The organism is Rhizobium sp. CFBP 8752 (assembly GCF_014842035.1).
Classification (GTDB): domain Bacteria; phylum Pseudomonadota; class Alphaproteobacteria; order Rhizobiales; family Rhizobiaceae; genus Neorhizobium; species Neorhizobium soli.
This window is the reverse complement of the sequence record NZ_JACYUZ010000005.1, coordinates 1-230,686: the sequence shown is the minus strand read 5'-3', so window position 1 is coordinate 230,686 and position 230,686 is coordinate 1. Positions and strand designations below refer to the sequence as shown.

The following is a 230,686-nucleotide window of genomic DNA, read 5'->3' as shown; positions in this document are numbered from 1 at the left end:
AACATCCGCCGGCACATAGCACCGCCCCGCCCGCGCATCCTCCACCACGTCGCGGGCGATATTGGTCAGCTGAAACGCGATGCCGAGGTCGCAGGCTCTATCGAGCACACGGGGGTCGCGAACCCCCATGATCATCGCCATCATCACGCCGACGACCCCTGCCACATGGTAGCAATAGTCGAGCGTGTCTTCGATAGTGGCGTAGCTGCGGTCCACCACGTCCATCTCGAAACCGGTAAGCAGCTCTTCGGGATGGCGGGCCGGAATCTGGTGGCGATCAACCACCCGACGGAGAGCCTCGAAGACCGGCTCATTCGTCTGACCGCCGCGCAAAGCTGCCGCGGTCTGCTGCCGCAGAAGCCCTAGCCGATTCTGCTGGCCGTCGCGGAAGTCGTCGGCTTGGTCATGCCCCAACGTCTGCCCGTCGATCACATCGTCACAGTAGCGGCACCACGCATATAGCATCACCGCATCGTCACGCGTCCTGCGATCGAACAGCCGCGCGGCTGTGGCGAAACTCTGCGATCCTTGGGCAATGGATTGCTCGCTGCTTGTGATAACGGCATCGCTCACTTTAGCGCATCCTCGATCATCAATCCGGCAGTTGCCTTCGCGGATCCGACCACGCCCGGAATGCCAGCGCCGGGGTGTGTGCCCGCTCCGACCACGTAAAGGTTGGAGAAACTGTCGTCGCGGTTATGAGGCCTGAACCAGGCACTTTGCGTCAGGATGGGTTCGACGGAGAAGGCCGATCCGTGATGGGCGTTGAGCTCGTCGCGGAAATCGAAGGGTGTGAAGTGCCGGACGGTCACCAGGTCTTTGAGGAGATTGGGAATATAGCGGTCGTTCAGATACTGGAGGATCCGGTCGCGATATTTCGGACCCTCGAAGCTCCAGTCGATATCAGCGGTGCCGAGATGCGGCACGGGCGACAGCACGTAATAAGCGCTCGATCCCGGAGGAGCGAGACTGTCATCGGTCACGGAAGGCGAGTGCAGGTAGAGCGAAAAGTCTTCTGCCAGGCCGTCCGTTGCAAAGATTTCCGAGATGAGTTCTTTGTACCTGTTACCGAACAGGACCATGTGATGCTTGAGTTCGGGATGCTCGGTCTTCAGGCCGAAGTAGACGACGAAAAGCGACATGGAGTAGCTTTTCTTCTCCAGCGCGCGACCGTTTGCCCGGCCACGGTTCGTATCGCGAAGCATATGCTTGTAGGTGTGCACGACATCGGCATTCGACGCGATCTGGTCGAAGCTCCGGCTGGTGCCATCCTTCAAGGTGACGCCGGAGACCTTGTTGTCCCGAGCCTCGATGCGGTCGATTTCGGCATTGAGCTGGATCGTCCCGCCAAGCCTTTCGAAGTGCTTGACCATGCCGGCAATCAGCGCGCCGGTTCCGCCCTTGGCAAACCACACACCGCCCTTGCGTTCGAGCGCATGGATGAGGCCGTAGATCGAAGAGGTGCGGAAGGGATTGCCGCCAACCAGCAGGGAGTGGAAGCTGAAGGCCTGGCGCAGTTGATCGTCCTTGATGAACTGGCTGACCTTGGAATAGACGCTGCGATGGCTTTCCAGCCGTATCAGTTGCGGCGCAACCTTCGCCATCGACCAGAAGTTCAAAAACGGCACCGTTCCGAGCTTTTCGTAGCCCTCCCGGTAGAGGTCTTCGGAATAGGCAAGGAAGCGCCGGTAACCCTCGACATCCTCAGGCGATTTTGCAGCGATCTGCCGATCGATCTCCACCTGATCGTCGGCATAGTCGAAGCGGTAGCCGTCTTCCCAGCACAATTGGTAAAATGGCGACACCGGAAGAAGGGTCACATCGTCGGATAGCCGCCGTCCGGAAAGGGCCCACAGCTGTTCGAGACAGTCCGGATCCGTGATGACGGTCGGGCCTGCATCGAAGGTGAAGCCGTCATCGGTGTAGACATAGGCGCGGCCACCCGGCTTGTCGCGCTTCTCATAGACGACCGTCTGGATGCCGGCGCTCTGAAGCCGGATGGCGAGCGCGAGCCCGCCGAAGCCTGCACCGATCACCGCTGCTGTTTTCTTGCTTCCACTCATGAGGATCCGTTCTCGAACAACTTGGCCTCGCTCAAACATGCGAGCGCCCTATGGATGGGGACCGGAGGCTTTCCGGTAAGAATGCGCAGAATATCGGTCATCGTTGTCCGTCCGGCATAAAACCGTTCGATCAGTGGCGTCGGTAGCTTGTAGAAACGTTCGAGCACGAGATGGCGCCGATCAGGCTCCGCGGCAAGGAACAGCATTCTGTTCAGCAGGCGGTAGAAACCCTGCTTCTTGTGTTGGCGGGCGGCATGTCCGCGGATCGCACGGGCCAGAGCGGCGCTGCCGATGGGCCAGTTCTCGCCGATCAGATCAGCGCCGTGGACCGCATCCGGCAAGCTGTAACCAGTGGTCGGATGGAACAGGCCGGCGCGTAGACCAGCATGGGGGATATCCGCCGGCAATTCCGACCAGAAACGCTCGAAATCATGCGCAAGCACGATCGGCAGAACGCCATTCTCGCGGCGGACGACCTGCGTGATATCCCAACCCTGGCGGGTGGCATAGGTGTGGATATCCTCTGATATCACCGCATCGTCGAGATCGGCGCCTTCCGAGTAGCGTGTGTCTTCGATCAGCACGCGCGTCGGCGACATTGGAAGCAGGTAGACGAATCGGTAGCCGTCGAGCTGGTCGACCGTTGCGTCCATTATGACCGGATGCGGCAAGCCGTGAGGCTCCGAAAGCTCCACTTCGAGGCCGACGAACTTCTGGTAGCCGAGCACCATCGACGCGCTTGGTCGATAGCCACGGCAATCGATGACACATGACGCGGCCTGCGTACTGCCATTGGCGAACGTGACCTGAGCAGCCGAAAGCGCAGTAACCTCGGTGTTCTTACTGAGCGACACATTTGGCAGACGTTCGATGGCTTCGCTGACGGATGCCGATGTCAGTGAAGCATATCCGGACGGAAGGTGGCGCGCATAGCTGCCGAACCGCACCGATTGTCCGTCCCATTCGTGGGCGATCAGGGGCGCTATCCAGGCAAGGCTGGAGGGTTGCAGATCCGCTGTGTGGAAGGACCAGGTATGCTCGCCGAAGGGCGTGTCCGTGGCTTCGAGAATGACGATCGGTGGCGCATCACGGACAGTCGAGAGCCGTTGCCCGATGACTGCGCTGGCAAGACCTGCCCCGACGAGCACGATGGGCAGCGACAGATCGTGCGACCCGCTCTCCATCCGCTCGCTATTGCCGGCACCAGCGAGGTCGCGCCCCGCAGTGGCGGCGGTTTCAGTCTTCGCTGGCGTTGTCGCTTCAGATGCTACAGGATCGACCATCAGGGGTAGGATGTAGCTTCAAGCCTCGCGATCCTGAGATCTGCGAGATTGGACGAGCCTGTACAGAAACACGCGACCCTCAGCTGCGCCGACATGACCTCGAAGTGATCTGCGACTGCCTCGGGTGACGAAGTTGCCGAACGAAGCACCGACGCGGCCTGGCCGACGATATTTGCTCCCATCCGGATGGCCTTCGCCGCGTCGACGCCGTTGCGCACGCCGCCTGAACCGATGATAAAGATGTCCGGGAGGGACAACCGGATCGCCGAAATCGCATATGCCGTCGGCTGTCCCCAGTCGACGAAAGCCGATGCGATGGCGGCCTCGGAAGCGGTCGTCGCACGCTGTGCTTCGACAGCTGCCCAGCTCGTACCCCCCGCTCCCGCAACGTCGATGATGCCGACTCCGAGCGATGCCAGTTTCTGAGCAACCATCGGCGAGACCGCCGAGCCGACTTCCTTGACGACCAGAGGCACGTGCAGCGATTGGCTGAGCAGACCGATCTTCTCCGTCAGCCCGCGCCAGTTGCGATCGCCTTCCGGCTGGACTGCTTCCTGCAATGGGTTCAGGTGAATGATCAGCGCGTCCGCATCGATCATCTCGATCGCGCGGCGCGCCTGATCGATGCCGTAGCCGGTGTTGAGCTGCGCTGCGCCGATATTCGCCAGAATCGGGACGGAGGGCGCCAGGCGACGCAACTCGCGATTCATCCCCCAGTCCGAATTCGTCTCGATAGCTACGCGCTGCGATCCAACCGCGAAAGCGATCCCAGCGGCTTCGCAGGCGATAGCGATATTGTGATTGATTTCCTGAGCCTGTTGTGCACCACCGGTCATCGAGCTGACGAGAAAAGGACCCGAGAGTTTCCTCCCTAGAAATTCCGTCGTCAAATCAATAGCTGACATATCAATTTCAGGTAGTGCAACATGCTCGAAGCGAACCCTTTCGAAACCTGTTCCAACACCTGTCGAAGAACCATGCCCGCTAAGAACTATATCTAAATGCTGTTTTTTTCGTTCCGCGAGCATAGGGGCCTTTCATCCAGCGGTGTGTGCTACAGATATGTTCGAGCAACCGGTAAGCCGGAACTGAAAACGTTATATAGGGTAGGCTTGCTGAATGTCCGGCACACAGGCTCAAAAATCGACAACTTTTGATGCGGCTAGCAAGCAGACGATAGACACGAAGTGGCTGCAGGCTTTTGTCGGCGATGAGCTTCTCGGAAAGACGATCAGCGAGCTGCGCTCGAGAATCGAGAACAGGCTGCAATCTCTCCTCGAAACCGATGAGTACGCGCCGCCGAACCTGCTATCAGCTATGAGCCACGCGCTGCTCGGCGGCGGGAAACGGTTCAGGCCGCTGATCTTCGTGATGACAGTTAATCGTGATGACTGCCTTAATGCCGCAATCGACATCGGCTGCGCGGTTGAAATGGTGCACACCGCATCCTTGATCCTCGACGACCTGCCCTGCATGGACGACGCGGAGCTCAGGAGACAGAAACCCACAACCCACAAGGCATTCGGTCAGGCGACGGCTATTCTCGCGGCCATATCGCTGTTGACGCTGGGCATCCGCATTCTTTCGACTGTCGAAGGCGTGCCGGATCATGTCCGCGTGCGGATGGCGGCGGTGCTGAGCCATGCTGTTGGGCACACAGGTCTTGCGGCGGGCCAAGAAATCGATCTCAGGGGTGTCAGCGGTACGTCGCTGGACGTCGAGCAGAAGAACTGGTTGAAGACCGGAAAGCTCTTCGCAGCTATGGCGGATATGGCCTCGGTCCTTTCGCAACGGCCCGTCCAGGAGGAGACGGCGCTGACGGAATTCGCCTTCCACGTTGGCTCTGCCTTTCAGGCGCTAGATGATCTGATGGACGCGATCGCTGGAACAAGCGTTCTTGGCAAAGACAGTGGCAAGGACACGGACCGCGATACCTTGGTGAACGAGAAAGGAGAGGCTGCCACACGGCGATCCTACATCGACCACCTTCAAGCAGCGAACCTTGCTCTGCCTCACTGCGGCGTCGAGGTGGAGCCGATAAGATTCATGTTACGCTCTATCCACTGGCTTGTACCGAATGAAGCTAAGGCTCGCGCCGGTATCGAGCCCGTGGTGAATGGCGATTGAGCGGTGACACCAATCTTTCGACGAGAACTGAGCTGCGACCACTTGATATGAAGTCCCGTAAACTATGCCAGAACGTGGACTAGTCATCGCTACGATGGCTAGCAGCTCAGTGTTCGCAGAGCCAAACCAATCTTGCGACTTATGCAAGCATCACAAGGGATCCTGCGACAATGACGCAGCACATGGAGGCTGCCCATAAGACTGCCGCCACAAGCACGTCCCCAAAATTGTGAATGCCTGAAATCAGCTCCTTCCCTGTCATTTTGTCTGCATGGTAGGGGGAAGAACGACACCGGCGACGTTGTACTTTATCCTCGCCTACTGCGCCGTCGTTGATTGAACACATAGATCGCTCCATACCTTTCGTTGGGTGATTTCTCCAACACTCAGAGTGATTGATGCGTGTGATCACCTGGTGCAATCTTGCCCAAACTTCCTGCCGCGATGCAGGTTCCGACAGATTTCCTCCGCGTAACGTAGACAACCCTCAAAACCCGTAAGCGCGAGATCGATCTGACGCCGCTCGTTGTAGTGCTCATCCCTTCAGAGATAACCTGCAGCTGAAAGGTGCCATCGAACATTGTCGAGGAATAGCCCGCCTGTTGCTCGGTAATCACGAAGTCGAACGGCACTCAAGCGCTCTCAACGCTCGGGGCAACGAGATGGAGTTTGTGGAGATCGCGCGCTTGTAATGTCCGCACAGCCGACGCAACAGCAGGGCCGTCCAGATATGATCCCACTTTCATCGGAGAGGATCCGAGGCGCTCATCCTCGGCTTCGTCAGGCGGCGGTCTGAACAGTCGAGCTCAGCACCTTCAATGCATTGTCGAAGGTCCGCGGCGTGCCACGAGCTCCGCCACCTAAGCTGCCATTCTTACGCGATCCTCGCAGTTCCGCTTTTTTGCCAAGCCGCACGGTGGTTCAAATCAATGCCGTTACTGGTCAATTGCTGATTGGCCACTAGATCAGAAGACATAGACGTCATTCGTGCAGGCGTATCTGGCGGGGAGAAAAATCATGCTGCGTTCAAGCCTTTTATCGGCTACATCGATCCTTGTTGCACTAAGCGGCTCATGCGCTATTGCGCAAACTGCCGGCGAGCCGATCGTCAACAGGGATACTCCGACACCCGAATGTAGCGCTCGGGTGAACGTCGACCGCAACGGCGAGCTTCCAGGCTATGTAGCTGACTGGGACGGGAAAAAAGTATGCGTCCCCTTCACGCCCACAAACCAGCTTCTACCGCTCGGCGTCTCGCCTGACGATTTCTATATCAAAGATTTCTCTAACGCTCGCGTTCGCGAAAAGTGGGTAGCCTGCAAAACCGATCCGGCTTGTGCCGAAAAAACGCTTGCCGCAGCGAAAGGTTTTGCCAAGTTCGAGCCACGCGATACGGGAAAGGTCGATAAGAAAGGCGCGATTGACTTCGACGGCATGGTCGATCTTGCGAGTGTTCGTCGACCGTCCTATTTCGGACATGCACCTTACAGCGAAGCCATCGCCCATGCGGACAAGCGAACCAGCATTGTCGAATTCACTGTGCCGCGCGATAGCTATGAACAACGACATCTAAAGTTCACTGGCGACATCAAGCTGCGTGGCTGGTATATTAGGGCTGACGGCGTGACCGCCGATGATGGCCAGAAGATCCGCGGCCTTGTTATCATGAACAATGGCGGCGGCAGCGAATTTACCGCGATCGACAATACGAAGACCGCGCCATTTACCGTCGACGTGACAACCGGAGACTACAGCCCTGCCAAGAGCGACGAGCTAACCGAGGAGCCGGGCATTCGTCATTGGCGCAGCTTTCTATCAGATTTGAACATCGCAGGTTTTGACGTCCTCATCACCGATCGCCGCGGAAACGGGATATCTGGTGGTCGAAACGGTTTCAACAGTGCCGAGCAGGCCAACGACATGTTCCGAGAACTGGAGCAGCTCGAAACCGGCGCTGGTTTGCGGGTGCTTGGGCCAGATGGCAAGCTCTCACAAGGCGGCGAAGCGGCGAAGATTTTGCGTGATGGCGCATCTTTTCGCGAAATACCCGTTGTTGTTGGCGGCTACTCGCGCGGCTCCTACGCCACTCAGTGGTTCATGCACAAGAATTTTGTCGAAAATTGCAACTATGACGTCGCGGAACCCAACTGCGCCAAGCCTGTCGGCCTTTCCAACGTCAAGGGTGCCATTCTCTACGGCCCCAATTCGGCAGGTCTAGGCTTTCGCTTAGCCGGGCATGATGCCGTCGAAGGCGCGCTCCGCGTTGACTTCAACACCACCTACTATGTCGACTCGGTGGTGCCGGCGAACGTGGACAAATGGCCGGGGCTGCAGATTATCAAAGGCACCTGGGACTACGTCGAGGGCTTGGAAGGATCGCTGGACACCTATAAGCGTGCGAAGGGACTGAAAGATATCAGCGTCTTTCTTGGGCCCCATATCCTGCAAACGCAGAATCCGGAAAACATGAAGTTCGCAGGACAAAGGATGGTAGCCTTCGCAACTGCCGCAGTGCTCGGGAAGAAGGAAGTCGAAGGAGCAAAAAACCCGAAGGACCTCAAGGAACTGGTGACCTCTGCCCCCCATGTTTGGGAGCTCTCAACAGCCATCGCTGCGGAGAAGTGAGGAAATCGGAAGGTGGTGACAGCACTCACTAAATGCGGAGTATTCCTCCCTTCTTCGACTCGACTCAGTGCTAAAACCTCTTGGCGCAAGCAGAATTACAGAATGGCGTAATCTGCTGCCTTTCTCCAAAGGCAATGCGGATATGCCTGTGGCCAAAATCCCCGGTAGGAAGATCGACTGACGGAACGATGCAGAAAGCACTTCAATGTTCAGAATTGGGTTAAACCAGTCCCGGCGCTCGAGCGAAAAGTTCTCTGAACCGATGTGGCCCCTATTCTTCGAACTGCATCCCGCCCGTGGCTAATCAGGCCACATCGAGAGGCCTGACACACGACCGATAGAATTCCTCGTTCGCAGACAGCCGTCAAAAATATCTTCTTGCCAAACCGGGGGCATCCACACACGCGCCGCTGCGATCCGTTCCACAGACTTAGAAGCTTCGCTTCGCGAGGTCGATCGCGAGGATATGCACCTGTGTCATCTGCCTTTCCTCCGTGAGCGCCACCATGGCGCTGGGCAGGCATCATACTCCGATGCCGGCCGGAGGGGGATCCACCCCATCAGTTCAGAGCATGTCGGGAGCAGGTACCAATTACTGCCGACATGCTCGCTGAGCTACTGGTATTGCGGCACCAGAGGCAGCACGAATATGAGTGATTCTGATTAAAGAAGCATTGTGGATGGGGAGCCCCCAATTTCGGGGAAGCAGGCGAAGGGCAAGTCAGGATGGCCCTTGACCTGGCCTTCTGCCTATTAGGAAGATCGCAACTTATAGGGAACGAAGCTCAATGCGGTCACGATAGCTATGACAGCGTTTCACATCCGATCAATAACTATTGTCCTAGCAAAAACAGCCAATCACAAGGAGAAACCATCGTAGCCGCCGTCTCCAACGTGATGCTGATGATCATTGACCGAACAAGAAGGCAAAGGATGTGATCTGGTCACCATTCAGCGCAGATCGTAGGTCGAGAAGACGATCACGAGTTCTTGGGTGATCTCAGAACGACAGTGCCACCCTCTCGTAGTTGCTTGGCGACGACTGCAGCGACGTCGTCCGAGACGCTGGCTTAGAGGAGACTTGATTGTTCGGGATTATTTGAAGGATCTGCATCTTCTTCGTAGGCAGTCCGAAACTCAGCAATTAACTCTTCTATAGCGTCCAAGCTCTCAGGCATCTCCCAACCTTGCTGCTGTACTCGCTCGATAAAATCCTGAAGAGCGAGCTTGAGTGCGTCTTTGCAGTCAGCACCTCTGTTTGGATACTGGCCGTCCTGGCGAGGTTGGCTAATCGTCATTGCGCTGCTCCTGTCATGACAATCAAGTAGGCGGGTGACGGTATCGTTCCGCTGAAAACTATATCGTCCTGCCCGTACAGAGAAATACCACTGCTGCCCCCTCGCTTTTCTGAGATTTTTAGCTGTTTACGCTTTCAAATGGGCGAGGCTTGTGGAGCTCCATCGTTTTTCGTCCGACCGTTCCAGGGCGAGCTTGCTGGATTCGATTTCGAACATGTCACCCGGTCGTTGCGAGAAGGATAGAAGCGTGGACGAAAGTTCTTTTCATGACAGATACTCCTGTTGCGGACTGTCGAACAAACCACCGCTCCGCCGGCGAGTTCCGGCGTCGGGAACAATCTCATCTTCCTATGGTTTTCAGCGCATGCAGGGAGAGTGTGATGATAGCCAATGACGTTTTGAACGAGGATGTTTCGGATTTCGCGACCCGGCTTGAAGCTATGACAAGCGACGAGGTTTTTGCCGCTATGAGCTTGCTGGAAAAGCATAGCGAGGACAATGCCAGTGATCGGGAAGAAACCCTCTCCCGAATAACGCTCGTGGAAGAAGAAATCGAACGACGCTTCCCCGGACAAATGCTGACGCCCTACCGTGACTGGAAAAAGACCAGCCTTTGACGTCGTGATCCCCTCGTGCAGGCAACGACAAACGAAACAGCCTACTGATCTCAAATGGACGAAGAGCAGCAATCGATTTTACGGACCCTCGGAGTCGCAAACAATTTTGAGGTGCCGGTTGAGGTTCGGCGTGGCGTCGATTTTCTTCGCGATTACCTATGCCAGGCCTCGTGCAGGAAGTTCGTTCTCGGAATAAGCAGCGGCGTAGACTCGCTCGCCGCCGGTCTTCTTGCGCAAGCCGCAGTTTCGGAACTCTGGGCTGATGGTTACAACACCCAGTTCATTGCGGTGCGATTTCCGTATGGTGAGCAGGCAGACGAAATAGACGCCCAGAAGTCTCTTGGAGTGATTGGCCCTGATCGTGTGGTCACGGTAGAAATCAAGCCTGCAGCTGATACCATGGTCGAAGCTGTGATGGCACAGGGAGAGGATCTAGTAGAGCCTGCTCGCAAGCACTTTCACGTGGGAAACATCAAAGCGCGCCAGCGAATGATCAAGGTACCCACTGCGGATCTTGAAGCGGATGCGCCTCTGCGTCCCGATGAGAAGGTCTATGGTGTCAGCTACGAGGACATCGACAATTTCCCGGAGGGCAAGCCAGTCGCCGAACCCACGGCAGCGTATTCTCAAAACCTTTCGGACGAGCGGACATAAACGCGCCTTGCCGGTGATGCCGACCGACAGGATTGGAGGGTGAGTAGCCTAGTGCTTACAGGGAGGCGCTGTCACTGATGGCGGTTCGTATCCGGAGAGATGATGATGAAAGACAATCGTTGGGTCCACTTATGCATTGATATGCAGCGTATGTTCGCTGCGGATACGCCGTGGCATGTTCCATGGATGCGAGACGTTTCCCCACAGGTCCAGGAAGTTGCGCGCCGCCATCCGCAGCGGACGGTGTTCACGCGCTTCGTGCCGCCTAAGCGGGCACAGGACATGCCCGGGATGTGGCGCAGCTACTACGAGAAATGGGATAACATGACCTTAGATCGCCTGGGCCAGGACATGGTCGATCTCGTTCCGTCATTAAAGGCCTTGGTTCCGCCAGCGCGGATCTTTGACAAAATGACCTATTCCCCATGGACCAGCGGTGAGCTTCACCGCGTCCTTGCTGGGGAGGGTATTGAGACACTCGCAATTTCAGGCGGGGAAACGGACGTTTGTGTCCTCGCTGCGGCCCTTGGAGCAATCGACCTTGGCTATCGCGTCATCCTACTGAAGGATGCCGTCTGCAGTGGCGCGGATGAAACGCATGACGCTTCGCTCGAACTGTTGGGTGATCGCTTCTCGGTACAATTGGAAATTTCGTCAACGGAAGAGTTTCTCAGCCGGGTCTGAACGAATGTCGGCATCTCCAGGACGTCTTCAGGTTTTTCAAAGCCGAAGGAGAATACGCGGATCTCCTTACACTGCCTTTGATCGATTAGGCCCTTTCCTTCTGCGGCCGCATTCGTCGATATGGTTGACTGAAATACCGACAATGGTTTCTGAACTAATATCAGTGATACGCTTCCGAGGCCTCAGCTTCCAGTTTCGGAATGCGGAGAAGCTACGGGCTTCGATTCCGGCGAGCCGGGGAAGCGGAGAAATATGGAGAGCACGACGAGTACGGCCGTCGATAGAAATTCCGACTGCCAGTTCTGAAGGGATTCAAACCAGAACTGTGCACTTGCCAAATGCTGTGTCACGGACTGCGCCGCCTGACCGTGCATCGCCGCTTCTGCGTTTTCAGCCGCTGTACTGTAGCGAAGGTGGAGTAGGAAGCTGGTGACGAACAAAAGAGCGAGGGCGATGCCCAGTGAGTACGAGTACAGCGTCCTGAATAGTCCACCTGCTCGTACTGGCCAAGGAGCGCACGATCGGCGGCCTTCAAGGCAGCGTCCCCGCCCCGGGACGCGGTCTCATCCGGATCTTTCGATTCCGCGGATCCGCGCTGGAACAGGATCGCAGTCAGCGTCACGTAAGCAGACATCTGAAGGAACTCGCTCTCCCAGTTCTCAAATATGGCTGAAAGGAAATGACCGGAGGCGGCGTAGTCCGAAAGCGAAAGCGCCGTACCGCCGAGTTGCACTATCTCTTCGTTGTGAACAGACCATCCCGTGACCATTCCCGCGATCGTGACAATGGTCAGCGCCGACAGGACGATCGTCAGCCCGTTGTCTCTCAATATTTGCATTGCCCAGGCTTCCACTTATCTGAACCTCAATCCTCGAAGACTATACCGAAGCTCGACATTTTGGCACATTCCACAAATGTACGGTTCCGGACGAAACTGTTTGATGAGGAACAATAACGTTTCACGATCCTTGGATTCTGACAGCCGTGTGGTTCTCCGCCCGATGATCGCAGAAGGGCTGTCACCATATGCGACAGCCTTTCGCCTCACCATCGGAACCAGAGGGCTCCGGGAATATCGCTTCATGTATCGAAAGGTGTCGACATGAAACCCGAGAATGAACCCAGTCTGGATAGGCTGAGAGATCCACCGGAAGTACGACGAAGGAAGGGAATGCTGGGCAGAGGCTTTGTCGTTGGCGTAGGTATCTACGTCCTCGGGGCCTTCAGCCTCTACATTGCTATCGTTGCCTATGGATTGCTGAGTTCTTCGTAAATGCCGAAAGGACTAACTATGACAGAGCCGAAAGACGTCACTGAAGAAGCCGACAAGACGCTGATCGAGCATGGCCATCAACGGTTTAAAGAAAGCGTTGACACCTCCCGGACGCCGCAACAAGAGCGCCGCGAAGCCGGAAATCAACATAATAGTCCAGCCGGATACGGGACTACCAAGTAGCGGAACCGGATGTCACAAAGTGGAAATCAAGGTCCCAACTGGTGGTTTGCTTGGGTCGGTCATGAAAACACTAACACTGGCATGGCCCGGTTTCTGGCACTGCCAGTGGCCTACATCATCGTGCTTGGAACCCTGTTCTGGGTCATCTGGCCATCGTAATTACACAGCTATCATGAGCGCGATAGAATTCGGGCGATTTGAGGATCGCTCCGGAAACTTTGCGAAAACTCTCCTCATTTTGTGAGCAAGTAAGCAAACGTAGCGCCTGACAGCAAAATTTCCTTCTGCCAGCCGCCCGGGTGACTAATACAGGCCGATGAAGCTTCCGTGAAACAAGGCCGTCTCCTTGCAGTCAGATGATGTAGCCGTCGGCGGCGTCCGGGAACTGTGCGGTAACGTACCCGACGGAACAAAGCCAAACCTGATAGGTTCACGGATTCCAAGAGCAATATGGAGAAGGGTATATGCGTGTCGTCCCAACACTATTTCATGGAATCGTCGACTACCTTGTCGGCCTCTTGGTGATCGCTCTCCCGTTTGTCCTCGATCTTACAGGTGGTCCCCGTGTGGTGCTTATCATCCTCGGCGCAGCGGTCATCCTCTATAGCTTCCTGACTGACTATGAGCTCAGTGCTGTGCGGTTCCTGCGGATTCGTTTCCACCTCCTGCTCGATGCCGTCTTCGGCATTTCGATGCTGATTTCGCCGTGGCTGTTTGACGTCCCCGCCGCTCGCCGCTGGCCGATCTACTTCATTGGCGCTCTCGCTCTCGTCTTGACGATGATTACGCAGACCCGCGCGGCAGGGACCGCAGCGACAGATAAAACACTCAGCTAAATCAAGGAGAAATTCGATGAAGGCATTATGCTGGCATGGCAAAGGTGACATCCGGTGCGACAGCGTTCCGGATCCGATTATCGAAGATGGGCGTGACGTCATTATCAAGATGACCGCTTGCGCAATCTGCGGCTCGGATTTGCATCTTATGGACGGCTACATTCCTTTCATGGAAAAAGGTGATGTGCTCGGCCACGAGTTCATGGGCGAGGTCGTCGAGGTTGGGCGTGACAACAAGAAACTCAAGGTTGGCGACCGCGTCGTGGTGCCCTTCACCATCTCCTGCGGTGAATGCAAGCAGTGCCTCAAGGGCAACTGGTCGGTCTGCGAGCGCACCAATCGCACTGCCGATAATGCGACCAAGGCGTTCGGTAACCCGACCGCGGGCCTCTTCGGATATTCGCACCTGACCGGTGCCTATGCCGGCGGCCAGGCAGAATATGTACGAGTTCCCTATGCCGACGTCTCGCCGATCATCATCCCCAATGGCATGACCGACGAGCAGGCTCTGTTCCTTGGCGACATTTTCCCGACTGGATGGATGGCAGCAGCCAACTGCGAGATCGAACCGGCAGACATCGTCGCCGTCTGGGGCTGTGGTCCCGTCGGACAGTTCTGTATCAAGAGCGCGCTAATGCAGGGTGCCGCTCGTGTTATTGCTATCGACAACGTTCCCGAGCGTTTGGCATTGGCTCAGGTCGCAGGCGCCGAGGTCATCAACTTCGACGAGGTCGATCACAATATCCTGGACATTCTCAAAGACATGACCGGCGGCCACGGTGCGGACAAGTGCATTGACGCGGTCGGTGCGGAGTCCCACGCAACAGCATCTTTCGATGCGATCGTGGATAAGGTGAAAGCAGCGACACTGCTCGGGACGGACCGGCCCCACGTTCTGCGTACCGCGATCATGGCTTGCCGCCCAGGGGGAATTGTATCCGTCCCTGGTGTCTATGGCGGCTTCCTCGATAAGATCCCCTTTGGTGCTGCGATGAACAAGGGCCTGACGATCCGGACCGGCCAAACCCACGTCAACCGCTATTCGCTTGATCTGCTTCGCCGCATCGAGGAAGGCGAGATCGACCCTAGCTTTATCATAACCCATCGGGCGAAGCTTGAAGATGGTCCTGCGCTCTATGAGACGTTCAGGGACAAGAAGGACAACTGCATTAAAGTCGTGCTGACAGCGTAAGATTGATGGACGCTGATGCCGGAGCCCTCGAGGAAGCGCGTCGCCGCTTCGAAGCACGTATGGCCGCGATTAAGCAAGACCGCCCCGTCGAGCCGGCATCAACATCGAATTGATTGACGATGACAACCGAGATCATAGGCAGAAGTTGTAGTAATCATGGGATCGCCACGGGGGCTCGGGCAAGCTGCCGCTGACGCCTTCGCCCGCGCCGGCGCCGGGATCGGAATTGCCTACTGTAATACGGTCGCACTTCAGGCTTGTCGAAAAGACGTGCCGCGGTTTAGGTGCCGGTGTCCTCGTCGTGCCCACTGATGCTACCAATGCCAACGAGCTAGCGGCTTTGAGCTTGGGTGCAATATACGTCTGTGTCAGCAATGCCGGAGCTTAGCCGTCGGCGATCTACGCCTGTCTAGGTGGTCCTCGCCAATCCCATCGGTCATGTGAACGATGGTTAGCCAACCTGCCGCTTTTCCAAGAGCACCCGCCTGTCTTCGCAAACTCCCTTCGCGTGCCATCGCAGGACAGCGAGCGCGCAGTTTCGGTCACTCGTCACTAGGATACTGGCTGTTTTTCAGGAGCCTCGCGAGATGAGCCGCGTTCTTCACCAGCGTCGAAACCATTGACGTCACCACGTCGGGCGTCTGTTCCAGATCGACGAAATTGGTCGAACCCATAGCCTCGCCAACCCAATAGGCCAGCGCGTTTGCGGGAATGGTGAAGCCGAGATCGTTGAGGGCTTGGTAGATTTGCGAGGAGACGTGATGAGCCCCGTCCTCGTTCCCGACCACGGCAACCCCTGCTACTTTTCCGTAGGACACCATCCTGCCCTCATCGTCCGTCTCTTCAAGAAACGCGTCCATTCGCTCAAGAGCCCGTTTTGCCACGCTTCCCGGCTGCCCCAACCATATCGGCGTCCCGACGATTAGGATGTCGGCGGCGAGGATCTTCGCACGGATGGCCGGCCACTCGTCTCCGTCGCCTTCGTCCGATGAGACCCCGGGCTTGATAACGTGGTCGGCGAGCCAGATCGTTTCGGTGCTAGCGCCCTGTTTCATAAACTCTTCGCTGATCAGATGAAGAAGTCTTCCGGTGGAAGACTGTTCGGACGATGATGACCTTTTGAGGGTCCCGTTCAGGGCTACTACCATGAGTGACATGTCGCCTCCGTACTAAGTGAGTGAACACCTGGAGCCTGCGGCACTCAGGCCTGAGCAGAGAAAAATCGAACCAGAATCTTTTCCTTTTGTTCCGTCGAGATGTGAAACTCCGGCACCCGGCAGCCCGGACCCCTCCAGACAGCGACTGCCATTGTTGCAAGTACCAAAATTCAGCGGACCAATGTCTGGATGCGACCGAGATCATTTCTGATTGTTGTCGCGGCAACTCCGGCCTGTCCCATGGCGTGGCTGATCTGATCCAGACCGACCACAACATCGCCTGCTGCGTACAACCCAGCAATATCTGTGCGCTGATGACTGTCGACGGTGATGCAGCCTTCCGGCGACAGCATGGCCCCCACCCCGGCTGCAAGCTCGGACCGGATTTCGGAGCCGAGCGCCGGATAAATGCTATCGAAGGAATATATGGCGTCAGATGTCGCAATCGATATCGCGTCGACACCGACGTTGTATTCGAGGGGACCAGCGATGACTGTAATGCCCAGTTCATGCATGAGCGTCTGTTCGCTGGCCGACAGCCCATGATCGGCGTCCGGTGACAACAGCGTTATGTCGGCAGTGTAACTTCGAAGGAAAACAGCCTCGTTGCAGGCTTTCGACCCCGTGCCGATAACGGCGACCCGCTTGTCCGTGACCTCGAAACCATCACACACGGGGCAATAGCGTATCAAGCCGCGATTGAGTGCCCCATCATGATCTTCCTTGGACATGTCGGGCTCCCGATTGGTCACCCCTGTCGCAAGCAATATGGTTCGGGCTTCCAGGGTCCCATCAGGCGAGGAGACGACAAAGTCCCCACTTTCTCCGGACAGGGCCGTCACGCGAGTGCTTCGAATATCAGTTCCATATTGGACGGCCTGCCGTCGCATCCGATCAAGCAGGTCGCGTCCATTGGTCCCCCCGGGAAAGCCGGCGTGATTATGAGACACAGGAATGCTCGCTGCTCGACTGGTCCCGTCGTCGAAGACCGCTACGGAGAGATGAAACCGGGCGAGATAGATCGCAGCCGTCAACCCGGCCGGTCCACCACCGATGATGACGCAGTCTCGACGTGGCATGCTCGTCAATTGTAACACCTTGATTGCAGGAAGCCCAAATTCCGTTCAGGTCTCAAGTACTATTGAGAACCTCGGCGCGGCATCGGGTTGCTGCGAGCGAACAATTGCTGCTCGCCTCGGCACTCTGGTCACCGATAGTCGGTGGAGAGGAGACTATGGATCGGAGATCGTCAAACGCTCTTATACGCTGTTAGCGCACCGGCACTCGCCGGTACGCTAATAAGGACTGCGGTCGATCGTGGAGAGAAGCCGCGAACGCGACAATCGCCATCATTATCGGCTAGGACATGGCAGCAAGCTCTGCCATGTCCGCTATCCCGTTTAGGGCTTGCCGATCTGTTCATTCTGCGCACCGCTGTCTGGACGCGCTGGTCCAAGAACGGGCTCTTCGCCCATCGGGACGTTCTGGAAGACGGAGAACTGTCCCTTGCCGTCCATCGACGGACCTTCATTCCAACGTGCCGGTGGAGGAACGGACCCATCCGTCGCGGTCGCGAAGAAATCGTAGTTGTGCGTCTGGTCTTCCTTTTCCTGCGGGAAGCTGTTGGGAATAGGAAGCGCACCTTCGTTGCCACCAAGCTCCTCAATGACTGCGAGCCACTGCTGCTGATGCATCGTGTCGCGTGCAATCATGAAATGCAGCATGTCCTTCATGCCATCGTCATGGGCAGCGTTGTAAAGCCGCGTTGCAAGCACGCGGCCCGTGCTTTCGGCAGCCACGTTGCAATACATGTCGGCCGCGAGGTTTCCGCTCGCGTAGATGTGGGACATGTCGAAAGGAACGCCCTCGGAATTGCCTGGGAAGGCCGCCATGCCTGTCGACAGGATATGGCGATGGAGCATTCCCTCAACCACGTGGCGTGGGTTCTCGCCGCCCATCACGGCACCAACAATACCGTCGGCCGCACCAGCTTCCGCAAGGCTTGCCGGGGCCTTGTCGAGGTTGAGCGCAACGGCTGTCGCAAGCATCTCGATGTGGCCGATTTCTTCGGTTGCCGTATGAAGCAGCATGTCACGGTATTTCGTAGTTGGACCGCGAGCGCCCCAGGCCTGGAAGAAGTATTGCATGCAAACTCGGATTTCGCCTTCGACGCCGCCGATGGCCTGCTGGAGCATGCGGGCAAAGATTGGGTCGGGCGAGTTGACCTTAACTGGATATTGTAGACGCTTGTCAAAGCTGAACATGATTTCTCCTTGAAAGGTTGGGACTGAAATCCGATTGGATAACGGATTGTGAACCACAACTTGGCGGAGATGTTCCTGCACTGGCGGTGCAGTCTTCGGCCTTGTACGGTTTCGGACGAACGACAGACCCTCTTATACGGTGATGCCTAGCGCGCCACTAACTTGCAGCCGCTACAGCGATTTTACCTTGGGCCTCTGTCGTGGTTTGAGCGCTAAACGCAATATACTTCACTTCGCCACTATGGCTTGCTTCGTAACGAGCAATTGTAGCGTTTTATCGACAATAGCACTGATTAAACTGGGCTGCTGATACGGGGTAAGGATCGCTAAGCGCGGGATTCTGTCTGAAAACGTACCAACCAAAACAGCTTCTGGAAATCACGTGAAGCCTGCATCATAAGCCGTTGATGAAGTTTTGGAACAACGAGCCTCGGCTCTTCCTTTGGAGGAGATATGAACCTGCCTTCTCAGGAGAAAATGCGCAATCTTCTACTTCGCGCTGCTAGTCCCGACGCGTTCGCAACGATTGCACCTTATATGCAAGCAATCGAGCTTCCGCTCAGACTGACACTTGTTGAACAGGACGAGCCCAACCAGACGATCTGTTTTCTCGAGCGAGGGCTAGCCTCAGTTGTTGCCATCACGGCAGAGGATGAAATGGTAGAGGTCGGGCATATCGGATTTGAGGGCGCGACTGGATTGCATACTGCTCTTCATGCTACACAATCACCGTCCAAAACCTTTATGCAGGGCGAAGGACTAGGGTATCTTGTTCCCGTTTCAGTCGTCACTTCCGCTCTCGAAAGCATTCCAGAGTTCAGGGCTTTAATTCTGAGATACATTCACTCATGCAATATCCAATTGACTTACACGGCCCTCGCTAACGCCCGGTACAGCATCTACGAGCGATTGGCACGGTGGCTGCTGATGTGCCAGGACCGCCTCGGTGATGACCTCGGTCTAACGCATCAGTTCCTGTCGATCATGCTCGGTGTACGGCGATCCGGCATTACGGATCAGTTACATCTCTTGGAAGGGATTGGAGCGATCAGATCGACGCGGGGAAATATCCGCATCCTCAATCGTAGCAAATTGGAAGACATTGCTGGCGGTTGCTACGGCGTTGCGGAAAGAGAATATGAGCGGCTAATAGGCCAGCGACTGAGTTTTCATTAATTGTTTCGAGCCTCCTCTCCGATCGAACTAACCATGACAGGTAAGCGAGGGAATGAATGGGTTGCGCGCCTCGAGTTAGGAAAACGGCTGTCAGAAACCACGATTGAAGGAGTTTAAGGCCGCTTGGAAAGTGCGTCAGCAAACGGGACGACCGCCAGCAGTTCTCCTGCTTCGTCCCGGATTTCGACACGGCGCCCCGTCACATCATATCCTGCTCTAACTGCGTCGCTCATAATGGCGCGCGCATCTTTCTTCGCCTCCACTCGTGCTTCATCGATAGAAGCGAGCTCAGAGCCTTCAATGTCCGTTACGGTTTGCTGACCAACGAGGTCGAAGAAATAGCGGGGCATCAGCACCTCCAGCATGCCCAATCATCCTGCACCACCAAAGTTCCAGCCCCAATCGTAGCCGCCGTATCCCTTCAACGAGCTCCGGAACGCGCTGCATCTAACCACCTAACTAGCAGGACTCTCTGCGCTACTTCTAGGAGAGTAGGTCCAGCGTTGCACGTGCCAACGCGTCAGGGTTGATGGGTTGCTCGTGTAGCGACTGGCCCGTAGATATTATCTGACTTAAGAGACGCGAATGGCGCATCCGCGCAATAAGCACTTTCCAGCCTTTTTTTGACAACATGTTCACCGCACACCCCGCCGCAGCATCGTCATTAAGACATTATTGTGTACGATAAGGCTTGATCATCTGCCATCTTCCCAGGCGCAGATGGCTGAGAGATCATACTTGCTCTTGCCTGTGTAGGAGCATGAGATCGTTGGCCCGATATTTTTTCAACGTTCACGACGGCATATCAGTCGCCGATACGGTAGGCTCAGAGCATGCCGATATAGAAAGCGCGCGGAGCGAAGCGGTCGAGACTATTGCCGAGCGCTTACAGCGAACCATGCTGAAAAAGACGGATGTCTCCGCATGGCTGATGAACGTTGTTGATGAAAGTGGCTTCACCGTGATCGTTCTTTCGTTCACGGCTGCCGTCAAGATTATCGATCGGTCCGAAACGCCGACAGCAGAGATCGCCGCTTTTTAAAAAAGTGAAGTTTCGCACAGCATCGGAATGCTGATCAATAAAGAGGTTTGGGCGTCACCCTATTCATGCGCGAGTTTTACGCTCGTTAACATGACGCGGCGCTTATTATCGCCACGTTAGATTGTGTCGGCTGTCTAAAACGAGAAACTTTCGGCGCAGCAGCATCTGGAGCAAGAACTTCAACGTGCATCGGCCATTTGATCCGTTAGCCTCTCTTCGGCAACGCTGCAGTATAATGATGCCGCCAATGTCCCATTTCCTCTGGCGACGTAAGCCATCCCGCCTTTGCCGGATCCCGCGCTCATGCCCTCTTCGCTTTCTTGTAATTCCGGCGTGCGACTGCAATAAATTGATGACGTCACAACTCCTCGATACGGATGATCTCAAATTTGTCACGATGTCGAAAACAGTATTGCCATCAACTACCTTAGTGAACAAAGACGTGGAGTGCGTCCGGCGCTGGCACATAAGCTAACGATTTCGCGGGCCGGCTCTTGAGGGCAATTGTCAAAATCGTACAGTTCGTTCATTGCCCTGGAGTAGTTTGCCGATCTGCGCCATAGTCTATGGATATCCTTCTATCCACACGATCCTTGAGTGCGGGCTCCTCCCCGTTGGAGACCGACATGACGATGATAGTAAGAACCGACATTCACAATCGGCTCCTTCAAGCCCTCGATCCGGAAGCATTTGATATGCTCCATTCTGGTATGGAGCGAGTTGAGCTGCCGCTGAGGACCGTTCTCGTAGAAAGTGATCAACCGACCGACCACGTGTTTTTTCTCGAAAGCGGACTTGCGTCCGTCGTCGCTAGAACGGTCGATGACGAAGCTATCGAGGTAGGGCATGTTGGCTGGGAAGGTTTGTGTGGGACGCATCGACTACTGAGGCTTGAGACCACGCCGAACCGTACCTTTATGCAGATCGAGGGACATGCGATCAAAATCCCTGTGCAACTTTTGTACCGTTTGATCGAAGAAGACGCCCGATCCCGGGACTTGTTTCTGCATTATATCCACACTTGTGAGTTACAGCTCGCGCACTCAGCATTGGCTAACGGCAGGTACAATATGGTGGAGCGCTTGTCGCGCTGGCTGTTGATGTGCCATGATCGAATTCGCCACGACGATATGGCGCTCACTCACGAATTTTTGTCACTCATGCTAGGCGTACGGCGATCTGGCGTAACAGATAATCTGCATATTCTCGAAGGGATGCGGGCCATCAAGGCCACTCGAGGGCGTATCCTGATCCGCGACCGGGCCAAGCTTGAGGAGATTGCGGGCGGCTGTTACGGGTCGCCTGAGAAAGAATATGACCGCCTGATCGGAAGCAGATGAAGACCGGATCGAAGCAAATACGCCTCGGACTGCTCGTAAATCACCTGCAAAAAGGGCGTTGGCGCAAACTACCAAGCCACGTAGGACTAAAAACGGCGCTGATCGCTCAGGACCTTGAACTAATCGAGGCGCGAGGCGACGACCTCAGGCAACGTGCTTACCGACTCACCCCGGTCGGTCATGCCTATCTGCGAAAATATAATCCCACCTAACGAGCAACACTGGCATGCTGGCGATCTGGAGCAACCAACCAGCGGGATCGATACGCTCGGTTGGTACGCGGCGAAGGTGCGCTTTCTGACCAAGCCGGACGTCCGCGCGTCGTAGGTGTATAGTAGTTACATCACAGCTAAAAGGATGGTCATGCTCATGCCCAACATTTTGCTACTGGAAGACGAGGCATTGATTGCGCTGGATGTAGAACGAACGTTTGCGGATGCAAAAATTGGACAAACGACAAGTTTTGCATCCTGCGTAGGAGCGCTCAGTTGGTTAAGGACGAATACGCCGGATGTTGCCGTTATCGATATTTTCCTAAGGGACGGCGAGTGTGATGAAGTTGCGGATATACTGGTTGCCCGCGGGGTCCCACTTGTCATTCACAGCGCACGCAGGGGAGTGGCTAGCGACACCCACCGCGTGTTTTTGAACGGGACTTGGATCTGTAAACCTTCGGACCCCGACGAGCTGACGCGTGCGGTCAGTAACTGCCTCGCGAAGCCCGTGCAACGCCAGTCTGCGGCGACAAACGGGGAAAATCTGAAGGCTCGCAAAAGGCAAGCCTGGGGTCTTCAGGCCTAATTACCTGTATTGCAGTGGAACCAAGGACGAGCATAGGATTTGAAGCTCATCGGCGCCGATGTATGAGACGAGGCCCAACAGCGAATTCCGTAAGATGTTGCGCTAAGGTACAGTTCTCTACCAGCCGCAGAGTGCTCCAATGAACTCATGCTCGTAGAAATTGTGCAGCCTTCGTTCCGCCTCCGTTCCGTCATTGTTTTGTCTAGGTTAGCACTTCCTAATTTACTGGAGTGGTGTGCTACAACGACAATTGGTTGCCATCGCATTCGTAATCAGTATCTTCGGTGAATATCGCTTCCAACACCTTCAAGACTTGTGCCACTTCCGACGATGCGCAAGAGTAGTAGATCGTCTGAGCCTCACGACGACAATGAACGAGTTTTGCCAGCCGCAACTTTTGTAGGTGCTGTGACAGCGCAGACTGGCTCAAGCCTACCTCAGCTGCGAGCAGCCCGACTGATATTTCATTTTTGATGATCAGCGACAGAATGATGAGACGTTTTTCGTTCGACATAACATCGAGAAGGCCAGCGGCTTTGGCGAGTGTTTGTTCATCCGGCGTATTCGCGAGCATAATCTCTTCCAGACCACACTGAGCTGTAGTTAGCTTAGCACAACGACACAATTAAGGATAGTATCGGCAGGAGCTTGAATATACAATTGGCCAAGTTAGGAAGATCGGAAGTGTACGATTTCGCACTCCAGAGCCGAATTGAATAACTACCCTGCACCTCAAGAAGCTTTCCGCAAACTCTGTCAGTGGCTAAGTCAGCTGGCTCATGAGGCGTTCTTCATCGAAATTTTAAGCTTGCTGCTGACGATTATTGTCTCACCCGAACGGGGTACCAGAAGCCTTTGTAGATGGCCCGCACCTCTGGATCGCTCGAAGTGTTTCGCGGCTGGGTTAACTTGGTCTGAAGAACTCACCGCCCCTCGCCTTGAAGGGATCTGAACCATTTACCCGGTTATTGGATAGGGCTAAAGGCTGAAATTCCACAGCGACGAACGTCGGTTTGTTTCACGGTGAACGACGGATATGGGGCCGTTATCGGACTGACCGGTATCAGCGAAAAATTCGGGAAGCTGACATCCAACATACGACGAGCACGCAGTCCGCGCGGCATTTCGCGCAGGTTCAATCACATACCTGGGTAGAGTGCAAATCAGCGAGAGCTCTGTTTTATATGACTTATTTGGTGGACTTGCTAGGTTTGAGAGACGGTGTATTCCCTGGCGCGGTTTTGTTGTCACGGCGGCGCTGATCCGGTTTCCCCGTGGATTTCGCTATCGGCTTCGGTCCTGGTTTAAGTGCCATGACTGCTCTCCTTTTTTGATTTGAGAAAACAAGCGTGCGCGTACCTTTTGACGGGGGCTTACGACACAGCAATACTATACAATAGTCCACACTGGTTCAGGCTGAAGTCAAGGCCCAATGTATATTCATACAGTAGCGACCCCCAACGAAAATCGGCAGGCCAGGCGGGAGGCACTTTGCCCCACGAGGCCCAGAAGGTCCCCTTGCTGATGTCGCGATGATCTTCCGCCTAGTGGTGGCCACACGCCTCATTGCGCACTGTATCAAGCCATCAAATCATCAGTACTAACCGCATCGACGAGGAATTCGAGGACTGTCCTGACGCGGAGCGGGATGTTTCTGCGGGACGGATAGACCACGTGGATGGGCAGTCGGGTCGGCGGGAAGTCCGGGATCAGCCGGACCAACCGGCCGGACGCCACATCCTGGTCGGCGAGAATATGGGAAAGCACTGCCAGTCCGCCTCCTGCCAGGGCTGCCCGATGAACACCCATGGAACTGTTGGCGATCAGGCGCGGCGTAACGCAGAGCTCGAGTTCGTCTGCGCCGTTGGAAAACGACCAGGACCGCCCGTTTCCGGCACGGCTGTAGCAGATGCAGTCGTGGCCAATAATCTCGTCCGGCGTGCGGGGAGGCTGGCGTCTCTCAAGGTAGGAAGGGGCCGCTACCAGACAGGCTGTCGTCCAGCCGATGCGCCGGCAGATCAGACTGCTGTCGCCGACTACCCCGAGGCGCACCTCGAGGTCGATCGCCTCGCCCACCAAATCGGAGGGGCTTTCGCGGAACACCAACTCGACAACCAGATTTGGATGGGCGTCCAGAAGCGCTGGAAGACGGTCACTGATATAAAGACCGAGCGGCGCTGGTAGGCTCAGCCTGACCTTTCCGGAGACAGGCCCACTCTTTGCACAATCGGTATCGCCCAGCGCTTCCACTGCCGCGATTACGCCCAGCGCCATCGGCACCATCTTCTCGCCCTCGACGGTCAGCGCGATCGCGTTTGTGGTGCGGTGAAGAAGACGTGTGTTCAGATGCGCTTCCAATGCCGAAACCTGTCTGGATACGGCCGGCTGGGTCAAGCCGAGGTCGAAGGCCGCCGCTGAGAAGGAGTTGGTTTCGACCACGCGCAGAAACGTTTTTAGCGCCAATACGATGTCCATCCGGTCCCCCATACTTTGAGACATAAGGCTTATGTCCGCAGCTTATGCGGGAAGTGCTTGCGCGTCCAGTTATTAAGGATACCTTAAGTCCATAAGGACATTGAATATCCTTAATAGGAGAACGAGACATGACTCAGCGCCTGAACTACGCACAGCAATCGCCGGAGCTTTTCAAAAAGCTCATGGACCTGACAGCCGCCATGAACGGGGGCGTCATCGAACAGCAAATCCATGACCTCGTGCACATCCGTGCCTCGCAGATGAACGGCTGCGCCTTCTGCCTCGACATGCATGTCAAGGAAGCCAAGATCCACGGCGAGAGTGAGCTGCGCCTTTACCACGTCGCCATCTGGCGGGAATCCAACCTGTTCATTCCCCGCGAGCGTGCAGCACTTGCCTGGACCGAAGCCGTCACGAAGCTACCGGAAGGTGGCATTCCCGACGACCTCTACGAGCGCGTCCGCGGCCAGCTTTCGGAGAAGGAAATCAGCGAATTGACCTTCTCGATCATGTCCATCAACGCCTGGAACCGCGCCAGCATCGCCTTCAAGGTCGTGCCTGGATCTGCCGACAAAGCCTACGGCCTCGACAAAGCTGGCCTGAACGAACCCATTCCTTGCAGCCAACCTCAATCATCAACGCGGCACATTGTGTCCGCGAACGGAGAAGACTTATGAAGATCGTCATCATCGGCGGAACCGGCCTGATCGGTTCAAAGACTGTCGAGCGCCTCCGCCGCCTCGGCCATGAAGTGATTGCCGCATCCCCCAATACCGGCGTCAACACGATCACCGGAGAAGGGCTTACCGAGGCGCTCGAAGGCACGGACGTCGTCATCGACCTCGCTAATTCGCCGTCCTTCGAAGACAAGGCTGTCATGGAGTTCTTCGAAACTTCGGGGCGCAACCTTTTGGCCGCCGAGAAGATCGCCGGCGTCAAGCATCACATCGCGCTCTCCGTCATCGGCACCGAGCGGCTCCAGGAAAGCGGCTATTTCCGCGCCAAGCTTGCCCAGGAGACGCTGATCAAGGCGTCGGGCATGCCCTACACCATCGTCCATTCGACGCAGTTCATGGAATTTCTCAGCGGCATTGCCCAGTCGGGAACGGTGGGCGACAGCGTCCACCTCTCTCCTGCCTTTGTGCAGCCGATTGCCTCCGACGACGTCGCGGACGCCATGACCGACGTGGCGCTTGCCGCACCCGTCAACGGCACCATCGAAATCGCAGGACCGGAGCGGTCAAGGTTGTCCGATCTCGTCGCCCGCTATCTGAAAGCTACCGGAGATGTCCGCACGGTCGTACCGGATACGGAGGCCCGCTATTTTAACGCCCGGCTGGAGGATGGCTCGCTGGTCTCGGACAACGGTCCGCGTCTCGGCAAGATCACCTTCGAACAGTGGTTCCCCACATCCGCCCGCAAGTGAGCAATCCTGGCCTGCGCGGTGGTCGTGCGGGCGCAAACCACCATCGGAGTTTCCCATGATCAAATCAGTTTTCTCAGCCCTCGCGCTTATCGCCATGACGATCGGCACGGTCTCGGCTCATGACAGCGCCAGTGGCGATGCCTCAAAGGTGACGCTTGTCTACGAACATGCGCTGCCGAATGTTCCGGGCAAGAGCATCAAGGGCGTTCTTGTGGAATATGGTCCTGGTGGGTTTTCCGAAGCCCATACCCATCCGCAATCGGCCTTCATCTACGCCACGGTCCTGGAAGGCTCGATCCGCAGCCAGGTCAATGGCGGCCCGGTCAAGACCTATCGCGCGGGCGAAAGCTTTTCCGAGATGCCGGGCGACCGTCACAGCGTCAGCGAAAACGGCAGCAAGTCACAGAAAGCAAAGCTATTGGCGGTGTTCGTGGTCGATATCGACCAGAAGGACCTGACCTTCCCCATCAACAAGTAAGGTCTTCAGGGCCGGGTACCGCCAGCGGTTCCCGGCCTCGGCGTCTTGCGACAGCGGAAACCGGCCATGCTCGAAGATCCCTCTTCCATTCCACTTCTTTCCGTGAACCTGCTCGGCCTCTGCGGTATCATCGTCTGGCACCTGCAGGGCCGCAATCGCCCCAAGGCGAGGTTGATCATTCAGATCTGGTTCTTTGCCGCAATGACCGGCGTGCTGGGGCTCGGCGGCATCCTGCCTTACAGGGTTGGAACGACCCAAGCTCCAGATATGCCGGCCTTTCTGGCGATCTCCGCGCGGGTGCTCTGGTGGACCCATCTTGCATGGTCGATGATCGGCGCTGTGCGGATTACCGTCCTCGACCGTCGGCCAAGCGAGGCACGGCTGCTGCAGGACCTGATGGTTGCCGTGGTCTATGTCGGGGTGTCGCTCTCGATCCTCGGTTTCGTCTTCGGCGCACCGGTCGGCACACTCGTTGCAACCTCCGGCGCCGTGGCCGTTATCCTCGGCCTTGCCCTGCAGAACACGTTGGGCGACGTGTTCTCGGGCGTTGCCCTGACGCTCGGGCGGCCCTTCGGCATCGGTGACTGGATCCAGCTTGCCGACGGCACGGAAGGACGCGTCATCGAGAACAACTGGCGCTCGACGCAATTGCTGACCAGCGCGCACAATGTCGTCGTCCTGCCGAACAGCGTCCTTGCCAAGGTCGGGCTCACCAATCTGACCCGGCCGGACGAGACGCATCTGATCGCCTTGACCGTGCGGATCGCGTCGATCCACGAGCCGAGCTTGGTAGAGGAGGTCATGAAAACGGTTCTTACGTCCTGCGGAAGCATCGTCAGACAGGCCGCGGCCGTCGTTGCACTGAAATCGATCGACGCGGCGGCCATCGAAGTGGAACTGCAGTTCCGTGTCGCCGACCCACTGCACCGGACAGCGGCCAGAAACGACGTCATCAATCTTGTTCACCAGCACTGCAGGGAGAACGGCCTCCAACTGGCCATGCCGCCGCAAAGCTATTTTTGCCCGCTTCCATCCCTGCCGGAGAGCGCCGATACCAGCGAAATGCCGCGGGCGCGATCAGCCGGCGCGATCCATGACCCACTCAAAGGTCTTGCCCCAGATATCGGCGCGGACCTCCTGTGAAAGGGTTTCGACCAGACCGGACAGCCGCACGCTGCGCAATTTGCTGCGCCATGCCTCGTCAGCTTCCCACATGATGCGCGCGACGGCGCAGGGGCTGGTGTCGCAGAAGCCCGCAGGTCGGCAGGGATTGTTGGCCCTGATATTGTTGCAGACGAAAGTGCGTGACCTTCCCTCCACGGCTTCGACGATGTCGAGAAACGTCAAATCATCGGGCGACCGCGCCAGCCGGTATCCGCCGGAAGGACCAAGCGTCGTATGGACAAGGCCCGCCTGGGACAGGCTCTGTAAAGCCTTGGAGAGATACTCCTTCGGCAGGCCATGGAATTCGGCGAGCGCCTTGGTCGACAGATAGCGCCCTTCGGGCAGCGCCGCGAGAATGGCACAACAGTGCAACGCCCACTCAACCTGGCTTTTTAAGATCATCAATTCGTTCCGCAGTGCGCAGCAAGGTCGCTATTAAGGATACACGATATCCCTATTTAAGCCCGCTGTAAATGGAGGCGACAGGAGAGCGTTCGTGAGGACCATGCGGCCGCCTGGATGCGCTTCCATCCGACGAACATGATTTGCGAGAAACGAGCTCGCCGTGTCGGACGTCTGCTTTCCGTCAGGCTCGGCGACAGCCTCCATGACCGACATGAAGGCGCAAAGCAGCGATGTCCGTTCGCCTATTCGCTCTTGAAAGGATTCGAACCAGCCTTGGCTCGTTGACACAAAAACAAGCCAAGAAAACACTGCATTAGAAGATCAGGAGTTCTGCGACGCACTGTCTGAGGAATAATTGAAAGATCAGCGCTGCGAACTCACAAGGAGCGCCGCGGCTTGGTTGGCCGCAGAAAGAGCGGTCGTTACGCGTTCTCCCTGCAGCATCTGAGCTGCGAGAACACCGATGAACTCGTCCCCTGCCCCGTGGGTGCTGACGAGCTTGACCTTGATAGCCGGGATGGTCCCTTTGGCTCCGCCTTGCTCGGCGAATGCGACGCCCTCTCCACCTGCTGTAACGACCGCCACCGGAAATGATTGTGCAAGAACCTCTGCCGTGGCGATCGCGTCTTCGAGCGTTTCAACCTCACCGCCGCCTGCCAACGCTTCCGCCTCCACCGCGTTGACCACGAGGACATCGATCTGCCGCGCCAGTTCGGGCGACAGATCTCTCGCCGGGGCAGCGTTGAGAACAACACGGCCGCCGGCTTGTTTCATTGCGGAAGCCGCAAGCACATTCGCGGCATCCGGCACTTCGTTCTGCAAGACGAGGATATTACCAGCGCGGAACAGATGCTCCGCCTGTGCCACGTCCAACTGGCCGAGCTGAAGATTGCTGCCGGAGACGATCACGGCACCATAATCGCCTTCGGCATCAAAAATCGCGACACTCATTCCGGATGCGGCACCGTCGATGACACGAACCTGGTCCAGCTCGACAGCGTTTGCTGCCAGGTTGTCGAGAAGGGTATGCCCGAAGTCATCATCGCCCACGGCACCGATCATTGCCGAGCGCACGCCGGCCTTGGCGGCGGAAACCGCCTGGTTTCCGCCTTTGCCGCCACATGCCGGGTTCCAGGCGGAGCCGGTGACTGTTTCGCCTTTGCGCGGCCGTGCCGGGCCTTTGACGATGATGTCGTAGTGGAGACTGCCGAAAACGACGACAGCGGGGTTGGATGCGGTCATAGGAATTTGTCTTTCCGTTTGGAGGCGACGGCCGCCATGGTCTTTTCGAGATTGTTTTCGGCAGCGGTGTAGTCGCGCTGCGCCACGGCAACGAACACCGCATCGAGAATATTGAGCTGGGCGATACGGGCGGCGGCGTTCTCGCCCATCAGCGGCGACCCCTGTGCCGTCGAGCACAGAACGACGTCGGAATGCTGGGCGAGCGGCGATTCATTGTAATTGGTGATCGCGATCGTTCGGGCACCGTTGCGCCGCGCCGTCTGCATCGCCTCGATGACGGCCATCGTATTGCCGGAATGCGAGAACCCGACCGCGATGTCATCGCTTCCCAGCAGCGAAGCCGACATCAGCATCATGTGGGAATCGTCGTAGACGCTGGCGCGGACTCCGATGCGAAGAAACTTGTGCGCTGCGTCGCGTGCAATCTGTGCCGAACCACCGACGCCGTAGAAATCACGATGACGCGCACCGTGGATCAGGTCGGCAGCGCGATCGAATGCTTTGACATCCATGATCGAAAGCGTTTCCTCAAGCGCATGGATCGAGGTGCGGAACACTTTCTGGATAATCTCCTCTGACGTGTCCTCGACCGACAGTTCCTGGTGCATTTCGGCGGTCGGCAAGCTGTTGTACTGCGACACCGCGTTGCGAAACTCCCGATAGCCGGCAAATCCCAGTTTCTTGGCGATCTTCACGACCATGGCTTCCGAGACACCGGCATCGGTTGCAATTTCCTTCAACGATGTGTCGTCGTTGAAGCTGCGCAACGCAAACACGGTTTCAACAACCCGTGCTTCGAGTGGTGTCAACAGTGGCAAGCGCATGCGAATGCGCGGGCCAACTGCCTTCGGATCCATTTTGTCGGATTTCATCCCCGTCCCCTTGTCGCGCGATCGATCATCATTGCGACAAGAATTATAAGGCCGGTTGCGAGAAGTTGATAGAAAGCCTGCACGTTCATCAACGTCAAACCGTTGCGCATGGCGCCGAGAATGATCGCACCGAGAATGGTGCCGACAATCGACCCCTTGCCGCCCATTAAGGAAGCACCACCGATGGCGGCCGCCGCGATCGCGTCGAGCTCCCAGAGGTTTCCAAGAATGGGCTCGGCGGCGCCGAGGCGACCGATCAGGATGAAGGACGCGAGTGCCGCCAGAACGCCGGAGATGACATATGCCGTGATCTTCGTCAGCGCGATCGGCACGCCTGCGACATAGGAAGCTTCCTCGTTTCCACCGACGGCCAAGAGATATTCGCCGATCGGGGTCTTCTTGAGGAGGACCCAGGCCACGAAGGCAACGACGGCAACGATGATGACGGAGTTTGGAATGCCGGCAACATTGCCGTTGAACAGCGACCGGAAGCCCTGTGGCACGCCAAGAACGGGGTTGCCGCCGGTATAGATAAGCGCGATGGCTCGGTAGGTGCTGAGCGTACCAAGCGTGACGATGAATGGCTGAAGGCCCACATAGGCAACAAGGACGCCGTTCACCAGACCGCAGAACGCGCCGATGCCGAGACCGGCCAGAAGCGCCACCGGCACGGGAACGCCCGAGACCAGCATTGTCGCGGTAAGCACCGCGGAGATTGCCGCCGTCGGACCGACCGACAAGTCGATACCCCCGGAGATGATGACGAGGGTCATGCCCAGCGCAATGCAGGCATTGATGCTCGACTGCTGGAGAATGTTGATCAGGTTGCGCTCAGACAGAAAGCCCGGCACCAGCGCTGCAAAGACTGCCACGATCAGGATCAGACCAATGAGTGTGCCTGCATCGCGCAGTGAGAACGAACTGAAGAGTTTCGGGGAACGCCTTGGAATTTCGGCGGCGATATCAGACATGGGCGTGCTCCTGCGTCGAGGAATCTGTGTTTGGCTCGCGATCGCCGACGGCGTGCGAAACAATGGCCTGTTCGGTCATTTCGTGTCGTTCCAACTGTGCGGCGATCCGCCCGTCGCGCATGACCATGACGCGGTCCGACAGCCGGATGACTTCTGGAAGTTCTGAAGATACGACGATGATCGACTTGCCTTCAGCGGCAAGGTTTTCGATCAGGTGGTAGATCTCGGATTTTGCGCCGACATCGATCCCGCGCGTCGGCTCGTCGAACAGCAGGATCTCGGAACCGGCGGCCAGCCAGCGGGCGATGATCGCCTTTTGCTGGTTGCCACCACTGAACAGCTTGATCGGGCGATCAATCTGGAATGGGCGCAGGTTTACCCGCTTCAGCAATGTTTCGGCGCTCTTGTTGACAGCCGAGTGGCGCACGATCCCGACCCGCGCGAACTTTCGAAGCGAGGGAAGCGCCATGTTGACCGAAACCGGGCGCATGGGGATGATGCCCTCGCGTTTGCGCTCTTCCGGCAACAAACCGATACCGGCGTCGATCGCGGAGCGCGGACCTGTCAGCTTCAATGCGCGACCATCGACGTTGATGTCACCGGACCCGATCTTGTCGACGCCCGCGATGAGGCGCAGGAGTTCTGTCCGTCCCGAGCCAACCAGCCCGGCAACGCCGACCACTTCGCCACGTCTGACTGTGAAGGAGACGTCGCGGACATGCGTGACCGCGGAGGAAAGGTTGCGCACATCGACGCGAACGTCCTCCTTCACAAACGTCTTGTGCTCTTCCTGCATAAGTTCGCGGCCGACCATCATCGCGATGACGTCTGCTTGCACCGCGGAGCGCAGGTCGACCGTGCCAACCACATTGCCGTCCCGCATGACGGTTCCCTGGTGGCAGATCCGAAAGACCTCATCCATTTTATGAGAGACGTAAATGATCGCAACGCCCGAGGCCGCCATCTTCTGGATGACGACGGCCAGGCTTTCGAACTCGGCCGGCGTCAAGCTCGACGTCGGCTCGTCCATGGCAACGATCTTGGCGTTCTCGAGCAGCGCACGGGCAATCTCCACGATCTGGCGCTGCGCAACCTTGAGGTCCTTGATCGGCGTCGACGGATCGATCGAAGGATCGATTATGGCAAGCGCTGCCGCCGCGCGCTTTTCCTGCTCGCGACGATTGACCAGCAGTCCACCCGCATATTTCAGCGGATGACCAAGAAACATGTTCTGCGCGACTGTCAGGTTCGGGATCTGCTGCAGTTCCTGATGGATCATGGCGATGCCGGCGCGGCGGGCATCTTTCGGGCTCTTAAATGTCGCGAGTTTGCCGTCGACGAAGAACTCGCCGCTGGTCTGCGGCGAGACACCGGAGAGAATACGCAGAAGCGTGGATTTGCCGGCGCCGTTTTCGCCGAGAAGAGCGTGAACTTCGCCAGGTTTGACGGTGAAGGACACATCCGAGAGCGCCTTGGCGCTCTGGAAGGTCTTGGTGATGCCCTCGAACCTGAGGCGAGCCGTTGTCGTCATCTCGGTGCTTTCATCAAAGGAGGAGAGCCGATCCTGAAGGGACCGGCTCTTGTTGCGATCACTGCGCGGCCGCAGCATCCTTCATCAGCACCTGGCGAATATCGATGCCGTCGCCCTTGTACTTGGCAAGGTTGTCCTTGGTGATCAGCGCCTGCGGTGTTGCAACGACACGTGCCAGTTTCTGACCGGCAACGAGCCGCAATGCGGTTTCCATCGCCACTTCGCCTGTCAGGACCGGGAAGCTGTCAACGGTGCCCGTCAGTTCGCCCGCTTCGATTGACTTGTAGGCGTCCGAAATGCCATCCGTGCCGAATACGGCGACCTTGCCGAGAAGACCTGCAGCCTTGACCGCCTCGATCACACCGAGCGCCATGCCGTCATTGTTGCAGTAGAAGCCGACGAGATCCGGGTTCTGCTGGAGAATGTTGGTGGCAGCGTCGTAGGACTGCTGGCGATCCCAGTTGCCGGGCACGCTGGCGACGACCTGGAACTTGGAATTCTCGCCGATGGTTGCCTTGAAGCCTGCGGTACGCTGGACGGCTGCAAAAACGCCGGCCTGGCCTTCGATGATAGCAACCTTGCCACCTTCCGGGCGGTTCTCGATGAACCACTTGGCGACACGAACGCCGTTGTCGCGCTGCACGTTGCCGACATAATGCTCAGCCTGCGGCACGACAGCGTCATTGACGTTGACGACAGGAATTTCCGCTTCCTTGGCCTGCTCCATGACGGGCTGCAGGTTCGCGTCGGTTTGCGGCGAGACGAGAATGACATTGAAGCCCGTGGTGACCATGCCTTCTGCGATCGTCAGCTGTCCCAGCTGGTCGCCTTCGCTCTGCGCTGCCTGATAGGCAACGGTCGCGCCGGCCTTTTCACCGAAAGACTTGTAGCCTTCGCCGAGCGAACGCCAGTATTCGTTGGTCAACGTCTTGGAAACGCCGCCCGCGCGCGTGCCTTCCGGGATTTTTGGAAACGCCCCGTACTTCGCTTCGAGCTGCGACCAGTCGACGCGATCCTTTTCGGTATCGGAATTGAGTGGCGCGAGATCCTGCGCGAAGGCAGCGCTTGCCATCAGCCCCAGCGCCATGCCGGCAATCGCGGATTTCAGGTGTCTATTCATATTGATCCTCCCAGGTGTGGTATGTTGAAACAGAAAAACTCTCTTGAAGCCTCTCCTCAGGCGACGTCGCCGTGCATTGCTTCCTGAATGATGGATTGCGCCGTGACCGCATCCTGACGGTCGATCGCGCCAGCAAGACGGTTGTCACGCTCAAGCCGATCAACGACGTTCAGCATCCGCTTGACGGTCTTGATGTTGACCTCGCATTCGTGAACCGGATCGAGACCGGTCATGTCAGGGAAGGTGTCGAAATAGATCGCGCCGTCATAGCCATCGCGGCGGATCTGACGCAGCAGTTCGATCGTCTGGATCGAGTGAACGGAACCGACCATCAGCCCGTCGTCGCGCTTTGCGTAACCGTCATTGAGGTGAACACCGAGCAGGCGGCTGTGCCGGGCGATCATGGCAGCGGCAAAGGCCGGCTGCTCGTCGGCATAGAGCACGTGTGCAAAGTCGAGCGTGACGCCGAGGTTGGCGCAGCCGGCTTCTTTGATGGCAAGCAGCGTGGTGGCGCAGTCTGGCATCAAGCTGTAGGAGCGCGGCTCGTTCGGCTTGTACTCGATCGAGATCAGACAATCCGCGTCATGCTCACAAACTTCACGGATACCGTCAATTTCGTGTTGCCACATCCGGTCATAGTCGGCCTGGAAGGCGTAGTCGAAACCGTCCTGGCCCAGCCAGATCGTCATCAGGTTGGAGCCGGCTTCGCGTGCGGCATCGATTCCAGCCTTGGTCAGATCGATCGCCTCGCGCCGAACGCTTTCCTCCGGATGGGTGAACGCACCAAGCTTGAAAGCCGGATTGGTGTAGTAGCGCATGGCAAAGCCGTTGATCGCCAAACCCAAATCTTCCAGCTTATTCTTGAGTTCAGTTGGATTTTCGCCAACATGATCAGGGTAGTTGAGATCAAGGTCCGTCAGACCGTCGACTTTTGCCGCCCGTGCCGCCATCTGCAGTACGCTCGGCTTGCCCTTCAGCTCCGGCCATTCACCGGCGGGATTCGACGCGAAGGAGTTGAGACGGGTGGCAAAACGGAGATTCGACAATGTCTTCGGCCCTATCAATATTAACCAGAGACCTAACTTCACAAAAATATTGCGATCTGTAAAGCAAAATAGTTTTTGCGGTGCAGCAGAATGGGTGTCTGGTCGCCCCTACTACCCGGATTGCTGAGCCACCGCGCCACATGTTCTATTTCACCAACTTCTAGCACCATGCTACGGCAGACCTGTTCCTACTTGGTCCGCTAGCTGCCTTCGCTTCAATCCTATCGACGCGGGTCCCAGCAGCCTTTGGCTTTCGCCTCCAGACAGCCATCAGCAACGCCTGCAGCACGACATCCGTTGTCTGACGGCTCTGCATCGACCAGCCGATAACACGGCGGGAATAGAGATCGATCACCACCGCGAGATAGGCGAAGCCTTGGTTGGTCCGGATGTAGGTGATGTCCGTGACCCACGCCTTGTCCGGAGCAGCAACGTCGAATTGACGGTCCAGAGTGTTGTCGATGACAATGGAAGGCCTGCCGCCATAAACTCCGGGACGGCGCTTGTAGCCGATCTGAGCCTTTATCCCGGCAATCCGCGTCAGACGCGCAACCCGGTTGGGGCAGCATGTCTCGCCGTGATCGAGCAGGTCGTCATGAAGCTTGCGATACCCGTAGACCCTGCCGCTCTCTTCCCAAGCCGTCTGGAGCAGATCAATCTGCCGCTTGTTCTCACAGGCACGCTTGCTCAAGGGCATCCGAAGCCAGGCATAAAACCCGCTGGGATGGATGCGGAACAGGCGATACATCATTCGCACCGAGAACCGCTGTTGATGCTGGGCAACGAACGCGTACTTCACTCATTGCCCGGCAGACGATGTTTACATCGTCGAGAGGGGTGCATCCCTGGCGAAATACGCGGTCGCTTTTTTTAATATGTCGCGCTCCTCCGTGACCCGCGCCAGTTCCTTTTTAAAGCTACCTGATCTCTTCGGACTGGTCGTTACCCTGGTTCCCAGACGCCAAGGAGAACTTCTTCTTCCACTCATAAAGCGAGTGCGGGCTTACACCGAGCCGCTGCAAAACCTCCGCAACTGGATAGCCCCGTTCCGTGATCTGACGCACCGCGTCGCGCTTAAACTCTTCGCTGAATTCGATTTGCTCATGGTGATCTTCTTGCCTCAAAATTAGGAAAGAAGGCGTCTACAAATCGCGGGGCTATTCAGTCAGCTTCACCAAAGCTCTCAGAAGTTGATCGAGTGCGTTCCCACCTGCGACCCGATCGGCGTCTTTAGCCTGAACGGGCAAGCCAATATGATTGACAGGCCGGCCTGCGGTCAAATGTCGTCTTGTCCCTGTGCCAGTCGATCTGGGCACCAGGTGCGTATCCACACCCGATGCAATTTGTCTGAATGTACGAATAATATTGGTCATTCGGCAGCACCGGCGAGCCGCAAACGCGCTCGGCTTCAACAAGGCAGAAAATTGTTGGGAGATGAAATAAAGGGCTCCATTCCTTTCCAGGTCTTGGACGGGAATTTCCGAGAAATCCGCGATATTCTTTACCGAGCCGTACAAAGCGGAATAGCAAAAAGGCCGGACGACGCTCCACGCCACCAAGGAGGCGTATGTGCGCCTGTCTGTCCTTCTCGATCGCTTAGAAAGCAATCTTGTGGCACCACTGATGACAAGCTTTGAACGTCCGTTACTGGTTCTATAGGTTGGGCTGGACCGAGAATAGCGGATGCGAACACGCACCGCGGTCATCCGTCATTTTTCACCGTTATCCGGCAAGTTTCGAGCTGATTTGAAGTTTGCCATCACCCTGAGTGTCGCGAAGGTCACGATCGACAGCACGATGGCGGTGTCATAGGCGCCTAAGCCGACCGCCGTGCCGATTGCTCCCGTCGCCCAGATGCTGGCAGCTGTTGCCGTGCCGCGCGTTCCCAGCTTGCCAACGAGTATCGCTCCCCCTCCGATAAACCCTACCCCATTTATGATACCTTCAACGATCCGTGCAGTGGCCTCAGCATTGCCGACGGTCATCGACTCGGTGGCTTGAATGAAGCCGCAAGCGGCGATTGCAACCAGCGGGAAGGTTCGCAGCCCTGCGCTTCTCTCGTTGTGCTCACGATCCCACGCGATTGGCAGCGCCAAGACATAGGCCACGAGCAATGCAACAAGGTGGGGAACGATATCCAGTTCGACACCTAAAGAAGCAAGCCACTCATTCAAGCGCGGTCCTCCTTATAGGTCGCGACACGATAGATGTAGATCGCAACCAGGATCACAAGAACTGTGCTCGAGACCGGATCAACGTATCTTTCAATGATGTCGTAAGCCTGGGCTAGGAGAAAGCCCGCCAAAGCGAGCGCTGCACCCCATACGAGAGTGCCAACTGCGGAGAACAAGAGGAACGATCCAAGCGGCATGTTAGCCACGCCGGCCGGGACTGAAATCAACGTGCGAACTGTTGGTATGAGCCGGCCGACGAGGACTGAGGCTTTGCCGTGGCGCTTGAACCGTTCTGAGGCCGCATCTACGTCGGAAGGCGACATTGTGAGCCAGCGCCCGTGTTTTGACGCCAAGCGGCGAACCCCGTCATGTCCAAGACGACGGCCGAGATAGTACCATGGCAGCGTACCGAGAAGTGAGCCCATAGTTCCGGCAGCAATTACCGATAGAATGTTCAAGTCGCCCTGCGTGGCGAGATAGCCAGCGAGCGGCATGATCAGCTCGGATGGGATTGGTGGAAAGATGTTTTCCAGGAACATCAGCAGGCCGATGCCAAACGCACCCAGCCGCTCCATCATCGATTGTACAAATGCTTCCATTTCGTCCGTTGTTAAGTTCAGCGTCCGCTGCCTCCTACCTCGCCCGTCAAGATATCATGTATTTCATGGCACACGGTAGCTGCAGTAGCACTGCAAGTTTCGAGCTCAGCTGGTTGCGTTTTGTCAGAATGAGATAGATGATTTGACAAACGGGGGTCTTGGGAAAGGTGCTTCCGAAACTCCTCTTCAGTCATCCGGCCCGTCTGGAAAGCTGCGATGATTTCCTGCTGATCGACAGTCAGAGCTTCGACGCTACTCCCTTCGGGTCGAAGGACGCCTAACTCTGCTAAGATGCTGCTCATAATGCCCTTGTTTCTGCCTTGATCTTGCATAGAAACTCTCCTGATCAGGAGCAAACCTGTAGCGTGCCGCACAGTTCCCACCAATTGTTCACGCGGCAGGTGACATCGTCCCAAACATCTACGATCTGAAACCGAGCGTATTGACCCAGCATTGCGCGTATAGGGACAACATCCGGATCTCCTGATGGCAGTGGCAGCAATGAGCGCAACGCCGTTGTCGCTGTCTCCGCAGTCCTGAGCTCTTGATGAGACATGAACCAGCGCGCCGTAATCTGCAGGCTTATGCGACCCAGGGATTGATAACTCTCAATCCGGCTGCCTCAAATGGGCTTGTATCTCGCGTTGCGACCGCGAGATGGTTTTCTGCCGCCGTCGCAGCAATATATCCATCAGCCCTCCCGATCGCCTTTCCGGATGTTCGTCCTTCGGCCATCAGCTCCGCGTAGAATTGCGAGGTACGTACGTTAAAGGGCAGAATGCGCCCGTTAAAAATCGGAAGAACTTCACCTTCAAGGCGATCGTGGAGAATTGTCTGACGCTTCCCAGAGGGCATCGAGGCAATCCCATAACGAAGTTCGGCAATTGAAATCGCGGAAATGAATAGTGTTTCGATGGCCTGTGCATCCAGCCAGGTCAGCACAGCAGTATCAGGATCGGGCTTCCACGGCTCAGATATTACATTAGTGTCTAGTAAGATCATTCGAAAGTCATCGGTTCTGCCGGGGTCCTGTCGCGCTGTTGTTGCATCGCTTCGACGTCACTGTTTGACATTTCGGCGTCACGGCCAATTGCCGCGAGCAGTGAGCCGAGTTTCACGCGTCCAGGTGGGCGAACAGCTGCTTCAAGAATGTCACGAATTTCCGCCTCGGTACTACGGCCGTGGTAAGCTGCTCTTGCGCGTAAAGCCCGATGCGTTTCATCTGAGATGTTTCGAATGGTCACTGCCGCCATTTATCCGATCCTATCTATTTCACTGCGATATCAGTATATCAAAAATGATAGCACTTTCAAGTCCAGAGATGACATAGCGACGGGGAGGGCTGTTGTCGGAAAAGATACGGACACGTGGCCGAGGGCTCGCGTTGTATAGCTCTGCGAACGGTCGGATGCCGTCGGCTTCATCCTTCCGATCCAGGATCATCTCGAGTAGCGCAAAGCAGTCGTCAACCGCTCAATGCCGCACCGTCTTATGGCGTGCCTGGCGACGAGTGAAACTGCTGCCGGCGTTCAGCGATGACTAAGCGGTTGAGGGCGACAAAGTGATTGCCTCAGGATGTCTCAATGGCCGCAACTACCGACCACTGGCTCCGCTATCTCCTCATGAAGGTGAACCGCCTAGCCCGACATTCCGATAAGGCTTAGTGGCCAGTTTCGGTTGAAAAATAACCGCCCGCTTCACCTGAGTGAAGTGTCGTTTGACTGCGTCCACAACACGAGCCCCTCGGGGTTATCGCTCATCGAAAGGTATTCCACCTTTCATCTTGTCAGCGAGTGGCGCCTCGATGATTTGCACCGTGACTGATCCCGGCGCTGCGCCAAACTCCTGAACTACCGCTTCTGTAATCTTGTTCATGAGTTTGACTTTTTGCTCACGCGTTCGACCAGACGCGCAAAAGATGTGGACTTCGGGCAATTACTATACTCCTGTTTGCCAGAACATATTCATCCGCGACCTATCTGGCCAGCCGCGAGTTTCAACACAGCGCGGTCCAGTCCACACTAAATGCAGCGGTGTGTCATCACCTTCATGGGGTGCCAGATTTACTTGCCGAATTTAGATATAGCGCCTTTAAAGGAATCGAACCGTCGACCCCTTAGTTCAGCGACTATTTGGATAAAATTTGTCCAATTCGAAGAGATACTTGCTCTCCGGGATGGCTGGTTTTTACTATGAAGGCGAGCTCAGTAGTTCTGCGCGAAGGCAGACCAAAAATCAGAGCGCCTCCGCTGCGGAATCGGATTTCGCAAGCACATCACTCAGTATCAGAGGTAGGATTCCGCCGGCTTTGAGGATATCGACCTCTGCTCCCGTCTCGATCGCAGCGATTGCCGTGAAGGACGCTTCACCGCCTCCGTTTCGTCTAATGGTGACGGTTATCGGGCAGCGAGGCTCTATGCGGTCTGCATCGGCGTTGATCGCGATCAGATCACCGGGCGCCAGCTTGAGTGCATCCGGTCCACAGTCCACAGGAAGCCGCATCGGCAGGATCCCCATGCCGATCAGGTTGGAGCGGTGAATACGCTCGAAGCTCAGAGCGAGGACAGCGCGGGCACCAAGCAGCGATGCACCCTTGGCGGCCCAGTCGCGTGACGAGCCCATGCCGTATCGTTCGCCGGCAACGATCACCACCGGCTGGTTGTCCGCTACGTACTGCTCGGCTGCACTCCATAACGGAATGATCCGCTGAGACGGCCAGTGAATAGTCGAGCCGGGGGGCAGATCATCCCCCAGCTTGTTGCGGACCGTACGGTTCGTGAATAGGCCGCGGACCATGGATTCCCAATTGCCGCGCCTCGATGCGTGGACATTGAGGTCCGTCGGGCTTTCGCCCCGCTCGATCAAGTAGCGTCCCGTTTCACTCTGGGCAGCGATCGCGCCCGCAGGAGAAATGTGGTCGGTGGTAATATCGTCGCCGAGCACCAGCAGCGGGCTGGCCGCATAGGTACCAAGTAGGCTGCCATTGCCAATTCCCGCGAACGGCGGGCGCCGGATGTAGGTCGAATTTTCATCCCACGGAAAGACCGTCGTGGTCGGCGCGTCGAGTTCATGCCAGACGCAGCTTGCCTCCGCCTCGTCATATGCCGGCATGAAGTCGCTCGGGTCAGAGGCCAAAGCAAGCGCCTCGTCGATCTCGGTGCTGGTGGGCCAGAGCATTGACAATCGGACGTCTTCTCCAGCATCGGACACGGCGATGACATCGCTCAGGATATTCAGTTCGACCGTGCCTGCCAGTGCAAAGGCGATGACGATCGGTGGAGAGGCCAGAAAACCTGCCTCGAGCTGTGGATGCACGCGACCGGGAAAATTGCGATTTCCGGAGAGCACGGCCACTGGCAGGATGTCCCGCTCAGCCATCGCCTTAGAGATTTGCGGCGTCAGCGGACCGGAATTGCCGATACAGGTCGTGCAGCCGAAGCCGACGATCCCGAAGCCAACGGCTTCGAGGTCCACCAACAGCCCGGATCGACGAAGATAGCGCTCGGCTGTCGGTGATCCCGGCGCAAGCGACGTCTTGACCCAGGGCAGCGGTTTCAGACCATAAGCCCTGGCTTTGCGGGCAAGCAGGCCGGCTGCGATCACCAGCCGCGGATCGGATGTGTTGGTGCAACTGGTAATCGCCGCGATTGCGACTGCGCCATCATCAGGTTGGCTAGCTCCGACGTTAATGGCTGTCGGCTTTTTCATCGACGCGATCGCTGCTGCTGTGTCGCTGATGGCGATCCGGTCCTGCGGACGTGTCGGTCCGGCAAGGCTTGGTTCGATATTTGAAAGGTCTATATCCAGGACGCTGGTATAGGTGGGATTGGCATTCGGATCGAACCACAGGCCGACGCGCCGGGAGTATTTTTCCACCAGATCAATCTGCGAATCCTTTCGACCAGTCGAGCGGAGATAGGCAAGAGTGCTCTGGTCGATCGGGAAATAACCGCTGTTGCCGCCGAACTCGGGCGTCATGTTGGCAACGACGGAACGGTCGCCGGCCGTCAACGTTGAAACGCCCGGTCCGTAGAACTCGACATATTTGTCCTGAAGGTCGATCCTGCGAAGGATATGCGTCACCGCCAGCGCAAGGTCAGTGGCGAGAACGCCATCCTTCAGTCTGCCGGTCAGGCGAACCCCAACCACATCAGGTACGCGAAGCGCCACCGGCATTCCGAAGAATACGCTCTCGGCCTCGAGCCCGCCGACACCCCACGCAAGAACACCGATCCCGTTGATCATCGGGGTGTGACTATCGGTGCCGATCAGAGTGTCCGGCGCCAGCCAGTTCCGGCCGTCCTTGGCGATAACGCTGACGACAGTTGCCAGTCGCTCCAGATTGAGCGTGTGCATGATGCCGGTGCCGGGCGGATGGACACGGAAGTCGGCAAGCGTGTTGGTTGCCCATTTCATGAATCGATAGCGCTCGGCATTACGCTCGAACTCCCGCGTCATGTTGCGATGTAAAGCACCCGCACCACCGAAGAAATCAACCGCCACCGAGTGGTCGGTGGAAACATCAACCCGAACGACCGGATTGAGCAAGGCAGGATCGCCACCCGCCTCGGCCAAAGCCGATCGCATGCCGGCGATATCGACAAGCGCCGGACCACAGGTGGTGTCATGCATCAGCACGCGGTTAGGCAGGAACGGAATCTCGAGCTCGCTGGTGCCGGCGGCAAGCCAGCCCATGATGGCGGAGGCTGCGCGTGGTGCGTCGGTCCCGGCCGTGCGCGCAACGTTCTCAAGTAGGATGCGGTGGATATACGGCAGCCGCTCGAGGTCTCCGCCCGCCAATCCGGGAAGGTCGATGATATCGTATTCGTTGTTTTCGATGGTGAACTTGCTGATCATCGTCATTCCAAGCGCCTGCTTCAAACTCGTCTCGTCGCCAATAAATCAACCGAAACACAGGATACGTCTTTACACATTATAATCATAAAATGCAATTGTTATTGGTCAGATTCGATTTGATCAGGGTTCGGACGCATTATTCTATAGTTGTGGCGCCTTGATCCGGCCTGCTCCCATAATGTGGGTGTAGAGAAAAGCCGCCGCTTCGTTACGGCGATCAGCCTCCAGCAGGTCAAGGATATGCAGGTGCTCGGTCGTCTGCTTGGGCAGGCGGCTTCGGTCTATGGTGACGTGATACTCGATCAGCCGGCGCAGTCGGTTGATGCGCTTGATCGAGTCGAGGAAAAACTCGTTGCCGGAGCAGGCGACGAGCATTTCGTGGAAATCGTTGTTAGCCTTGAAGATCTCTGCGCGGGACCAGTTATCGTATCCGCCATTCCCAAGCGCTGTCTGGATTTCGCGTGCCTTCGAAAATCCTTCGGCATTGGTTTCGAAGCTCGGCAGCAGCATTGCTTGCTGTTCGATGACGGCACGAAAGACATAACCGTCCTCATAGCTTTTGCGGGACGTCAGGGCCTGGCGAAACGACCAGCCGTTACCGGGCAGTCGTTCGATCCAGCCTTCGTCGGAAATCCTGTGGAGGATTTTCAGAAGCTTGGTGCGCGGCAGATCGTAAACCCGCATCAGCTCGTTCTCGCTGACCCGCTCCGGGAGCACGCCGGAAAGGCGGTCTTCGGCGATCCTGAAATAGATCGGTTCCTCGCCACCGCCTCCGCGGTCACCTTCCACCTTGCTGGCGACGTCAATTTTATCGCCATCGATAGCCAAAAAGTAACCGCGATTGGCCTCGGCACGGACAATGCCCCGCTCTTCGAGCTTACGCAGCGCGCTCATGATCGGTGCGCGGGATACCCGGAAAAGATCGGCGAGCATCTGCAATGGCAGGTGGTCGCCCTTTCGCATCTCGCTGGACCTCACGAACTCGATGATCTCTATGGTGATCTGAGGTGATAGGCTGTGCCGTGCCATGTCGTCGCGAATTCCTTATTGCCCTATAGCCGGAGTCTCCGGCAATAGGGAGCTTGGAAACTAAATTCTCGACAAAGCCAGCAAGGTCAATCCTCATCCTGCTGAAAGCGTGACAACCCACGGAAGATGAAGGGTGCCACCAGGGCGATCGTTGCCAGGCCAATCATGATCGCCGAGCTCGGATGTTGGAACAGGATCATCGGATCGCCAAGGCTCATCTGCATCGATCGGCGCAGTGCACTATCGGCGAGCGGTCCGAGGATAAGCCCGACCACAGCCGGCGCGATCGGATAATCATAGCGGCGCATCAGGAAGCCGATGGCACCGAAGCCAGCCAGCAGCAGCAGTTCCACGACCGACGGGTTGGCCGCAATCGTCCCCATCGATGCAAACACCAGGATGCCTGCATAAAGCCATGGCAGGGGAATTTTCAGCAACTTGACCCAGATGCCAACCAGCGGCAGGTTGAGCACTAGTAGCATGACGTTGGCGATGAACAGGCTGGCCACCAGTCCCCAGACCAGGTCGGGATGCTGCGTGAACAGCAGCGGGCCAGGCTGGATGTTGTACTGCTGGAAGCCTGCGAGCATGACCGCAGCGGTCGCCGATGTCGGAAGGCCAAGGGTTAGCAGCGGCACGAGCGTGCCGGCGGCCGACGCATTGTTTGCAGCCTCAGGGCCTGCAACGCCCTCAATGGCTCCATGACCGAACTCTTCCGGTTTCCGGCTGAGCTTGCGTTCGATGGTATAGCTCAGAAATGTCGGGATTTCAGCGCCGCCTGCCGGAAGTGCACCGATCGGAAAACCGATCACGGTACCGCGTAGCCATGGCCTCCACGACCGCTTCCAGTCGTCCTTGGTCATCCAGATCGAGCCCTTTACCGGGATCGGCTGCTCGGGCTTGTGGAGATGCCGGGACGCGACGAGAAGTGCCTCGCCGATCGCGAACAGTCCAACGGCCAGCGTGGTCACCTCGATGCCGTCGAGAAGCTCGGGCACGTCAAAGGTCAGACGCGCCTGTCCTGTGAGCTGGTCGATGCCCATGAGGCCAAGCCAGAGGCCTAAAGCTAGGCTTGTCAGGCCGCGCAGAGGCGACGATCCAAACGTGGCAGACACGGTCACGAAGGCGATCAGCATCAGGCCGAAGTAATCCCACGGGCCGAATTTGACAGCGACTTTCACCAGCAGCGGCGCCAGAAAGGCCAAGCCGACGGTTGCGATCAACGCCGCGACGAACGAGCCGATGGCAGCGGTGGCAAGTGCCGGTCCGCCGCGTCCGGCGCGCGCCATCTTGTTGCCTTCCAGGGCTGTGACGACGGATGCGCTTTCGCCCGGCGTGTTCAGCAGAATGGCCGTTGTCGAACCGCCGTACATACCGCCGTAATAGATACCAGCGAACATGATGATGGAGCCGCCTGGGTCGAGCTTGAACGTCACCGGCAGCAGCAATGCCACCGTCAGTGCGGGGCCGATGCCGGGGAGCACACCGACCGCGGTACCGATGATCACGCCGATGGCTGCATAGAACAAATTGGCAGGCTGGATCGCCAGCGAGAAGCCGTCGATCAGGAACGAAATCGTTTCCATGTGATGGTCCTCAGAACAGCCGCTCAAGCGGGCCTAGCGGCAACGCGAGGGTCAGGAGTTTATTGAAAAGCAGGAATACGAACACGCCGATCACTGCCCCGAGACAGATGTCGGCAATCAAGGCCTTGCGACCGAAGGCGCGGGCGGTGAACGCGAAAAGCAGCGTCGATCCGAGAATGAAGCCCCCACCCAGCCAAATCGAAGCAATCAACCCGGCCAGCGCCAGGGCGATCCAGCCGACCGCTCTCCAGTCAGCAGCTTCGACTTCCACGTCAGACGGCTTGAATGCAGACAGGAGGTGCCCGATAGCGAGGACCAGGAACAACAGCGCCACGAAATAAGAGGCGGCGCTTGCGCTCATGCCATAGGTGGCACGGTTGGTCATGTGACTTGCGTCCCAATAGGTGATCGCCGCAATGGCGAACAGGACAACTGCGATCACCGCAGGGGTGCGGTTCGAGGTATGGGGGATTTTGGTGGTCATGGTTTCCTCATCGCGAACGAGAGGAGCTTTTGGCTCCTCCCTTTTGCGTAAGATCAATCAGCCAGGCCGATCGACTTCAGGATGGTCTGGACGCGTCCGGTTTCGGAGGCGATGAACGTCTTGAACTCGTCGGCAGGAGCATAATAGTCCGTCCAGCCGCGGGTTTTCAGGATCGCTTGCCACTGATCGGATTTGACAGTTTTGTCGATAGCGGTCTTCAACGCCTCAAGGTCAGCACCCTCGACACCTGGGCCAGCGAAGATGCCGCGCCAGTTGACCAGCTCGATATCAAGACCCTGAGCCTTCAGCGGCTGCGCTTCGATGCCGGGGATCGCTTCAGGATAGGAAATCGCCAATGCCCTCAGATCGCCGGACTTGATCTGGCCTTCCCATTCGCCGTAGCCGGAAATGCCAGCCGTCGCCTGGCCGCCGAGCATGGCTGCCAGCGACTCGCCGCCGCCGGAATAGGCGACGTAGTTGACCATAGCAGGCTCGGCTCCGGCCGCCTTGGTTACCAGCGCTGCGAGAATGTGGTCAGCACCCCCGGCCGATCCGCCGACCCAGATTGTCTTTGCAACGTCAGTCTTGATGGTGGCGAGCAGGTCGGCGATCGTCTTGATCGGCGAGTCCTTCGGCACGACGATGACAAGCGGATCGCCGGTCAGACGCGCAATCGGCGTCACCTTGGTCAGATCGACGGGAGACTTGTTCGAGATGCTTGCGCCGACGAGCGTAATGCCTGCGACCAGCAACTGATTTGGGCTACCTTTGGCAGTGCCGATAAACTGAGCCAGTCCAACAGTGCCACCGGCACCTGGAACGTTGACCACCTGCACGCTCTTCGCATTGCCGCTGACGCGCATGGCTTCCTGAAGTGACCGAGCGGCCGAATCCCAGCCGCCGCCTGCACCGGCAGGTGCCGTAATCGTCAGCTCAAGGTTCTGTGCCGATGCCTGGACATTGCTCAGGCTGACGGCACTGGCGAGCAATGCAGCTATAAGACCGAATTTCATGAATGTGCGCATGGATATCCCTCCTCGCGTCGATTAGCTCACCTCCTGAGCCGGACGGAAGGAAGTTGCATTATATAAATATAAAAGTAAATACCTTTGTGGCATTCGAGAGATGCGGGCTGGTAAGGGATCAGCAGAACCCATGCGACGGAGGAGGTGCGAGGATTGGCCGGAACGATACGCGAGATCTCCCAGACTATGCGTTCCCGCGGAGGGAGCAGAGCAACCATCGAAGCTCTTTGCCGGGATCTCTCATCGTCACGATTAGTGCGCTAGCGACTGCGGGCACAATGGGCCCGTCGCTATGAAGGTCTACTTAGCTGGCCTTGAGCCATGCGGATATTGGTAACCTCGCTCTTGAAAGGCATCGAACCCGAGATCAGCACCACAAAAGGACTAAAGGGATTGCAAGTGCTACGACTTGTTATGCGAACGGCGTACTGTAGCGCGACGTAACTGCGCGATATGTGAGGATTAAAAAATGGCCGAAGACGCAGGCGTGATAGCTGTGGACCATACGGGATTCTCGGTCGCCTCGTTGGAGGAGGCGATCCAGTTCTGGACTGAGGCGATGGGTTTCGACCTTGCTCGCCGAGGAGAGATGGGTGGGGAGTTTCTACGGGAGGCCACGGGGGTTGACGATCCGCGCTGCCGAATGGCGCTGGTGACTGCTCCAAATGGCTACCCTATCGAGCTTCTCGAGTATTCGACAGGCCTTAGGTTGGGCCAGACACCTCGTAGCGCGGGTGCGATCGGCGCCGCTCATATCGCCTTCACGGTTACGGATATCCGCACGGCGATCGCGCGGGTTGAGAGGGCGGGGTGGGCAGTGAAGGGCTCGCCGCAGCCGATACCAGCTGGCCCCCGATGGGGAACAATGGTCGCGTATATCTCTGGCCCGGATGGTATCACCATAGAGCTGATGCAGCCGCCTGTTCAACAATCTCTCGTCGTGTAACGCATCTTCGGTACGGAAAAGCTGAACCTTGTGTAGGTTTTACGTTCCGTTGCTACTACCCCCTACGCCTACTGGGTCTTTTCCCGGCAAGATCGATCCTGGCGAAGGATACCATCAATAGCGTCCTTGCGTTCAAAGCGACTATTACGGTTCGTCGGCATACGGCTGGCGAACTTGTTTTTTTCTCAGTGTTTCCTCATTCGCGGTCAGAGTAACGATCTTTGAAGAAGGCTTTATACACGCCTAGAACCAACTCGAACTATTGGCCCGTTGAAAGTCCGATGATTACGTTGAAACCGAAGGACTTAGTGAGATCGCTCCTTGTCCGCGGTGCCAATCCAAGGAGGATTGAGGGACGGGATGTCCATTATGCCAGTTGGTTTTCGACACCATAACTGACTTGCGGTAGCGGCGCCCGGTGCACCGCAGGATCGACGTTCGCGCCGTGGGCGTATAGGTCCCATAACTTGCTCATCGCGAAATCTTTGCGCCTTTCTACCCTTTTTGACAACCAGTGCTACCTACCCCTTCGCCGCCCTTGGCGGCATGCGAGGTAGCACCTGAACAACTGTCATAGCAGGTAAACACATAACCACCGTTCTATAGACCTTCTTTATCAAAACAACCGGATCATGAGGGAAGACAGCAGTATGAGAAGAACTCTGACCGCCTACACTTTGACCGCCTTGGTAGCCTTTACTTCAATGGCAGTGGCCCAAACCTCGCCGGGCCTTGCGGAAAGGCGGGCGATCGCGGCTTTCGAAAAGGACAATTTTCCAGCGCTGCAGAAGAGCGTTCAAACTGCTGCAGGCTTCGAGGTGCCGATTGAGGTGGATTGGAACAGCCTCGCCTTGCCAGGTGACGACAAATTTTACGGGCAGGACGATTACCTGGTCAAAACGGTGTTCACGCCGCTCGAAAATGCCATGAAAGACATTGCCCGGGACGAGATGGGCAAGCAGGCGCTTCGCGAAAAACTCAAGACGATCACCGTCCATTACACGGAGGCTGGCAGCCCTGCATCCGCCTACAAGGACCGCGTCAAGTTCGAAGCCGGCACCCTGGACGTCAATTTCCGGCCGTTCACCAATTCCGCAGATGTCGACGATCGAAAGAAGGCGATTGTCGATGTGCTGGAAGCGGCTCTCTAAACGAGCCGTCGGGTGATGTGATCACCGCGGATAGAAGCCTCCCCCAAGCCGGGCGCCCGGCTTTGGGAGGCTTTGCAAGATACTGTGACAGGGAGGACGTCATGACCAACGCGCAAGCACCCACCGAGGCAGCCAAGCGCCAGATACCGCCGGGCGTGGTTTTGGCCTTCTGGCTGATCCTGCTGCCGCTGGCGCTCGCCGGGCTCGGGATCTGGCAGCTTGATCGGTCCGTCGAAGCCGGCCGGCTGGTCCAAACCAACGGACAGGACATGGTTCGGGCACTCGATGAGATCCGTCCCGTCGCAGCCGAGGCGCCGGGCACGATGATCCGCTTCGAGGGCGGGCGGTCTTATCCGGCCTCGATGGCCGTTGCGGAGCTAGAGGATGCGGTCGGTGAGAACGACCTTCTCCAAACGGTCGCCGAAATCCGGCATCCGTTCGCCTATGTCACGATTGCCGGTGGAGCGCTTGCCTTTCTTGGCGGCGCGGTTGGTCTGCTCGGGTCAAGCCTTGCTGGCCTCTCGGCTCGCCGGTCGCGCGATCAGTTGGTGCGCAGTTTCACCTGGCTGAGGATCACGCTGCCGTTTTTCCTGGCGGCCGTGATGCTCGGACTTGGCTTTGCGGGTGTCGGCGCCACCGTGTTCGAAACGATGACACTGCCGTTCTGGGGCGATATCTCGGGCAATGCCGTGAAACTGGCGCTCGCCGGCATTATCCTCGCCGGTGTGGCACTTTATTGCGCCGTCACCGCTGTCCGCGGACTGCGCCGCGTCTTCGCTCTGGTCGAGCCTGAGCCAATCATCGAACGGGCTCGCGTCGTGACCGAGCACGAGGCGCCGGCGCTTTGGACATTCGTCCGCAATCTGGCGGCACGCATGGAGGCCGGGGCGCCGGACACGATCGTCGTCGGCCTGACCAGCGGTTTCTACGTGACCGAGAGCCGGCTTCTTTTGCTCCCGGAAGAGAGACTGATCCAAGGCCGGACGCTCTACCTGCCGGCCCCCTTCCTCGAACTTCTCGACACCGCCGAGATCGCCGCCATCGTTGGACACGAGCTTGCGCATTTCGCCGGCGACGATACGCGATATTCACAGAGGTTCGTGCCGATCTATTCCAGCCTGCAGCGTTCGCTGGACGCACTCTATCGTGCCGATATCAACGGTGACTTTGGCATCGCCGCCGGTCTTCGCCTCGGCTACCACGCACTGTCGCGCTTCGATACCGCCGTTGCCCACTGGAGCCGGCTGCGGGAGTTCGAAGCGGATCGCCGCGGCAGCACCGTCAGCGGCCCGGCCGGCGCCGCATCCGCGCTGGTGCGCGTTCACGTCGCCGACCCGGGCGTGCATTTTGTTTTGACCGACGCTTTTCGGGGGAATGAAGGACATGGGCCCGATCTTGTTGCGGCCATTGCGACGGTGGCTGCCGAGCGGGGCTTCGACGATCCGGCTGCCCATCTGGAAGACCGCCAGGCCCACCCGACCGACAGCCATCCGCCGACGATCCAGCGCGTACAGGCGCTCGGCCTCGGTACTGATGACAAGCTTCTGGCGCATGCGACGCGTTTGCCGGACGCGAGCGTTGCATCCTTCGGTAGGCGTGCGTTTTCCGACTGGGATCAGCTTTCCCGCGACCTGTCAGCGGACTTCCTGCTCAATGCCAGCGCCGTTCGCACAGAATATCGTGAAGAACTGAAGACGGCCGCCGCCGGGGTCGCCGCGCCGGAACTGGTGGTGCATGAAAATACCGGACCGATGGCAGGCGCGATGATGTTCATCATTGTGCTGTTCGGCTTGTTCATCGCCTGCACCTATCTCTTCCCCTACCAGATGGGCTTCGGGGGCAATGAGAGCTTCAAGGCAATCTTGGCGGCGGTGCTCGGTGCCGGCATGCTCCTATGCCTTGCGGCCTTCGTCTTCTACCGCCGCCGCGGCGCCCGTCCGTTGATGGTGTTCACGCCGGAGACACTTCGGTCCCCATGGCTGAGCGAGCCGGTGCGGTGGGACGCTGTCGTCGGTTATCAGGTCTATGCCACAACCCGTTTTGCTCTCCAGCTGTATCTCGGGGAAAACGAGCCGCTGCCCAACCGCACGCGGTTTTCGTTCTACAACAAAGTGAAGCCCAAGCGCCGATTGATCGAGCTGGACGCCATCGGCATTCGCGGCATGAAGGCCGATGCGTTTTCGGAACTTGTGGGCCGCTATCTTTCTGCTGCGCATGCACGGCGGGCGCTGGCGGACGAAGACTTGGAAGCCGGTCCGGTCGCCTCATCCCTCGGCGCATAAGGTCTGACTGCGGAAGGCAACTGCGGCGAGGAGTCGTCAATCGCACGGACTTTTCTATCTTGATGAATAGATGATACTGGGGCGTTTGAATGACGGACAGGGCCACTTCGTCTTGGAAACTGTGTTCCCGCATACAGACATGCCCCGTCACCGTGAGCAATAATAGTGGGTTATCATGCGTATCGGCATCGCGACCCCTCGCCGGTTCACACTAATTGAAATAGAAAGCGTAGGCTGCGAAATTCCCCTCAAAGATATTGGTAATCTGGTTCCACTCGCCGCTACTCATGGCTTTGCCATCCTGCAGGTAGGGTAACGCAGCCGGTCCCGTTACCCAGAGAACGAGGTCGAAAGGCTTAGGCTCTGTGAAAACTCTTGCAAGGTTGATGCCCTTGTCGAAGCGCCAGTGCGGGACAAGGATCTTGCCATCGAGGGCAGCTTCAAACTGCGAGAGGACTGCGAGCCATGCTTGAACGCGTTCAGGCGTGACGTTAAAGGACGGCAGAACCCCGCTCTTTTGTTTTGGCCCCGGCAACCATTCATGATCGTCATCGGTTTGTTTGTCGATGAGTGCCCAGGTTTCCCGGTTGAGTACAATGACCTTCTTCAGGTGATCGCGCACTTCGCCCCACATTGCCGTGTCGGTAACCGGCCAGCGGATCGTATGAATAAGCGTGACGAAGTCGGCGATGTCATCAGCTTGCGCCTTATTGACGCCGAACATCGTCATGTCATCCGCGCCTTTGCCATTGGCCACCGACAATGTCGAGACGGCCCGTGGGAAGATGACACCGAAACTCCCGTTCCAGCTTTCGGAAAAATCATGGGACAGCCACGCCTTGGCAGCAGCCATCAGCAAATTGTCGTAGCCTTGCAGCCATTTGGCGTCGGCAGTGTCAAAACCGACGACGAAAGGCAGCGCCCCACCTTTCTCGTCCAGATTGGAAAAGGCCCGCCCAATGTGATCTTCCGGCCCGACCCTGCCGTCGCCATTCCAGTCAAAGCGCGCGACGGAGAGGTCGACTTTCAATTTTGCCGGCTTTTCACCGACGGCTGCAAGAGCCTTGTCGGCGGCATCCAGATCTTCAATGAAGGCCGCAAGAATGCCGCGAAACTGGTCGTATGTGATTGCCTCGGGATTTTCGTTTCGGGCAATTTCGCCGGAGCCCCGGCCTAGAAACATCTCATAACCGTCGGACTTGGAGCCAAAGCCATAGCGGTACAGCGACTGAGATAGTTTTTCGAATGCACGGGCCGAGCGCAACAGACCGAGCCCCAGCTGTGCGTCAGCGTTGTTAGGAGCCGCGGCAGCTGTGGACAACATCTGCTCGTCTGCCTCACCAAGGCGTCCATTGGCCAGATATTTTTGAAACAGCTCAGTTACGGCACCGTCTGCGCGCGCTGGAGAAGATTGGTATAAACACGTGAAGCTCGCCACGATTACGATAGAAATAAGTTTTTTCACGACGACTTTCCGCTGTTATGACCTCTGAGGGCCTCGTTGTGTCAGATCGGACATTTGTTCAATTCTGCCGCCGGACGCGAACCTTCCCTAATGCCTGCGAGGCCGGTATCGCGGACTTTCCGATCGTCTGCGGCAGGGCGTGCCGCCAGTAACCGGCTCTCCGCGATTGTCACCGAACGAAATTCAGGGCTTGGTCTGGTCGGAAGGCGCTGTCTCGTCCAAGGGAGCCGCCTCGTCCGAAGGCGCTGCCTCGTCAGTGGCCGGTGCGTCCGGCCCCTTGATCTGTTGGCCGTTGACGCTGACCGAGCCGTCGCTGGCGACCGCTACGTCCCAACGCTGCGCGCCATCGGGGTCGGCCTTGGCAAAACCCTTGATCATCATCAATCCGATGGAGGCATTGTTCAGATCCGGATTGCTCTTTGCCAGTTCCTGCACGGCCGCGATCGTCATGTCGTAGTCGCGCGCCACGATCGATGCGTTCACCCTGTAGTCTTTTTGCGTATCGACGCGGCCTTCCATCTCCCCGGATACCTCGATGTTATAGACGCTAGATTCGGCGCTGACCTTCGGAAAATCAACCTTCAGGATGCCGCCCGGAAAAAGCTTCGCGGCGGCCTGTTGTCCCGCCTTCCTGCTGTCGCCCGTTGACGTGGTGAAATCCGTCTTCATGAACTCGTCGCCAAGGGCTGCGAAATCCATGCCCGGGACGCCGAACTGAATATCGAGTGCTTGAGGCAGGAAGGCGGTGTAACCCTCAGGGACCAGCACGCTGTCTAGCGTCAAGTCGCCAGCATCGATCGCCACGCCAACGCGCGTTGCGTTGCTCGGCCCATCGACCGTGAAGTGATAGCCAAAGGACTTGGCGCCGCCGCTTCCGACGGCGCTGGTGACGGCGAGCTTGTTGAGTCTGATGGTTTCCTCAAGCGAGCTCAGCAACGGAAAGGCTTTGCCGAGCATGTCCTTGAACTTGGTCTCGCTCTCCTTGGTGAGATGCTTCTGCTCGACGTGATCGAGCACGAACAGGACCATTTCCTTCAAGTCCTTGGCTGCAACGCCTTTGACCTTGGTATCGAAATCCAGACTGTCTGCCGAGATCTGGATCGGCGGCATTTCCTTGCCGCTGACCTGCTCCACAAAGGTGCTCATTTTGCCGTTGGCAGCAAAATCCAGGCGACCGGCGGTGACGCTTTCGGCAGAGGTCAACTTGTAGATCATGTTGCCGAAGCTGGCCTTGATCACCTCGGTATCGGTTGATGAGATAAATTTCAGTTCCTTGGCGCTGAAATCACCGGAGCGGAAGTAGCTGATTGCCGGGTCGAAGACCGAGTTAAACACCATGTCGGCAACCGAATAGGTGAAGTCCGAGCGCTTCTTGTCAGGCCCGATGAAATGCCCAGTGACATTGAGGTTGTTGTTGCCTTCCAGATCCCAGAGCCCGTTGTCCTGCGGTGTGGCGAAGATTTTGAAGGGTTTCAGGCCCTTGATGTCGAAATCCGTTTTCTTGATCTGCGCCAGGAGTTTGGAGAAGTCATAGCCGATCTCGTAGCGCGATCCGGCCGGCGTGACCGTAACGGGCGCACGCTTGGCGATGTCCTTGGGCAGCAGGTGATTGAGAGTGTCACGGATGTTGTTGGCGCTGTCCTGGCTAATATCTGTCGCGGACGCGCCCGTGGTAAAAGCCATAATAATGGCGGTCGTCGCCGTGATAAGCCTATGACGCATCTCGATAAACCTCCCTTAGCCGCATAAAGGCGGGCATGTGTGATTGCCGTAGCTCCGATGTCAAGCCTGCAAACCGCCTCAAACCAATCCGAACCGACGGCACCATGCAGGCCCAGAAGTCAAGATCTTGGGTTCGTACACCAATCAGCGTCTTATTAGGAACAATCATATCCCTGGCGAACCGCGGCTGTGGGCGTTAAAGATGAACGATCACAACCGGATGTGGATCAGACATGCGCCTTCCTCTTGCTGCTTTGATTGTCTTTTCCTTCGGAACCGGTGTTGCGCATTCGGCTGAGGCGGTTACCTACGTCGGCTCCATCGGGTCTCTGCCAGTCATCCTTGAATTGGCGTCGCCGGGTGCCGATGGTTTGCGGGCCGGACGCTATGCCTATCTTGCCAAAGGCGGTGACATCCCTTTGCATGGCATGAAGGTTAAGGATCCTGACGCCATGCTACTTTCCGAAGAAAAGCCTTGTACCGAAAAGCTCTGCAAAACCGACGATGGTGACGTCATCGATGTTGCGCCTATCGCCGCTGAATGGAACTTGAAAGCCGAAGGCAGCGGCGAGCGACTTTTGGGGACATGGCGGGACAAAGAGAGTGGCAAGACGCTGCAGGTCAAGCTCGTCAAGAAGGGCAAGCGGACGATTTCCGATAGCGAACCAGACCTGCTCGCTGCTCTCGACCCAAGCTACGCGCTCACCGGGACCGACCAGCCGATGGTGCTGAGCAAAGACAGCTTGCCCTACGATTTCCTGAAGATGGATCGCCCTTTCAAACAAGGCGTCACGACCAATCTTGGCGACAGAAGCTACCGCATGGATGAAGACAGCCGAACCGGACTTTCTTATCCGGTTGTCCTTTCGATTGGAAAAGTCGATCCAGCACCGATCAACCGCTACCTGGCGCAACAGCGCCTGCAGCTTGCCTTGTCCGCCTTTTCCTGCATGGCAAGAGCCTATCTTGGCTTCGGCTGGTCGGGACAGGATGCGGAAGGTACCAGCGGATATGACGGCGGTGGATCTGTGACGGTTGAACATCTGACTTCGCGCCTGGTCGGTATTGCAGAGGGTGGCAGCTATTGGTGCGGTGGCGCTCATCCCAGTAATTTCGGGGATCATCGTCTTGCCGATGCGCGAACGGGCAAGGCACTCGTGCCGGAAACCCTGCTGCGCGGCTGGACCGCAACCAACGGAGACGGAACTGTGGTCGATCCTTCTACGGTCGCGGATCCCTCGTTGCTAAGCTTTGGCCCGAGCGAGAGCCTGATCCAGTTCATTCTTAAAAACCGCGAGAAATTCGATGACGAGACGGAGAAAGGGTGTGGGTATGAAGACCTCATCCGGAGCAATCTCGCAGTCTACTTCAACGCCGATAATCTCGTTTTCACCCTCCAGGGCCTGCCACACGTCATATTCGCCTGCACCGACGATCTCCTGACGGTTCCCCTCAAAGATGCTCGTCCGCTCCTCACAGAGGAGGGTGACGGATATTTCGAGGTTCTGGATCTCTGAAATTATGTCATCTGGGGCGGCCGGATCATGTTAAGAGACAACAATAGTCGGACACTGTGTGCAGAACCGAGACCTGGAAATTTCTGGGTTTTGATCTGAACCTGACGGTCTTGAAGGGATCTGAACCATCTACCCGGTTATTGGATAGGGCTAACGGGCTGAAGTTCGACAGCGACAAACGACGGTTTGTTTTACGGTGAACGACGGATATGGGGCCGAAAGGGGACTGTCCGGTTCTGCGCCAAGGAGGGGATAGCTGTCGTTCGCGCAAGGACGGTTATTGATCAGTAATTAGTCGTTCCACGGTCTCAACGTTAACGTCTGTTACCGACTGAAACAGCTATCTACTGGCGAGAAGGAGCGTGACGGATCCGACGGCACCTCCACCGAGTATGAGACACCACACAGCAACTCCCGCCGAACCGGACGGGGACATTTCAGGTGGGCCATGGATGCGCTCGTCGTATTCCTGGTAGCAGTCGTGGGCTGGGTCCACCTGACTATCGGGGAAGGCAGCGACTCGGCTCCCTCCGACGCGCAGCAGATCGCTGACGATCCGGCCAGAGTTCTGGAAGGATAACGCACTGCGTTCAAAAAGCGGTGTCGGCAAATTTTGGCCCCATGTCGCGCTTAGCAAGAACCACATTGGGAGCGGTAATTATTTCCGTTTTGAACAGGCACCGAAAGTGGACTGGTTTAGCATCCATAGACCTTCCGCAACAGCGAGCCGCTTCTTTCGCATGTGCCAACGACGGGCCTGATCGCGCGGAGAGTTTTTAAAACCCTAGAAATATGGTGCAGTAGGCCAGGCCTTTAGCGCAAGAACTATAGTCATAGCTGTGAGCTATTAGTTCATTGCCGATAGATGCAATTTCCTCAGGAGTCATTCACAGGTTAAACACGCCGTCACTTTGAACGACTATAGCGTCAACGCCGTGGTGTCGCTTGAAAGCAACGCCTTGAGGATACCCTTCTGCGTGTGGTCGCTGTGCTCGACCATCGCCGCTCGGGCAAGATCCGGGTCGCGCAGACGCAGGACATCGACAATACGTCGATGATCCGCACTGGTTTCCGGATTGACGTCTCGGCTGACGGCGCCGAGGTAAAAGAGACGCGTGCACTCGTCGAGATGTGCGGCAACCAGCGCCAACAGCCGGGAATTGTTCGCTCCCTCGGCGATCGCCAGATGGAAATCGCGGTTGGCCTTGACGAAGGACTGTACGCTCTCGCCCTGTTGCGGGTCGTAGCGAGCCTCCGCCAGAGCTTCGAGCCGATCGAGATCTTTAGCTGATAGATTTAGAGCGGCCGTGGCGGCGGCGGTGCCCTCTGTCATCGCGCGGATGGCAAAGAGATCGCTAATGTCCTTTACCGTCACCGGCGTTACCCGGTAGCCCCGTCGCGGAAACGCTTCGATCAGACCTTCCGCCACCAAGCGACCGAGCGCTTCCCGTACCGGCGTCTTGCTCATGGAAAGCTGTTCTGCCAGCTCGAGCTCGGAAAACTCGGCTCCGGGCCTCAAGGCGCCGGAGAGCACGCGCGCACGTAGAGAAACATAAGCGGTTTCCGTCAGGGAAATTTTCTTCTGCCGGGCCGGCGAGGTATCACTTTCGACGCTGAGGCTCTGCAAGACAGCTTCTCTCCAAGCTCGTGGGATCCATTGGACCCGCTCGCGGATCATGAGGCTTCATGCCCCTTTCTGTCTTCCTCCACTTTTTCTGACTTCGCAAGACGGCAAACCTTTGACATGAAATATTTTGTAATATATCACAATGCATATCACAGTTTGACGGCTTGGGAGAGCCGCCCTTGGGAGGAACCGTGGCACAGATCCTGGTGATCAATCCGAACAGTTCGAAGGCCGTCACACGCTCGATGGAGGCGTGCCTGAAGCCGTTTGAAGGCAATGGCCACGAAATCCGCTGCACTGAGCTCGAGGGCGCGCCTGTTGGTATCGAGACGGATGCCCATGTCGCCGAAGTCGTGCCGATGCTGATCGAAGCTGTGCGTGCGGCAAAGGCAGACGCCATTGTGATCGCTTGCTTCTCGGATCCCGGAATTTCGGCCGTACGCGCCACCACGAATGTCCCGGTCATCGGCATCGCCGAAGCAGCCTATCTGACAGCACTCGGACTAAGTCGGGGTTTCGGAATCGTTTCGATGGGACCCTCCTCGATCGACCGCCACCGACGCTACCTTGAAGCCCTGCGACTTGACGGTCGGCTTGCAGGCGATCGTTCGATCGACATGACGGTTGCAGAACTCGTCGCCCAAGACGCGGTCGTTCCTGTCACGCGGATCGCCTCCGTGCTTCGCGATGAAGACGGTGCCGAAGCGGTCATCCTCGGCTGTGCCGGTCTTGGGACCTACAGGGAGGCTTTGCAGGCGGAACTGGGCTTGCCCGTCATCGACCCGGTTCAAGCCGGCGTCGCGCTTGCCTGCATGCAGGCTGAACTCGGCTACCGCAGGAGAACGCTGTGAGCATTGATCTCGTCATTCGCGGGCGTATCGTTACACCTCAGATGACCATACCCAATGGTTGGGTCGCGATCTCTGGCTCGCTCATCCACGCGACCGGTGAGGGCGAAGCCCCTGCCGCAGCCACCGTCCACGACGCAGGAGATGCCTTTGTCCTGCCGGGCATCGTCGACGGCCAGACCCATGCGGGCAGCTATCTCGGCCTCCCGGGGATCGAGCCGACGACACGGTCTGCCATTGCCGGCGGGGTCACGACCATCGTCGACATGCCCTACGACAACCCGACACCTCTGAGCGCCAGGGAGCACCTCGACGCCAAGGTCGCAGCGGTCGAACACTTCGCCCATTGCGATGTGGCGCTCTACGGCACAGTCATGCCGGGGCAATCCCTCGACGAGGTGCGATCGCTCGCCGATGGTGGCGTCGTCGCCTTCAAGATCTCCGCCTTCGAAAGCAGCCCCACCCGCTTTCCGAGGATCGATGCGGCTCTCGCCCTCGATCTGCTGGAAGCGCTTTCGGCGACCGACCTGCCGCTTGGCCTGCACAACGAAGACCAGGAAATCGTGCGGTCACGGGTTTCGCGCGCAAGGGATGAGGGCCGAAACGGCATCACCGCTCATTCGCCGAGCCGGCCCGAAGTCGCAGAACTGGCATCGACCGTGCATTTCCTCGAACTCGCCGCCAGTGCTGGCGGCCATGCGCATATCGTCCATATCAGCACGCCGCGCGGCTTCAAGCTGGTGGATGACTATGCGCGAGAGGGCTTCAGGGCGACCGGCGAGCTTTGCGTCCACTATCTCTGGTTCGATCCCGAACGCGACGGCGAAGAGCTCGGTGCGCGGATGAAGGTAAATCCACCCATTCGTCCCGGCCAGATCGACGGGCTCTGGCAGGAACTGGTCGAGGGCCGGATTGCCTTTGTCAGCTCCGATCATTCCAGCTGGCCGATCGACAACAAGTTTACCGAAAGCATCTTTGATGCCGGAGCGGGAGTTCCTGGGATGGAGACCCTGCTGCCTGCCTTCTACACGGTCGCAAAACAGCGCGGCGTCGAAGCGGCGCATTTCTGCGCCGAATATCTCGCAGAACGCCCTGCCCGCTTCTTCGGCCTTTATCCTCGCAAGGGGGCTCTCGTCCCGGGTGCCGATGCCGACATCACGATCCTCGCCGAGGGTGACGATGTCTGGGACGCGAGCCGTGCCCAGGATGGCCTCAACTGGAGCCCTTACGACGGACGGCGTTTCGCCGCCCGGGTTGCCGCGACCTTTCATGCGGGCAAGCTCGCCTATGACGGCCATTCGGTCCTCAACACACCCGGCAGCGGACGCTATCTGTGCCGCGGCGAAAGCACATGGTTTTCGAAGGAACTCGCAACATGACTGAGGCAGCCACCCGGCCCGATCACGGCATCGTCGAGAAGGCGATCACATTCTTCTACTATGTCGATCTGCCCAGAGCGTTCGACTTCTACACAGAGGTCATGGGCTTTCCGCTCGAGATCGATCAGGGCTGGTCAAAGATCCTGAGAATTGCAGAGCATGCCTATGTCGGTCTTGTCGACGAGACCCGCGGCATGCATCGCGCCAATCCAATCAAGCCCGTGCAGCTTTGCATCCGCGTGCCGGATGTCGATGCCTGGCACCGCTATCTCTCGAGCCAGGACGCGATCGGGTTGACAGAACCAAAGGACAGCGCCTCCTTGGGAATTCGAGCCTTCGTGCTGGAAGACCCGGAAGGCTACCAGATCGAGGTGCAATCCGCACTTCGGTGAAAACGCGCATGCAAACGTGTCGGCATACCAAAAAAGGGGAACGAAAATGCTGAATCTTCGCATGAAATCCGGACGTATCGCGGCGCTTGCCGCATTCGTCCTCGTGAGCTCGACGGCCCTTACCGGCTTGGCCCAGGCCAAGGAACTGACCGTCGGGCTGACGTCGGACGCGGTAAACCTCGACCCCCAGGCGGGCGAGGAACTGTCCAGCAACATCCTGTTCTACCACATCTACGATCCCCTGGTCCGCCGCAATGCCGACCTTTCATTCGGACCCGGCCTTGCGGAGAGCTGGGAGCTCAAGGATGACACGACCTGGGTCTTCAAGCTGCGCCAGGGCGTCAAGTTCCACAATAGCGAGGACTTCAAGGCGTCGGACGTTGTCTTCACGCTCGACCGTCTGAAGAAGTCGCTGATGGCCAATCTTGGCGCCAACATCGCTTCCTTCACAGCGGTCGACGACTACACGGTCGAGATCAAGACACCCAAGCCCTACGCAGTCCTGCCGAACGATCTGGCAGCCGTCCTGATCCTCAGCGAGAAGTATGCGAAGGAAGTGGGCGACGAGCAGCTGGACCTGAAGCCTATCGGCACCGGCCCCTACAAGCTGGTCGAATGGATCAAGGAAGATCACATTACGCTCGCCGCCAACACTGAGTATTTCGCCGGCGCACCGAAGATCGAAGAGGTCACGTTCCGACCAATCACCAATGGCGCCACCCGTACAGCAGCTTTGCTGACCGGTGAAGTCGATGTCATCCAGGATCTCAACGTCCGCGACGTTGCCCGCGTCAAGGCTGACGACCGCTACAAAGTCATGACCAGGCCGAGCCTGCTCAATGTCGTTGTGTCGATCGACCAACGTGAGAAGAGTCCCACCATCGCGCTCGACAAGAACCCGATGATGGATCGTCGTATCCGTGAAGCCATGGTCCGCGCAATCGACGTCAATGCGATCAACAAGATCATCATGAACGGCCTGTCGACACCCTCAGAGCAATATGTCCCCGCTTCCCATACGGGCTATGTCGATGGCGCAAGCTTCCGCAACATGTATCCCTTCGATCTTCAGAAAGCGGGCGCGCTCATGGCTGAGGCCGGCTATGCAGATGGCTTCACGGTGACCCTTGACACCACCAACAACCGCTATGTCAACGATCAGCAGATCGCCCAGGCGCTTGCCTCGATGCTCGGCAAGATCAAAGTCGATCTCAAGCTCAACCTCATGCCGAAGTCCAACTTTTTCGGCTACATCCGGGTCCCGAGCGACAAGTCGAGCATGATCATGAGCGGCTGGGACGTTCCCTCCGGTGACGGTGGCTCGATGTACAGCGTGATGTTCTACTCGCGCGACAAGAAAGAAGGCTATGGCCAAGTCAACCGCGGATCCTATTCCAATCCGAAGGTGGACGAGCTGATCGACAAGGCCGATGCGTCCTCTAAGCTCGAAGAGCGCGACGGGTACCTGCAGGAAGTTACCAAGATCCTGATGGAAGATATCCCAATGATCCCGATCCACTACGAGCAGGATCTTTATGCCGCAAAGACCAATGTCGAGATGACACCGCGTGCGGACAAGTTCCTCTGGGCCTACGAGATCGACGTCAAGGAATAAGCCCCAACCCGAACGAACGCGGGACTGTCGACCTTGAGGAAGACAGTCCCGAATTTCTCACTTCTTCATGACGGGACACTGCCTTGCTGGGTTACACGATCAAGCGGCTCCTGCAGATGGTGCTGGTACTCTTTTGCGTATCGGTCATCGTCTTCCTGATGATGAGCTTTACCGGCGATCCCGTCTTCATGGTGATCCCGATCGATTCCACCACCGCCGAGATCGAACAGGCCCGCCGCCTTCTAGGTCTCGACCAGTCCCTGCTGAGCCAATACTTCATCTTCCTCGGCAACATGCTGCAGGGCGACTTCGGGCGCTCCTATGTGTTCCGCCAGCCGGCCATGGACCTCATCCTGGAGCGCCTGCCGGCAACTATCGAAATGGTCCTGGTGGCGATCATGCTGGCAACCGTGATCGCCGTGCCGCTCGGTGTCTATGCAGGCGCCAATCCGAACAAGCCGGTGTCTCGCGGCATCATGGCAGGCTCGCTGCTTGGCATTTCCCTACCCGGCTTCTGGGTGGGCATGATGCTGATCTTCTTCTTCTCCGTCCGCTACCAGTTTCTGCCCTCGTCTGGACGCGGCGATACGGTCGAAATCCTCGGCATGCGCATATCCATCTTCACCGCGGACGGCTGGTCGCACATCATCCTCCCGTCCGTCACACTGGCGCTTGCCACCCTAGCGATCATGCTACGCATGACCCGTGCGGGCATGATGGAGGTAATGCGGCAGGACTATATGCGGTTCGCCCGCGCGAAAGGCGCCTCCCGCCAAAACATCCTGTTCAGGCACGGGCTGAAGAACGCCCTCATTCCGGTCGTCACGATCTTCGGCCTCCAGCTCGGTGACCTCATCGCATTTGCAACGATCACCGAAACCATCTTCGCATGGCCAGGCACAGGCAAGCTGCTGATCGACTCGATCTACCGCGGCGATCGCCCCGTCATCGTCGTCTACCTGATGCTGACAGCCTTCATCTTCGTTGCCATCAATTTCATCGTCGACATCGTCTACACGCTGATCGACCCGCGCATTACCGTGAAGTGAGGATCGCATGACCGGGTTCTTCTCTTCGGAATTCTTCTTTCACTACCGCCGAAATCTACCGGCGGTCTTCGGGAGCGCACTGCTCGCCTTCTTCGCCCTGCTTGCGACCCTCGGACCACTTCTCGTTTCCCAAGACCCCTACGACGTTTCACAGCTGGAACTGATGGACAGCTTCAAGCCCCCGGTATGGCTGGAGGGTGGCGATAGCAGATATCTGCTCGGGACAGATGGGCAGGGCCGCGACGTGCTCGCATCCATCGTATACGGCGCGCGGATCTCCGCCTTCATCGGCCTGGCCGCCATGATCTTCTCCTGCGTGATCGGGACGGCACTCGGCCTGATCTCCGGCTACTATGGCGGCATCGTCGACAGCATTATCATGCGCATCGCTGATATCCAGCTGTCGTTTCCCTCCATGCTGATTGCGCTCTTCCTAATGTCGGCCTTCGGGACCGGCATCGGCATGGTTCTGATCGCGCTCACCGCTGTCGGCTGGGTGGTTTACGCCCGCACCGTTCGCGGATCGACATTGAGCGAGATCCAGAAGGAATACATCCAGGCGGCCAAGGTGGCGGGCCTTGGAAACGGCGAGATCATCCTGCGCCACGTGCTGCCGAACGTCATGACGCCGCTCATCGTGGTTGCCACGATCCAGGTCGGCACCTTCATTCTGATCGAAGCTTCGCTGAGTTTCCTTGGTGTCGGCGTTCCGATCACCGAGCCTTCGCTAGGCCTGCTCGTCAAGGAGGGGTTCGATGTCCTTTTCTCGGGCATCTGGTGGACCTCTGCCTTTCCCGGGCTGTTCATCATGTTCCTCGTCTTCGGCATCAACCTGTTCGGCGATTTCCTGCGAGACGAACTCAATCCACGCCTGAGATGACGAAGGAGACGGTGACCATGGGTGAAGCACTTCTCGAAGTCCGGGATCTGAGAACGCATTTCCATACATTCGGCGGCGTGGTGAAAGCCGTGGACGGCGTCAGCTTCGACGTACGCCCGGGCGAGGTGGTCGGGCTCGTCGGTGAGTCCGGCGGCGGCAAATCCGTGATTGGCTTTTCCATTCTCGGCCTGATCGACCCGCCCGGACGGATCGAAGCCGGCAATATCCTCTTTGCCGGCGAAGACCTGACGCGCAAGAGCGAGGACCAGATGCGTGCGGTGCGCGGCGGCGAGATCGCCATGGTGTTCCAAGACCCCATGACGTCGCTCAACCCAGTCTACACGGTCGGACGCCAGATGGACGAAATGCTGCGCTTGCATACGGATCTCGATCAGAAAGCGCGACGTGCGCGCTGCATCGAGATGCTCGAGGATGTCGGCATCTCGGAGGCCGCCAGCCGCCTCTACGCCTACCCGCACCAGTTTTCTGGGGGTATGCGCCAGCGCGTTGTCATCGCCATTGCGCTGCTGGCTGGTTCCCGGCTGATCATAGCGGACGAACCCACCACGGCTCTTGATGTCACGGTCCAGGCCCAGATCTTGAAGCTCATGCGTCGCCAGATCGTCGAGCGCGGAGCGGCCATGATCCTCGTGACGCACGATCTCGCGGTTGTCTCCGAAATGGCGGACCGGGTCGTCGTGCTTTATTGCGGCAAGGTCGTGGAACGGGGGCTTACGAGCGAGATCATCCAGTCGCCTGCCCATCCCTATACGCGCGGTCTCTTGGACAGTATTCCGAAGATCACCGATCGCCGGAAACGCCTCAGCCAGATCCCCGGCACCGTGCCGGACATTCGCACCCTCGGGCATGGGTGCAGTTTCAGGGACCGGTGTTTCAGAGCCCAGGCCATTTGCTCGGCAGAAACGCCGACGCTCACCCCCGTACGCGGATCGCTCGATGCGGCATGCCACTTTCCCCTGGAGGAGACGGCGTTATGACAACCCCCGTGCTTGAAGTCCGAGGCCTGGTCAAAGCCTTTCCCGTGGGAGGCCTTTTCGATCGGCTACAGTTTGGAAAGGGAAAGCTTCTCGCTCCCCAGAAGCAATTGCGGGCGGTCAACGGTGTCGACCTCTCAATTGCGCCCGGCGAGGTGATGGCCCTGGTGGGCGAATCCGGCTGCGGCAAGTCGACCGTGGCAAAGACAATTGCACGGATCTACGAGCCGACATCAGGCGAGATCCGGATCGACGGCGAAGACATTTCCCGTATGCAATTTCGCGAAATGCGTCCGATCCGCCGCAAGCTGCAGATGATCTTCCAGGATCCTTATGCCTCTCTCGACCCGCGGCAGCGGGTCAGGGACATCGTGATGGAGCCAAGACGCGCTCAGGCCGAGGGCAAACTCAGCCGACGCGAACTCCATGACGAGGCCATTGCACTTCTGGCAAAGGTTGGCCTCAATTCCGAACAGGCCGGCCGCTACCCGCATCAGTTTTCGGGAGGTCAGCGGCAACGGATCGGCATCGCACGCGCATTGTCGGTCCGGCCAAAGATCATCATTGCCGACGAGCCCGTCTCGGCGCTCGACGTCTCGATCCAGGCACAGATCCTCAATCTGATGATGGATCTGCGCGACGAGTTCGGCCTCTCCTATCTGTTCGTCTCGCACGACCTCTCGGTGGTGCACCACATCGCCGACCGGATCGGTGTCATGTATCTCGGCTTCATGGTGGAGACGGCCAGCCGCGACCAATTGTTCAGCCAGCCGAAACATCCCTACACACAGGTTCTGCTTTCGGCCGCGCCGACCATCGACAAGTCGCTGGCAAAACCGAAGATCGAAATCGTCGGCGAAGTGCCAAGCGCACTGCGCCTGCCCTCCGGCTGCTGCTTCAGGACGCGCTGCCCCATGGCCTTCGATAGATGCGCGATAGAGCGTCCGGTTCTGACACCCCAGCCGGATGGCAGCGCCGTGGCATGCCACCTCCATGATCGGAATGATGCCGAAAGGAAAAGCCAGTGAGTTCGCCCGTCGTCATTGTCCAACCGCGCCTCGCCCTCGAAGATCCGCATGACTGCACCGATGCGAATGACACGCTGGCTGTCTTCGACGCCCTGTTCGACGGGCTAGTGCGCTATGGCAAGGATGGTGGCTACGTGCCAGCACTGGCAAGCTCCTGGGATGTCACACCGGACGCGCGACACTGGACATTCAGCCTGAGGGAAGGCTTGAACTTTCACGATGGCAGCCCCTGCGATGCGGCGGCCGTCTGCCAATCCCTGACGCGCATGGCCCGTGCTGACAAAGGCTACACGTTGGGGGCGCCCGGGGTGTGGCACCAGTATCTCGGCGACGCGGAGATTGAGGCGGTCGATCCCATGACAGTCGCGATCCGCCTGTCGAAGCCAATCGCCGATCTCCTTGACATCGTGGTTTACGGCTACGTGGTCGCTCCCTCAGCATTGGACCGCTACGAGGCGGGAGACACGTCAAAGCCGGTCGGTACAGGCCCGTATCACCTGATTTCCTACGAACCAGGCCATGCCCTACACCTCCAACGTTTCGAGGGCTGGCATGGCGAGCGACCAGCCAATGCTGAACTGACATTCCGCCTGGAACCGAACCGCGACACGCGGCTGGAGATGCTGATCTCCGGCCAAGCCCAGGTGGCAAACAGCCTCGACTACGAAGCCTCCAAGTCGCTCGAGGACACAGGCCAGCATACGCGGGTCACATCGCTCGTGCCCGTCGCCATCATCTATCTCTTCAATGCCTTCAAGGGGCCGCTCACCGACAGCCGCGTTCGCCGCGCGCTCAATCTGGCGATCGACCGCCAGGCCCTGATCGATCGAGTGGTCGCAGGTGCCGCAAAGCCACTGACCGGCTTCGTCAGCCCGGTTCATTTCGGCAGCCTGCCGTCAGAGTATCTGCGCCCTGATCAGGATCTGGCGAAAACGCTCCTTGCCGAGGCCGGATTTGCCGAAGGCATGACCATCGATGTCGATTGCCCGACACGCCTTCCCGATGAAGCCGAGGCACTAACGGCCGCTCTTGCCGAGCAGCTTGCCGCAATTGGGGTGACGCTGAACGTTCACCTCCACTCGGACCGCGAAGCCTATGCGCATGGCGTCCGCCTGAAGCAGGTGCGCGACATGTGCGTCTTCGATTCCAGCCCCTTGAGCACCTTCCGCATCCTCGCCGAGAAGATCGATCACAGAGCCCAAGGCTCCTGGTGGCTGGGCTTTCACAATGCCGAGGCCGAAGACTTGCTCGACGCGGGGCGTGCAACTGTTGATCCGAATGAACGTGCGGAGATCTTCGAGAAGGCCTGCCGCGCGCTGCAAGTGGATCCCCCATGGCTCTATCTCTACAATCCGCTGAGGGTGACAGGCCTGTCTGGCTCATGGCCAAACTGGCGCATGCGCCAGGATTGCGTGCTCGACGTGACGCGGCTCCCTGACTTCCAGTCCGGGAAATCAGCATCATGAGGCGCGTCGACCTGATCATCAGCGGCGGCACGGTCCTGACCATGGACGGCAATCGCCGCGTGCTCGACAAGGGTGCGGTCGCGGTTCTTAACGATCGCATCGTCGCGGTCGGGCATGCGGACGAGATTGCCAGAGAATACCAGGCCGAGCGCCATATCGACGCCCAAGGCAAGGTGGTGATGCCCGGCATGATCGACGTCCATGCCCATGCCGGCCACGGTCTGATCAAGACCATGGGCATGGAGAAAGGCAATCACTGGGAAGAGATTTGCAACGCTGCCTATACTGTCGGTTCGACACCGGAATTCTGGTTTGCGGAGGGGCGGCTTGCAGCCCTTGAGCGGCTGCGCTTCGGCGTCACCACCGGCGTTTCGCTTCTCGGTGGCGGCGACACGATCATGCGGACGGATGACGTCGCCTATGGGAGCGCCCATTGCGAGGGCGTCGCGGCAGTCGGCACGCGCTCGGTAGTAGCCGTCGGACCGACACGCCCCCCGCATCCGCGAACCTATGCATCCTGGCAGGACGGCGCGGCATCAGAACGACCGGTGAGCTTCGAGGAGCAGTTTGCCGTCAGCCGCAAACTCATTGACCTGTGGCACGGGCGCGGACGATTGAAGATCGCTTTGCTCACCCCCGTCCTGCGTGACGAGCACCAGCGCGACATGTCGGCTGCAGACTATGAAGCCGCCGTCGCCCAGACTAAGGCCGTGCGGGCACTCTCGCGCGAGGCGGGCCTGGTGTTCACGCAGGATGGTCACTGGAAGGGCTCCGTCTCCCGCGCCGAAAAGCTCAGCATCCTCGGACCGGATGCGTTGTTGTCTCATGCCATCGACATCACACCTGAAGAAATCCGCATCATCGCCGATACCGGCACCCGCATTGCCCATAACCCCAGCGCCATCGCCTCCATCCTTGGCCGTTGCCCGGCGATCGAATTGATCGAGGCCGGCGCTGTGGTCGCCATCGGCTCTGATGCAACCGCGCCGGACCGATCGGCGGACATGTTCCGGCATATGCAGCAATGCATGCATTATCACCGCACGCATTTTCGCGATCCCTCGGTCCTGCCTCCCGGCAAGGCGCTCGAAATGGTGACAATCGATGCGGCGATCGCCCTGGGGCTCGACCGGGACCTTGGCTCCCTCGAGGTCGGCAAGAAGGCCGACATCGTGGTGGTCGACATGAAGCGCCCTCACCTCGCGCCCTACCAGATGCCGATCTTCCGCCTGGCCTATTTCGCCAATGGCAATGACGTCGACACCGTCGTGATCGACGGGCAGATCCTGCTCGAAGGTGGCCGCCCGCTGCTGACTGACCTCGATGAGGTCGTCGCAGAAGCCGATAGGCAAGCCCGGTTGCTGATCGAGCGCATGGGCCTCGAAAACATGATCGGCCAGCCTGAAGGCTTTTTTGGCCATGCACGATATCCGAAACATCAAGGAGACAGCCAATGATGAGGCTGAATGAAGAGGCAAGAGGCGTCTACGCCATAGCCCTCACCCCCTTCACGGAGACGGGTGACCTCGACCTGGACAGCACGGACCGCATGGTCGATTTCTACCTTGAACGCGGCGCGACGGGGCTGACCGTGCTTGGAATGATGGGCGAAGCGCAGAAGCTCACCATCGAGGAATCGCAGACCTATGTCCGACGTATCCTTCGCAGGGTCGACGGCCGCGTGCCGGTTGTGGCAGGTGTCTCTGCTGCGGGCTTTGCCCAGATGCAGGCTCTGACTTCGATGGTCATGGATGATGGTGCGGCCGGCGTGATGATTGCTCCGCCCTCGTCCCTGCGTAACGATCAGCAGATCGTCACCTACTACAAGCAGGCGGCAGAGTTCATCGGCGATACGCCTTTCGTGCTGCAGGATTTCCCGCTCGTCACGAGCGTCACCATCCCCGTCTCCGTCATCCAGACGATCATCGATCAGATCCCGACCTGCGTCTGCCTCAAACACGAGGACTGGCCCGGTCTTTCCAAGATTACCGCACTAAGGACCGCCTCGGAGACGTCCGGCAAGAGGCGCATATCAATCCTGTGCGGCAATGGTGGCGTCTTCCTGCCCGAGGAGATGGCGCGCGGGGCAGACGGCGCCATGACAGGCTTCGCCTATCCGGAGATGATGCGTGACGTCGTCCTCCACCATGAGCGCGGCGATGCCGAGCGCGCCCAGGATATCTTCGACGCCTATCTCCCCCTCGCCCGTTACGAACAGCAACCCGGCCTCGGCCTTTCCATCCGGAAATACATCATGGCGAAACGTGGCGCGATCGCGACGCCGACACTGCGCAAGCCGGGAGGAGCCCTTTCTCCGGCCGATGTCAGCGAGATCGAGCGCCTCGTCGCGCGGCAGGACAGAAGACTGAAGGAGCTCGGCTGATGGAACTCGGGTTGAAAAACAAAACCGCTCTCGTGATAGGTGCAAGCCGCGGACTGGGTGCCGCGATCGCCCGCGGGCTCGCCGAAGAGGGTGTGACAGTCCATGCCGCCGCCCGCAACACCTCGGCCATCTCGGAGTGGGCTTCCAAGCTCGCACCGACGTCAGGTACCGTGATCCCGCTCCAGCTCGATCTCTCCGACATCGACAGCGTGAATGAGACAAATGCCTCTCTTGTTGCGGCAGGGGGTGTCGACATCCTCGTCAACAATTCTGGCGGCCCTCCGCCAGCTGCAGCCCTTGATGCAAAACGGACGGACTGGCTCAATCATTTCGAGACGATGGCCGCCAACATCTTCCATCTGACCACCGGTCTTTTGCCCGGTATGCGACAAAGACGCTGGGGGCGGATCATATCGGTCGCGTCCTCAGGGGTGGAGCAGCCGATCGCCAGGCTGGCGCTGTCCAATGGTATTCGCTCGGCCCTGATTGGCTGGTCGAAGACGCTTGCTGCGGAAGTGGCCGCAGACGGCGTTACCGTGAACGTCCTCCTTCCGGGGCGCATTCACACACAAAGGGTAGACGAACTCGATGCAGCCGCAGCCACTCACTCAAGCAAGAGTGTTAAGGAGATTGCCGCCGTATCCGCAGCCGGCATTCCGGCTGGACGCTACGGACGACCGGAGGAATTCGCCGCCGTTGCCGTTTTCCTCGCCTCCGAGCCCGCCTCATACGTGACGGGAAGCAAGATCAGAGTGGATGGCGGGGCCATCAGATCCGTCTGAAGCCGGATTAAGCAAAACGGACGGACATCAAATGGTCCGTCCGAAACTCCCTCGCCCCGAGCACGACATGCCATCGGATATGCAAGGCTTCGGCAGATGAATGGATCAGGCAGTCAGAGGATCCGCCATCTCCACATTGTGAAAGGTTTTGTGCGCTGGCCCGTGATGTTGGGATCAATAGAGGCAGTACGCATTCCAAGTAGTGCGCGGTCCTGCGGTGCTCATCAAGCGGCCCTGCGGACTTGAATACCTCGTAAATCACAAAGCTGTGGGGGCGCACAAGCGGATAGCCTTGGGTTGTGGGGCTACGGAAGGACCCGCCCGATCTCCGGCAGACTGGCGTGCCGCGCAAGTCCTAAAACGGCAGCGTCCTTCAGCTCCGGAAGGGTTTCAAAGCCTTTGCTACTTTCAATGCTCGAAGATCTATGCGCGTACATTTGTCCAAAACGATTTGACAGGAAGGCGCCAAGTCTGATCTCTTCCTGCCGGACAAACCCAGACGCCGGCAGCTGACCTTCAGCCAGCAAATCGAGCACCGCTGAAATACCTGCAGCGGTGGTGATCTGGATGGCGCTCATCCTGTGGCCTGCCACCGTCCCAGCATAGATTTTGTTGGCATAGGTCTCCTGAAGATATCGCCCGTCCCTCCAGCCGCAAACGGTAACGAAGATCACGACGACATCCTGATTGGTCGCTGGTAGAGCGTTCTCGAAAAGGTCCTTCAGCACGTCACGGCGGTTGCGCAAATTGAAATCGTTGAGAAGAGCCTTCACGATCGCCTGATGGCCCGGGTAGCGGATGGTGCGATAGTTCATTGTACGCACCTTGCCCTCTAGGGTCTTTGCCAAGGTCCCAAGACCACCAGAGGTATTAAACGCTTCGTAGGTCACTCCGTCGAGCGAAAACTCCTCCCGCTCCTCCATTGCTGGAACCGAGATTAAGCGCCCCTCAACTACAGCCTCGCAGGGCTCGATGTACTCGTTGATCAGTCCGTCCGTGCTCCAGGTGAGATTGTAGTTTAGAGCGTTTGAGGGATACTGCGGCAATGCGCCTACACGCATGCGCACGCTGTCGAGCGTATCAAACCGGCCTGCAAGATCGGCCGCGACGATAGAGATGAAGCCGGGTGCAAGACCACATTGAGGAATCAGTGCTGACTTTGCTTGCTCAGCGAGGCTTTCTACCCTGCGGGTGGTTGTCACGTCTTCCGTCAGATCGAGATAGTGAGTACCTGCGTCAACTGCAGCTTTTGCCACGAGACCGGTTAAATGGAAAGGTGCAGCAGACAAAACTGCAAATTTGCCCGTGAGAAGAGATACGAGACTGGTGTGATCTTTGATATCAACGAGGGACGTTGTGATCCCGCCAAGTGAATTGAAGCCTACGAGTTGAGCATCATTCGCATCGGTTAATGTGACTTGATAATCCTTCGTGGCTGCCAACATGCGAGCAACCGCACCGCCAATTTTTCCCGCGCCGACAATAACAATCTGCTTCATTTGAAACCCATGCCTCCGAATTCGCTGTCAGACAGACACTCTTATGAGGCACCTCCGATTCATAGCGGCAAAATCAACGAAATACGGTATCAATTTGTGCAAATCGACTGGAGGATCTGTACGGAATGCAAGTGACTGCGAAAGATCGCGAGCTTCTTGGCCTGCTCGCTGAAAATGCCCGAATGGCTGTGGCAACACTGGCAAGGCGGCTGGGGCTATCGCGCACCACCGTGCAAGCCCGTTTGGACAGGCTGGAAAGAGAAGGCGTCATTGCAGGCTATAGCGTGCGGCTTTCAGACGAGTATCTTTCAGGGCTGATCCGCGCCCATGTGCTGATCACCATTGCCCCAAAAGCACTTGCTGCCGTTACTGTAGAACTTGAAGCGATACAGGAAGTTCGATCACTGCATTCGGTGAATGGGCTCTACGATCTGATTGCCGTTATCGCCTCGCCGTCCATCGCCCATCTGGACCGGCTGATTGACCTTATTGGGGAACTGCCTGGCGTGGAGCGCACGCTTTCCTCCATCATCCTCTCCGACCGGATTGTACGTTGAAGATGTGGCGTGCAGAGAACGCTACGACCCTTGCCTGACTTCTAAACCGCGCCGGGTTCGCCGGAGGCTCCAACTTCTGAGAAAGTCGAGCGATCATGAGCAAGACAACTAACAAGTTTTCACCTGAAGTCCGTCAACATGCCATTCGTATGGTGCTGGATCGCGAAGCCGAGCACCTTCGCGGTGCTTCGGTCTTCTAAAGGCCTTTCGTCGGTGATGAGGAAGGCGTGCTCGAGATCATCGAGCGCGCCAAGGCGGCGGGCTATGCCTACATATGCGCCACCTATTCGCCGATCCGGCAATGGCGGGAACGAATGATGGAAGACCGGTTCTCGCTTCGTTACGAGGTCTCGCCCTCGAACTTCGGTACTGGCAAGTCGGATCCCGCAGCGACGCTGGAATTGCTGCAGCGCGAATTTCGTTTAATGCTCGGTCATCTCGAGTGTTCGTCGGTCGACGAACTTTCGACCAATGTACTTGAAGAGCAGCCGCACAATTTGATGTTCCGAGCCTCCGATTAGCTGTTGTATCGCCTTGAACCAATTCGAACCAACGACCCGGTCGAGAGCTGGTCGTTATCCGCTAAGGTGTATGGTCTAGTTGGCTTCACGTCGGAATCGTACTCAAGAAGCTCTGCGATCATGTTGCCAGCGAAAGGCAGCTCTAGTCCAATGTCCTCTTGGAGATCTCGGTGGCTCATCCATGAGTGCGATCGACTAGAGCCATAATGACCATCCCCGCTGCTACGCCGGCTGCGAACAGGCTCAGTCCAAGAGTAACACTCTTGGCTGACAGTCGCCTCGGCTTGGAGACACCTGTATGGGCTTCATTTACAGCTGAGGCCTCAAGCTTGTTGTCTTCCTGTATCTGCTCTCGGGATGGTCGGGGCTCCCGGGCAGCCGGTTGCGTGACTTCCGAGGCCGGGACGTTGGCGACCGTCACCTGCCGAATATTTTCTTCATCGTATTTCACGGTGAATCCTACGGCGCCATCTGACTTCAACTTCGTGAGAACTTTCCGAGCTGCTTCGACTTCATCCGCGCCTTCCATGAGCGACGTCTGGGTGACGAGGTAATATGGCATGCGGGACTGCCTCCTATTCGCGCGATTGCAGTGTGATCGAGCAGAACGACTTGCGCCGTCAAGGGCACCGCAGCCTTGCTACCCCTGCTCCTCTTCCGAAATCGACGAGCAGGCAATGAGCGAGCCGCCGCCGACCGAGCTGCGGCGCGTTGCGCGCTGATCAGCAATGAAACGCGCGCGAGGCGGAAGGTGACCCTTTGCAAAGCCAAGTTCGACCCCAATATCAGCACGGCGTCCAAGACCTCGTCACATTTTGCAGCGTTACCACTCCCCTCATCGCAGCCACAGATCCAGATACGTCAAGTTAGACAATCATTGCCAGCGCGGGCGACTAAAGGCCGCCGTCACCAGGCCGTCATAAAAGTGGACATCGCGCTGGAAACTATCGCGAAAAGTCGGCATCTAGGGGAATGAAGTCTGTCAAGAACGCGTCCAAGCAATCACCTTTCAAGCCGCAAACTCTGCTGCAGCAGTTAGCCCAGATGCCGGACAAGCTGTTCAATGGCAAGTTCAGGCAGCAATATGCAGCACTCTGCTATCGGCACGCGTCTGACCGCGAAGGCATAGAGATACTCGTCATCACCTCGCGCGACAGCGGTCGCTGGGTCATTCCTAAGGGCTGGCCTATGAAAAAAAGAAACCCCATGAGGCCGCGGAGATTGAGGCATGGCAGGAAGCGGGCGTACGTGGCCGGGTCAAGAAAAAGCCGATTGGTAGTTACACATACTTGAAATGGCTCGCCAACGGCGACGTTGCGCCGTGCGTGGTTGAAGTTTACGAAATCGAGGTGGAGGAAGCTGCATCTGACTACAAGGAGCGTGGTCAGCGCGCGCTGGAATGGGTTTCTCCCGACGAAGCTGCTCGGCGAGTTCGAGAAGTGGAGCTGAAATCCTTGCTCGTCGATTTCAAGCCGCGGCGTAAATCTGCGACATCCACTGCAAAGTAAGTGGTCATCCGCTGGACGAAGACTACGCCGTGATCGGATGCGAGCCAGAGACCGTCGGGGCTGCACCATAGGACGTAGTTATCCAAAGCCGCGGCTTATGGACTTGATAGGAACCGAACTTGACCGTCTGCACCGTGCACGGATTAGTTTGCGTCTGCCACTTCATTGATAGGTTAGGCTAGTTCACGAGCATCTGGAACCATAGGTCGAGGAATTTGCTGCGCTTAATCGTGTCGCGATACACCATGAGCTCGGGTCCGAGTTCGATCCTTTGGAGACCATCGAGGCGTATGATGTCGGCGGGATATCTGAATCCCGCCGCGGACAGTCCCGGCATGATTTCTGGCGAATAGAGCGCATGAAGGACGGTGCGCGCACCGTTGAGGTTCGCTGCTCCCTTCGGCATCAACACGGTCCACGGAACGCCTAGCACGTAGTCCTGCGGCACCACTACCTGCACGCCATCTGGCATAGCTTCGCCAGACGAAAGGACGGAAAGCGGGACATTGTAGAGGACATCGACCTCGCCGCTCCGAAATGCCCCCATAAGATCTTCTGGCGTATCATAAATCCTAGCTTGGGCAGCGCCGAACGCCTGCATTAGTCTCCAATAAAGAGACGTGCGTATTAAGTCCTGCGAAGCAAGCAAATAGCTCACATCATCTATGCCAATGTTGACGATGCCAACACGGCGCGAGAACCTGCCGCTATTTTGTTCTAGGGTGCGTACAAGCTCTATGCGAGTTCGGGGCATCCGATCAGGAAATGCATTCTGGCGAAGGACCATAACGGCAGGATCCGACCAATAACTAAATACCTCATGGCGCCACTGCGAGTCAGCGAGGGCGGCGGCCGTTCCGTCAGAGGCAACATAACCTTCGTTAGCCACCGAGACCGCGATGTCTGGAGACGAAAAGATGGCTATGTCGAACGGCGCATTTAAGCGTTTCGCTTCTGTGGCAATCTGCGCGGACGGAAGTCGCACGTAAGACAAATCCGCGCCGGGTAAACGGGCGGCAAGCGCCGTCATCAAAGGTGCTATTCGCGCTTCGGCGACGGTGCCAGCGATCCGGGCAGTCAGGGCCTGCCCAAGGGCCGACGAAGCTAAAAAGCACGTCAAAAATAAGATGGGTAAGGCAGTTCGCAGCGCCAGTGTACGGGACATCATATGCTCACTTCCTCAGCTGCAACCGGAAGGATCACCTCAACGACAAGGCCTCCACCGTCGCGGTCGGCTACAGAAATTACGCCGCCAAAGGCCACGGTGATATCTTTTGCAATAGCGAGACCAAGACCTGTTCCCGGATGTCGTGAACCCGCGCGCGCGAAGCGCTGAAAGACCTTGTGCTTAGAATCATCCGGTATGCCCGGCCCCCGATCCATTACCAGCAAGACCGCACCTTTCTCGGAAACGGCAAGCTTTACAAACGTTGGCCCTGGCGCGTGGATAAATGCGTTCTCGATGACGTTCCGCACCATTTCGCGCAGGACAACAGCTTCCGCAACGACTAGAACAGGGTCCTCTTGGATTTCGAGGATAAGTGAGTGGAGCAGATTGGCATAAGAACTCTCCGCACGGAGCATCTGCAGGGCGTCGGCGACGGTATGGCCAAAATTAACAATCTCTCGTTCTTGCGTTTCAAGTCGATGCATTGTCGTTGCATCGGAAAGCAACATGGTCGCAAGTAGTCCCGCTTCGCGCGCATTGTGATGGATTCGCGAGAGGCGATGCCGCATTTGTGGATCTTGCGCCTCGTCAAGGCCAACCTCAGCCTGCGCCTGGATAGCAGCAAGTGGCGTGCGAAGCTGATGCGCAGCGTCTGCGGTGACACGCTTGATTCCATCTAGCACCGCTCCTAGGCGATCCATGAATTCATTTAGCGCCGAAACAAGTGCAGATATCTCAACCGGGACCTCCTGGTCGATGCGGCCCAGATCCGATGGGCGGCGAGCGCGCAAATTGCTCTCGATCACGCGAAGCGGCAAGAAGGCGGATCGCACCGAAACAAGGATGAGTCCGCCGGACACAAGCGCGATCGCAACGGCCGGAAGAATTCCGTTGAAGGTCAACTGCCTGGCTAGCTCTTGGCGCGCTTCGCGTGTTTCCGCCACCATAATACCGACCCACCCACCCGATCCCGTCGCTGTATCGGCCCGATAGCGCTGGACGGAGGCTATGCGTACTGGATCTCCACGATACATCGAGTCATGAAGATGCAAATGCTCATCATGTGCGATCTCTATGTCCAGTGCCAGGATCGGCGATCCGGTCACGAGACTGCCATCTGGTGCCGTGATCCTATAAAACACTCGATTGAGACGAGACGTACCGAGTATGGCGAAAGCGGAATACGGAATGTCCACCGTAACGGAGCCTTCCTCAATCCCGACCGTGTCGGCAATCGACAGGGCTGAGGCTGTCAGAACTCGATCAAAAGCTTCGTCGGCAGCGCGCCTTGCGTAGGCGCCAACTGTCAGCGCTAGCACGCTTCCGATTACCAAGAAAAGACAGGCGGTGGTGATAAGCAACCGCCTTTCAATCGAGCCTCGAACCATCAGGTAACCGCTTCGATCTTGGCGCGAAGCATGTATCCTACCCCACGATGCGTGACGATCTCAACATCCACGGGTTCCAGCTTCTTGCGTACACGTGATACCAAGAGTTCGACAGCATTGGGCGTTCCAATGTCCTCATGGCCAAATAATTTTAGGTAAAGACGATCTTTGCTAACGGTATTGCCCGTATGAGAAGCGAGCGTTTCGAGCACCTCAAACTCTCGCCGCCCGAGATCAAGTGGCCTGCCATCCGCCCTTGCTGCTCTTGAGGTCAGATCAACTTCCAGCAAACCAATACGGATGAGCGACTTGGCAATCCCTTGGTGTCGGCGCGTGACCGCTCTCAGTCGCGCCTCGAGCTCGCCGAGTGCGAACGGCTTGACGACATAGTCGTCGGCACCAAGATCCAGCAGGCTGATCTTGTCGTCTAGTTGGTTTCTGGCCGTAATGACAAGGACGGGCGTCAGCGAGTTACGGTCCCGCATGTGCATCATGACGTCGAATCCGCTTCGGCCGGGAAGGTTGATATCAAGGACCACCACATCGAACTCGCCATATATCGCCAGTTCTTCGCCTAAAATACCGTCATGCGCCAAGGTCACATGGTGTCCAGCCCGCACGAGTTTCGATTCAATTGCCTCGGCAATGTCAATGGAATCTTCTATAATCAAGACACGCATGAGGTGACAGGACTCTGACAGTAAATTCGGAATACTATTCATCCTACAGGACGTTGCCGAACGCGAGACGGTAAATTTCTTTGGGAGGAGAAATGAAACACAACATTATCGTTGTGTGCGCAGCGCTGGCCACTTCATTGTGGGCCGGCAGTGCCGTGACACAAGCAGGGCTGTGCGAACATAGCGGAACTTTAGATGCGGCATACTGCGATGCCAATGGTGACCTCGTCGCCGACCCGCCGACCGACAAGTCAAAGCTCCGCGATCCTGATAGCTTGGTATGGGCTTTCGCCCCCATCGAAGACCCCGCCGTCTACGCTCAACTGTTTCGCCCGTTTACGAAACATCTCTCGGCCTGCCTTAAGCGCCAAATCGTCTACTATCCCGTGCAGTCGGCTTCGGCGGAGATCGCAGCCATGAAGACCGGTCGGCTTCATTTCGCTGGCTTTTCCACAGGTCCCACCGTTAAAGCAGTCAATGAGGCTGGTGCCGTTCCCTTTGCTGCGAAGGGACAAGGTGGCGCAATTCGCGGCTATCGTCTCGTCGCCATCGTGCGTTCGGATTCTCCTTTCTTCACAATGGCAGATCTGAAGGGCAAGCGAATTGCCCACGTCTCTGTCGCCTCCAACTCGGGCAACTTGGCCCCTCGTGCACTCTTTCCAACAACAGGCCTCAGGCCGGAAACGGACTACCGACCAATTATGTCCGGCGCGCATGACAAGTCAGTTATGGGAGTGCTGTCTGGAGACTACGACATGGCGGCGGTCGCGTCGGACGTTCTTGAACGTCTGGTTGAGCGCGGCGCAATCGAGCGTACGTCTATCCGCATCCTTTATGAAAGCCCTCTTTTCCCGACTGCGGCCTTTGCTTACGCTCACGACCTCGATCCTAAATTGGTGGATCAGTTGAAAGGATGCTTCTTTTCCTTTGTATTTCCACCAGACATGACTGTGGCGTTCAACGGCGACGAACAGTTCGTTCCCGTCCGATACGACGAGGTTTGGCGAACGGTGCGGGCCGTGACTGACGCAGTCGGCGTCCTGCCCGACTGAAGACCAAATACGCTGTTTAACCGAGTAGTGATCCCATGACGTTGCAAAGCACTTTGCCGGGGGGCCCCATGCGTCCTCAGCAAACTTCCGCCTTCAAAAGGCTTGCCTATCTAGCTCGCGTCAACTGCGCTGAGCCGACGCTGTTGCTGGCACTGGTGCTGCTAGCCGTGTTTAGCTATCTAATCCTCGCCCCCATTTTGCTGCTGCTGATGGATGCGGTTACAGTGCACTTCGCCGATCTTGCCCGCACGCGGCAACAGATAGGCGAGCTGACCTATTATTATCTGTACCGCGTCCTGATATCACCGATTTCGCGTGATCTCTTCTGGTGGCCTCTTGCCCATACGGCGATCATTTCCGCCGGCGCCATAATCATCGCTTTTTTCGTCGGAGCACCTATCGGCTGGCTTTTGAGCCGTACTGATTTGATCGGCAAAAAGTGGTTTGCGACCGCCCTACTCGTTCCCTACATGCTGCCATCCTGGACCTTCGCCCTTGCTTGGCTAACCTTATTCAAGAACCGCACCACCGGCGGCCAGCCCGGGTGGATGGAGACCTTCGGCTTCTCCCCGCCTGACTGGCTGGCTTATGGGGCGCTGCCGATCTCTCTCATCCTGGCTCTGCACTACGCCCCTTTCGTCATCCTGCTTTTCGGTAATGCGTTGAAACAGTTTGATACACAGCTCGAGGATTCTGCCCGGAGCCTCGGCGCCGGCCCGGTCGTCGTCGCTCGCCGCATCATCTTGCCCCTAATGATGCCGTCGCTGGTTTCGGCCGCAACGCTGATCTTTGCCAAATGCCTCGGCGATTTCGGTGTTGCCTATGTACTCGGCGTGCCGGTCGGCTTCGACGTGCTCGCCACCTCGCTGTTCCGCGCCATCTCGACCAGCCAGGCGGGCGCCTCTGCTGTGATTGCCGGCGTCATCGTGCTCCTCGGCACCCTATCAATCGTGATCGACATGCGACTGCTTAAAGATGCCAAGCGCTTCGTGACGATCGGGGCGAAGGGCGCCATGGTCCGCGAGACGTCACTCGGCAGATGGCGCATGCTGGCGTTCGTCTGGTCCTTGGCGATTTTCCTTATAAGCGCCGGAATACCGCTTTTCGCCTTGACCATGACCACCCTGATGCGGGTGCCAGGCTCGTTCAGCCTCGACAACTTCACCCTCGACTACTGGATCGGCTCCGACCTCGGAACAACCGCGCTACGTCAGGGCATCCTTCTGACCGGGGAATTCTGGATAGCGCTGTGGAACACTGTCTGGATGGTGGGACTTGCAGCCTTGGGGGCCGGCATGCTGGGTCTGCTAGTCGGCTACAGCGTGGTCCGCTCGCCGGTCCGTTTCGTCTCGGTGGCGTTGCGGCAGATCACCTTCCTGCCCTACCTGGTGCCCGGCATCGCCTTTGCCGCGGCTTACCTCTCCATGTTCGCCGTCGCCCGGCCGCCGCTGCCGGCGCTCTATGGTACGCCGATCATCCTGGTGCTTGCCATCCTTGCGGACCAGATGCCGTTTGCCTCGCGCGCCGGTATTTCCTCGATGATGCAGTTGGGGCGGGATCCGGAGGAAGCAGCTCAAGTGGTCGGCGCCGGCTGGTTCCGCCGCATGCGCTCCATCGTCCTGCCGATTCAGCGTGGCGCGCTGGTTTCGGCGATCCTGCTGCCGTTCATCTCCGGCATCAAAGGTCTCAGCCTCGTCGTCGTCCTTGCCGTTCCGGGCACGGACCTTTTGACCACCTACGCAATCCGCCTTGTCGATTACGGCTACAGCCAGGCGGCCAACGCCGTGGTGGTGATGCTCTGCATCGTCGCCTTTGCCGGCACGATGCTCGTCAAGATGATCGGCAAGAGCAATCTTTCAGACGGCATGGGAACCCAATAATGTCCAGCATCACCTTGGAAAACATCCGCAAGAGTTATGGCGGCAACGGCCCCGCTGCCATCAGCAACCTCAGCATGGAAATCGGCGCGTCGGAATTCCTCTGCCTGCTCGGCCCCTCCGGCTGCGGCAAAACGACGACACTGCGCATGATCGCCGGCCTCGAACACCCGACCGATGGTCGCATCCTGGTCGATGGCAAGGCGATCGTCTCCGTCGCAGACGGCATCTTCACCGTGCCGGAGAAGCGCAATATGGGTCTGGTATTCCAGAACTATGCGCTCTGGCCGCACATGACGATCCGCGAGAACGTTTCCTTCGGATTGACCTTGCGCAAGACGCCTGCCGCCGAGCGCGACGCCATCGTAAACCAGGTTATGACGAAACTGGGTATTGAAAGATACGCCGATCGCTATCCCGCGCAGCTTTCCGGCGGCCAGCAGCAACGCGTGGCACTGGCCCGTATGCTGGCGCTCAGCCCTTCCGTCATCTTGCTGGATGAGCCGCTCTCCAATCTTGACGCCAAGCTGAGGCTCGAAATGCGAGCGGAACTGAAGCGTATTCACGCCGAGGCCGGTTCGACCATCGTCTTCGTCACCCACGACCAATGGGAGGCAATGACACTCGCCACGACGATCGCAGTGATGAGCGAGGGCGCGCTGCAGCAGGTTGGCACGCCGGACGACATCTACGAGCGCCCGGCCAACCGCTTCGTCGCGGAATTCGTCGGCAGCCTGCCGATCAACATCATCGAGCGGGACCGGGGCGGGTCCGGTCCGTTGCACCGTTTCCTCGATCAGGTTCTCGCCCACCTCGGCATAGACGGCGCCGCCGTCGGTTCGGCCGGCATCCGTCCGGAAGCCACGCGGTTGGGGACGCTGTCGGCGCAAGAGGCCACCGGCTGCGCGGCGGGACAAGGAACCGTCGTCGATATAGTTCCGACCGGCGGAAGCTGGATCGTCGAACTAGACGTCGATGGCAGCCGCTTCATCGCCATCGCCACCGAGAACCCGCGCACGGCGGCGGGCCAGCGCACCCATTTCTGGGTTGAAAGACAGCACCTGCATCTCTTCGACCGGGACAAGAAGCGCATCGCCCTTTGATGGGAGATGCAAAGATCATCAACGTGGAGGAATACATGCCTAGAACACTGATCCATCTACTGGCGGGCGCGTCCGTTATGACCATCGGCCTGACGGCTGCCGCGGGGCAAGAAGCAAAGGACATCGGCATTGCCGACAGCGCCTACTCGTTGGAGGCGCTGATCAAAGCGGCTAAGAAGGAAGGGCCGATCACCGTCATCGACGCCACCGGCAAGATCGTCTCGATGGCCGAAAACTTTTCGCAAAAATACGGTCTGAAGGCGACCGGCGTCAAGATGAGCGGCCAGGACCAGGAACAGATCATCGCCCGTGAAGCAGCAGCAGGCAATGTACGCACCGACGTCTTCAACATGAGCAATTTGCCGTCGGTGGCGAGCCAGATCCTGCCCCAGGGTTTCGGGATCTCCTGGCTTGCGCCGGACCTCAAGGCTAAGATCCCGATGCAATACCAGAGCCCGGCGATTACCAGCAACAATCCATGGGTCTTCGCCTATAACACAAGCGTGCACGGCGAGACCTGCCCGGTCGACAATCTCTGGGCCTTGACCACACAGGAATGGAAAGGCCGCGTTGCCATTCCTGATCCGCTGCTGCGCAATGAGACCATGTTCTGGTTCAACCAGCTTGCGACCCACGAGGACGAGGCCATGCGCGAGGCCTATAAGGCCCAGTTCGGCGAGGAGTTGAAGACCAACGAGGCAAGTGCGACCGCCGAATGGGTCAAACGCCTGGCCCAGAACAAGCTGAAGGTTACCAAGAGTGATACCGATGTCGGGCCGATCGTCGGCGCTGCGGACGAAAAGCCCCCGATCGGCTTTCTTAGCGCCGCCATTTTTCGCGACGCCAAGAAGGATGGTTATGGCATGGGCATCTGCAAGGAAATGAAGCCTTGGGTCGGCCAACTCACCCCGCGAGTCGCGGTGATCGCTGCCGGCACGAAAAGCCCGAACACCGCCAAATTGTTTGTCCACTTCATGATGACCGAAGAAGGAATGGCACCGCAGCTGTCCGACGGCAAGATCTCAACCAACACGGACGCGAAAATGCCTGCAGACGAAGCATCCGGTATCGCCAACGTCATCGACCGCCTCTACGTCAACCATTCGGAAACGACGCCGGACGACTTCGCCAAGCTTCAGGACTGGCAGGATTTCTGGCTGACCAATTCGCGATAAAGGCTCCGCCCCACGTTGAAATACGTGGGGCTCGTTCTCAAGACTGCTGCTCATCGCCTAAGTAAGCAAGTGTCGGTCGTCTAGTAACGCCCGTTTTCTTGAAGAGTTTAGATGCATCTAATTTCTCGCGTTTAACTTGCGATGATCAGACGAAACCACGACTTGCTCCACTACCAACCGCCCACTATCGGCTTGACACAGTTAGATTTATGACAGTTTTATGACACATCTCACCCACCTAAATCAGAGATTTAGCTTGGGTGTGCATTTCCCGTTTAAAGAAGAAGAATGCTGCCACTAATGCCAATCGGCTGATAGAGAAGGAACCCAAATGCGTCATACCCACTTCCTCACCACAGCAGCACTCGCGATCGCAGCGTTTGCTACTGCGGTAATTCCGAACGCCTTAGCTCAAGAACAAGGCAAAATCGCCGGAACTACACTTGTCGTCTACACACCGAACGAACAAGGCATGCTGGATAGCCTCGTTCCGGTCTTCGAGGAGAAATCAGGCGTCGAAGTCCAAATAGTTACGGCGGGAACTGGAGAACTCTATCAACGAGTTCGCTCAGAGTCGGCAAATCCCCAGGGCGACGTCATGTTCGGCGGCGGTGCTGCGCAGGCAAACACCAATATCGAGCTTTGGGAAAAATACGTCTCGCCACAAGATAGCAACATGGTGGACGCAGGAAAAAACGCGACTGGATTCTTCACGCCGTACCAGGCGGATGGATCTAATCTTCTTGTAAATAAAGATGCGGCCAGCTCGGCAGGCCTTACAATTACAAGCTACGCCGACCTGCTAAAGCCAGAACTTAAGGGTAAGATTGCTTTCGGCGACCCGACCAGTTCGTCATCTGCATTTGCCCAGCTTACAAATATCTTGAAGGCTGTCGGAGGCGATTATGAATCTCAGCAAGGGTGGGATTTTGTTCGCAAGCTTGTCACTCAGCTCAACGGGATTACAATTAGCTCCTCAAGCCAAGTTGCGAAAGACGTGGCTGCCGGCGAATACGTTGTCGGCCTTACCTACGAACCGCTTTCACTAAATTTCGTGAACAGTGGCGCACCCGTTGAGATCGTTTATCCGAAAGAAGGTGCCGCTTTCTTGCCGGCCACGATCCAAGTCATCAAAGGTGGCCCAAACCAGCCTGCTGCCAAGGCCTTTGTCGACTTCGTCATTTCGGAAGAAGGTCAGACTCTCTTGGCCGAGAAAACCGCGGGCCGCCCGCTACGCAACGGAGTTACCAAACCCGGCCTGCCAGCTTTGGCCGACATTCCTACCATTCAGGAAGACGGCCCCTACGTCGCCAAACACCGCGGCGAAATCGTTGCGAAGTACAAAAAGGTTCTTGAGGAAGCGCTCTAACACCGGCTTTGGGTCAGGAACTGTATCATGACAAAAATTGCGCTGCGCTCCCTTCGCAAGGAGTACAATGGCCAGGTTGCTATTGAAGACCTCAGTCTCGAAATCGAAGATGGCGAATTTTTCACTTTGCTGGGTCCGTCCGGTTGTGGAAAGACTACGTTGCTAAGAATGATCGCTGGTTTCAATTCAATTGAGTCCGGAACGATTGCCTTCGACGGAGTTCCGGTCAACGACCAACCCCCTGCCGATAGAAACATTGGCATGGTTTTTCAAAATTACGCTCTCTTTCCGCACATGACCGCAGCCAAAAACGTTGTCTTCGGTTTAGAGACCCGCTCGGTCGGGCGTCCCGAAAGCGAGAGGCGTGTGCAGGAGGCGCTAGCTTCCGTTCATATGGATCACCTCAGAGATCGGCTTCCCGGACAAATGTCCGGGGGCCAGCAGCAGCGTGTCGCACTAGCCCGCGCTCTTGTCATCCAGCCTGCCGTTTTGTTGATGGACGAACCGCTTTCCAACCTTGACGCCAAGCTTCGCGTCGAGATGCGCGACACTATCAAAGACGCACAACGCAAAGCGGGCATCACAACGGTCTACGTCACACATGACCAGGAAGAGGCGATGGCGGTGTCAGACAGGATCGCTATTATGAACCTCGGCGTGGTGCAGCAAGTCGGGCCGCCTTCTGAAATTTATAGAAATCCGGCAAATCGCTTTGTTGCCGAATTTATAGGGAAGACCAACCTCTTACAGCGCGTCTTGACGCTGAAGGACGGCGCTTCTCACGTCGATATGGGTGATGGCGCCGTTATAGATGTATCTTCGGTTATAGATCCGACATTCAGCGGACCTGTTATCGTTTCTATTCGCCCAGAGGCTGTAGCAGCCGCTGCAGACGGTCTGAAGGCGGAGATCGTAGATGAGACATTCCTCGGGTCCCACTCGCAGGTTCGCGCGCAACTGAATAATGGCGAACTAGTCGAATTTCTGGAGTTCTCCCATCGCGCATCATTGTGGAGAAAAGGCGAGAAAGTCTCTCTCACGTTCAACTCTGAGATGCTTACCTTTTTCGATGCCTCGACCGGCCACTCTATTATGACTGGGGGCAGGACATGAGCGCGCGCCGGCAGCGTTTCGATGGATGGACTTCCATCGCCGTTGGTCTAACAACTGGCTATCTGCTGTTGGTGATCTGGCCACTGATACAAGTACTCATCAGCAGCGTCATGCGTGGAGACGAGTTCAGTCTCGAGGGCTTCAGAACGTTCTTCTCTTCCCGCCTGTACTATATGACGCTTTTGAACAGCGTTCTGGTTACGGTTTGCGTGACGGTGCTGGCTCTCGTCGTGGCCTTCCCGCTCGCTTATTTCATGGCGATGTATCGGGTGCGCGGAAACCGCACAATCCAGATCCTTATCCTGGCATCGATGATGTCACCGCCATTTATCGGTGCATACTCATGGATTCTGCTGTTGGGCAATAACGGCATGCTCTCGCGCGCTATGCAGACCATGTTCGGCATAAAGCCGCCAAGCATCTATGGATTTTCCGGTATTATACTCGTTTTGACACTGCAACTCGTTCCGCTCATTTTCACGTACCTGATGGGAGCCTGGCGAACGGTTGATGTCTCCGTTCTCGAAGCCGCAGAAAACCTTGGGGCGACTGGATGGCGTCGCATCCGCAAAGTGATCCTTCCGCTGCTATGGCCAACAGTGCTTGCTGGAAGTCTGCTCGTGTTTGTGAGGGCATTTGCGGATTTCGGAACGCCTATGCTCATTGGACAGGGCTTCCGCACCATTCCTGTTCTTATTTACACTTCCTTCGTCGGGGAAGTAAGTACCGACCATAACTTCGCGGCGGCAATCGCCGTCATTGTCATGGCTGTAACGCTAACGGTCTTCGTGGTTCAGAGATATTTTGTTGAACGCCGCACATTTACCATGACGGCAATGCGCCCTATCGAGCCACGCTCTTTAAATGGTTGGAGGCTGTGGGCAGTACATAGTTATGTGTACGGGTTTGTGACGCTTGCTCTCGCGCCTCTCGTTGTCGTCATTGTTAGTTCTTTCCGCAAAACGCTCTATGGCCAGTTCGTCAATGGCTACACGTTTGAAAACTACACGAAGTCTCAGCGCGATATAATTCGATATGTGACCAACACTTTCGGTATTGGCCTCGCCGCCCTCGCAATTCTTGTCGTGGTCGCCGTTTTGGTCGCGTATCTGACGGTGCGACGCAAAGGTGCTCTCAGCAGCGCGCTCGATACAATGACGATGGTGCCATACGTCGTACCTGGCCTCGTGATCGGCATTGCGCTTGTAGCAACGTTTAACGACGGAGCTTTACCGTTAACGGGCACCATCGCCATTATGATAATCGCACTCACAATCCGGCGGCTCCCTTATTCTGTGCGTTCAACTACTGCTTTGATGCATCAACTCAGCCCGACAGTTGAAGAAGCGGCTATTAGCCTCGGAGCCTCAAAATTTCGCACGTTCACACGGGTCATTATTCCAGCACTTGCGCCAGGGATACTATCAGGCGCCGTTCTTAGCTGGGTAACGATCATTACTGAGCTAAGTACGACGCTATTTTTGTATAATGTTTCGACCCAAACACTTTCGCTCGGGATCTACGCAGAGGTGATTAGAGGTCAGCTCGGGACTGCAGCAGCTCTCTCCACGCTACTACTTTGCCTAACCATTCTTTCTCTTATTCTGCTCATGCGGATGCCTGGAGGTCAGAAGGAACTACGGGTATAACAAGCAGGGCGCCCCTATAGTACGCGTCTGCACCCACATCGGGTACCAGACGCGTAAGGGGATATGTCGCTAATCACCTAACGCAATGTATGGACCGAAGGGCTTCCGCATCTTACTGAAAGCGCAACAACCTACGTGATGCGGAGCACGTCGAGATGCAAAGCTCGACCGCCTTTACAGGGACTCTATCCAGATAGACATAGCTTACCGCAGGAAGACGATAGCATGGCTCCGGGTAGCATCGCCGATATGAAGCGCAGTCTTCATTCGGGCTAAAAAATTGTCATAAAGGGAGCTCATCATGATCCAAAGAAGCATTTGCCTACTTGCTCTATTTACAGCTCTGAGCACATCACCCGCCCTCGGATTCGACCAGTCCAACGCAGGCCGCATCAAGGAACTCGTTGATACTGGTATGCGATATTACTGGACGGGGGGAGACGTCAAAAAGGCCGAGAGTGAAGTCTTCAAGGGCATAACGCTTCACGGAAAGTACGACGTTGTCGAGGCTGCCTTTGCCGAGGCTTCCAAGCTTGCACCGGAGCGTATGGACTTCCGTTACGCCATCGCGTCCACGCAAATCCTCCAGAAGAAGCTGGATGAAGCAGCGTTGACATACCAAGGCATCCTCGAGAAAAATCCTAATGCCTTCGAGGCGCAGGCATGGCTTGAGGCCATCGCCCATATCAAGCAGGACAAGGATAGTGCGGAACTCGCGCACACGGCGCTAGCCGGCATGGATATGGATCGGGCTGACGCCTACCGCAAACGTTTCCTAGCCGCCGAGAAGATCATGGCGAACACCCTGAATTTCGATGTACGAACCATCACCGGCAAGGTCGTCATCCTGACGCTCGGCTACGCCCTCGGAGATGGTGGCATCATGCAACAGCCCTTGCTTGACAGGCTTGATGTTACGCTCAAGGCGGCACTAGCCAATCCGGAGGCCATGATATTGGTATCCGGCGGCGTCCCGAAAAGCGGCGTAACCGAGGGTGATCTCATGATGAAGTGGCTCGTGGAGAAAGGGATCGACCGCGGCCGTATCCTCATTGAGGACAAGTCGAGAGACACGATAGGCAATGTCCTCAACGCCGCGACGTTGTTGACTCGCCACCAGGCAGACACCGTACTGCTCATTACTAGTTCTAGCCACATGCGGCGGGCTCACACGTTGCTAGAAGAAGCACTGGCTCAGAAGGACTTGCGCACTGTCGTCACCCCACTGAATGCGCTTGATGCAGACAACGCTGCCGAGGCTGCGAAGGTTACCGAAGCAGAAAGAATGACGATCTACAGAGATCTGATGCGTGTATCCGGCATTTGGGCCTATCCAGGGCTGCAACAGTGAATGAACTCATGGCCGCTATGTCCCGATGACTGTTCGTTGACAACCCGACCTGTCTACCAGGATCTGCATGATCGCAGTTTCAGTGCGGGGATGCGCCTACCGTGCTAACCCGGACACTGGGCGTCAAAGCGTCGAAGGCTCGCCTTGGACCAATACGAACCATGGACACGTGGTCCGGTGCAAGTAAGCAGATAATTTACGGCTCTTTTCGACGTTCTAAGTTCATTGCGGCATAAGCTACTAGCTGGGAATTCATTTTGCTCGGGCATTTATGAAATGCTCCTTGTTGCACCAACGCGCAATCAGGATATCCAGGGGTGTCCAAAGTGATGCGTGACGTAAACTGTGCCTGATCGCACGGGCTCGCTAAAGCTACAAAATACGAAAGAAGTTGCAGACCGGGTCATACCTGGAAAAGAGCGAGGTTACTGATCGAAGCCGGTGAGTGAGGTATTCTGCACACCTCTTGTTGGAATTTCAGCTCAGCACATCGACTACGGTTCTGGCGAGAGCCATCGTACCGAACGCAATCGAGCGCTCGTCGGGCTGATAGTTTGGACTGTGCACCGTGTCCTTCCGGCCCGGCTGCGATGAGCCCACGAGCAAGCGGAATGACGGCACCATTGCGGCCATGAGCGCGAAATCCTCGCCTCCCATGCTTGGCTCAAACTCTATGGAGACGTCTCCCAGCTGTGCGGCGATCGCTTCGACCGTTTTCGTCAGCATGCCTTCATCATTGAAGATTGGGGGCGTTCCACGGGTGTAGGTCAGGTCGCAGGTCGCCCTGAATGCCAGTGCCACACCGTCGCACAGACGCTGCAAACCGATTTCCGCAGCATCGCGCGCCTCGGGCTGGCGGCTGCGCACGGTCCCCTTCAGTTCGCAAATTTCCGGTATGATGTTTCGCGCCTCACCGGCATGAATAGAGCCGACTGTCACCACGCAGGCGTCAAGCGCTCGCACATCTCTGGAAACGATTGTCTGTATCTGACCGACCAAATGGGCGGCAATGACAATTGGATCGACGGCAGCATAGGGCCGAGCCGCGTGCCCACCTTTGCCGCGCACGACGATGTCGAACGAATCTACCGACGACGTGGCGTATCCATGCACGATGCCGAATTTGCCGACTGGCAGTTCCGGACGGTTGTGAAGGCTGAGCGCCATGTCGACGCCCTCCATTACGCCATCGGCAATCATTTCCTTGGCGCCACCGATCGCCTCCTCTGCAGGTTGGAACACCAGCCGGACATCCCCGCAAAGGCGATCTTCCAGCTGCTTCAAAACCCCGCCCACTGCCAAGACGGTAGCGGTATGGAGGTCATGACCGCAGGCATGCATCCGGTTCGGGATCTTGCTGGCATAGGCAAGCCCGGTCTCTTCCTGCATGGGCAGAGCGTCCATATCTCCCCGGATCAACAGTGTCGGACCTGGCCGTTTGCCCCTGATATGCCCAACAACGCCGGTTCGCCCTATGCCTGTCGTATGTTCAATACCCAGTTCTGTCAGCGTACGGGCCACAAGTGCTGCCGTGCGGACTTCCTCGAAAGCTATCTCGGGATATTCGTGGAGCTGCCGGCGAATCTGGACAAACCGCTGCTCATCTTGTTTCACCAAGTCAGCGATGAGAGCGCCTATGTCGTTGATGCCCGACGTAGAGGATTGTTCAGTCATAGTCTGATTTCCTGATAGATGTGGTAAGGGTCAGTCGTTGAGGTGACAGGCCGAAAAATGACCGGGACCGACTTCCTTTTTGAGCGGGATCTCAACCCGACAGCGGTCCATTGCGAACGGACAGCGCGGATGGAAATGACAACCGTTTGGCGGATTGAGTGGGCTTGGCAGCTCGCCCTCGACCGCCTTGAACCGTCGCTTGCCGGGTTCGATACGCGGGACCTCCGCAAGCAGCGCCTGAGTGTAGGGATGGTTGGGTCGGCGAAATACCTCCTCAACTGGCGCTTCCTCGACGATACGCCCAAGATACATGATCGCCACGCGATCCGAGATGTGCTCGACGACCCCGAGATCGTGGCTGACGAACAGATAGGTCAGGCCGAGCCGGTCGCGCAGGTCCATGAACAGGTTTATGACCTGCGCCTGGATCGAAACGTCCAGCGCAGCGACGCTCTCGTCGCAGACGATGAACTCCGGCTGCACGGCCAGCGCCCGGGCGATGTTGACGCGCTGTCGCTGACCGCCGGAGAACTGGTGCGGATAACGGCTTTTCATCGTCGGATCAAAACCGGCCAAAGTCAGATAGCGGTCGATATAGTCGGCGCGCTGTCCCTTCGGGATAAGCCCATGCGTCCTTGGCGCCTCGGAGACAAGCTCTTCCACCGTCATGCGGGGGTTGAGCGCCGCCATCGGGTTTTGAAAAATCATCTGGGTGGCAAGGCCCGCGATATGCTGTTGGCTCGATGTCATCTTCGCGCGATCGACGCCATTCCATGCCACTTCACCGTCGCTTGGCGGGATAATACCGGCGATAACGCGGCCGAGCGTCGACTTGCCGCAGCCGCTTTCGCCAACCAGGCCGACGACCTCGCCACGGCGGATCGTCAAACTGACATCGTCGAGGGCATGGACGATCGGCGATGGCTTGGCGATGCGCAGCTTCAAAGCGATCTTTTCGGCCAGGTCAGGCTTGGAGCCGAAACGGCGGGACACGTGGCGGGCTTCGATCAAGGGAGTTTCGATCAGGGGGGCTTGTATATCGGTCATCAGGCTTCAGCCTTCCTGTAGGGATGGATGCAGCGGAAGGCGCGGTTGTCTTCGGGGATGAGCGGCGGCATGATCAGACAGCCCTCGGATACGCGTTCACACCGGGTCTGGAAACTACAGCCCTTCGGCAGCCGGGTGATCGACGGCGTCATTCCGGGGATTTGCCGCAAAGGCTCGCCACGACGGTTTTCCGACGGAACCGATGCGATCAGGCCGCGGGTATAGGGATGTCGCGGGTCCCCCAGCACTTCCATCACCGTGCCGGTCTCGACGAGCCGGCCGGCATACATCACAGCTATGTCGTCCGCGAGCCGCGAGACGATTGCGAGGTCGTGGGTGATCCAAATGACCGCCGTATTCGACTGTTCAGCAAGCTTCTGGAATTCCGAGATGATCTGGCTCTGGATGGTGACGTCCAGAGCTGTCGTAGGTTCGTCGGCGATGATCAGGTCCGGCTGGTGCAGGACGGCGATGGCAATCGCCACACGCTGGCGCATACCGCCTGAAAACTGATGCGGGAAAGCGGAAAGCCGCTCTTCCGGGCTCGGGATACCGACGAGCCCAAGTGCGTCTCGGGCACGCTGGCGAGCGACATCCTTGGAGACGTCATCATGCGCGCGAACCGCCTCGATCATCTGGGTGCCAATGGTCAGCACCGGGTTCAGGGTCATCATCGGATCTTGGAAAACCATGGCGATGCGCTTGCCGCGCAGGCGCCGCATGCCTTCGTCCGAGACCTTCGCCAGGTCTTGGCCATCGAACATGATCTGGCCTGATGCCACCCTGCCCGGCTTGTCCAGGAGCCTCATGATCGAAAACCCGGTAACGGATTTGCCGGAGCCAGATTCTCCGACCAGTCCCAGCACCCGTCCGCGCTGCAGGCTGAAAGAGACGTCGTTGACCGCCCGCAGGCCAGGGCTTTTTGGGGATCTACCGAATTCGGTGACCAGATTGCTGACTTCAAGAAGAGCTGTCATCAGACATTCCTCGGGTTGAGCACATCACGCAGCCTGTCGCCGACGAGATTGATGGAGACGATGGTGACGAGCAGTGCGATGCCGGGGAAGAAACTGATCCAGTAAAGACCGGTCAGGAGATATTGGTAGCCGGTGGAGATCAGCATGCCCAAAGACGGTTCGGTGACCGAAGCTCCAAGGCCAAGGAAGGACAGTGTCGCCTCAAGTCCGATGGCGCGTGCCACCTGCATGGTACCGATGACGATCACCGGCGCGAGACAGTTGGGCAGCAAGTGTTTGAAGAGGATGCGCCAGCCCGGCAGCCGCAAAGTCCTTGCCGCCTCAATATACTCCTTCTCCCGCTCGACCAGTGCCGCAGCGCGCACGGTGCGGGCATAGGTGGCCCACTCGGCGATGATCAGCGCGATGATGACGTTGGTGACACCCTTGCCGAGCACCGCCAGCATCATCAATGCCATCAAAATGGTCGGAAAGGACAGCTGGAGATCGACCAGCCGCATCATGAACGTCTCTGTGCGGCCTCCGACATAGGCAGCGAACAGACCGGCGGATGTGCCGATCACCGCTGCAGCAATAGCCGACAGGACGCCGACCGCGAGCGAGGTCCGCAGGCCGTACAGAATGCCCGAAAGAATGTCGCGACCTTGGCTGTCTGTTCCGAGATGATAGGTCAGCCCCGTCATCGATTCCGACCCCGGTGGCAAGCGGCCATCCATGATATCAAGCTGCATCAGGTCATATGGATTCTGCGGCGAGATCAGCGGCGCGAGCAAGGCAAGACAGATGATGACCAAGAGTACCGTGAGGCCGGCGACCGCACCGGGGGAGCGCATGAAATCGCGCAGCTGCCGACGCAGGCGGCTTGGTTCTGGTGGGATGCTGGAGGTTTCTGGAGTGGGGGCTTCGATCATGACTTTAAGCCTTGGAGTCGAGCCGGACACGAGGGTCCAGCAGCGTGTAGCAGACGTCGATCAGGAAGTTCAAAACGACGAATAGCAGGACCATCATCATCAGGTAGGCGACGATAACGGGACGATCGAGCAGGTTGATCGAGTCAATAATCAGCTTGCCCATGCCCGGCCAGGCAAAGATGCTCTCGGTCACGACGGAAAATGCGATTAGTGAGCCGAATTCCAGGCCGATGATGGTGACAACCGGGATCATCAGGTTCTTGAGCACATGCACAAAAATCACCCGCCGCTCGCGCAGTCCCTTTGCACGGGCAAATTTAACGTAATCTTGCGGCAGCACTTCCTGCACGCCGGCACGGGTCAACCGCAGGATCAGCGAAGTCTTGAAGAGTGCAAGGTTGAGCGCCGGCAGCATCAGATGCCAGAGGCCGTTCTGGGTCAGGAACGACCATTGTACGCCCAGCAACTCGCGTGTCGGGCCTCGACCATTGGTCGGCAGCCAGCCGAGTTCGACCGAAAACACCATGATCAGCATCAGCCCGACCCAGAATGTCGGCAGCGAGAAGCCGAGGATCGAGCCGGTCATAATAACACGCGACGAGATCCGGTTGGGGTAGAGACCGGCATAGAGGCCGAGCGGCAAGCCGACGACAAGTGCCAGCCCGAGCGCTGTTACCGCCAGTTCCAAAGTTGCCGGCAGGCGTTCGAGGATCAGGCCGAGAGCCGGTCGCCCATAGACGAAGCTGTCGCCGAAGTTACCCTGAGCGAGGCCTTGCAGGAACAGAAAATATTGCTTCCATAGAGGCTGATCGAGCCCGTAGTGGGCAATGACCCTCGCCCGTTCAACCTGATTGGCATCAGGGTTGATAAGGATATCGACTGGGTTTCCAATGACGTTCACACCGACAAATACGATCACCGTCATCGCAAGGACGACGAAGAGCGCTTGGATCAGTCTTCTGATGATAGACGTAACCATGAAGCAGTTCCTTTATCAGTCGACGGACAGCGACAGTCCATCGCGCTGTGGATCGGCCGCGCCCCTCGACACACCGTCTTCGATCTTGATGGCATGGACAGCGGCAAAAGCATAAGTCTGCGGCGTTCGCGCCACATCGTATCCCTCGCTGCGCAGTTCTTTCTCCACCGAACGACGAATGCGGTTAGAGATATCGATCTTGTTAGACACTCCGACAACGCGCGGAGCGGCGACCGCTTCAAGCACCGGCATGTCGAAATCGATCATGTTCATCAGTGACTGGGCAATTGCCGGGGCTATGTAGCTGCCACCCGGCGCACCGACGACGATGTACGGCTGCTCGTCCTTGAAGACAATTGTCGGTGCCGCGGAACTTGGCCGGCGCTTGCCGGGAGCAATCGAACCCGGCTTGCCTGGGAACGGATTGAACCGGCTCATGGTGCCGTTGTACATGAAGCCGAGACCGTCGGTGATAGCGCCGGACGGGCTGCCAAGCGTATGGGTCATCGCCACCGCATTGCCATGCTTGTCGATCACTGAGATATGCGTGGTGTCGCGCTGCGAGCGGTCCAGGCGAGAAACGGCGACACGTTCGCCGGCCTTGATCGAAGCCGCATGGGCGGCAGCATATTCTTTGGAAAGCAGCTTTTCGAACGGCACGTCGACATAGGTCGGGTCGCCCATATGCGCATCCTTGTCGATCGTCATGCGCTTCATCGCTTCGAACAGCGTGCGGACATGCTCCGTCCCCGAATGCTGCATGGCGCCAATGTCGAAATTCTCTAGGATGAGAAGGAGTTCGAGCATTGGAAACCCGGAGCCAGGTGGTGGCGAAGTTGCGATGCGATGTCCCCGATACTCGCCCCAGATCGGGGCCACCTTCGAAAGTTCGTATTTTGCCAGGTCATTCAGCCCAATGAGACCGCCGTTGGAAGCAAAGTCGGCAGCGATCTGCTGCGCGATCTCACCATGATAGAAAATGTCCGAACCACCACTTCTGGCAATACGCTCCAACGTGTCTGCCATGTCCCGGTTGACCAATGTCTCGCCCACATCGCGTAGCGAGCCGTCTTCCCGGAAATAGACATTACGCCCCGTTGCCGAGTATCGGAGCTTGTCCTGAGTATTAGCAAAGCCATCGTTGGACTGATCCTTCGACCAATACCAATGCATGTGACTGCGGATCATGAAGCCGTTGCGGGCGTAGTCGATAGCCGGCGCCATCAGGTCGGCCCAATCGAAGGTGCCGTAGTCGCGTAGCGCAGTTTCATAGCCCTTCAGCGAACCCGGCGTGCAAACGGCAAGGTAGCCGATGTCAGAGATGTTGCCGTCGAGGATATAGCCGAACCCATCTCGGCTCTCGCCCTTGACCCTTTCCACCCACATGTCAGGTGTCGCGGCCAGCGGTGCACGCGCATAGAACTCGAGGATATCGTGTACGCCCTTGCCGGGCATATAGACATGCATCGAGCCGAAACCACCGATACCCGACATCTGCGGATCGACGACGCCCTGCACGAATGCGCAGGCCAGCGCTGCATCGATGGCGTTGCCGCCGCGCTCGAGAACCGCAGCACCAGCCTCTACGGCCTCCGGTTGCGGCGCGACGATCGTTGCATTCTTCATTTCATGCGTCTTTCATTCAAAATCTTGGCAAGGAAGGCTTTGACGTGGCCGAGAACCTTGATGCGGTCGTGTGACACACCGGCGACCTTGTCGAAGGTTACATCGACGCCAGCCGCGCGGAACGAATCGGCAAGTGCTTCGAGGCGCGCAGGACGGTTTTCACCGGCGTCATTGGCGCCTTCCATGTAATATTTGCTGCCAGACTTGTGGGTGATTTCCCAGGTTTCGAGATCGGCATCTCCAACCACCATATGCACGGGCACTCTGGATAGCGCTTCGGCGTCAAAAGCCTTGCCGAAACGAACCTCGAGGTCCCGCACGCCAACCCACCAGTCACGCTCGGGGTCGAGCAGCGTCACCGAACCTGGTGCGCCGACGGATGCAGCCCAAAGCCGCTCGGGATGCAGGATCGCGAAACGATGCGCGAAGTGGCCGCCTCCTGAAAATCCAAAAATTGCGAACTTCGACCAGTCCTGATCGTATTTCGCAGCCATTTCCTCGACCATTGAAAGCACGATCCGGTCGTAGCGGATGTCGCCCTCTTCCATAAACTTGTAGCCGGATCGGGCACCGTCGCCCAGAACGTTCATCGGGAAGATCGGACAGAGGATGGCACAGTCGTTGTAAAGCCCGAACTCAGCAAAGCCGTCGCGGAAATCGATTGCCGAGGTGCGGCCTGTGCCATGCACGGCGACCAGCAGGTCGATCCTTCGCCCATCCGCCGCTGTCGGCGGGACATAAAGCAGCATATGAAGGCGGGGATCCGCTGTCGACGCGAAGATTGCCGTCTGACCGTAGTCGTAGATCTCCCGCGCACGGGCGGCAGCGCCGCTCGTTCCAAGTTCCTGCATCGTTATCTCCTGAAATTTGCTTGGCGGGTGGCCCGAGGGCCTACCCGCCGTTGCCGCGTTACTTCGCGGGCTTCACATAGTAGGCGAGCGTGTATTTGTCGCCGCGCGTTTCATAGGTCACCGACTTCTTCGCACCGAGAACGACATTCTCGTAATGCATCGGCAGCAGCCAGAGCTTGGAGAAGGCGAGCGTCGAAAGCTCCTCAAGCAGCGGCAGGCGGTCCGCTTCCTCAAGTGTCGAGGTTGCTTTGGCAAGGACTTCGTCGATTGCCGGATCCGAGATGCCACCGCCGTTGTAACGACCGGTACCTTTCTTCTCGTCACGAGTTGCTGTTAGCGCAACAGTCGGATTGGTAGTTTCACCGGTGTTGACTCCCCATGAGCCGAGGAACGTACTGTAGCTGCCCTTCGAATAGCTATCGGAATACATCGACCAGGGCAGTACCTCGACCTTGGACTTGATGCCGATGCGAGTAAACATCTGGCCAACGGCCTGCAGCACTTCGGTATCCTTGACGTAACGGCCAGCCGGACCATGCAAAGTCAGACCGAAGCCATCCGGATAACCGGCTTCTGCAAGCAGCGCTTTTGCAGAAGCCGGGTCATAGGTGACTGGCGCTACATCCTTTGAATGGCCGGCATAGCCTTCGGCGACATATTGGTCGGCGACGGTACCGTTCTTCTGCATGACACGGTCAACGATCGCCGGGCGGTTGATCGACATCAACATGGCGCGGCGGACGCGTTCGTCCTTCAGAGGGTTCTTTTGCAGGGGCGAGCCATCGGATGCCGTCACGAACGGTGAGACATCACGGCTGACATCCATGCCCATATAAACGAAGCGCGAGGAGCGGCCGTTGATGACCTGCAGCTTATCACTTGCTTCAACACGTGCCATCCCGTCGGCCGGAAGGGCTTCAATCACGTCGATCTCGTTCGACAGAAGCGAGGCGAGACGAGCACCATCGTCAGGCAGAAAACGAAGATTGACTTCAGACCAGTCCGACGCTCCGGCGTAATATGCATCGTTGCGCTTCAACTTCAGACTGCTGCCTGGCGCATAGGAGACAAAAGAGAAGGCACCGGTGCCGACCGCGCATTTACCGCCGTCAAAATCCTGGACAGGCGCCTGCGCACAGTCCGCGCTGATGATGCGGATGCGGCTAAGCGAGTTCAAGATAAGCGGATCAGGCACCTTGGTTTCGACCACGATCGTCAGACTGTCGGTCGAGGTGACATTGGCGATGTTGCGCGTATACGAAGCAAAGCCCTGGCTGGGCTTGTCGCGGGCGCGCAGCAGCGAGGCGACAACGTCAGCTGCATCGAATTTGCTACCGTCGTGGAAGGTCACGCCATCCCGCAGCTTGAATTCCCAATGCGTCGGATCAATCAGCTTCCATTCTGTCGCCAGTTCCGGCGCACTACCGGAAGTCCCTGTCAAGTTGACGAGACTATCCCAAATGTGGCGCGAAGTCGCACTGTTGGGAGCCGAGCTGTCTTCGTGCGGATCGAGTGTCGTCGGCGTTGTCGACATGCCGATCGTCAAGGGAGATTCCTGCGCAGCAGCGAGTGCTGGGATTGCGATTGAACCGAGCAGAGCAATCGCTGCACGTTTCCAATATGTAAGGGCCATGATCCCACTCCTTATGGCTTGATTAATGCTCGGTCTTAGCGCCGGCTTTTTGAACGAGTTGTCTCCGTTTCCATCAATATTGGTAGGACCCTGTCATCAAGCTGTCAAACTTAATTCGCTCGTGTTACGGTGTACGTAATGAGAGACCGGTGCCTTTTGTTTGGGCAGATATAATTATTTTGGGTGAGAAAGGTCATTGGTCATGGAAGAAAAGAGCCAAATTGTCCAATCCGTCGACACAGCTATTTCAGTTTTGATGGCAGTCGCGAAAACGCCAGACATTCGACTGTCGGAAATTTCTCGAAATATCGGTGAAACAAAGCCTCGAGTTCTACGAATGTTACGCACACTGGAACATCGAGGAATGGTTCGCAAGGCCCAAGACGGCGCCTACCGCCTTGGCACCGCAGTGATTGTTCTTGGAACTGCAGCCTCGACCCAGGTGGATTTGGTGAGAGTCGCCAATCCGATCCTCGAGCGGTTAGGTCAAAAGGTGAATGAAACGACGCAGCTCCGTATCATCGACAACGGCGAATCCCTATGCGTGGCAAAATTCGAGCCAACACGTGATCTGCGCGTGCACTCGATGATCGGTAGGCGGCGCCCACTTCACGCGGGATCCTACAAGGTGCTGCTGGCCTTCCTGCCACCTCAGATTCAATCGCAAATGTTGCCTGAGGTGCTGGAAAAATTCACATCCCGCACCATCACGGATCGCGACAAGCTTGAAGCTGAGCTCAAGACAATCAAGCGACTTGGCCACTGCATCAGTCGCGGGGAAGTAAGTGATCAGCTGGTTTCCGTTTCGGTGCCAGTCTTAGCGTTTGACGGGTCGGTCATCGCCGCAGTCAACATCGCAGCCCCAGCTTTCCGTACACAGGAGAGCGACATGGAGCGATTTGCTGTGCTGTTGAAAGATGCCTCAAAGCAAATTTCTGCTGGCTTGGGGTGGTAAAGTCAATCTAGCACGCATCGGCGAAACGGTATTTGAACCGACGACCAGTTATCCCAGGCATCAGTTTCGAGGCCCGGCCAGATTGGAGAGTGCTTAGTCATTGCTTCGCGCAATGAAGTGTGAAGATCACGCCGCCGACGGCGCAACGCTTACCTTGCAATCATCGGGCCAACGAAAGGCAAGGAAGCCGTTTTCACGAACCCGCAATGCAGGTGATGGCGCCTGGACCACGCCCGACGTCAGGCATGGTAGCAAGTTCTCATTTCGATAAGACGGCTACGCCCTCCCTGACTTTGACACTGAGCGGCGCCTGACAATCGCGGCAATCAGCGGATAAGACCAGATGATCAACGTCACTACACCAAGCGTCCCGGAAATCGGCCGATTGAAGAAGTTGATGTAGTTGCCGTTTGCCTTGATGATCGAAGACATGAAATTCTGCTCGACTACCTGTCCAAGAACCAGACCGAGTATGAGCGGGGCTGCGGGATAGTTGTTAGCCTGCATCACCCACACGAGGATACCGATAGCCAGAACAATCCATAGCTCGAAGATGTTGTTACTGACAGCATAAGCACCATAGATGCACAGTAGCAGGATCAGGGGGTATAGAATTGCGTCCCGAACCGAAATTACGAACTTCCCAACATAGATCGACACGATGCCGAGCGGGATCAGGATCAGGTTGGCAAGCAGGAAGATGATGTAGATTGCGTTGACCATGTCGGCAGAGTTGACGAACACCAGCGGCCCTGGCTGAATTCCCTTAAGGATCAGCACACCGACGACGATGGCGGTGATGGAGTCACCGGGGATACCAAAGACAAGTGTCGGCACATATGCTCCGGCAATTGCAGCATTGTTGGCCGAGCCTGCGCCAGCAACCCCCTCAGGAGAACCTTTGCCGAAGAGCTCGGGATCTCGAGCGAACCGCTTCGATACGGCATACGTCACCCAAGCCGCGATATCGGCACCTGCACCCGGCAAGGCACCAATCAAGGTTCCCAGTACACCTCCCCTGACGATGTGTTTACGTTCCCGCCACAACAATGCATTAGACGGATAGAGCCGGCCGCTGATCTTGATCTGCGCTTTCAGTTGCTTGCCGTCGAAACTTTCGGACTTCCGGAAGATTTCCGCCAACGCGAACGCGCCAATCATGACGGCAATGAAGCCGATACCGCCTTGGAGGTTGATATTTCCAAATGTGTAGCGCTGAGTGCCGGTAACAAAGTCCAGTCCGACGACCGAAAAGAACAGACCCAGCATCAACGAGATCCAGCCCTTTGCCGCATCATCGCCGGCTACGAGCGTTGCACAGGAAAGCCCCAGAAGGGCCAGCCAGAAATACTCGTAGCTGGAAAAGTTCATAGCAAAATCGGCTAGCAAAGGTGCGCCGAACATCAGCACGATCGTGCCCATGATCCCACCTATCACCGAAGCCAGAACAGACATCCCAAGAGCTTCGTCCAAGCGCCCACGCTTTGTGAGCTCATGCATGTCATCGGTATAAGCTGCCGAGGCAGGAGTACCGGGAATGCGCAGGAAGGCGCCGGGAATGTCACCGGCAAACATAGCCATACCGGAGCACGTGATAATTGTCGCAAGTGCGGCAACCGGCGATAGCGTGAATGTGACTGGTACGAGAAGTGCGACAGCCATGGTAGCGCTCAGGCCGGGGATCATGCCAACGAAAAGGCCGAAGATCGCCGACACAACAATCGTGATCAGCACGTCGACCTGCATCACAAGTGCAAGGCCGTCAAGGAAAGCTGTCATCCTATGAAATCCTCTAGAATACCCGTGGGTAGAGGGATGCCGAGCAGGTGGCTAAATATGATAGATGCCGTAAACCCGGAGATAGCGCCGACGCCGATCGCAGTTAGAGGTCGTACGCCGTATATGAGACAGTGTGTCGTTACGATAAGAATAGCCATTGGAATGGAACCGACCAGCGGAGCAAGCAAACCGTAGGCAATGATGGCAACCGGTATAAACGCGATCAGCGCCATCTGTTGTGGTGAAGAAACCCATGCAGGCATCGCAACGTCCCCTGCGTTGCGCCAGCCGCGCAACGCGATCACGCCGCCCAAGACGGCCATGATGCTTCCGATGATCGTCGGAAGGAGTTTTGGGGAGGCCGCGCCTGCCGAAACGTGAAAGCCTTGTGCCAGCAATGCAATGGCCACGCCAAAGATTGCAAAGGCCAGGCCCGTCCAGAAGTCGGGCAGGCGCATTGTACTACTCCTTGCGCTGGGCGATGCCCAGATCGTTCATGATTGTACCAACCTGCGTGTATTGCTCGGTCAGAAACTGTCCGAAGCCAGCTGTATCAAGAACGCGGATGCCAAATCCCTTATCGTTCATGAACTTCACGAAGTCTTCGGAGCCGGCCACCTTGACGACAGCGTCGCTGAGTTTTTTCTGGACATCCGCAGGAAGCTTCTGAGGTCCAACCACCCCGCGCCAGGTGCCACCGCTGAACGCTACGCCCGTTGCCTCTTCGGCAGTCGGTACATCCGGAAACGCTGCGATGCGCTTTTCGGCAAACACGGTCAGCGGCTTTGTCTTCCCCGCCTGCATCATCGCGATGCCTTCAGGTAGCGAAGACAAAACGACATTTGAGCCCCCTGCCGCCAGTTCCTGGAAACCGGGTGCAGCACCTTGCGACGGCACGAGCGTAACCGAAAGCGGATCGACCCCATTTGCTTTCAGGAACCCGGCAAATGCCAGGTGGTAGGCTGCGCCTGTGCTCGTGCCCGTCACGGTGTAGGTGCCGGTCGGCTTCGACTTGATATCCGCGAGAGCGGCTTTGACATCCTTCCAGTCACCCGAGGCCGATACGTGGAAGGCGCCAGAATCAAAGTTCACAAGAGCGATTGGATTGAAGTCTGTTGCCTTGTACTGGCTTTGGCCAGCCCAATAGAAACTTGCTAGCTCAGCTGTCGCGAATCCCAACGTATAGCCGTCAGGTTTAGTCGACAGCATCTCCGAATGGCCGATGACGGAACCGCCGCCGGGCTTGTTGACGACGTTGACCGAAACACCGAGTTCCTTCTCCATACCGCCTGCCAGAAGGCGTGCAATCGCGTCCGTACCGCCGCCAGCGGCCCAAGGAACGATGAGCGTAATTGCTTTCTCCGGATATTCCGCAAGAACGGCACCTGCGGATACGCCGAGGACGGCGGCCGATATTATCAGTGATTTCATAAATGGCATTGGGTTCTCCTCCTCTTTGCCTTGGTCTATTCGATCAGCTTCGCGACCTTCATTTTCTCCGTCGTAAACTGGATCGTATCGAGCATTGCGCGCTCAGCGGCCGTGGGATCACGAAGTCGTATGGCTTCAAGAACCGCCAGGTGATTGCTAAGATTGGCGCGAAAATTTTCCATGTGGTTGGCGGTGACCCCGAACAGCACCCCGAGGATGCTATCAATCGCACTATCGAACGCCTGCAGGATCGGGTTGCCGGTTGCTTTCAGTATGGCGAGATGGAACTCACGGTCGGCGAGTACAGCTGCCTCCGCGTCGCCACGAAGGGCTGCGTCCTCCATTCGTGCGTAGGCAGTCTCGATGTCGATGATCTGCAACCGCGTCGCTCGTTTCGCCACAAGAGCGGCGGACGCCGGCTCGAAGACCCGCCGTGCCTCATCTATCGCTTCAAGAATGCCCGGTGTCATGACCTTGCTGCCCATCAACCAGCGAAGCACATCTCGGCTGAGCGTATTCCACTCTGAGCGATTGGTGACGGTTGTTCCGCGGCGAGGTGCGGTCGTGACCATGCCGAGACCGGCCAGTGTCGAGACCGCTTCGCGCACCGAAGACCGTCCCACGGAGTATAGCTCCATCAGTTCAGTCTCGGTCGGTATCGTCTGTCCGGTTGTGAGACGACCGGCAGCAATATCGGCGCCGAGCCGATCAAGAACATTATCCGAGCGACGTATCCGCGCGGTTACCGACATATCAGACGTATCCTCCCAATTATGAGATGATTTTTCACATTCATCTGATGATTGTCAACTTCATTCGTGTTAGCGTTCGCAATCGGAGGAAATGTGTGAGGGGAAAAACGGACGCCAATGTCTCTACTCTTTGTTCGTTTTCAGCTTTCATCAATTTTCGTTGGGGTCGCAATGAAGCAATTGACCCGACAACATCAAGGAGGAAATCATGGAAAATCTGACGCCGGAACAGATGGATGCGGAAACCATCCGCCGGATGCCGTATCAGAAACCGCAGCCTGAGGGCATGCTCCCTGACCTCGTCGTTCCGGACGCAATTCCTAAGGATGATCGTATTTGGGTGCCGCAGTCCGAAAATGTCTGGTTTCGCCCGCTCTGTCTGAACCGATCCGCCGGCTACTGGATGAACCTGCTTAAGGTTCGCAAATCCGGCGTGCTCAGCCGACATCGTCATCCAGGCCCGGTTCACGCCTTGGTACTAAAGGGAAGCTGGCGCTACCTCGAACATGACTGGGTCGCGACAGAAGGTTCGTATGCATTCGAACCCCCGGGCGAGATCCATACGCTGGTAGTCGACGAGGGCGTCGAGGAGATGATCACTTATTTCCAGGTAAACGGCTGCATGTATTACGTTGACCCGTGGGGTAACAACAACGGCTACGAGGACGTCTTCACCAAGATCGACATGTGCCGAGCACATTACGAGTCCGTCGGGCTAGGACGCGACTATGTTGAGCAGTTCATTCGCTGATCAGTCTTCTGGCCTGTCCATTCCTGGCCCAGCAAGGTCACGGATGGCAGGTGCTCTCATCGACGCATTCTGTTTTCATTGCACGAGAAATCACCATGACATTCCAAACGGATCTCTTCTCCGGAAAGGTCGCCCTCGTCACCGGCGCCACCACGGGCATTGGCGCAGCAATTGCCACCCATTTAGCCGAATTGGGGGCGACCGTGGTTGCCGCGGGGCTAGGCGCCAACAAGTTTGAGGGCCGGCCGGAGCTAAAACTGTCAGCACAAGAACTGGACGTGTGCGATCAAGTTGCTGTCTCATCTCTGGTTGAGGGCCTCGACCGCATTGATATCGTCGTCAACTGTGCAGGTGTGATCCGACGCGCGGAAGAGCATCAGCTTGACGTTTTCGAAAAGGTATTGTCGATCAACCTGACGGGAACGATGCGCGTCTGCTCGGCTGCGAGATCCAAACTTGCAGCCTCCGGCGGAAGCATCGTTAACACAGCGTCGATGCTGTCCTTTTTCGGTGGCGGCCTGGTTCCTGCATATAGCGCCAGTAAAGGCGGAGTTGCGCAGCTGACAAAGTCTCTTGCAATTGCCTATGCAGCGGAGAAGATCCGAGTAAACGCGGTCGCTCCAGGCTGGATCGCAACTCCTTTGACCCAGGCACTGCAGGATGATGCCGCTCGCTCAAAACCCATTATCGACAGAACGCCCCTAGCAAGATGGGGCCGACCGGAGGATATCGCAGGCGCTGTTGCATTCCTTTGCAGTCCCGCAGCATCCTTCGTTACCGGTGTGGTCTTGCCGATAGACGGAGGATATCTGATTAGCTGACGTGAGCACCACCGCCTAAGGTATGCGAGACAACACCTTCCCGTGCCGGTTCGGTTCAGCCGGCACATTCAGCATTGAGCGGGCCGCTATCCCAGGTGTCAATGCACGACACCTAAGTTGCGAAGCGCCATGACGTCACCGGTCAGGCTGTACGGGGCCTCTCGTTCCGACAGAAGGATCCGTTGAGGGCAGGAGTGGCCCTCGATCGTTTCCGGCGTTACCCTTCGAGCCTTTATCACAGCATCCTGAGACTAGGATCGTCAGTAGACTGGCAACGGGGGTCGTTGCAGTCAAAGGTGTTATGCAGCAGTGCTGCCTTAGTGCTCTAAATTGCTCTCGCATTCAGTGTGGCAGAAATTTCGATCGAGCGAATAGTCGCAACCAGGAACATCACTGGGATTCCGAACTCCAACACCTCCTCTATCACGCCCAGCAAGAAGACGGTGTGATCGCTGAATGAAATACCGAACGGTGCAAGCTTCCGGTCCAATCCATCAATTGACTTGGAAACAACGGCAAGACCGATCGCCGCCAGGATGCTCCATGCCCAAACGGCGCGGCGTCTAAAGCCAGAGAGGAGCTCGGGGCCGTTTCGAACGATTAGCCGAATTGCAACCGTCGCCACGAATACAAGTACCAAGACGCCGAAGATGCGCTCGACGGGTTGCGCTATGTTCGTCAGGTAGAGGTTACTCTTAAGCATACCAACGCTGGTCAGTCGCTTGTCGAGGTCCAATTCGCGTCCCATCATCAAAAGCATGACGGCTGCAACCTGCCAGTCCCGCCGCCATGTATCTCCGGTGCGAGTCCACAACCAGACCATTGTGGTGTACGCGTAGAGCAGCGCAGTTGAAATTTCGAGGGCACCGCTTTCCTTTGTCAAAGCTTGAGTAAAACCGTTACTCGCGAGGTCTACAGCGAACAGAACAGCAGCGCCCACGAGCGCGATTGTGAGCAGATGCCACGGACGGGATGTTACTGCATAGGATTGTCGAATAGACATTTCGGTTCTCGAAATTTTTGATTTTTTAGGTTCTACAGGAAGTGGGGTCGGTAACACGGCCCGCACACAGCCGCAATAATGGATTATTAGATAATGGAATACGCGCACGCGAGCGACTGTTTGAGACGTTCTCCAGGCTTGACTTTGCCCGCAGCGCCAATGGTTACGGTCGATGACACCGACACATTCCTGTCGGACCGGTGCACTGACATTAAGCTTTCATACTTGCGGCTCCGGCGCTACGCTAGACGAAAGCTACGCAGTTCCGGTGGTCGCTTCTCGCTGAATATGTGCTTTAACAGAAAAACTTGCCTTTTTAATCCCTGCCAGATGAAACAATGAGGTGGCAGCGCACAGGATTCATCAGTTGGCAATGCGATGCTATCAGTCGGCAGCGTGCAGTTAGCCGTAGATCTCAAGCAGCCGGATGGAGAGCAGTGTCCAGCCGTAAAAGGCGGCATTCCTGCCGCCTTCAACCATGCCTTGTTAGGTTCAATAAGGCGAAACGCACTGAGCTCGATACCCTACACGCGGAACGTATGTGTTGTCGGAGGCTCGGTAGGTCCGGTAGCGGTTCGCGCACCATGACTGATGACTATTACCGGCATATGCCGGTCGCGATGGGCTAGCGAGAGCACCGCCAATTATCGCACCTGCTGCCAACCCACCTATAATTGCGCCAGCGTTGTTGCGATGATGACGGCGGTAGTGCCGACCGTAGTGTCGATCACCGCGGTGGTGGCGGTAATGGTGACGGTGTCCGCGATGATGCCTGAATTGATGGCGTCGGTGATGCCGGTGATTCCGAAATTGCACTTGCTCGACATCGCTGACCTTTGGAGCTGAGACCGCCGGCAAGGGCATTGCCGAAACGGAACCTAGCGACGTCAAAGTTAACATAACCGAGATCGATAGGGCAGAAAAAGCTTTTGTCAGTTTACGCATTGGTGTCTCCTCATGCAAGAAATCAGAATGCATAGCTGAGGACATGTGTTCCACGAACGAGGCACGCGATTTGACTGCATTTGCAGACTGACCTGAGACCCAACTCCCCTCCAGTTTTCGAGAGAGTCTTGGGTTTTCAATCTGGCCTCATGCGGCCTGTTTTTCCATAGCCATTTTCATTGCGAACTCTCTGGGTGTGATGTTGCCCAGCGACGAGTGGGGTCTGTTCCTGTTGTAATCCTCCTTCCATGCGGTGATGGCGGCGCGGGCCTGGGTGAGTGACGAGAACAGGGTCTCGTTGAGGCACTCGTCACGGAAGCTGCCGTTGAAGCTTTCGACGAAGCCGTTTTGCATCGGCTTGCCGGGGGCGATGTAGTGCCATTCGACCTTTGTCTCCTGGCACCATTTGAGGATGGCCATGCTGGTCATCTCCGTGCCGTTGTCCGAGACAATCGTCTTCGGCTTCCCCCGTCTGACGATAAGGGTGTCCAACTCGCGGGCAAGCCGAGCGCCCGACAGAGATGTGTCGGCGACCAGGCACAGGCATTCGCGGGTGAAGTCGTCGACAACCGCCAGCACCCGGAAGCGGCGACCGTCGGTGAAGGCATCGCTGATGAAGTCCAAACTCCAGCGCTCGTTGGGGCGTGACGGCAGAGCCAGGGGGCGTCTTGTCCCCAAGGCCCGCTTTCGGCCGCCGCGCTTGCGCACCGTCAGCTTCTCCTCCCGATAGAGACGTCGAAGCTTCTTCAGGTTCATGACGATCCCCTGACGGTCGAGCATCACGTGGATGCGGCGATAACCGAAGCGTCGGCGCTCCGACGCCACTTTCTTCATTGCCTCCCGAATAGTCGCATCGTCAGGCCGCACGCTGCGGTATCGCATGCTCGACCGATCTAACGACAGAACCTCGCACGCCCGACGCTGGCTCACCCCATGCTGCGCACAGACATGAGCCACCACATCCCGCTTCACATCGGGCGTCACCATTTTTTTGACGCGACATCCTTCAGGATCGCATTGTCCAGCATGGCCTCGGCCAAGAGCTTCTTCAGCTTGGCGTTCTCGTCCTCGAGCGCCTTCAGCTTGCGGGCATCGGACACGTCCATGCCGCCATACTTCGCCTTGTATTTGTAGAAGGTTGCGTCCGAGATGCCGTGCTTGCGGCAGACGTCAACTGTCTTCGCACCCGCCTCCTGCTCCTTCAATATCCCGATGATCTGTTCTTCCGTGAACCGTGAACGCTTCATTCGTCCGTCTCCTCGTTGTGACGGACTCTACCAAAATCTGGCGGAAGTTTAGGGTCTCAGGTCATAACCAACGTCGCCAACCTCGGAACTTTCTGGGCCAAAGACCGAAATTCGCTGAGACGAAACTTGTTGTGCTCTTGGATGATCGAGTTGATGCGCTGCTGGTCGGGTCCTTCAACTTCCTCGGTGTAGGAACGTAGCATAGTCAGAAAAGCCCGCGGGATACCGAACGAAGCATACATGAGCAGCTCCTCGATTTCTGGTTTCACGTTCTCGCTGACGGGATAGCGTTTGCGCGCGATCTCCCGCATCGTCTCAAGGTAGCGTTCGTTATCGACCGGCAGCCAAGCCGACATCGTCCGTCCTTCATGGTGCGCGTGGAAACGGGGACCGTATTCCGTCGATCCTGGGTATACTGACGCTTTTGGGGATATCTTTGGATGTTTCAGGACCCTGATGATGTCGAACAGTTCGACCATGTACTCCGGTGTCAGAGTAAGTGCCGCATCGTCCAGAAGGACGATGGCGCGTTCCCGGTCATGGTGCTCGCACATGGCCAGAATTCCATTGACGACGCTCTGGATTGTCAGCGACTTGACTAGGTCCTGCTCGGCGAGAGAAAGCGGGAGCTGCCGCTCCAACTGATCGACGATGCTCTGGAAATCCGTACGTTCGGCGCCGAGGAACGCTGGGAAGTCGAATCCATCTTCGTCGTCCAGTTGCGTTGCGAGATTATCAGCTTCAAGAACCAGGCTGGCGAGGACCCAAGACTGGAAGATCGCCACAGCGTCCGAACGATGATTTAGGAGCGGCTCTAACCGCAGATAGCGATTGAAGCTCACGTAAATCGCCAGTGGCAGCCCGTCGTCTTCCTGACATTTGAGGGCCGTGTAGCGCATAAGGTGTGTTTTGCCGCAGCCGCGCGGACCTTGTATCAGGACTAGGCCTTTTGATACGAGCGCCTGATGAACCTTGTCGAAGTGGTCTTCGGCGACGGTTTCGCCAATCAGAACATTCGCATCAATCTGATCCGCGCGCTCTTCGAATGTGTTCTGTTGAACTTCGTCTGACATCACGGATCCTAAATTAGTGGAATAGCTAGTAGCTCGGACTTGCTGAGGTGTCTTGCTCCTACACCACGGCTTGCGGAACGGATCTTCGAACGCCCCTCTTCGGAACGAAGCGCGGCGAATACGCGTTCCCTATGTCTTTCGTCGACCCTAACCACGAACGTGCAATCAGAGACGTTGAAGTTCCCTGCCCGAACTATCGCGATCTTCGTTTCTAGGCTGCGGTCTACTCGTGCCATCAGGATGTCTCCCGCGCGTGCGGACGGGCCTGACGCGACCGCGTTCGGACCGAAGAACTGACCATCGCGTGCCTGTGAGAAGTCGCTGGTATGAAATACGAAGCGTGAGGCTGCCTTGCATTCGGCAGCCGCCATCGTGCCCCTGAACACGCTTGCTTCAAGCGACGCCAGGGTCTGTGTGGACTCATTCCGCTCCATCGCATGGAAATCGTAGTCCAGTCGACGGACGGCTAGCTTGGGATCCACCATAATCGCTGGGCTCAATCCACCATCCAGCGAAAATCGGTGAAGACTGATAGCATCCTCAGAGTTTAACTTGTTGTCGAACACGAGTAGGTAAGAATTGGCTTCCGTCCTTGCGAAGGAGCCGTTAGGGAGTTGGATGACAGCTCTGACCCGATGACACCTGACGACTGCGTTTCGCAAGCTTGAAGCACTTCTTCCCGAAATGAAGCTGTCGGGAACTATCAGACCCACTGTACCGCCCCTTCGCACGAGCCTGACGTTCTGGGCCAGAAAAAGCGCTTCTGCAGTGACGTCGCTTTCGGTCGAGAAGCAGTCAGCAAGTCCGGCCTCGGAAAGGACGCGTTCATATCCCCCGCGCCACTCGATCTTCTTGAAGGGAGGGTTGCAGATCGCGGCATCGAACTGCCCAGCACGGCCGACTTTCGCCAATATCTCAGGATCAAGAGCATCTAAGACGTAATGCGTCCGATTCCTGTGCGGCAGGCGCTCGCGCATCGCGACACCACAGGCCGGATCGATGTCCACAGTAGTGATCGCCGCCGCCGCCCAACGTCGTGAAGCAGCATCCGACAAGACACCGCCGCCTGCCCCTAAATCAATTATGGAAGACACATCCGTCAGCGGCATTGCTTTCACTAGCAGATCGCCGATATGCGGGTGAGAATAGAATCTGCAAAGACGATCCGGTTCGTCCCTAGTCGCGCCCTGCCGAACCACTCTCGTGACACCCCTTCATTATCCGCATTGTCCGCGGCTCCCCTTACAGTGACAAGCCCCTGCGGGCAAACGCCTTCAAATCAATTCCACCGGCAGCACGTATTTGTCTACCTACCACGCAACTTGCGAACAACATCAATGTTCGGGGACGGCACTCCCAGATTGATCTGGTTCACGGGTGCATTGTACTTCATCGCGAGGGCGCAGAGCTGATGATCGCTGTCGCGGAAAAACAGACGCCGCTCCCGCTCGCTCATGTCCTTAGCGATGATTCCGCGCTACTCGCCAACCTCATACTATACCCCACGCCCGAAACCTTCCCCTCCCCGTCATCTCCCTGAGCCCCAGCTCCGCAACGATCCGCCGCGCCGCCTGCGGCGTCACCTCGAGCGTCTTCGCCACCATGCCGGCCGACACCAATGGTTTTGCCGTCACCAGCTCGACCAGCTCCGGCAGCCTTGACGACGTGCGGCGCCCCTCCAGCTTGCGCTCCAGGAGGGTTCGAGCCAGCGCCAGCCGGTCATGCTCTTTCAACCCGATCTCGGCGGCCGCCAAAAGTCCGTGGGCGATGGCGAGCAGCCGGGTTTCGCGATCGCGATGCCGGCGCCGATCGACGGGAATGGTTTTAAGGCCGAGATTGATGGCGGCCAGATGGGCACCTGACGTGATGCCGGCCTGCCGCAGGATGGAGGCGCACAACAGCCGGCCGAGCCACGGCGCGTGCTGCAGCACGGACAAGAAATTCCAGGCATCGAGGGCGACAATCGCCTGCAGTACCGCCGGCAGGTTTTCGGCCTGTCGCAGCACGCCGCGCCATTCGTCGAGCCGGGCATCCTCGTCCCAGTCGAGATCATAAATCATCGGATCGGCCGGAACCCGGCCAGGCTTTCTGGCTCGTTCGATCGCAGCGTCAGAGCGCGCAAGGATCGCATCGATGGCGGCAAAATCGACGCCGTGCAGATCTTTGGCGCCCTCGCCGACATCATCTCCCTCCCCTTCCGCATCGATCGAGGCGGCGCTCCGCACTGTGCCGGCGGTCTGCGCCTTACCTGTGCCGGCTGACCCGATCTCCGAAGTCTGCCGGAGCGTGCGAGTGCCTTCCGGCGACAGCGCCCAGTCGGGCGACTGTACGGCAATCCGCCGGCGGGTGCGCAACACGTCGCGAGAGATGGTAAGTTCATGAGTTGGGGTGCGGGTATCGCGAAAAGCGTCGTGGAGGACGAGGTCTTCGAGATGAACGAGCTCGCCGTCGATCCAGAGCGAGGCGCAGGCATCGGTGAACTGGGAGCGTTCAATCCATCCCTGGCCGACCGGCGAGCGGGCGATTCGCTCGTCCAGACGCGTGAGGGCGATGCCGGCGTCGAAAGCCGGTCGCATCAAGGCTGATATGCTGATTTTCGCGAGATCATAACCCATTGAAATCATGGTAAATGATTTCTTATAAGAACTCTATATAAATATTACGGTTCTTCAGATGGTATGACTGGCGGTTGAGGTTCTAACCATCGATAAGTACCTCTTATCGGAGGTGATTGATTTCGAGTCGCAAATCAGAAAGAATCCGGCAATTCCACGGCCACTCGGCCGTCAAAAGCCGCCGATCCGGAGTTTCTCTGTGGCCAGACCGTCCATCTCCAAGACCGCCGTCGATCGCCGGGCCGACGAACTCGACACCATCGCCAGCGTGCTACCGATCGACCGGCGCGACGAACTGGCCGAACTGCTGACCGACCAGGACATCGAAACGCTACGCCATCTGGTCAACGAAGGCATGGGCGAAAACACTCTGCGCGCCCTCACCTCCGACCTCGCCTATCTACAGGCCTGGTCGCTTGCCGCAACCGGCGCCTCCCTCCCCTGGCCGGCGCCCGAAGCCTTGGCTCTTAAATTCGTCGCCCACCATCTCTGGCAGCCCGAACAGCGCGACATCGATCCTCACCACGGCATGCCGGCCGATGTCGAACAGAGCCTGCGGGAACAGGGTTTTCTGCGATCGCCAGGGCCGCACGCGCCCGACACGGTGCGGCGGCGGATTGCCAGCTGGTCGACGCTGACGAAATGGCGCGGGCTGTCAGGCGTCTTTTCCTCGCCGTCGCTGAAATCCGCGATACGCCTCGCAGTTCGGGCGACGCCGCGGCCAAGGAAACGCAAGAGCGCGAAGGCCGTCACCGGCGACGTCCTGGCAAAGCTGCTCGCGACCTGCAGCACCGACAGCCTTCGTGACATCCGCGACCGGGCAATCCTGATGGTGGCTTTTGCCTCGGGCGGTCGTCGTCGCAGTGAGATTGCCGGTCTGCGCAGGGAGCAGCTCACCGTCGAGCCACCCATCACCGTCGAGGGTGCCCCTCCCCTCCCCTCTCTCGCCATCCATCTCGGTCGCACCAAGACGTCAGGTGCCGAAAGCGATGAGGCCGTTTATCTGACGGGCCGGCCCGTGGATGCTTTGAACGCATGGATGGCGGCTGGAAGAATCGAAAGCGGGAGTATTTTTCGGAAGATCGATCGTTGGGGCAACGTGTCGAAGCGGGCGCTGGAGCCGAGTGCGGTCAATGCGATCGTAAAACAGCGGGCGGAAATGGCTGGGTTGGATCCGGGGGAGTTTTCGGCACACGGATTGCGGTCGGGATATCTCACCGAAGCGGCCAACGGCGGCATTCCCCTCGCCGAGGCGATGGAGCAGTCACGTCACAGGTCCGTACAACAAGCCTCCAGCTACTATAATCATGCGACACGCCGTACTGGACGTGCCGCGCGAATTCTTTAAAGAGCGCCGAGCTTTGAAACCACTTGTTTGCCGAGGAAGTGCAGGTTGATCATCGGCTTTACTGAGGGAGCCGAGGTACGACCCTGAGCAGATCGCCGGCAATGGGTCGCAGGAGTGGTGCATTGTTGTACCAAGTCCGCCGTGTGGCCTGATCCGCAGCCGAATAATATCTGGAACTGGGGTCATAAACTTCAGGGAGGTTCAGCCAGAGCTGGCCAGCATTTTCCTCAAGATCGGCTGCTCGGAAGGCCTCATATAGCGCGGGAACTGGCTCCCTTTGAGTCAAGACTATCAGCGGATGCACCTCCCACCACCTCCCTTCGCATCCAAAGGCGAAGCCATCTAAGTAGGACCTTAACCGCTCGTTTGGCCTAGGATAGCCGGGACCGGGTTCATCCGCAAAAATAAGCGATAGCAACGTGAGCGAAAACATCACCTGAAAACCAATCGCTCTCGTGTTATATGAACCTGTCCCCAGCAACGACTTGATCTCATCAACGATTAGCCAGCGGGCAAGACAGGCGGCACCCATGAAGTCAGCGGACGCCTCTTGAAAATCGTTTGGCGCTTCAGACCCATCCGGCAGCTTCAAAGCTATGTGGCCAGAGACGATATGATAGAATTCATGCCCAAACGCTAATAATACCGCGATCAGGACACTTACGTCCGGGTCGGACGCTGAATAAGGTTTTTCCCGCAAGGCGTTGGAACAGTAAATGGCTGTATCGCTCATACGATGGACGACGGCGAGCGGCACAACGATGCGGTAATACTCTGGCGGTTGCCCAGTCGCCTCTGGGCTCAACGCGAGGCCAGCCGTGAATGATACGATCAACCGATCGGCCAATTCAGGCTGGGTTCGGGCCCATTGCCTTACGGCAAGGTCCACAAGTTTTTTTGTTCGTTTGAACAACACAATGAGCCGGTCTTGATCATCTTTCGAATTGACACTCGCGTTGTGGAAATAGTTCTCGATTACATTCTCAAATTCTTCATGTCGAGCGGCGCGCATCGTGATCTCGCTAATCAATTGGCTTTGTTGAGTCTTTGTAACGCGAATTGGCCAAGGGGCCAACCATTCGAACCAGAGTTCAGGGCCGGGTCAGCCTGCGCTCGCTTTCTTTAAAGATTGATGTTTTGCAGCGAGCCTTGCCCGCTTCAGATCGCCGCATCCACCGGCAATTCTCCGGGAAGTATCCCAACGTCTTATCGAGCCGTACGAAAGCCATGCCGCCGTCGGGTGGCTGCCCTACATCATCGATAAATGTGCGTGGGTCGTGCCAGGCCGGACATAGAGTGACGCCTTCGATGAATTCCTTTGAATTGGGGTTCATCACGCCGTGCCGTATCCTCGACCATGCCTTGTAGGCGCTGGTCCCGACTTTGCTCTCACCCTTTGCCGCAGGCTTTCTCACGTCAGTCCGACCTTTGAGGAGGCGTGCTTTCGCGGCTTCAAAAGAAATTTCTCGTGTCTCGGACAAGTGAGCTACGGCGAGCCTGATGCTTGCAAAACGGATCCCATCAAGGGTTAGGGGCTTGGCGCCGACGCCACCGCTGCCTCCCCCCGTACTGATGTTGAACCCAGCTGGAACCAGGCTGTAATGTTTCTTGATCCATGCCCTTTCCTTGGTTTCAAGATCGATCTTTGTCTCGCCGCCATCGATAGCTTCAACAACAAAACCATCCGGCCCAAACTCTCGAATGGCTGCATGAAGTCCTTCAAGGCTCTTGATCCACCCCGCCCGAGCCTGCTGCTGATGGTAGACCCAGCGCCTCTCGATGGACTGCACAGTAAGGCCAATATATTTCTTGCCGGTCTCGATGTGGGTAATGAGGTAGATCATGCCGTTCTTGACGCCTGGGTTAGGAACGCGCCTGAACGCCTCCTCAGGCGCCATCCCTGAGGCCAGCCAGCGAGCAATCGTCGTTGCGGTGGCCGGCGGTCGAATATGCCGCACCGCAGCGCCAAGGTTCGGATAATCGTGTCCATCGACGGACACCGGGTTAATGCGACGGAGGTGACGAAGCTTCTCCCGCTCGAAGATCTGATCCTCGCTCATGCCCGCTTCGCGCCGTTTCAAGGCACGATAATAATCGACGCCCAAGTCCAGGCATTTCTGCTTGAAACTGTCGGCGTAGGTTTCAATACGAGAGCAGTCCGGGCATCCTGAGCCACGGAGATGGTTTTCCGCGATCTGTCGAAACGCACCGTGCCTTCGACAGAAGATCTCGATCCTGTCCGCAGTTCCGGTGTAGACGGTTCGTTCATAGCCGTACCGGTCGCCATGGAAGGCGACCGCCCTGGTGATGAAATCGCTGTTGAGTGCATCCTGGGACTTTATTTCACCCCTCGTCGCGATGAATCCTGTCAGGCTGAGCGCCACGCATCGCGAGCAACCGCGATGTCCATGCATGTGGTTGCTCGCCGACTGCTCGAAGGCCTCATTGTGAAGGGTGCATCGCAGCACGATCTTATCGACCGATACGTCCAGCCCCTCAGGAACCAGAGCGTAGTCGTACAGATCTCCATGCTGCTCGCGACACGGGAAATGAAATCCGCGCGCGAGATCCTGCGGGACTCAAAATAGCACCGTGCGCATCCCGTCCCGTTCTTGTGGTGCCCGGGAGCTATTTCAAAGGGGCCATGCATCGTACAGATCACTGTCACCTTCGCCTGCGTGTTCTTATAGGCGACCTGTCCATAGTCGTAGCGTTCGCCGTGGACCGCCCGGAACTGCGCAACGACATCCTCTTTAGATAGCTTTTTCGGCATGAACGACCTGACTTGGATAATGCGACTGCAGTGAGCAGACCCTACAGGCCCCGTCTGCCTCGCTCAAGCAGTGAGCGGATCTCCTCTATCGAGGAACCTTGCTCAGCGAGCGTCTGAACTGCTTCGATTGCACAACCCTCCTCGTGAACCAACAGATTGTCGAGCGCGTCTCGCAAACCGTCCATCTCAAATCTAGACAATCTCGCCACGAAGGCGCGCATCCTGATTTCAGCTCTCTCTCTCTCGCGGTGACATTCCCGGCAGAGGGCGCGGAACGCGCTAAGCGGATATTCCCACGGCTCGCGTTGGCTGCGAAAGCTCATGTAATAGCAATGGTGCGCCTCAAGCGGAGGGGCAGCGTTGCAATCCTGGCAGCGATAATTTGCTCTGCGCTTCACAAGATCCGCTTTAGCCTTCCATCGCGGGTCACGGAGTTTGGCTGCGTACGATTGGGTGAGGCGTTGGTAATCGTAGACGGGCAGGGGATAGAACCCCAGGCACCATGAATAGCCAAGCTCGCCGTAAAAGCCGAACGAAGCGACGAGATCGTTGAACTCGTCCTGGTCGCCCCCATGGTTCATAATCGTATGAAGCGGGCTCCCATCGTTCAGAAGAACAAGCATGGAGTCATTCAGATAGAGTTCCTCGCGAGCGTTCCACTGAGAAATTTCACAAAAGGAGGCGTCACCAACTAGGCCTTCCTTGATCATGTACTCCTCTACGGCCTCACACATCCGCTCGAGGTTTGCGAGCATTTCAGGAGTGGGCGAGGGGTGCTCGAATGAGAGGTCCTCCAAATCTAGCTCCTTTGTTGTTGCCAATCAGGTGCAGCAAGGCTTGTCCGAGGTAGCTGTGTTGCTTTGCCGTTGTCGGAGGGCCAATCGCCAGTAGGACTTCAAGTGAACAAGTCCCCGCCCATTGATCGTGCCTTTGTCACGCGGTCACCACTTCAGCATCCCAGCATTGCTTCTGGACCATCAAACGAACTTGGAACCCAAGTCATTTAATTACTTCATTTCCCCTAATGATTTGTATTTGCGCGCATATTCCGTAAAAAAAACGGCTGACAAGTTCGCATTGCGAAATGCGACCCATCGGCATCTGGACCGGCTCGGTTTGGCAGCCTTCCTCTACACCGCATAACGTACCGTCTCACCGTTTGCCTTCAGTAGCGACATCAGCATTGGCCCAAGCGAAAACTCCCCCTGCTCCGATCGCTTCGTCAAGTCTCGCAGATAACCACCGGCGGAGTTGATGAAGTTCGATCGCTCAAGAATGCAGGCCATCGCCACTGCGGCATTTTCTGGCCCCATCGCATCGCAGGCCTCCTCATAGGCCGACGGGCTGACACCTAACATCGAGCGGACCACCACAGCTGCAGTCATGAGCTCTCGCCAATGTGCAATGCCGCCACCCGGCCCATAGTCAGCAATCTGCGGGCAAGCACGAAGAACCATTCCCAGCGGGAACGCCTTGATCTGTTCGAGCTTTGACTTCGCTCCTCCAATCGTCACACTCTTCACCTGCGGCTTCTCCGGCACGCTTTCGCCCTGCTCTTTTCTGTAGCTAGGTTCAAGTTCATTTATAGATTCAGTATTTGAATTCTGTATGTGACGGTCATCTGGGCTGGCATTGCCATCCATATTCTCAGTTTCTGACTGTATTTCCAGAAGGTTGAGGACCTCCGTGCGCAAGAGCTCCATCTCATCGAAAGTTGCTTCGACTTGGCTTCTGTCCGGATAGCGAGGATGCCGCCCTAGAATTCCAACATATATCGTTTCGACATGCGCCCAATTACCGGGAGCGCCTTCCTCAATCGCGGCTGTAATCAGCTTGCGAACATCTCGGCGGCAGATCGTGAGTGCTTCCTTGGCCCGGCGAAAGCGCATACGCTCCGCGGCCACGTCCTGCGCCAGCAAGGCAAGCTCGGTGGCACGCGCAAGCAGCGGGCTCAGATCGAAGCCGTAAGCGTGTTCGATTTCACCAGCTCGATCGCGATGTGCGTAACGTTTGCCGTTGGGACTATCACGACGCTGGATAAGTCCCGCATCGACGAGCGCACCGAGCTGGCGGCGCAGTGTACTTTCTGTAATCCCATGGGCGCGGACGGACAGCTGCGCATTGGATGGAAATACAACGAGCCCGTTCTCGGCGTCGAGCTGCGGATTAGGGTAGAATGTCAAAAGGGCATCGAGAACGGCAAGCGCTCTATCTTGCAGGCCAAAGCGTTCCCTCGTTTCGCACACGTCGCGAAATACTTTCCACTTTTCGACGCGCGTGCCTGGTGCTGGTGCCGCGATCGCCAATTGCCCTTTCACCAAGGCAAGCGTCGCCGGCCGCCGCCCAAAGGGCGTCGTTACATGTCCCGTCTGCATTTTTCTCTCACCTTTCTTCAGGCAAAGGAAATCCGCTCACCAAATCGGCGCCAAGACTCTTGACTGTGATTCCGGGAAATGCGATTCTCAATCCTGCGAGAGATACGAGAGAGGCTTCCACGGTTTACCGTTTGGGGGCCTTTTTCTTTTGCGGTTTAGTCTCCGTTGTTTTCCTGCTTCGATCCTCTGTACTCGTCGTACAAACGATCCATGTGGGCTGACAGCCACTCGCTGAAGGGCTTCGCTTCAACATTCGAAAGCTCGATCGCAACCTTCTTCGATTTGGCATTCATCACGAAATTGAGTGACGTATCGCTAGAAGTCCAATCCTTCCCGGACACACTGGCCTTGGGCTTCTTTGCAGCAGATTTTGCCTTGTAGCGCTTCAGGTAGTCATGGAGCTCATCGAACCGCTTGTCTTCAGTCAGATCAACGAAGCCTGCTGTTTCGACATGCTCCGTGGCAACCTTCAGGAGGGCAGGAGCAAGAAGCAATTGACGGAGGCTAAGCCACCGGTCACGTCCGATCTTCTTGGAGGCCCCGAGCACCTTGAGGATCGACGCCGGGACGGCCTCCACGACACCGAGCATTTTCGAAAGCATCGCCTCATCAATCGCGAGCGACGATCGAACCACATCCTTCGTCATTCCAGACGTAAGAAGGTTCTGTGCGAAGTACGCACGCTCTATGAACGACAGGTTGGAGCGTGCGGAATTTTCCTGCCCCTGGGCGATTGCGGACGTGATGTCATCAAGCTTCTTGACAACTGCCTTGACCGGAATTCCAAGCTCTCTGGCGACTTTGAGACGGCGGTGACCGAAGACTACCATGAAGCGTTGACTATCCGAGGAACTGGGTCGAACCAGGATCGGTGTTGTCTGGCTGGATGAAGCGATCGCCTGCTTGAGCTCCTGGTACTCTTCGCCATCGTCGGACAGGCGATCGGCGACAAAGGAAACGTCAATCAACCGCGGATCCAGATCAACGATCACTTCGCCTTCCATCAGCTTCTTTGTGTTCTCCGCGAGATCCTCGATGGACCGAACGACAGTCTTGGCTGCACCAGTCATACCGTAGCCAGGCTTTGTCGGTGTCTGGTTAGACGCGATGGAAGCCATGTCCAATTTAGAAAAAGGATTTTCACGCGCCATAGCCGGCCTCCTCGCTCGCTTTCAACTTCGACAAGGAACTGATATGGTTCATCAAATCCCGCGAAAAAACGGCTGACAAGTGTGTCATTTCCGCCCCCATGCGCCGTGGATCAACTCCATGATTTCACCGTTGGCTGCGTTCAGGCTTTCCATTGCGCGGTCATAGGTTGACCGGACGAAATCGCCTCGTTCTACCTCGTATAAAGTCTGTTTCTTTATCGAAGCATCAGAAATGGCTGTCGATTTGAGCACATGATTTCGCAACATTTGCTGGGCGAACATCGATTGCATAAACCCAACCATCTGCGCCTGCGGGATGTCCGTCGGCTCGAAGCGCGTGACGAGATACCGGAACCATTCGACGCGCATCTCGGCACCGGCCTCGGCGACCGGACCCATTATGCCACCCAACATCATGAGGAACTGGCTCATCGACATGATATCCAGCATCTGGGGATGGATAGTGATCAGAATGCCTGTCGAAGCCATAAGCGCGGTGATCGTCAGGTATCCCAACTGTGGCGGGCAATCGATAACGACCACGTCGTACCTGTCGTCCACCTGCTTCAGCGCATTGAAGATGCGCATGTAGAATAACCGACCGTCCTCTCCCTTCTTGGAGGAGATTGCCAAGGGCACATCATACTCGTATTCCTGCAGGACCAGATTTGCAGGAACCACATCAAGACCGGGAATATTGGTCGGCTGGATAACCCCAGAGATGAATTTCCGCTCGTCATCGAAACGAAGTGCTTCGTACAGCGACGCGGTATCATCAAGTTCGGGCTGGATTCCAAAGAGGGATGTCAGTGATGCCTGTGGATCGAGATCGACCGCTAGCACGCGATGACCGGTGAGGGCGAGATATTGTGCAAGGTGCGCAGCGGTCGTAGTCTTTCCGCTTCCGCCCTTGAAATTCACCACCGACACGACCTGCATCGGCTCGCCTTCACGACGCCGGGGAACATAATATCGCTTGTCGGATTTTTTATTGGCCTCGAGATAGTCTCGAAGCTCTAACATCTGATCAGCCGTGTAGTAGCGCCGGCCACCCACCGATTCAACTTCCGGCCCTTTACCCTCCAAATGGATTTGCCGAAGATGGCTCTGGGTCACCCCGATAAAGTCCGCGACTTCTCCCAGCTGAAACTTGCGTAAGCCCTTCTTTGCGTCCGGGGGATATTGTTGGCTGCGCAGCATATGCAACGCATTTGAGATCTTTGCTCCCTGCTGGGCAATCTCGATATCAAATCTGTTGGGCTGCGAATGGCTCATTTTGCAAACTATATCCCGGAGGGCTTCATTTTCGAAAAAATGGCCACAACGCCATCATTTGCGAAACTATCCCGCGATTCCTGCTCTGCTGCAAGGGATTTAACGTTAACATGAGGTTAACGCTCGCATCGTGGATTCCGCGTTAAAGTCGAATCTCCAATAGGTTTCGACTACTTAGACAGATTTTCGTGTTTTCGTACAGCACACTACAACTGCAGATCTGCAGAGTTCGACCGCTGTTTTGCAAACGTATTGCCGTATGGAGTTGGGGCATCCGCCACGACTCGGTAGAATCACGGTCTGCAGATCTGCAGATAGCCACTCGCCTCTTCAGATGATCTTTCTCCGACATGTCCACGTCATGCGGAGATCAAGATGCACGTTTTCACCATTTCGCCAGATCGATATGTCGATCATTCCAATCTTCTGAGACAGATGCATCGACTGCGCGCAGCGGTCTTTGGCGAACGCCTGGAGTGGGATGTCTCCATCACCGAAGCGGGTGAGCGTGACGAATACGACGATCTCGACCCAACCTACATCCTCGCAGTCACAGGGGATGAAAGGGTCGTCGGCTGCGCGCGCCTGCTGCCGGCATTGGGGCCGACCATGCTGGAGCAGACATTCCCGCAATTACTCGCATCTGGTTCGCTCGGCGCTTCGGCCGGCATGGTTGAGAGCTCGCGCTTCTGCGTCGATACGACCTTGGCTGCGGGAAGAGGAGGGGGCCAGCTCCATCTCGCGACGCTCACCATGTTTGCCGGCATCATCGATTGGTCGATGGCAAACGGCTACGACGAGATTGTTACGGCAACCGATCTGCGCTTCGAGCGCATCCTGAACCGGGCCTCGTGGCCGATGAAGCGGCTTGGCGATCCCGTGGCAATCGGGAACACCGTGGCCATCGCCGGGACACTGCCGGCCGACCGGGTAAGCTTCGACCGGGTCTGCCCACCGGACTACCGCTCGATCGCCGCCGAAGTTCAGAGCCGTCAAATCCGGAGCGCTGCGTGACCCAGCTCCGCTCTCATCCTCGTTTGGTTCGTAAACTGCAGGACGCCCTCGGAGACCAACTCTGCATCGCACTCGACGACGCCACCGTCGTCGAGATCATGCTCAATCCGGACGGACGCCTCTTCATCGAACGGCTGGGGCACGGCGTGGCACCTGCCGGCGCAATGAGCACCGCCGCAGCCGAGGTTGTCATCGGCAGTGTTGCGCATGCCCTGCAGTCGGAGGCCGACGACGAGCGGCCGATCATCTCTGGCGAACTGCCAATTGGCGGACACCGCTTCGAGGGGCTGTTGCCACCGGTGGTCTCCGGACCGGCATTCACGATCCGCCGTCGTGCTTCGCGTCTCATTCCACTGACGGAGTATGTGAAGTCGAAGGTGATGACCAAAGCCCAAGCATCTGCAATTCGCAGCGCGATCGACGCTCGGATGAACATCGTCATCTCGGGTGGCACGGGATCGGGCAAGACCACACTCGCCAACGCCATCATCGCCGAGATCGTCACCGCGGCCCCGGATGATCGGATGGTTATCCTGGAAGACACCGCCGAAATCCAATGCGCGGCCGAGAACGCAGTGTCCCTACACACTAGCGATACCATCGACATGGCGCGCCTGCTCAAGAGCACGATGCGCCTGCGTCCCGACCGCATCATTGTCGGCGAGGTCCGCGACGGTGCGGCCCTGACGCTGCTCAAGGCCTGGAACACCGGCCATCCCGGCGGCGTCACCACGATCCATTCCAACACGGCGATGTCAGCCTTGCGCCGGCTGGAGCAACTGACGGCAGAAGCCAGCCAGCAGCCGATGCAGGAGGTGATCGGCGAGGCCGTCGATCTCGTCGTCTCTATTGTACGAACCGGGAAGGGGAGGCGGGTCCGTGAGGTGATCCACCTCGAAGGATACCGCAACGGCCGCTACCAGACCGAACATTATGCTCAAATCGATGAGGACAGCCATGTCGTGTAAACTCTCCATTCTTCTCACCGGCGCGACGCTTGTTGCCATTTCTATCGGTTTTAGCGATTCCGCATTCGCTTCCTCAGGCGGCGGCGGTCTTCCCTGGGAATCGCCGCTGCAACAAATCCAGCAATCGATCACCGGACCTGTCGCAGGGTTCATTGCGCTGGCCGCGGTTGCCATCGCCGGTGCCATGCTGATCTTCGGAGGCGAGCTGAATGATTTCGCGAGGCGGCTTTGCTATGTGGCGCTGGTGGGGGGTGTGCTCCTCGGAGCAACGCAAATCGTTGCTCTCTTCGGCGCGACCGGCGCCTCGATCGGCGAGGGCCACGCACAGGCCGAGCAAGGAACTCCTGAACCGAAGACGACGGCGGCCACTGCGGGGGAGGGGGCTCATGGCTGAGGCCGGCTCTTCTCTGGCACGCTCGCGGGTACACAGGGCGTTATCGCGTCCGAACCTGTTGATGGGCGCCGACCGCGAGCTCGTGCTGCTGACGGCGCTGGCCGCTATCATCCTGATCTTCGTGGTCCTGACCTGGTACGCGGCACTGTTCGGCATCGCGATCTGGCTGGTAGCCGTCGCGGCGCTGCGCATGATGGCCAAATCTGATCCACTGATGCGCCGGGTCTATCTCCGCCACATCTCCTACAAGACGTTCTACCGCGCGACCTCGTCGCCGTGGCGCAAGTTCTAAAGGATTTGAGATGGTAGCGCTCAAATCATTCCGCCATTCCGGTCCGTCCTTTGCCGATCTGGTGCCTTATGCCGGCCTCGTCGATAATGGCGTCATCCTGCTGAAAGACGGCTCGCTAATGGCCGGCTGGTACTTTGCCGGCCCGGATAGCGAGAGCTCGACCGACGCCGAGCGCAACGAGGTGTCGCGACAGATCAACGCCATCTTGTCGCGGCTGGGTTCCGGATGGATGATCCAGGTCGAGGCCATCAGGGTGCCTACGGGCGACTATCCGACTGAGGGTGAATCCCACTTTCCCGATCCGGTCACACGCGCCATCGACGACGAGCGGCGGGCTCACTTTCAGACGGAAAGGGGGCATTTCGAGAGCCGGCATGCTCTGATCCTGACCTGGCGGCCGCCGGAGCCGAGGCGCTCCGGCCTGACGCGGTATATCTATTCCGACGCGGCGAGCCGCTCGGCCTCCTATGCCGACAAGGCACTCGAGAGTTTCCTGACCTCGATCCGGGAGGTCGAGCAGTATCTCGCCAATGTCTTGTCGATCCGTCGGATGATGACGCGGGAAACCTCGGAGCGCGGCGGCTACCGCGTCGGGCGCTACGACGAGCTGTTCCAGTTCATTCGCTTCTGCGTGACCGGAGAGAACCATCCGGTTCGCCTGCCAGACATCCCGATGTATCTCGACTGGCTGGTGACGGCCGAGTTGCAGCATGGCTTGACCCCAATGGTCGAGAACCGCTTTCTCGGTGTGGTGGCAATCGACGGCCTGCCGGCGGAAAGCTGGCCGGGCATTCTCAACACGCTCGACCGGATGCCGCTCACGTATCGCTTGTCGTCCCGCTTCGTCTTTCTCGACGCCGAAGAAGCACGTGCAAGGCTCGAACGCACCCGCAAGAAGTGGCAGCAGAAGGTGCGGCCGTTCTTCGATCAGCTTTTCCAAACCCAGAGCCGCGCGGTCGATCAGGACGCCATGCTGATGGTGGCGGAGACAGAGCACGCCATCGCCGAAGCGTCGTCGCAGCTCGTCGCCTATGGCTATTACACGCCGGTCATCGTCATCTTCGAAGCAGATGCGATCCAGCTCCAGGAAAAATGCGAAGCGATCCGCCGCCTGATCCAGGCCGAAGGTTTTGGCGCACGCATCGAGACGTTGAATGCCACGGACGCTTTCCTCGGCAGCCTGCCTGGAGTTTCCTACGCCAATATCCGCGAGCCGCTGATCAACACTCGCAATCTCGCCGATCTTATCCCGCTGAACTCCGTCTGGTCCGGAAGTCCGACCGCGCCTTGCCCATTTTATCCGCCGGCCTCGCCGCCCTTGATGCAGGTGGCATCCGGTTCGACGCCGTTTCGACTGAACCTGCATGTCGATGATGTTGGACATACTCTGATTTTCGGCCCAACCGGATCGGGCAAGTCGACGCTGCTGGCTCTGATTGCCGCGCAATTCCGCCGATATGCAGGCGCGCAGGTGTTCGCCTTCGACAAGGGCGGCTCGATGCTGCCGCTGACGCTCGGTCTCAACGGCGATCACTACCAGATCGGCGGCGATATCGGCCCGTCGCCTGGTGGTGAGGTGAAGGCGCTTGCATTTTGCCCGCTCGCTGAACTGTCGACTGATGGCGACCGCGCCTGGGCCTCCGAGTGGATCGAGATGCTGGTGGCGCTGCAAGGTGTGACCATCACTCCGGACTATCGCAACGCCATCTCCAGGCAGCTGGCGCTGATGTCAGAATCCCGCGGTCGCTCGCTGTCGGACTTCGTTTCGGGCGTGCAGATGCGCGAGATCAAGGACGCGCTGCACCACTACACCGTCGACGGCCCGATGGGCCAGTTGCTCGACGCCGAAGAGGGCAGTCTGGCGCTTGGCGCGTTCCAGTGCTTCGAGATCGAGGAACTGATGAACATGGGCGAGCGCAATCTCGTCCCCGTTCTCACCTACCTGTTTCGTCGCATCGAGAAACGCCTGACCGGCGCGCCTAGCCTAATCATCCTCGACGAGGCCTGGCTGATGCTCGGTCATCCAGTGTTTCGCGACAAGATCCGCGAATGGCTGAAGGTGCTGAGAAAGGCCAACTGTGCTGTTGTGCTCGCCACCCAGTCAATCTCGGATGCGGAGCGCTCCGGCATCATGGATGTCCTGAAGGAAAGCTGCCCGACGAAAATCTGCCTGCCGAACGGGGCGGCACGCGAACCGCGCACGCGCGAGTTCTATGAGCGCATCGGCTTCAACGAGCGGCAGATCGAGATCGTCGCAACCGCCATTCCCAAGCGCGAATATTACGTCGTCTCACCGGAGGGCCGAAGGCTCTTCAACATGGCGCTTGGTCCGGTCGCGCTCTCGTTTTTCGGGGCGACCGGCAAGGAAGACCTGAAGCAAATTCGCAGCCTGCACTCCGAACACGGGGCCGCATGGCCTCGTCCTTGGCTCCAGCAAAGGGGGATCGCCCATGCCGAGACACTTTTCCCGGCCGAATAGCATCGCGCGCGCAACTGCCATAGCGGCCATCATTCTCCCCGTCGTGTTTCCGGCTTCAGTTCAGGCCGGCGGCGTGACGGGCCAGGCGACCGAATGGACCCAGATCGCCAACAATACCGAACTGATCTCGCTGGTCGGCAAGTCGGCTGAGCAGGTCAACAACCAGATTACCCAGATCTCGCAGCTTGCCGAGCAGATCCAGAACCAGATCAACATCTACAACAACATGCTGCAGAACACGGCGCAATTGCCAAACCACATCTGGGGCCAGGCCGAGAGCGACCTCAAGACCCTTCAGAACGTCGTGGCGCAAGGCCAAGGCGTCGCCTTCTCAATGGGCAATATCGACGACGTGCTCAATCAGCGTTTCCAGAGCTTTGCCGAGATGAAAAGCAACCTGCCCGACGGTGCGGGCTTCTCGTCCACCTATCAGAACTGGTCCGACACCAACCGCGACACGATCGCCGGTTCCCTGAAGGCCGCAAACCTGACGGCCGACCAGTTCTCGAGCGAGGAGAGCACGATGTCGTCGCTACGCTCCATGTCGGAATCGGCCGACGGGCAGATGAAGGCGCTGCAGGTCGGACACCAGATCGCCGCCCAGCAAGTCGCGCAGATGCAAAAGCTGCGGGGCCTCGTCTCCCAACAGATGACGATGATGGGCACCTGGTTCCAGTCTGAACAGGCGCAAAAGGATCTTGCCCAGGCGCGCCGGGAACAGTTCTTCAGCGGAAGCGAGCATGACATCCGCGGCGGGCAGACGATGGAGCCCCGCTGGTGAGCCCGCGCCTTGTCATTATCCTTGCCGTCGTGGGGATCATCACGTCCGGCGTCGTCGTCGCCAGGTGGGCGTTCCAGCCGTCTGCGGCACACCTGTCCGGAGCGGGCGAAGCCTCACCGCAAGCTGCATCCGACGACGACCGCCGTGCTCACCGGGAAAAGTTCTTTGGTGGAAATGCCGAGCGCGACATTCGCGGCGGCCAGGAGATGAAGCCGAGATGGTGATCGTTCCTCGTTTCCAAAAGCCCAACCTTGCCTTAGTCGCGATCGGCATGGTCCTGATCGCGAGCACGTCGGCTCTGGCGCAGCAGGGTCAAGTGCTGACCACGCTGGAGAACTCCGTCGTAGCGGCGGCCAAGGGCTGGGAAACGACGGTCATGAATGCGGCGCGGTCTTTGTTCTGGATCCTCGCCGGCATCGAGGTCGGCATCGCTGCTGTATGGTTGGCGATCAATGCTGCCTCGCTCGACAGCTGGTTTGCCGAGTTGGTGAAACGCATCATGTTTATCGGATTGTTCGCCTTCATTCTCAATGAGGGCCCCGCATTTGCAAAAGCCGTGGTCGATAGCCTCTACCAAATCGGCGCCGGCGGTGGCTCGGCCTCGCCGGCCAATATTTTTGACGCCGGCATTCGTGTCGCGACCAAGATGTCGGAACAGGCGAAGTTTGGCCTCTTCGAGGATAACTCCCTGGCGATCGCCGCCGTCTTCGCCATGGTCGTGGTCGTCGTCTGCTTCTCGCTCGTTGCCGCCATCTTCGTCTCGGTCATGGTGGAGATGTATGTCGGCCTCCTCGCGGGCATGATCATGCTCGGGTTGGGCGGCACGTCCTACACCAAGGATTTCGCCATCAAATATCTGGTCTACGCATTCTCGGTCGGCTTGAAGCTGATGGCGCTGGTGATGATCGCCAAGATCGGCTCCGACATCCTGCTGGGCCTGGCCGAGGCACCAACCGCATCCTCGGAGCAGTTCATCACGACGCTCGCGATCGCCGGCATATCGGTCGTGGTCTTCGTCATCGCCATGTATGTACCGCCGATCCTTCAAGGCGTGGTCCAGGGTGCCTCCGTTTCCGGCGGTACGGAATCGATCCGTCACGGTGGACAGGCCGCATCCTTTGCGGCCGGCGCAGGCTTTCTGGCGACGGCAGCAGCAAGCCGAGGTTTTCAGGCAGCAGGCGCGGCAAGGGCAGGGGGAGCATCCCTTGGCAGTGCCGCCATGCGCGGCATGGAGGCCGGCATCGGTGGTGCTGCGGGCGCGGTCGGCTCAGCCGCGAAGGACAAGGCAGTCGGATCACCCGGCGCCTATGCCGGATCGCTGCTGGGGCTTGCCAATGCCAAACTCGACCAGCAGTCGGGTCGGACCGCATCGCCTCCACCACCGCCACTTAACGAGACCAAATAACTGGAGGCCGATCAGCCATGGCCGGACACAATCCGCTCGATAATCCCGATCTTGCCAATCCGTATATCGCCGCCCGCAACGAATGGAACGAGCGTTATGGCTCCTACGTCAGATCCGCTGCCGCTTGGCGTATCGTCGGCATTGCCGGCATGACCATGGCCGTGATCGGCTTTGGCTACGCGCTGTATCAAAGCGCGCAGGTCAAGCTCGTTCCCTATATCGTCGAGGTCGACAAGCTCGGCACATCAGTCAATGCCGGCTTCCCGCAGCAGATCGAGTATGCCGATCCTCGTGTGGTGCGTGCGACCCTCGGCAGCTTCGTCTCGAACTTTCGCAGTGTGACGCCGGATGCGGTCGTGCAGAAGCAGTATATCGACCGAACCTATGGGCTGCTCAGGACATCCGATCCGGCGACCGAAAAGGTCAATGCCTGGTTTCGCTCCAACTCACCGTTCGAGAAAGCGGAGAATTCGACGGTGGCCATCGAGGTAAACAACATCGTCGCGCTGTCGAACCAGAGCTACCAGGTGGACTGGACCGAATTTGAGCGCGACCGGCGCGGCAAGGAAACCGCCGTCCGCCGCTTCCGCGGAATTGCCACGGTGACACTCACCCCACCACAGGACGAGGGCGTCATCCGCCTGAACCCCATCGGCCTCTATCTCCGCGACTTCGAGTGGACTGCACAGCTTTGAAAGGCATGGCCCGAACATGATCATCCCCCGCAAAAGAACACGGGCCACGCTGACAAGCGCTCTCGCCTCGGCGACGTTGGCGTATTCACTGGTCGTTCCTGTCCATGCTTTTGCTGCCGATGGCGTCACCGCCAACGAAGCAAAAGGCATGGGGATTTCCACACAGTGGCGCGGCTCGCGCGGTCTGGTCACCAAGGGCGCCGACGGCAAGGTGATCTTCCTTTACGGCGAGGTGCAGCCATCCGTCGTCTGCTCGCCGCTGCAGGTTTGCGATATCGAACTGCAAGGCGGCGAGGTGGTCAGAGACGTGCTGGTCGGTGACACCGTACGCTGGAAGGTCGAGCCGGCGACTTCAGGGGCTGCTGGCGGTCAAGCGATCCATCTGATCGTCAAGCCGTCGGAGCCAGGTCTTGTGACCTCGATGGTGGTGACGACGTCGCGGCGCACCTACCACATCCAGCTCAAATCGCATTCGACTCAATATATGGCTCGTGTCGGTTTCGAATATCCGGAGGATGTCTCGGCAAAGCTTGCCGACGTCAATGCCCGGATCGAGGCGACCACCATCCCAGGCGCAGGCGTCCCCGCCGAGCAGCTGAACTTTTCCTATTCCGTCTCGGGCAACGCCGGCTGGCGGCCGACACGGGTCTATTCCGATGGGCTCAAGACTTACATCCAGTTTCCGCGCTCCATCTCCGGTCAGGACGCTCCGGTTCTATTCGTCACATCCGGTGGGCAAAACCGGATCGTCAACTACCGGATGAAGGGCGACGTGATGGTCGTCGATTACCATGTCGATCGCGCGGTGCTCGTGTCGGGGGTCGGCTGGAAACAGGAAAAGATCACCATCAAGCGGGGAGGGCGGTAATGAACATCCCTCTCTCCCATTCGCGCGCCTTGCAACGCCTCCGCAATTTTGCCGCAGCCTGCGCCCTAGCCGCCCTTCTTTCCGGGTGCCAGTCGATAGGGACTGACAGTGTCGTGGCCAGCAGCGCGCCACCGGAAATCTCCGGTCCTGCGGCCAGCGCAATCGCCGGCGATATGGTCAGCCGTCTTGCCGAACAGATCGGGCCGGGAAAGGCGACAGTTGCACTGAAGACTGACACCTCGCCCTTCGGACAGGCGATGGAAGCGGCGCTGAAGGGATGGGGCTATGCCGTCATCACCGACCAGAAGACGGACGGCGGCGCGACGGTCATCCCGCTGGCCTATGTGATCCTGGCCATAGATGGTCAGGTGCTGGCGTGTCTTTCGACAAACAGCGTTGAACTCGGACGTGCATACACGGTCACAGCCAACGGCGCGACGCCAGCAAGCGCCCTGTCGCTCATGCGGCGCGGATAAGGGAGGATCCAATGGTGCAATCCCTCAATCTTGGCGGCGCGCAGAATAGCCAGGCGCAATCCGGCATCAAGCGGATCAACCGCCTGCCGATTATCGTCATTATCGTCTTGGCGCTCGCGTTCCTTGGCGTCATCTTCTACGGGCTTGCATCCCGCGGACTGTACTTCGGCAAGGACACCGGCCCGGAGACAAGTTCGGGCAACCCTGCCTCAACCTATGCCGACCAGATCAAACGCGGCGTCACCGACGGTATTATCGGCGAGCCGCAGCAGCAGACCGTCTTCCAGCCGACGCCGGTCGAGACGAAACAAGTTGACGAAAAAGCCAGTAATCCCTTCACACCACAGCCAGGCCAACGCGAGGTGCAGCAGCGAGGCCAGGACCTCGAAGCGGAAGCGGTTTGGCGGGCTCGTCTTCAGCGAGAACAACAGGAACAGGTTCTGCGGGAGCAGCAGCGCCAGCGGATGGCCCGCCTGCAGGCAAACAACGCTGCCTATGATGCGCCGCTTGCCATCGATCGCGGCAAATTGGATGGGCGTGCTGAAACGCATGATGCGACCGCGGACACGGCAACAAGAGCCGCAACGACGTCGGCAAACACGGCAAGTGGTTCCGATCTCTATGCGGCCGCATTGCGCGCAGGGCTCGGTGGTCAGAACGTTGATCCCAATGCCCAAGGCGCCAAGGAAGACTTCTTCAACGCCGACCTGAAAGAGCTTGGCTACTTGCCGAACCGTGTCGTGCCCCAACAATCGCCCTTCGAGCTAAAGCGCGGTTCGGTCATTCCGGCAACACTGATCACGGGCATCAATTCCGATCTTCCCGGCCGGATCACCGCCCAGGTGAGCCAGAGCGTCTACGACAGCGCGACAGGCCATCGTCTGCTCATTCCGCAAGGCACGAAGCTCTTCGGTCGCTATGACAGCAAAGTGTCCTTTGGACAGAAACGCGTTCTCGTCGTGTGGACCGACATCATTTTCCCAAACGGCTCTACACTGCAAATCGGAGGAATGTCGGCGACGGACGCGCAAGGGTATGGCGGTTTCAGCGACAGGGTGAACAACCATTATTTGAAAACGTTCGGCTCGGCGGTGCTCATTGCCCTGATCGGAACAGGTATCGACATTGCCGTTCCGGAAAGTTCGACGCGCGCGACGCAGGACACAGCCTCGGACGCGACGCGGCGGAATTTCGCAGAAACGTTCGGCCGGGTTGCAGACCGGACCATTCAACGGAATACGGATGTGCAGCCAACCCTCGAAATTCGTCCCGGCTACAAGTTCAATGTCCTTGTCGATCAAGACATTGTTTTCCCGGGAGCCTTCAAAGGCTGACCATCGGCTGGAGCAGTCGACAAAGGATGGCTCGATCAAGCGCGGTCGTGCCCGATCAGGACATCCAGCCCTGGAGAGCTTAATCTGCCGAAACCCTGACGATGAGGCGGCTTTCACCGAGAAGCCCCTGCTCATCCACGATCGGGTGGGCGACCGACACAATGTGGGCGTTGATGCGCTTGAGATCCCGAAGAATGTCGAGATGAAGTGAGCTCGTCTGCAGGCTATCTGAGCGGCCGTCTCTCAGGCGCTCCAGGTGTCGCTCGGAAGACTGCTTTTCCATGTTTCGAACTTCGACCTTCCTCTCCATCAATTGCTTGGCGAGGTTGAAGTCACGCGTGATCAGGATCGTTTGCGAAATTCGCAGGTTGTCGATCGTCAGCTTGAACAACTGCTGTAGCTCGGCGAAACCATCGTCGGAAAACTTCAGTCCTTGGACAACCTTCTTTCGCACTGCCGGCAAAAGACCTTTGTCGATGATGTCACCAATGTGCTCGAGATTGATGGCATAATCGATGATGACGATCGATTTGCGCCCTTCGTCCTCTGAAAGACCTGTTCGTCCGAGCTTCGACAGATAAAGCTTGATCTCCTGCTGCAAGCGATCGACCTGAGCTTCCAACGCGGGGATCTCGCGAAGCCCGGTTTCGTTATTGTGATCGAAGGCGTCGGATGCTTTCAGAAGCATTTTCTCGATCAGGTCACCGACACCGAGTACCTCCCTTGCGGCGCTGGCAAGTGCCACGACTGGCGTCGAGAGTTCCGCTGGATCAAGATATTTTGGCGCGTCTCCAGTCTGCATCTGCTCGGGTATCAAGACCGTCATCCAGCGTGCCAATAGCCTCGATAACGGCCAGGCAAGCAGTGCGAGAAAGAGGTTGAAGGCGAGATGCACATCGACCGGCAGCTTTGTCGCGGCGAGGGGAAGCATCGCAAGCAAATCAGCCGCTACCTGTGCGCCCGGGAGGGCGATCAGACAACCAGCGGCGCGCACGATAAAATTGCCAAGTGTCACACGTCGTGCCGCACCGGAACCTGACAAAGACGCAATCACTGGTGGAACGGCACCTCCGAGATTGGCACCAAGCACCAATGCGACGACAAGTCCACCGGGGAGCGTGCCGGTCGACGATAATGACAAAATCAGGATAACCGCCGCGAGGCTCGACGATGACAGTATGGCGATCACCGCCGAAAAAATCATTGCCACCGGCCACGCGTTGTCAAGCAGCCCGATGAAGGCAGCAAGCGCAGGCGAATGACGGAGGGGCTCGGTCGCACTGCTCAAGAGATGCAGCGAAAGCAGCATGAGGGCAATTCCGATTAAAGCGGTGCCAGCGCCCTGCCGTGCCGTGGAATTACTTCTATAGAAGATGATGCCGACGAACAGCAGAACTGGCGAAATCCATTCGATTCCTGTCGCTACGATCCAGGCTGTTACGGCTGTTCCAACGTTGGCGCCAAGAAGCACCACCTGGGCCATCCTTGGTTTGATCAGCTCGCGCTCGACGAAGGAAGACACCATCAGCGCGGTTGCCGTTGAACTTTGCAACGCGACTGTCGCGACAAAACCCGACACGAATGACCGAAGGCTTCCCTTGGTGCCGCTAGCCAGTCCCGTACGAAGCTTCGCACCAAGCGCACGGGTCGCTCCATCCTTGACCAGTGCGAGCCCGAAAAGAAGCAGCGCCACCGCTCCGAGCAAATTAATTATGACGACCGTGGAATTCAATTCTTGAGCTCCGTTCGATTTCGAGTTGTCCGGCGTGTCGGTTCAGCAAGACGCGATCCCTTGCCGTCTTCGACTTTGGAGCTTTAGAGAGCAGCGGTCATTATGATCGATATCGCTCACTTATTCAAGAGTTCTCAGTTTATCCGCTCGTGGCCGTCTCGCTTCGACAGTGAGTTTATCTCCGAAATTGCTGCAAAGCAGCATCTTTTGTCATCAATCTGTCATTTGACAAAGATAGATAACGATCATACGAATGATCGAATTAGATCACTATTCGAAGAGAGACACCGTGCTTACAGCCGCCCAGGACCGCCAAGCCAAAATCGCAGAGCTGCTGCGCGAGGAGCAGTTTGTCGCGATCAATACGCTGACTGAACGTTTCCAAATCTCGCTCGCAACAGCCAGGCGCGATCTTGGCGACCTCGAGCAGGCCGGCGTACTTCGCCGGACGCATGGTGGTGCGGTTAGCGTCAATCAGGTCGGTCAGGACCCAACGCATGCTGCGCGCGCCATTTCGCGCCAATCAGAAAAGGCAGCCATTGCTGCCGTCGCCGCAGGGATGATCGCCGACGGTGACGCAGTCTTTCTCGATGCCGGAACGACCGCACTCGAGGTCGCAAAGATCCTGTCGGCTCGCAAGGGTCTGACGCTGATCTCCAACGGTCTCGATATTGTCGCCGAGCTCTCCCGGGGTGAAGGCAACACCATTTATTCCGTGGGTGGTGAGTTCACCGATACGAACCGCTCCTATCGCGGACCGCATGCGGAAAGCTTCATTCGCCAGTTTAACGCCGACAAGCTGATCCTCAATGCCAGCTCGATCGATCTCGATCGCGGCCAGATCTGCACATCGACACCGATGAACGCCAGCGTTCAGAAAGCCATGATCGAAGTCTCGAGCCGTGTGATCGTGGTCGCCGACCACTCGAAGTTCACGAAATCCAGCCTGTCGGTCACAGCAAAAATCGAGGACGTCGGTGTGATTATCACCGACGTCGGCACCAGGACCATCATCGACACGGTGCCAGAAAAATTGCGGAGGAAGTTCGTCATCGCGAACTAGGGCTCGATATCCCCGCCAATCCGTCAATAGAAACTTGTTAAGTCCGGGAGAGGACCGATGGTAAAAACTGATCGCAGAAATTTCCTGATCGGCGCAAGCGTTGCCGCGCTCGCATCGACCACCAACCTGAAATTCACCTCTGCAGCAGATCGCCGCGCGTTGCGGATCGGCGTCAACGGCTTGCCGAGTTCGCTTGAGCCGATCAACGGTATCAGCAACACCGGTCCCCGCATCATCAACCAGATCTTCGACACCTTGATCCGTCGCGACTATTTCGCCGATGGGGCAAAGGGCAATGGCATCAAGCTGGTGCCGGCGCTCGCCGAAAGCTTTGAACGCATCGACGACAAGTCGGTACGTTTTAAGCTGCGCCAGGGCGTTAAATTCCACAACGGCGCTGAAATGACGGCCGAGGATGTAGCGTTCACCTTCTCTTCCGAACGTCTTTGGGGTGATGAAGCGATCAAGACAGTCCCGAACGGCCGCAATTTCTCGCCGAACTGGGATGAGCCGGTCGTCGAGGACAAGTACACGGTGGTTCTGCGGACCAAGACGCCGTCATATCTCATCGAAAAGTATCTCGGCTCCTGGCTCGGCCCCATCGTTCCGAAGGAATATTACAAGAGCCTCGGCGCGGTCGCCTTCGGCAACAAGCCAATTGGTACCGGTCCGTACAAGTTCCAGGAACTGGTCGCCAACGATCACGTCACGCTGGAAGCCAACGACGCCTATTGGGGTGAAAAGCCCACGGCCTCGAAAATCACGTATCAGGTTGTCGCTGAACCGGCGACACGTGTCGCCGGTCTGATCAGCGGCGAATATGATATCATCACCACTTTGACGCCGGACGACATGGCGCTGGTTGACGGATACTCGGACCTCGAAACGCGGGGCACGCTGATCGAGAACGTCCATATGTTCACCTTCAACATGAACCAGCCGATCCTCCAGAACAAGACACTGCGTCGGGCCATGGGCCTCGCGGTCAATCGTCCTCTGATGGTCGAAGCACTCTGGAAGAAAACCGCGTCCATCCCGAACGGCTTCAACTTCCCGCACTACGGGGCAAGCTTCGATCCGAACCGCAAGGCGATGGACTACAACATCGAGGAAGCCAAGCGCCTGGTCAAGGAAAGCGGCTACGACGGCACGCCGATCACCTATCACACGATGGGTAACTACTACGCAAACGCCGTACCGGCGCTAATGATGATGATCGAGATGTGGAAGGCTGTCGGCATCAATGTCGTGCCCAAGATCTACGCTCCGGGAACCACGCCGAAGGATCCCGACATCTTCATCCGCAACTGGTCGAATGGCCAGTGGCTGACCGATGGTCTGACGACCCTGGTATCCGAGTTCGGCCCCGGCCGCGGCATCCAGAAGCGCTGGGGCTGGAAAGCACCTGCCGAGTTCAACGAACTTTGCGATAAGGTTGCCCAGATGAAGGATGGTGAGGAGCGGTCGGCCGCTTTCAACCGCCTGCGCGATATCTTCGAGGACGAGGCTCCTGCCGTGCTCCTGTATCAGCCGTACGACGTCTATGCCGCGCGCAAGGACGTCCAGTGGAGCCCGGTCTCGTTCGAGACCATGGAATTCCGCAAAAACCTGAACTTCAAATAACGACGAACCGACAAAATGGGCGGTGCGCATCCGTGCGCACTGCCCCCTGGGAGGGAAGAATGTCTACTTTGTTGAATGTTCGTAATCTCGTGGTCGAGGTTCCGGCGCAGAAGATCAAAATCATTGATGACGTGAGCTTCTCCCTCGAGGCCGGGCAGACGCTTGGGCTCGTCGGAGAATCCGGCTGTGGCAAGAGCATCACCTGTTTTGCCGTTGGCAAAATGCTTCCTCGCGGGCTCGCCCAAACAGCTGGCTCGATCGAATTCGGAGTGGATCCGGCGGTCGTGGGCAAGGCCGGCAAACCGACCATCGCGATGATTTTCCAGGACCCCACGAGCAGCCTCAACCCGGTCCATACGATCGGTTATTACCTTGAATCGGCGCTCTACCGCCATCAGGGCCTAAGAGGCAGTGACGCCCGAATGGAGGCCATGCGCCTTCTTGAGCGGGTAGGTATCGACCGGGCCAAGAGCCGGCTTCGTTCGTATCCACATCAGTTTTCCGGTGGCATGAACCAGCGCGTGATGATCGCTCATGCCCTTGCCGCCAAACCCCAGCTTTTGATTGCAGACGAACCAACGACGGCGCTGGACGTGACGATGCAGGCGCAAATCCTCCATCTGCTCGAAGAACTGAAAGCTGAAACCGGTATGGCCCTGATCATCGTTTCGCATGACCTCGGTGTCATCGCGCGTTTGGCCGACCGGGCAGCCGTTATGTATTGCGGCAAAATCGTAGAGACAGCACCCGTCGCCGAATTACTGGATAGGCCAGCGCACCCCTATGCGCGCGCGCTTATCGACTGCATGCCGAGCATTGATGCTGCCGATCTCGAGCCGCCGGTTCCGATCCCTGGGTCCGTCCCGCTTCTCGATAGCCTGCCTGGAGGCTGTTATTTCCATCCGCGCTGTTCACGCGCGAGCGGTGAATGCACCGCTCGCTTCCCGGCGCCTGCAAGGATCGGCCTCGCTCATGAAGCCGCTTGCTATCACCCGGTGGCCGCATGACGACTTATCTTCTTAAGACGCGTGACCTGTCCAAGGCGTTCAGGCACAAAACTGGTTTCTTCGCCAAGCCAACCAGCCAATTCGCATGCAATGCCATTGATCTGGAGCTGGCTCCACGCGAGCGGTTGGGCGTTGTCGGCGAGTCCGGTAGCGGCAAGTCCACGCTCGGCCGACTTCTCCTCGGATTGACGCCGCGCACCAGCGGCGACATCTGGTTCGAGGGTGTCGACCACAAGGAGCGAAGCGCACAGGACTGGAAGCAGTTTCGCATCAGAACATCGCTCGTGCAGCAAAACCCATTGTCCGCGCTGAACCCGCAGATGACCATCGGTCAGCAGGTTGCAGAGGGCCTCCTGGTGCATCATGTCACTGATCGCTCAGGTGCCTATGAACGAGCCGCCGCCATGCTTGAGCGTGTTGGCCTGTCGAGTGCGATGATGAGCCGCTATCCCCACCAGATGTCCGGCGGCCAGAGACAGCGCGTGGTTATCGCTCGTGCTCTGATCCTCGATCCGAAGCTCGTCGTCTTCGACGAGGCCGTCTCTGCGCTGGACGTTTCGGTGCAGGCGCAGGTCGTCGCATTGCTACGCGAGCTTTGGCAGGAGCTCGATCTCGCCTATGTCTTCATCACCCATGATCTCCGCATCGTGCGTCATCTCGTTGATCGTATTGCCGTCATGTATCTCGGCCGCGTCGTCGAGACAGGAGATATAAAGTCGGTCTACCAATGGCCACGCCATCCCTATACGCGCGCCCTACTGGCTTCCGTTCCGACAATGGACCCGACGGTTCGCAATATCGAACCGCCGATCAAGGGTGAGCTAGATGCTTCGAAAGTCGCGCAGGGTTGTGCATTCCGTTCGCGCTGTCCATTCGCGATCGAAAGATGCGCAACTGAGACACCGGACCTTCGGCCAGTTGGCGGCCAGCTAGTCGCATGTCACCGCGCTGAGGAATTTCCGCAATCGATTGCTTCAACGCCCCAGACTGCGTTGCAGGAGGAGATTGCGTAATGGGTTCTTTCATTACAGCTCGAATCATCCGAGCACTCATCGTCCTCATCTCCACCGTGACAGTCGTCTTTGTCGTGCTTCGTCTGAGCGGCGACCCTGCACAGCAGATGCTGCCAGATACAGCGAGTCCCGAAGCACTGGCGGCATTTCGTGCGAAGTGGGGATTGGATCGAACAATCTTCGAGCAATATTTGATCTATGTCGGGAATGCGCTGCGGGGCGACTTTGGCACGTCCTTCGCGGATGGCCGCGAAGTCTTCGAGATTGTCAGAGAGCGAATTCCAAAGACACTGCTTCTGACGGTGTCCGCCTTCGTTATCAGCATAATGATTGGCATCCCGGCCGGTATCATCGCTGCTGTGCGCCGCGAGTCCCCTGTCGACAAGGGTGTGATGGCGGGAGCAGTGCTTGGCTACAGTATCCCGAATTTCCTGCTTGGCCTGATATTCGTCTTTTTATTCGCCGTCTGGCTGCGTGTGCTTCCAAGTTCCGGCAGCTCTTCTTGGAAACATATGATCCTTCCGGTGGCAACGTTCGCCCTCTTCAATGCGGCTGGCATTGCCCGGTTCATGCGTTCGACGCTGATTGACGTGATGGGCCAGCCCTACATCGCTGCCGCGCGTGCAGACGGGATCCCGAACTGGGAGATCATTGTCCGGCATGCTTTGCCGAACGCTGCGATTCCGATGGTGACGACGCTCGGTTTTACCGCCGGTGGGCTGCTGGGCGGCGCTGTGCTCATAGAACCGGTCTTCGCGTGGCCGGGCCTTGGTAGCGGTTTTGTCGCCGCCACCAGCAGTGGTGACCTCTCGGTGGTTCAGGCGATGATCCTGTTGTTCACCGCCTTCATGGTGACCATCAATCTGACCGTCGACGTCCTCTACGCGGTTCTCAACCCCAAGATCAGGAAGCAGTGATATGACGACAGCGACATCATCGCGTTCGTACACGAGCGCCATTTGGGCGCCTTTCCACCGCATGCCGATCAGCATCGGAGCTTGCTGCATATGGATTGCAATCGTAGTCGTCATCGGCATTACGGCGCGATGGGTGGCGCCCTTTGACTACCTCCATCAAGACCCTCTGGCCCGCTTTGCAAAGCCGTTCTCGTCAGCCGCCCATGTTCTCGGGACCGATTACCTTGGCCGAGATGTGGTCAGCAATCTTCTGGTAGCAACGCAGACGACCCTGATGATCGCCATCATCGGATCGATCATCTGCGCTTTGGTTGGTACCAGCCTTGGTCTGCTCGCCGCCCACTTCGGTGGGTGGGTGGATAATGCAATCATGGGGTTTTCCGACGCCATGGCGTCTATTCCCTTTATCATCGTCGCACTCGGCGTCTTGGCAATCTTCGGATCTAGTCCGCTCCTGTTCGTGTTCTTGGTCGGGTTTGCAAACTGGGAGCGCTATGCCCGCCTGACACGCGGATTGGTTTTAAGCGCCAAGGAAGAGGGCTACGCGGAGGCCGCCCGGATCGTCGGAGTTCCGCCGATGCGCATTTACCTGCGCCATATGCTGCCGAATATCGCCGGGCCGCTCATCGTGCAGTTCACGGTCAATTTCCCGGAAATCATCCTGCTTGAAAGCGGCCTGAGCTTCCTCGGCCTTGGCATTCAACCACCGGCGACGAGCCTGGGCCTGATGGTGGCAGACGGTCGTAACTACTTGGCCATCGCATGGTGGCTGGCGGCGTTCCCCGGCGCCGTGATCGTGCTTACGACCCTGTCCATCAGCCTGCTCGGTGACTACCTGCGCGACCGTCTCGACGCGCGCCTCCGTTAAACGAAAGGAAAAGAAAATGAACCCGCTGAGAATGACACCAAAGACGATGCGTGTCGCCGGCCACCGCGGCCACAGTGAAGGGGCACCGGAAAACACGTACGCCGCATTCCGTAAGGCCCGCGAATATGCCGGACCCGGCGTGACATGCGAAACCGATCTGCGCATCACCAGCGACGGCGAACTCGTCCTGATCCACGATGAGACCGTGGATCGCACGACCGACGGCCATGGCCTTGTCCGTAACATGACCTATGCCGAAATCGAGACCTTGAGTGCTGGCCGCTGGTTTGGTGAGGAGTTCGCGGAGGAACGGGTGCCGCGTCTAAGCGGCGCCCTCCAGTTTGCTCGTGAGCATGGCATCATCTACCAGCTCGAATTGAAGACCTACGGTCAGGACGATGTCTTCTTCCCGAAGTTAAAGGCGCTGATTGAAAAGCTGGGCTGCTCCGACCTGCTGCAGTTTTCGTCGTTCGACTTCGTGCAACTGCGCGCGTTGAAGAAGGCGATCCCGGACGTTCCGACGGTTGGTCTGTCCCATTCCCGTCTGATCGACCCGGCGGCGATTGCCCTGGAGGCGAACGTGGACGCGATCAACTTGGAAATCCATCATTTTCCGAGCGGCGAAGCCCGCCAACTGCATGACGGCGGCATGGCGACTTTCCTGCATGTGCCACCGCCAAGCAAACTGAAGAACCTCAAGACCTACGGCGTCGATATCGAGGCTGACGTCGTTGAATGGATCCGCGATGGTCAACTCGATCAGTTGATCAGCAACGATGTCTCCCAAGTCGTCCGGCTCAAGGACATGGCTAATGCATAATTTGACTACGCAGGCCCCGGTCGAGACAATCATCGAAGGCATCGCTCGGGAGGCCGGTAAGCTTGCCCTTGAACATTTTCGATCGCTGGCAAGTCTGCCCGTCGAAAAGAAGGGGCACCTTGATCTTGTGACGGAGGCCGACAGGCAGGTCGAGGACTTGTTGATCGCGCGTCTCAAACAGGCCTATCCGGACGACGGTATTTACGGAGAGGAGCGCGGTGAGCTCGCCGGGACGTCTGGCCGGATCTGGGTCATTGACCCAATCGACGGAACTTTCAATTTTGTTCGTGGCGGCGACAACTGGGCGATCTCGATCGGTCTTTTTGAAAACCGCCGCCCGGCCTTCGGGGTGATCTACGCACCTGCTCGCGACCAGATGCTGATGGGTGGCAAGTCGGTTCCCACACAGCTTAACGGGAAGGCGTTGTTACCGCTGCGTCCGCTCGACATGTCGCAGGCGGCCATGAGCTTTGGTATCCATCCGACAGTGGCGACCGAAGATCGCCTCGAACTGATGCGGTTTATTTCCGATGAACTACGCATCAGTTTCCGGTTCTGCGGGTCGGCGACGCTATCGTTCATCTCGGTCGCACTGGGTGAGACAGACGGTTACCTCTCTCTCGGCGACTCGACATGGGATGTGATGGCGGCTTTGCCTATCCTGGCCAACCTTGGCGTCTCACACACCATCGACTGGGACAACACTGACCTTTCGCAGAAGCTACGGTTTGCATGTGGCGGCGATGAATTCGTCAGCCGGCTTCAGCCGCTCCTGCAGAACGTGGCAGCTGCCGCGTGATTGTTCACAAATGACTGGAATCGAAGTGCCGCGCACGGTCGCGGTACCCCGAAGCCACAGCGTTAAAGGGTTGATCACGCCATGGCCGGTGAGCGTTCAAGGCGAACATCGCTGTCTCAGCTCGCGCGCGTTACTGACACGCTCTTTCATGGCAACGTCAGGACGCAGTATGCGGCGATTTGCCATCGCCAAAATAGCAGCGACCGATCGATCGAAGTTCTTCTGATCACGAGCAGGGATAGCGGGCGCTGGGTCATTCCGAAGGGCTGGCCAATGCGGAAGAAGAAGCCTCACGAGGTTGCGCGTCAGGAAGCATGGGAAGAGGCAGGCGTGCGTGGGCGCGTGCTGAAAAAGGCATGGGGCCACTACACGTATATGAAGAAGCTCGATGATGGTGAACTCGTGCCCGCCGTTGTCCAGGTTCACTTGCTCGATGTGGCGCAGAAGGAAGACGACTTCCCGGAGCGCCATCAGCGCAGACTAGCATGGTTCATGCCAAGCATCGCTGCTTCGGCTGTGGAGGAGCCAGAACTGAGCGGGCTCCTCACCAAACTCGAACTACTCAGTTCAGACGAGCGTCGTTTGTGCCGAGTGCCTGAACCATCGAGATGATCACCTTCCACGCCGACAATTTTACAAGGAGCATGAAATGGACATCGAGCTATTGAAGCGCAGCGCTGACCTGCGTTCGCTCGCGGACATACGCCTTGTCACGTTGGAAGATGGCCCGGGGCGCGGTCAGCGTATCTTGGTCGCCCGAAACGCAGCCGGCGTTGCGTTTGAAGTCGCCGTCGATCGCGGATTCGACATTTCCAGCCTGTCTTTCAAAGGGACGAATATCGGCTGGCACTCACCGGCGCAGATGGCATTTCCGACGCATGACCCGGGATCTGAGGACGGGTGGGGCTTTCTCCGCAACTTCGACGGTTTCCTGGTTACATGCGGGCTGGACCATTACAGCAAGCCATCCGAACTCGATGTCAGCCACTATAACCATCCCCACCTGAAGACGAGGAAAATGCCTCTCCATGGCCGGATTGCAACCGAGAAGGCGCGCCTCGTCAGCTATGGCGTAGATATCGAGACCCTCGAAATTTCCTGTGAGGGGATAGTCAGGCAAGCAAGTGTTTTCGGGGAAACGCTGGAACTGCGGCGCAAAGTCACCTTGCCGATCTTTGGTTCGGAGCTGACGATCCAGGACACGGTTACAAACCGTGGGTTCAGGCCGACTGACCACGCGATTATGTACCACACGAATTTTGGCTATCCATTCCTCGACGACACGCTGACGATCGAGGGTTTGCCAGATGAGCTCTCATCCGAAATCAATTCATCTCGCCCCAGACCAGGTGACGAATATGGTGAGAAAGTCGATGTCGTGGACAATCGCGTCACACCACATCGGGTTCCTATTCTGCTTCGCAATCCGAAGTGCGGGATCGAAATCGCCATGTCCTATAGGCAAGCGGCCCTGCCTAAGCTCGCGATATGGCGGGCATATCAGTCAGGTGTTTTTGCGTTAGGGGTCGAGCCGAGAACGGATCTGCATCCGACGAATGGCGCGCGGCTTCAGCCGGGCGAAGGTCGCTCGTATGTTCTGACGTTTGTGTTCTCATCAGTTTGAGAATTACGCTCAAATTGAAGCAGTCGGCGACATTACTGGAAGAAACTAATCTTTCGCATCGTTAACTATCGACGGTTAGAGCGGAATCCTATCGTGTTGCATCGCATCCAGCGGCAGCGATATAGTTTTAACAGTCGGTCGGAATGAAGACTTAGGCAACCGGCGATGGTTGTTCAGAAGCCGTCGATGGAGCACTCGGCAGCCTTGTGTATAGCCTTGAGTTTTAAGAACGCGTCTTCGCTGATTGAACTCCGGCTGTATACCGGGAGGTATTCGAGCCTCGCGCCGGCGCTCTCGATCATTTCACGCACCCGTGGACCCTTGTGGCTGACAGGTTGGCAGCGTGCTTTTGCTGCAGGCTGACGAGCGGATCATCGCTCATATGGGCCAGGTTGCAGTGTCATATACCTGGATCGTTTGGATGAAGCGGCTGATCTGGAAGGGGCCAGATACAGTTCAGTTAAGAGCAAATTCGTAGAGACGCGGAAGCGCCTCCCGATCCACACGATGCCACATCTCGTTGCGCTCGCGGTCCGCGCCGGATTCGATCACTTGAAAAACGTCATATCGATCGCTTCTGCCATAGCTCGATAGCCGGCGTCGTTGGGATGTATGTGGTCGCCACTGTCGTAGCCTGGATAGAGCCGTGCTGGGCGGGTTGGGTCACGCATCAAGGCGTCGAAATCCATGATCGCGTCGGCGTCGCTCTCCTTCCGGAGAAAGGCATTCACGGCCTGGCGGATGCGCTCCTTTCCAGCGGTGTAATACCCGCCCTTGGGAGACTCCGGGTTTATTCCCTCAAAAGGAAGTAGCGTTCCCAGCATGGTCTTGATGCCGTTCAGGCGGGCGCGTGCAACAAGCTGCTTGCACGCGTCGATCATCTGGTCGGCACTGACGACGTCCTGCGGACCAGCGAGAACTGTATTGGGCCAGAGGATGTCGTTGATGCCGAGCAGGATGATGAGATGACTCACACCAGTGTAACGAAGAACGTCACGGTCAAACCGCTGCACCGCCCGGCTACCTCGACAGCTGTGCAGCAGGCGGTTGCCGCCAATGCCCTGATTGATCACCGCGGTCTCTGCAGAGCCATCAACGCCCGGGAACCGTTCAGCAAGCACGTCCGGCCAGCGCCGATCAGCGTCGATTGATGAGCCATAGCCGTCGGTAATCGAGTCTCCGAAGCAGACAATGGCGCGCGCCGTGTCTGCTGCCTGCACGTAGATGTCGGAAAGGAGATAATGGCTGGTCGTCGTCTGCTGGACGATCATTTCCCCGGCTTGCGAAAAGTCGCCGGGAACGGAGATGTAGGCGGTCTGTTGGGCCTCGAGGTGATGCGTCTCAATCGGTATAAAGCCTTCGGCATAGTAGCTGATCGATAGCCGCGCGAAGGGTCGCACGTCCATTTCAATGGGATCGCTGATGATAGAAGCGCCTGGAGCGATAACCGCTTTGCGGCTGCCGCCAAAGCTCAGGGGCCGGCTTGTAAGCAGTTCGATACCTCCGTGCTCTGCCGCATAGGCAAGACTGACGGCCTCGAGGTTGAGGGGCGTTTTCCCATACTCGTTGGTCAGGCGAATAATCACCCCGCCCCCCCCAATGCTCACGCGGGCAACTTCACGGACTGTCTGCCCGTAGAAACCTGAAAGAGGAGCGTCCGGAGCCCAGACATTCATGGGCGCAGCACTCCAAGATGCGATCCAGCGATTGCTCACGAATTATCTCCCTTAATGATCGGAATACGCCTATGGGTATGCTTGACGTCTTGGCTCGTCAATAAATAAAACACAGTGAGTTATATAAAACGATTTTGATAAGGACGCTTGACGTGACCGGACACATTCCAGGAACAACTGTGCTTCGTGGGTCTCTCTCTACCAACAGCGCCCGCCCCGGCACCAACCATGTTGCCTTGCGTGCCGTCAACGAACGTCTAGTTCTCTCGCTGATCCGGACACATGGCTCACTTTCCAAAGCCCAGCTTGCCGAACTTTCGGGACTGGCTGCGCAGACGGCTTCCGTGATCACCCGCAGCTTGATTGACGCCGGTCTGCTCATCGCAGGCTCCCCAGTGAAGGGGAAGGTTGGGCAACCCTTTGTCCCGCTGAGCTTGGATCCGGCCGGCGCATCCTTCCTCGGCGTTCACATCAGCCAGCATGAGATCCGCACGGCGCACGTTAATTTCGTCGGCCAAGTCATCTCGGAAACCACGGTTGCGTCGGTCCATCCGACACTCAGTCAGGTCACGAGACATGTGCGAGACGTTGCAAGCCGTATTCTTGATGCCTCCGACATCGCTGACCGCAGCCGATTTCAAGCAATCGGCGTTTCTATTGCATGCGGAAGCTTTGGAAATGATCCCTCGGCATCGAGCTGGATCGAATTAGAGGCCACGTTTCAGGAGATCGGTCGGTCGCTGGATCTGTCAGTCAACGTGTCGAGCGACGCCCTAGCTGCCTGTAGCGCGGAGCTCATTTATGGCCTTGGCCCAACTGTCCCGGACTTTCTCTATGTCTTTCTGGACAACGCCGTCGGTGGCGGACTGGTCCAAAGCAGACGCATCCGGTTTTCCAGGGACGATACGGGACCCAACCTTGGCAAACTGCTCGTGCCATCAGGAAAAACCCGGCCGGTGCCCTTAAAGGCTCTTGCAATACCAAGCGATGCGAGCGCCAACGCGGTTGGGCAGCTCGCCGACGGTCTCGCATACGCGATTGCGAGCTGTGCTGCACTTGTGCCGTGTCAGACGGTCATCGTTGATGGACCGCTGCCAGCTCACATGCTTCGCCTCATCATGGCCAAGCTGCGCTCGGCAGTTGCGAGGTTGGATATTCCGGGTGCCGCCGACATCTCGGCGCGGGAGGGATCCATGGCACGTAAGTCGATTGCAATGGGTGCTGCCTGTCTTCCCCTTCTCGATCGATATTACCCAGAAGAATAGCCGGCTCGCGAGGCCTATCGGGCGCGTCGTAAGGCCGAGCAAACCAATTCAATTAACTCACAGTGAGTTAGTTATTGACATCTACATCTCAATCGGGAGAAGTAAGAGGTAGAGGATGGCCGGAGGAAATGCGTCGTCGTCTGCACGCAGCTTGGTTGGCTGCAGCGTGATCAAATGGAGGAAGTGACATGTCTTACGCAGGCTCTCTGTCGAAGAGCGTTTTCATCAGCATTTCAGCCCTTGCGGCTTTGATTGCCGGGATCAATCCTGTCTTGGCGCAGGAGAAACCGTTCTCCGGCCAGCGCCTGTCCGTGCTCATGGTAGGTCACCCAACAACCGACGCAGTGCGCAAGGCCCTGCCCGATTTCACGGCCGCCACTGGGATCGATGTCGATCTCGAAATCGTGCCGGAAGCAGACTCCGTGCCAAAGATGATGCTAGAGTTTTCGGCGGGGTCCGGACGCTATGACGTCGTGGAAGCGAGCTCGATCCATGTTCATGGCTTTGTCGGCGCGAAGTACATCGCACCGCTGGACGAGCTTGCGGCGAAATATGGCCAGTTCTACGACAAGACGGATTTCGTCCCCAGCTACCTGAAGCCGAACGTCGTGCAGGGTCAGCTCTATGGCGTGCCGCTGTTCGGCGAGAGCTCCTTCCTAATGTACCGCAAGGATCTGTTTGAACTATACGGTATCGCCGTACCCAAGACATTCGACGAGATCGAAGCCGCGGCAAAAACGGTGAAAGAAAAGTCGAATGGCGAGATCGTCGGCATCACCATGCGCGGCCAGCAGGGGATCCAAGGCGTTTACATCTGGGCCTCCTACCTCTGGGGCATGGGTGGCTCGTTCCTGACCGAGGACGGCAAGTCCGCGCTCGATACTCCGGAAGCGATCAAGTCGCTGGAGACATTCGCGCATGTGCTGCGCGAGTATGGCCCTGTCGGCGTTGCTAACATGGGCTGGGAGGAGAACCGCCTCCTGTTCCAGCAGGGCAAGGCGGCGATGACGCTGGATGCCACCGTCAACGGCGCGTTCAACGAGGACCCAGCCATATCCACGATCGTTGGAAAGGTCGGTTACGCGCCGGTGCCCATGCAAACGGACAAGCCGAAGGGCGGCTCCTCGTCCCTCGCGGTGTTCAATCTTCATGTCTCCTCGGATTCGCAGCAGAAGGAAGCGGCTTGGCTCTTCACCTCCTGGGCCACGTCAAAGCAGCAACAGATTCATTCGCTCGAGACGGATCCGAATTCCGGTGTGACGTCGCTTGCCGCAATGGATAGCGCGGCCTTCAACACGCGCTACGGTGCTTTCAAGGAAGCCATGATTGAATCGCTTGGCAACGGCAATCCGCAATATATCCCGACCGTGCCGCAGGCGAACGAGCTTGTGAACAATGCCGGGATTGCCGTCTCGAAGGTCATCGCCGGAACGACCAGCGCTGCCGACGCTCTGAAGGAAGCCAATGACCTGAACAACGCGGCCCTGGCACGCTAGGGCAGGGCGGCCCCGTCGCGAACCCTCCCGAGCGCGACGGGGCATTCAGACAGAATGAGGCACAATATGCAGATCTCCCAAAATCCGACACGCCATTTCTACCGACCGGTGATTGGCTTTCTCGCTCTCGCCTCAGGCGCTCTTCTTTTTTATGCCATCTGGCTCTGCCTGCACAACATCTCGCTGATGAGCACCAAAGGCACGCAGTTCGTGGGTCTGGCGAACTTCACGCGCCTGGCAACGGACTGGCGGGGCCTTCAGGCGCTCGGGAGGACCGCGCTGTTCGTGCTTCTTGCAACGTCGATCGAGGTCATCCTCGGCATCGCGATCGCCATGTTTCTCGACCAGGACTTTCCGGGCAAGAAGATCGTGCGCGCCGTGATCCTTGTGCCCATGATCATGACACCTGTCATCGCCGGCCTGACATGGCGCTTTCTTTTCAACGCGCAATCCGGAATGATCAACTATTGGCTTTCGCTCGTAGGCCTGGCGCCCATTGACTGGCTCGGCAATCCACAGATCGCGCTTTACGCCGTGCTGATCGCCGATATCTGGCAATGGACACCCTTCGTCGTCCTGCTTGCGATGGCAACGCTCGAGACGATCCCGAAAGATCTGGTGGAGGCTGCGCGCATGGATGGCGCCAGCGAAATCCGCGTCATCTGGCACATTATTCTACCCATGCTTCGCCGCACATTGGGCGTCGCGGCCCTCATCCGCGCAATCGACAGCGTCAAGGCTTTCGACCTCTTCTACATCATGACGAAGGGCGGGCCGGCGCTGTCGACCGAGACGCAGAACCTCTACGGCTACACCGTCGCCTTCACCAATTTCGACATTTCCTACGCCATGACGATCGCCCTCTTCTTGACCATCGTCACGAACATCGCGCTGCTCGTGCTCAATCGCTTTGCGATGCCCAAGGGGATCCGCTGATGTTCAGAAAGATCTGTTTTTATCTCGTTCTCGCGTTGATCCTCTTCGTCACGCTCTTTCCGCTCTACTGGGTCGTCACGACGTCGCTGAAGACGCTGCGGGATGCCTTTGCCATGCCGCCGGTCTGGCTGTTTGCGCCGACGCTCGAAAACTACGGCAAGATCCTAAGCAACCCCGTTTTCCTCAAGGGTTTCGCCAACAGCATGATCATTTCGATCTCGGCCAGCGGGCTGGCCATCGCGGTGGCCTCGTTTGCAGCCTACGGCATCGTCCAGCAGTCGCAAGCCCGCCGTCAATCGCTCGAAGGTTTCGTGCTGTCCCTTCGCGTCGCGCCGGCCATCCTGTTCGTCATCCCAACCTACTATGTCTCCATGCGCCTGGGTCTGCTCAACTCCCACGGTCTGTTGATCGCGATCTACGCGTTCATCAATATCCCCTTTGCTATCTCCCTGCTCGTCACCTTCTTCGAGGAGGTGCCGAAGGAGATGCGCGAGGCGGGGCTGATGGACGGGGCAGATGAACTGCGTGTGTTCTGGCACATCGTTCTTCCCGTTGTTCGCGGCGGTCTGGTGGCCACCTTTATCCTCTGCGTGCTCTTCACCTGGAACGAGTTCTTCATCGCGCTGGTGCTCAGCGGCCGCAATACGCAGACGCTGCCCGTCACCATCACGTCCTTCCTGACCTTCCAAGGGATCGAGTGGGGCACGCTGACGGCCGCGGCAACGCTGATCATGCTGCCTATGATTGTCCTTGGGACACTCGTACAGGGCACTGTAGTAAGGGGAATGGCGGCAGGAAGCGTGAAGGGGTAACGGCACCCCAATCGGCCGCACAGGTGACAGAGGAAGCGAAGACGTCAGCTTAAACGGTGTTGCTGCGGCCCCTGCTCTGATCCGCAAAAACTGGACCGTTCATAACTCGAGTTTTCCGCGGTAATTTCCCGGCTGGGAAAAGGAGCGGAAGTATGAAGGCATCGAAGTTCTCGGACGCCCAGAAGGCGTTCATTTTGAAGCAGGGTGACGACGGCGTGCCGGTGGCCGAGATATGCCGGAAGGCTGGGATAAGCCAGGCGACTTATTTCAATTGGCGCAAGAAGTATGCGGGTCTGCTGCCCGACGAGATGCGTCGATTGAAGGCTCTTGAAGATGAGAATTCCAGGCTGAAGAAGATTGTCGCTGATCTGATGCTCGACCGGGAGATGCTTCGAGGCACGTCATCCGCCGAAAGCTCTGAGGCCTGTCCGGCAGCGCAAGCTGATCGACGGGATGCTGGTGGATTGGGGCATATCGATCCGACGGGCCTGCAAGGTCCTGAGGTTCGACACCTCCACATACCACTACAAGTCCCGCCGCACCGGACAAGCCCCACTCGAACGACGCATCAAGGAGATTTGTGAGACACGCGTGCGGTATGGCTACCGCCGTGTTCATATGCATTTGCGCCGTGATGGCTGGAAGATCAATATGAAGAAGACACGCAGGATTTACAGCGAGTTAGGCCTTCAGCTGCGCAACAAGCACCCTAAGCGCCGGGTGGAGGCAAAGCTCAGAGACGATCGACATGTGGCTGTCGGGCCGAACGACGTCTGGGCAATGCCCTGCTTTGGCAGGCGTTTGCTGGCAAACGCCGAGAAGGGGACTTCGTTAACGACCAACTCGCAACCGGCAAAAAGTTGCGCATCCTGACCGTGGTTGACACGCACTCGCGCTACTGCCCGGCCGCCGACGCTCGCTGCACCTATCGCGGCGAGGATGTCGTCCAGACATTGGAAGGCATCTGCCGAAAGACTGGCTATCCGAAGAAGATCAGGATGAATAACGGCAGCAAGGTCATCTCCCGAGACCTCGACCTGTGGGCCTATGCCAACAATGTCACCCTGGACTTCTCACGACCTGGTAAACCGACTGACAACGGCCTCATCGAGGCCTCCAACAGTAAGCTGCGGTCGGAGTGCCTGAACGCTCATTGGTTCCTGACCCTTGCGGATTCCCGCGAAAAGTTGGAGACTTGGCGTCGATACTATAACGAGGAACGCCCTTACTCGGCGATCGGAGATAACGTCCCGATTGACCTGCATAATCCCGGTGGCCCAACCAGCCCCCCATCGTGATCAGAGCCTGAAAACTCTAGTTCCCAGCGGTCCGAAGTTTGGTCCAGAGCAAGAAAACCCAAGGCTCTCCAGAAAACTGGAGGGAAGATGGGTCTCAGTTCAGTTTGCGCACCAGTTCACTGCACTTGGACATCGTGCAGACTTTATACGCATCAATGCCCGCATCGTCTCTATCGCTCATCCGATTTAGATGAACCGGTCTTCCGATAGAAACTTGCTTGCTCACTCTACATTGTTGAGAATGGGTTATGTCGAAACATCCGCACTCTGTTCGAGAGTCTGTGAACGTACAATCACTTCGGCTACAACAGGGGCAGATGCCGTAGACATGTAGCTCAGAAAAACGTCAGCTTAAACGGCGTTGCCGCTGCCCCCATGGCAGCGGCATCCGGTTTGATCTCCGAGACGATCAACTTCGGGGTTGCACGCCAGACGCCGTAGCGCGGCTTGCCGAACAGGTGCGTCCGCTCGATCATCATTTCCGCGAGCGTTGGCGGGATCTGACCGCCGAAGACTATCGCCTGCGGGTCGTAGACCGCCCAGATCGCATTGACCAAGCGATTGTAGGCGGGGGTAACCTCATCGAGCCACTCCTGCACTCCCGGCCATTTCGGATCGAAGTGTTTGCGCAGGTAGGTGATCGACGGCACGTCGACACCATGCGCTCTAAGCTTCTCCATAACGAGCTCAAGCGCAGGGCGCCGGTTCACTTCTTCATCATCATACATCTGCGAAAATTCGCCGGCATTGCCGTTGCCACCATGCAGCAGCTCGCCATTCCAGATCAGGCCACCGCCAAAACCGTAGTTGAAGCTGAGATAGGCAAAGTCCTTGATGTACCGTCCGACGCCAAACATAGATTCCGCCACTGTACCGGTTTTTCCACCGTTGAGCGCCCAAACCGGTCGTTCGAAGTAGCTGGTCAACAAAGGTCCGAGCTCGATCAGCGACCATGCGTGCAGAGGTAGGGATGCGTTGAAGCTTGTACCGCTGACATGGAAACCCGCAATCCCCAGCCCGACGCCGAAGAATTGTTCGTCTGGAAGCGAGAGAGCGACCTGCTGCTCGCGGACCCAGTCGCGAACGCGCTCCAACGCCTGGGCAACGGTGCGCTCGCGCAATTGCACATTCGTCTCGGCAAGCACTTTTCCGCCGAAATCCATGAGGCATACGTCAATGACGTCGGTGTTCACGGACATGCCGCAAGACCAGGCAAACCGGCTTTCAAGTGTCAGTACCGGGCTCGGCTGTCCCTTGCCAAGACCGGCCTTGGGGGAGCCGAGGTTGATGATGCCGCGCTCGGCCAACTGGTCGAGCAGCCGGTGGATCGTCTGCTGCGCCAGATCCGTAAGACCGGTCAATTCCGTTCGCGAAACCCCCGGGTTGCGCCATATGACCCGTAATAGGGTTCGCTCATTGGGCGTCGCAACCGCATCGTCGGTCGGCCGAAAGAAACGCGGAGAGATCAATTTATCCGGCGAATATCCCATCAATTTTCCTCCTCATTTCCACCAACGCTGAGTACCAGGACTGGATGTTTTCGCTGATCGACCCATAGCTTGCATTTTTTCCTGCATCAAGCTCTTGCACTTTGTCATATTATTGTTACCCTATCTGAGTAACTAAGACGTCGCCATAACTTGCCGAGGAGGGCTCGGTGACGTTCCAACAGGAGGGCATCATGAAACTATCCACCCTAGCCGCGACAGCCGTGCTTCTCAGCAGCGCTGCGTCCGCGAATGCCGCCAACATCGACTTCTGGTACGGCAATATCGGACCTGTCGAAGTGGCCATCCGGGCCCAGTGCGACGCGTTCAACACCGCACAAAGCGAACACAAGGTCAATTGCGTCGGACAGGGCAGCTACGAAGTCCTGATGCAGAAGGCGATTGCAGCCTACCGTGCAAAGAATTCGCCGGTCCTGCTACAGGTGCTTGATGCGGGCACGCTCGATATGATGCTGTCTGGTGCCGTCGAGCCAGTTCAGGACGTCCTGCCCGACGTGAAATGGGATAGCTACATCGCCGGCGCTCGCGCCTATTACGAGACGACAAAGGGCAAGCTCTTCGCCCAGCCCTACAACGCCTCGACGCTGCTGTTCTATACGAACAAGACTGAGCTCGAAAAAGCTGGCGTCACGAAGACCCCGGAAACCTGGGAAGAGGTGATGGATGCGGCGCGCAAGATGAAGGCTGCCGGCAGCACCTGCCCCTTCGTCACCAATGCAGAGCCATGGATTGTCTTCGAACAGTTCTCGGCTCGCCACGGTCTGCCGATCGCCAGCAAGCACAATGGTTATGATGGCCTGGATGCCGAGTACGTCTTCAACACGACGTTGGCGGCCAAGCACCTGACCAACCTCGTGGCCTGGCGCAATGATGGCCTTGTTCGCCTGAATCCAGATACCAAGGGCGGCAACCTCGTCGCCGCGTTCAGCTCGGGCGAATGTGCGATGATCGAAGCGTCTTCAGGTTCGTACTCAACCTTTACCAAGGCGTTTGAGGGCAAATACGACATCACCGTCGGAATGGCGCCGATGTATCAGGGCCAGGAGCGCCACAACACACTGGTCGGCGGTGCCTCGCTCTACATCATGAAGGGTCATGACAAGGCAGAGATTGAGGGTGCCAAGGCTTTCCTCAATTTCCTGCGCCAGCCTGCCCAGCAGATGTCCTTCGTCGCAGCGACCGGTTACGTGCCTGTTACCAACGACGTCCTCGACGCCATTGCCAAGAGCCCTGACGCAAAGTCCCCGAAATACGCCACTGCGGCTGTTGGCATCGAGTCAATGAGCAAGCCGGCGACGCCGGACACGCGCGGCATCCGTCTCGGCTCCTATATCCAGTTCCGGCAGATCTGGACGGAGGAAACCCAGAAGGCGTTTGCCGGTCAGCAGACCATGCAGGTCGCCCTCGACAATGCCAAGAAGCGTGGCGACGAACTGCTGCGTCGCTTCCAGCAGACCTACAAGGGCGTACAACTACCCTGATCGCAATTTATGGTGCGGGGTTTCCATGGCCTCGCACCGTTCCCACAAAATCGGGGGCTATCATGTTTCTTGAATCCACCATGTTCCGGCATCGATGGCTGCCGATGCTATTCGTTGCGCCACTTCTGTTGCTGGTCGTTCTGTTTTTCTATGCGCCGGTTTTCCAGGCGTTCTACTGGTCGTTCTTTCTGGAGCGCCCGTTCGGCGGCGGTTCGGAATTCGTCGGCTGGGACAATTTTGCCCGCGTATTGTCAGATCCGGAATTCTGGAAAGCCAGTTGGCGCACGTTGATCTTCATGGCGACGGCTTCATCGCTTGCGGTCCTCGTCCCACTGATCCTCGCGATCGCCGCCGACCGCGCGATCCGCATGTCGCTTCCAGCAAGAAATGTTCTGATCTGGCCGAAAGGCATCGCCGGTGTCTCCATCGGGCTGGTCTTCTCTTTCATCTTCAACCCATTCCTCGGGTTACTCGCACCACTGAATGAGTTGTTTCCGGGCCAATGGCAGCCCGGTTTCGACGGGCTTGACGCCTTTATCACACTCATCACCGCGCATGTCTGGAGCAACATTCCATTCAACTTCGTGATCCTGCTTGCTGGCCTACGTGCCGTCCCGCATACGATCATTCAGGCAGCGGCCATGGATGGGGCAGGCCCTTGGCGCCGCATCCTCGATGTTCAGTTGCCGTTGATTATGCCGCAGCTTTTCCTGACGCTTGTGCTGGAGTTTACGGAAAGCGTGACTTCTGCCTTCGCGCTCATCGACACGATGACCAAGGGTGGCCCCGGCGGCGCGACAACGCTTCTCGTCTACAAAATCTATCAGGACGGCTTTGCCAGCTACGATCTGTCCGGCGCGTCCACCCAGACCGCGATCCTCATGGTCTTTTTCATCCTCGTCGCCGCTCTGCAGTTTGCGCTGCTCGGCCGTCGCATCAACTACGAGCGGTAAGTCATGGTTGAGAACGCACGTTCCATCAACATCGTCGCAAGCCTGATCCTGATAGTCGGCATCGCGTACATCGTCGTCCCGCTTTTTCTGACGTTGACGACAGCCACACACTCATACGAGTTCATGCTGCAAAATGGCCTCATGTGGTCATTCGGCAGTGAGCTTCTCGTCAACATGAAGCGGATCTTCACTGAAACATCGATCCCGTTGCAGATGATCAACAGCCTGATCGTCGCCACGGGCAATGCGGTTGCGAACTGCGTCCTGTCCTTCATGTCAGCCTACGCGATCGTCTACTTCCGGGTGCGCTGGGCGAGTGTCGTCTTCGCGTTTATCCTCGCGACCGTGATCCTGCCACTCGATATGCGGTTCGTTACGACCTACCAGGTCGCATCGAACGTGTTCTCGCCACTGAACGCGCTGCTTGATGTGACGGGGTTGAACGACGTGATCGCAGGCCTGTTTGGCGCACCGTTCCATGCGGAATGGAGCATTCTTAATACGCATGTCGGGCTTGTCGTGCCGCTGCTTGCGCATGGGATGGGGACTTTCCTATTTCGACAGTTCTTCCTGACCTTACCAAAGGATCTGTTCAAAGCGGCGCGGATGGACGGCGCTGGACCGATCCGGTTCCTGCTTGACATCCTGCTACCCCTGTCGCGGACCACATTTGCCTCGCTGTTCGTGCTCAGCTTCCTGAGTGGATGGACAGGGTATTTGTGGCCGCTGGTCGCCTCCTCAACGGCCGAGATGCAGACAGCCGTGGTCGGTCTGGCGCGGCTTGTACCAGATGAAGCGTCCGTACCCGACTACCCCCTCATCATGGCTGGCGCCATCCTCGTATCCATTGTGCCTCTGACGATGATCGCTCTTTTGCAACGGTATCTCGTCCAGGGCCTCGTTCTATCGGAGAAATGACAATGAACGCCATCGATCCCGCGATCCACATCGCGGCAGCCAATATCAGGCTCGACGGAGTGAGCAAATCCTACGGGTCCGTATCCATCATCCCGAAGCTCGATGTCGAGTTCAGGGCAGGAGAGTTCACGGTCGTTCTTGGCCCCTCCGGTTGCGGCAAGTCCACGTTGATGCAGATGATCGCCGGTCTCGAAAGGGTGAGCGGCGGCAAGATCGTCATTGGTGACCGGGAGGTACAGGATCTGGAGCCGAGGGAACGCGGCTGTGCCATGGTTTTCCAGAACTATGCGCTCTATCCGCACATGACCGTGTTCGACAATATCGCCTACAGCTTGAAGATCGCCGGTCTGACGAAGGGCGAACGACGTGTCCGCGTCGATGTCGTCGCGAAGATGCTCGGCCTGACTGATTATCTGGATCGCAAGCCTGGCCAACTCTCCGGCGGGCAGCGCCAGCGGGTGGCGATCGGGCGGGCGATCGTCCGTGAACCAGCTGTTCTGCTGTTCGATGAGCCCCTGTCCAACCTCGATGCGCAATTGCGGCACGACACGCGCATCGAACTAGCCGATCTGCACAAAAGGATCGGCGCGACGACAGTGTTCGTCACCCATGATCAGGTCGAGGCGATGACGCTGGCCGACAGGATCCTCATCCTCAACAAGGGTGAGGTAGAGCAATACGATACGCCAAAGGCGATTTATCACAGGCCGGCTTCGATCTTTGTGGCAAGGTTCATCGGCTCACCGCCGATGAATATCCTGCCGGTCACCGGTGACGGATCGGTGCTTCGTCTATCTGACGGCCAGCCTGTCGCCGATTGCGATCTCAAAGGAAAATTCCAGTTGGGCATACGACCCGAGGATGTCCTGTTTGACACGGCTGGCAACGCCTCAGCCGTAAAGGCCCATGTTCGATACCGCGAAGACCTGGGCTCACATTCTATCCTTGCAGCTGATCTTTCCGGCACCACCGTGCGCATAACGACCCCCTTTGGATCCCAAGCGCCCGACAGGAATGTGCTGCTCCTCACATGTCCCCTACTGAAGCTGCACCTCTTCGACGCCGTAACCGGAAAGGCAATCCCAGGTGCGTTCGCTGCCACAACTAAGGTAATGAAATGAACTATTTCGACTACATGACCGATCCGGATCGTCAGTGCGCGATCGTCGCACATCGCGGCGTCTGGCAGGATGCTCCGGAGAACAGCCTTCTTTCGATCCAACGAGCAATCGACGCGGGGTATGACGTTGTGGAGATCGATGTACGTCGTACCGCCGATGGTGAGTTCGTGCTGCTGCACGACGACACGTTGGAGCGCATGGCTGGCCTCAGCAGCGAACCCGAGCAGCTTACACTCCAGGAACTGACGTCGACTGCGCTACGCAACCGCGACGGTGGGTCGGACAATGCCTTAACCGACGAGAAGCTTCCCAGTCTTCTCGATGTGTTCGAGCTCACCCGCGACAAAATCCTCATTCATCTGGACATCAAGCACCGGCACGTCATTCCAGAGGTCCTGGCCTATGCCCAGAAAATGGGTGTCGACCAGCAAGTGGACTTCTGGGCGGATCTCAAGACCGAGGACGACCTTGTCTGGATCAAGGAGAATATCACCTCGAAGGGCGCCCCCTTTATTGCTCGCACGCATCTGGAGCACGATGACGCCGACGAACAAGTGGAGCTTGTCTTCCGATTGAAGCCGCTGATCTGCGAAGTCTCGTTCAAGGACATCGCGGAGGTCGAGGCGATCAGGCAGCGTTTCCACGACGCCAGCATTACCTTGTGGGTCAACACGCTGGATGGCGTCGCCTCTCCGGGCTTCACCGATACCGCTGCGGTCAAAAATCCCGATGCGATCTGGGGCCGGTTGCTGAGGGCCGGGTTTTCCGCTGTCCAGACAGACGAAATGGAAAAGTTGCGCGCCTACATCGCGTCACATCAGGCAGCCACAGTGAGGACCAGGGCATCCGTTTAAGGCCCGTTCATCGTCGCAGAAAGTGAGGACTTCGTGGAATTCGATCTTCGAGAACTTGGTGACAAGCTTCGTCAGGCCGCCTGGCGAGAAATCCTCCCAAGGTTCCAGCAGGTGAGGGACCTCGACGTCCGTACCAAATCGGATGCGACGGATCTTGTGACGGCAGCTGACGAAGCTGCCGAGCGCTTTCTCGCCCAGGAGATTGCACGCATGTTGCCGAACGCGCTGTTCGTGGGCGAGGAGAGCGCGTCGAAGGACCCCGCGCTGTTGGATCGACTTGACCACGAGGAGCTAGCTGTCGTTGTTGATCCTCTCGACGGAACGGCGAATTTCGTGGCGGGCATGCCGCTCTTCGGCGTTATGGCGGCCATCGTGCGGCACGGTAAAGCGATTGCCGGCGTCATCTATGATCCGATGAGTGACGACTGGGTTATGACAGAACAGGGCGGCGGCGCGTTCCTCATCCGAGCAGATGGCACCGAACGACGGCTGCAGGTCTCGACACCAGCGCCGTTGGCGGAGATGACAGGTTATGTCTCTACGGATTTTCTCCCCGCAGCGGTCAAGCCTGACATTCTGGCAAAACTTGCGAAACCAAGGATGTTCTCAAGTCATCGCTGCGCGGCGCACATGTATCGCGCCTTTGCCAGTGGCCACGGCCACTTCGTGATGCTCGACCGCCTGACGCCATGGGATCATCTCGCTGGCACGCTGATTGCGACCGAGGCCGGCGCCTACGTGGCCTGCCTTGATGGCTCGGCCTACGACGCGACCAAACGCACTGGAGCGCTTTTGACGGCGACCGATCCCGACAGCTGGCAGGTTCTCGTCCGCGAGGTGTTCGCCCATGAAGGCTGGGGCTTTACCGATAAGTCAGCTTCAGCCGCGAGCGATCGGCCGCGGCAGGGTCCATATGAACACCGGAATAACGGCTGAGCAAGCCGTTGTCTGCCGGCTGGTGCAGTAGAGCCAGCATCCTCCTCCCGGGGACGGCCGCCGCCTGCCTTTGGACCCTGTGTAAAGCAGGCGGCGGCTGCTCGCCTTGGGAGCAACCGCTGTTGTTCGTATCGATCAGCGACTGCCGCTGTCCTGCAGTACCAAGCGAAAAGGAGGCAGACTTGGAAACCACAATCGTGATGATCAACCTGTTCGGCGCGGTCGCCCTGCTGCTGTTCGGCTTGTCGCAGGTTAAGGGTGGCGTGTCGCGTGCCTTCGGGGCAAAGCTCAGAACAGGGTTGGCGTCCGGGACGCGCGGCAGTGTGCGCTCCTTCCTCTCCGGCTTTGTCGCAACCGTGGCGCTGCAGAGCTCGACGGCGACGGCGCTGATGGTTGCCTCGTTCGTCAAGCGCGAACTGGTCAAGCCGCGCATGGCGCAGATCGTGCTACTCGGCGCCAATGTCGGCACGGCTGTGACCGCCTGGATTGTCGCCACCGGCATCGAGTGGCTCTCACCGCTCGTGATCCTTGCCGGCATCGTGCTCTATCGCAGCGGCTCGATCAATCGGCAGGGCGGGGGTACAGCGCTGATCGGTATCGGGCTGATGTTGTTGTCCCTGCACCTGCTTGGAGCTGCGACCGAACCGATGCGACATTCGCCCGCACTCGCCGCCTTCATCGGCTTGCTCGACAATGCGTGGCCGGTCGCGCTTGTCTTCTCTGCGGGTATCGCCTTTGTTTCGTCGTCCAGCCTCGCCGCAGTGGTCCTGATCCTGTCTTTGGCGTCGACCGGGATCCTATCGGCGGGTCTGATCATCGTCCTGGTCCTCGGCGCCAATCTCGGCGGCGCCATTCCCCCAGTTGTAGCATCGCTGTCCGGCCCGGTCTCAGTCAGACGCGTGACGCTTTCTAACCTCATCGTGCGGGCCGCCGGCTGTTTGGTCGCACTACCACTTGCCGGCTATGGTGCGCACCTGCTCGACATGTTGCCGCTTCCGGCGGCAAAATTGCCAGTCGATGCGCATCTTGGCTTCAACCTCGCCCTGGCGGCGCTCGCGTGGCCGTTCTCACGGCCCTTGTCGCGACTGATGATCTACTTAGTGCCGGAAGAACCCCAGTCCGACAACGGTCCAAAATATCTGGACGCCGAGGAGCTATCGACGCCGGTGATCGCTCTCGCCAGCGCCACACGTGAGGTACTCGGCATCGGGGATCTCATCGAGCGCATGATGATACGCGCTTACGAGGCGTTCGAGAAGAACGACATCTCCGCATCAAAAGAGATCCCGTTGCTGGAAAAGCGAGTTGATAGCCTGCAACAGGAAGTGAAGATCTACCTCTCGAAGCTTGGCCGAGAGGGTCTTACCGAGGAGAACAGCCGCAGGTCGATCGTCATCATCGACTATGCGATCAACCTCGAGCATATTGGTGACATCATCGAAAAAGGCCTCCTGCCGCAGGTCGTCAAGAAAGCCTCCCTCAGCCTGAAGCTCTCGGAGGATGGGTACGAGGAGTTGAAGACGCTCTTTGATCTGACCATCGACAACCTGCGGGTCGCCCAGACGATCTTCGCCACTCGCGACTTCAATCTCGCCAGGCAGTTGATGAAAATGAAGGTCGAAGTGCGCCGGATGGAAAAGCAGTCGGCTGAGCGTCATCTTGAACGCCTGCGCGGTGGCCGCGCCGACAGCCTGCAAACCAGTTCGCTGCATCTCGATTTGTTGCGCGACCTGAAGCGTATCAACGCCCATATAATCTCCGTTGCCCACCCGATTATGGACGAGAGCGGTCTCCTGATCGAAAGCAGGCTTCGCGATGCGTGTTAAGTCAGCCTGCCAGTTATTCCACCGGGCTCACCATCCGGCGGTCACTTTTCCGGATTGTGAAAGCTTCGGGCGTAACAAGCTGCAACTACTGCGGCTTGGAGGGCAGAGTTACTGTGAAGTGTTCCGGTCCCACACCATCGAAGAATTCATGAGCGATTTTTGTGAACCGCCTCAGGAACGCAGGCTTCGCATCCCCATAGCGATCGGCGATCATTAACTGCGGTGCAGGCAGATCGTCGTTTAATGGTCGTCGGACTAGCTCTTCACTATCGGGACTGCCACGCCCAATCGGCCTCATATTGAGTATCGAGAATCCAAAACCACAGGCTACCGCTGCACGTACGGAATCATAGCTGCGCGTGCGGAAGGCGACTTTTGGCCGCTGGCCGGCAATGTCGAACAAAGTCAGGAGGTAAGCTGCGGTTTGTGGCAGGTCCAGGAGAACGAAGGGTAGTTGGGCAAGTTCGGCAAGACTGAAAGCCGGCTTGGCCGCCAGAGGGTGAGAAACATGCATGAGCGCGTGCGCCGGTACTCTTGCCAGCACGGCGGCATCTTCGGGGAGACCGGTTCCAATGTCGTAGGTGACGATCGCGTCCACCGTGCTGGCTTCCAGCCACGCAAGCAGCTGCGGCTGTTCACCTTCATAAAGCTGCACTTCAATGTCCGCCCCCTCCGTAAATCGCCTCAGGAGTTCAGGCATGAACAAGGCGCCAAAGGGCTCGAAACAACCAATGCGTAGGACAGGAGGCATAAGTTGGTTGTGCCGATCCATTGTCCTCTCAAATTCCGCCTCAGCAACGAGTAGGCGGCGGGCAGACGCAAGGAAGCGGCCGCCAGCGGGCGTGGCAACGACTCCACGGGACGGCCGACGGTCAAAAAGCCGCGCGCCCATTTCCACTTCAGCTTGGTCAAGAGCAGCTAAAATAGAAGATTGCGCGATCCGGCACTCCCTCGCAGCAGCGGCGATCGAGCCGCTTTCCGCAACCGCAGCGATATAACGAAGTTGGCGGAGAGTAAGATTCATTGATCCACTTTATAGACTGATACTCTTCATATTTTGCATTTTATATATTTCTCCGTCGCGTGCATAGTGCCGAAAAATTTATAAAGGGAACTAAATTGGGCACCGACCAAAGTTGCGCTGGATTGGCTTCAGCGGTATCAGATCTATGTCTTCTCAATTGTCACGCACTGACGACTGCCTATCAAAAAGGTGATCTGTCACCGGTCGATGTCGCGCGCGCGGCCCTAGTCCGCGCAGCGGACATTGCACCACTCAACGCATTTACTTTTATCGACTCGAAAGGCGCGTTGGCCTCCGCCGAAGCTTCGGGAGAGCGTTGGCGTAGAGGGGCCCCCCTGTCTCCTATCGATGGCATACCCACGACGATCAAAGACATAGTGCTCGTTGAAGGTTGGAGCGTACGCTATGGCAGCAGCACCACAGACACCGCTACCGGTGGCCAGGATGCGCCCTCGGTCAGCCGACTACGCAAGGCAGGCGCAGTATTCATCGGACAGACCACTACTCCGGAGTTTGGCTGGAAGGCGCTAACTGATAGCCCGACGTTCGGAATCACTCGAAATCCATGGGATAGTTCACGAACGCCGGGCGGTTCGTCAGGCGGCGCTGCCGTGGCAGCGGCCTGCGGGGCAGGCGTACTGCATCTGGGCACGGATGGTGGAGGTTCGATCCGCATCCCCGCAGCTTTCACCGGCATTGTCGGACACAAGCCTACTTACGGCCGTGTAGCGGCCAATCCACCAAGCTCTTACGGCTCGGTCGCCCACATTGGGCCGATGACGCGGACGGTTGCCGACGCAGCTCTTATGCTCGAGGTCATGTCTGGGCGTGACGTCAGCGATTGGACGCAGCCGCCAACGCCATTTCCGCCCATCAGGCCCTCTCACATCGAATGGGCAGGAAAGCGGATTGGCTATTGGAAAACGCCGTGCGTCGGCAGCGTCGATCTCGCAATTCAGGTTGCTATCGAGAGGGTACTTTTAAAGTTAGAAGCAGCGGGTGCCAGCGTCGTGGAAATCCAGTTACCCTATCAGGACGACCTGTTGGAGATTTTCTACCGCCACTGGTATATTGGCGCCGCCAACCGGCTATCTTTGATCGACGCAGCAAATCACTCGGTATTGGATCCAGGCTTTCTTCAAGCCGCATCGCTCGGACAGGCCTACAGCGGGGTCGAGCGAATGGGCGCAGAAGTCCAACGTAGCCGTTACGGCGCGGCCATGGATGCGCTTCTCGTCGACTTGGATTTTGTAATTTCGCCCACAGTTCCCATCTCACCGTTTGAAGCGGGTCACGATGTTCCTCCAGGAAGCGGCTTTGGAAGCTGGATTGAATGGTCTTCCTTCAGCTTTCCGATCAATCTTAGCCAGCAGCCTGCTTGCTCCGTGCCGTGCGGATTGACACCGGATGGATTGCCAATCGGTCTGCAGATCATTGGCGCGCGCGGAGCCGACAGCGCGGTTCTCAGCGCGGCCTTGAGCTACGAGGAACTGCTTCCGGCAAATTTTCCTCTTTCAAATGGAAAGTGGCCATTCGCATTCGGGGGTAACGTCTGATGCAGACCGCGATTCCCTTTATGCTGAACATGATGACCCTGATCGGTATTCTTCTCATTGTTTCGATGGGGCTTGCCATCATCTTCGGCTTGATGAACGTGATCAATCTTGCCCATGGCGAGTTCGTTACCATCGGCGCATTCACGCTTGTGGCCGTTCAGGCAGCAGGCGGCAGTTTCTGGCTGGCGCTTCTAGTCGGACCGCTCGTGGGATATTGCATCGGGCTGATGGTCGAACGTGTACTGATCGCCCGGGTCTATGGCAATCCTCTGCACGCGATCCTCGTAACCTGGGGTCTCAGCCTCATCATTCAGCAACTCCTCGTCCTTACATTCGGGGCAGCCCCACAACGGGTAACAGGTCCGTTTGAAGGCGCAATCGACCTATTTGGCGCGACCTATCCGGCCTACCGTTTGTTCCTGATCGGGTTGGTCATGACCGTTTTCTTCGCCACAATCGTCGTGTTCAAGAAAACGAACTTCGGGCTCAATGTCAGGGCGGCTATCCAGAACGGTGAGATGGCGGCGGTGATGGGTGTCAATGTCGAGAAGGTCAATGCACGGGCCTTCGCGTCCGGTGCTGCAATGGCGGCCCTGGCAGGTGTCCTTCTCGCCCCGATGACGGCGGTCACGGCCTATATGGGGGTCAACTATCTGGCGCGCTCGTTCTTTGTGGTTCTGGTTGGAGGCGCGGGCAGTGTGGCCGGTGTTGCGGCTGGAAGCAGCTTCATTGGCGGTCTTGAGACAGCGCTTTCATACCAGATACCCACTACCGTCGCCCAAGCCCTGGTGCTGGTGATGGCAATCGTAATCCTGCGTTTCCGTCCAAATGGGGTGTTGCCCGCATGACTATAATTCAACCGGCAGGCTCAGCCATGATGCGCCGGAACATCAGGACTTACCGCCCTTCGACGGTCATTGCGCTGATCATGCTGGCGGCTCTCATCATTCTTCCCCTTTTCGTCAAGAGCTATACGCTTTCGACATATCGCGACATTATGCTGCTTAGCCTATTTGCCCTTAGCCTCGATATATTCTGGGGTAGAACCGGTATCCTCAGCTTCGGCCATGCGACGTTCTTCGGTCTGGGCGCCTACGGAATGGCTATCGCGTCGATCCGGTTCGGGCTCGAGCCGCAGTGGGTCAGTTTAGTGGGTCTGCTGTTCGGCGTCGGCGTTGCCGTTCTCGTTGCACTTTGCGTCGGCTATTTCATACTTTACGGCGGCGTCCGAGGCGCCTACTTTACAATCGTAACGCTCGCCTTGACGCTGATCGCCAATCAGATTGCGATCGGCTGGTCGAGCGTGACAGGGGGCGACTCCGGACTTATTGGCGTACCGCCGCTGTCAATCTTTAACTTTGATTTCTCTGGCACGCTTTCTTCTTACTACCTGGCACTTGGCATTCTTGCGGTCAGCCTGCTCGTTGCCTTGCGGCTCATGCACGGCCGTCTCGGACTGCTTCTTACCGCAATCCAAGACAACGAAACGAAAGTCCGGACACTCGGTTATCCGACACAGCGTATTCTGCTTTTGACATTCGTCAGTTCCGCCGCGATGGCGGGTTTCGCAGGCGCACTTTATGCGAGCTGCGCCGGCTTCGTCGCACCAGACCAGATCGCGCTTCTCCTTTCGACCGAGGTTATCATCTGGGTCGCCGTCGGTGGTAGCGGGACGCTGACGGGCGCAGTGATCGGCACGTTTGTCGTCTGGCAACTGCAGCAGAAGATCAGCTCTATGAGTGTCGCGGCGTGGCCGCTGGCGATCGGCACTTTCTTCATCCTGCTCGTTCTCGTGTTTCCGAAGGGTATTCCCGCTTTCGTCCTTGATCTTTTCAAACGCTGGAAAAGGGGAGGAGTAGCTCAATGAGCAATTCAACGATCCCGTTCCTCACACTGGAAAACGTCACAAAGCGCTTCGGCCTTTTCAAGGCCATCAATGGTGTCTCCGAAGTCTTTGCCCCGGGCGAGCTGATTTGTGTCATCGGGCCGAACGGCGCTGGCAAGAGCACGCTTCTCAACATGATCTGCGGAACGCTTCCTGTGAGCGAGGGCAGGGTCCTCTTCGGTGACGAAGTCATCAACGGCCTGCCTCCTGAAAAGATCGCCAACCTCGGCATCGCCCGCAAGTTTCAAGTGCCAAGCGTCTTCGAGAGTCTGACTGTTGCGGAGAACCTGACCCTTGCCGGTGGGCGAGGCTTAAATAGAGACGAACTCGACGCTCTGATCGAAAAGATACACTTGACTGCGGAACGAGACATACGCGGCGCTGATCTTCCTCATGGCGGCAAGCAGTGGCTCGAAATGGGCATGGCGCTGGCTATGAAGCCGAAGGTTTTGCTGCTTGACGAACCGACGGCCGGGCTTTCGGTCGATGAGACCAGCGACACCGCCCGTTTCCTCAAACAATTGCGCGGCGAGGCCACGGTCATCGTGATCGAGCACGACATGGCGTTCGTGCGAGAGCTGAATGCACGCACCATCGTTCTTCACCATGGCGCATTGATTGCGTCCGGCTCCTTCGAGGATATCGAAAGCAATGAGGCAGTTCGCGACGTTTATCTGGGGCGGCACTGATGCTGAAGGTTGAAGCACTTAAATCGGCTTATGGCTCGGCACAGATCCTCAATGGCATCGATCTTGAGGTCGGCGAAGGCGAAGTCGTGGCTTTGCTCGGACGCAACGGCGTCGGCAAGACCACCTTGATGAAAACGATCATGAACCTCGTGCCTGCGACAGGAGGCGATGTTTACATGAAGGATCGCGCCATCACGGGCAAGCCGACATATCATATCGCAAGAAGCGGCATCGGCTACGTCCCGCAGGGTCGTGGCATCTTCGACAAGCTGACGGTCGAGGAAAATCTCCGGATGGGGCTGAGAGCGAACACGGCTGCAGTTGCCGCAATACCGGAGTTCGTGTTCGAGCGTTTTCCAATCCTCGCCGAACGACATCGACAACTCGCCGGCACCATGTCTGGTGGCCAGAAGCAGCAGCTAGCCATCTCGCGCGCCATGTGCGGAGATCCGAGGGTGCTGCTGCTCGACGAGCCGTCGGAAGGGATCCAGCCCAACATCGTTCAGGACATTGGCCTGTTCTTGCGCGAACTCGTCACGACCCGAAAAATCTCAATACTTATGGTCGAGCAGAACCTCGGGCTCGTAAAGGCCGCGGCCGATCGCTTCGTGATCATGGTTAAAGGAGAGATCGTCTACGGCGGCCATCCCGCCGAACTGGAAAATGAGGAACTTCTTCAGCGGTATCTGTCCGTCTGAGGCTGGAAGAAAATAACAACCACGAAAGGGGAATGACATGACTTCAAGATTGATAACACGCCGCACGACGCTGAAGACCTTTGGTGCGGGCGCAGCCGCGGTCGCCTCGATGTCTCTGGGCATGCCAAGCATTCTGCGTGCCCAGGAAGGACCGATCAAACTCGGTTTCCTGTCAGGTCTGACGGGGCTGGAAACCATCCTCGGCGAAACCCAGCTCAACTGCTTTAATCTTGCGATCGCTGAAATCAACAATGCCGGCGGCATTGCGGGACGCCAGATCGATGTTACCGTGGAGGACGATCAGACAACAACCCGTGGCGCAATCGACAAGGCTAGGAAACTCGTCAACGACGATGAAGTCGATGCTATCATCGGCCTCATCGCAAGCCTTACCCATGTCGCCGCGCGTAGCGTCACAACGCCTGCGAAAAAACTTCTGATGTACACGACCTACTACGAGGGCGGAGTTTGCGAGCCGTATTTCTTCTCGACGGGGCAGGTGCCGAACCAGCAAATCGTGCCGTCTGTCGACTGGCTGACGGCCAACGAAGGAAAGACGACATACATCATCGGCTCTGACTATGTGTGGCCGCGCAAGAGCGCTGAGGAAGTCCAGGTCGCGCTAGAGGCAAAGGGCGGGAAAGTGCTAGGTGCAGAATTCCTGCCGTTCGGCACGCAGGACTTCGGTCCCGTCTTCGACCGCCTAAAGGCGGCTAACCCGGATTTCGTCTGGGTCATGGTTGCCGGCAACGATTTGATCACATGCCTGAAGCAGTACAAGAGCTTCGGTTTCAAGCAGCAGTTGTTCTCCAATGGGCTGGACGAAACCTTTTCCTTCTTCCATCCAGAGTTGACGTCAGGAGCGCTCTCAAACCAAGCTTATTTTATGGGTCTGGAGAGTGAGCGAAACACGGCCTTCAAGAAAGCCTATTCGGAAATGTTCGGTGCGGACAAGCCTATCAGTGCGATCGGCGAGGCTGCCTACGACGCCGTCTATCTCTACAAGGCTGCAGTCGAGAAGGCAGGAACGACGGAGACGGATGCGGTTAGGGCCGCCTTCCGTGAGGTTGAGTTCGATGCCCCGCAGGGCAAAGTCAACTTTGCGGCGAACAATGTCATGCGGTCCAACAGCCTGCTGGCTCGTGGAAACGATAAAGGCCAATGGGATATCGTCAAGAACTACGGCCAGATCGACCCAGACATCGCCCAGTGCAGCCTTTAAACCGTGGGTGATAACCGGATGGAAACGTTGTTTTCCAACATGGCGGCAGCAAGCGCTACCGTCACCCAGCGCGATGTCAGCTTTGAACAGCTGACATCGCAGTTCCTGACGCGCATTACAGAGGGCAATGCCGCCGTAGGGGCCATTCGTGTCTTATCGGCAGATGAAGCACTGAACGCTGCTCGTGCAATGGACAGCCTGTTGGAGGCTGGCGGACCATTACCGCCTCTGGCTGGTATGCCGGTCATCATCAAGGAAAACTGCGACACGAACGGCATTCCCTGCTCGGCCGGACTTCCGTTCCGGGGCGGAAACGTTCCGACCACAGATGCTCCGGTGGTCAAGCGTCTGAGGGATGCGGGCGCCATCATTCTTGGCGTTTCGATTTCCGATCCCGGTGCTTTCGGCGTGCGGACTGCCGAAGTCACCCATCCGCGTGACCCGGCACTGACCGTCGGGGGATCGAGTGGCGGCTCGGCGGCAGCACTAGCCGCCGGCTTCTGCCTTGGAGCTATCGGAACGGATACGGGAGGATCGATCCGGATCCCATCGGCTTGTTGCGGGACGGTGGGACTAAAGCCAAGTTTTGGCGTTTGGTCTAAAGACGGTGTCTATCCTCTGGTTCCTTCGCTCGATCACATCGGTCCGATGGCAACGACGGTAGAAGACGTGCGTCTGATGTGGAACGCACTATCCGACAGCGGTGTGGAGGCCACCCAAGTGCGATCCATCGGTTTTGATCCTCGCTGGATAGCCGACGCTGATCGCCTCATCGGTGATGATTTCGCCGATGTATTGGATCGTCTTTCCGGTGGCGGAACCACCGTTACGGAAATAAAGCTCCCGCACCTGCAGGAGATCCTCGAGATGCACGGCCGCATCTTCTTCGTTGAGGGTGCAGCGTTTCACCGCGCCAATTATGGCGAGGATATTCGTCACTATCCCGTCTTGGCACAGGACTGGTTCGAAGCAGCAGGTCGGATGCACGTTAGTGAGTATATCAGCGCCTGCGAGCAACGCGTCTCCATGACCCGCAAGGTCGATCATGTCCTGAGCGAGGTCGATCTCATTCTGACGCCGACGTTGTCAGTCCTGCATCCGCGCAAGGATGCCGTCAAGTTGCTGGTATCAGGCGAGGATATCGACTTCACAATGGGTTTGGTGCGCCAGACTTGCCTGTTCAATCACACGGGGCACCCCGCTCTGGCAATGCCGATGAAGGGCCACTCTGCGCTGCCGCCGCCGAGTCTTCAGATCGTCGGTCGTCGTGGCCATGAAGCGACGTTGCTGAACTTTGCGGCGGCGGTCGAACGGCTGCTCAAGCGCTCGTAAGCACGAGCCGATGGTTTTATTGGGAGAAGAATATGGTCTTTGGGAGTCTCTTGGAAAAAGGTCGTATACAGACGAAAATCATCTTGATCATCATGCCGCTGCTCTTGGGCATGGTTTCGCTAGCTGTCGTCAACGCCATAGCGGGGTCCATGTTGGACGATCGGCTTCACGGAACGAATGCCGGTATTATCACACTTGGTGGCTATAAGCAGACCTATGAAAAAATGGCCGGATTTCTCGAAAAATCCGATCAAGCCAACCGCGATGCCGTGAAGCGCTTGCTTGGTGAACAGGTTCTCCAGCTTGAAAAGAACATGGTGCTTGCCTCCTCGCCGCAGGAGCAGGCCGATCTGCGCGAGGCCAGAACCGTTACCATCTTCATGCAGGCTAAGATCTATCAGTTGTGGGTGTTGCAGCTTGGTGAGGACAGCGCGCGCCGGGCGATCAGCGACGGATTGAAGACGCTCCTCCAAATCAAAGCCAACGTGCTGGGGCAAGTTACTATGATCGGCGAGGCGAGTCCTACCGACGTGAAGAAAACCGCTCTGCTGAGCCAGAAAATGGAGGGGGCACTCCTCGAATTGCGTGTAGCGGCTGCTGATTTTGTCGCGAAGCCGAATGATGCAAATCTGCAGATGTTTCAAGGCAGGATCAAGGGCGCAAGCTTCTACCTATCGCAGTACAAGCCACTGGCGACCTTAAGGCCTGGCATCACTGGGCTTGTCGCACAGTCGAGTGTGTTGATGCGGGACTTCGACCATGAGGCAAGCGCTTTGGTAAGGGTGGCTGCAGACAGACGTCGGTCCTACGGCGCTATTTCTTCCGACATAAATCAGGCTTGGGAAGCCATCGTCCGTTTTGCCGACCGGCAGCGGGAGGGCGCTGCGACGGTTCAGGCACAGGCGCAGACACTGTCGCTTATGGCGTCGGTTGTCGCTCTTGTTGTTGGCATCGCGGCAGGCGTCCTGCTCATTTTCGCGCTCAAAACGCCAATCCAGGCGCTAACGCGATTAATGATAAAGCTCGCAGGTGGAGACCTATCCATCGACGTGACTGGGACACATCGAAAAGATGAGATTGGCGAAATGGCCCGCGCCTTGAAAATCTTTAGGGAGAACGCGCAGAAGAAACTTGCAGCCGAACATGAGGCCGGTGAAGTACGCATGCTTGCGGCCGAACAGCAACTGACGGTCCAGGCAGAAAAGCAAGAGGATGCGGATACCACGCGGTTTGCCGTACAGGCGCTGGCGTTTGGCCTGCATCAGGTCGCAGAAGGCGATCTCGCCGTCCGTCTACAGCAACCGTTCAAGCGGGAACTCGATCAGCTCCGTCTCGATTTTAACCTGTCGATGGAGAGGCTTGGCGCCACGTTGAAGGAAGCCAACGGTAAAGCGACAATCATAAGCCGGGACATGCTGGATCTCCAGGTTGATACAGACGATCTCGCTAGACGCACGGAACAGCAGGCCGCCTCGGTGGAAGAAACTTCAGCCGCGCTCAATGAAATCGTGACGGTCGCAGCCACTGGAAGCCAGTTGGCAATTGACGTGTCTCAAGCTGCACAGCGCGCGAATGAACAAATCCGGAGATCCGGCGAGGTCGTCGTCCAGGCGGTCGATGCGATGACCCAGATTGAAAAGTCTTCGCTGAAGATCACGACGATCGCCGACCTGATCGAGGGCATCGCGTTTCAGACAAATCTTCTGGCTTTGAATGCCGGCGTGGAAGCGGCGCGGGCAGGGGAGAGCGGAAAAGGTTTTGCGGTTGTCGCACACGAGGTCCGCGAGTTGGCACAGAAGACCGGAGCGTCGGTGCTTGAAATACGAAATCTAGTTTCGGAATCGAGAAAAAATGTCGTCCACGGCGCGGAACTCGTAAAGGCAGCCCAGGATAGGCTTCACGAAATTAAGGGAAGCGTTTCCTTGATCGCTACGAATATCGATTCAATCGCGCAGGGCGCAAAATCCCAAAATGCTAGCATTCGGGAAACTAATGCTGCGGTTGGACTAATCGACAATATTACGCAACAAAATGGCATCATGGTTGAAGCTACAAATCGCATCGTGAAGTCTGTCGCTTTGGAAGCAAAAGATCTTCATGAGGTACTCAACCAATTTCGCATCGGTGATGAGAGCAGCGGGACTGCTCAGCGGAGGCTGCTTCGAGCCACTGCCTAGCAACGATTACCGCCAGACACGCAAGCGGTGTAAGCGCGGCCGGTCGCATCTAAAATAACGTTTTCAGTTCAACACAGAGACTGAGCGGCCCCGAGTTGTCGCACACGATAATCCCGCAAATGAACTTTCTTATAGGGTGAGGACGTCCCGATGAATGCCATGAGTATAACTGAACGAAGAAGCACTGCCATCGCACGCGGTGTCGGCATGACCACGCAGATTTTTGCCGAGCGTGCCGAAAACTCCGAGATCTGGGACAAGCTGGGGCGGCGCTATATCGATTTTGCATCGGGCATCGCCGTTCTCAACACCGGCCACCGGCATCCCCGCGTGATTGCGGCCGTCAAGCAGCAGCTGGATCACTTTACGCACACCTGCCATCAGGTCGTGCCCTATGAAAACTACGTGGCGCTGGCCGAACGCCTGAACGCGCTGACGCCCGGCAAATTTGCCAAAAAGACCATTTTCGTCACGACGGGCGCCGAGGCGGTTGAAAACGCAATTAAAATCGCGCGCGCTGCGACGGGGCGTTCGGCGGTGATTGCCTTCAGCGGTGGCTTCCATGGCCGCACCTTCATGGGCATGGCGCTCACGGGTAAGGTCGTACCTTACAAGATCGGCTTCGGCGCCATGCCTGGTGATGTCTTTCACGTGCCATTCCCGATCGAACTACATGGCGTCACCCCGGAACAGTCCCTTGCAGCGCTGGCAAAGCTATTTGCAGCAGATGTCGATCCGCAGCGTGTCGCCGCTATAATCATCGAACCGGTTCAGGGAGAAGGAGGCTTCTATCCGGCACCCGCCGCTTTCATGACGGCGCTCCGCGCGATTTGCGACCAGCATGGCATCCTGCTCATCGCCGATGAAATTCAGACGGGCTTTGCGCGTACGGGTAAAATGTTTGCCATGGATCACCATCAGGTTGCTCCCGACTTAGTGACAATGGCGAAAAGTCTGGCCGGCGGCTTTCCGCTTGCCGCCGTCACCGGTCGCGCTGAGATCATGGATGCGCCAGGTCCGGGCGGTCTGGGCGGAACCTACGGCGGGAGCCCGATTGGTATTGCAGCCGCCCATGCCGTGCTCGACGTCATCGCAGACGAGGATCTCTGCAATCGCGCCAACCAGCTTGGCGGCCGACTGAAGCAGCGGCTGGAATCGCTGCGCGAAAACGTGCCCGAAATCGTCGATGTCAGAGGGCCGGGCTTCATGAATGCAGTGGAGTTCAGCGACAGGACGACAAAGCTGCCCAGCGCCGAATTTACCAATAAAGTTCGCCTCGTCGCGCTGGAGAAGGGGCTCATTCTGCTGACCTGTGGGACTTACGGAAACGTCATTCGGTTCCTTTCTCCGCTCACCATTCAGGACAACATCTTCGGCGAGGCGCTCGACATTGTCGAAGCCTCGATCCTCGAAGCTGTCGCTGGCCACTGATGTCGGATCGGTTTGCTGTAGCGCTGGAGAGAATAATATGACCTTCACTCATGCCTTGACCAAGCACGTTTCCTCGTCTTCGCCGCTTCTCAAGTCGTCCGGCTACATCGATGGCGTATGGACGCAAGGTGGTTCGCGTCAAATGTTCGACGTTCTCAATCCGGCCACCGGGGAAGTGCTCGCCTCGCTGCCGGATATGGGTGCAGACGACACGAAGACTGCAATCGATGCGGCCTATGCCGCGCAACCCGCATGGGCCGCGCGTCCGGCAAAAGAGCGCGCCTTCATTCTACGCGCCTGGTTTGATCTGATGATCGCCAATGCCGATGAACTAGCCACCATCCTGACCGCGGAAATGGGCAAGCCGTTTGCCGAGGCCCTCGGCGAGATCCTGTATGCTGCCTCCTACATCGAATGGTTTGCAGAAGAGGCTAAGCGGATCTATGGCGAAACCATAGCTGCTTCTTCCAGCGACAAGCGCCTATTTGTCATTCGCCAGCCGGTGGGCGTGGTCGGCACCATTACACCCTGGAACTTTCCCGCCGCGATGCTGACGCGCAAGATCGCGCCAGCGCTTGCCGTCGGATGTACCGTTGTGTCAAAGCCTGCCGAGCAGACCCCGCTAACGGCTATTGCCCTGACTGTGCTCGCGCAACAGGCCGGCGTGCCGGCAGGCGTTCTAAATCTCATAGTCGGCCAGGATGGTCCAGCGATCGGCCGGGAGCTTTGCGGCAACAATAAGGTTCGCAAGATCACCTTTACCGGGTCGACGGAAGTCGGCCGGATACTCATGCGCCAGTGTTCCGACCAGATTAAGAAGGTCAGCCTTGAGCTCGGTGGCAATGCGCCTTTTATCGTCTTTGATGACGCCGATCTCGATGCGGCGGTCGAGGGTGCGATGACCTCCAAATATCGCAACGCCGGCCAAACCTGCGTCTGCGCCAACCGGCTTTATGTCCAGTCAGGTGTCTATGATGCATTTGCAGCAAAGCTTGCTGCAAGGGTTGCCGAAATGTCGGTCGGTGATGGGTTTGCGCCGGGCGTGTCAATCGGTCCGCTAATCGATGAGCAGGGACTGGCCAAGGTCGAGGACCATGTCAGAGACGCGGTCGGCAAGGGCGCCAATATACTGACCGGAGGAGCACGTGTCGAAGGTGCAGGAACATTCTTCACGCCAACCGTCCTGACAGACGTCACCCGGGCGATGAAGGTCGCGCGTGAGGAAACATTCGGGCCCGTCGCACCGCTCTTCCGTTTCGATACTGTGGAAGACGTTATCCAGCAGGCCAACGATACGGAATTCGGCCTTGCTGCCTATTTCTTCGCCAGCGACCTGAAAAAAGTCTGGCGGGTAGCAGAAGCACTGGAGTACGGGATGGTTGGCGTCAATACCGGGTTGATTTCTACCGAGACCGCACCGTTCGGCGGCATCAAACAATCCGGCATCGGCCGCGAAGGATCTCGCCATGGCGCAGATGATTATTTGGAAATGAAATACGTCTGCTTGGGGGGAATTTGAACAGTGCCGACTGCGAGTTCCATAAGGTATATTATGCAATCTAGGGTTGCTTTTAATCACATACCATAATAAACGTCGAGGGGCTCTCGTGACCTGTTCCACCTGAACACCAAAACGGAGTAAGAAAATGCAGCACTGGCTGGACAAGCTCACCGATATCACCGCCCTCCAGGGTGACGAGAGCATCATCAAGCAAGCCCTTGGTCACCTCGCCGACGAGGCCGGATTTGGCGGCTATGCTTACCTTCACATCCAGCCCGGCCATACGCTTGCGGTCTCGAACTATCACCCCGAGTGGCGGTCGATCTATTTTGAGCAGAAACTCGCGGCCATCGACCCCGTCGTGAAACGCGCCAAGTCCGTCAAACAAGCTTTTGCATGGGGTCACGACTTTGATGGCAAACGACTTTCGAAAGCCGAGCGTGCGTTCTATGCGAATGCCGCCGATTTCGGGATCCGTTCCGGCATTACCATCCCGGTGAGGGCAGCCAACGGATCGATGTCGATGTTCACCCTGGCCTCGGAAAGACCAGTGCTTGACCTTGATCGTGACATCGACGCCATCGCGGCGGCAGGGGCAGTCGGACAACTCCATGCCCGCATGTCTCTCCTGCCACTAACACCCACCATACAGTACCCGGCGTGGCTCGATGCGAAGGAAGCCGCCTATCTCAAATGGATCGCCGTCGGCAAGACGATGGAAGAGGCGGCCGATCTGGAAGGGGTCAAATACAACTCGGTCAAGAGCAAGCTCTTCGAGACCAGGAAACGTCTCGAGATTCACACCATGTATCATTTGCTCGCACTGGCAATCCGCGCAAGACTCATCTGAAACCGAGTCTAGTTGACTGGGACCTTCGGTATGTAGCCCAAAATATCGAGTAGCGTGTTGAGTGCGATCATCTGCGCGTGCATCGCGATCATCGCCTCGATGTAGACGAGATGCTGGGCGCCGCCCGCAACAGTCCCATTTTTATAGTCGTCAGGCAGGGCCTGGAACAACTGATCCGCCTTCCCGACGAGTTGCCTGTGGGTGCGGATCGCATCGACAGTCAATGTCTCAAGGTCCGCCGCCGAAAGCCCGCGCGTCAGCCCGATCACAGGGCGAAGTTCGCATTTGTCCGTTAATGTTCTATTGTCTGCTGCCATCCCGATCTACCCCGGCTTTGTCTGCGGTGCGCCCCCGCAAACGTTAATCCCTGATCCCAAGCCGGGGGTTGGAAACTGTATCTGGACAGTCCTGCGACCTTTAGCACCGGAGCACCTGGACATACGTCGCAGGCCCACCGGCCAATTGGCCAGAGGATTCTGATGTCGTTACGGCCGACATCAACCACCAGATAGAGGTTTCCACACCCCGGGCAGCGCGTACTGCCTTGTCCGGCGTTATAGAAGGTGGATGCTGTTTTCGCTAGAGCGATGGAGAAACAATCCATCTGCAGATCTGCAGATACTTCTGGTCATGGTCTCCCTCCAATCCCCGACAGATCGATCCGAATGCCTGCCTTGTTCGCATCGGGTGCCACAGCGTCGGCCGGCGTTTCGGGTTTGGTTTCGCTGTCAAGAAGGTCAGCTTGTGTGTCGGCGCCATCGCGCCCGACCGGCTCCGGCTGGGCGAGCTTTACATCACCCGGCTCTTCCGCGCGGAACACGGCGGTACCTTCGAAATACCCGGTCTGCCAGGCGATGATCGCGTCATCGAAGACCTGCGGCAGAACATCTTTCTCCATTGGGCTTCCATACCACTTGGTGACGATCCGATAGACCTTAGCGAACAGTGCGGTACCCAAACGAATGTTTTCGCAAGGCTCGATCAGGTCCGGCTTCAACTGACCTGCCTCCATAATGCCGAGCCCAGCAGGATATTGTGTGACGCCAACACGCACGGTATTGCGCCCGAGGTTGTCAAGGATCAGTGAGAGGGCCTCGTCCGGCGTCGTCGGTTTCGGAACGAGCACGATACGGTTTCCAGAACGCACGGTAATGGCCAGCGGATCCTGCGACCCTGCCCGATCGATAAACATCTCGACGATCTCAGGCCTTAGAGCCGTGTCGGCGCATTGTTGAATAAGGGCCGCATCGATCATTTTGTCATTTCCCGAATATCTGAATGAAAGCTGTTCTGATTGAAAGCCATGACGATCGGCACGCCGAACAGCCGCGACCATGCGACAGCGCTGGCCTGCTGGATGGCAATGATGGACGTTCCGGAGGTCCACCAGCCGTTACCGGTCGCCACGATGATGTCGGGAGCTTGAAGCATTGACTGCAAGATTGGCCAAAGGATCAGTTGCTCGTAGCAGATCAGCGGTGCGATCCGCATGCCGGCAACCTCGACGACCGGATTGGCAAAAAAATGGGCGCGCGCCCCGCCGCCCTGGCCCATCCAGAACTGCCAAGGCCGCCACATCGACAACGGAACCGGCATGCGCTCGCGATAAAGGATACGGGCCTCACTGGCCGAGATGGAAACCATGACGTTGTCGTAACCGGCAGCATCGACGACCGCCGCACCTGCGATCACGGTGATGTCGGATCGCAGCAAACCATGCTGCCAGACTCGTGCAACGGTCGGCGTCCAGAAGCCAATCGTTCTCTCAGGCAAAACCACGAAACGGGCCTCTTCGCCCTCCGCAAGAACGGTTGCAATCAAGTCACGATGATAACGCAGGGCGCCGTTTCGACCGAGGTTTTGCCCGAGCGCAAGGTCGACCCCTTTCCAGCTGTCTGGTACCGTTGGCTGCGTCCAGTCCGTGGCGGACCAGGCGTATAGTCCAAACAGGACTGCGACCGCGATTTGCCACCTTCGACCGGTCATGACGACCAACAGGATCGCGGTCGCCCCAAGACCACACCAGCCCCAACCCGGGAAAAGGACGCCAGCCGCATTTAGCGGATGCGCCCAGCCGGCAATCCCGAAGGGCGGCACACCCGTCAGCACCATGGCGAGCAGATACCGCACGCCCCTTCTCTTTTCCGAATGCCCTGTCCAGAGGACGGCATGCACTAGGGTAAAGCCCACTGAGGCCGTCGCCCAAAGCAAAAGGCCGGGCCACAGATCTGCGGCATAGAACTTCGCGACACCCTGCGGCAAACCCCTGGATGCGGCGAGGAAATATGCCGCCGACACGGCAGCCGCGATCACTCGTGATGGCGACTTGGCCCAAAGCAATGGAAAGAGCATCGCGACCGGGAGGGTCAACATATTTCCGCTCCAGGCGACCGCGCCCGCCGCGACCGACAGCCCAATCAGGATCGCCCCACGCAAACGGTCATGGCCCGAAGGTGAGGATCGGCTTAGCAAGTCCGAGGAGCCCGCTGTCGGGGATCGTTCCAAAATATCGGGAGTCATAGGAGCTCGCATAGGATGAGTGGAGAAACAGGTGTCCCGGCGGCACGATGCCCCCGGAATAGGGAATGATCGGACGGCCCTGCCCGTCGTTCTTGCGGATGAGAGACGCGTCGAGAACTGTGCCGTCGATCGCGACAGTGTCGCCAATCGCGACGCGCTGGCCGGGAAGCGCTGCAACGGTCTTGATAAGCGGCGCGAAACCGCCAGCACACAGTCCGTGCCGGACATAGCCACGCCGCCGGGCCTCTTCAAATTGCGGCGTGGCTGGAGGGCAGACGAACACGAGATCGCCAACGCTTGGAGCTCTACTAACCGTCTCGATACGCCAGATACCTAGCGGTTCGCTCGGCGTCAGGTTCAGCCTGATGCCACCGATGAGCCCGATCGCTGCAAAAGCAGCCATGACGCTCGCGCTTGCAGTGACGAACGCAATCACCCCTCGCCTGCTCACTGATTGATCACCGGCGTCTGACGCTGAGCGACCTTCAGGTCCTCAACCTGCTTCAGCGTAGCAACCGTGCGTTCTTGTGCGGACAGTTGCTGGGCGGTCCGCATCACCGGCCAGGCTTCCTTCAGACGCTCCTTCTCCTGAGGTGCCAGCCCTTCAGAGAGCTTGTCGAACAGTTGGCCTTGTGGATTCTGCGCGGCGTTGGTCAGCAGGGTACGCTCGCCAAACCGCTCGGCCACCGCCTTGCCAAAACCGTCGATCTCGGCCTTGGTTTCGCGGTTGCTGAGTGCGTATGCCATCGCCGCGGGAAGATCGTTGCGGTCGATCGCGTCGCGCACCCGTTCCAGCACGCTCTGCGCCGCCGGCGACAGCGCCGGGATATCGATCGACACACGTTGGCGCAGCGTCTTCTCCTCACCCTCGATCCGCTGAACGGCGACCTCGCGGATCCGAAGGTAAGTTTCGATATCCCGCGTCAGCGCAGGTACGTTGAGTTCCGCGACCCGACGATCTTCGCGGTCAGACTTACTGGCGAGAATGCCGGTCTTGCCCTTGAGCGGCCCGACCGACGCGGGCTCGGCCGCAAGCTTGTGGAGCGTTAGCAACGCCACCTGTTTGTCGGCGAGGACCGCATCGAAGTTCATCGCCCGGAAGGCGGTTTCGGGATCGGCGAACACATAGCGGAAGCGGGTCGAGACCTCCTCCCATTGGTGTCTCACAGCAGGGTCATCAGCAACTTTCCGATCGACGGAGACGCTCAGTGGTACCGGGAACAGTTTTACGCCTGACACCATCGGGCGGGCCTCCTTGATCGTTTGTGATTTTAGGGTTTGGAGCAGGCCGAGGCGCTCGCCGGCGGCTCGGAGGCGGACAGCCAGATCGGCAAGCTTCGAGCTTTGGCGCAGCGTCCAGTCGAGCCGGTCGCGCAACAGGGTTCGGGCGACCTGGACGATGTGGAGGCCGCGGTTTTCGGCAAACGCGAGTGCCGGGCGGTAGAGGCCACCGCGCTCGTAATCGAGCGTGGTCTCTTTCGCATTCCTGCGCGACAGGATTTCCGTCAAACCGCCTGCCTTGGCGAAGGAACGCCGGCCATAATAGAGCGCCAGATCCTCGCGGTGGCGCGTCATCGCGACATAGGTGAGATGGCGATCGAGCGACAAGCTTGCCAGCACCTTCACCCGGTCGACCGTCGCACCCTGGCTCTTATGGATCGTGGTGGCATAGCCGTGATCCAGATTGTTGTAGAAGCGTTGCTCGACCAACACCTGACGTCGCTGATCACCCTCGCCGACCACGACGGATATCCGGTTCGGCGCTGCCTGGACGACACGGCCGATCATGCCGTTCTTGACGCCGAGCGAGCCTTCGTTTTTCAGGAAGACAATCTGGTCACCGGTATCGAAATGGCGGATACCATCTACCGTCTTGAAGGCATGGCCTTCAGTGAGAATGCCGCGCCCGACAAGCTTTTCACGCGCCAAGACATTGAGCATGCGGACGTCGCGGCGCAGGTGCGCCAGCATCAACATGGATTTCTTCGGATCGTAATCACGGTTCCAGTCGGCAATGAGGCTCTCGACAGCCTGAGCCTTCAGTTCCGAGCCAAGCACCCTGCCCTCGGAACGATAGGCGGCGAGCGCTTCGCCTATGCGGCCCCGCGCCAGATCGAGCGAGGCCTTGCGCATCCAGTCCTCGCGCTGGCGATAGATGGTTTCGAGTACGGCGTATCCGATACGATCGGCGATGGCGCGGAACGCGGCACCCGCTTCGATTGGCTGAAGCTGCTCGGGATCGCCGATAAGCACGAGCTTGGCGCCGGACTTGACCACCGCCTCCACGAAGCCGGCCATCTGCCTGGACGCCACCATGCCGGCCTCGTCCATAACAAATACCGTTCTGGCATCGAGCGTGTCGCGGTCCTTTTTCCAGCGCAGCTCCCAGGATGCCAACGTGCGGCTCTGGATCCCTGCTTCGCTCGAAAGACCCTCTGCCGCCTTTCCGGCAAGCGCTCCACCGACGACGCGATACCCAGCAAGTTCCCAGGCTTCGCGGGCAGCCTTCATCATCGTGGTCTTGCCAGCACCGGCGCGACCAACGACGGCGGCGATGCGCGCGGAGCCTGCGACGTGCTCGATTGCGGCTCGCTGCTCATCCGACAGCCGGGTATGTCGCGCGAAGGTCGCCGCCAGCACCGTCGGGGAGACACCATGCGTTTCCCGCTCGGACAACCAGAGGGATCGCCGGGCCATCTCTGCTTCGAGCCGGATCAGCTCCCGGGTGGTGTATCGCGCCGGCAGCCTCTGTCCGGTCGCGAACTCGATCGTGTCGCGCTGCAGACGCAGGGTTTCGGGATTCTGGAGAATGCGTGCCAAGAGCTGCTGGAAAATGCCGGGATCGTCGATATAGCGAAGCAGCACCTTGGCGACGTCGCGGTCATCGAAGACGCTCCTCTCACGCGTGATCAGTTCAAGCACGATGCCCGGATTTCGTAGAATGCGGCGGGCATTCTCACTACGCCGCTGCTCGTTCAACTCGATCCGTTCGAGCTCAGGACGCACACCCCTGACTTCCGCCTTGCGCTCGATCGCCTTGACGCCGACGCCGAGATGGATAGTCGGTTCGAGCGCGATGGCCTGCTTCTCGTAGGAGCGGCCGTCGATGCGAAGATCAATACCGCCCAGCGCCAGATGATGGTTCTGGCGCTCGAACCAACCATCCCGCAGCTTGCTGAAATCCTCCGTCGAACCGGCCCAGAGCTCGTAGACGATCTTGCCGGATTTGGTGCGGAGAGGCAGGCCGTCTTCTCCTGTCACCGCGACTTTCTTCGCCCCGAAACCATCTTCGGTCAGCGGGCGCAATGTCGTCATCAGGTGGATATGTGGGTTGCCGGGATTGTCGTGGTAGACCCAGTCGGCAACCATGCCCTTGGCGAGGATGTGTTTTTCCACGAAATCCCTGACCAAGGCTACGTTTTGCTCGGGGGTGAGCTCCAGCGGAAGAGCGATGGTCAGGTCCCGGGCGAGCTGTGCATCGCAGCGCTTTTCAAACGCCTCGACCTTGTTCCAGAAGGCTTCGACCGCGCCCGGGACCGAACGGTCAGCAATCATCGCCCGTGCCCATTTCGGGGCGTCAGTGGGAAGAACAAACTCCTCATGCAGCAGGCCCTGCTTGCGGGTGTAGTCGATGGTGCGGGCTTCGCGCTCGTATTCCATCTTGGCGCAGTGCCGGTAAGCCGCAGAAAGCACGGCGCTGCGACCGTCGCCGCGGCTGACAATGCTGGCTGAGAAATGGGCGATGGCCACGGCGATGAAATCTCCAAAGATAAACCTTCGTCCGTCGGGAGCGGCGGTCCAGCCCGGCCCCGCCAGGGCTGAACGCAAACTCGTCGCGTCAGCGACGTATAATTGCGCCCTTGGAACCGCTCCTTCGGAACGGCGGGATCATCCACGAAAGAATCGGCTTTGCCGATCTGCAGATCTGCAGATTCCCTTTTCAAGGCATCCGGGGGATTCTTGGCGTCGCAACAGCAACGCCAATGACCTCAAGGAGAGCATCCGGAATGAAGAAGCCATCATCCAAGATCAGGGAAGAAATCGCGAGATTGCAGGACCAGTTGAGAGCGGCTGAAACACGCGAGGCTGAACGCATCGGCCGGATCGCGCTGAAGGCCGGCATTGGTGAGATCGAGATCGACGAAGCAGAGCTTCAGACGGCATTCGAGGAGATTGCAGGAAGGTTTCGCGCGGGCCAAGGACAGGCGACGGCAAGAAAAAATGCGAGCAGCGGCAGGACCGGCAGCGAGACATCCTCGACGCTCCCGTCTGGCGCGAATGCGGGCGGGGCTAGTGAGGCTTGAACGGATGGCAAAGGGAATGTCATCGGAAGCGCGCAAGAATGACACGCGCGAGAAGATCGAGCTCGGTGGCCTGATCGTGAAGGCGGGCTTGCGCTATGAGAAACGGGCGCTGCTGCTGGGGCTGCTGATTGATGCAGCCAAACGAACCAAACTCAATGAGGCGGAGCGCGCGCGACTGACCACGATCGGTGCGGACGCATTCGGTCATGACGGTGAATAGACTTTTGCTGTCGATCGTTCCGGCGGTCGTCATCATCGCAATCATGTTCGCGACCTCCGGCATGGAACACAGGCTCGTGGGCTTTGGATCATCCGCGCAGACAAAGCTCTTGCTCGGGCGCGCCGGTCTCGCCTTGCCCTACGCCGCGGCTGCCGCAATCGGGGTGATCGCGCTGTTCGCCGCGAATGGATCGGCAAACATCAAGGCAGCCGCACTGAGCGTGCTTGCCGGAAATGGCGCGGTCATCGTCATCGCAGTCGCCCGGGAAGCAATCCGCCTCGCCGGCATTTCCAGCAGCGTGCCGGCGGGACAATTAGTTCTCGCCTATGCCGATCCGGCGACGATGGTCGGTGCCAGCGCCGCACTGTTCGGCGGGGTGTTTGCGTTGCGCGTCACAATCAAAGGCAACGCCGCCTTCGCCGAGGCTGGGCCCACGCGGATCGGTGGCAAACGTGCCGTGCATGGCGATGCCAACTGGATGACCATGCAGGAGGCACTGAAGCTTTTTCCAGACGCTGGCGGCATCGTCATTGGCGAGCGATACCGAGTCGATCGAGACAGTGTCGCGGCCGCGGATTTCCGTGCCGATGACCCACAGAGCTGGGGTGCCGGGGGCAAGTCGCCGCTGCTCTGCTTTGACGGCTCATTCGGCTCGTCGCACAGCATCGTCTTCGCCGGGTCGGGCGGCTTCAAGACGACATCTGTCACGATCCCGACCGCTCTCAAATGGGGCGGAGGGCTCGTCGTGCTCGATCCGTCGAGCGAGGTCGCGCCGATGGTCATCGAGCATCGACGCAAGGCTGGCCGCAAGGTGATCGTGCTCGATCCCGGCGACCCTGCGACCGGCTTCAATGCCCTCGACTGGATCGGCCGGTTCGGTGGTACCAAGGAAGAAGATATCGTCGCGGTGGCGACATGGATCATGACCGACAATGCCCGAGCAGCTTCCGCCCGCGACGACTTCTTCCGCGCGTCCGCCATGCAGCTGCTGACCGCGCTGATCGCCGACGTCTGCCTGTCCGGGCACACGGACGCAAAGGACCAGACGCTACGCCGGGTCCGGGCCAATCTCTCCGAACCAGAGCCGAAGCTGCGCGAACGGCTGACGCGAATCTACGAGCAGTCGGAATCCACTTTCGTGCGCGAGAACGTCGCCGTCTTCGTCAACATGACGCCGGAAACCTTCAGCGGCGTCTACGCCAATGCGGTCAAGGAGACGCATTGGCTTTCCTATACGAACTATGCCGCCCTCGTTTCAGGCGACAGCTTCTCGACCGACGAGCTGGCAACGGGCGGCACGGACATCTTCATCGCCCTTGACCTGAAGGTCCTGGAGGCGCATCCGGGGCTGGCAAGGGTGGTCATCGGCTCCTTCCTCAATGCGATCTATAATCGCAATGGCGAGGTTGGAGGTCGCACCCTGTTTCTGCTCGATGAGGTAGCACGCCTTGGCTATCTGCGCGTCCTGGAAACGGCCCGTGACGGCGGACGCAAGTACGGCATCAGCCTGGCGCTGATCTTCCAGTCGATCGGGCAGATGCGCGAGACCTATGGCGGTCGCGATGCAACCTCGAAATGGTTCGAGTCCGCATCGTGGATCTCGTTTGCCGCCATCAACGACCCGGAAACGGCCGAGTACATATCCAGGCGTTGCGGCGACACCACGGTCGAGGTCGACCAGACGAACCGCTCTTCCGGAATGAAGGGATCGTCACGCTCACGGTCGAAGCAATTGACCCGCCGCCCGTTGATCTTGCCGCACGAGGTGCTGCGCATGCGCGGTGATGAACAGATCGTCTTCACCGCAGGAAATGCGCCGCTACGCTGCGGTCGCGCCATCTGGTTCAGGCGCAAGGATATGAGCGCTTGCGTAGGGCAAAACCGATTTCACAGGCAGGCCATAAAAGGGTCCGAAGCCAATGAGACGGGTCTCGCAACAGGAATTGAGGAGACAACAGATTGAAAGCTTTCCCGGCCGTCGCCGCCCTATCAATCACGGCAATTTGCCTCGTCGCTTCTGCCGGGTCAGCCCAGCAAACGAAAAGCTCGAGCGAAGCATTTTCGATCTGCGGAAGCGGGCAACGGATAACCTGCGTGGTGGATGGTGATACATTCTGGTTTCGAGGCGAAAAGATCAGGATCGCCGACATCGACACGCCGGAACTCAGCCCGCCGAGATGCGCACGCGAGCGAGAGCTCGGCAATGCTGCGAAACAGCGTCTGCTCGAGATCCTCAATTCCGGTCTGCTCTCGTTCAAGACTTCCGCCAGGGATGAAGATCGCTTTGGCCGAAAGCTCAGGATCGTCTACCGCAATCGGCGCTCGGTCGGTGATATACTCGTCGCCGAAGGCTTGGCTCGGAAGTGGGAAGGATCGCGCCGGAGCTGGTGCGAATGATCCGGGCGCCGGCGGATCACTGTCGTGAATCGATGATGCCCGACCGATTCAAAACTCTCATTGGACGGCGGAATCCGAACGCGCGATTCTGCTCTTATGATCACGCAGCCCTACCACCTCTATGTCGAGCGTATCGCGCCGGAAAAGAACATGGCGCGGTTCTACGCACTTGCCGTTCAGCCGACACTGTTCGGCGAGGTGTCGCTGGTGCGCGCCTGGGGGCGGATTGGAACGCGCGGACAGCAGATGGTGCATCTGTTTGACAACGAGAGACAGGCCATCAACCTGTTCCTCGACGTGCTTCGCGAGAAGCGCAAACGGGGTTATCGGCCAAAAGGACCTGTGGACATCCCACGGATCTGATCCTCGGCCCCATCGTCGCCGATGACAATCCGGTCATAAGCTGACACGGATTTTATCTTTGACAACAAGATGCGAGGAATTCCATGACCACCACCAATGAAATCGCCGACAAGATCGCAGCCGATAACGGCCTGACGAAGGTTCAGGCCAAGGGTATCGTTGAGGCCGTATTCGAGGCAATCGCCGATGCCGCAGGCTCCGACGCTGAAACCTCAATCCCAGGATTCGGAAAATTTAAGGTGAAGGCATCGCCTGAGCGCGAGGGTCGCAATCCTGCGACCGGAGAAAAGATGACTGTTGCGGCTTCGAAGAAGCTGACCTTCGCGCCTGCCAAGGCGCTCAAGGATTCACTGAACAAGTGATCTATGAGATGGAGAGCCCGCCTTGGCAGGCGGGGCATCCAGTCTCAGTCCCGGTTCGACCGGGACCAGATGAGGGAGAGTCCTTCCTCGCCTTCGACCTCGATCAGCGTTGCGTAGATCGGGGCCGGAAAGCTCGGATCGTCGAGCTTTACCGAGAGGTAATCGCGGCCTTCGTTCGAGGTCTTCTTCCAGGCGGCGCCGAATTCTGTGGCTCCCGCGAGGATGCGGTAGTCAGGGCCTTTTTCGGAAGTGCGCTCAACAGTGCGGATGGTTGCCTTGACGTTGAGGTTGAGGGTCTTGATGGTGCCGGAGAAGCCGTTGCCGGAAGCGGTGAAAGAGCCGATGGTTGCCATTGTCGTATTCCTTTTCGGTTGTTCGGGCCGCGTCCATCGCGGCCTCGATGGCAGTCGATAGGACCGGAGACGATCAGCCTGCACCTGAAAGGCCGAAACGGAGTGGAGGACGGCCAAAGGAGAGGCTTTCTTGCCTCGCGAGGAATGGGTGCTTCAGCGCACAGGGGGAAGAAAACGAGCCGGCCGTTGCGGATGCCGATCGAGCCGAGCATCGCGAGGCGGTCTTTGGTCAGACATGCCCCATCGAGACCGCAGTGGACATGCCAGCTGGCAGATGAAGGGGCACGGCATGGCATCTTCGGTTGTGACAAGTGGGCTGCGTTGCATAGCGCCTGCAAGACTCAATCGAATGGATGAGACAACGCCACATGTGGGAGATTACCGGAACGGAACTTTGCATCCTCTCGCGTAGATGGTTTTGAGGCCATGCCTGGACGAAATCATTGAGGCGCGCTGCTCCGTCGCACGATGCACCCGACCGCACACACCTCTCCAGAAGACCGCTCTGACATGAATGATCTCGGCTATCTCCCAAACCAAGTCGTCCCACAGTTTCGCTCTACGAATTGAAGCGGGGATCCGTCTTTCCTGCGACCATGATCTTTGGCTTGAACTGTGACTTCCGGGCAGGATCTCGGCACAGGTCAGTCAGAACGTTTATGACCGCGCCAGAGGAAGAGGGAAACAAAACTCCTCCGTGATTACGTTACATGAGATTGCCCAGGCACTGGGTGTGAGCCATGTCGAACTGGTCACGGCGGACAGAGAGATTTAAAGCAAATGGCTCGGCCTCGCCACTCAGATGTGATGAGTCCACTCAATCTACCAGATCATCGAAACGCCTCTTCACTTCCTATCCAGATGCTATTATATATTCTCCACAAGGAGAATGATTATGGCTCAGATTTCACGCGTCTACACGCCTGCAGAAGCAGCCGCCGTCAGCGAAATTGCCGTGAAGTCGGTGCATAACGCAATCGACAAACGGATTATCGCCCGACGTCTCGCTGGAAATGAAGGGCGCGCGCTTTCCGACGATGATTTGCTGCGGCTCAAGCTCTGGTACGGTGTCGGCTCAATCCTGTCGGCTGAGCTTCGCCAACGGCTGTTCGACACCATAGACCAGAATCCAGATGCCGATACTGTTCGAGCAGACGATTATCTGATCGTGGATGTTGCCCGGGCCCGGGAACAGCTTGCTGCGCGTGCGGAGGCACTACGGGAAGCGGAACGCGTTATCGGATCTGTAAGGGGTGTCCTTGGCGGCGAACCGGTCTTCAGCAAAACCCGTGTTCCGGTCAGGACGATTGCCGCCATGAAGGCCCACGGCGCGACCACCGAGGAAATTGTCGACGGGTATCCTTCGCTCACTACGCGTATGGTAGAACTCGCAGAGATCTGGACCGCTGCTCACCCGGCACGGGGCCGGCCCCGCAAACTTTCCGACCTTGGCGCGACCGTGAAATCTGTAAAGCGTCTCTCACTTCCGAAGGCCGCTAGCAAATCGTCCGGCAGCTGATCTCGTGAAGTTCCTGATTGATGAGTGCCTGCACACGTCTCTCGTGGCCGTCGCTCAGGACAACGGCCACGATGGCTTCCACGTAAATTGGCTCGGCTTGAGCGGCGAGAAAGACCGGGGTCTGATGCCGCGCATCGTGGCGGAGGACTACACCTTTGTGACCAACAACGCGCGCGATTTCAGGAAACTTTACGGCAATGAAGAGATCCATGCGGGATTGATCATCATCGTGCCTCAGGTTGTTCCGGCATTGCAGCGCGACCTGTTTACGCTCGTCCTGGAGGAAGTTGCAGGCGGCGAAGAAGTCCTGAACGAGGTGATCGAGATCAGCACTGAGGGCGATGAAGCCGTTCTCACACGCTATTCGCTCCCGGCATACTGAGAGCGTCCTTAATTCACTGGTTCCTAGAACAGCGGCTCGACCGGTCACTTTTTGGGCTCCGATCCTAGTCGGATCGATCCTGATTCAGCGTCGTCGGGTTTGGGCGGAGTTTGCTCGCATTTCTAAAGATCCGTCCTCGCCAGCATCATCGGCCTTCACCGGCCAACGCTGCGCGACCGCGCCACCCGTATCCTCAGCCTGTAACAGGCCTCATCCTTGAACTTGCCCGGCCGCCAGGCGCGGATCGCGTCATCGAACAACAGCGGGAAACCTCTTCGCTCCTCGGATTTCCATACCGCTTTGCAACGAAACGAAGGATCTTGGCGAACATCGCTGTGCCCATGCGCAGGTTGGCGCAGGGATCGACCAGGTCGACCTTCAGTTCAGAAGCATCATTCGACTCGATAGCCGAGGGGATCTCGGCCACATGCGTATTCTGGAGACCGCTGATAATGATCTATCAATCGATCGGCCAACTGCGTGAAACCTATGGGCGCAACGCGTCGAGCAAATGGTTCGAGTGCGCAAGCTGGATCAGTTTTGCCGTATCAACGATCCGGCAACCGCCGATTACATCTCTCGTCGATGCGTTGTGACGACCGTAGAGATCGATCAGGTCAGCCGCAGTTTCCAGTCACGCGGCTCGTCTCGAACGCGCTCAAAGCGGTTGGTCGCCCGGCCGCTGATCCAGCCGCATGAAGTGTTGCGCATGCGGGAGGATGAGCAAATCGTTTTTACGGCCGGCAACCCGCCACTCAGATGCGAGCGCGCCATCTGGTTTCGGCGGGAAGATATGACAGCCGCGTCGGACGGAGCAGGTTTTGGCAGCGCGAAGCGCCTGCCGACAAAAAAATGAAGAGCATCGGAGAAATCAGCATCGCGACGACCGACAGGGCGTGATTTCGGGAATTCTCGTTATGCATCGGTCGGATATGGGGCAGCCGCAGGAGGCTTAGCATAGCGCCGCGCAAGCGGAAGCCGGAACCGACTGCCCCCGACAGAGGCATTCCGCTTCAGACGGTCGCTTACTCGCCGGAGACACCCTCTGTCAGTCCGTCGAAAACCTCGATCATCGCGTCGGTTATGGCTTGGCCAAGAGCGTTGCCAGCCGCGCGGACGTCGTCCTCAGAACCATCGCGGGCAGCACGTGCAAGATCAAACCCCTGAGCCGCAACAATCTGCTTGGCGACTTCGATGGCCCAGAGGCCGAAGTCGCCGCGGTTGTCGATCTGGATTGCGTCTTCCATCAGTCCTCCTGAAGTTGGTTCGGCGGTTCTTTCCATAGAGAATACGCAATGACAAGCGCGAGGCACTGATGTTGACCAGGGTCCCATCCAAGGTCTCGCCATGACATGGAGCGGCCGGCGAGAACCATGGTGTTGAGTTGGAAGTACCGGCCCGGCGAACCGGGCCACACTGCCCCATGCGATATCGTTTAAGCTCGAATCGCAATCTAGAGAGACAATGCGCCAGGTGGGTTCAAGGATGAAGTGCGATTGCGATAGATAATAGTGGCTTATCAGTTGCAAGGAACGACCCATGAAGCGCACCTACTCCCAGATTGATATGGATGAACGCCGCAAGATTGCTCGCCGAAGGTTTTATCCCGTGGCGGCGACAGTTCGAACGAAGAATAAACGTCCTAGCTCATTCTAGAAATAATTCAGTATTTCACGCAGCTCCGCAGTATCGATCTCCGGCAGCAGGTCATTCTCCGTCATGAAATTCCTCCCGTAGCAGGCGCTCAGAATGGCGACGCCGCTGCGATGTAGGGGAATGTCCGTGCCGGTCATCTCCGCGAGATATAGCAGGGGGACAAGACCAAACGGGACGTCTTCAAGCACGTAGCGGCTATCGATCGTTTTGGGCCCGGCTACATCCGCGCCTCGCCCGACCTGTAGGGCCGCAAGTTCGGCAACCGACTCGCCGGTCAGCCCGAAAGAGTTGCGGTAATGATCGAACACCGTGGCGACCGTCTTGCCACAAGCCTCAGCCAGAGCAAGGCGCTCACGGTCAAGAGACTCGATAAAACGACCGACGGTCGGAGTCATATTTTCTCGCTGTCCCCAAGCCTCCCCGCGCTCCAGCCTAGTCAAATTGCATAGTGCTATGGCCAGATGGCTTTGAGGATTGAGATTGCTTAAGGAGATCGTCAGCAGATCATCCTGCAACGCGAACCTTTGCCCGAAAAGCTCAACGCAGATATCAAAGCCCTGACCGGCCATCGCGCCCGGCACGACGGCCATGGACACCATTTTGCGTAGAGTGCCGACCCGCACCTCAGTGAACGACTGGGCCTTGCACGTCAGAGCCGTCGTGTTCCAAACCGCTACTGGTATCTGCAGTCCTCGCTCCGCCAGGCGCTTGAAGAGATAGAGAGCAGCAAATGAAAGGTGGCCGCTGATGATGATCGCATGCCTTGTATCCAGGTGTGGGACGAGAGCATCTATGACGTAACGATGGCCGTAGGCCGGCAGTGCCAGAACGACGACCCCGGCATTCGCCAGCTCGCTCGCACTTTGACAAACTCCAGGGCGAAACGCTCCTTCGATTGCACCGCTTACCTTTAATGGATGGCCGAGAAGCAGATCTGCAGTTCTGTTGCCCGATGGGGACCAAACACTCGTTTCATGCCCTCGGCTAAGAAGCAGAGCTGCGTACCCCATAGCAATCGCGCCCGCTCCCGCAATACCAACCCGCATTGATTCATTCTCCGAAGGAGGCCAAAGCATCTGCGCCGCACGAGTGGTGGCGCCTTAGTTTCCTTGGTGCTCTCAGGTTAATCCCACTCGCTGTCCCAAACCATCACCTTATGGCCGCCGCCGACATCCCGGTAGAGACGGGCGGGCGGAACATAGTCTGGGGTCCTGACAGGGCTTTTGATCTCGCCGTTGGTGACGGCGCGGCGCTCATGGCGCTTTGACGGATCAGCAATCGGGACGGCGGACAGCAGTCGCTTTGTATAGGGATGCTGGGGGTTTTTGAAAATCGCTTGACGTGGCCCGATTTCGACAATCTCGCCAAGATACATCACTGCCACCCGGTGACTAACCCGTTCAACGACCGCTATGTCATGGCTAATAAACAGGTAGCTCAATCCCATCTCGGCCTGAAGGTCGAGCATGAGGTTGGCCACCTGCGCCTTCACCGAAACGTCCAGCGCGGAAACGGCTTCGTCTGCCACTATGAGCTTCGGCTTCAGAGCCAAGGCACGAGCGATACAGATGCGTTGGCGCTGCCCGCCCGAAAACTCATGTGGGTAACGCGATGCCATGTCGGGGCTCAAGCCCACTTTTGCCAAAAGCTCCGCAACTGTGTCGCGTGCATCAGCAGCACTGCTGAGACCATTTATGATTAAGGGATCGGCAATTGCTGCCCCAACCGAGAGACGTGGATTAAGGCTCGCATAGGGATCTTGGAAGATCATCTGCATCTTCTGCCGTTGCCGCCGCAGACCGGCGTCGTCGAGTGCAAGGACGTCGAGACCTTCGAGCAGGACGGAACCGGACTGCGGTTCAAGCAGTCGCAATACAGAGCGACCGGTCGTCGACTTGCCGCAGCCGGACTCCCCGACAAGCGCCAACGTCTCGCCCGTCATGAGATCGAACGACACATTCTCGACAGCATGAACTCTTCCCTCGATCGAGGAGAGCAGCCCACCGCGAATGTCAAACCGGGTCGTCAAGCCTCGCACTTCAAGCAAAGGCCGATCTGTCTCCCGCACCGTATTAGGAAACACATCCGGGGTGTTGAGTTCGCCCGTAACTCGATCGATCATCGGAAAGCGCATCGGAAGCGCGCAGCCATCCATCGAACCAAGCCTTGGGACTGCGGAAAGAAGGGCGCGCGTATAGGGGTGCTTCGGAGCCTTGAAGATTTCCTCCGTTGAGCCGGCCTCGACCGCTTCCCCCTTGTACATCACAACAGTCCGGTCCGCGATCTCGGCAACCACTCCCATGTCGTGAGTGATGAAGAGGATGGACATGTCATCCTCCCTTTGCAGTTCCTTGATCAGGTCAAGGATCTCCGCTTGGATGGTCACGTCGAGCGCTGTCGTAGGTTCATCCGCGATCAGGAGTTTCGGCTTGCCGGCAAGCGCCATGGCGATCATGATTCGCTGGCGCATACCGCCCGACAGTTCGAATGGGAACTGGTTCAACCGGCGTACCGGATCGGAAATTCGAACTTTGCGCAGCATGTCGAGAGCGAGCTCCCGGGCTTGCGCTTTGGTACAGCTTTCATGGACACGAATGGCTTCCGTCAGCTGGTCACCAATCCGGTATACGGGATTGAGACTGGTCATCGGCTCTTGAAAGATCATCGCTACATCGCTGCCGTTCAGCGACCTGGCGCTCTCGGGGTCGATCCGGGCGAGGTCGAGAACTTTGCCGGACTTCGATGCGAACGCCATCCGCCCCGCTGTCACGGCAGCGCTTTTATCGGGTAGAAGCCCCATGATCGACAGACTTGTCACCGATTTGCCGGAGCCGGATTCACCGACGATTGCAACTGTCTCTCCACGGCCCACTTCAAAAGATACGTCTTTGACGGCCGCCAAGGCGCCGCTCGGCGTAGCAAACTCCGTCCGAAGCCCACTTACCGAAAGCTGAATCCCTTTGGAGAGGGTGGCAGGTGAGGCATCCTGGCCGGCGTGCTTACGCCGTTTGCCGAAAGACAGGCCTTTCACCTTGGTCGTCCGCGGATCGAAGACGTCGCGAACGGCGTCGCATAGTGAATTGACGATAAAAATGGTCACGACAAGCGCCAGGCATGGCCAGACGAGCCCCATCGGGTTAAGTTCTAGGTAGCTGCGCGCGCCCCGGATCATCAGGCCCCATGAAGGTGTCGGCGGCACGATGCCAAGCCCCAGGAAGCTCAACCCCGACTCCACGACGATTGCCGCTGCGACAACAAGCGAGAACTGCACGAACAAAGGCGCCGCAATGTTCGGCAAGATCGTTGCGCGCAGGATCCTCACTGGACCTGCGCCTATCGCCCGCATCGCCTCAACATACTCCTTTTGCTTGACTGACCGGACTTCCCCGTAGGCAATTCGAGCAAATTCGGGCGCGTAGAAGATTGCCATTGTGACAATCAGCGTCACCGTCCCGGGCCCGGTAAAGGCGATCACCAGCAATGCCAGCAGAATTGGCGGAAACGCAAGCATGAATTCCGCCACGCGAACGGTGAGTACTTCGGCAATCCCGCCAAAGTATCCGCCGACCATGCCAGCCGATATTCCGATGGCTGCCGCAATGATGCCGGTAGCAAACGCGACGCTGAGCGATACCCGTGCGCCGTGAAGCAGGCGGCTCAGAACGTCGCGGCCGAACTCATCCTGACCAAGCCAGTGGGCAGCGGACGGCGATGCCATACGACCGGAAATATCCATTGCCAAGGGGTCGGAGGGGGCAATGACGGGTGCAAGAACTGCAACGAGAATCAACAGACAGAGTGCGATTGCCGAGGGCGCAAGATGCCGGTATCTCGCATTCTTCCAGATCTGAGAGAACATATTCATGACTTTCGAACCTGCGGATCGAGGACTGAGTAGAGCACGTCGACGATGAGATTGAGCAAGATGAAGAGAGACGCCGTTACCAGCACGATGCCCTGTACTTCGGGATAGTCGCGATTTTCGACGGCTTTGACGAGGAAGCCGCTCATTCCTGGCCAGTTGAAGATGAATTCGACCAGGACGGTACCGCCCAACATCGATCCCATCTGCAGGCCAGTGACGGTAAGGACTGGTCCAAGTGCATTGCGGACCACATGTCGTCTTAATACCTTGCGCTCCTTGACGCCCTTGGCTCGAGCAGTGCGAACCCAATCCTGCTCGAGGACATCGAGAACGGTCGAACGCGTCATGCGAACGATGATAGCGGTGAATCCGACTGCAATTGCAGCGGAAGGCATTAAAAGAAGCGTGAGATGTGCAGAGGGCGACTGGCTGAACGGCACAAAACCTCCAGCCGGGACAAGCCGCAGCATCAGCGCAAAGACCAGCACGAACAATGTACCCAGCACGAAGGTTGGGACCGACAATGCAAGGCTGGACACCCAGCCGAGCGCACGGTCGACCCAGCTTCCACGTTTGCGCGCGGCGAGGACGCCGAGCGGGATACCGAGAGAAAGCGACAGCACCGTCGCCATTCCGATCAGCTCAAGTGTTCGCGGCAAACGCTGGGCGATATTGCCCAGAACGTCCTCGTTGTCTTGAAAACTGCGTCCTAGATCTCCGGACACCAGACGCATCAGGTATTCTAGGTATTGCTGGTGCAGAGGTAGGTCGAGCCCGAGCCTAGCCCGCATTTCTGCCACAGCCACTGGATCAGGAGCCATGCCGTCGGCAGACAACATCACTTCAACCGGATCGCCCGGCACGACATGCAGGATCATGAAGACCGCTGTGGCGACCATGAAGATCATTATGGCCGCCACGGCACATCTTCTCACGATATAGGTGAGCATTATGGCCCTTCCCATTCAAGAACTTGGAACGTCGGCTTAGCCGATATGAACGGTGTCAAAAGCCATACCGGACTGATTGAGCAGGAAGTCTGGGAGTGCCTTAAATTCCTTTACCGTGTCGCGCATCGCATAAGCCTGGACGCGGTAGTTGAGGAAGGTGACGGGAACGGTCTCCGCAACGGCCTTCTGCAGGTCGGTATAGATCTGCACACGCTTCTGCTGATCGCTTTCGTGGCGTCCGCGCGCCAGCAGATCGTCCAGCCTGGGATCGCTCAGGCCGAACGATCGGCGATAGGAATTCGAGCCTGAGCCAAACAATGCTGTCAGGTCGTCAGGATCGCCGAGTTCTGGCGCGCCGCCGTTAATCGCCATGTGGTAGCGACCTTCGTTGCCTTGAGAAATACGCACGCCCCATTCCGGCAGGCTAAGCTTGATGTTCATTCCGACCGCAGCCAGATGCTGCTGCATGATTTCGGCTATGTCTTTGTGGAAGCCATAAGTGCTGGTGGACAGCAGGGTCGCTTGCAAATTCTCGGCTCCAGCCTCCTTAAGAAGCGATTTGGCGCGATCGGGATCGTAGGGCCAGAGATGATCCAGTTCCGCGGATCTGAAGGGCGATGTTTCTGGTAGTGGTACACCGTCCAGAACCTTCCCCTTTCCAAGGAAGGCAGCCTGCACCACATCTTCGCGCTTGATCGCGTGCGCAACCGCGCGGCGAACACGTGCATCTGTGAAGGGACCCTGTTTCAGATTGAAGACGACGTACATGTATAGGCCAAGCGACGACTGCATCGCGATACCGGGTGTCTTCGACAGGCTCTCCATGCTTTGCCATGGTACGTATTCGATAATGTCGACGTCGCCGGCATTCAGCGCTGCCACCCGAAGGCTGTCATCGGCATAAACGACAAGCCGTACCTCCTCTGTCTTGGGCAGGCCCGGCTTATAGAAGTCCTTGCGTGCCTTGAAGGTTAGCGACACGCCCTTTTCGGAACTTTCTAGCGTGAACGGCCCGGCGCCGATCATTGCATCGGGATCGTCCATCTGCTTGGCGAAGACGATTGGTGCGTTCTGCCCGGCAAGTACATTGAGGAAAGCGGGTGTCGGTTGCTTGAGAGAGATGCGAACGGTTCCCGCATCAATAACCTCAACAGTCTCGATAGCCTGAAAAGCCTGACGAAGATAAGCTGTCGATTTTTCTGCACGGATGAAATCAAACGACGCCTTGACGTCGTCGGCTGTCACGGGTGCGCCGTTCTGGAACGTGGCGTTCGGCCGAAGCTTGAAGACGTATGTGCGGGGATCCGGAAGCGACCAGCTTTCCGCCAGTTCCGACTGAATCTTGCCGCTATCACTGAAGCTCAACAATCCGCGGAATTTCAGTAGCTTGGCGGTGCGCGATGCGGCGCCGGAATATTCGAACGGCCTCAGGTTCGGTGGATAGGCTGACAGCGCATAGGTGACTGCTCCCGGCGTCGCCGCCCGCGCAGCGCGATAGGACAAACCTGGGGTGAGCAGGCTTGCACCGAGCGCTCCGCCCCCGATGAGAAGTGCATTGCGACGTGTTATGAAATGTCCCATTTTCAAGTTCCCTTTTTCTTGTATGTTCTTGTTGCTGCCGTTTTTTGACAACGCTTCTTCGCCCCGTCCGGATTTTGACAGGATCGCAGCCCATAAATCCAAGTCAAATTTTCCTATGCCGCATTCCTTAAGTTATAGGTGAGACGAGCAATAACGGACGAAAGCCTAGCGTTTTAAGCCGAGTTCAAAGCCGCCTTGACGAGCTCTTCCCCATAGTCTCTGGAGGCGGCTTCCTTCGTAATAAGTTCGTCGCGAAGATCACGCGCAATATCGTCGGGAGATCGTTCCCGAGGTGCACCAAAGCCCCCGCCGCCCGGGGTATGGATGCGTATGGTTTCCCCCGCGCCGATTACGAGGTACGAGACTTTCAGCGGCAGGCTCTCCTGACCGTCGCCCCCGAAATTGCGAGTGAGCGAGCTGAGACCGCCGGTGCCACCGCCATCGATGCCTTCGGCACCGTGAATATAGCTGTCCGAGCGCACCGACACGATCGTCCCGTCATGAATGGCACGGATCTGTCGTGCAATGCCAAGGCCGCCACGCTGTCGCCCTGCCCCGCCGGAATCCACGACGAGGCTGTATTCGTCGCAAAGGAACGGAAACTCGTTTTCGAGCGCTTCTACCGGCAGGTTCAGACTGTTGGTGACGTGAACATGGATCGCATCCATGCCGTCGCTGTCGTGCCGCGCGCCGCTGCCGCCACCGATTGTCTCGCCATAGTGATACAGGCCGCCATTCGACTTTGCAGCCGAGAAGGAGATCGTCGGCAGGAGATCATTGCTCGAGGCGATGAGGCGCTCGACAGGCAGAATCTCCCTGAAGGCACCGAAGACGGCGCCTGCGAGCTTCTGGCATGTAATGCTTCGCGCACCGCAGGCCGCTGGAAACCTAGGATTTGCGATAGAACCTTTTGGGGCCGAGATGATCAAGGGTTCGAACATGCCGCTATTGGCCATGAGTTCCGGGTCGAGCAAAGCCTTGATGCAGTAATAGACCGTGGCTCGCAGGGCGTTGCGAGGGACGTTGAGAGCGCCTTGTGCCTGGGGGCCGGTGCCTTCGAAATCGATATGGAGCGTATTTCCACGCGGAGAGACAGTTGCCACCAATGGAAGCGGCCCGCTGCCACTGCCATCGTCGTCGAGCCAGGTAGTGAAGCTAAAACTTCCGGCCGGAAGGGTTCCGATACGACGCTTAAGCCGCTCACATGTATAATACAGGACATCGTCGATCGCAGCCTGCGCCTCATCGACACCCATACGCTCGAACAGGGCGCGGGTCTCATCACCCCCTCTATTGTTGACCGCAATCTGGACCTGAATGTCGAGGCGGCGCTCTTGGGAGAGACGCGAATTGTTCGAGATCAGGTTGAGCAGGTCTTCGTCGAGGACGCCGGCGCGGACAATCCGGATGATCGGGATACGCAAACCCTCCTCGAACACGGAGCGTGATTTCGCCGAAATCGAACCCGGTACGGATCCACCGATATCCGAATGGTGACCGATATTGGCGGCAAAGGCTATGATCCGACCATCGATGAATACGGGCGTTATGACGGCAATGTCCGGCAGATGCGTGCCGCCGGCAAGGTAAGGATCGTTGCAAATGAACGCGTCGCCCTCGACCATGTCGGCCACGCCGTAGCGTTCCAACAGCGCTTCGGTGGCACCTAGCAAAGAGCCGAGATGAAGCGGGATATGCGTTCCCTGGGCAATCAGGTTTCCTCGCATATCGAAGATGCCGACGGAAAAATCCCGACGCTCCTTGATCTGTGTGGAGAACGAGGAGCGCATCATCTGGATCGCCATGCTCTCGGTAATCGACAGCATCCGATTGCTGAAGACTTCCATTGCGATGGCATTGATCTCGCGCTTCTCTTTTTGGATCAGGTCGTCCCGGATCGCTTTCTGAGCTTGTACGGTCATGACTATCTCCTTCAATTCGTGATGATGATGTTGCCGAAGGCGTCGATAGCTGCAGTTTGGCGGGCAAGAACGACGGTCGTAGAGCTCATCTCGTCAATGATCGCAGGGCCAGCAACGTCTTCACCGACTGGGAGGGCCGAGCGGCGGTAAATCGGCGTAAGACGCCAGCCTTCCTGCGGACCGAAATAAACCTCGCGCTCTCCGGTTCTGGCCCCGGCAACGCTGGCGCCGCCGGCATAGGTCGGAGTGATGCTTTTCGGAACCCGGCCGACAGCCTGCAGGCGGCAGCTCACGATGACGACAGCCTGACCGGGAATGTCGTAGCCGTAGCCTGCCTTGTGCGCTTCGGCGAAATCCGCCAGGAACTGTGCTAGCCCATCACTGTCGACGCCGTTCAATGCGACGCGAATATCGTGGGTCTGACCGGCATAATGGGCGTCGATGGCAAGATGGAATTCTCGCAGGGCGGTATCAACCTTTTCCGTCTCCAACCAGTCATCGCCGTCACTCAGCATCTCGCCCAAGGCTTTGCACGCCGTCTTCCAGCCCTCAGCGGTTGCCTCTGCAAGCTGCATGCGAACAAAGTCGAGGCTGACATCCAGAAGCAAAGCGCCGCGTGCGCACATCGTGCCGGGCTCCTGCGGCACGAGAATACGCCGAATGCCAGATTCGCGTGCCACCTCTGCGGCGTGGAGCGGACCGGCGCCGCCGAACGCAAAGAGGGTGATCTCGGCGATGTCGTGTCCCTGCTCGGTTGTCACGGCGCGGATGGCCCGGCTCATATTGGCCACAGCCACCTGCAAAATGCCGTAGGCCGCTGCCTCTCCGGTGATCCCGAGAGGTCGGGCGATACGCTCTTCGATCGCGTCGAGGGCCGATGCCCGGTCAATCGGCATCCGGCCGTCAAGCAAGGCAATCGGGTTCAAACGGTTGAGGCAGATGTTCGCATCAGTAAGGGTCGGTTCTTCACCGCCTCTGTTGTAGGCGATGGGACCGGGCAATGCGCCGGCACTGCGCGGGCCGACCTTCAGGGCACCTGCATCATCGACATAGGCAATGCTTCCGCCGCCGGCACCGATGACATGAATGTCGACCATGGGCAGCTTCACCGGATACCCGGCCACATCCCGACTGGAGGTGAATTTCGGCCGGCCGTCGACAATCAGCGAAACGTCCGTGCTCGTGCCGCCGACGTCATAAGTGACGATCTTGGCTATATTGGCAGCAGCGCCCACGACAGCGGAACCGATGACACCAGCGGCAGGGCCGGACAGGCAGGTCGTCACGGGCAGCCGTTTCGCAGTATCGATGGACAGAAGGCCGCCGTTGGAATGGATTGTCATCGGCGCAACCGGAATGCCGAGTTCGCGCAGCTTCTCCTCCAGCCTGTCGAAATAGTCCGCCATCTTCGGCCCGACATAGGCATTGAGAACGGTGGTGGAGGTCCGCTCGTATTCCCGGAACTCCGGCAAGACCTTCGACGACAGGCTCACGTAAATACCGGGCAATTTCTCTGCGATGATCCGGGCGGCCTCGTCCTCATGGGCGGCATTGCGATAAGAATGGAGGAAACAGACAGAAAGCGCCTTGATGCCGGTGGATGCCAACTCGTCGAGAACAATTTCGAGCTCACCTCTGTCCAGGTCCTTGAGGGCGGCCCCCTGGGCGTTCAGCCTCTCGTCAACCTCGCGCCGGCGAAACCGCTCGACCAGCGGGTCCGGCTTGGTGATCGACACGTCGTAGAGAGCCGGTCGCGTCTGGCGGCCGATGGCCAGCACATCTCGGAACCCCTTGGTGGTGATCAAGGCTGTCGGCACCCCGCGTCGCTCGATGATCATGTTCGTCGCCACTGTCGTGCCATGGCCAATATAGGAGACGTCGGCGGCCGCTATATCGAAGCTCTTCAAAACCTGTTTGATACCATCGACTATTGCCACCGAGGGATCGGCCGGGGTCGACGAGAGCTTGAAGTAACGGTTCTCTCCAGTGACCGCGTTGGTGACAGTAAAATCTGTAAAGGTACCGCCGACATCGACGCCAATTCTATACATTTGTATTTGCTCCATTGATCAAGCCGCCGTCCGACGAAAAGACGGGAGTTGTTGCGGATAAAGAACGATTGACGGGCAAGGCTAACAGCGCGGTTGTCATGCAATGGCCTTCCGCTGCATGAGCCGCGATGGCGAAAACGCCTCAGTCTGCCTGTTTGTGCCTCCATGAACGATCAAGTCAGAAACGATTGCGCCCACGACCGGCACAAGCTGGAAGCCGTGGCCGGAAAACCCGAAGACATGAAAGATGCCTGCGGCATTGGGCGAGGCACCGATAACAGGCAGGTGGTCATCCGTTTTGGCTTCCATGCCGGTCCAGGCCCTAACGATGCGCAACGGCCCGATGCACGGGAAAAGATCGGCTGCGGCCCTAGCGCCTTTCGCAAGCTCATTGAAATCGACGAAGCTTTTCTGGGCCGCGATATCAGCCCGCCCCTGAAGCCCTCCGCCGATCACCAGAGTGCCCTGATCCGATTGCTTGAATGACAACGGGCGCCCGACAACGCTGACAACCGGCTTCAGCAGCGGTGCGATGCGCTCGGTGACGATCATCATCGATGCCTTATGGCCCAATGGAATTTCATCGCCGATCATGGCTGCAATGTCGGCAGCCCAGGCACCGGCGGCATTGACCACGACTGGTGCACCGTAGTCGCCGACCTCGGTGCAGACCTTCCAGTCAGACACTGCAATCTCGATAGCGATGACGCGGCAGCCTTCGACGATCGTGACGCCCTCGGCCTCAACAGCGGCTCGAAACGCTGCTATCGTCCGATGCGGATCGGCAGCACCATCGCGACGGGCGATCAGCGCAGCGGTACAATGTGGGGAGATTGTCGGCACGAGGCGCAGCAGTTCGTCCCGATCGATCAGTTCCTCGTGCTGGTAACCGGCCGCCTGCATCATGGCCACGCGCTTTTCAAGAACAGGCACATGACTTTCGAATTCCGCTACATTGATCTGCCCGAAGGCCTGGAAACCGCAATCGTCACCGACGATCGCCTCCATGTTGTGCCACATGTCCATCGCTTCGAGCGATATCGGCACTTCGGCAGGATGGCGGTTGAGGGTCCGCACGCCGGCGGCCGTCGAACCTGACGCATGTCGCCCAACCCAAGAGCGTTCCAGAATGGTGACCCGTTGTCCCGCGCGGGCAAGATGTAACGCCGCCGACAATCCATGCAGACCGCCACCGATAACGACGACATCCGTCTTCTTCATACTCATCGGCTGGCGTCCTTAGAGGTTAGCCCAGCAAGCTCGTTCAAGGTCACCGGTTTGAATGGCGGTCGCACCCGGTAGAGACCAACGTCAGGCGTATCCCTTCCCTCAATCTCCGCCAACAAATGAGCAATCGTATAATTGCATTGACGTCCCTGGCAGGGTCCCATGCCGGCCCGGGTGAACGCCTTGATCTGGTTCGGACCCGGCCGCCCGCCCCTCTTTGCCTGGGCGCGAACCTGGGCAACATTCACCTCTTCACAGCGACAGGCTATTGTCTCATCGGAGGGCACGAAAACAGCTCGGCGCGGGCGGTAGAAGCGGTCGAGGAACGGGCGCGCCGAAAGGGCCCGTCTCAACCGTGCGCGGATTGGCCGTGCCGTGCGGGCAGCTTCCCGTTCATCAATGCGTCCGGCCTTGAACGCAATGCCAAGCGCCGCGATCTCACCCCGCAGGCATGCTGCTGTGGCGCCACCTATACCGGCCGCATCGCCCGCCACGAACACGTTAGGCTCCGACGTTTCACCCCAAGGATCAAGTTCCGCCGCAAAGCTGTCCTGGTCCCGGTTCCATCGGTGCCGACATTCAAGTGCAAGTGTCGGATGAATGGTAGGCACTAGGCCCTCATGAACAAGCAGCAAACGCGCATCGACAGTCGCTGATGTGCCCCTTTCGGTCACATAACGAAGACGCTCGACAGCATTTTCGCCAATTGCCTCGATCTCGGTTACATTGGCAACGTATCTGACGCGTCGCTGCAGCGTCGCGAGCCAACGAATTCCCTTGAGTAGATCTGACGGCACCCCCAAAGCTGCCGCCGCAAAACTTGGCATGGCGGACAACAGCCTGCCGCGTGGGGTCGTATCGAGGAACCCGGCAATCTGCCCACCTGCTTTCAGAAGCTGAGTGGCATAAAGAAGCGGCAACGGTCCACTCCCGGCAATCCAGACCGGCTCATCAGGAACCTGTCCGGCAGTCTTTAGCGTGATCTGAGCGGCGCCGACGGTCATGACGCCGGGCAGGGTCCAGCCGGGAAACGGTAGAGGACGCTCCTGCGCGCCAGTTGCCAAAAGCACGGCACCAGCCTCCACGCTTTCGGCGGAATTGTTGCGGGTCATGAAGACACGCAACCCTGCTTCGATCTGCCAGACCTGGGTGCCCGGCTCGTACACGGCGCCGCTGGCACGAAATTGCTCAACCGTGGAAAGTCCGTCAGTATAGGCCTTCCCGAGAATATCGGCGCGAGGCGTGCCCGCGACCGCCTCGATATTACGCCAGATCTGCCCACCTGGCGTGGGCTGCTCATCGACAAGGAGAACGTCGAGACCGTATCGTCGCGCAGCAGTGGCAGCCGACATACCTGCCGGGCCCGCTCCAACGATCAGGAGATCAACCCGACGGCTCACGGTGCGACCCTCCGACGGCCGAGCTGTCGCTCGATGTGCATACCCTCGTGGACGGGCGCAAGACAGGTTTGAACAAGAGCTCCATCGACCATAGCCAGACAGTCGAAACAGGTGCCCATCATGCAATAGGGCGCTCGCCTTGTCTCGGACACGGGCGTCGTCCGGGCCCATAGATTTGGCTGCCGCAGAAGAATAGTCGCAACAGTCTCGTTGGGTTCAGCAAGAACGGACGCCCCATCAATGAAAACAGTAAGAGCTTCACCCGACGGATCATGTAGCTTCCTAAACATTCTTAGTCTCACTCAGCAATTGCGTTGGTAGGGACTTCAGTGACAAGGGATTGGATGGACGCGCCAGCGCAGGCCAATCACCTCAGTTCCCATTGACGAAATTACGCGACTGGATACTATTACTCCAATGCAATTAATGGGCACCTCTATTCCAAAGGTTATAGGATGGCGCGTTCTCTCAACCTCAGGCAGGTCGAAATTTTCAAGGCTGTGATAGAGCACGGCACCGTCAGCCGGGCAGCGGAGGCTGCGTTTATTTCCCAACCGGCAGCCAGCAAGCTTCTGGTTCAACTCGAGGCGGATCATGGGCTCAAGCTGTTCGACCGGCATAAGGGAAGACTGGTTCCAACCGCGCAGGCCTTGCGGCTCTATGAGGAGATTGACAGGATTTTCGCGGGCGTGAGGCAGGTTGAGAGCGCCATTGCTTTCATCAAAAGAGAGGAGCAAGGCCGGCTCTTTGTCGGCGTTATCCCAGCGCTTGCCGGGGCTTTCATTCAGCGGGCGACAATGAAGTTCCTTGAGGAAAATCGGAACGTCTACTGCTCGATTGAATCACTGGGATCGCACGGAATCGCGGAGTCCATTCTCAACCGTAAGCTTGACGTCGGCCTCGTCAGCTCTCGTATCGACAACCCTTATCTGGTTACCGCGTCGGTCCTAGAACATGATCTCGTATGCATCATGCCTCCCGAGCATCCTCTCTCAAGGCTAGATGTCGTCAGACCCGAGAACCTGGACAAGAAGCCCTTTATTTCGTTCCTGCCGGGATCCTACACCGGCCAGAAAATAGAAAAAATTTTCAGCAGGTATAATGTCGCCCCTGACATCGTTTTGACGGCGGCCGCGAGCCCGACTGTTTGCGAGTTTGTTGCAGCTGGTTTGGGCGTATCACTTGTTCATCCGCTTTTTATTGCCGGCATGGGAAGCCGCGTCGTTACACGCCCGTTTGAGCCAGGTACGGCATTTGATTTTTTGCTCTGTTACCTGCGTGATGCGAGGAGCTCGCACCTCATTTCGAGGTTTGTGAAGGAAACGAAGTGGGTTGCCGCAAGTCAGATCGACGAGGTCAAAAGAAGTTGGACGTCGTAAGGTTGGGCGGGGATCGATATGCCATTCCGCCTTGAACGGATCAACCTTCTGTCCTGTGATTACAAATTAGTGCTCGCTACAAATTCCAAGCCTTACTATCAGGCTGTAACTGGAGAAACTGTGTCAGCGCGCCGCTGGAATGGCCGCAGCTTGAACACGGCGAGTTCATGATCACTTCCCTGCGCGAAAGCTAAGCCGGACTGTTGGAGCCTGGTTAGCGATCTCCCGCCTGGTGGCGTCGTCCGCTCTTCCCATGCTTGATCTCCTGAATAGCTCCTCATGGCCTGCACATAATCTGCAAATCCCGTGAGCACTCTGTGCGGCATGAACAAGCACCTTATCCCAGATCGCTCCACACCTCCCCGCCTGCCTTACCGTCTTCTCAACGAGGGCTGGTGGCTGGAAGAAAACCCAAACTCCCGCGACAACACCCAAGCCGCGAGCAAACAGAATGTTGGAAATTCGGGCCCCCAACCGTGCTGTCATGAGGTTTTGCCATGCAACTGACCAACGCAGAGCACGTCACAGCACGCCCATCCTTCACACGCAGGAAACGCCTCCTCATTCTCGTCTCTGTGATGGCGCTGATCGACTTCCTGGTTTTCAAGCATGGGCCTGGCCTCAACCTTTTTATTCTGTCTGTCTTGCTGACGGCTGCAGTCTTGCTCGCAGCAGCTAGACCGCCCAGCCCTCTTGCAGCAGTTGCCTATCTTGCCTTCTCGTCCTTCGCTGCAGCACCCTTGCTGGAGGCCCCGAGCGTAAGCGGGCTCATAATCTCGATGGTAGCGGTCGTCCTTGTCGCACTCGCCGCTGCGAGGCTTCTCCCCAAAAGACCCACCGCAATTCCATTCGTCGTCCTGCGGTTCATGCCGGTCATCCCGATCAGGCTGGCTGAAACCTGGAGTCAGTATTCTGCGTCCCATCCCGGCCAATCGATTTTGGGCACGACACTGAGATCCCTTTCCGGCTGGATGTTTCCGCTGGGCATGGCGCTGGTCTTCCTGCTGCTGCTCAGTGCCGGCAACCCGTTGATCGAAATGGGGCTGCACAATATCGACCTGCGCCTTCTGCTGAACCTGATTGACGTCGGGCGAGCTGCTTTCTGGCTGGTGGCAGCCGTCTTCATATGGTCACTGATACGACCGCGCCTGATCCGCAGATGCAGACGCCGACCCATGCAGGAACCGGCAGACAGCAGCCCAGCTCGCAGGTTTCTCAATCACACTGTCCTTGTCCGCTCGCTCTGGCTGTTCAACCTGCTTTTCGCCGCGCAGACGCTACTGGACGGGACGTATCTCTGGGGTGGTGCGGAGCTGCCGGCCGGAATGAGCCACGCCCAATACGCGCATCGTGGTGCCTACACACTGGTAGCAACAGTATTGCTAGCCGCAGCTTTTGTTCTGATCGCCATGCGCCGCGGCGGACCGGGCGATCACAGCCGGCTGATCCGGACCCTGGTCATCAGCTGGATCATTCAGAACGTTCTGCTGTGCCTGTCGTCGATGCTCCGGCTCGATCTTTATGTCGAAACCTATTCCCTGACAGGTTTGCGCATTGCGGCCGGCATCTGGATGGGCCTGGTTGCGGCGGGGCTGGTATTCATCCTGCTGCGCATTGCGCAGCGTCGTTCCAATCAATGGTTGATCTCGATGAACTTCCTCACCCTGGCGGTCGTCCTCTATCTCTGCGCGTTCCTGGATTTTTCCGCGATCATTGCCCGCTTCAACGTCGAAAACAGTATGCGACCAGACCATCAGGGCGAACCGCTCGACATCGAGTATCTGTTCTCCCTTGGGCCCTCAGCCATTCCCGCTCTGGACCTCTACATGTCAACACCGATCGACACTTCCCAGCGGCAACTGGCTAGTGACGCTAGACGTTGGATGGCGAGGAACGTTGAGAGAGGGTCTAACGATTGGCGCGGCTGGAGCTATCGTAAGCACCGAATTCAGAACTATCTGCGAGCCACTGCTTTGAATGAGAGGTGAACAGCGATAACAGCGACAGACCCGCATTTCCAGGAGACGTTATGACGCCGCGCATCCTTGTCGTTGATGACGAAACCAATATCCGCGAGGTGATCTGCTTTGCCCTTGAACGTGCTGGCATGACAACCGAGACAGCGGGAACCGGAACACAGGCACTGAGGACTTTTCAGGCAGGCAGGATTGATCTCGTCGTCATGGACATCGGCATGCCGGATATGGATGGCCTCGAAGTTTGCCGCCAGATCCGCAAGACGTCTTCAGTCCCCATCCTGTTTCTCTCTGCTCGGGATGAAGAGATCGACCGTATTATAGGCCTCGAGATCGGCGGCGACGACTATGTCACCAAACCCTTCAGTCCGCGTGAACTCGTTGCGCGCGTCAAGGCCATCCTGAAGCGCAGCAATGCGGTAGACGCCGGTGAGAGAGGCAAGCAGACTGTGACGGTCGGAAACCTGAGGCTGGATCGGGCCGGTCACGTCGTGACCTTCGGTGGCATTTCTCTGACACCGACCGCACTGGAATTCGCGATCATCGACGCCCTGATAAGCCGACGAGATATGGTATTCAGCCGCGAACAACTTATGGCGGCCGCCTATGGACCGGCAACCTACGTCGCGGACCGCACGATCGACAGCCATATTCGGAATATAAGGGCGAAATTTGCGGCCGTCGGCGCGGAACACATCATAACCACCGTGCATGGCGTTGGCTTCAAGCTGAGCACCGGCGACGAACGGAGTTGATACGATGCCCGAACTGCAGGTAAAGCCAAAATGGCGGCCGCCACTGGTTCTGATTGTCCACTCCGTACTGCTGTCGATTATGGCACTCCCGATCCTCAGCATCGTATGGGTCCGGACCACCGACAGCCCGGCATCTTTGACGACCCTGACGGAGGCCGGCGCTCTTGCTGCAGTCGTTCTCGTCACACTGGCCGTTGCATACGTTTTTAGTCGTAACATCACCGGCCCAATCAATGCGCTGATCGCCCGCTCGGAGCAAATCGCTCGGGGTGGCCGGGGAGCAATCCAACCGCTCGACAGTTACGGCACCCGGGAGATTGCCTCTCTCGCACAAAGCTTCCTTGATCTGGCTGGCAAGCTCGTCGATCGCAGTGAATATGTCAGCTCTTTTGCGGCGCATGTTTCGCATGAACTGAAATCACCTTTGACGTCCATCCGCGGCGCTGCCGAGCTGATGCGGGACGATGACGACGAGCAGCCAATGACCAGAAGCGAGCGTTTGCGCTTTCTTGACAATATCATAGCAGACTCCAAACGGCTGGATCTGTTGCTGACCAGACTGCGGGAGCTTGCTGTCGCTGAGAGTTCACTCCCCTCAGATCGGATCTGTGCCGAAGACGTTTGCCGGATGCTTCAAGAACGTTTCCCGCAGCTCGTTGTCGTCATGCCAGGGCTATCGACAGTTCGTTTTGCGCTTTCGTTCGAAGCAGCTGGTATTGTCTTTGGTAACCTTGCGGAAAACTCCCTGCAGAACGGCGCAACGCATCTCAGTCTAACGGTAGGCGTCGATGGAAAGGCCGTCACCATTCTGGTTGCAGACAACGGTAACGGCGTCTCTGAAACCAATCGAGATCGCTTATTTCAGCCGTTCTTCTCAACAAGACGCCAGGAGGGCGGCACTGGCATGGGACTTGAGATCGCACGCACTATGCTCGCATCGCATCGAGGAACTATCACTCTGATGGACGCTCCTCAGCCAGGCGCGGCTTTTCTGATCACTGTTCCGATTTCGTAAAGCGGCATTGTTTTGAGCGGCGTCGCCGAAGCGTGATCGGAGTGCGGTGGGCTGTTTCTCAAGCTACCGAACCGATAAATATCATCTCTGTGCGGAGAGATCGTGTACGATATAACAGTGCGCAGAGCTTGTGGTTAGAAATGTCCACTTATCAGTAAGATATACTGAACTGCGGGCGGGTAAGCTCCAGCGGGTCAGCGAGGTTTGCCGTGAAAACACTTTTCCTTTTAGCCGTTCTTACTGTGGTCGGCGGTACGGCAACACATATCGGAAAGACGCTCATATTGCGCAGCGACTGGTCCGCGAAGCAAGAAAGACTGCTCGCCTCCTGCCGCATCAACCCGAATGCAACTCTGAATAGGATCAGTGCCGCCTATCTCGCTTGTGCAGACAGCAGATATGCCAATGCACCAGAAGCTAAAGCTATACGTGACCTCGCTGCACTGCTCACGCTGGAAGCCATCAGACAGAAGGTCGAGGGTGTTGATGACGTCATCGCCAGAGAGAGAGCAATTGAGATCATGCAGGCTCATATTCCAAGCATACACGCAAAGCTACCTGTTAGCCAGGATGGCGACGAGGTGCTCCTCTATCTCCAAGCGCTACGCAAGGAGGGCGTACCTTCTTGTGTAGTCTCGTCTTCCGCGTAGTCTGGGTCGTGTCGTCTCCAGGAAAACGTTATCCGACCGGAAGTTCGCTCGGTGTCGGTCCACGACAGGAGCTCGCGGATCAACCTCCGCTCCTTTCCGCGGGTAACGAGATGAGCTTGGCTTCGATATGACCAAATAGGGTCGAACGGTGGCCATGGCTGCCGCACTTAATTCAAAATACTTTGGGTTTGCTAGTCGTGCATTGCTTCAGCCAAACGCCAAGTGTTCTGGGCATTAAATTCCATTAGGCTCGGTGGAGCGCAGCTTGGTTGAATGATACGATACCAGACGCCGTCCTCAGCAAAATTAATGCGCTTCAGCGCAACGAGTACATCCCGTGAACTTGTCCAGTGATCTTGCATTTCACCGGTCGGGCTCTCCCATAAAGCCAATATTTCACCCTGACTGCGAAAACCAAATACTGCTTCCCTGACCTCCAGCGTGAGACGTGCTTTCGTGTTCGGCTCAACAACCTCGAATTTCTGAAGAAAGGCTCTGACGACAACGTCTGCGGCTTTCAGATCGTCAGACGCTAGTCCTTTTGGGATCGTACAAGATGCCGCAGGTTGGACGCCGATCGTTAGAAGGATAAAAATAAGCCCAACGGGCAGGATAGGTCTCATTGGCTTTTCCATTGGTGACTTAGCGGTCATCGTTCTCTTACGAAGCGGAAGCTAGTACAAGCTCGACGCCCAGTTTGAGCTTAATGTCGTCCTTGAGCTTCAAGCTATCATAAACACGCACTTTACATCGATCCCGTCATGTTTAGAGGGACACTCAATGCACAACGACAACAGCGATCCTACCGTAGCGCGAGGACTTTATAGGATTCTAGTACTCTTCATGTCTATCGCCCTGGGTTCATATTTGCTTTGGGAAATGTTCAGCACGACGGCAGCTCTCAGTCGGCTCGCAGCGGCAGCTGGAAACTTTCCTTACGTCGAACGCTGTGATGTCGAAGGTAATCCGAGGACTACGGGGCAACCCAACTGCGTAGACCTTTCCGACTATCTGTTTATCAACGGACCGGTTCTCAAAGCTATTGCTAGAGTTTGCCCAAGAAGCGACAAACCTCCCGTGATGCTGACACTCGAGCAGGGCAAGGCCTCGAGGGAAGATATCGTCCGCGTTGAAAAAGGGCTGAGATATCGCAAAGAAAATGGATCGAGTGTGCCCTGCTGAACGATCACCTTTCTCCCTGGAGAGCTTACAGCGACAAACTATCCCAAGATTCACAGGGACTGGGAGATTACCTCGGGGCTTTTCGCACTAGGTCGTTGCGCGTTGTCCGAACTCCCCTACCCTTCTTTCGTCTTACGTTGAGCAAACCGATCTGTTGCCTGGATGAGCTGATCAAGGATGCCAGGTTCGGTAGTCGCGTGCCCCGCCCCTTCAACGATATGTAAAGATGCGTCCGGCCATACCTTATGAAGGAGGTAAGCGTTTTTGACGGGACATGGCATGTCATATCGCCCGTGGATGATCGCGCCGGGTATTCCTTTCATTCGATCGGCATTGCGCAAGAGTTGACCGTCCTCCATCCAGCAGTCGTGAACGAAGTAGTGATTTTCTAACCGAGCGAAAGCATGGGCGAAATACCCATCGGCATAGGCCGAGGAATAGTCTGGATCGGGCAGTAGAGTAATGGTCTCGCCCTCCCACAGCGTCCACGCCTTCACCGCTTCGATCTGAACTGCGATGTTGTCGGATGTCAGCAGCTTTCTGCAGGCCGAAATCACCCTATCCGATAGGTGCGATTATCCATCGTTGGTCATTTCAGCAGTATTCAAGGAAAACTGACCAAACTCACGCGAAGGTCATTGATGACTGCGGCGAGCCCCGGTGCGCCGATCAGCGGCACGACCCGCGCTGGCGCCAACTTCGAGACCGCCCGCCCGAAGACGGCGATATTCGTGTGGCCGTTTAGGCGAGATGGATAGATGATACCGTCGGGAAGCGACGGGTGTCCGTGGAACGCCAGCGCCCACGTGCGCGCCAGGCTCTGACGTGATGACCTCGCCACGTCAGTTGGCACCCCCATCCTGATCGCGTGGTCGTCGCGCAGGTCGACAAGGTTGAGGTCTGCAATCGTTTCGACCTCAGCATAGCGGCGCGCGTAGATCTCTTTTTCCTCGATCGGAAGCTCGCCGACAAGACCGTCGCGGCGATCACGCAGAACGGCCTCGAGGAAGCAGACCTTGAGTGTTTCGCCCAGATAAAGAACGCCGAAGCGCTTAGTCACATTACGTCGGCGTGGGTCACTGAAACGGCTTGGCGTTTTTCCAAATCCCAACGGGTCCGGAAAGACGCTTGCGTAAATCCGGCCAAAGCGGAGCCCTGAAGGAATCGTTTCGATATCGAGTGGCTGACGCTCGAAACCGGCAGGCGGTTTGATACCAGCCATTTAGCGGAAGTCACCGCGGGCAATGCCCTCGGCTGCGGCAATCACGTCGCCGTCCTGGCGCCGCTGCAGGGCGTCGAGCCCGGTGCGACCGTCGAGCGCACTGTGGGGCGAAACAAGGAAGCGGTAAACGGCCCAGGGACCCGCCAGGATCTCGTCCAACTTTGGAAGCGCGGCATAGGGTCGGCCGTCCCGGTCAAGCTGCCAAGCCGGGAAACGGAACCCTCGCTTGGCGCCATCCAGGCCAAGAACCTGGCCGTTTTGACGCTTTGTATTGACCGTGACCCGCGAAACCCCAAGAAGATCTGAAAAGGCGTCGGCGCTGAGCATATCGTCTTCGCTGAGGATCTCTGCAACACGGCGATGGCCGCGCTCTCGTGCGGAAGACAAGGCCGCCTTCAGTTCGTCGTCCTGTTCGCCAGCCTCTTCGACCGGAAACCCGCGGTCGCCAACCAGCTGGTCTTCCTCCACGATCGAAATTGTCTGCGCTCCCGCGCGCGGATCCACAACGACGCGGAAACTTACCTGATGGCCAGCCTTCTGGCTCAGTTGCACCGCCTTGGTATACTGACTAAGAAGCGCCTTTTCAAAATCGGCCTTCCGAGGCAGCTTCATGGAAAGGGCGACATTTGAAATTTCGCTTGCTGACGTTTTCGTGACCGGCATGACAATCCACCTTTTGAAAAACAAAGTAGGCAGTCGTTGTCATCTCGTCAAGTTCGTTAAGCTGGTAAAGATATTGACGGACTTCGAGCCGTGCGTTTCGCACTAGGCCTACCGCCTTGAACTGATATGAACCGCCAATCCGGCGGTCAAATCAGTTACATTTGCTGCTATTTTCCTTTTCAATGACCGACCGTAGGCCGCCCAAAGGGGCGAAACCACGTGCGGACAGCCAGCAAAACAGAGTGGCCATCGTGATGTGACGAAGATCGAACTTACTCAATCATTTGGCACTACACGCAAGCCAAAAGTTTCAGACAGCTATATTCCCGGATAACCATCACTTTGAAGTTTTGTCCCCTATGGGTTACATAGTCGCATGTTCACGATTAGGCGCACCCGTGATTATGCGGACTGGATCAAACGCTAAAGGACTATCGTGCCCAAGCTAGAATTGCCGACCGCATTGACCGTCTCGCTGCAGGAAACCCTGGGGATGTAAGGCCAGTCGGCGAAGGCGTGAGCGAACTCCGCATAATTATGGGCCTGGTTATCGGGTCTATTTTGTCCGAGACGGGTCGGTCGTTTACGTTCTTCTGTGTGGTGGCGACAAAAGTACTCAAGACAAAGACATTCGATTAGCTAAAAAAATAGCACGGCAAGTAATGGAGTAATCGCATGCCTCTTGAAACATTTGAGTACGACTCAGCCGAATTCCTTGGAAGTGAGGAAGCGATTGCTGAATATCTTCTAGCTGCAAGCGAAGATGGAGACGCAAACCATATTGCTCGCGCGCTTGGTGTTGTCGCTCGCGCGCGGCATGTCGGATCTTTCCCGGAATACCGGACTAACACGAACTGCTCTCTACAGAGCGTTAAGTGGAGATGGCAACCCGGAGTTTGGGACGATCGCGAAGGTAGCTGACGCACTTGGTTACAGGCTGAATCTTGTTCTGAAATCCGACAGCGGATCGACCGCCGCAGTGAAGTGAGCGGCATATTCGAGCATTGGCGAGACGTGTTTTAGTTCCGTACCAGAGCGGGGCAGCTCATTTCTCATGGTTTTAAGCTCTCGATGGAATTCTAAACATCCGGCCTCTCCGCCTTTGGGCTGAATGGGAAGGCCGAATCGATCCTAATGAGTTCGTCATCGGTCAGCTGTAGCGAGCCAGCTCCCGCATTCTCAGTGGCGTGCAGGCAGGTCGAGGTTGAAGACTCATCAACGCTTGGGGCCAACGGCCCTAAATCGGCAAATTTAGGATGGTACCGCCTTTCAACGACTCGAACCTTGACTACCCCATCTTGGCGCTAATTAGCTCAAATTGAAGCGGATGATGCATACTGACGTGATATGCATCATAGGCAATCGTATTCCGGCGCCGCACAAACTAGTTGCCACTTCTGCCTTCTCGTATGGATGGCGAAACCAATATCAACCCCGTGAATGATGACCCATACTTTAAGTCGATTTCATCTCGAGACAACACCTCCGTAAGATGGCTGAAGGAAAGCCTAAAGGAGGCATGTCATATGCAAAAAACAGCTATTGTCACGGGCGGATCGCGAGGGATCGGTCGCGCCACCGCGCTGCTCCTTGGAGCACACGGTTGGGACGTAGTCGTCAATTACGCCAATAATCATGACGAAGCCGCGTCAGTCGTCGCAGAAATCGTAGGACGCGGAGGAAATGCCATCGCGGTGCGCGCGGACGTCTCATCAGCGTCAGATGTGAAGGAACTTTTCGACCAGGCCGGACGCGCCTACGGCAACGTGAACGCGCTGGTTAATAGTGCGGGGATCATCAGGCCGTCCTTGATCAAGGATCTGGACGACGCGGGACTTACCGAACAACTCGATACAAATCTTCGGGGCGCAATCAACGCTATCCGCGAAGCTGCACGACGCGTCGTGGACGGCGGCCGGATCGTCAGCATGTCCAGCACGACGCTTGCCCTCAACCCTCCAAGCTACGGCATCTACAACGCCACGAAAGCCGCCGTCGAGGCTCTGACGCGCGTACTTGCCAAGGAGCTTGGAAGTCGGCGCATTACCGTCAACGCTGTGGCTCCTGGGCCGGTTGAAACGGATTTGTTCGTTACGGGCAAGAGCCAGACCCAGATCGATCGCATGGCGGAAGCGGCACCATTCAAACGTCTGGGACAGCCACAGGACATTGCCGAGGTCGTCGCTTTTCTTCTGTCCGACGCAGCTGGATGGGTCAATGGCCAGGTCGTGCGCGCCAATGGCGGCCTGGCTTAAGGAGAAATCTTATGTCTCAGAAAGTCATTGTCGTCACAGGTGCCGGATCCGGTATCGGTCGCGCCATCGCCGAGACGCTCGCCATCGCGGGCCACATTGTCTACGCTTCGATGCGATCTCTAAAGGAGCGAAACCAGGAACGTGTCGAGCAGATGTCGCTTTTCGCGGCGGAGAAGCAGGTCGACCTGCGCGCGCTTGAGCTCGACGTCCTCTCGGAGGAGAGCATAAGAGCAGCGTTCGATCAGGTCCTGCTGGAGACCGGCCGTCTCGACGTGGTCGTCAACAATGCGGGCATGCTGATGGTCGGCATTGCCGAAGCCTTTACGCCCGCGCAAATGGCAAGGATTTTAGACACCAACGCGATCTCCTGGCTTCGGGTGAACCGGGCAGCGCTGCCGATCATGCGCCGGCAGAAGGAAGGCATCCTTGTCTATGTCGGCAGCACGACCTCGCGCATCCATGAGCCCTTCATCGGACCCTATATCGCCAGCAAGGCGGCGGGCGAGGCTCTGGCTGAAGCGATGCGCTTCGAAGCCGCACCTTTTGGCATCGAGAGTGTCATCGTTGTGCCCGGCGCGTTCACGTCAGGAACGGAACATTTCGCGGACGCACATGGACCGGAGAGCCTTGCCGTCGTCAGCCAATACGGTGAGCTTCCGGATCGTCTTGGCGGCCTCGGCACAGCGCTTGAGGTGCTGGATGCCGAAAAAGGCCTAGGTCTGACTGTCGAATCCGTTGGCAAAGCGGTGAAGGGTGTTCTCGATCTTCCGTTCGGAGAGAAACCGTTCAGGATTTCGATCGACCCACAAGGCAAAGGGACGGACGAGATCGAAGCCTTGATCGGCGCCAGGCAGCTCTCGTTTTTCGAAGGACTTGGGATAGCCGACCTCATGAAGCCCGAGCGTCCATAGCCTGACCATCGCCAAACGCTCGGAAGTGCTCTCGAACACGCAACCGCAAGCAGATCCTACCTTTGCCAAAGGAACATACCCATGAGCGACATCCTCCAAACCGCCGGCTTGGTCATCGCGTTGGCAGCGCCATCTCCTGCTACACAGGACAGTTTATCCGTCGACCTGGCGATCGAGGTCGTGCGGCCTGTCTATAACGCACTCACCGCGGCGTCACCCGCGGATGTGCGCGTTCATCTTGAAAGCGGAACGACAAAGGATTGGCAGAATTGCGGTTCTACCAATGCCTGCGATGACCGCGAAGCGACGATCGCGAGATGGAGCGCCCGGATCGCCAAGGTACCGGATTTCAGGTTCAAGATCCGGGATGTTGTCACGATGGGGAACAGGGTTGTTGTTCGCAGCGAAGCTCAAGGCACACCTGTCGGCGAGTTTCTCGGTGTCGCCCAGTCCGGTCACGCCTTCCGGATCATGACCATCGATGTCCACGAAGTTCAAGATGGCAGAGTAGCCCGGACATATCACGTCGAAGACTGGGCGCGCGCGGCGCGCCAGCTGCGCGACCAGGATTGAGGCGAGCTACACCCGCGCACGCCGTCTAACCTTTCTGGCAGTGGCCAGTCTAGGAGGCGGCCTTTTCAAAGAGTGACCCGATCACCTCACGCAGCCAGCGCTGCGCGGGGTGAACGTCGTTGCGCCTATGCCATGCCATGTCGAACTTCGCCGTGCCAAGTTCCAATGGCGGCTTCAGAACGTGAAGCTGTTCGCGATACCCGGATGCTTCAACGACGCCGTTCATTAGCGTCGCTATCAGGTCGGATGACGCGACGAGCGGCGGCGCGGCGTACATTTGCGGGAGCGTCAGCGAAAGGCGCCGCCGCAGTCCCAGCTTCCCGAGCGCGGCATCGACCATCCCGAAACGCTCGTTTTCCGGAGAAACCAGAAGATGCGACATCTGGAGAAAAGAGTCGAGCGTTAGCTCTGCGTCTGCTTGCGGATGGTCTTTGCGGAGGACGCAGACGAAATTTTCCTCGAATAGACGTTCGCTCCGGATGCGACCGGCTGGCGTGTGCGGAACACCGACGGTCAGATCTGCCTCCCCTGAATCCAGAAGCGAAAGGACCGCGTCGCGGTGGTCGAAGTTGCGGATCCGTAGAACGATACCCGGCGCCTGAGTTCGCAGGACAGCAAGCAGTTTTGGTAGGACAACAAACGCCGCGTGTTCTGACAAGCCGATCGAGAGTGTAACAGTTGACTTCGAGGGGTCGAAAACCTGCGTGAACTCCAGGGTCCGCTGGATTTCTGCCAGCGCATGGCCAAGCGGTTCGGCGAGATCGAGCGCGCGCGGCGTCGGCTGCAACCCGTCTGGGCCACGAATAAACAACTCGTCCTGCAAGAGAGCACGAAGACGGGAAAGTGCTGCACTCATCGCCGGCTGTGTGCGCCCGATCCTTACTCCTGCACGCGTCACGCTCCGCTCGGCCATAAGAGCGTCGAAGGCCACAAGGAGGTTCAGATCGATACCATGTAAATCCATGCGGTGGATGTTACAGCATACCTAATATCGATTTCAACGATGAATTCGCGTGACGTACGTTGCTCATCGTCCACATAGAAAGATTGATATGAGCAACGAACAACCACCATACAGCGGGATAAGTACCGCAGATCTACAGACGCTTCGCACCTTCTATAAGGCGTTCGAAGGAAACCCTTCTCTTCTCGACGAAAGCGTCGTTCTCGATTGGCAAGACATCCCGCTTGCTCCTGGCCAGGCAGCCGGCCGCGATGGCTTCAAGCCCATGATCGCCGCATTCTCCCAAGCGTTCGCTGACCTCAAGATCGAGATCGTCGATGTGATCGGTGGGCCAGACAGGGCTGCGGTCCGCGCCGTGATAACCGGACGCCACCTTGCAGACTGGTTCGGGGTTGCCCCGACCGGCCGCGAATTCTCGCTTCCGATCCATGAGTTCCATGCATTCGAGAACGGCCGGATTACCCACACCTGGCACATGGAAGACTGGATGGGCTGGTTTGCCCAGATGGGTGCCTGGCCGGTCAAGAACTAGGAGCTGACAATGCAACAGATCATTCTCTCAGACTATGAACAAATACCTGTTCTGCAGGACGCCGCTATCCCTGCGCCGAAAGACGGAGAGGTGCTCGTCCGCATCGCAGCCGCAGCCTTAAACCCACTCGACATCAAGCTGCAACGCGGTCAGGTGCATGCCTACTTCCCGCTCAGCTTCCCGTCTGCCATGGGCACGGATCTCGCGGGCACGATCGAGAAAACGGGTTCACTGACCTCGCGGTGGCGGACGGGCGATCGGGTCATGGCGCGGCTCGATCCGACGAAGGGTGGCGCTTTAGCGGACTACGCCATCGTTCCTGAAGATCAACTGGCGCTTGTTCCTGAAGAGCTGGACTTCAACAGCGCAGCCGGATTGCCGACGGCTGCAGGAACAGCCTGGCAGGCACTTGTAGAGATGGCAGATCTTCAGGCCGGCCAGACCGTACTGGTGCATGCAGGTACCGGGGGAGTCGGTAGTTTCGCCATCCAGTTTGCCAGAGGATTTGGCGCCCGAGTCATTGCCACCACTTCAGGGAATGGCGTGGAAATTGCCCGGGAACTGGGTGCCGATCAGGTCATCGACTATCGATCCGAGGATTTTACGCTCAAGGTTTCCGACATCGATGTCGTGCTGGACACGATCGGCGGGGAGACACAGCAGCGGTCCTTCGACGTTTTGCGCAGTGGTGGCAAGCTGCTTTCAACCGTATCTCCGCCCGATCAGGCACTGGCAACCGCCCACAAAGCCGAAGGTGCGTTCGTGTTCCATACATCGAACGCAAGACGGCTCTCGGATCTGGTTAAGGCCATGGGCGCGAAAGGACATTCAGTCCTGATCGACGGTCAATTCCCCATCACCTCGTTCGCAGAAGCTTTCGATCGCCAGGCATCTGGCAGGGCGCGTGGCAAGATCATCCTGAGTTTCTGATCGTCCTCGTGGGAGCAATGGAGCCGGGCGGCGTTTTTGCCCGGCTCTTCCTTCTTAGCGCTAGTCGCTACTGAACGGTTTATGCTGTGCCGAAATAATCCAATCCTTCGAGATCGTCGATCAATGCGGGGCCAACCGGCCGCCAGCCGAGTTCTTGCTGTGTCCGCTGGCTGTCGACAGGGTTATCGACTCCCACAAAGGGCGCCAGGAAGCCGAACTGGCGCTTGGCTTGAAGCGATGTTGCGGATCGGACTGGAAGACCGAGATCCTTGGCCATGATCTCAGCAATCTGCTTGTATGTGACCCCCTCTTCTGCGGCGCCATGGTAAACACCCCCCGCCCGTCCCTTTTCAAGCGCTAGCTCGAAGAGAGAGACGGCATCGCCGATATGTACCCCACTCCATCGATTTGAGCCGTCTCCGACATAGAGCACTTCACCATTCTTGCGGGCAGCCGTCGCGAGTTGCGGAATCAAACCCCTGTCGCCCCGACCGTGCACTGACGGCGCGAGCCGAACCACGGATGCCCGCACGCCACGCTGAGCCCATTGCCTTACCAAGGCCTCGCTGACAGCACGAACGTGACCGGGCGAGCGGGGATCGGGTAAGTCGGTTTCCACAGCAAGGCGTTCGGCGCGCGCGCCTGGAGGGCCGGCCACGCCCATCGTAGCGAACGCCGTCACCATCGGGCGTCCGGATCCAGTCAACGCCGAAGCCAACGCATCTATTGCTGCGTCATTCGTGGCCGTTATAGCCAGCATCATTCTCGCGACGGTGTTGCCGGGCCATCCCCCGAGGAGAGCGCCAAACAAGCGCCGGCGCGGTAGGTCGCCCGGCGAAAAGCTGTAGGCGAGATGGACGACCGCATCGGCCTCGGCAGCTCCTCTACGGAGAATATCAAGATCGACGATGCTCCCTGCAAGCGGACGGGCGCCTAGAGACCGCAAGCGACGGTCTGATGTCTTTGAACGGGCCAATCCGACGATCTCGTGGCCTTTTGTCGACAGATGCTCAATGAGCGCAGGGCCGACAAAGCCGGTTGCCCCTGTCATAAAGATACGCATCTAGTTACTCCTTGGAAGTTGTCACGGGGTGAGCGAACAGAACGCTTGTCGGACGACGCCAGAGAAAGAGCTCGGCGAGCAGAAGGTTCGGTAGCCAGCAAGCCCATGCGATAGTGCGGTAGGCTGTTAGAAATTCGACGTTGAAGACGTCCGAGAGCGGCAGGTAGATACGAAGTGTCACTGCTGAGAGCGTGAGCGCAAAGGACCGGATCATCCAGCGCCGGTGCGATGCAATACGGCCGGCAAGAACCTCGCGTACTGCAAGACCCGTCGTTATAAGCCACGCCAAGCCGAGGGCAGCGAAACCCGCCCCGGCCACTGGACCCGAGGACAGACCAGTCGCCAGCACCAGCGCCGCTAGGCCACCGCTCGCGCAACCAAGTGCGTAAATGCGACCGATACACTTGTGAAGAAACGGCCACCGTACTCTTAATCGCGGCCGAAATTGCCACGGTCCGAGAAGCAGTGCTGTAGCAGCACCGGCCGCGTGCACCGCGATCCAGGGATCAAAATGCCGGTTGGCAGCGATATTTGGGGGGACCGGCCCCTGGCCCACAAGATAGCGATAGGAAACCAGCGCCACCACGGTTGAGATCGTTGCCGTGGACGCCCAGACGAGCAGGCCCAGGCGCGATCTAGATACATGCACCATCTTCATAGCATTCCCAAGATGCAGCATCTCAACCACACAACGAGAGACGTAGGCATGAGATTTCCTTTGTTTTTACATCTTCCGAAGACTACCCCTCCCTTTGCGAACCATCTATGCTCGTTCAGACTAGAAATCTTCGAGATCGTTCGAAACATGGATCCATTGTCCGACATCCTGACCATACTGAAGCCTCGTCGACTGGAGACCGGCGCCACCGATGTGGGAGGCGACCTTTCAATCCGGTTTCCACCACATGAGGGCCTGTACTGCTATGCGGTGCTGGAAGGTGCATGTTGGTTGACGCTGGAGGACGGCGCCACGCCGCTCCGACTCAAAGCCGGGGATTGCGTCTTGCTGCCGAGCGGTCGTCCGTTTCGCATTTGCAGCAACCAAGGCCTCACATCCGTGGATGCCGCTGTTTTCTTCGCCGGCCGGAGCAATGGGGAAGTTGTCACCTATGAGAAGGGCGGCACTTGTTTTGTCTGTGCCGCGCATTTCGGTTTCGACAGTCCAGACTCAAGTCTGCTATTGGGCATGCTTCCGCCCGTTGTCCATATCAACGACGAAACAGATCAGACGGCAATGCGCTGGGCGCTCAACCGGATGATGGCGGAGCTGCGTACACCTAGAGCAGGAAGCGATCTTCTCGTTGAGCACCTCTCCCACCTGGTACTGATTCAGGCGTTGCGCCAGCATCTCACAGCGCGGGACGGCGCACGTGTTGGATGGCTTTCGGCGTTAGCTGACCCACCCGTCGCAGCGGTCATCGCAGCCCTGCATGCTAAACCAGCTGATCGATGGAGCGTCGCGGCAATGGCCAAAATCGCTGGCATGTCGCGCACGGTCTTTGCACTCCGCTTCAAGGCGATCGTCGGCGCCAGTCCGATGGAATATTTGACGCGCTGGCGCATGATGTTAGCCGCCAACGCTCTGAGGCAGCCACACAGAACAATTGCCTCAGCCGCGGTGGCGGTCGGATATGACTCTGACAGTGCGTTTAGCACCGCCTTCAAGCGTATTATGGGCTGCTCGCCTCGTAAGTATCACACAAGGATGAGCGGCGGGCACTCTGTCTAGGGCTGCATCGTGACCGGAGCTAACACCAGAAGAATTTGGTGACCTCCGGTCACTAGAGGCTACCGTTGCCTTGATGGGATTCGAACCAACGACACGGGAAATCTAAATACGCTAAGTCACTGAGAAAATTGAAGCAGATTATACCTAATTGTAATCAGCGTTTTTCACCGCACTTTGACCAGCTCGATTGGCCATTCGGAAAAATGCTCGATGAGCTTGACGGCAAGAATGCGCCAACAGGGGACATGGCCGATCCAATGGAGAGGAGCGCCGCGTGTGCGGCGATCCTACGGCGTCGACAATCATTTGACCGCAGAATTACCACCGTCCGCGTAGAGGGCTGAGCCCGTAACAAAGCTCGACATGGAACTGGCGAGGAAGAGGGCAGCATTCGCGATTTCCTCAGGTAGCGCGATGCGTTTCATTGCATGCAGCCCGGCCGCCCATGCCTTCTGGCTTTCGTCACCAGCCATAGGAGTATCCACCCCGCCTGGGAGTAGAGCGTTCGCCCTGATGCCCTGGCTGCCGTAATCCGCCGTGATACCCTTCACCAAGCCCATCAAGCCTGCTTTGGCAGCGGCATAAACCGCCATGCCGGGAAGCCCGACGCTCGTGCCGACAAAGCTTGATGTAAAGATGATGCTGCCGCCTCCCGCCTGAAGCATTGCGGGAATTTGAACGCGGCTCGCAAGGAAGGCAGAGGTCAAGGTCGTTGAGATTGTATCCTGCCATTCCGGCAACTCGACCTCGGCCAGGGGCTTAACAGGACCGACGGACGCCGCGTTGTTGAAGGCGATGTTTAAGCCTCCGAAGGACTGATAGGCCTCAGCTACCAGCCTCACATGCGTCTCCGGCAGGCCGACATCGCCTGCAACTGCAACAGCCCGTCCTCCCCCAGCACGAATACTTCCCAAAACATGATCGAGCGCCGCACTGTTTCTTCCGTTGATCACAACCGCCGCACCTTCGGCGCTAAACAGCAACGCTGCGGCGCGGCCGATACCGGACGATGCGCCTGTGACGATAGCTACCTTGTTTCCAAGCAAACCCATTGGTTGGCCTCCATTGTTGAAGGCCGAGCGATACAGACGCACGGACGCTTCACGCCACCCGTTTCCTGCCGGATCAGAGTAACGAGTCTCGTCCGGACGAGAGCTGCGTGATATCTGCATGTTGCGAACGACCAGATGGCGGCGATAGCAGACCAAGTTCGCGGCGAATGCCTCCTAAGTAGCCACGGCGCCCTACGCATCACAGGCGCCATCCGCATTTACAGGGCGGTAGGTACGTGTGATGAAAGCTTCAACTAAGTGATATGGAGAGGAAGCTTTATGCGACGAGCGCTAGCGCTAGGATCACTTGTCGTTATCTGTGCATGCTTTGAAGCTGACGCTCAAGAGTGTGCAACTAAACCGATTGCAGAGTTAGTCACTGCCAGCGACGCAGCTTTCAAGCGCTTCAACAACAACAAGGAGTTTACTTCCCCGCTTGCTGAACTCACTCCGCGCGCATCAGGTTTCTCATATCAGGCGAACATCCCTATCTGGGTTGGCACTTTGGAGGTCATCGACAAGACAGGCACGGTGGTGGCGTCGTTGATCACGCAGGTTCATTGTAATGGAGGCGTTGAATTTTCCATAGAATGGAGGAGACGGGCGGATGGGAGTATCGAATCTGGGCTTGGTCAGTAGTAGCTGACAGAGCTCATGGTGGCTTAGGGCCAAGATATTAGCGATTATAGTCCCACTTTCTTTTCGCCTATCTTTCCTTTCTACCTGATTGGTGGATTTTCGCCGCCATGGACATTTCTTTCGTTAGTCCCGGTGGTCGCCTTACTCCCTGCTATGCTCGATAACCTGATAGGTCTCACGACATCAAAAATGAGGAGAGGAAGGTGAGATCATTGCCGCAGGCGGTAGTCTCTCCGTCACGGCAACCGTTGATAAACTTGCCATGCTCTGTTTAATTCATAGTAGGCGAAGACGCATAGGTTTGGCATTGTCCGGTCGATTTAGCTTAGACGATCTACTTTCCCTGCATGATTTTCCAACGCTCGCCGGCCATCCCGTCGATATCGATCCCTCAGGGCGGTATCTCGTGTTCGCATTACCGAAGCCAACGGGCGAAGCGACACGCCATTTCGCCACCACGATAGGCGGTAGCGAAGCGGACCTCTATGTCATTGAGCTGGCGACCCGGAAACTTCAAGAAATCCCTCTTCCAGTCGGCTGCGGGGCGCTGTCGCCATGCTGGTCGCCTGACGGCACCATGGTTGCGGTAGCCCTAACTGACGGTAGCTTCGTCCGGCCAGCAGTGATTGAGGTGTCCACCGGGTTGGCCACATTTCTCTCGGATCGTAATGTCTGCATTGAATCGCCTCGTGGGGTCTTCGCATGGAATGGACCAACGAAGATCTTATGCGAGCTCCTCCCAGAGGGTGTACTTCCGACATGGATGGATATCGATCTAAGGGGAGCTAGGTTCATGACGGCTGTCTGGCAACGTGCTTGGGATGGGCAGCAGGCCACGGCAAGTCCGCTAAGGGACGATAGCCCTGCCATCGGCCCGCCGCTCATTACTTACGTTGAGATAGACACGGTGACGGGTAAAGCCGAAAGCTTCACAGAACAGGACGGCCTATCGGCTGCCGTAGAGTCGTTCGCAAATCGACCAATGATCGAATATCCGCCGCGATGCGTCGGCCCAGGCTCCAAAGCCCCACCGGAAAGCATTTTGGTTGCCGGTTCAGAAAGCTCATCAAGCGGCATCTACCTCGCCCGCAGCTCGGACGGTACACGCTTATGGCATATCGACAATGATGGAGGGCAGGTTGTCTTCGAAACAGATACCCATCTCGCTGAGCTGCCTCCTCCCAACGTCCGGCGTCTTCCATTCCAAACAATGGACGGACAGACAGCGCATGTGCGGTGCCTCCTTCCACATGATCATCAGCCGGGAGAGGTGAGACCAACCATAGTTTGGGTCTATCCCGGCTACGAAACTTCGTTCAACTACCGCCACCATCTGGACGCGAGAAACGATCCAAGTCCTTTGAACCTACATCCTCTCGCCTCAGAGGGCTTCATCGTTCTAATACCTGACATGCCAACCGACTCCGAGGTTAGGGGAGGTCGCGAACTCTCGGAAGAGCTTCTGGGCACCGTACTCCCAGCGATTGAGGCGGCCGTGACAGCTGGTTTTGCCGATCGACAGCAGCTTCACGTTGCCGGACACAGTCTTGGGGGATGGGCAGCGCTTCATCTCGTCGCACAAACAGATTTATTCAAAAGCGCAATTGCTGCCGCAGCCCCTACCAATCTGATTTCAGAGTTCGGCATATCAGACGTCAGATTCAGACATGGCGAATACGTTGATACTGACGGCCTCGCATCTATGAGCCGTATTTTCGGGCTTTCTCGGCCGCCCTGGGAAATACTAGACCGGTATGTCCGAAACAGTCCGGTGTTTTCTGCCGCTAGTATAGAGGCACCCGTCATGCTGATCCACGGAGATCAGGATTATGTCTCAATCACCCAAGCAGAGGAAATGTTCACGGCGTTGCGGACTCTCGGAAAGCCCGTCGAATTTGTCCGTTACTGGGGCGAAGGACACGTTTTTGAAAGCCCAGCAAATGTGAAAGATATGTGGTCCCACCTATATGCGTGGATTAGGCAGCATTCTTCTTAGTGACCGCTTCGGGCCGATAGGCGACCCCACCGCCCGAACCTCATCAGGGGCGGTAATGCCTGTCCCGTTTCCGGCGAGAAAGTATGATCCGCACATAGACTGCAATCGCAACAAGGATGCCAACAGCAGCCCAATAGAGCGGCGGGGTGTCTGTGAGCGCAGCCCCTAGAATGCCGATTATCCCTCCGAGGCTCACATAAGAAACCAATGAAAATCGGCTGTATAGCGAAACATCGAGGAGGATCCGGATGTACGTACTGACAAACTCACCCAAGTTACGAACCTTCCGCAGACGTTCAACGACACAACGCGATGACGTTACCGCTTTGACCTTTCCAAACGATTTCAGTTCCCCAGTCGAATTTGGAGCCCTCTGCTAGTGAATGACACCCGGCTTACCCGCACATTTGGCGACAACAATCCGATCCACAGCCACTTAGGTCTGGCGACAACTGCCTATTCCTACGCCCTTAGCTACGACGAATTGACGGAAGTAGCAGAGCGGATTGCACTGCTTTTGAACCTGCACCTTGGCGACAGCACCATCGATCTGCGCAACCCGCCACCCGAAACGAATCTGGTAGGTCATTCGTTAACATCACCGAGTCATGGTAAGAACTCGCGGCTTGGGGACCAAAATGACGATAGGCCAAAAGATAGTCTTGCTTGTCCTCGTAATGGTAGTTGCGTGTGCGGGAATGATCACTCGAAACCTAATGTTTGGCAGCTACGACATGGGGGACAGGACGGGCACGATTGGATTTATGGCGATCCTGCTCGCGTTGCTTTTGGGGACTTCAGTCGCGGCGCTTTTTCCCGAAGCGTTCTGAGCGCTGCGCTACTGCCACGGCAGAATGGGGAACCGGTTGCCTATCGCTACCGGCTGGCGGGCTCATCCGAATGGGACGTCAGCAACGCGGGCGACATGGACGGTGTGCGGGAGTGCATGTGGCATCTTGGCGACCAGCTGGAGATCGAGCTGCTCTTCGCATGGCAAAATCGGACGATAACCCGGCAGGCTCGCAATCAATGGACGAGGCGAGCCTACCGACTACTTCTCGTCTCTCACAACTTGAAGCACGTACCTCATGCGCCGTTTCGATTAACGATCAGTTAACGCCGCCGCGCGCACAGCCCCAGAATCTAGTGTCGCAGGAGGCCATGATGATCCTACCGGCATTTGGTCTCTCACCGGCAGAAACCTCAAAGCCGCTTGTCGATGATTGCCTTCTCCACCCGCTCAAACCCGCGAGCGATGACACCGACGAAAATCATCACGATGCCGAGCAAGAGGCACGTTGCAGGAAACCAAGCCCAATATCCCTCAAGGCCAAGGGGGTGCTGGAAGATTATCCCAACCATAGCCAAGAAAATGGTGAGATATCCGATCAAACTGACCCAGTGAGTGAGCATCGTTCCTCCGCTAGCTCAATGCCGCGCCGCTCAGATATGCGCAAACATCAGACTGGTTGCAAGGGTCTCGACGCGCCCTTCCGAACACCGTCGACCTAAAAGAATGTAGATCGTGCCGAGCTGCTGGCGACCGTCAAGGAATTCGCTCGATGGCATCACCTCAATGATCTGACGATCTACACCGGCGGGAAGCCGAGCGACAGCGAGATCGATTTCGAGGCAACTGCCTGGAACACGATCAAGCGCGCCCTCGCCACCACGGAGGGCCGGCCATGAGCATGGAGTGGATCAGGAAAAGGTACGGCGTTCCGGCGAAGCGCGGCGGCAGGGTCGAATACACTGGCGGCAAGACGCCAGAGTTCGGAACAATCCTGGCAGCCCGCGAAGGTCGGCTTCGCATACGCCTGGATGTGATGGAATACACGCATCCTCTGCCGTTCCATCCGACCTATGAGCTTCGTCACCTCGATGCAGATACGATTTAGCGTTGCCCGAAGTGCGGAGCGGGTCCGCTTGGCAACTGTGGATTTCATGGTTGCGAGACACCACGCGGCACTTGCCCGTTCACACCATCACCCGAAACGAATACGAAGGGGCGAGTTGGTTCGCTTTGCGGCCAAAAGCGGAAGTCGGCACCTTTGCGCCAAGATCACTTATCGAGCTGATTACGCGGCTTATCGTCATCTTGTTACCTCGTTTATGGATTGGTAGTGTTTGAGCTATGTGGGCGCACTTCTTGGGAACGAGCATATTGGCATTCGGCCTATTGATACCGGAAATGCGACGGCTCTTCGCGAAGTATGGCGTTATCTTTGCAGCAGTAGTTGGAACCTGCGCAGTGCTGCTGGTCTCTGGTTGGCTTCTTGCCTTGTTCCGGGTAGCTCTCGGCCTCACAGGAACCTTCTCCACCCTTCGATCATGTCAGCTCGTACTCACATTCCTCGTCCCGTTGTCGGTCTTCCTGTATGCACGGGGTCGGTATTCCGTGACTCCCAGTCTATTTCCGGCTGCAATCGCGTTTTTAACGGTGACCGTTGTGTTCATTGCGGTTGAGTTTAGCTACGCATATTAAGTCGAGGTGCTGAAGTATGGGCCGCCCATGTATAGTATTGCCAGTGCCTTGGACTTTTCAGTCGCGTTCAAGGAGGACACATTGCTTGACAACGATAGTGGACCGACGGTAGCGCGAGGACTTTATCGGATTTTTGCGCTGATCGGATGTGTCGCCCTGTTTTCACACTCTCTCTGGGAGATGTTCAGCACCACGGCAGCCCTCAGTCCGCTCGCATCGGCAGCAAATAACTTTCATTACATCGAACGCTGTGATGCCGAGGGGAACCCATAGACTACGGGAGAGCCTAACTGCCTAAACTTGTACGGCTATCTGTTTATCAACGGCCCAGTTCTACGCGCTATCAAACGAGCCTGCCCGAACAATGGAGAGGTTCCCGTGCTCCTGACACTTGAGGAGGGCAAGGCGTCAAAGAGAGATATCGTAAGTGTCGAAAGAAGACTATCCAATCAAAAACAAAACGGGGGAAGGCCGCGCTGCTGAGCGCGAGACTTTCATGGGATATGGATGATTGATACCCTGAAAGAAGTAACAAGTGTCCGCTGGAACAGAGCCTAACGGCGGCTTTGTCGTTTCGCTTTCTTCCGCTTGCTCCACATTCCGACCTGGCCGTGGCCAGAGATCACAATCCGTAGTAGATGAAGCCAATGAAAATCAAAGAGAGCTTGGTCGTCTTGCGCCGGTGGGAGCGGCGTCACCCCTTCTTAGGCTTCATCGCCCTCATAGTTTTTTCCTACGCCACCGTGCCGATATTCTTCGGTACGATCTTCAACCTCTTGTGGCCGGAGGGGTTTTGAATAGAACGGCGGTTACCGTTGTTTTGAACCAGAAGGTGTGACGGCGCTTGGCGAAATTCTGCACCGCCGACGTCTAATAAGCTGAGGCACGTTTTGCAAAAAAAAACGCAGTTTTGCCGGGACCATTCAAACGCTGGTACTTCGGCGGTTAGAGGGAATAAATGGAAGGTGAGCATAGCTCTTCTGCAAAGTCGTTTGTGACCCGGGTACTTGATGCAGCAGGTAGCCTAGCTATCGCTCACTTCGTAGGAACGTATGTGAGTTGCCTGATAGTGTGTGCACCGGGTGGTTGGGCCGCTCCTATGGCCGCGTGGGTGCTTACAAGCCTGATGCTGATACCTTTGCTTCTTGTGATCTCGCCATACGCTGCCGTATTGCTACTGTTATTGAATCGGTGTCGCGCAAAAATGAAGAGGACGTTCGCGATAGCCGGGTTGGTCGCTGGTCTTCTCACACTCGCGACGTTCATGTGGGTTGCGCCGACACTCGCAACTGAACTCCACCCCGCGCTGATGATAGTTGCCGCATCGTCGGGTGGAGCAGCGGGAGGTTTCCTATACCGCCTTACGGCAACCTTACCGAAGTCGCCCGTGCCAGCGACGTCCGCTTAGCGGTAAGAGAACTTTGCCTGCTTTCCGACAAATGCAGATATGGCTAAGGGAACAAGGCCAGCAGATAAATCATCCGCCAGCCAATAAGGCCCAGACACAGGCCAACAATTGCTCCGACAAGGGCGAACATAAGCAAGCCAAAAATTCCCGCGATTTCAAGGCCACAGACAGCGCCAAGGGTCAACCCTAGTATGCTGAGCAAGATTGCTACCGTCTGTTGTATCCTGTCCATAAGTAACACGTGGGTGTCGCGATGCATATTTTCAACGGTTTAATGGGCCGATTCCGGACTCTGGCAGCATCAATGGTCTTGAACCAATTCGAACCAACGACCCGGTGAGAGTTGGTCGTCATCCCCCAAGTTATGGGGCCTAGCTGGATTCGCGTCGCAATCGTAGAGCGGTCCGAGTCATCGATCCGCTCAAGTAGCTCTGCGATCATGATGCCAGCGAAAGGCAGCTCTAGTCCAATATCCTCTTGGAGATCTCGGTGGCTCATCCAGGAGTGCGATCGACTAGAGCCATGATGACCATCCCCGCTGCTACGCCGGCTGCGAACAGGCTCAGTCCAAGAGTAACACTCCTGACTGACAGTCGTCTCGGCTTGGAGACACCTGTATGAGCCTGATTGACAGCTGAGGCCTCAACCATGTTGTCTTCCTGCATCTGCTCCGGGGATGATCGGGGCTCTCGGGCAGCCGGTTGCGCGACTTCTGAGACAGGGACGTTGGCGACCGTCACGTGCTGGATATTTTCTTCATCGTATTTCACGGTGAATCCTACGGCGCCATCTGACTGTAACTTCGTGAGGACTTTCCGAGCTGCCTCGACTTCATCCGCGCCTTCCATGAGCGATGTCTGGGTGACGAGGTAATATGGCATGCGGGACTGCTTTCTATTCGCGCGATTGCAGTGTGATCAACCAGAATGACTTGCGCCGTCAAGCGCCCCGCAGTCAGTTACCCTGCTCCTCTTCCCAAATAGGCATGGCAGGCAAAGAGCGGGCAGTCGCCGACCGAGCTGCGACCCGTCGTGGGCGCTGATGAGCAAGGGAAACGGTTCTGAGAGAAAGAACCCGATCCTTGCTGTGAGTTTTTGAGCGGGTAAGAACATGGCCTCGTCGTCCAGAAGATGGCGTCACCGTTTTAGTAGTGTTTGGTAGCAAGCCGCGCTCAATGTAACGAGTATGGGGCCGGGAGCAGACTATCCGATGTTAGGGTGTAGCAGGCGACGAGCCGACTTCGGGCATCATGCGCTACTGTCCGAGTTCGACCCCATTGAAGTCAATCCTACTTGATGTCCTGCCATTAGCCGCAATGAAATCGCGTAAGCCGGTCCTATCGAACGGAACGGCGTCGCGGAGAACTAACGAAGCGCAAGCAACGTCTAGCTCCCGCCTTTTTGACACACCGATACTGGTCGGAAGCGTATCCAATTACGTGGTCTCAATTATCCGCTTACTTCTCGATGACGGTTCCAAGGCTGCTCGCTGGACCCTTCAACGCCGTACATGCTGAGGACCAGGCATTGGCGTCATCGCCAAGGGCAGTTCTCAACCAAGCCAGCGTCATGCGCTTCGTCGCCTCGAGCGCATCCGGCACCTTGACCTCGGTCTCCTTGGCGTCGAGCCCGGCTATGCCGCCAAGGCCTTGGCCTACTCCGTGAAGGGTCAGAAGTGCATGCGCACCAACCGCGTCATGGTAGGCATCGGCGTGCCAATCCGGGCCACGGGGCGTAAAATGAGGATTGTCGTCTGCCCCGCAAACGACCAGGCTCGGCGTCGTGAGGTGTGAGAAGTCGAGGTCGAAGAACGGAAAGCGTGCGGCGTTCTCTTCCGTCAGATCCTTTCCACCACGTCCGGGAGTGGTGAGAAGAAGCCCAGCCTTGATGCGTGGATCGCTAAAAGTCTCTCCGTGGAGTTGCGCGCCCAGGAGCAGGCTCACGGTGTGGCCACCGAAAGAATGTCCTGCCGCCGCGAGGCGGTCATGGTCAAGCCGGCCCAAGACGGCCGGCGCACGCTCTTCGATCTCTGACAGCCGGTCGATGACTGTGCGTATCTCCGCGATGCGCTCGCGCCAGAAGAAGGGCGCTCCTTCGGCGTCTTCAGGAAGTCCACCGACGCGGGAGCTCGCATGGGTGGGCTGGATGACGGCAAAGCCGCGCTCCGCCCAGAACTGCGCCAAAAGCGCGTAGCGGTCCTTCGACGGTACGTAGAATGACGGTCCGAATCCATGCGACAGAATGACGATGGGGAGGCAATCGCCTTCTGCCGGTGCAGTCAAACGCAGTTCCAGAGGCGCCCGTCCGTCGATGTCGAGGCGGATCGGCGAGTAGGCTATCGTGAGGGCTCCGTCGGGCGTCGGGATACGGCGCGCGGTGTCGATCAGATTGTTCGTCGTCATGTGTGGTCTCCTTGTGTGGCACCAGGATGGACGACGAGAGCAGGATTATCTATATCTGAACGTCCGCACCTATTGAGTAAAAGTCCAGACATGTCCGATCCACTCGCCGAGATCGTCTCGCTGCTCAAGCCTGTGCCTTCTATTGCCAAGCTGGTGACGGCAGGCGGGGCCTGGTTGGTCGAGCGTCATGAGCTTGGAAGTCCGTTCTTTTGCGCGATTGTCGAAGGACGCTGCCTGCTCACGATCGCCGGCAGACCGCCGATCATCCTCCAATCCGGGGATTTCGTTCTTGTCCCGCAGATCCACACCTTCACCATGAGCAGCCTTCAACCGCCTCCGCCGGGCACGTTACCGCGCCGGCTGGAGACCGGTCCCGGCGTCTTCCGCCTCGGCGATCCGGACGCCCCGGCCGAAGTCACGGCCATGGTGGGTCACTGTTCCTTCTTGGCGAATGACAAGCAGTTGCTGAGCTCGCTGTTGCCGGACATCGTTCATGCTCGAGGCGAGCGGCGGCTCATGGATCTGGTCGGGATGATTCACGCCGAGATGATCGGCAGACTTGCAGCGCGGGACATGATCCTGAGCCGGTTGCTGGAAGTCCTCTTCATCGATGCTCTGCGGAGTACAGGAGGGGCTGAGACATCTCCCGGATTGTTGCGAGGCTTTCCGACATCCGCCTGGCTCCAGCGTTGCGACGCATTCATCAGGACCCGAGCACAGGCGTGTCCGTCGAGGAACTGGCAGAGACCGCCGCAATGTCGAGGTCGGCATTCTTCGACCGCTTCCGAAGGCAGGTGGGCGTCCCTCCGATGGAATACGTGACGGGCTGGCGCATGGCGCTTGCAAAAGACCTTTTGGTTCGGCAGGAGGCGCCGCTGGTCGAGATCGCAACACGGATCGGTTACGCTTCCGCCAGCGCGTTCAGCGTCGCATTCACACGGCATGTCGGCGTGACACCGGGCGTTTTCGCCCGAACAGACTGACCTCGACAGCCCGCTTCGCCGTCCATTTTGCGCTGCTCCTGCGCTTCGATGTCCGCTTCGAAGGCGCACAGGCGACATGAGGCCGCTGTGGAGGCATGCCCGCTTTTGGGGACCCTGACTTGTTGACCGCAACGTCCGCAATGAAGGCGGGATCCTTCGTTGAGCGTGGACCGTAGTTGGCCCTGAGCACGATGTCGACAAAGACTAGTTGTACTACCCTGGGTTCGCCGGAGTTTGCTTGCTTCAATTTATCGGCTACGCCCTGCGAAGCCGCTGGAGCGAACGTCGATGCGCAGGTTCGGACTTGTAGCTGACCACAGATCCTACCCCTATCTGGCTGCATGCTAGAATTGTCGTGGCTGCCCGCGCATCATTTGGTCAACCGAACGAATTCACCATCCGGCGCGCAAACGGATGCGGCAGTGTAGAAGAAGTCTTGACGCTCAAACCCGCCGCCGTCCTCCCACGCGTGGTTGACCTTCTGATCGCACTCCAAGATCTTATCCAGCGGGCTAGACGCGTTCTTGGGCATCTGCACTCTATCCACAAACAGGTAGTGGCTAGTATTGGGATCGTCAGTGCGCAATACGGTGTCGTACTTCAGTG

203 protein-coding genes and 13 pseudogenes (1 of these 216 cut by a window edge) are annotated in these 230,686 nt (G+C 57.7%); 118 read left to right on the top strand and 98 right to left on the bottom strand.

The genetic code is table 11. From position 1 onward, the window contains the following. The 4 genes in view from IFT59_RS21515 to fni are tightly spaced (each overlapping or abutting the next) and all read right to left on the bottom strand, a layout consistent with a single transcriptional unit that may run on beyond the window. On the bottom strand, positions 1-573 hold the 5' portion of the coding sequence (locus IFT59_RS21515) for a squalene/phytoene synthase family protein (protein WP_113165891.1). 351 nt of this gene lie to the left of the window's left edge; only the first 573 of its 924 coding nucleotides appear in the window; its start codon is at positions 571-573; its stop codon lies off the left edge, out of view. Next, positions 570-2,063: a phytoene desaturase gene (locus IFT59_RS21510; protein WP_113165892.1), complete on the bottom strand. Its 1,494-nt coding sequence runs from the start codon at positions 2,061-2,063 to the stop codon at positions 570-572. Before IFT59_RS21510 ends, IFT59_RS21515 begins: the two co-directional genes overlap by 4 nt. Continuing rightward, a complete protein-coding gene (gene crtY, locus IFT59_RS21505; protein ID WP_197978189.1) occupies positions 2,060-3,346 on the bottom strand; it encodes a lycopene beta-cyclase CrtY in 1,287 nt (428 codons plus the stop codon). Before crtY ends, IFT59_RS21510 begins: the two co-directional genes overlap by 4 nt. Then, the gene (fni, locus tag IFT59_RS21500) at positions 3,346-4,374 is read right to left on the bottom strand and encodes a type 2 isopentenyl-diphosphate Delta-isomerase (RefSeq protein WP_113165893.1); all 1,029 of its coding nucleotides are present in this window, start codon (positions 4,372-4,374) and stop codon (positions 3,346-3,348) included. The genes crtY and fni overlap by 1 nt, the downstream gene beginning before the upstream one ends. Positions 4,375-4,465: 91 nt before the next feature. Here fni and IFT59_RS21495 point away from each other — a divergent pair, with 91 nt between their 5' ends. Continuing rightward, positions 4,466-5,473 carry a polyprenyl synthetase family protein gene (locus IFT59_RS21495; RefSeq protein WP_113165894.1) on the top strand — a complete coding sequence of 336 codons (1,008 nt, stop codon included), beginning with the start codon at positions 4,466-4,468 and terminating at the stop codon, positions 5,471-5,473. 1,017 nt (positions 5,474-6,490) lie between these two features. After that, positions 6,491-8,098, top strand: a complete 1,608-nt coding sequence (locus IFT59_RS21490) for an alpha/beta hydrolase (protein WP_249407691.1) — start codon at positions 6,491-6,493, stop codon at positions 8,096-8,098. Between the two features lie 1,070 nt (positions 8,099-9,168). On the opposite strand, the gene IFT59_RS21485 is transcribed toward IFT59_RS21490, so the two are convergent. After that, complete coding sequence (locus tag IFT59_RS21485) at positions 9,169-9,396, bottom strand: hypothetical protein (RefSeq protein ID WP_113165895.1); 228 nt, start codon at positions 9,394-9,396, stop codon at positions 9,169-9,171. Between the two features lie 266 nt (positions 9,397-9,662). Here IFT59_RS21485 and IFT59_RS21480 point away from each other — a divergent pair, with 266 nt between their 5' ends. The 3 genes and pseudogenes from IFT59_RS21480 (at position 9,663) to IFT59_RS21470 (ending at position 11,351) form a co-directional block, all read left to right on the top strand. Next, positions 9,663-10,013, top strand: coding sequence for a hypothetical protein (locus IFT59_RS21480; RefSeq protein WP_446737854.1), 351 nt, complete (start codon positions 9,663-9,665; stop codon positions 10,011-10,013). 54 nt (positions 10,014-10,067) lie between these two features. After that, positions 10,068-10,710: pseudogene (locus tag IFT59_RS21475) on the top strand (ammonia-dependent NAD(+) synthetase). A gap of 62 nt (positions 10,711-10,772) precedes the next feature. Beyond that, a complete protein-coding gene (locus IFT59_RS21470) occupies positions 10,773-11,351 on the top strand; it encodes a cysteine hydrolase family protein (protein ID WP_113165965.1) in 579 nt (192 codons plus the stop codon). A 182-nt stretch (positions 11,352-11,533) separates the two neighbouring features. Here IFT59_RS21470 and IFT59_RS21465 read toward each other — a convergent pair. Further along, positions 11,534-12,189: pseudogene (locus IFT59_RS21465) on the bottom strand (DUF6766 family protein). 453 nt (positions 12,190-12,642) lie between these two features. Between IFT59_RS21465 and IFT59_RS21460 the strand changes: the two are divergent. The 3 genes from IFT59_RS21460 to IFT59_RS21450 all read left to right on the top strand — a co-directional run bounded on the left by IFT59_RS21460 (position 12,643) and on the right by IFT59_RS21450 (position 14,835). Next, positions 12,643-12,807, top strand: coding sequence for a hypothetical protein (locus tag IFT59_RS21460; protein ID WP_162734820.1), 165 nt, complete (start codon positions 12,643-12,645; stop codon positions 12,805-12,807). 464 nt (positions 12,808-13,271) lie between these two features. Continuing rightward, entirely contained in the window at positions 13,272-13,643 is a 372-nt protein-coding gene (locus IFT59_RS21455) for an SPW repeat domain-containing protein (RefSeq protein ID WP_113165896.1), read from the top strand. 16 nt (positions 13,644-13,659) lie between these two features. Beyond that, positions 13,660-14,835 carry a zinc-dependent alcohol dehydrogenase gene (locus IFT59_RS21450; RefSeq protein WP_192088227.1) on the top strand — a complete coding sequence of 392 codons (1,176 nt, stop codon included), beginning with the start codon at positions 13,660-13,662 and terminating at the stop codon, positions 14,833-14,835. Between the two features lie 542 nt (positions 14,836-15,377). On the opposite strand, the gene IFT59_RS21445 is transcribed toward IFT59_RS21450, so the two are convergent. The 3 genes from IFT59_RS21445 to IFT59_RS21435 all read right to left on the bottom strand — a co-directional run bounded on the left by IFT59_RS21445 (position 15,378) and on the right by IFT59_RS21435 (position 18,256). Next, positions 15,378-15,992 (bottom strand): flavodoxin family protein, encoded by a 615-nt coding sequence (locus tag IFT59_RS21445; RefSeq protein ID WP_113165898.1) that lies wholly within the window; start codon positions 15,990-15,992, stop codon positions 15,378-15,380. 170 nt (positions 15,993-16,162) lie between these two features. Continuing rightward, the gene (locus IFT59_RS21440) at positions 16,163-17,071 is read right to left on the bottom strand and encodes an NAD(P)/FAD-dependent oxidoreductase (protein ID WP_192088297.1); all 909 of its coding nucleotides are present in this window, start codon (positions 17,069-17,071) and stop codon (positions 16,163-16,165) included. A gap of 321 nt (positions 17,072-17,392) precedes the next feature. Beyond that, the gene (locus IFT59_RS21435; RefSeq protein WP_113165900.1) at positions 17,393-18,256 is read right to left on the bottom strand and encodes a manganese catalase family protein; all 864 of its coding nucleotides are present in this window, start codon (positions 18,254-18,256) and stop codon (positions 17,393-17,395) included. A gap of 453 nt (positions 18,257-18,709) precedes the next feature. Here IFT59_RS21435 and IFT59_RS21430 point away from each other — a divergent pair, with 453 nt between their 5' ends. Continuing rightward, positions 18,710-19,432: a Crp/Fnr family transcriptional regulator gene (locus IFT59_RS21430; RefSeq protein ID WP_113165901.1), complete on the top strand. Its 723-nt coding sequence runs from the start codon at positions 18,710-18,712 to the stop codon at positions 19,430-19,432. Positions 19,433-19,545: 113 nt separating this feature from the next. Here the strand turns inward: IFT59_RS21430 and IFT59_RS21425 are convergent, their stop codons facing one another. Next, on the bottom strand, positions 19,546-19,797 hold the full coding sequence (locus tag IFT59_RS21425; protein WP_249407690.1) for a DUF6894 family protein: 252 nt from the start codon (positions 19,795-19,797) through the stop codon (positions 19,546-19,548). A 404-nt stretch (positions 19,798-20,201) separates the two neighbouring features. On the opposite strand from IFT59_RS21425, the gene IFT59_RS21420 reads away from it, so the two are divergent. The 3 genes from IFT59_RS21420 to IFT59_RS21410 all read left to right on the top strand — a co-directional run bounded on the left by IFT59_RS21420 (position 20,202) and on the right by IFT59_RS21410 (position 22,615). Beyond that, complete coding sequence (locus IFT59_RS21420) at positions 20,202-20,474, top strand: DUF6894 family protein (protein WP_192088226.1); 273 nt, start codon at positions 20,202-20,204, stop codon at positions 20,472-20,474. A gap of 626 nt (positions 20,475-21,100) precedes the next feature. Next, positions 21,101-21,814, top strand: a complete 714-nt coding sequence (locus IFT59_RS21415) for a Crp/Fnr family transcriptional regulator (RefSeq protein ID WP_113165903.1) — start codon at positions 21,101-21,103, stop codon at positions 21,812-21,814. A 369-nt stretch (positions 21,815-22,183) separates the two neighbouring features. Further along, positions 22,184-22,615, top strand: coding sequence for a response regulator (locus IFT59_RS21410; RefSeq protein ID WP_192088225.1), 432 nt, complete (start codon positions 22,184-22,186; stop codon positions 22,613-22,615). A 238-nt stretch (positions 22,616-22,853) separates the two neighbouring features. Here the strand turns inward: IFT59_RS21410 and IFT59_RS21405 are convergent, their stop codons facing one another. Both IFT59_RS21405 and IFT59_RS21400 read right to left on the bottom strand, forming a co-directional pair. Beyond that, entirely contained in the window at positions 22,854-23,189 is a 336-nt protein-coding gene (locus tag IFT59_RS21405) for an ArsR/SmtB family transcription factor (protein WP_192088224.1), read from the bottom strand. A 1,004-nt stretch (positions 23,190-24,193) separates the two neighbouring features. Further along, positions 24,194-25,090 (bottom strand): LysR family transcriptional regulator, encoded by an 897-nt coding sequence (locus IFT59_RS21400; RefSeq protein ID WP_113165907.1) that lies wholly within the window; start codon positions 25,088-25,090, stop codon positions 24,194-24,196. 128 nt (positions 25,091-25,218) lie between these two features. Here IFT59_RS21400 and IFT59_RS21395 point away from each other — a divergent pair. From IFT59_RS21395 to IFT59_RS21380, 4 genes and pseudogenes are all read left to right on the top strand, one after another. Next, a pseudogene (locus IFT59_RS21395) lies at positions 25,219-25,695 on the top strand (carboxymuconolactone decarboxylase family protein); the annotation flags it as partial. Between the two features lie 68 nt (positions 25,696-25,763). After that, complete coding sequence (locus tag IFT59_RS21390; protein ID WP_113165909.1) at positions 25,764-26,516, top strand: SDR family oxidoreductase; 753 nt, start codon at positions 25,764-25,766, stop codon at positions 26,514-26,516. Between the two features lie 55 nt (positions 26,517-26,571). Continuing rightward, the gene (locus tag IFT59_RS21385) at positions 26,572-26,994 is read left to right on the top strand and encodes a cupin domain-containing protein (RefSeq protein WP_113165910.1); all 423 of its coding nucleotides are present in this window, start codon (positions 26,572-26,574) and stop codon (positions 26,992-26,994) included. Positions 26,995-27,060: 66 nt separating this feature from the next. Next, positions 27,061-28,137 carry a mechanosensitive ion channel family protein gene (locus IFT59_RS21380; RefSeq protein ID WP_192088223.1) on the top strand — a complete coding sequence of 359 codons (1,077 nt, stop codon included), beginning with the start codon at positions 27,061-27,063 and terminating at the stop codon, positions 28,135-28,137. Here the strand turns inward: IFT59_RS21380 and IFT59_RS21375 are convergent. The 18 genes and pseudogenes from IFT59_RS21375 to IFT59_RS21290 form a co-directional block, all read right to left on the bottom strand. Continuing rightward, positions 28,072-28,560, bottom strand: a complete 489-nt coding sequence (locus IFT59_RS21375) for an RrF2 family transcriptional regulator (protein WP_113165912.1) — start codon at positions 28,558-28,560, stop codon at positions 28,072-28,074. The two genes, IFT59_RS21380 and IFT59_RS21375, sit on opposite strands and share 66 nt — an antisense overlap. Before the next feature lie 366 nt (positions 28,561-28,926). Then, positions 28,927-29,805: a ribokinase gene (locus IFT59_RS21370; protein WP_192088222.1), complete on the bottom strand. Its 879-nt coding sequence runs from the start codon at positions 29,803-29,805 to the stop codon at positions 28,927-28,929. Beyond that, complete coding sequence (locus IFT59_RS21365) at positions 29,802-30,677, bottom strand: MurR/RpiR family transcriptional regulator (RefSeq protein ID WP_113165914.1); 876 nt, start codon at positions 30,675-30,677, stop codon at positions 29,802-29,804. Before IFT59_RS21365 ends, IFT59_RS21370 begins: the two co-directional genes overlap by 4 nt. Further along, positions 30,674-31,648 (bottom strand): ABC transporter permease, encoded by a 975-nt coding sequence (locus tag IFT59_RS21360; RefSeq protein ID WP_192088221.1) that lies wholly within the window; start codon positions 31,646-31,648, stop codon positions 30,674-30,676. Before IFT59_RS21360 ends, IFT59_RS21365 begins: the two co-directional genes overlap by 4 nt. Beyond that, positions 31,641-33,179: a sugar ABC transporter ATP-binding protein gene (locus IFT59_RS21355; RefSeq protein WP_113165967.1), complete on the bottom strand. Its 1,539-nt coding sequence runs from the start codon at positions 33,177-33,179 to the stop codon at positions 31,641-31,643. Before IFT59_RS21355 ends, IFT59_RS21360 begins: the two co-directional genes overlap by 8 nt. A 58-nt stretch (positions 33,180-33,237) precedes the next feature. Then, on the bottom strand, positions 33,238-34,299 hold the full coding sequence (locus IFT59_RS21350) for a sugar ABC transporter substrate-binding protein (RefSeq protein ID WP_062460310.1): 1,062 nt from the start codon (positions 34,297-34,299) through the stop codon (positions 33,238-33,240). 56 nt (positions 34,300-34,355) lie between these two features. Next, positions 34,356-35,345 (bottom strand): sugar phosphate isomerase/epimerase family protein, encoded by a 990-nt coding sequence (locus IFT59_RS21345; protein WP_113165916.1) that lies wholly within the window; start codon positions 35,343-35,345, stop codon positions 34,356-34,358. Positions 35,346-35,589: 244 nt separating this feature from the next. After that, a pseudogene (locus IFT59_RS21340) lies at positions 35,590-36,442 on the bottom strand (IS3 family transposase); the annotation flags it as partial. Positions 36,443-37,054: 612 nt separating this feature from the next. After that, entirely contained in the window at positions 37,055-37,519 is a 465-nt protein-coding gene (locus tag IFT59_RS21335) for an MgtC/SapB family protein (protein ID WP_113165917.1), read from the bottom strand. After that, positions 37,516-38,118 carry a DedA family protein gene (locus IFT59_RS21330; protein WP_113165918.1) on the bottom strand — a complete coding sequence of 201 codons (603 nt, stop codon included), beginning with the start codon at positions 38,116-38,118 and terminating at the stop codon, positions 37,516-37,518. Before IFT59_RS21330 ends, IFT59_RS21335 begins: the two co-directional genes overlap by 4 nt. Before the next feature lie 582 nt (positions 38,119-38,700). Further along, positions 38,701-39,120 carry a type II toxin-antitoxin system VapC family toxin gene (locus tag IFT59_RS21325; RefSeq protein WP_192088220.1) on the bottom strand — a complete coding sequence of 140 codons (420 nt, stop codon included), beginning with the start codon at positions 39,118-39,120 and terminating at the stop codon, positions 38,701-38,703. Then, positions 39,117-39,371 (bottom strand): FitA-like ribbon-helix-helix domain-containing protein, encoded by a 255-nt coding sequence (locus IFT59_RS21320; protein WP_113165921.1) that lies wholly within the window; start codon positions 39,369-39,371, stop codon positions 39,117-39,119. The genes IFT59_RS21325 and IFT59_RS21320 overlap by 4 nt, the downstream gene beginning before the upstream one ends. 496 nt (positions 39,372-39,867) lie before the next feature. Then, complete coding sequence (locus IFT59_RS21315) at positions 39,868-40,053, bottom strand: tautomerase family protein (RefSeq protein WP_113165922.1); 186 nt, start codon at positions 40,051-40,053, stop codon at positions 39,868-39,870. Between the two features lie 300 nt (positions 40,054-40,353). Then, entirely contained in the window at positions 40,354-42,981 is a 2,628-nt protein-coding gene (gene acnA / locus IFT59_RS21310) for an aconitate hydratase AcnA (RefSeq protein ID WP_113165968.1), read from the bottom strand. Between the two features lie 135 nt (positions 42,982-43,116). Then, positions 43,117-44,004, bottom strand: a complete 888-nt coding sequence (locus tag IFT59_RS21305; protein ID WP_113165923.1) for a GntR family transcriptional regulator — start codon at positions 44,002-44,004, stop codon at positions 43,117-43,119. Between the two features lie 86 nt (positions 44,005-44,090). After that, on the bottom strand, positions 44,091-45,590 hold the full coding sequence (locus tag IFT59_RS21300; RefSeq protein ID WP_113165924.1) for a tripartite tricarboxylate transporter permease: 1,500 nt from the start codon (positions 45,588-45,590) through the stop codon (positions 44,091-44,093). Positions 45,591-45,600: 10 nt separating this feature from the next. Beyond that, positions 45,601-46,074 (bottom strand): tripartite tricarboxylate transporter TctB family protein, encoded by a 474-nt coding sequence (locus IFT59_RS21295; protein ID WP_192088219.1) that lies wholly within the window; start codon positions 46,072-46,074, stop codon positions 45,601-45,603. A gap of 53 nt (positions 46,075-46,127) precedes the next feature. Then, a complete protein-coding gene (locus IFT59_RS21290; protein ID WP_113165926.1) occupies positions 46,128-47,099 on the bottom strand; it encodes a Bug family tripartite tricarboxylate transporter substrate binding protein in 972 nt (323 codons plus the stop codon). A 496-nt stretch (positions 47,100-47,595) separates the two neighbouring features. Between IFT59_RS21290 and IFT59_RS21285 the strand changes: the two genes are divergently transcribed. From IFT59_RS21285 to IFT59_RS21275, 3 genes are all read left to right on the top strand, one after another. Further along, positions 47,596-48,045, top strand: a complete 450-nt coding sequence (locus IFT59_RS21285) for a VOC family protein (protein ID WP_342366132.1) — start codon at positions 47,596-47,598, stop codon at positions 48,043-48,045. A gap of 704 nt (positions 48,046-48,749) precedes the next feature. After that, entirely contained in the window at positions 48,750-49,196 is a 447-nt protein-coding gene (locus tag IFT59_RS21280) for a hypothetical protein (RefSeq protein WP_249407687.1), read from the top strand. Between the two features lie 101 nt (positions 49,197-49,297). Next, positions 49,298-51,478: a M48 family metallopeptidase gene (locus IFT59_RS21275; RefSeq protein ID WP_249407686.1), complete on the top strand. Its 2,181-nt coding sequence runs from the start codon at positions 49,298-49,300 to the stop codon at positions 51,476-51,478. A gap of 211 nt (positions 51,479-51,689) precedes the next feature. Here the strand turns inward: IFT59_RS21275 and IFT59_RS21270 are convergent, their stop codons facing one another. Together IFT59_RS21270 and IFT59_RS21265 are read right to left on the bottom strand one after the other, a co-directional pair. After that, on the bottom strand, positions 51,690-52,943 hold the full coding sequence (locus IFT59_RS21270) for a hypothetical protein (protein WP_197978187.1): 1,254 nt from the start codon (positions 52,941-52,943) through the stop codon (positions 51,690-51,692). Between the two features lie 183 nt (positions 52,944-53,126). Beyond that, the gene (locus IFT59_RS21265; RefSeq protein WP_206758578.1) at positions 53,127-54,626 is read right to left on the bottom strand and encodes a hypothetical protein; all 1,500 of its coding nucleotides are present in this window, start codon (positions 54,624-54,626) and stop codon (positions 53,127-53,129) included. A gap of 272 nt (positions 54,627-54,898) precedes the next feature. Between IFT59_RS21265 and IFT59_RS21260 the strand changes: the two genes are divergently transcribed. After that, positions 54,899-56,182: a hypothetical protein gene (locus IFT59_RS21260; RefSeq protein WP_113165929.1), complete on the top strand. Its 1,284-nt coding sequence runs from the start codon at positions 54,899-54,901 to the stop codon at positions 56,180-56,182. 919 nt (positions 56,183-57,101) lie between these two features. Here the strand turns inward: IFT59_RS21260 and IFT59_RS21255 are convergent. Next, positions 57,102-57,809: a GntR family transcriptional regulator gene (locus IFT59_RS21255; RefSeq protein ID WP_113165930.1), complete on the bottom strand. Its 708-nt coding sequence runs from the start codon at positions 57,807-57,809 to the stop codon at positions 57,102-57,104. Between the two features lie 191 nt (positions 57,810-58,000). Between IFT59_RS21255 and IFT59_RS21250 the strand changes: the two genes are divergently transcribed. The 12 genes from IFT59_RS21250 (at position 58,001) to IFT59_RS21195 (ending at position 70,626) form a co-directional block, all read left to right on the top strand. Further along, a complete protein-coding gene (locus IFT59_RS21250) occupies positions 58,001-58,660 on the top strand; it encodes an aspartate/glutamate racemase family protein (protein WP_113165931.1) in 660 nt (219 codons plus the stop codon). Beyond that, positions 58,657-60,036 (top strand): amidohydrolase family protein, encoded by a 1,380-nt coding sequence (locus tag IFT59_RS21245; RefSeq protein ID WP_113165932.1) that lies wholly within the window; start codon positions 58,657-58,659, stop codon positions 60,034-60,036. Before IFT59_RS21250 ends, IFT59_RS21245 begins: the two co-directional genes overlap by 4 nt. After that, positions 60,033-60,428 (top strand): VOC family protein, encoded by a 396-nt coding sequence (locus tag IFT59_RS21240; RefSeq protein WP_113110327.1) that lies wholly within the window; start codon positions 60,033-60,035, stop codon positions 60,426-60,428. Before IFT59_RS21245 ends, IFT59_RS21240 begins: the two co-directional genes overlap by 4 nt. A gap of 46 nt (positions 60,429-60,474) precedes the next feature. Continuing rightward, positions 60,475-62,043, top strand: a complete 1,569-nt coding sequence (locus IFT59_RS21235; protein ID WP_113165933.1) for an ABC transporter substrate-binding protein — start codon at positions 60,475-60,477, stop codon at positions 62,041-62,043. Positions 62,044-62,126: 83 nt separating this feature from the next. Then, a complete protein-coding gene (locus IFT59_RS21230; RefSeq protein ID WP_113110325.1) occupies positions 62,127-63,092 on the top strand; it encodes an ABC transporter permease in 966 nt (321 codons plus the stop codon). Positions 63,093-63,099: 7 nt separating this feature from the next. Continuing rightward, a complete protein-coding gene (locus tag IFT59_RS21225; protein WP_113165934.1) occupies positions 63,100-63,972 on the top strand; it encodes an ABC transporter permease in 873 nt (290 codons plus the stop codon). A gap of 17 nt (positions 63,973-63,989) precedes the next feature. Beyond that, positions 63,990-64,970, top strand: coding sequence for an ABC transporter ATP-binding protein (locus IFT59_RS21220; protein ID WP_113165971.1), 981 nt, complete (start codon positions 63,990-63,992; stop codon positions 64,968-64,970). Next, a complete protein-coding gene (locus IFT59_RS21215) occupies positions 64,967-65,995 on the top strand; it encodes an ABC transporter ATP-binding protein (RefSeq protein WP_113165935.1) in 1,029 nt (342 codons plus the stop codon). Before IFT59_RS21220 ends, IFT59_RS21215 begins: the two co-directional genes overlap by 4 nt. Then, the gene (locus tag IFT59_RS21210) at positions 65,992-67,461 is read left to right on the top strand and encodes an ABC transporter substrate-binding protein (protein ID WP_113165936.1); all 1,470 of its coding nucleotides are present in this window, start codon (positions 65,992-65,994) and stop codon (positions 67,459-67,461) included. Before IFT59_RS21215 ends, IFT59_RS21210 begins: the two co-directional genes overlap by 4 nt. Next, positions 67,458-68,918 carry an amidohydrolase family protein gene (locus IFT59_RS21205; RefSeq protein WP_113165937.1) on the top strand — a complete coding sequence of 487 codons (1,461 nt, stop codon included), beginning with the start codon at positions 67,458-67,460 and terminating at the stop codon, positions 68,916-68,918. The genes IFT59_RS21210 and IFT59_RS21205 overlap by 4 nt, the downstream gene beginning before the upstream one ends. Further along, positions 68,915-69,844 (top strand): dihydrodipicolinate synthase family protein, encoded by a 930-nt coding sequence (locus tag IFT59_RS21200; RefSeq protein WP_113165938.1) that lies wholly within the window; start codon positions 68,915-68,917, stop codon positions 69,842-69,844. Before IFT59_RS21205 ends, IFT59_RS21200 begins: the two co-directional genes overlap by 4 nt. Then, the gene (locus IFT59_RS21195) at positions 69,844-70,626 is read left to right on the top strand and encodes an SDR family oxidoreductase (RefSeq protein WP_192088217.1); all 783 of its coding nucleotides are present in this window, start codon (positions 69,844-69,846) and stop codon (positions 70,624-70,626) included. Before IFT59_RS21200 ends, IFT59_RS21195 begins: the two co-directional genes overlap by 1 nt. Before the next feature lie 305 nt (positions 70,627-70,931). On the opposite strand, the gene IFT59_RS21190 is transcribed toward IFT59_RS21195, so the two are convergent. Next, positions 70,932-72,125: a saccharopine dehydrogenase family protein gene (locus IFT59_RS21190; RefSeq protein ID WP_113165940.1), complete on the bottom strand. Its 1,194-nt coding sequence runs from the start codon at positions 72,123-72,125 to the stop codon at positions 70,932-70,934. A 125-nt stretch (positions 72,126-72,250) separates the two neighbouring features. Between IFT59_RS21190 and IFT59_RS21185 the strand changes: the two genes are divergently transcribed. Both IFT59_RS21185 and IFT59_RS21180 read left to right on the top strand, forming a co-directional pair. Continuing rightward, entirely contained in the window at positions 72,251-72,682 is a 432-nt protein-coding gene (locus IFT59_RS21185) for an Lrp/AsnC family transcriptional regulator (RefSeq protein ID WP_113165941.1), read from the top strand. 227 nt (positions 72,683-72,909) lie between these two features. Then, positions 72,910-73,203, top strand: a complete 294-nt coding sequence (locus IFT59_RS21180) for a hypothetical protein (RefSeq protein WP_113165942.1) — start codon at positions 72,910-72,912, stop codon at positions 73,201-73,203. A gap of 175 nt (positions 73,204-73,378) precedes the next feature. On the opposite strand, the gene IFT59_RS21175 is transcribed toward IFT59_RS21180, so the two are convergent. Continuing rightward, on the bottom strand, positions 73,379-73,765 hold the full coding sequence (locus IFT59_RS21175; protein WP_113165944.1) for a hypothetical protein: 387 nt from the start codon (positions 73,763-73,765) through the stop codon (positions 73,379-73,381). A 410-nt stretch (positions 73,766-74,175) separates the two neighbouring features. On the opposite strand from IFT59_RS21175, the pseudogene IFT59_RS21170 reads away from it, so the two are divergent. Next, a pseudogene (locus tag IFT59_RS21170) lies at positions 74,176-74,711 on the top strand (NUDIX hydrolase). A gap of 178 nt (positions 74,712-74,889) precedes the next feature. Here the strand turns inward: IFT59_RS21170 and IFT59_RS21165 are convergent. The 3 genes from IFT59_RS21165 to IFT59_RS21155 are packed head-to-tail and all read right to left on the bottom strand — an operon-like array spanning position 74,890 to position 77,947. Next, a complete protein-coding gene (locus tag IFT59_RS21165) occupies positions 74,890-75,879 on the bottom strand; it encodes an ABC transporter substrate-binding protein (RefSeq protein WP_113165945.1) in 990 nt (329 codons plus the stop codon). Next, the gene (locus IFT59_RS21160) at positions 75,876-77,240 is read right to left on the bottom strand and encodes a sensor histidine kinase (protein ID WP_249407685.1); all 1,365 of its coding nucleotides are present in this window, start codon (positions 77,238-77,240) and stop codon (positions 75,876-75,878) included. Before IFT59_RS21160 ends, IFT59_RS21165 begins: the two co-directional genes overlap by 4 nt. A gap of 26 nt (positions 77,241-77,266) precedes the next feature. Continuing rightward, positions 77,267-77,947 carry a response regulator transcription factor gene (locus tag IFT59_RS21155; protein ID WP_113166044.1) on the bottom strand — a complete coding sequence of 227 codons (681 nt, stop codon included), beginning with the start codon at positions 77,945-77,947 and terminating at the stop codon, positions 77,267-77,269. A 92-nt stretch (positions 77,948-78,039) separates the two neighbouring features. On the opposite strand from IFT59_RS21155, the gene phnD reads away from it, so the two are divergent. From phnD to IFT59_RS21115, 8 genes are all read left to right on the top strand, one after another. Then, the gene (gene phnD / locus IFT59_RS21150; RefSeq protein WP_113166043.1) at positions 78,040-78,999 is read left to right on the top strand and encodes a phosphate/phosphite/phosphonate ABC transporter substrate-binding protein; all 960 of its coding nucleotides are present in this window, start codon (positions 78,040-78,042) and stop codon (positions 78,997-78,999) included. Positions 79,000-79,067: 68 nt separating this feature from the next. Beyond that, positions 79,068-80,879, top strand: coding sequence for an ABC transporter permease (locus IFT59_RS21145; RefSeq protein ID WP_249407684.1), 1,812 nt, complete (start codon positions 79,068-79,070; stop codon positions 80,877-80,879). Then, positions 80,879-81,979, top strand: a complete 1,101-nt coding sequence (locus tag IFT59_RS21140; RefSeq protein ID WP_113166041.1) for an ABC transporter ATP-binding protein — start codon at positions 80,879-80,881, stop codon at positions 81,977-81,979. The genes IFT59_RS21145 and IFT59_RS21140 overlap by 1 nt, the downstream gene beginning before the upstream one ends. Positions 81,980-82,014: 35 nt before the next feature. Then, positions 82,015-83,154, top strand: a complete 1,140-nt coding sequence (locus IFT59_RS21135; RefSeq protein WP_113166049.1) for an ABC transporter substrate-binding protein — start codon at positions 82,015-82,017, stop codon at positions 83,152-83,154. Between the two features lie 331 nt (positions 83,155-83,485). After that, on the top strand, positions 83,486-84,523 hold the full coding sequence (locus IFT59_RS21130; RefSeq protein ID WP_113166040.1) for an extracellular solute-binding protein: 1,038 nt from the start codon (positions 83,486-83,488) through the stop codon (positions 84,521-84,523). A 27-nt stretch (positions 84,524-84,550) separates the two neighbouring features. Then, positions 84,551-85,636 (top strand): ABC transporter ATP-binding protein, encoded by a 1,086-nt coding sequence (locus IFT59_RS21125; RefSeq protein ID WP_113166039.1) that lies wholly within the window; start codon positions 84,551-84,553, stop codon positions 85,634-85,636. After that, positions 85,633-87,285: an ABC transporter permease gene (locus IFT59_RS21120; RefSeq protein ID WP_192088214.1), complete on the top strand. Its 1,653-nt coding sequence runs from the start codon at positions 85,633-85,635 to the stop codon at positions 87,283-87,285. The genes IFT59_RS21125 and IFT59_RS21120 overlap by 4 nt, the downstream gene beginning before the upstream one ends. A 301-nt stretch (positions 87,286-87,586) precedes the next feature. After that, on the top strand, positions 87,587-88,636 hold the full coding sequence (locus tag IFT59_RS21115; RefSeq protein ID WP_192088213.1) for a YdcF family protein: 1,050 nt from the start codon (positions 87,587-87,589) through the stop codon (positions 88,634-88,636). A 477-nt stretch (positions 88,637-89,113) separates the two neighbouring features. Here the strand turns inward: IFT59_RS21115 and IFT59_RS21110 are convergent, their stop codons facing one another. Genes IFT59_RS21110 through IFT59_RS21075 form a run of 8 tightly spaced genes read right to left on the bottom strand, consistent with a single transcriptional unit; the run spans position 89,114 to position 98,334 of the window. Further along, complete coding sequence (locus tag IFT59_RS21110; protein ID WP_192088212.1) at positions 89,114-90,310, bottom strand: M20 metallopeptidase family protein; 1,197 nt, start codon at positions 90,308-90,310, stop codon at positions 89,114-89,116. Between the two features lie 30 nt (positions 90,311-90,340). Further along, the gene (locus IFT59_RS21105; RefSeq protein WP_192088211.1) at positions 90,341-91,357 is read right to left on the bottom strand and encodes an ABC transporter ATP-binding protein; all 1,017 of its coding nucleotides are present in this window, start codon (positions 91,355-91,357) and stop codon (positions 90,341-90,343) included. Further along, positions 91,357-92,334 (bottom strand): ABC transporter ATP-binding protein, encoded by a 978-nt coding sequence (locus IFT59_RS21100; protein ID WP_113166034.1) that lies wholly within the window; start codon positions 92,332-92,334, stop codon positions 91,357-91,359. The genes IFT59_RS21105 and IFT59_RS21100 overlap by 1 nt, the downstream gene beginning before the upstream one ends. Further along, positions 92,334-93,245: an ABC transporter permease gene (locus tag IFT59_RS21095; RefSeq protein ID WP_113166033.1), complete on the bottom strand. Its 912-nt coding sequence runs from the start codon at positions 93,243-93,245 to the stop codon at positions 92,334-92,336. Before IFT59_RS21095 ends, IFT59_RS21100 begins: the two co-directional genes overlap by 1 nt. Before the next feature lie 4 nt (positions 93,246-93,249). Continuing rightward, the gene (locus IFT59_RS21090; protein WP_113166032.1) at positions 93,250-94,224 is read right to left on the bottom strand and encodes an ABC transporter permease; all 975 of its coding nucleotides are present in this window, start codon (positions 94,222-94,224) and stop codon (positions 93,250-93,252) included. 15 nt (positions 94,225-94,239) lie between these two features. Beyond that, positions 94,240-95,850, bottom strand: coding sequence for a gamma-glutamyltransferase (gene ggt, locus IFT59_RS21085; RefSeq protein WP_113166031.1), 1,611 nt, complete (start codon positions 95,848-95,850; stop codon positions 94,240-94,242). After that, complete coding sequence (locus tag IFT59_RS21080; RefSeq protein ID WP_192088210.1) at positions 95,847-96,701, bottom strand: alpha/beta hydrolase; 855 nt, start codon at positions 96,699-96,701, stop codon at positions 95,847-95,849. The genes ggt and IFT59_RS21080 overlap by 4 nt, the downstream gene beginning before the upstream one ends. A gap of 58 nt (positions 96,702-96,759) precedes the next feature. Then, a complete protein-coding gene (locus IFT59_RS21075; RefSeq protein ID WP_192088209.1) occupies positions 96,760-98,334 on the bottom strand; it encodes an ABC transporter substrate-binding protein in 1,575 nt (524 codons plus the stop codon). Positions 98,335-98,536: 202 nt separating this feature from the next. Between IFT59_RS21075 and IFT59_RS21070 the strand changes: the two genes are divergently transcribed. After that, positions 98,537-99,289: an IclR family transcriptional regulator gene (locus tag IFT59_RS21070; RefSeq protein ID WP_192088208.1), complete on the top strand. Its 753-nt coding sequence runs from the start codon at positions 98,537-98,539 to the stop codon at positions 99,287-99,289. 276 nt (positions 99,290-99,565) lie between these two features. On the opposite strand, the gene IFT59_RS21065 is transcribed toward IFT59_RS21070, so the two are convergent. From IFT59_RS21065 to IFT59_RS21050, 4 genes are read right to left on the bottom strand one after another with little or no spacing between them, the layout of a single operon-like run. After that, the gene (locus IFT59_RS21065) at positions 99,566-101,068 is read right to left on the bottom strand and encodes a tripartite tricarboxylate transporter permease (protein ID WP_113166027.1); all 1,503 of its coding nucleotides are present in this window, start codon (positions 101,066-101,068) and stop codon (positions 99,566-99,568) included. Beyond that, complete coding sequence (locus tag IFT59_RS21060) at positions 101,065-101,526, bottom strand: tripartite tricarboxylate transporter TctB family protein (RefSeq protein WP_113166026.1); 462 nt, start codon at positions 101,524-101,526, stop codon at positions 101,065-101,067. Before IFT59_RS21060 ends, IFT59_RS21065 begins: the two co-directional genes overlap by 4 nt. 4 nt (positions 101,527-101,530) lie before the next feature. After that, positions 101,531-102,499, bottom strand: coding sequence for a tripartite tricarboxylate transporter substrate binding protein (locus tag IFT59_RS21055; protein ID WP_113166048.1), 969 nt, complete (start codon positions 102,497-102,499; stop codon positions 101,531-101,533). Positions 102,500-102,534: 35 nt separating this feature from the next. Continuing rightward, a complete protein-coding gene (locus IFT59_RS21050) occupies positions 102,535-103,251 on the bottom strand; it encodes a FadR/GntR family transcriptional regulator (protein WP_113166025.1) in 717 nt (238 codons plus the stop codon). Positions 103,252-103,459: 208 nt separating this feature from the next. On the opposite strand from IFT59_RS21050, the gene IFT59_RS21045 reads away from it, so the two are divergent. Then, a complete protein-coding gene (locus IFT59_RS21045; RefSeq protein ID WP_249407683.1) occupies positions 103,460-104,002 on the top strand; it encodes a 2,4'-dihydroxyacetophenone dioxygenase family protein in 543 nt (180 codons plus the stop codon). A gap of 95 nt (positions 104,003-104,097) precedes the next feature. Continuing rightward, positions 104,098-104,823, top strand: coding sequence for an SDR family NAD(P)-dependent oxidoreductase (locus tag IFT59_RS21040; protein ID WP_113166024.1), 726 nt, complete (start codon positions 104,098-104,100; stop codon positions 104,821-104,823). Positions 104,824-105,148: 325 nt separating this feature from the next. Here IFT59_RS21040 and IFT59_RS21035 read toward each other — a convergent pair whose 3' ends face one another. From IFT59_RS21035 to IFT59_RS21010, 7 genes are all read right to left on the bottom strand, one after another. Next, positions 105,149-105,826, bottom strand: coding sequence for a hypothetical protein (locus IFT59_RS21035; RefSeq protein ID WP_113166023.1), 678 nt, complete (start codon positions 105,824-105,826; stop codon positions 105,149-105,151). Positions 105,827-106,318: 492 nt separating this feature from the next. After that, positions 106,319-106,489: a BA14K family protein gene (locus tag IFT59_RS23205; protein ID WP_249406567.1), complete on the bottom strand. Its 171-nt coding sequence runs from the start codon at positions 106,487-106,489 to the stop codon at positions 106,319-106,321. 5 nt (positions 106,490-106,494) lie between these two features. Next, the gene (locus IFT59_RS23200; protein ID WP_249407707.1) at positions 106,495-106,653 is read right to left on the bottom strand and encodes a hypothetical protein; all 159 of its coding nucleotides are present in this window, start codon (positions 106,651-106,653) and stop codon (positions 106,495-106,497) included. 265 nt (positions 106,654-106,918) lie between these two features. Beyond that, positions 106,919-108,018 (bottom strand): IS3 family transposase gene (locus tag IFT59_RS21025; RefSeq protein ID WP_113166001.1). Its coding sequence is split into 2 segments (ribosomal slippage): positions 106,919-107,766 and positions 107,766-108,018, totalling 1,101 coding nucleotides; the frame shifts between segments, so codons are not numbered across the junction. A 56-nt stretch (positions 108,019-108,074) separates the two neighbouring features. Then, entirely contained in the window at positions 108,075-109,091 is a 1,017-nt protein-coding gene (locus IFT59_RS21020; RefSeq protein ID WP_192088207.1) for an ORC-CDC6 family AAA ATPase, read from the bottom strand. Between the two features lie 8 nt (positions 109,092-109,099). Further along, positions 109,100-110,209 carry an N-6 DNA methylase gene (locus IFT59_RS21015; protein WP_342366131.1) on the bottom strand — a complete coding sequence of 370 codons (1,110 nt, stop codon included), beginning with the start codon at positions 110,207-110,209 and terminating at the stop codon, positions 109,100-109,102. Positions 110,210-110,581: 372 nt separating this feature from the next. Further along, positions 110,582-111,715: an RHE_PE00001 family protein gene (locus IFT59_RS21010; protein ID WP_192088205.1), complete on the bottom strand. Its 1,134-nt coding sequence runs from the start codon at positions 111,713-111,715 to the stop codon at positions 110,582-110,584. Positions 111,716-111,905: 190 nt separating this feature from the next. Between IFT59_RS21010 and IFT59_RS21005 the strand changes: the two genes are divergently transcribed. Then, a complete protein-coding gene (locus tag IFT59_RS21005) occupies positions 111,906-113,054 on the top strand; it encodes a tyrosine-type recombinase/integrase (RefSeq protein WP_192088204.1) in 1,149 nt (382 codons plus the stop codon). A gap of 58 nt (positions 113,055-113,112) precedes the next feature. Here IFT59_RS21005 and IFT59_RS21000 read toward each other — a convergent pair whose 3' ends face one another. The 6 genes from IFT59_RS21000 to repA all read right to left on the bottom strand — a co-directional run bounded on the left by IFT59_RS21000 (position 113,113) and on the right by repA (position 120,628). Further along, positions 113,113-114,066 (bottom strand): hypothetical protein, encoded by a 954-nt coding sequence (locus IFT59_RS21000; RefSeq protein ID WP_192088203.1) that lies wholly within the window; start codon positions 114,064-114,066, stop codon positions 113,113-113,115. 79 nt (positions 114,067-114,145) lie between these two features. Then, positions 114,146-115,468, bottom strand: coding sequence for a GIY-YIG nuclease family protein (locus IFT59_RS20995; protein WP_192088202.1), 1,323 nt, complete (start codon positions 115,466-115,468; stop codon positions 114,146-114,148). Positions 115,469-115,868: 400 nt separating this feature from the next. Then, the gene (locus IFT59_RS20990) at positions 115,869-116,537 is read right to left on the bottom strand and encodes an HNH endonuclease (protein ID WP_192088201.1); all 669 of its coding nucleotides are present in this window, start codon (positions 116,535-116,537) and stop codon (positions 115,869-115,871) included. A gap of 420 nt (positions 116,538-116,957) precedes the next feature. After that, positions 116,958-118,202: a plasmid replication protein RepC gene (gene repC / locus IFT59_RS20985; RefSeq protein WP_192088200.1), complete on the bottom strand. Its 1,245-nt coding sequence runs from the start codon at positions 118,200-118,202 to the stop codon at positions 116,958-116,960. 155 nt (positions 118,203-118,357) lie between these two features. Continuing rightward, the gene (gene repB, locus IFT59_RS20980; protein WP_192088199.1) at positions 118,358-119,353 is read right to left on the bottom strand and encodes a plasmid partitioning protein RepB; all 996 of its coding nucleotides are present in this window, start codon (positions 119,351-119,353) and stop codon (positions 118,358-118,360) included. 84 nt (positions 119,354-119,437) lie between these two features. Beyond that, positions 119,438-120,628 carry a plasmid partitioning protein RepA gene (gene repA / locus IFT59_RS20975; RefSeq protein ID WP_192088198.1) on the bottom strand — a complete coding sequence of 397 codons (1,191 nt, stop codon included), beginning with the start codon at positions 120,626-120,628 and terminating at the stop codon, positions 119,438-119,440. Between the two features lie 375 nt (positions 120,629-121,003). On the opposite strand from repA, the gene traI reads away from it, so the two are divergent. From traI to trbI, 12 genes are read left to right on the top strand one after another with little or no spacing between them, the layout of a single operon-like run. Further along, positions 121,004-121,642, top strand: coding sequence for an acyl-homoserine-lactone synthase (traI, locus tag IFT59_RS20970; protein WP_192088197.1), 639 nt, complete (start codon positions 121,004-121,006; stop codon positions 121,640-121,642). Continuing rightward, positions 121,639-122,610, top strand: a complete 972-nt coding sequence (trbB, locus tag IFT59_RS20965; protein ID WP_192088196.1) for a P-type conjugative transfer ATPase TrbB — start codon at positions 121,639-121,641, stop codon at positions 122,608-122,610. Before traI ends, trbB begins: the two co-directional genes overlap by 4 nt. Beyond that, on the top strand, positions 122,600-123,004 hold the full coding sequence (gene trbC / locus IFT59_RS20960) for a conjugal transfer pilin TrbC (RefSeq protein WP_192088195.1): 405 nt from the start codon (positions 122,600-122,602) through the stop codon (positions 123,002-123,004). Before trbB ends, trbC begins: the two co-directional genes overlap by 11 nt. Next, the gene (locus IFT59_RS20955) at positions 122,997-123,296 is read left to right on the top strand and encodes a conjugal transfer protein TrbD (RefSeq protein WP_080867871.1); all 300 of its coding nucleotides are present in this window, start codon (positions 122,997-122,999) and stop codon (positions 123,294-123,296) included. Before trbC ends, IFT59_RS20955 begins: the two co-directional genes overlap by 8 nt. A gap of 10 nt (positions 123,297-123,306) precedes the next feature. Beyond that, positions 123,307-125,775: a conjugal transfer protein TrbE gene (locus tag IFT59_RS20950; RefSeq protein WP_192088194.1), complete on the top strand. Its 2,469-nt coding sequence runs from the start codon at positions 123,307-123,309 to the stop codon at positions 125,773-125,775. Continuing rightward, the gene (gene trbJ, locus IFT59_RS20945) at positions 125,747-126,556 is read left to right on the top strand and encodes a P-type conjugative transfer protein TrbJ (protein WP_192088193.1); all 810 of its coding nucleotides are present in this window, start codon (positions 125,747-125,749) and stop codon (positions 126,554-126,556) included. Before IFT59_RS20950 ends, trbJ begins: the two co-directional genes overlap by 29 nt. Next, a complete protein-coding gene (gene trbK / locus IFT59_RS20940; RefSeq protein WP_192088192.1) occupies positions 126,553-126,780 on the top strand; it encodes an entry exclusion protein TrbK in 228 nt (75 codons plus the stop codon). The genes trbJ and trbK overlap by 4 nt, the downstream gene beginning before the upstream one ends. Next, on the top strand, positions 126,774-127,961 hold the full coding sequence (gene trbL, locus IFT59_RS20935; RefSeq protein ID WP_192088191.1) for a P-type conjugative transfer protein TrbL: 1,188 nt from the start codon (positions 126,774-126,776) through the stop codon (positions 127,959-127,961). The genes trbK and trbL overlap by 7 nt, the downstream gene beginning before the upstream one ends. A gap of 17 nt (positions 127,962-127,978) precedes the next feature. Then, entirely contained in the window at positions 127,979-128,656 is a 678-nt protein-coding gene (locus IFT59_RS20930; protein ID WP_192088190.1) for a conjugal transfer protein TrbF, read from the top strand. 16 nt (positions 128,657-128,672) lie between these two features. Continuing rightward, entirely contained in the window at positions 128,673-129,524 is an 852-nt protein-coding gene (gene trbG, locus IFT59_RS20925; RefSeq protein WP_192088189.1) for a P-type conjugative transfer protein TrbG, read from the top strand. Beyond that, entirely contained in the window at positions 129,524-130,000 is a 477-nt protein-coding gene (gene trbH, locus IFT59_RS20920; RefSeq protein ID WP_192088188.1) for a conjugal transfer protein TrbH, read from the top strand. Before trbG ends, trbH begins: the two co-directional genes overlap by 1 nt. Before the next feature lie 11 nt (positions 130,001-130,011). After that, on the top strand, positions 130,012-131,334 hold the full coding sequence (trbI, locus tag IFT59_RS20915) for an IncP-type conjugal transfer protein TrbI (protein WP_192088187.1): 1,323 nt from the start codon (positions 130,012-130,014) through the stop codon (positions 131,332-131,334). Positions 131,335-131,413: 79 nt separating this feature from the next. On the opposite strand, the gene IFT59_RS20910 is transcribed toward trbI, so the two are convergent. After that, entirely contained in the window at positions 131,414-133,066 is a 1,653-nt protein-coding gene (locus IFT59_RS20910; RefSeq protein ID WP_192088186.1) for a Na/Pi cotransporter family protein, read from the bottom strand. A 253-nt stretch (positions 133,067-133,319) separates the two neighbouring features. Here IFT59_RS20910 and IFT59_RS20905 point away from each other — a divergent pair, with 253 nt between their 5' ends. From IFT59_RS20905 to IFT59_RS20860, 10 genes are all read left to right on the top strand, one after another. Further along, a complete protein-coding gene (locus IFT59_RS20905) occupies positions 133,320-134,129 on the top strand; it encodes a DeoR/GlpR family DNA-binding transcription regulator (RefSeq protein ID WP_020046769.1) in 810 nt (269 codons plus the stop codon). A 57-nt stretch (positions 134,130-134,186) separates the two neighbouring features. Further along, positions 134,187-135,752, top strand: coding sequence for an ABC transporter substrate-binding protein (locus IFT59_RS20900; protein WP_192088185.1), 1,566 nt, complete (start codon positions 134,187-134,189; stop codon positions 135,750-135,752). Between the two features lie 59 nt (positions 135,753-135,811). Continuing rightward, positions 135,812-136,759 (top strand): ABC transporter ATP-binding protein, encoded by a 948-nt coding sequence (locus IFT59_RS20895; RefSeq protein WP_192088184.1) that lies wholly within the window; start codon positions 135,812-135,814, stop codon positions 136,757-136,759. Next, positions 136,756-137,772: an oligopeptide/dipeptide ABC transporter ATP-binding protein gene (locus IFT59_RS20890; RefSeq protein WP_192088183.1), complete on the top strand. Its 1,017-nt coding sequence runs from the start codon at positions 136,756-136,758 to the stop codon at positions 137,770-137,772. Before IFT59_RS20895 ends, IFT59_RS20890 begins: the two co-directional genes overlap by 4 nt. Beyond that, on the top strand, positions 137,772-138,689 hold the full coding sequence (locus IFT59_RS20885; protein ID WP_020046876.1) for an ABC transporter permease: 918 nt from the start codon (positions 137,772-137,774) through the stop codon (positions 138,687-138,689). The genes IFT59_RS20890 and IFT59_RS20885 overlap by 1 nt, the downstream gene beginning before the upstream one ends. Position 138,690: 1 nt before the next feature. Further along, entirely contained in the window at positions 138,691-139,557 is an 867-nt protein-coding gene (locus tag IFT59_RS20880) for an ABC transporter permease (RefSeq protein ID WP_192088182.1), read from the top strand. A gap of 31 nt (positions 139,558-139,588) precedes the next feature. Further along, complete coding sequence (locus IFT59_RS20875; protein ID WP_342366127.1) at positions 139,589-140,377, top strand: glycerophosphodiester phosphodiesterase; 789 nt, start codon at positions 139,589-139,591, stop codon at positions 140,375-140,377. After that, positions 140,370-141,176, top strand: a complete 807-nt coding sequence (locus IFT59_RS20870; RefSeq protein WP_192088181.1) for an inositol monophosphatase family protein — start codon at positions 140,370-140,372, stop codon at positions 141,174-141,176. The genes IFT59_RS20875 and IFT59_RS20870 overlap by 8 nt, the downstream gene beginning before the upstream one ends. An 81-nt stretch (positions 141,177-141,257) precedes the next feature. After that, positions 141,258-141,788: an NUDIX hydrolase gene (locus IFT59_RS20865; protein WP_192088180.1), complete on the top strand. Its 531-nt coding sequence runs from the start codon at positions 141,258-141,260 to the stop codon at positions 141,786-141,788. 37 nt (positions 141,789-141,825) lie between these two features. After that, positions 141,826-142,800, top strand: coding sequence for a DUF4432 family protein (locus IFT59_RS20860; protein ID WP_192088179.1), 975 nt, complete (start codon positions 141,826-141,828; stop codon positions 142,798-142,800). Positions 142,801-142,927: 127 nt separating this feature from the next. Here IFT59_RS20860 and IFT59_RS23195 read toward each other — a convergent pair. Together IFT59_RS23195 and IFT59_RS23395 are read right to left on the bottom strand one after the other, a co-directional pair. Beyond that, a pseudogene (locus IFT59_RS23195) lies at positions 142,928-143,129 on the bottom strand (IS630 family transposase); the annotation flags it as partial. A 219-nt stretch (positions 143,130-143,348) separates the two neighbouring features. Beyond that, the gene (locus IFT59_RS23395) at positions 143,349-144,515 is read right to left on the bottom strand and encodes an SGNH/GDSL hydrolase family protein (RefSeq protein WP_192088178.1); all 1,167 of its coding nucleotides are present in this window, start codon (positions 144,513-144,515) and stop codon (positions 143,349-143,351) included. 113 nt (positions 144,516-144,628) lie between these two features. Between IFT59_RS23395 and IFT59_RS20850 the strand changes: the two genes are divergently transcribed. The 5 genes and pseudogenes from IFT59_RS20850 (at position 144,629) to IFT59_RS20830 (ending at position 150,283) form a co-directional block, all read left to right on the top strand. After that, entirely contained in the window at positions 144,629-145,741 is a 1,113-nt protein-coding gene (locus IFT59_RS20850; RefSeq protein WP_192088177.1) for a winged helix-turn-helix transcriptional regulator, read from the top strand. A 188-nt stretch (positions 145,742-145,929) separates the two neighbouring features. Further along, a complete protein-coding gene (locus IFT59_RS20845) occupies positions 145,930-147,237 on the top strand; it encodes an ABC transporter substrate-binding protein (protein WP_192088176.1) in 1,308 nt (435 codons plus the stop codon). A gap of 66 nt (positions 147,238-147,303) precedes the next feature. Further along, positions 147,304-148,173 carry a carbohydrate ABC transporter permease gene (locus tag IFT59_RS20840; protein WP_197978186.1) on the top strand — a complete coding sequence of 290 codons (870 nt, stop codon included), beginning with the start codon at positions 147,304-147,306 and terminating at the stop codon, positions 148,171-148,173. Then, entirely contained in the window at positions 148,173-148,985 is an 813-nt protein-coding gene (locus IFT59_RS20835) for a carbohydrate ABC transporter permease (protein WP_192088175.1), read from the top strand. Before IFT59_RS20840 ends, IFT59_RS20835 begins: the two co-directional genes overlap by 1 nt. Before the next feature lie 152 nt (positions 148,986-149,137). Then, a pseudogene (locus IFT59_RS20830) lies at positions 149,138-150,283 on the top strand (IS3 family transposase). A 335-nt stretch (positions 150,284-150,618) separates the two neighbouring features. Here the strand turns inward: IFT59_RS20830 and IFT59_RS20825 are convergent. Next, the gene (locus tag IFT59_RS20825; protein WP_192088174.1) at positions 150,619-151,773 is read right to left on the bottom strand and encodes an ROK family transcriptional regulator; all 1,155 of its coding nucleotides are present in this window, start codon (positions 151,771-151,773) and stop codon (positions 150,619-150,621) included. A 191-nt stretch (positions 151,774-151,964) separates the two neighbouring features. Here IFT59_RS20825 and IFT59_RS20820 point away from each other — a divergent pair, with 191 nt between their 5' ends. The 7 genes from IFT59_RS20820 to IFT59_RS20790 all read left to right on the top strand — a co-directional run bounded on the left by IFT59_RS20820 (position 151,965) and on the right by IFT59_RS20790 (position 159,880). Continuing rightward, entirely contained in the window at positions 151,965-153,272 is a 1,308-nt protein-coding gene (locus IFT59_RS20820) for an extracellular solute-binding protein (protein WP_192088173.1), read from the top strand. A gap of 62 nt (positions 153,273-153,334) precedes the next feature. Beyond that, complete coding sequence (locus IFT59_RS20815; protein ID WP_192088172.1) at positions 153,335-154,225, top strand: carbohydrate ABC transporter permease; 891 nt, start codon at positions 153,335-153,337, stop codon at positions 154,223-154,225. A gap of 3 nt (positions 154,226-154,228) precedes the next feature. Next, complete coding sequence (locus tag IFT59_RS20810; protein WP_192088171.1) at positions 154,229-155,143, top strand: carbohydrate ABC transporter permease; 915 nt, start codon at positions 154,229-154,231, stop codon at positions 155,141-155,143. Between the two features lie 2 nt (positions 155,144-155,145). Next, positions 155,146-156,264, top strand: a complete 1,119-nt coding sequence (locus IFT59_RS20805) for an ABC transporter ATP-binding protein (protein WP_192088170.1) — start codon at positions 155,146-155,148, stop codon at positions 156,262-156,264. Further along, entirely contained in the window at positions 156,261-157,118 is an 858-nt protein-coding gene (locus tag IFT59_RS20800) for a glycerophosphodiester phosphodiesterase family protein (protein ID WP_192088169.1), read from the top strand. The genes IFT59_RS20805 and IFT59_RS20800 overlap by 4 nt, the downstream gene beginning before the upstream one ends. Before the next feature lie 33 nt (positions 157,119-157,151). After that, complete coding sequence (locus IFT59_RS20795; RefSeq protein WP_192088168.1) at positions 157,152-158,054, top strand: inositol monophosphatase; 903 nt, start codon at positions 157,152-157,154, stop codon at positions 158,052-158,054. A gap of 182 nt (positions 158,055-158,236) precedes the next feature. Continuing rightward, positions 158,237-159,880: a Na/Pi cotransporter family protein gene (locus IFT59_RS20790; protein WP_192088167.1), complete on the top strand. Its 1,644-nt coding sequence runs from the start codon at positions 158,237-158,239 to the stop codon at positions 159,878-159,880. 85 nt (positions 159,881-159,965) lie between these two features. On the opposite strand, the gene IFT59_RS20785 is transcribed toward IFT59_RS20790, so the two are convergent. Then, positions 159,966-160,904: a LysR family transcriptional regulator gene (locus IFT59_RS20785; protein ID WP_192088166.1), complete on the bottom strand. Its 939-nt coding sequence runs from the start codon at positions 160,902-160,904 to the stop codon at positions 159,966-159,968. 95 nt (positions 160,905-160,999) lie between these two features. Between IFT59_RS20785 and IFT59_RS20780 the strand changes: the two genes are divergently transcribed. The 11 genes from IFT59_RS20780 (at position 161,000) to traR (ending at position 174,245) form a co-directional block, all read left to right on the top strand. Then, positions 161,000-162,460 (top strand): amidase, encoded by a 1,461-nt coding sequence (locus IFT59_RS20780; protein WP_197978185.1) that lies wholly within the window; start codon positions 161,000-161,002, stop codon positions 162,458-162,460. Next, positions 162,460-163,308, top strand: a complete 849-nt coding sequence (locus IFT59_RS20775) for a branched-chain amino acid ABC transporter permease (protein ID WP_192088165.1) — start codon at positions 162,460-162,462, stop codon at positions 163,306-163,308. The genes IFT59_RS20780 and IFT59_RS20775 overlap by 1 nt, the downstream gene beginning before the upstream one ends. Further along, positions 163,305-164,327: a branched-chain amino acid ABC transporter permease gene (locus IFT59_RS20770; RefSeq protein ID WP_249407681.1), complete on the top strand. Its 1,023-nt coding sequence runs from the start codon at positions 163,305-163,307 to the stop codon at positions 164,325-164,327. The genes IFT59_RS20775 and IFT59_RS20770 overlap by 4 nt, the downstream gene beginning before the upstream one ends. Then, positions 164,324-165,034, top strand: coding sequence for an ATP-binding cassette domain-containing protein (locus tag IFT59_RS20765; protein ID WP_192088164.1), 711 nt, complete (start codon positions 164,324-164,326; stop codon positions 165,032-165,034). Before IFT59_RS20770 ends, IFT59_RS20765 begins: the two co-directional genes overlap by 4 nt. Then, the gene (locus tag IFT59_RS20760; protein ID WP_192088163.1) at positions 165,034-165,732 is read left to right on the top strand and encodes an ABC transporter ATP-binding protein; all 699 of its coding nucleotides are present in this window, start codon (positions 165,034-165,036) and stop codon (positions 165,730-165,732) included. Before IFT59_RS20765 ends, IFT59_RS20760 begins: the two co-directional genes overlap by 1 nt. 37 nt (positions 165,733-165,769) lie before the next feature. Continuing rightward, positions 165,770-166,954 carry a substrate-binding protein gene (locus IFT59_RS20755; protein WP_192088162.1) on the top strand — a complete coding sequence of 395 codons (1,185 nt, stop codon included), beginning with the start codon at positions 165,770-165,772 and terminating at the stop codon, positions 166,952-166,954. 39 nt (positions 166,955-166,993) lie between these two features. Beyond that, the gene (locus tag IFT59_RS20750; protein WP_206758577.1) at positions 166,994-168,286 is read left to right on the top strand and encodes an amidase; all 1,293 of its coding nucleotides are present in this window, start codon (positions 166,994-166,996) and stop codon (positions 168,284-168,286) included. A gap of 32 nt (positions 168,287-168,318) precedes the next feature. After that, positions 168,319-170,463: a methyl-accepting chemotaxis protein gene (locus IFT59_RS20745; protein WP_192088160.1), complete on the top strand. Its 2,145-nt coding sequence runs from the start codon at positions 168,319-168,321 to the stop codon at positions 170,461-170,463. 150 nt (positions 170,464-170,613) lie between these two features. Then, positions 170,614-171,894 (top strand): 4-aminobutyrate--2-oxoglutarate transaminase, encoded by a 1,281-nt coding sequence (locus tag IFT59_RS20740; protein WP_192088159.1) that lies wholly within the window; start codon positions 170,614-170,616, stop codon positions 171,892-171,894. 37 nt (positions 171,895-171,931) lie between these two features. Then, entirely contained in the window at positions 171,932-173,413 is a 1,482-nt protein-coding gene (locus IFT59_RS20735) for an NAD-dependent succinate-semialdehyde dehydrogenase (RefSeq protein WP_192088158.1), read from the top strand. Between the two features lie 127 nt (positions 173,414-173,540). Next, a complete protein-coding gene (traR, locus tag IFT59_RS20730; protein ID WP_192088157.1) occupies positions 173,541-174,245 on the top strand; it encodes an autoinducer-binding transcriptional regulator TraR in 705 nt (234 codons plus the stop codon). A gap of 8 nt (positions 174,246-174,253) precedes the next feature. Here traR and IFT59_RS20725 read toward each other — a convergent pair whose 3' ends face one another. The 5 genes from IFT59_RS20725 to traA all read right to left on the bottom strand — a co-directional run bounded on the left by IFT59_RS20725 (position 174,254) and on the right by traA (position 180,515). Next, on the bottom strand, positions 174,254-174,562 hold the full coding sequence (locus tag IFT59_RS20725) for a transcriptional repressor TraM (RefSeq protein WP_192088156.1): 309 nt from the start codon (positions 174,560-174,562) through the stop codon (positions 174,254-174,256). A gap of 311 nt (positions 174,563-174,873) precedes the next feature. Further along, positions 174,874-175,500 carry a TraH family protein gene (locus IFT59_RS20720; RefSeq protein WP_192088155.1) on the bottom strand — a complete coding sequence of 209 codons (627 nt, stop codon included), beginning with the start codon at positions 175,498-175,500 and terminating at the stop codon, positions 174,874-174,876. Next, the gene (locus IFT59_RS20715; RefSeq protein WP_192088154.1) at positions 175,497-176,765 is read right to left on the bottom strand and encodes a conjugal transfer protein TraB; all 1,269 of its coding nucleotides are present in this window, start codon (positions 176,763-176,765) and stop codon (positions 175,497-175,499) included. The genes IFT59_RS20720 and IFT59_RS20715 overlap by 4 nt, the downstream gene beginning before the upstream one ends. Then, positions 176,686-177,168, bottom strand: a complete 483-nt coding sequence (gene traF / locus IFT59_RS20710; RefSeq protein WP_197978184.1) for a conjugative transfer signal peptidase TraF — start codon at positions 177,166-177,168, stop codon at positions 176,686-176,688. The genes IFT59_RS20715 and traF overlap by 80 nt, the downstream gene beginning before the upstream one ends. Positions 177,169-177,212: 44 nt before the next feature. After that, entirely contained in the window at positions 177,213-180,515 is a 3,303-nt protein-coding gene (gene traA / locus IFT59_RS20705) for a Ti-type conjugative transfer relaxase TraA (RefSeq protein WP_192088152.1), read from the bottom strand. A 257-nt stretch (positions 180,516-180,772) separates the two neighbouring features. On the opposite strand from traA, the gene traC reads away from it, so the two are divergent. The 6 genes from traC to IFT59_RS20675 all read left to right on the top strand — a co-directional run bounded on the left by traC (position 180,773) and on the right by IFT59_RS20675 (position 184,411). Beyond that, positions 180,773-181,069, top strand: a complete 297-nt coding sequence (traC, locus tag IFT59_RS20700; protein ID WP_192088151.1) for a conjugal transfer protein TraC — start codon at positions 180,773-180,775, stop codon at positions 181,067-181,069. A gap of 4 nt (positions 181,070-181,073) precedes the next feature. Then, positions 181,074-181,289, top strand: a complete 216-nt coding sequence (gene traD / locus IFT59_RS20695) for a type IV conjugative transfer system coupling protein TraD (RefSeq protein WP_192088150.1) — start codon at positions 181,074-181,076, stop codon at positions 181,287-181,289. Continuing rightward, the gene (gene traG / locus IFT59_RS20690; protein ID WP_192088149.1) at positions 181,276-183,252 is read left to right on the top strand and encodes a Ti-type conjugative transfer system protein TraG; all 1,977 of its coding nucleotides are present in this window, start codon (positions 181,276-181,278) and stop codon (positions 183,250-183,252) included. The genes traD and traG overlap by 14 nt, the downstream gene beginning before the upstream one ends. A gap of 38 nt (positions 183,253-183,290) precedes the next feature. Continuing rightward, positions 183,291-183,686: a thermonuclease family protein gene (locus IFT59_RS20685; protein ID WP_446737856.1), complete on the top strand. Its 396-nt coding sequence runs from the start codon at positions 183,291-183,293 to the stop codon at positions 183,684-183,686. 96 nt (positions 183,687-183,782) lie between these two features. Further along, positions 183,783-184,049, top strand: a complete 267-nt coding sequence (locus tag IFT59_RS20680) for a WGR domain-containing protein (protein ID WP_192088147.1) — start codon at positions 183,783-183,785, stop codon at positions 184,047-184,049. A gap of 83 nt (positions 184,050-184,132) precedes the next feature. Continuing rightward, positions 184,133-184,411, top strand: a complete 279-nt coding sequence (locus IFT59_RS20675; protein ID WP_192088146.1) for an HU family DNA-binding protein — start codon at positions 184,133-184,135, stop codon at positions 184,409-184,411. Between the two features lie 44 nt (positions 184,412-184,455). Here the strand turns inward: IFT59_RS20675 and IFT59_RS20670 are convergent, their stop codons facing one another. Beyond that, entirely contained in the window at positions 184,456-184,764 is a 309-nt protein-coding gene (locus tag IFT59_RS20670; RefSeq protein WP_132279658.1) for a DUF736 domain-containing protein, read from the bottom strand. A 507-nt stretch (positions 184,765-185,271) separates the two neighbouring features. Here IFT59_RS20670 and IFT59_RS23185 point away from each other — a divergent pair. The 3 genes and pseudogenes from IFT59_RS23185 to IFT59_RS20660 form a co-directional block, all read left to right on the top strand. After that, positions 185,272-185,440, top strand: a pseudogene (locus IFT59_RS23185) (IncP-type conjugal transfer protein TrbI); the annotation flags it as partial. A gap of 219 nt (positions 185,441-185,659) precedes the next feature. Continuing rightward, a complete protein-coding gene (locus IFT59_RS20665; RefSeq protein WP_192088145.1) occupies positions 185,660-186,283 on the top strand; it encodes a DUF433 domain-containing protein in 624 nt (207 codons plus the stop codon). A 4-nt stretch (positions 186,284-186,287) separates the two neighbouring features. Further along, the gene (locus tag IFT59_RS20660; RefSeq protein WP_192088144.1) at positions 186,288-186,665 is read left to right on the top strand and encodes a DUF5615 family PIN-like protein; all 378 of its coding nucleotides are present in this window, start codon (positions 186,288-186,290) and stop codon (positions 186,663-186,665) included. A 193-nt stretch (positions 186,666-186,858) separates the two neighbouring features. Here IFT59_RS20660 and IFT59_RS20655 read toward each other — a convergent pair whose 3' ends face one another. Beyond that, complete coding sequence (locus tag IFT59_RS20655; RefSeq protein ID WP_342366125.1) at positions 186,859-187,092, bottom strand: hypothetical protein; 234 nt, start codon at positions 187,090-187,092, stop codon at positions 186,859-186,861. Between IFT59_RS20655 and IFT59_RS20650 the strand changes: the two are divergent. Then, a pseudogene (locus IFT59_RS20650) lies at positions 187,051-187,565 on the top strand (type IV secretory system conjugative DNA transfer family protein); the annotation flags it as partial. The gene IFT59_RS20655 and the pseudogene IFT59_RS20650 overlap by 42 nt on opposite strands. A gap of 125 nt (positions 187,566-187,690) precedes the next feature. Here the strand turns inward: IFT59_RS20650 and IFT59_RS20645 are convergent. The 11 genes and pseudogenes from IFT59_RS20645 to IFT59_RS20600 form a co-directional block, all read right to left on the bottom strand. Continuing rightward, positions 187,691-187,912, bottom strand: a complete 222-nt coding sequence (locus tag IFT59_RS20645) for a hypothetical protein (RefSeq protein WP_192088143.1) — start codon at positions 187,910-187,912, stop codon at positions 187,691-187,693. 405 nt (positions 187,913-188,317) lie between these two features. Then, the gene (locus IFT59_RS20640; RefSeq protein ID WP_192088142.1) at positions 188,318-189,367 is read right to left on the bottom strand and encodes an NAD/NADP octopine/nopaline dehydrogenase family protein; all 1,050 of its coding nucleotides are present in this window, start codon (positions 189,365-189,367) and stop codon (positions 188,318-188,320) included. A gap of 77 nt (positions 189,368-189,444) precedes the next feature. Beyond that, positions 189,445-191,277 carry an ABC transporter ATP-binding protein gene (locus IFT59_RS20635; protein WP_342366135.1) on the bottom strand — a complete coding sequence of 611 codons (1,833 nt, stop codon included), beginning with the start codon at positions 191,275-191,277 and terminating at the stop codon, positions 189,445-189,447. A 90-nt stretch (positions 191,278-191,367) separates the two neighbouring features. Next, positions 191,368-192,039, bottom strand: a pseudogene (locus IFT59_RS23180) (ABC transporter permease); the annotation flags it as partial. A gap of 143 nt (positions 192,040-192,182) precedes the next feature. After that, positions 192,183-193,136, bottom strand: coding sequence for an ABC transporter permease (locus IFT59_RS20630; protein WP_192088141.1), 954 nt, complete (start codon positions 193,134-193,136; stop codon positions 192,183-192,185). Positions 193,137-193,172: 36 nt separating this feature from the next. After that, positions 193,173-194,717, bottom strand: a complete 1,545-nt coding sequence (locus IFT59_RS20625; RefSeq protein ID WP_192088140.1) for an ABC transporter substrate-binding protein — start codon at positions 194,715-194,717, stop codon at positions 193,173-193,175. 173 nt (positions 194,718-194,890) lie between these two features. Further along, positions 194,891-196,639: a hydantoinase B/oxoprolinase family protein gene (locus tag IFT59_RS20620; protein WP_192088139.1), complete on the bottom strand. Its 1,749-nt coding sequence runs from the start codon at positions 196,637-196,639 to the stop codon at positions 194,891-194,893. 11 nt (positions 196,640-196,650) lie between these two features. Continuing rightward, a complete protein-coding gene (locus IFT59_RS20615; RefSeq protein ID WP_192088138.1) occupies positions 196,651-198,690 on the bottom strand; it encodes a hydantoinase/oxoprolinase family protein in 2,040 nt (679 codons plus the stop codon). A 96-nt stretch (positions 198,691-198,786) separates the two neighbouring features. After that, entirely contained in the window at positions 198,787-199,917 is a 1,131-nt protein-coding gene (locus IFT59_RS20610; protein WP_192088137.1) for an NAD(P)/FAD-dependent oxidoreductase, read from the bottom strand. Further along, positions 199,914-201,317 carry an FAD-dependent oxidoreductase gene (locus IFT59_RS20605; RefSeq protein ID WP_192088136.1) on the bottom strand — a complete coding sequence of 468 codons (1,404 nt, stop codon included), beginning with the start codon at positions 201,315-201,317 and terminating at the stop codon, positions 199,914-199,916. Before IFT59_RS20605 ends, IFT59_RS20610 begins: the two co-directional genes overlap by 4 nt. After that, the gene (locus IFT59_RS20600; RefSeq protein ID WP_192088135.1) at positions 201,314-201,607 is read right to left on the bottom strand and encodes a (2Fe-2S)-binding protein; all 294 of its coding nucleotides are present in this window, start codon (positions 201,605-201,607) and stop codon (positions 201,314-201,316) included. Before IFT59_RS20600 ends, IFT59_RS20605 begins: the two co-directional genes overlap by 4 nt. 165 nt (positions 201,608-201,772) lie before the next feature. Between IFT59_RS20600 and IFT59_RS20595 the strand changes: the two genes are divergently transcribed. The 5 genes from IFT59_RS20595 (at position 201,773) to IFT59_RS20575 (ending at position 207,092) form a co-directional block, all read left to right on the top strand. Beyond that, positions 201,773-202,696 carry a LysR family transcriptional regulator gene (locus IFT59_RS20595; protein ID WP_192088134.1) on the top strand — a complete coding sequence of 308 codons (924 nt, stop codon included), beginning with the start codon at positions 201,773-201,775 and terminating at the stop codon, positions 202,694-202,696. Positions 202,697-203,193: 497 nt separating this feature from the next. After that, positions 203,194-204,684, top strand: coding sequence for a DUF4153 domain-containing protein (locus IFT59_RS20590; protein WP_192088133.1), 1,491 nt, complete (start codon positions 203,194-203,196; stop codon positions 204,682-204,684). A gap of 41 nt (positions 204,685-204,725) precedes the next feature. After that, on the top strand, positions 204,726-205,427 hold the full coding sequence (locus tag IFT59_RS20585) for a response regulator transcription factor (RefSeq protein ID WP_192088132.1): 702 nt from the start codon (positions 204,726-204,728) through the stop codon (positions 205,425-205,427). Positions 205,428-205,431: 4 nt separating this feature from the next. Then, a complete protein-coding gene (locus IFT59_RS20580; RefSeq protein ID WP_192088131.1) occupies positions 205,432-206,442 on the top strand; it encodes a sensor histidine kinase in 1,011 nt (336 codons plus the stop codon). Positions 206,443-206,651: 209 nt separating this feature from the next. Continuing rightward, positions 206,652-207,092, top strand: a complete 441-nt coding sequence (locus IFT59_RS20575) for a hypothetical protein (RefSeq protein WP_192088130.1) — start codon at positions 206,652-206,654, stop codon at positions 207,090-207,092. A gap of 191 nt (positions 207,093-207,283) precedes the next feature. Here the strand turns inward: IFT59_RS20575 and IFT59_RS20570 are convergent, their stop codons facing one another. The 4 genes from IFT59_RS20570 to IFT59_RS20550 form a co-directional block, all read right to left on the bottom strand. After that, a complete protein-coding gene (locus IFT59_RS20570) occupies positions 207,284-207,715 on the bottom strand; it encodes a hypothetical protein (protein ID WP_192088129.1) in 432 nt (143 codons plus the stop codon). Positions 207,716-208,390: 675 nt separating this feature from the next. After that, a complete protein-coding gene (locus IFT59_RS20560) occupies positions 208,391-208,831 on the bottom strand; it encodes a hypothetical protein (RefSeq protein WP_192088127.1) in 441 nt (146 codons plus the stop codon). A gap of 47 nt (positions 208,832-208,878) precedes the next feature. Further along, the gene (locus IFT59_RS20555) at positions 208,879-209,496 is read right to left on the bottom strand and encodes an RES family NAD+ phosphorylase (RefSeq protein ID WP_192088126.1); all 618 of its coding nucleotides are present in this window, start codon (positions 209,494-209,496) and stop codon (positions 208,879-208,881) included. Next, a complete protein-coding gene (locus tag IFT59_RS20550) occupies positions 209,497-210,159 on the bottom strand; it encodes an XRE family transcriptional regulator (RefSeq protein ID WP_192088125.1) in 663 nt (220 codons plus the stop codon). A gap of 675 nt (positions 210,160-210,834) precedes the next feature. Between IFT59_RS20550 and IFT59_RS20545 the strand changes: the two are divergent. The 4 genes and pseudogenes from IFT59_RS20545 to IFT59_RS20530 all read left to right on the top strand — a co-directional run bounded on the left by IFT59_RS20545 (position 210,835) and on the right by IFT59_RS20530 (position 213,898). After that, a pseudogene (locus IFT59_RS20545) lies at positions 210,835-211,147 on the top strand (addiction module antidote protein). A gap of 538 nt (positions 211,148-211,685) precedes the next feature. Further along, positions 211,686-212,414 carry an SDR family oxidoreductase gene (locus tag IFT59_RS20540; RefSeq protein WP_192088290.1) on the top strand — a complete coding sequence of 243 codons (729 nt, stop codon included), beginning with the start codon at positions 211,686-211,688 and terminating at the stop codon, positions 212,412-212,414. Positions 212,415-212,425: 11 nt separating this feature from the next. Beyond that, positions 212,426-213,325: an SDR family oxidoreductase gene (locus IFT59_RS20535; RefSeq protein ID WP_062463403.1), complete on the top strand. Its 900-nt coding sequence runs from the start codon at positions 212,426-212,428 to the stop codon at positions 213,323-213,325. Positions 213,326-213,406: 81 nt separating this feature from the next. Beyond that, complete coding sequence (locus IFT59_RS20530; RefSeq protein ID WP_192088124.1) at positions 213,407-213,898, top strand: ester cyclase; 492 nt, start codon at positions 213,407-213,409, stop codon at positions 213,896-213,898. A 49-nt stretch (positions 213,899-213,947) separates the two neighbouring features. Here IFT59_RS20530 and IFT59_RS20525 read toward each other — a convergent pair whose 3' ends face one another. After that, on the bottom strand, positions 213,948-214,862 hold the full coding sequence (locus IFT59_RS20525; protein WP_192088123.1) for a LysR family transcriptional regulator: 915 nt from the start codon (positions 214,860-214,862) through the stop codon (positions 213,948-213,950). 88 nt (positions 214,863-214,950) lie between these two features. Here IFT59_RS20525 and IFT59_RS20520 point away from each other — a divergent pair, with 88 nt between their 5' ends. Further along, complete coding sequence (locus tag IFT59_RS20520) at positions 214,951-215,394, top strand: ester cyclase (protein WP_192088122.1); 444 nt, start codon at positions 214,951-214,953, stop codon at positions 215,392-215,394. Between the two features lie 9 nt (positions 215,395-215,403). Continuing rightward, positions 215,404-216,324, top strand: a complete 921-nt coding sequence (locus IFT59_RS20515) for an NADP-dependent oxidoreductase (protein WP_192088121.1) — start codon at positions 215,404-215,406, stop codon at positions 216,322-216,324. A 79-nt stretch (positions 216,325-216,403) separates the two neighbouring features. Here IFT59_RS20515 and IFT59_RS20510 read toward each other — a convergent pair whose 3' ends face one another. Beyond that, on the bottom strand, positions 216,404-217,387 hold the full coding sequence (locus IFT59_RS20510) for an SDR family oxidoreductase (protein WP_192088120.1): 984 nt from the start codon (positions 217,385-217,387) through the stop codon (positions 216,404-216,406). 4 nt (positions 217,388-217,391) lie between these two features. Next, the gene (locus IFT59_RS20505) at positions 217,392-218,045 is read right to left on the bottom strand and encodes a DUF2306 domain-containing protein (RefSeq protein WP_249407679.1); all 654 of its coding nucleotides are present in this window, start codon (positions 218,043-218,045) and stop codon (positions 217,392-217,394) included. A gap of 147 nt (positions 218,046-218,192) precedes the next feature. On the opposite strand from IFT59_RS20505, the gene IFT59_RS20500 reads away from it, so the two are divergent. Beyond that, entirely contained in the window at positions 218,193-219,116 is a 924-nt protein-coding gene (locus IFT59_RS20500; protein WP_062463505.1) for an AraC family transcriptional regulator, read from the top strand. Between the two features lie 302 nt (positions 219,117-219,418). On the opposite strand, the gene IFT59_RS20495 is transcribed toward IFT59_RS20500, so the two are convergent. Beyond that, positions 219,419-220,168 carry an SDR family oxidoreductase gene (locus tag IFT59_RS20495; RefSeq protein ID WP_192088119.1) on the bottom strand — a complete coding sequence of 250 codons (750 nt, stop codon included), beginning with the start codon at positions 220,166-220,168 and terminating at the stop codon, positions 219,419-219,421. Between the two features lie 940 nt (positions 220,169-221,108). Here IFT59_RS20495 and IFT59_RS20490 point away from each other — a divergent pair. Both IFT59_RS20490 and IFT59_RS20485 read left to right on the top strand, forming a co-directional pair. Then, the gene (locus IFT59_RS20490; protein ID WP_192088118.1) at positions 221,109-222,803 is read left to right on the top strand and encodes a S9 family peptidase; all 1,695 of its coding nucleotides are present in this window, start codon (positions 221,109-221,111) and stop codon (positions 222,801-222,803) included. 379 nt (positions 222,804-223,182) lie between these two features. After that, on the top strand, positions 223,183-223,920 hold the full coding sequence (locus IFT59_RS20485; protein WP_192088117.1) for a hypothetical protein: 738 nt from the start codon (positions 223,183-223,185) through the stop codon (positions 223,918-223,920). An 86-nt stretch (positions 223,921-224,006) separates the two neighbouring features. On the opposite strand, the gene IFT59_RS20480 is transcribed toward IFT59_RS20485, so the two are convergent. Continuing rightward, on the bottom strand, positions 224,007-224,216 hold the full coding sequence (locus tag IFT59_RS20480; protein WP_192088116.1) for a hypothetical protein: 210 nt from the start codon (positions 224,214-224,216) through the stop codon (positions 224,007-224,009). A gap of 272 nt (positions 224,217-224,488) precedes the next feature. On the opposite strand from IFT59_RS20480, the gene IFT59_RS20475 reads away from it, so the two are divergent. After that, positions 224,489-224,701: a hypothetical protein gene (locus IFT59_RS20475; protein WP_192088115.1), complete on the top strand. Its 213-nt coding sequence runs from the start codon at positions 224,489-224,491 to the stop codon at positions 224,699-224,701. A 2,489-nt stretch (positions 224,702-227,190) separates the two neighbouring features. On the opposite strand, the gene IFT59_RS20470 is transcribed toward IFT59_RS20475, so the two are convergent. Then, a complete protein-coding gene (locus tag IFT59_RS20470) occupies positions 227,191-227,577 on the bottom strand; it encodes a hypothetical protein (RefSeq protein ID WP_192088114.1) in 387 nt (128 codons plus the stop codon). Between the two features lie 575 nt (positions 227,578-228,152). Then, positions 228,153-229,097, bottom strand: coding sequence for an alpha/beta hydrolase family protein (locus IFT59_RS20465; RefSeq protein WP_192088113.1), 945 nt, complete (start codon positions 229,095-229,097; stop codon positions 228,153-228,155). A gap of 90 nt (positions 229,098-229,187) precedes the next feature. Here IFT59_RS20465 and IFT59_RS20460 point away from each other — a divergent pair. After that, positions 229,188-230,080 (top strand): annotated as a pseudogene (locus tag IFT59_RS20460) (AraC family transcriptional regulator). Between the two features lie 370 nt (positions 230,081-230,450). On the opposite strand, the pseudogene IFT59_RS23025 reads toward IFT59_RS20460, so the two are convergent. Beyond that, positions 230,451-230,686: pseudogene (locus IFT59_RS23025) on the bottom strand (TadE/TadG family type IV pilus assembly protein); the annotation flags it as partial.

Excerpts from the sequence above, each read along its gene's own strand:
- IFT59_RS21510 (WP_113165892.1), bottom strand. The coding sequence starts at position 2,063 with ATGAGTGGAAGCAAGAAAACAGCAGCGGTGATCGGTGCAGGCTTCGGC.
- crtY (WP_197978189.1), bottom strand. The coding sequence starts at position 3,346 with ATGGTCGATCCTGTAGCATCTGAAGCGACAACGCCAGCGAAGACTGAA.
- fni (WP_113165893.1), bottom strand. The coding sequence starts at position 4,374 with ATGCTCGCGGAACGAAAAAAACAGCATTTAGATATAGTTCTTAGCGGG.
- IFT59_RS21495 (WP_113165894.1), top strand. The coding sequence starts at position 4,466 with ATGTCCGGCACACAGGCTCAAAAATCGACAACTTTTGATGCGGCTAGC.
- IFT59_RS21490 (WP_249407691.1), top strand. The coding sequence starts at position 6,491 with ATGCTGCGTTCAAGCCTTTTATCGGCTACATCGATCCTTGTTGCACTA.
- IFT59_RS21485 (WP_113165895.1), bottom strand. The coding sequence starts at position 9,396 with ATGACGATTAGCCAACCTCGCCAGGACGGCCAGTATCCAAACAGAGGT.
- IFT59_RS21480 (WP_446737854.1), top strand. The coding sequence starts at position 9,663 with ATGACAGATACTCCTGTTGCGGACTGTCGAACAAACCACCGCTCCGCC.
- IFT59_RS21470 (WP_113165965.1), top strand. The coding sequence starts at position 10,773 with ATGAAAGACAATCGTTGGGTCCACTTATGCATTGATATGCAGCGTATG.
- IFT59_RS21460 (WP_162734820.1), top strand. The coding sequence starts at position 12,643 with ATGACAGAGCCGAAAGACGTCACTGAAGAAGCCGACAAGACGCTGATC.
- IFT59_RS21455 (WP_113165896.1), top strand. The coding sequence starts at position 13,272 with ATGCGTGTCGTCCCAACACTATTTCATGGAATCGTCGACTACCTTGTC.
- IFT59_RS21450 (WP_192088227.1), top strand. The coding sequence starts at position 13,660 with ATGAAGGCATTATGCTGGCATGGCAAAGGTGACATCCGGTGCGACAGC.
- IFT59_RS21445 (WP_113165898.1), bottom strand. The coding sequence starts at position 15,992 with ATGTCACTCATGGTAGTAGCCCTGAACGGGACCCTCAAAAGGTCATCA.
- IFT59_RS21440 (WP_192088297.1), bottom strand. The coding sequence starts at position 17,071 with ATGCCACGTCGAGACTGCGTCATCATCGGTGGTGGACCGGCCGGGTTG.
- IFT59_RS21435 (WP_113165900.1), bottom strand. The coding sequence starts at position 18,256 with ATGTTCAGCTTTGACAAGCGTCTACAATATCCAGTTAAGGTCAACTCG.
- IFT59_RS21430 (WP_113165901.1), top strand. The coding sequence starts at position 18,710 with ATGAACCTGCCTTCTCAGGAGAAAATGCGCAATCTTCTACTTCGCGCT.
- IFT59_RS21425 (WP_249407690.1), bottom strand. The coding sequence starts at position 19,797 with ATGCTGGAGGTGCTGATGCCCCGCTATTTCTTCGACCTCGTTGGTCAG.
- IFT59_RS21415 (WP_113165903.1), top strand. The coding sequence starts at position 21,101 with ATGACGATGATAGTAAGAACCGACATTCACAATCGGCTCCTTCAAGCC.
- IFT59_RS21410 (WP_192088225.1), top strand. The coding sequence starts at position 22,184 with ATGCCCAACATTTTGCTACTGGAAGACGAGGCATTGATTGCGCTGGAT.
- IFT59_RS21405 (WP_192088224.1), bottom strand. The coding sequence starts at position 23,189 with ATGCTCGCGAATACGCCGGATGAACAAACACTCGCCAAAGCCGCTGGC.
- IFT59_RS21400 (WP_113165907.1), bottom strand. The coding sequence starts at position 25,090 with ATGGACATCGTATTGGCGCTAAAAACGTTTCTGCGCGTGGTCGAAACC.
- IFT59_RS21390 (WP_113165909.1), top strand. The coding sequence starts at position 25,764 with ATGAAGATCGTCATCATCGGCGGAACCGGCCTGATCGGTTCAAAGACT.
- IFT59_RS21385 (WP_113165910.1), top strand. The coding sequence starts at position 26,572 with ATGATCAAATCAGTTTTCTCAGCCCTCGCGCTTATCGCCATGACGATC.
- IFT59_RS21380 (WP_192088223.1), top strand. The coding sequence starts at position 27,061 with ATGCTCGAAGATCCCTCTTCCATTCCACTTCTTTCCGTGAACCTGCTC.
- IFT59_RS21375 (WP_113165912.1), bottom strand. The coding sequence starts at position 28,560 with ATGATCTTAAAAAGCCAGGTTGAGTGGGCGTTGCACTGTTGTGCCATT.
- IFT59_RS21370 (WP_192088222.1), bottom strand. The coding sequence starts at position 29,805 with ATGACCGCATCCAACCCCGCTGTCGTCGTTTTCGGCAGTCTCCACTAC.
- IFT59_RS21365 (WP_113165914.1), bottom strand. The coding sequence starts at position 30,677 with ATGAAATCCGACAAAATGGATCCGAAGGCAGTTGGCCCGCGCATTCGC.
- IFT59_RS21360 (WP_192088221.1), bottom strand. The coding sequence starts at position 31,648 with ATGTCTGATATCGCCGCCGAAATTCCAAGGCGTTCCCCGAAACTCTTC.
- IFT59_RS21355 (WP_113165967.1), bottom strand. The coding sequence starts at position 33,179 with ATGACGACAACGGCTCGCCTCAGGTTCGAGGGCATCACCAAGACCTTC.
- IFT59_RS21350 (WP_062460310.1), bottom strand. The coding sequence starts at position 34,299 with ATGAATAGACACCTGAAATCCGCGATTGCCGGCATGGCGCTGGGGCTG.
- IFT59_RS21330 (WP_113165918.1), bottom strand. The coding sequence starts at position 38,118 with ATGGAAGCATTTGTACAATCGATGATGGAGCGGCTGGGTGCGTTTGGC.
- IFT59_RS21325 (WP_192088220.1), bottom strand. The coding sequence starts at position 39,120 with ATGATCTTACTAGACACTAATGTAATATCTGAGCCGTGGAAGCCCGAT.
- IFT59_RS21320 (WP_113165921.1), bottom strand. The coding sequence starts at position 39,371 with ATGGCGGCAGTGACCATTCGAAACATCTCAGATGAAACGCATCGGGCT.
- acnA (WP_113165968.1), bottom strand. The coding sequence starts at position 42,981 with ATGACGATGATCAGCAAGTTCACCATCGAAAACAACGAATACGATATC.
- IFT59_RS21305 (WP_113165923.1), bottom strand. The coding sequence starts at position 44,004 with ATGGCACGGCACAGCCTATCACCTCAGATCACCATAGAGATCATCGAG.
- IFT59_RS21300 (WP_113165924.1), bottom strand. The coding sequence starts at position 45,590 with ATGGAAACGATTTCGTTCCTGATCGACGGCTTCTCGCTGGCGATCCAG.
- IFT59_RS21295 (WP_192088219.1), bottom strand. The coding sequence starts at position 46,074 with ATGACCACCAAAATCCCCCATACCTCGAACCGCACCCCTGCGGTGATC.
- IFT59_RS21290 (WP_113165926.1), bottom strand. The coding sequence starts at position 47,099 with ATGCGCACATTCATGAAATTCGGTCTTATAGCTGCATTGCTCGCCAGT.
- IFT59_RS21280 (WP_249407687.1), top strand. The coding sequence starts at position 48,750 with ATGGCAGTGGCCCAAACCTCGCCGGGCCTTGCGGAAAGGCGGGCGATC.
- IFT59_RS21275 (WP_249407686.1), top strand. The coding sequence starts at position 49,298 with ATGACCAACGCGCAAGCACCCACCGAGGCAGCCAAGCGCCAGATACCG.
- IFT59_RS21265 (WP_206758578.1), bottom strand. The coding sequence starts at position 54,626 with ATGGCTTTTACCACGGGCGCGTCCGCGACAGATATTAGCCAGGACAGC.
- IFT59_RS21260 (WP_113165929.1), top strand. The coding sequence starts at position 54,899 with ATGCGCCTTCCTCTTGCTGCTTTGATTGTCTTTTCCTTCGGAACCGGT.
- IFT59_RS21240 (WP_113110327.1), top strand. The coding sequence starts at position 60,033 with ATGACTGAGGCAGCCACCCGGCCCGATCACGGCATCGTCGAGAAGGCG.
- IFT59_RS21235 (WP_113165933.1), top strand. The coding sequence starts at position 60,475 with ATGCTGAATCTTCGCATGAAATCCGGACGTATCGCGGCGCTTGCCGCA.
- IFT59_RS21225 (WP_113165934.1), top strand. The coding sequence starts at position 63,100 with ATGACCGGGTTCTTCTCTTCGGAATTCTTCTTTCACTACCGCCGAAAT.
- IFT59_RS21220 (WP_113165971.1), top strand. The coding sequence starts at position 63,990 with ATGGGTGAAGCACTTCTCGAAGTCCGGGATCTGAGAACGCATTTCCAT.
- IFT59_RS21215 (WP_113165935.1), top strand. The coding sequence starts at position 64,967 with ATGACAACCCCCGTGCTTGAAGTCCGAGGCCTGGTCAAAGCCTTTCCC.
- IFT59_RS21205 (WP_113165937.1), top strand. The coding sequence starts at position 67,458 with ATGAGGCGCGTCGACCTGATCATCAGCGGCGGCACGGTCCTGACCATG.
- IFT59_RS21200 (WP_113165938.1), top strand. The coding sequence starts at position 68,915 with ATGATGAGGCTGAATGAAGAGGCAAGAGGCGTCTACGCCATAGCCCTC.
- IFT59_RS21195 (WP_192088217.1), top strand. The coding sequence starts at position 69,844 with ATGGAACTCGGGTTGAAAAACAAAACCGCTCTCGTGATAGGTGCAAGC.
- IFT59_RS21190 (WP_113165940.1), bottom strand. The coding sequence starts at position 72,125 with ATGAAGCAGATTGTTATTGTCGGCGCGGGAAAAATTGGCGGTGCGGTT.
- IFT59_RS21185 (WP_113165941.1), top strand. The coding sequence starts at position 72,251 with ATGCAAGTGACTGCGAAAGATCGCGAGCTTCTTGGCCTGCTCGCTGAA.
- IFT59_RS21175 (WP_113165944.1), bottom strand. The coding sequence starts at position 73,765 with ATGCCATATTACCTCGTCACCCAGACGTCGCTCATGGAAGGCGCGGAT.
- IFT59_RS21165 (WP_113165945.1), bottom strand. The coding sequence starts at position 75,879 with ATGATGTCCCGTACACTGGCGCTGCGAACTGCCTTACCCATCTTATTT.
- IFT59_RS21155 (WP_113166044.1), bottom strand. The coding sequence starts at position 77,947 with ATGCGTGTCTTGATTATAGAAGATTCCATTGACATTGCCGAGGCAATT.
- phnD (WP_113166043.1), top strand. The coding sequence starts at position 78,040 with ATGAAACACAACATTATCGTTGTGTGCGCAGCGCTGGCCACTTCATTG.
- IFT59_RS21145 (WP_249407684.1), top strand. The coding sequence starts at position 79,068 with ATGCGTCCTCAGCAAACTTCCGCCTTCAAAAGGCTTGCCTATCTAGCT.
- IFT59_RS21140 (WP_113166041.1), top strand. The coding sequence starts at position 80,879 with ATGTCCAGCATCACCTTGGAAAACATCCGCAAGAGTTATGGCGGCAAC.
- IFT59_RS21135 (WP_113166049.1), top strand. The coding sequence starts at position 82,015 with ATGCCTAGAACACTGATCCATCTACTGGCGGGCGCGTCCGTTATGACC.
- IFT59_RS21130 (WP_113166040.1), top strand. The coding sequence starts at position 83,486 with ATGCGTCATACCCACTTCCTCACCACAGCAGCACTCGCGATCGCAGCG.
- IFT59_RS21125 (WP_113166039.1), top strand. The coding sequence starts at position 84,551 with ATGACAAAAATTGCGCTGCGCTCCCTTCGCAAGGAGTACAATGGCCAG.
- IFT59_RS21120 (WP_192088214.1), top strand. The coding sequence starts at position 85,633 with ATGAGCGCGCGCCGGCAGCGTTTCGATGGATGGACTTCCATCGCCGTT.
- IFT59_RS21115 (WP_192088213.1), top strand. The coding sequence starts at position 87,587 with ATGATCCAAAGAAGCATTTGCCTACTTGCTCTATTTACAGCTCTGAGC.
- IFT59_RS21110 (WP_192088212.1), bottom strand. The coding sequence starts at position 90,310 with ATGACTGAACAATCCTCTACGTCGGGCATCAACGACATAGGCGCTCTC.
- IFT59_RS21105 (WP_192088211.1), bottom strand. The coding sequence starts at position 91,357 with ATGACCGATATACAAGCCCCCCTGATCGAAACTCCCTTGATCGAAGCC.
- IFT59_RS21100 (WP_113166034.1), bottom strand. The coding sequence starts at position 92,334 with ATGACAGCTCTTCTTGAAGTCAGCAATCTGGTCACCGAATTCGGTAGA.
- IFT59_RS21095 (WP_113166033.1), bottom strand. The coding sequence starts at position 93,245 with ATGATCGAAGCCCCCACTCCAGAAACCTCCAGCATCCCACCAGAACCA.
- IFT59_RS21090 (WP_113166032.1), bottom strand. The coding sequence starts at position 94,224 with ATGGTTACGTCTATCATCAGAAGACTGATCCAAGCGCTCTTCGTCGTC.
- ggt (WP_113166031.1), bottom strand. The coding sequence starts at position 95,850 with ATGAAGAATGCAACGATCGTCGCGCCGCAACCGGAGGCCGTAGAGGCT.
- IFT59_RS21080 (WP_192088210.1), bottom strand. The coding sequence starts at position 96,701 with ATGCAGGAACTTGGAACGAGCGGCGCTGCCGCCCGTGCGCGGGAGATC.
- IFT59_RS21075 (WP_192088209.1), bottom strand. The coding sequence starts at position 98,334 with ATGGCCCTTACATATTGGAAACGTGCAGCGATTGCTCTGCTCGGTTCA.
- IFT59_RS21070 (WP_192088208.1), top strand. The coding sequence starts at position 98,537 with ATGGAAGAAAAGAGCCAAATTGTCCAATCCGTCGACACAGCTATTTCA.
- IFT59_RS21065 (WP_113166027.1), bottom strand. The coding sequence starts at position 101,068 with ATGACAGCTTTCCTTGACGGCCTTGCACTTGTGATGCAGGTCGACGTG.
- IFT59_RS21060 (WP_113166026.1), bottom strand. The coding sequence starts at position 101,526 with ATGCGCCTGCCCGACTTCTGGACGGGCCTGGCCTTTGCAATCTTTGGC.
- IFT59_RS21055 (WP_113166048.1), bottom strand. The coding sequence starts at position 102,499 with ATGAAATCACTGATAATATCGGCCGCCGTCCTCGGCGTATCCGCAGGT.
- IFT59_RS21050 (WP_113166025.1), bottom strand. The coding sequence starts at position 103,251 with ATGTCGGTAACCGCGCGGATACGTCGCTCGGATAATGTTCTTGATCGG.
- IFT59_RS21045 (WP_249407683.1), top strand. The coding sequence starts at position 103,460 with ATGGAAAATCTGACGCCGGAACAGATGGATGCGGAAACCATCCGCCGG.
- IFT59_RS21040 (WP_113166024.1), top strand. The coding sequence starts at position 104,098 with ATGACATTCCAAACGGATCTCTTCTCCGGAAAGGTCGCCCTCGTCACC.
- IFT59_RS21035 (WP_113166023.1), bottom strand. The coding sequence starts at position 105,826 with ATGTCTATTCGACAATCCTATGCAGTAACATCCCGTCCGTGGCATCTG.
- IFT59_RS23200 (WP_249407707.1), bottom strand. The coding sequence starts at position 106,653 with ATGTCGAGCAAGTGCAATTTCGGAATCACCGGCATCACCGACGCCATC.
- IFT59_RS21020 (WP_192088207.1), bottom strand. The coding sequence starts at position 109,091 with ATGTCAGACGAAGTTCAACAGAACACATTCGAAGAGCGCGCGGATCAG.
- IFT59_RS21010 (WP_192088205.1), bottom strand. The coding sequence starts at position 111,715 with ATGATTTCAATGGGTTATGATCTCGCGAAAATCAGCATATCAGCCTTG.
- IFT59_RS21000 (WP_192088203.1), bottom strand. The coding sequence starts at position 114,066 with ATGCGCGCCGCTCGACATGAAGAATTTGAGAATGTAATCGAGAACTAT.
- IFT59_RS20995 (WP_192088202.1), bottom strand. The coding sequence starts at position 115,468 with ATGCATGGACATCGCGGTTGCTCGCGATGCGTGGCGCTCAGCCTGACA.
- IFT59_RS20990 (WP_192088201.1), bottom strand. The coding sequence starts at position 116,537 with ATGATCAAGGAAGGCCTAGTTGGTGACGCCTCCTTTTGTGAAATTTCT.
- repC (WP_192088200.1), bottom strand. The coding sequence starts at position 118,202 with ATGCAGACGGGACATGTAACGACGCCCTTTGGGCGGCGGCCGGCGACG.
- repB (WP_192088199.1), bottom strand. The coding sequence starts at position 119,353 with ATGGCGCGTGAAAATCCTTTTTCTAAATTGGACATGGCTTCCATCGCG.
- repA (WP_192088198.1), bottom strand. The coding sequence starts at position 120,628 with ATGAGCCATTCGCAGCCCAACAGATTTGATATCGAGATTGCCCAGCAG.
- traI (WP_192088197.1), top strand. The coding sequence starts at position 121,004 with ATGCACGTTTTCACCATTTCGCCAGATCGATATGTCGATCATTCCAAT.
- trbC (WP_192088195.1), top strand. The coding sequence starts at position 122,600 with ATGTCGTGTAAACTCTCCATTCTTCTCACCGGCGCGACGCTTGTTGCC.
- IFT59_RS20955 (WP_080867871.1), top strand. The coding sequence starts at position 122,997 with ATGGCTGAGGCCGGCTCTTCTCTGGCACGCTCGCGGGTACACAGGGCG.
- IFT59_RS20950 (WP_192088194.1), top strand. The coding sequence starts at position 123,307 with ATGGTAGCGCTCAAATCATTCCGCCATTCCGGTCCGTCCTTTGCCGAT.
- trbJ (WP_192088193.1), top strand. The coding sequence starts at position 125,747 with ATGCCGAGACACTTTTCCCGGCCGAATAGCATCGCGCGCGCAACTGCC.
- trbL (WP_192088191.1), top strand. The coding sequence starts at position 126,774 with ATGGTGATCGTTCCTCGTTTCCAAAAGCCCAACCTTGCCTTAGTCGCG.
- IFT59_RS20930 (WP_192088190.1), top strand. The coding sequence starts at position 127,979 with ATGGCCGGACACAATCCGCTCGATAATCCCGATCTTGCCAATCCGTAT.
- trbG (WP_192088189.1), top strand. The coding sequence starts at position 128,673 with ATGATCATCCCCCGCAAAAGAACACGGGCCACGCTGACAAGCGCTCTC.
- trbH (WP_192088188.1), top strand. The coding sequence starts at position 129,524 with ATGAACATCCCTCTCTCCCATTCGCGCGCCTTGCAACGCCTCCGCAAT.
- trbI (WP_192088187.1), top strand. The coding sequence starts at position 130,012 with ATGGTGCAATCCCTCAATCTTGGCGGCGCGCAGAATAGCCAGGCGCAA.
- IFT59_RS20905 (WP_020046769.1), top strand. The coding sequence starts at position 133,320 with ATGATCGAATTAGATCACTATTCGAAGAGAGACACCGTGCTTACAGCC.
- IFT59_RS20900 (WP_192088185.1), top strand. The coding sequence starts at position 134,187 with ATGGTAAAAACTGATCGCAGAAATTTCCTGATCGGCGCAAGCGTTGCC.
- IFT59_RS20895 (WP_192088184.1), top strand. The coding sequence starts at position 135,812 with ATGTCTACTTTGTTGAATGTTCGTAATCTCGTGGTCGAGGTTCCGGCG.
- IFT59_RS20890 (WP_192088183.1), top strand. The coding sequence starts at position 136,756 with ATGACGACTTATCTTCTTAAGACGCGTGACCTGTCCAAGGCGTTCAGG.
- IFT59_RS20885 (WP_020046876.1), top strand. The coding sequence starts at position 137,772 with ATGGGTTCTTTCATTACAGCTCGAATCATCCGAGCACTCATCGTCCTC.
- IFT59_RS20880 (WP_192088182.1), top strand. The coding sequence starts at position 138,691 with ATGACGACAGCGACATCATCGCGTTCGTACACGAGCGCCATTTGGGCG.
- IFT59_RS20875 (WP_342366127.1), top strand. The coding sequence starts at position 139,589 with ATGACACCAAAGACGATGCGTGTCGCCGGCCACCGCGGCCACAGTGAA.
- IFT59_RS20870 (WP_192088181.1), top strand. The coding sequence starts at position 140,370 with ATGCATAATTTGACTACGCAGGCCCCGGTCGAGACAATCATCGAAGGC.
- IFT59_RS20865 (WP_192088180.1), top strand. The coding sequence starts at position 141,258 with ATGGCCGGTGAGCGTTCAAGGCGAACATCGCTGTCTCAGCTCGCGCGC.
- IFT59_RS20860 (WP_192088179.1), top strand. The coding sequence starts at position 141,826 with ATGGACATCGAGCTATTGAAGCGCAGCGCTGACCTGCGTTCGCTCGCG.
- IFT59_RS20845 (WP_192088176.1), top strand. The coding sequence starts at position 145,930 with ATGTCTTACGCAGGCTCTCTGTCGAAGAGCGTTTTCATCAGCATTTCA.
- IFT59_RS20840 (WP_197978186.1), top strand. The coding sequence starts at position 147,304 with ATGCAGATCTCCCAAAATCCGACACGCCATTTCTACCGACCGGTGATT.
- IFT59_RS20835 (WP_192088175.1), top strand. The coding sequence starts at position 148,173 with ATGTTCAGAAAGATCTGTTTTTATCTCGTTCTCGCGTTGATCCTCTTC.
- IFT59_RS20825 (WP_192088174.1), bottom strand. The coding sequence starts at position 151,773 with ATGGGATATTCGCCGGATAAATTGATCTCTCCGCGTTTCTTTCGGCCG.
- IFT59_RS20820 (WP_192088173.1), top strand. The coding sequence starts at position 151,965 with ATGAAACTATCCACCCTAGCCGCGACAGCCGTGCTTCTCAGCAGCGCT.
- IFT59_RS20815 (WP_192088172.1), top strand. The coding sequence starts at position 153,335 with ATGTTTCTTGAATCCACCATGTTCCGGCATCGATGGCTGCCGATGCTA.
- IFT59_RS20810 (WP_192088171.1), top strand. The coding sequence starts at position 154,229 with ATGGTTGAGAACGCACGTTCCATCAACATCGTCGCAAGCCTGATCCTG.
- IFT59_RS20805 (WP_192088170.1), top strand. The coding sequence starts at position 155,146 with ATGAACGCCATCGATCCCGCGATCCACATCGCGGCAGCCAATATCAGG.
- IFT59_RS20800 (WP_192088169.1), top strand. The coding sequence starts at position 156,261 with ATGAACTATTTCGACTACATGACCGATCCGGATCGTCAGTGCGCGATC.
- IFT59_RS20785 (WP_192088166.1), bottom strand. The coding sequence starts at position 160,904 with ATGAATCTTACTCTCCGCCAACTTCGTTATATCGCTGCGGTTGCGGAA.
- IFT59_RS20775 (WP_192088165.1), top strand. The coding sequence starts at position 162,460 with ATGCAGACCGCGATTCCCTTTATGCTGAACATGATGACCCTGATCGGT.
- IFT59_RS20770 (WP_249407681.1), top strand. The coding sequence starts at position 163,305 with ATGACTATAATTCAACCGGCAGGCTCAGCCATGATGCGCCGGAACATC.
- IFT59_RS20765 (WP_192088164.1), top strand. The coding sequence starts at position 164,324 with ATGAGCAATTCAACGATCCCGTTCCTCACACTGGAAAACGTCACAAAG.
- IFT59_RS20760 (WP_192088163.1), top strand. The coding sequence starts at position 165,034 with ATGCTGAAGGTTGAAGCACTTAAATCGGCTTATGGCTCGGCACAGATC.
- IFT59_RS20755 (WP_192088162.1), top strand. The coding sequence starts at position 165,770 with ATGACTTCAAGATTGATAACACGCCGCACGACGCTGAAGACCTTTGGT.
- IFT59_RS20750 (WP_206758577.1), top strand. The coding sequence starts at position 166,994 with ATGGCGGCAGCAAGCGCTACCGTCACCCAGCGCGATGTCAGCTTTGAA.
- IFT59_RS20745 (WP_192088160.1), top strand. The coding sequence starts at position 168,319 with ATGGTCTTTGGGAGTCTCTTGGAAAAAGGTCGTATACAGACGAAAATC.
- IFT59_RS20740 (WP_192088159.1), top strand. The coding sequence starts at position 170,614 with ATGAATGCCATGAGTATAACTGAACGAAGAAGCACTGCCATCGCACGC.
- IFT59_RS20735 (WP_192088158.1), top strand. The coding sequence starts at position 171,932 with ATGACCTTCACTCATGCCTTGACCAAGCACGTTTCCTCGTCTTCGCCG.
- traR (WP_192088157.1), top strand. The coding sequence starts at position 173,541 with ATGCAGCACTGGCTGGACAAGCTCACCGATATCACCGCCCTCCAGGGT.
- IFT59_RS20725 (WP_192088156.1), bottom strand. The coding sequence starts at position 174,562 with ATGGCAGCAGACAATAGAACATTAACGGACAAATGCGAACTTCGCCCT.
- IFT59_RS20720 (WP_192088155.1), bottom strand. The coding sequence starts at position 175,500 with ATGATCGATGCGGCCCTTATTCAACAATGCGCCGACACGGCTCTAAGG.
- IFT59_RS20715 (WP_192088154.1), bottom strand. The coding sequence starts at position 176,765 with ATGACTCCCGATATTTTGGAACGATCCCCGACAGCGGGCTCCTCGGAC.
- traF (WP_197978184.1), bottom strand. The coding sequence starts at position 177,168 with ATGGCTGCTTTTGCAGCGATCGGGCTCATCGGTGGCATCAGGCTGAAC.
- traC (WP_192088151.1), top strand. The coding sequence starts at position 180,773 with ATGAAGAAGCCATCATCCAAGATCAGGGAAGAAATCGCGAGATTGCAG.
- traD (WP_192088150.1), top strand. The coding sequence starts at position 181,074 with ATGGCAAAGGGAATGTCATCGGAAGCGCGCAAGAATGACACGCGCGAG.
- traG (WP_192088149.1), top strand. The coding sequence starts at position 181,276 with ATGACGGTGAATAGACTTTTGCTGTCGATCGTTCCGGCGGTCGTCATC.
- IFT59_RS20680 (WP_192088147.1), top strand. The coding sequence starts at position 183,783 with ATGATCACGCAGCCCTACCACCTCTATGTCGAGCGTATCGCGCCGGAA.
- IFT59_RS20675 (WP_192088146.1), top strand. The coding sequence starts at position 184,133 with ATGACCACCACCAATGAAATCGCCGACAAGATCGCAGCCGATAACGGC.
- IFT59_RS20670 (WP_132279658.1), bottom strand. The coding sequence starts at position 184,764 with ATGGCAACCATCGGCTCTTTCACCGCTTCCGGCAACGGCTTCTCCGGC.
- IFT59_RS20665 (WP_192088145.1), top strand. The coding sequence starts at position 185,660 with ATGGCTCAGATTTCACGCGTCTACACGCCTGCAGAAGCAGCCGCCGTC.
- IFT59_RS20645 (WP_192088143.1), bottom strand. The coding sequence starts at position 187,912 with ATGGAAGACGCAATCCAGATCGACAACCGCGGCGACTTCGGCCTCTGG.
- IFT59_RS20640 (WP_192088142.1), bottom strand. The coding sequence starts at position 189,367 with ATGCGGGTTGGTATTGCGGGAGCGGGCGCGATTGCTATGGGGTACGCA.
- IFT59_RS20630 (WP_192088141.1), bottom strand. The coding sequence starts at position 193,136 with ATGCTCACCTATATCGTGAGAAGATGTGCCGTGGCGGCCATAATGATC.
- IFT59_RS20625 (WP_192088140.1), bottom strand. The coding sequence starts at position 194,717 with ATGGGACATTTCATAACACGTCGCAATGCACTTCTCATCGGGGGCGGA.
- IFT59_RS20620 (WP_192088139.1), bottom strand. The coding sequence starts at position 196,639 with ATGACCGTACAAGCTCAGAAAGCGATCCGGGACGACCTGATCCAAAAA.
- IFT59_RS20615 (WP_192088138.1), bottom strand. The coding sequence starts at position 198,690 with ATGTATAGAATTGGCGTCGATGTCGGCGGTACCTTTACAGATTTTACT.
- IFT59_RS20610 (WP_192088137.1), bottom strand. The coding sequence starts at position 199,917 with ATGAGTATGAAGAAGACGGATGTCGTCGTTATCGGTGGCGGTCTGCAT.
- IFT59_RS20600 (WP_192088135.1), bottom strand. The coding sequence starts at position 201,607 with ATGTTTAGGAAGCTACATGATCCGTCGGGTGAAGCTCTTACTGTTTTC.
- IFT59_RS20595 (WP_192088134.1), top strand. The coding sequence starts at position 201,773 with ATGGCGCGTTCTCTCAACCTCAGGCAGGTCGAAATTTTCAAGGCTGTG.
- IFT59_RS20590 (WP_192088133.1), top strand. The coding sequence starts at position 203,194 with ATGCAACTGACCAACGCAGAGCACGTCACAGCACGCCCATCCTTCACA.
- IFT59_RS20585 (WP_192088132.1), top strand. The coding sequence starts at position 204,726 with ATGACGCCGCGCATCCTTGTCGTTGATGACGAAACCAATATCCGCGAG.
- IFT59_RS20580 (WP_192088131.1), top strand. The coding sequence starts at position 205,432 with ATGCCCGAACTGCAGGTAAAGCCAAAATGGCGGCCGCCACTGGTTCTG.
- IFT59_RS20570 (WP_192088129.1), bottom strand. The coding sequence starts at position 207,715 with ATGAGACCTATCCTGCCCGTTGGGCTTATTTTTATCCTTCTAACGATC.
- IFT59_RS20555 (WP_192088126.1), bottom strand. The coding sequence starts at position 209,496 with ATGGCTGGTATCAAACCGCCTGCCGGTTTCGAGCGTCAGCCACTCGAT.
- IFT59_RS20550 (WP_192088125.1), bottom strand. The coding sequence starts at position 210,159 with ATGCCGGTCACGAAAACGTCAGCAAGCGAAATTTCAAATGTCGCCCTT.
- IFT59_RS20540 (WP_192088290.1), top strand. The coding sequence starts at position 211,686 with ATGCAAAAAACAGCTATTGTCACGGGCGGATCGCGAGGGATCGGTCGC.
- IFT59_RS20535 (WP_062463403.1), top strand. The coding sequence starts at position 212,426 with ATGTCTCAGAAAGTCATTGTCGTCACAGGTGCCGGATCCGGTATCGGT.
- IFT59_RS20530 (WP_192088124.1), top strand. The coding sequence starts at position 213,407 with ATGAGCGACATCCTCCAAACCGCCGGCTTGGTCATCGCGTTGGCAGCG.
- IFT59_RS20525 (WP_192088123.1), bottom strand. The coding sequence starts at position 214,862 with ATGGATTTACATGGTATCGATCTGAACCTCCTTGTGGCCTTCGACGCT.
- IFT59_RS20520 (WP_192088122.1), top strand. The coding sequence starts at position 214,951 with ATGAGCAACGAACAACCACCATACAGCGGGATAAGTACCGCAGATCTA.
- IFT59_RS20515 (WP_192088121.1), top strand. The coding sequence starts at position 215,404 with ATGCAACAGATCATTCTCTCAGACTATGAACAAATACCTGTTCTGCAG.
- IFT59_RS20510 (WP_192088120.1), bottom strand. The coding sequence starts at position 217,387 with ATGCGTATCTTTATGACAGGGGCAACCGGCTTTGTCGGCCCTGCGCTC.
- IFT59_RS20505 (WP_249407679.1), bottom strand. The coding sequence starts at position 218,045 with ATGAAGATGGTGCATGTATCTAGATCGCGCCTGGGCCTGCTCGTCTGG.
- IFT59_RS20500 (WP_062463505.1), top strand. The coding sequence starts at position 218,193 with ATGGATCCATTGTCCGACATCCTGACCATACTGAAGCCTCGTCGACTG.
- IFT59_RS20495 (WP_192088119.1), bottom strand. The coding sequence starts at position 220,168 with ATGGGTTTGCTTGGAAACAAGGTAGCTATCGTCACAGGCGCATCGTCC.
- IFT59_RS20480 (WP_192088116.1), bottom strand. The coding sequence starts at position 224,216 with ATGCTCACTCACTGGGTCAGTTTGATCGGATATCTCACCATTTTCTTG.
- IFT59_RS20475 (WP_192088115.1), top strand. The coding sequence starts at position 224,489 with ATGAGCATGGAGTGGATCAGGAAAAGGTACGGCGTTCCGGCGAAGCGC.
- IFT59_RS20470 (WP_192088114.1), bottom strand. The coding sequence starts at position 227,577 with ATGCCATATTACCTCGTCACCCAGACATCGCTCATGGAAGGCGCGGAT.
- IFT59_RS20465 (WP_192088113.1), bottom strand. The coding sequence starts at position 229,097 with ATGACGACGAACAATCTGATCGACACCGCGCGCCGTATCCCGACGCCC.